This is a genomic window from Asaia siamensis, from assembly GCF_014635085.1.
In the GTDB taxonomy this organism is placed as follows: Bacteria; Pseudomonadota; Alphaproteobacteria; order Acetobacterales; family Acetobacteraceae; genus Asaia; species Asaia siamensis.
The window spans coordinates 565,412-796,097 of the sequence record NZ_BMCH01000001.1 but is presented as its reverse complement, the minus strand read 5'-3'; the positions used below and the strand labels follow the sequence as shown (position 1 = coordinate 796,097).

205 protein-coding genes, 3 tRNA genes and 2 pseudogenes (2 of these 210 cut by a window edge) are annotated in these 230,686 nt (G+C 59.8%); 102 read left to right on the top strand and 108 right to left on the bottom strand.

Going from position 1 to position 230,686, the window contains the following annotated elements:
* The 5 genes from IEV53_RS03410 to IEV53_RS03390 form a co-directional block, all read left to right on the top strand.
* On the top strand, positions 1–246 hold the final stretch of the coding sequence (locus tag IEV53_RS03410; RefSeq protein ID WP_188425325.1) for a CarD family transcriptional regulator. It extends 345 nt beyond the left edge of the window; only the last 246 of its 591 coding nucleotides appear in the window; the start codon falls outside the window, past its left edge; the stop codon is at positions 244–246.
* 100 nt (positions 247–346) lie between these two features.
* The gene (locus IEV53_RS03405) at positions 347–1,147 is read left to right on the top strand and encodes a glucose 1-dehydrogenase (protein ID WP_188425324.1); all 801 of its coding nucleotides are present in this window, start codon (positions 347–349) and stop codon (positions 1,145–1,147) included.
* A gap of 20 nt (positions 1,148–1,167) precedes the next feature.
* Positions 1,168–1,530 (top strand): response regulator, encoded by a 363-nt coding sequence (locus IEV53_RS03400; protein WP_188425323.1) that lies wholly within the window; start codon positions 1,168–1,170, stop codon positions 1,528–1,530.
* A 26-nt stretch (positions 1,531–1,556) separates the two neighbouring features.
* Complete coding sequence (locus tag IEV53_RS03395; RefSeq protein WP_188425322.1) at positions 1,557–3,017, top strand: tetratricopeptide repeat protein; 1,461 nt, start codon at positions 1,557–1,559, stop codon at positions 3,015–3,017.
* Positions 3,014–3,643 carry a nucleoside/nucleotide kinase family protein gene (locus tag IEV53_RS03390; protein WP_188425321.1) on the top strand — a complete coding sequence of 210 codons (630 nt, stop codon included), beginning with the start codon at positions 3,014–3,016 and terminating at the stop codon, positions 3,641–3,643. Before IEV53_RS03395 ends, IEV53_RS03390 begins: the two co-directional genes overlap by 4 nt.
* 62 nt (positions 3,644–3,705) lie before the next feature.
* On the opposite strand, the gene IEV53_RS03385 is transcribed toward IEV53_RS03390, so the two are convergent.
* Together IEV53_RS03385 and IEV53_RS03380 are read right to left on the bottom strand one after the other, a co-directional pair.
* Entirely contained in the window at positions 3,706–7,929 is a 4,224-nt protein-coding gene (locus IEV53_RS03385) for a translocation/assembly module TamB domain-containing protein (protein WP_188425320.1), read from the bottom strand.
* The gene (locus tag IEV53_RS03380; protein WP_371869824.1) at positions 7,929–9,944 is read right to left on the bottom strand and encodes an autotransporter assembly complex protein TamA; all 2,016 of its coding nucleotides are present in this window, start codon (positions 9,942–9,944) and stop codon (positions 7,929–7,931) included. The genes IEV53_RS03385 and IEV53_RS03380 overlap by 1 nt, the downstream gene beginning before the upstream one ends.
* Positions 9,945–10,266: 322 nt before the next feature.
* On the opposite strand from IEV53_RS03380, the gene IEV53_RS03375 reads away from it, so the two are divergent.
* The 11 genes from IEV53_RS03375 to IEV53_RS03325 all read left to right on the top strand — a co-directional run bounded on the left by IEV53_RS03375 (position 10,267) and on the right by IEV53_RS03325 (position 23,827).
* Positions 10,267–11,211: a lysophospholipid acyltransferase family protein gene (locus IEV53_RS03375; protein ID WP_188425319.1), complete on the top strand. Its 945-nt coding sequence runs from the start codon at positions 10,267–10,269 to the stop codon at positions 11,209–11,211.
* A 259-nt stretch (positions 11,212–11,470) separates the two neighbouring features.
* Positions 11,471–12,841 carry a tRNA (N6-isopentenyl adenosine(37)-C2)-methylthiotransferase MiaB gene (gene miaB, locus IEV53_RS03370; protein ID WP_188425435.1) on the top strand — a complete coding sequence of 457 codons (1,371 nt, stop codon included), beginning with the start codon at positions 11,471–11,473 and terminating at the stop codon, positions 12,839–12,841.
* Positions 12,842–12,918: 77 nt separating this feature from the next.
* Positions 12,919–14,007: a PhoH family protein gene (locus IEV53_RS03365; RefSeq protein WP_188425434.1), complete on the top strand. Its 1,089-nt coding sequence runs from the start codon at positions 12,919–12,921 to the stop codon at positions 14,005–14,007.
* Positions 13,991–14,518 carry an rRNA maturation RNase YbeY gene (gene ybeY / locus IEV53_RS03360; protein ID WP_188425318.1) on the top strand — a complete coding sequence of 176 codons (528 nt, stop codon included), beginning with the start codon at positions 13,991–13,993 and terminating at the stop codon, positions 14,516–14,518. The genes IEV53_RS03365 and ybeY overlap by 17 nt, the downstream gene beginning before the upstream one ends.
* Positions 14,515–15,435 carry a hemolysin family protein gene (locus tag IEV53_RS03355; protein ID WP_188425317.1) on the top strand — a complete coding sequence of 307 codons (921 nt, stop codon included), beginning with the start codon at positions 14,515–14,517 and terminating at the stop codon, positions 15,433–15,435. The genes ybeY and IEV53_RS03355 overlap by 4 nt, the downstream gene beginning before the upstream one ends.
* 138 nt (positions 15,436–15,573) lie before the next feature.
* The gene (locus IEV53_RS03350; protein WP_188425316.1) at positions 15,574–16,191 is read left to right on the top strand and encodes a thioredoxin domain-containing protein; all 618 of its coding nucleotides are present in this window, start codon (positions 15,574–15,576) and stop codon (positions 16,189–16,191) included.
* Between the two features lie 128 nt (positions 16,192–16,319).
* Complete coding sequence (locus IEV53_RS03345; protein ID WP_188425315.1) at positions 16,320–20,834, top strand: AAA family ATPase; 4,515 nt, start codon at positions 16,320–16,322, stop codon at positions 20,832–20,834.
* A gap of 93 nt (positions 20,835–20,927) precedes the next feature.
* On the top strand, positions 20,928–21,644 hold the full coding sequence (locus IEV53_RS03340; protein ID WP_371869823.1) for a metallophosphoesterase: 717 nt from the start codon (positions 20,928–20,930) through the stop codon (positions 21,642–21,644).
* The gene (locus IEV53_RS03335; protein ID WP_188425314.1) at positions 21,637–21,939 is read left to right on the top strand and encodes a chorismate mutase; all 303 of its coding nucleotides are present in this window, start codon (positions 21,637–21,639) and stop codon (positions 21,937–21,939) included. Before IEV53_RS03340 ends, IEV53_RS03335 begins: the two co-directional genes overlap by 8 nt.
* A gap of 15 nt (positions 21,940–21,954) precedes the next feature.
* Complete coding sequence (locus IEV53_RS03330; protein ID WP_188425313.1) at positions 21,955–22,470, top strand: SixA phosphatase family protein; 516 nt, start codon at positions 21,955–21,957, stop codon at positions 22,468–22,470.
* Between the two features lie 40 nt (positions 22,471–22,510).
* Positions 22,511–23,827 (top strand): citrate synthase, encoded by a 1,317-nt coding sequence (locus IEV53_RS03325; protein WP_188425312.1) that lies wholly within the window; start codon positions 22,511–22,513, stop codon positions 23,825–23,827.
* Between the two features lie 110 nt (positions 23,828–23,937).
* On the opposite strand, the gene IEV53_RS03320 is transcribed toward IEV53_RS03325, so the two are convergent.
* Positions 23,938–24,174 carry a hypothetical protein gene (locus IEV53_RS03320; RefSeq protein WP_188425311.1) on the bottom strand — a complete coding sequence of 79 codons (237 nt, stop codon included), beginning with the start codon at positions 24,172–24,174 and terminating at the stop codon, positions 23,938–23,940.
* A gap of 178 nt (positions 24,175–24,352) precedes the next feature.
* On the opposite strand from IEV53_RS03320, the gene IEV53_RS03315 reads away from it, so the two are divergent.
* Positions 24,353–25,105 (top strand): orotate phosphoribosyltransferase, encoded by a 753-nt coding sequence (locus IEV53_RS03315; protein ID WP_188425310.1) that lies wholly within the window; start codon positions 24,353–24,355, stop codon positions 25,103–25,105.
* 1 nt (position 25,106) lies between these two features.
* Positions 25,107–25,934: a glutamate racemase gene (locus IEV53_RS03310; RefSeq protein ID WP_229719513.1), complete on the top strand. Its 828-nt coding sequence runs from the start codon at positions 25,107–25,109 to the stop codon at positions 25,932–25,934.
* 30 nt (positions 25,935–25,964) lie between these two features.
* Here the strand turns inward: IEV53_RS03310 and IEV53_RS03305 are convergent, their stop codons facing one another.
* Complete coding sequence (locus tag IEV53_RS03305; protein WP_229719512.1) at positions 25,965–27,020, bottom strand: polyprenyl synthetase family protein; 1,056 nt, start codon at positions 27,018–27,020, stop codon at positions 25,965–25,967.
* A gap of 107 nt (positions 27,021–27,127) precedes the next feature.
* On the opposite strand from IEV53_RS03305, the gene IEV53_RS03300 reads away from it, so the two are divergent.
* Positions 27,128–27,994, top strand: coding sequence for a tRNA1(Val) (adenine(37)-N6)-methyltransferase (locus IEV53_RS03300; RefSeq protein WP_229719511.1), 867 nt, complete (start codon positions 27,128–27,130; stop codon positions 27,992–27,994).
* Between the two features lie 54 nt (positions 27,995–28,048).
* Here IEV53_RS03300 and IEV53_RS03295 read toward each other — a convergent pair whose 3' ends face one another.
* From IEV53_RS03295 to IEV53_RS03280, 4 genes are all read right to left on the bottom strand, one after another.
* Positions 28,049–28,822: an SDR family NAD(P)-dependent oxidoreductase gene (locus IEV53_RS03295; protein ID WP_188425308.1), complete on the bottom strand. Its 774-nt coding sequence runs from the start codon at positions 28,820–28,822 to the stop codon at positions 28,049–28,051.
* 218 nt (positions 28,823–29,040) lie between these two features.
* Positions 29,041–30,066 carry a ribonucleotide-diphosphate reductase subunit beta gene (locus IEV53_RS03290; protein WP_188425307.1) on the bottom strand — a complete coding sequence of 342 codons (1,026 nt, stop codon included), beginning with the start codon at positions 30,064–30,066 and terminating at the stop codon, positions 29,041–29,043.
* Entirely contained in the window at positions 30,063–30,887 is an 825-nt protein-coding gene (locus tag IEV53_RS03285; protein ID WP_188425306.1) for an META domain-containing protein, read from the bottom strand. The genes IEV53_RS03290 and IEV53_RS03285 overlap by 4 nt, the downstream gene beginning before the upstream one ends.
* A complete protein-coding gene (locus tag IEV53_RS03280) occupies positions 30,878–32,836 on the bottom strand; it encodes a ribonucleoside-diphosphate reductase subunit alpha (RefSeq protein WP_371869818.1) in 1,959 nt (652 codons plus the stop codon). The genes IEV53_RS03285 and IEV53_RS03280 overlap by 10 nt, the downstream gene beginning before the upstream one ends.
* Positions 32,837–33,133: 297 nt before the next feature.
* On the opposite strand from IEV53_RS03280, the gene IEV53_RS03275 reads away from it, so the two are divergent.
* On the top strand, positions 33,134–33,562 hold the full coding sequence (locus IEV53_RS03275; protein WP_188425305.1) for an OsmC family protein: 429 nt from the start codon (positions 33,134–33,136) through the stop codon (positions 33,560–33,562).
* A gap of 51 nt (positions 33,563–33,613) precedes the next feature.
* Here IEV53_RS03275 and aroC read toward each other — a convergent pair whose 3' ends face one another.
* Together aroC and fabI are read right to left on the bottom strand one after the other, a co-directional pair.
* Positions 33,614–34,714 carry a chorismate synthase gene (aroC, locus tag IEV53_RS03270; protein ID WP_188425304.1) on the bottom strand — a complete coding sequence of 367 codons (1,101 nt, stop codon included), beginning with the start codon at positions 34,712–34,714 and terminating at the stop codon, positions 33,614–33,616.
* Between the two features lies 1 nt (position 34,715).
* Positions 34,716–35,558 (bottom strand): enoyl-ACP reductase FabI, encoded by an 843-nt coding sequence (gene fabI, locus IEV53_RS03265; protein ID WP_188425303.1) that lies wholly within the window; start codon positions 35,556–35,558, stop codon positions 34,716–34,718.
* Positions 35,559–35,700: 142 nt separating this feature from the next.
* Here fabI and pdxH point away from each other — a divergent pair, with 142 nt between their 5' ends.
* From pdxH to IEV53_RS03235, 6 genes are all read left to right on the top strand, one after another.
* Positions 35,701–36,312: a pyridoxamine 5'-phosphate oxidase gene (gene pdxH / locus IEV53_RS03260; RefSeq protein ID WP_188425302.1), complete on the top strand. Its 612-nt coding sequence runs from the start codon at positions 35,701–35,703 to the stop codon at positions 36,310–36,312.
* 74 nt (positions 36,313–36,386) lie between these two features.
* Entirely contained in the window at positions 36,387–37,274 is an 888-nt protein-coding gene (locus IEV53_RS03255; RefSeq protein ID WP_188425301.1) for a universal stress protein, read from the top strand.
* A 66-nt stretch (positions 37,275–37,340) separates the two neighbouring features.
* Positions 37,341–39,299, top strand: a complete 1,959-nt coding sequence (locus IEV53_RS03250; RefSeq protein WP_188425300.1) for a glycosyltransferase N-terminal domain-containing protein — start codon at positions 37,341–37,343, stop codon at positions 39,297–39,299.
* Complete coding sequence (gene lpxK / locus IEV53_RS03245; protein WP_306414298.1) at positions 39,296–40,282, top strand: tetraacyldisaccharide 4'-kinase; 987 nt, start codon at positions 39,296–39,298, stop codon at positions 40,280–40,282. Before IEV53_RS03250 ends, lpxK begins: the two co-directional genes overlap by 4 nt.
* A gap of 9 nt (positions 40,283–40,291) precedes the next feature.
* Positions 40,292–41,215, top strand: a complete 924-nt coding sequence (locus IEV53_RS03240) for a lysophospholipid acyltransferase family protein (protein ID WP_188425299.1) — start codon at positions 40,292–40,294, stop codon at positions 41,213–41,215.
* A gap of 290 nt (positions 41,216–41,505) precedes the next feature.
* Complete coding sequence (locus IEV53_RS03235) at positions 41,506–41,877, top strand: hypothetical protein (RefSeq protein ID WP_188425298.1); 372 nt, start codon at positions 41,506–41,508, stop codon at positions 41,875–41,877.
* A gap of 78 nt (positions 41,878–41,955) precedes the next feature.
* On the opposite strand, the gene IEV53_RS03230 is transcribed toward IEV53_RS03235, so the two are convergent.
* Positions 41,956–43,338 carry a penicillin-binding protein activator gene (locus tag IEV53_RS03230; RefSeq protein WP_188425297.1) on the bottom strand — a complete coding sequence of 461 codons (1,383 nt, stop codon included), beginning with the start codon at positions 43,336–43,338 and terminating at the stop codon, positions 41,956–41,958.
* On the opposite strand from IEV53_RS03230, the gene rsmI reads away from it, so the two are divergent.
* The gene (gene rsmI, locus IEV53_RS03225) at positions 43,323–44,267 is read left to right on the top strand and encodes a 16S rRNA (cytidine(1402)-2'-O)-methyltransferase (protein ID WP_188425296.1); all 945 of its coding nucleotides are present in this window, start codon (positions 43,323–43,325) and stop codon (positions 44,265–44,267) included. The two genes, IEV53_RS03230 and rsmI, sit on opposite strands and share 16 nt — an antisense overlap.
* A gap of 33 nt (positions 44,268–44,300) precedes the next feature.
* Here the strand turns inward: rsmI and IEV53_RS03220 are convergent, their stop codons facing one another.
* From IEV53_RS03220 to IEV53_RS03210, 3 genes are read right to left on the bottom strand one after another with little or no spacing between them, the layout of a single operon-like run.
* On the bottom strand, positions 44,301–44,924 hold the full coding sequence (locus tag IEV53_RS03220; RefSeq protein ID WP_188425295.1) for a LolA family protein: 624 nt from the start codon (positions 44,922–44,924) through the stop codon (positions 44,301–44,303).
* A 10-nt stretch (positions 44,925–44,934) separates the two neighbouring features.
* Positions 44,935–46,317 carry a glutamate--cysteine ligase gene (locus tag IEV53_RS03215; RefSeq protein WP_188425294.1) on the bottom strand — a complete coding sequence of 461 codons (1,383 nt, stop codon included), beginning with the start codon at positions 46,315–46,317 and terminating at the stop codon, positions 44,935–44,937.
* A 54-nt stretch (positions 46,318–46,371) separates the two neighbouring features.
* Entirely contained in the window at positions 46,372–47,088 is a 717-nt protein-coding gene (locus tag IEV53_RS03210) for a 16S rRNA (uracil(1498)-N(3))-methyltransferase (RefSeq protein ID WP_188425293.1), read from the bottom strand.
* A 75-nt stretch (positions 47,089–47,163) separates the two neighbouring features.
* Between IEV53_RS03210 and ubiA the strand changes: the two genes are divergently transcribed.
* Entirely contained in the window at positions 47,164–48,084 is a 921-nt protein-coding gene (gene ubiA, locus IEV53_RS03205) for a 4-hydroxybenzoate octaprenyltransferase (RefSeq protein ID WP_371869817.1), read from the top strand.
* Positions 48,081–48,722: a class I SAM-dependent methyltransferase gene (locus tag IEV53_RS03200; protein WP_188425292.1), complete on the top strand. Its 642-nt coding sequence runs from the start codon at positions 48,081–48,083 to the stop codon at positions 48,720–48,722. Before ubiA ends, IEV53_RS03200 begins: the two co-directional genes overlap by 4 nt.
* 19 nt (positions 48,723–48,741) lie before the next feature.
* Here the strand turns inward: IEV53_RS03200 and IEV53_RS03195 are convergent, their stop codons facing one another.
* The 5 genes from IEV53_RS03195 to IEV53_RS03175 form a co-directional block, all read right to left on the bottom strand.
* Positions 48,742–48,999 carry a hypothetical protein gene (locus tag IEV53_RS03195; RefSeq protein ID WP_229719509.1) on the bottom strand — a complete coding sequence of 86 codons (258 nt, stop codon included), beginning with the start codon at positions 48,997–48,999 and terminating at the stop codon, positions 48,742–48,744.
* A gap of 118 nt (positions 49,000–49,117) precedes the next feature.
* Positions 49,118–50,110 carry a DNA polymerase beta superfamily protein gene (locus tag IEV53_RS03190; RefSeq protein WP_188425290.1) on the bottom strand — a complete coding sequence of 331 codons (993 nt, stop codon included), beginning with the start codon at positions 50,108–50,110 and terminating at the stop codon, positions 49,118–49,120.
* On the bottom strand, positions 50,107–50,631 hold the full coding sequence (locus IEV53_RS03185; protein ID WP_188425289.1) for an HD domain-containing protein: 525 nt from the start codon (positions 50,629–50,631) through the stop codon (positions 50,107–50,109). The genes IEV53_RS03190 and IEV53_RS03185 overlap by 4 nt, the downstream gene beginning before the upstream one ends.
* Before the next feature lie 95 nt (positions 50,632–50,726).
* Positions 50,727–52,085 (bottom strand): MFS transporter, encoded by a 1,359-nt coding sequence (locus tag IEV53_RS03180; protein WP_229719508.1) that lies wholly within the window; start codon positions 52,083–52,085, stop codon positions 50,727–50,729.
* A gap of 9 nt (positions 52,086–52,094) precedes the next feature.
* On the bottom strand, positions 52,095–52,844 hold the full coding sequence (locus IEV53_RS03175) for a dienelactone hydrolase family protein (RefSeq protein WP_188425287.1): 750 nt from the start codon (positions 52,842–52,844) through the stop codon (positions 52,095–52,097).
* A gap of 310 nt (positions 52,845–53,154) precedes the next feature.
* Between IEV53_RS03175 and IEV53_RS03170 the strand changes: the two genes are divergently transcribed.
* On the top strand, positions 53,155–54,495 hold the full coding sequence (locus tag IEV53_RS03170; protein ID WP_188425286.1) for a GntT/GntP/DsdX family permease: 1,341 nt from the start codon (positions 53,155–53,157) through the stop codon (positions 54,493–54,495).
* 116 nt (positions 54,496–54,611) lie between these two features.
* Here IEV53_RS03170 and IEV53_RS03165 read toward each other — a convergent pair whose 3' ends face one another.
* Positions 54,612–54,968 (bottom strand): MmcQ/YjbR family DNA-binding protein, encoded by a 357-nt coding sequence (locus IEV53_RS03165; RefSeq protein WP_188425285.1) that lies wholly within the window; start codon positions 54,966–54,968, stop codon positions 54,612–54,614.
* 122 nt (positions 54,969–55,090) lie between these two features.
* Complete coding sequence (locus tag IEV53_RS03160) at positions 55,091–56,002, bottom strand: LysR family transcriptional regulator (protein WP_188425284.1); 912 nt, start codon at positions 56,000–56,002, stop codon at positions 55,091–55,093.
* Positions 56,003–56,099: 97 nt separating this feature from the next.
* Between IEV53_RS03160 and IEV53_RS03155 the strand changes: the two genes are divergently transcribed.
* Both IEV53_RS03155 and IEV53_RS03150 read left to right on the top strand, forming a co-directional pair.
* Entirely contained in the window at positions 56,100–57,749 is a 1,650-nt protein-coding gene (locus tag IEV53_RS03155) for an alpha-keto acid decarboxylase family protein (RefSeq protein WP_188425283.1), read from the top strand.
* A gap of 32 nt (positions 57,750–57,781) precedes the next feature.
* Positions 57,782–58,471, top strand: coding sequence for a YitT family protein (locus tag IEV53_RS03150; protein WP_229719507.1), 690 nt, complete (start codon positions 57,782–57,784; stop codon positions 58,469–58,471).
* Between the two features lie 38 nt (positions 58,472–58,509).
* Here IEV53_RS03150 and IEV53_RS03145 read toward each other — a convergent pair whose 3' ends face one another.
* From IEV53_RS03145 to IEV53_RS03130, 4 genes are read right to left on the bottom strand one after another with little or no spacing between them, the layout of a single operon-like run.
* Positions 58,510–59,103: a cysteine hydrolase family protein gene (locus tag IEV53_RS03145; RefSeq protein WP_188425282.1), complete on the bottom strand. Its 594-nt coding sequence runs from the start codon at positions 59,101–59,103 to the stop codon at positions 58,510–58,512.
* On the bottom strand, positions 59,100–60,506 hold the full coding sequence (gene der, locus IEV53_RS03140; protein ID WP_188425281.1) for a ribosome biogenesis GTPase Der: 1,407 nt from the start codon (positions 60,504–60,506) through the stop codon (positions 59,100–59,102). The genes IEV53_RS03145 and der overlap by 4 nt, the downstream gene beginning before the upstream one ends.
* A 3-nt stretch (positions 60,507–60,509) precedes the next feature.
* Positions 60,510–61,901, bottom strand: coding sequence for a PQQ-binding-like beta-propeller repeat protein (locus IEV53_RS03135; protein ID WP_229719506.1), 1,392 nt, complete (start codon positions 61,899–61,901; stop codon positions 60,510–60,512).
* Entirely contained in the window at positions 61,901–62,593 is a 693-nt protein-coding gene (locus IEV53_RS03130) for a tetratricopeptide repeat protein (RefSeq protein ID WP_188425280.1), read from the bottom strand. Before IEV53_RS03130 ends, IEV53_RS03135 begins: the two co-directional genes overlap by 1 nt.
* A gap of 147 nt (positions 62,594–62,740) precedes the next feature.
* Between IEV53_RS03130 and bla the strand changes: the two genes are divergently transcribed.
* Positions 62,741–63,670: a class A beta-lactamase gene (gene bla / locus IEV53_RS03125; RefSeq protein WP_229719505.1), complete on the top strand. Its 930-nt coding sequence runs from the start codon at positions 62,741–62,743 to the stop codon at positions 63,668–63,670.
* 84 nt (positions 63,671–63,754) lie between these two features.
* On the opposite strand, the gene IEV53_RS03120 is transcribed toward bla, so the two are convergent.
* Genes IEV53_RS03120 through IEV53_RS03080 form a run of 9 tightly spaced genes read right to left on the bottom strand, consistent with a single transcriptional unit; the run spans position 63,755 to position 72,178 of the window.
* Entirely contained in the window at positions 63,755–64,126 is a 372-nt protein-coding gene (locus IEV53_RS03120) for a hypothetical protein (protein ID WP_188425279.1), read from the bottom strand.
* 55 nt (positions 64,127–64,181) lie between these two features.
* The gene (locus IEV53_RS03115) at positions 64,182–65,501 is read right to left on the bottom strand and encodes a dihydroorotase (protein WP_188425278.1); all 1,320 of its coding nucleotides are present in this window, start codon (positions 65,499–65,501) and stop codon (positions 64,182–64,184) included.
* A 10-nt stretch (positions 65,502–65,511) separates the two neighbouring features.
* Complete coding sequence (gene asnB / locus IEV53_RS03110; protein ID WP_188425277.1) at positions 65,512–67,272, bottom strand: asparagine synthase (glutamine-hydrolyzing); 1,761 nt, start codon at positions 67,270–67,272, stop codon at positions 65,512–65,514.
* Positions 67,273–67,275: 3 nt separating this feature from the next.
* Positions 67,276–68,346 (bottom strand): glycosyltransferase, encoded by a 1,071-nt coding sequence (locus tag IEV53_RS03105; protein WP_229719504.1) that lies wholly within the window; start codon positions 68,344–68,346, stop codon positions 67,276–67,278.
* Positions 68,347–68,353: 7 nt separating this feature from the next.
* A complete protein-coding gene (locus IEV53_RS03100; protein WP_188425276.1) occupies positions 68,354–69,253 on the bottom strand; it encodes a glycosyltransferase family 9 protein in 900 nt (299 codons plus the stop codon).
* A complete protein-coding gene (gene dnaQ, locus IEV53_RS03095; protein WP_188425275.1) occupies positions 69,250–69,927 on the bottom strand; it encodes a DNA polymerase III subunit epsilon in 678 nt (225 codons plus the stop codon). The genes IEV53_RS03100 and dnaQ overlap by 4 nt, the downstream gene beginning before the upstream one ends.
* Positions 69,924–70,517 (bottom strand): dephospho-CoA kinase, encoded by a 594-nt coding sequence (gene coaE, locus IEV53_RS03090; RefSeq protein WP_188425274.1) that lies wholly within the window; start codon positions 70,515–70,517, stop codon positions 69,924–69,926. The genes dnaQ and coaE overlap by 4 nt, the downstream gene beginning before the upstream one ends.
* An 18-nt stretch (positions 70,518–70,535) precedes the next feature.
* Positions 70,536–71,357 (bottom strand): shikimate dehydrogenase, encoded by an 822-nt coding sequence (locus tag IEV53_RS03085; protein WP_188425423.1) that lies wholly within the window; start codon positions 71,355–71,357, stop codon positions 70,536–70,538.
* 47 nt (positions 71,358–71,404) lie between these two features.
* Positions 71,405–72,178, bottom strand: coding sequence for an N-formylglutamate amidohydrolase (locus tag IEV53_RS03080; RefSeq protein ID WP_188425273.1), 774 nt, complete (start codon positions 72,176–72,178; stop codon positions 71,405–71,407).
* Between the two features lie 61 nt (positions 72,179–72,239).
* Here IEV53_RS03080 and argH point away from each other — a divergent pair, with 61 nt between their 5' ends.
* Together argH and IEV53_RS03070 are read left to right on the top strand one after the other, a co-directional pair.
* On the top strand, positions 72,240–73,664 hold the full coding sequence (gene argH / locus IEV53_RS03075; protein WP_188425272.1) for an argininosuccinate lyase: 1,425 nt from the start codon (positions 72,240–72,242) through the stop codon (positions 73,662–73,664).
* On the top strand, positions 73,661–73,798 hold the full coding sequence (locus IEV53_RS03070) for a hypothetical protein (RefSeq protein WP_188425271.1): 138 nt from the start codon (positions 73,661–73,663) through the stop codon (positions 73,796–73,798). The genes argH and IEV53_RS03070 overlap by 4 nt, the downstream gene beginning before the upstream one ends.
* Here the strand turns inward: IEV53_RS03070 and gluQRS are convergent.
* The gene (gluQRS, locus tag IEV53_RS03065; RefSeq protein WP_188425270.1) at positions 73,767–74,621 is read right to left on the bottom strand and encodes a tRNA glutamyl-Q(34) synthetase GluQRS; all 855 of its coding nucleotides are present in this window, start codon (positions 74,619–74,621) and stop codon (positions 73,767–73,769) included. The two genes, IEV53_RS03070 and gluQRS, sit on opposite strands and share 32 nt — an antisense overlap.
* Before the next feature lie 138 nt (positions 74,622–74,759).
* Between gluQRS and IEV53_RS03060 the strand changes: the two genes are divergently transcribed.
* Entirely contained in the window at positions 74,760–75,323 is a 564-nt protein-coding gene (locus IEV53_RS03060; RefSeq protein WP_188425269.1) for an HNH endonuclease, read from the top strand.
* A gap of 33 nt (positions 75,324–75,356) precedes the next feature.
* On the opposite strand, the gene IEV53_RS03055 is transcribed toward IEV53_RS03060, so the two are convergent.
* On the bottom strand, positions 75,357–75,710 hold the full coding sequence (locus IEV53_RS03055) for an arsenate reductase (protein WP_188425268.1): 354 nt from the start codon (positions 75,708–75,710) through the stop codon (positions 75,357–75,359).
* Between the two features lie 519 nt (positions 75,711–76,229).
* Between IEV53_RS03055 and IEV53_RS03050 the strand changes: the two genes are divergently transcribed.
* Positions 76,230–78,023, top strand: coding sequence for a methyl-accepting chemotaxis protein (locus IEV53_RS03050; RefSeq protein WP_188425267.1), 1,794 nt, complete (start codon positions 76,230–76,232; stop codon positions 78,021–78,023).
* A gap of 320 nt (positions 78,024–78,343) precedes the next feature.
* Here the strand turns inward: IEV53_RS03050 and guaA are convergent, their stop codons facing one another.
* A complete protein-coding gene (guaA, locus tag IEV53_RS03045; RefSeq protein ID WP_188425266.1) occupies positions 78,344–79,939 on the bottom strand; it encodes a glutamine-hydrolyzing GMP synthase in 1,596 nt (531 codons plus the stop codon).
* Between the two features lie 134 nt (positions 79,940–80,073).
* On the opposite strand from guaA, the gene IEV53_RS03040 reads away from it, so the two are divergent.
* From IEV53_RS03040 to IEV53_RS03030, 3 genes are all read left to right on the top strand, one after another.
* Complete coding sequence (locus tag IEV53_RS03040; protein WP_188425265.1) at positions 80,074–80,475, top strand: hypothetical protein; 402 nt, start codon at positions 80,074–80,076, stop codon at positions 80,473–80,475.
* A 64-nt stretch (positions 80,476–80,539) separates the two neighbouring features.
* A tRNA-Arg gene (locus IEV53_RS03035) sits at positions 80,540–80,616 on the top strand.
* A 32-nt stretch (positions 80,617–80,648) separates the two neighbouring features.
* Positions 80,649–80,725 (top strand) — tRNA-Arg (locus tag IEV53_RS03030).
* Positions 80,726–81,015: 290 nt separating this feature from the next.
* Here the strand turns inward: IEV53_RS03030 and IEV53_RS03025 are convergent.
* The 3 genes from IEV53_RS03025 to IEV53_RS03015 all read right to left on the bottom strand — a co-directional run bounded on the left by IEV53_RS03025 (position 81,016) and on the right by IEV53_RS03015 (position 82,639).
* Positions 81,016–81,420, bottom strand: coding sequence for a response regulator (locus tag IEV53_RS03025; RefSeq protein ID WP_188425264.1), 405 nt, complete (start codon positions 81,418–81,420; stop codon positions 81,016–81,018).
* Positions 81,421–81,494: 74 nt separating this feature from the next.
* Positions 81,495–82,244, bottom strand: a complete 750-nt coding sequence (locus tag IEV53_RS03020; protein ID WP_229719502.1) for a trypsin-like serine peptidase — start codon at positions 82,242–82,244, stop codon at positions 81,495–81,497.
* Positions 82,244–82,639 (bottom strand): cytidine deaminase, encoded by a 396-nt coding sequence (locus IEV53_RS03015; RefSeq protein WP_188425263.1) that lies wholly within the window; start codon positions 82,637–82,639, stop codon positions 82,244–82,246. Before IEV53_RS03015 ends, IEV53_RS03020 begins: the two co-directional genes overlap by 1 nt.
* An 88-nt stretch (positions 82,640–82,727) precedes the next feature.
* Between IEV53_RS03015 and lysA the strand changes: the two genes are divergently transcribed.
* The 3 genes from lysA to IEV53_RS03000 all read left to right on the top strand — a co-directional run bounded on the left by lysA (position 82,728) and on the right by IEV53_RS03000 (position 90,012).
* On the top strand, positions 82,728–84,029 hold the full coding sequence (gene lysA, locus IEV53_RS03010; protein ID WP_229719501.1) for a diaminopimelate decarboxylase: 1,302 nt from the start codon (positions 82,728–82,730) through the stop codon (positions 84,027–84,029).
* A complete protein-coding gene (locus tag IEV53_RS03005; protein ID WP_188425262.1) occupies positions 84,026–86,713 on the top strand; it encodes a DUF4175 domain-containing protein in 2,688 nt (895 codons plus the stop codon). Before lysA ends, IEV53_RS03005 begins: the two co-directional genes overlap by 4 nt.
* A 344-nt stretch (positions 86,714–87,057) precedes the next feature.
* Entirely contained in the window at positions 87,058–90,012 is a 2,955-nt protein-coding gene (locus IEV53_RS03000) for a TonB-dependent receptor domain-containing protein (protein ID WP_229719500.1), read from the top strand.
* A gap of 536 nt (positions 90,013–90,548) precedes the next feature.
* Here IEV53_RS03000 and uraH read toward each other — a convergent pair.
* From uraH to IEV53_RS02960, 8 genes are read right to left on the bottom strand one after another with little or no spacing between them, the layout of a single operon-like run.
* On the bottom strand, positions 90,549–90,881 hold the full coding sequence (gene uraH, locus IEV53_RS02995) for a hydroxyisourate hydrolase (protein ID WP_188425261.1): 333 nt from the start codon (positions 90,879–90,881) through the stop codon (positions 90,549–90,551).
* Positions 90,878–91,372, bottom strand: coding sequence for a 2-oxo-4-hydroxy-4-carboxy-5-ureidoimidazoline decarboxylase (uraD, locus tag IEV53_RS02990; protein WP_188425260.1), 495 nt, complete (start codon positions 91,370–91,372; stop codon positions 90,878–90,880). Before uraD ends, uraH begins: the two co-directional genes overlap by 4 nt.
* Complete coding sequence (gene puuE, locus IEV53_RS02985) at positions 91,369–92,265, bottom strand: allantoinase PuuE (RefSeq protein ID WP_188425259.1); 897 nt, start codon at positions 92,263–92,265, stop codon at positions 91,369–91,371. The genes uraD and puuE overlap by 4 nt, the downstream gene beginning before the upstream one ends.
* A gap of 20 nt (positions 92,266–92,285) precedes the next feature.
* Positions 92,286–93,863, bottom strand: coding sequence for a gamma-glutamyltransferase family protein (locus IEV53_RS02980; RefSeq protein WP_188425258.1), 1,578 nt, complete (start codon positions 93,861–93,863; stop codon positions 92,286–92,288).
* A complete protein-coding gene (locus IEV53_RS02975) occupies positions 93,863–95,188 on the bottom strand; it encodes an AtzE family amidohydrolase (protein WP_188425257.1) in 1,326 nt (441 codons plus the stop codon). Before IEV53_RS02975 ends, IEV53_RS02980 begins: the two co-directional genes overlap by 1 nt.
* Positions 95,185–95,358, bottom strand: coding sequence for an AtzG-like protein (locus IEV53_RS02970; protein WP_188425256.1), 174 nt, complete (start codon positions 95,356–95,358; stop codon positions 95,185–95,187). The genes IEV53_RS02975 and IEV53_RS02970 overlap by 4 nt, the downstream gene beginning before the upstream one ends.
* Positions 95,355–96,797 (bottom strand): NAD(P)-binding domain-containing protein, encoded by a 1,443-nt coding sequence (locus tag IEV53_RS02965; protein ID WP_188425255.1) that lies wholly within the window; start codon positions 96,795–96,797, stop codon positions 95,355–95,357. Before IEV53_RS02965 ends, IEV53_RS02970 begins: the two co-directional genes overlap by 4 nt.
* A gap of 1 nt (position 96,798) precedes the next feature.
* Complete coding sequence (locus tag IEV53_RS02960; protein WP_188425254.1) at positions 96,799–97,482, bottom strand: HAD family acid phosphatase; 684 nt, start codon at positions 97,480–97,482, stop codon at positions 96,799–96,801.
* A gap of 373 nt (positions 97,483–97,855) precedes the next feature.
* Here IEV53_RS02960 and IEV53_RS02955 point away from each other — a divergent pair, with 373 nt between their 5' ends.
* Together IEV53_RS02955 and IEV53_RS02950 are read left to right on the top strand one after the other, a co-directional pair.
* A complete protein-coding gene (locus tag IEV53_RS02955; protein ID WP_188425253.1) occupies positions 97,856–98,458 on the top strand; it encodes a TetR/AcrR family transcriptional regulator in 603 nt (200 codons plus the stop codon).
* Between the two features lie 289 nt (positions 98,459–98,747).
* The gene (locus tag IEV53_RS02950; RefSeq protein WP_229719499.1) at positions 98,748–100,031 is read left to right on the top strand and encodes a M20 family metallo-hydrolase; all 1,284 of its coding nucleotides are present in this window, start codon (positions 98,748–98,750) and stop codon (positions 100,029–100,031) included.
* Here the strand turns inward: IEV53_RS02950 and IEV53_RS02945 are convergent.
* The gene (locus IEV53_RS02945) at positions 100,020–101,171 is read right to left on the bottom strand and encodes an MFS transporter (RefSeq protein WP_188425252.1); all 1,152 of its coding nucleotides are present in this window, start codon (positions 101,169–101,171) and stop codon (positions 100,020–100,022) included. The two genes, IEV53_RS02950 and IEV53_RS02945, sit on opposite strands and share 12 nt — an antisense overlap.
* 111 nt (positions 101,172–101,282) lie before the next feature.
* On the opposite strand from IEV53_RS02945, the gene IEV53_RS02940 reads away from it, so the two are divergent.
* Positions 101,283–102,602 (top strand): aspartate aminotransferase family protein, encoded by a 1,320-nt coding sequence (locus IEV53_RS02940; protein WP_188425251.1) that lies wholly within the window; start codon positions 101,283–101,285, stop codon positions 102,600–102,602.
* Between the two features lie 236 nt (positions 102,603–102,838).
* Here the strand turns inward: IEV53_RS02940 and IEV53_RS02935 are convergent, their stop codons facing one another.
* The 4 genes from IEV53_RS02935 to IEV53_RS02920 are packed head-to-tail and all read right to left on the bottom strand — an operon-like array spanning position 102,839 to position 108,213.
* Positions 102,839–103,597 carry a CDP-diacylglycerol diphosphatase gene (locus IEV53_RS02935; RefSeq protein WP_188425250.1) on the bottom strand — a complete coding sequence of 253 codons (759 nt, stop codon included), beginning with the start codon at positions 103,595–103,597 and terminating at the stop codon, positions 102,839–102,841.
* Positions 103,591–105,141: a Ppx/GppA phosphatase family protein gene (locus IEV53_RS02930; RefSeq protein WP_188425249.1), complete on the bottom strand. Its 1,551-nt coding sequence runs from the start codon at positions 105,139–105,141 to the stop codon at positions 103,591–103,593. Before IEV53_RS02930 ends, IEV53_RS02935 begins: the two co-directional genes overlap by 7 nt.
* Positions 105,098–107,422 (bottom strand): RNA degradosome polyphosphate kinase, encoded by a 2,325-nt coding sequence (locus IEV53_RS02925; RefSeq protein WP_188425248.1) that lies wholly within the window; start codon positions 107,420–107,422, stop codon positions 105,098–105,100. The genes IEV53_RS02930 and IEV53_RS02925 overlap by 44 nt, the downstream gene beginning before the upstream one ends.
* 56 nt (positions 107,423–107,478) lie before the next feature.
* Positions 107,479–108,213, bottom strand: a complete 735-nt coding sequence (locus IEV53_RS02920) for an HdaA/DnaA family protein (protein WP_229719497.1) — start codon at positions 108,211–108,213, stop codon at positions 107,479–107,481.
* Between the two features lie 96 nt (positions 108,214–108,309).
* On the opposite strand from IEV53_RS02920, the gene purM reads away from it, so the two are divergent.
* Positions 108,310–109,365 (top strand): phosphoribosylformylglycinamidine cyclo-ligase, encoded by a 1,056-nt coding sequence (gene purM / locus IEV53_RS02915; RefSeq protein ID WP_188425247.1) that lies wholly within the window; start codon positions 108,310–108,312, stop codon positions 109,363–109,365.
* Positions 109,362–109,943, top strand: coding sequence for a phosphoribosylglycinamide formyltransferase (gene purN / locus IEV53_RS02910; protein WP_188425417.1), 582 nt, complete (start codon positions 109,362–109,364; stop codon positions 109,941–109,943). The genes purM and purN overlap by 4 nt, the downstream gene beginning before the upstream one ends.
* Positions 109,944–109,996: 53 nt before the next feature.
* On the opposite strand, the gene IEV53_RS02905 is transcribed toward purN, so the two are convergent.
* From IEV53_RS02905 to IEV53_RS02895, 3 genes are all read right to left on the bottom strand, one after another.
* Positions 109,997–111,358 (bottom strand): DUF2142 domain-containing protein, encoded by a 1,362-nt coding sequence (locus IEV53_RS02905; RefSeq protein ID WP_188425246.1) that lies wholly within the window; start codon positions 111,356–111,358, stop codon positions 109,997–109,999.
* Between the two features lie 117 nt (positions 111,359–111,475).
* Positions 111,476–112,504, bottom strand: coding sequence for a glycosyltransferase (locus IEV53_RS02900; RefSeq protein ID WP_229719496.1), 1,029 nt, complete (start codon positions 112,502–112,504; stop codon positions 111,476–111,478).
* A gap of 262 nt (positions 112,505–112,766) precedes the next feature.
* A complete protein-coding gene (locus IEV53_RS02895) occupies positions 112,767–113,408 on the bottom strand; it encodes a P-loop NTPase family protein (protein ID WP_229719495.1) in 642 nt (213 codons plus the stop codon).
* A 92-nt stretch (positions 113,409–113,500) separates the two neighbouring features.
* On the opposite strand from IEV53_RS02895, the gene IEV53_RS02890 reads away from it, so the two are divergent.
* Complete coding sequence (locus IEV53_RS02890; protein ID WP_229719494.1) at positions 113,501–114,439, top strand: DMT family transporter; 939 nt, start codon at positions 113,501–113,503, stop codon at positions 114,437–114,439.
* A 47-nt stretch (positions 114,440–114,486) separates the two neighbouring features.
* Here IEV53_RS02890 and IEV53_RS02885 read toward each other — a convergent pair whose 3' ends face one another.
* Both IEV53_RS02885 and ndk read right to left on the bottom strand, forming a co-directional pair.
* Entirely contained in the window at positions 114,487–114,786 is a 300-nt protein-coding gene (locus IEV53_RS02885; protein WP_229719493.1) for a hypothetical protein, read from the bottom strand.
* Positions 114,787–115,333: 547 nt separating this feature from the next.
* Entirely contained in the window at positions 115,334–115,756 is a 423-nt protein-coding gene (ndk, locus tag IEV53_RS02880; RefSeq protein ID WP_188425244.1) for a nucleoside-diphosphate kinase, read from the bottom strand.
* 116 nt (positions 115,757–115,872) lie between these two features.
* Here ndk and IEV53_RS02875 point away from each other — a divergent pair, with 116 nt between their 5' ends.
* From IEV53_RS02875 to IEV53_RS02860, 4 genes are all read left to right on the top strand, one after another.
* Positions 115,873–117,765, top strand: a complete 1,893-nt coding sequence (locus tag IEV53_RS02875) for an ABC-F family ATP-binding cassette domain-containing protein (RefSeq protein WP_188425243.1) — start codon at positions 115,873–115,875, stop codon at positions 117,763–117,765.
* A 44-nt stretch (positions 117,766–117,809) separates the two neighbouring features.
* Positions 117,810–118,928 carry an AI-2E family transporter gene (locus IEV53_RS02870; RefSeq protein WP_188425242.1) on the top strand — a complete coding sequence of 373 codons (1,119 nt, stop codon included), beginning with the start codon at positions 117,810–117,812 and terminating at the stop codon, positions 118,926–118,928.
* A gap of 569 nt (positions 118,929–119,497) precedes the next feature.
* Positions 119,498–120,850, top strand: a complete 1,353-nt coding sequence (locus tag IEV53_RS02865; protein ID WP_188425241.1) for a glycosyltransferase family protein — start codon at positions 119,498–119,500, stop codon at positions 120,848–120,850.
* Positions 120,851–121,524: 674 nt separating this feature from the next.
* Positions 121,525–122,298 (top strand): MerR family DNA-binding transcriptional regulator, encoded by a 774-nt coding sequence (locus tag IEV53_RS02860; RefSeq protein ID WP_188425240.1) that lies wholly within the window; start codon positions 121,525–121,527, stop codon positions 122,296–122,298.
* An 88-nt stretch (positions 122,299–122,386) separates the two neighbouring features.
* On the opposite strand, the gene IEV53_RS02855 is transcribed toward IEV53_RS02860, so the two are convergent.
* The 3 genes from IEV53_RS02855 to IEV53_RS02845 are packed head-to-tail and all read right to left on the bottom strand — an operon-like array spanning position 122,387 to position 126,029.
* Positions 122,387–122,848 (bottom strand): hypothetical protein, encoded by a 462-nt coding sequence (locus IEV53_RS02855; RefSeq protein WP_188425239.1) that lies wholly within the window; start codon positions 122,846–122,848, stop codon positions 122,387–122,389.
* On the bottom strand, positions 122,845–124,002 hold the full coding sequence (locus tag IEV53_RS02850; protein WP_188425238.1) for a DegT/DnrJ/EryC1/StrS family aminotransferase: 1,158 nt from the start codon (positions 124,000–124,002) through the stop codon (positions 122,845–122,847). The genes IEV53_RS02855 and IEV53_RS02850 overlap by 4 nt, the downstream gene beginning before the upstream one ends.
* Positions 124,003–124,055: 53 nt before the next feature.
* Positions 124,056–126,029, bottom strand: coding sequence for a polysaccharide biosynthesis protein (locus IEV53_RS02845; protein WP_229719492.1), 1,974 nt, complete (start codon positions 126,027–126,029; stop codon positions 124,056–124,058).
* Positions 126,030–126,166: 137 nt separating this feature from the next.
* Here IEV53_RS02845 and IEV53_RS02840 point away from each other — a divergent pair, with 137 nt between their 5' ends.
* Positions 126,167–127,171, top strand: coding sequence for an MraY family glycosyltransferase (locus IEV53_RS02840; protein ID WP_188425236.1), 1,005 nt, complete (start codon positions 126,167–126,169; stop codon positions 127,169–127,171).
* Between the two features lie 7 nt (positions 127,172–127,178).
* On the opposite strand, the gene IEV53_RS02835 is transcribed toward IEV53_RS02840, so the two are convergent.
* The 3 genes from IEV53_RS02835 to IEV53_RS02825 all read right to left on the bottom strand — a co-directional run bounded on the left by IEV53_RS02835 (position 127,179) and on the right by IEV53_RS02825 (position 129,958).
* Positions 127,179–127,709 carry a GNAT family N-acetyltransferase gene (locus IEV53_RS02835; RefSeq protein WP_188425235.1) on the bottom strand — a complete coding sequence of 177 codons (531 nt, stop codon included), beginning with the start codon at positions 127,707–127,709 and terminating at the stop codon, positions 127,179–127,181.
* 166 nt (positions 127,710–127,875) lie between these two features.
* The gene (locus IEV53_RS02830) at positions 127,876–128,280 is read right to left on the bottom strand and encodes a MarR family transcriptional regulator (protein ID WP_188425234.1); all 405 of its coding nucleotides are present in this window, start codon (positions 128,278–128,280) and stop codon (positions 127,876–127,878) included.
* A gap of 268 nt (positions 128,281–128,548) precedes the next feature.
* Positions 128,549–129,958 (bottom strand): leucyl aminopeptidase family protein, encoded by a 1,410-nt coding sequence (locus IEV53_RS02825; protein ID WP_188425233.1) that lies wholly within the window; start codon positions 129,956–129,958, stop codon positions 128,549–128,551.
* Between the two features lie 90 nt (positions 129,959–130,048).
* Here IEV53_RS02825 and IEV53_RS02820 point away from each other — a divergent pair, with 90 nt between their 5' ends.
* From IEV53_RS02820 to fdxA, 3 genes are all read left to right on the top strand, one after another.
* Positions 130,049–132,607: a helicase-related protein gene (locus IEV53_RS02820; RefSeq protein ID WP_371869822.1), complete on the top strand. Its 2,559-nt coding sequence runs from the start codon at positions 130,049–130,051 to the stop codon at positions 132,605–132,607.
* A complete protein-coding gene (locus IEV53_RS02815) occupies positions 132,607–132,897 on the top strand; it encodes an RNA-binding S4 domain-containing protein (RefSeq protein WP_188425232.1) in 291 nt (96 codons plus the stop codon). Before IEV53_RS02820 ends, IEV53_RS02815 begins: the two co-directional genes overlap by 1 nt.
* 153 nt (positions 132,898–133,050) lie before the next feature.
* Positions 133,051–133,383: a ferredoxin FdxA gene (gene fdxA, locus IEV53_RS02810; RefSeq protein ID WP_025841814.1), complete on the top strand. Its 333-nt coding sequence runs from the start codon at positions 133,051–133,053 to the stop codon at positions 133,381–133,383.
* Between the two features lie 171 nt (positions 133,384–133,554).
* Here fdxA and cyoD read toward each other — a convergent pair whose 3' ends face one another.
* From cyoD to cyoA, 4 genes are read right to left on the bottom strand one after another with little or no spacing between them, the layout of a single operon-like run.
* The gene (cyoD, locus tag IEV53_RS02805; protein WP_188425231.1) at positions 133,555–133,890 is read right to left on the bottom strand and encodes a cytochrome o ubiquinol oxidase subunit IV; all 336 of its coding nucleotides are present in this window, start codon (positions 133,888–133,890) and stop codon (positions 133,555–133,557) included.
* A complete protein-coding gene (gene cyoC, locus IEV53_RS02800) occupies positions 133,890–134,507 on the bottom strand; it encodes a cytochrome o ubiquinol oxidase subunit III (protein WP_188425230.1) in 618 nt (205 codons plus the stop codon). Before cyoC ends, cyoD begins: the two co-directional genes overlap by 1 nt.
* A 2-nt stretch (positions 134,508–134,509) precedes the next feature.
* Positions 134,510–136,498 (bottom strand): cytochrome o ubiquinol oxidase subunit I, encoded by a 1,989-nt coding sequence (gene cyoB, locus IEV53_RS02795; RefSeq protein WP_188425229.1) that lies wholly within the window; start codon positions 136,496–136,498, stop codon positions 134,510–134,512.
* A 6-nt stretch (positions 136,499–136,504) separates the two neighbouring features.
* Complete coding sequence (cyoA, locus tag IEV53_RS02790; RefSeq protein WP_188425228.1) at positions 136,505–137,434, bottom strand: ubiquinol oxidase subunit II; 930 nt, start codon at positions 137,432–137,434, stop codon at positions 136,505–136,507.
* On the opposite strand from cyoA, the gene IEV53_RS14875 reads away from it, so the two are divergent.
* Positions 137,434–137,568: a hypothetical protein gene (locus IEV53_RS14875; RefSeq protein ID WP_264784256.1), complete on the top strand. Its 135-nt coding sequence runs from the start codon at positions 137,434–137,436 to the stop codon at positions 137,566–137,568. The genes cyoA and IEV53_RS14875 overlap by 1 nt on opposite strands.
* Before the next feature lie 460 nt (positions 137,569–138,028).
* Here IEV53_RS14875 and IEV53_RS02785 read toward each other — a convergent pair whose 3' ends face one another.
* The gene (locus tag IEV53_RS02785) at positions 138,029–138,811 is read right to left on the bottom strand and encodes a Bax inhibitor-1/YccA family protein (RefSeq protein WP_188425227.1); all 783 of its coding nucleotides are present in this window, start codon (positions 138,809–138,811) and stop codon (positions 138,029–138,031) included.
* Between the two features lie 254 nt (positions 138,812–139,065).
* Between IEV53_RS02785 and thpR the strand changes: the two genes are divergently transcribed.
* Together thpR and IEV53_RS02775 are read left to right on the top strand one after the other, a co-directional pair.
* On the top strand, positions 139,066–139,629 hold the full coding sequence (thpR, locus tag IEV53_RS02780; protein WP_188425226.1) for an RNA 2',3'-cyclic phosphodiesterase: 564 nt from the start codon (positions 139,066–139,068) through the stop codon (positions 139,627–139,629).
* The gene (locus tag IEV53_RS02775) at positions 139,626–140,240 is read left to right on the top strand and encodes a uracil-DNA glycosylase family protein (RefSeq protein ID WP_188425225.1); all 615 of its coding nucleotides are present in this window, start codon (positions 139,626–139,628) and stop codon (positions 140,238–140,240) included. The genes thpR and IEV53_RS02775 overlap by 4 nt, the downstream gene beginning before the upstream one ends.
* 30 nt (positions 140,241–140,270) lie before the next feature.
* Here IEV53_RS02775 and IEV53_RS02770 read toward each other — a convergent pair whose 3' ends face one another.
* The 3 genes from IEV53_RS02770 to IEV53_RS02760 are packed head-to-tail and all read right to left on the bottom strand — an operon-like array spanning position 140,271 to position 144,748.
* Positions 140,271–140,993, bottom strand: coding sequence for a MarC family protein (locus IEV53_RS02770; RefSeq protein ID WP_188425224.1), 723 nt, complete (start codon positions 140,991–140,993; stop codon positions 140,271–140,273).
* Positions 140,993–143,086 carry a lysylphosphatidylglycerol synthase domain-containing protein gene (locus tag IEV53_RS02765; protein ID WP_188425223.1) on the bottom strand — a complete coding sequence of 698 codons (2,094 nt, stop codon included), beginning with the start codon at positions 143,084–143,086 and terminating at the stop codon, positions 140,993–140,995. Before IEV53_RS02765 ends, IEV53_RS02770 begins: the two co-directional genes overlap by 1 nt.
* A 36-nt stretch (positions 143,087–143,122) precedes the next feature.
* Positions 143,123–144,748 (bottom strand): lysine--tRNA ligase, encoded by a 1,626-nt coding sequence (locus IEV53_RS02760; RefSeq protein ID WP_188425222.1) that lies wholly within the window; start codon positions 144,746–144,748, stop codon positions 143,123–143,125.
* A 177-nt stretch (positions 144,749–144,925) separates the two neighbouring features.
* Between IEV53_RS02760 and IEV53_RS02755 the strand changes: the two genes are divergently transcribed.
* The 3 genes from IEV53_RS02755 (at position 144,926) to IEV53_RS02745 (ending at position 149,469) form a co-directional block, all read left to right on the top strand.
* Positions 144,926–147,814 (top strand): ATP-dependent DNA helicase, encoded by a 2,889-nt coding sequence (locus IEV53_RS02755; RefSeq protein ID WP_188425221.1) that lies wholly within the window; start codon positions 144,926–144,928, stop codon positions 147,812–147,814.
* A gap of 13 nt (positions 147,815–147,827) precedes the next feature.
* Positions 147,828–148,892, top strand: a complete 1,065-nt coding sequence (locus IEV53_RS02750) for a glycosyltransferase family 32 protein (RefSeq protein ID WP_188425220.1) — start codon at positions 147,828–147,830, stop codon at positions 148,890–148,892.
* A gap of 133 nt (positions 148,893–149,025) precedes the next feature.
* Positions 149,026–149,469, top strand: coding sequence for a hypothetical protein (locus IEV53_RS02745; RefSeq protein ID WP_188425219.1), 444 nt, complete (start codon positions 149,026–149,028; stop codon positions 149,467–149,469).
* A gap of 140 nt (positions 149,470–149,609) precedes the next feature.
* On the opposite strand, the gene IEV53_RS02740 is transcribed toward IEV53_RS02745, so the two are convergent.
* A complete protein-coding gene (locus IEV53_RS02740; protein WP_188425412.1) occupies positions 149,610–152,561 on the bottom strand; it encodes a TonB-dependent receptor domain-containing protein in 2,952 nt (983 codons plus the stop codon).
* Positions 152,562–152,946: 385 nt separating this feature from the next.
* Entirely contained in the window at positions 152,947–153,858 is a 912-nt protein-coding gene (locus tag IEV53_RS02735) for a LysR family transcriptional regulator (RefSeq protein ID WP_188425218.1), read from the bottom strand.
* Positions 153,859–153,973: 115 nt separating this feature from the next.
* Here IEV53_RS02735 and IEV53_RS02730 point away from each other — a divergent pair, with 115 nt between their 5' ends.
* A complete protein-coding gene (locus tag IEV53_RS02730; RefSeq protein WP_188425217.1) occupies positions 153,974–154,756 on the top strand; it encodes an SDR family NAD(P)-dependent oxidoreductase in 783 nt (260 codons plus the stop codon).
* A 33-nt stretch (positions 154,757–154,789) separates the two neighbouring features.
* On the opposite strand, the gene IEV53_RS02725 is transcribed toward IEV53_RS02730, so the two are convergent.
* The gene (locus IEV53_RS02725; protein ID WP_188425216.1) at positions 154,790–155,551 is read right to left on the bottom strand and encodes an SDR family NAD(P)-dependent oxidoreductase; all 762 of its coding nucleotides are present in this window, start codon (positions 155,549–155,551) and stop codon (positions 154,790–154,792) included.
* 103 nt (positions 155,552–155,654) lie between these two features.
* Here IEV53_RS02725 and IEV53_RS02720 point away from each other — a divergent pair, with 103 nt between their 5' ends.
* The gene (locus IEV53_RS02720; RefSeq protein WP_188425215.1) at positions 155,655–156,557 is read left to right on the top strand and encodes a LysR family transcriptional regulator; all 903 of its coding nucleotides are present in this window, start codon (positions 155,655–155,657) and stop codon (positions 156,555–156,557) included.
* Positions 156,558–156,569: 12 nt separating this feature from the next.
* Here IEV53_RS02720 and IEV53_RS02715 read toward each other — a convergent pair whose 3' ends face one another.
* On the bottom strand, positions 156,570–157,475 hold the full coding sequence (locus IEV53_RS02715) for a LysR substrate-binding domain-containing protein (protein WP_371869816.1): 906 nt from the start codon (positions 157,473–157,475) through the stop codon (positions 156,570–156,572).
* 96 nt (positions 157,476–157,571) lie between these two features.
* On the opposite strand from IEV53_RS02715, the gene IEV53_RS02710 reads away from it, so the two are divergent.
* The 6 genes from IEV53_RS02710 to IEV53_RS02685 all read left to right on the top strand — a co-directional run bounded on the left by IEV53_RS02710 (position 157,572) and on the right by IEV53_RS02685 (position 165,462).
* Complete coding sequence (locus tag IEV53_RS02710) at positions 157,572–159,248, top strand: alpha-keto acid decarboxylase family protein (protein WP_188425214.1); 1,677 nt, start codon at positions 157,572–157,574, stop codon at positions 159,246–159,248.
* Positions 159,249–159,378: 130 nt separating this feature from the next.
* On the top strand, positions 159,379–160,461 hold the full coding sequence (locus IEV53_RS02705) for a bifunctional transcriptional activator/DNA repair enzyme AdaA (protein WP_188425213.1): 1,083 nt from the start codon (positions 159,379–159,381) through the stop codon (positions 160,459–160,461).
* A 201-nt stretch (positions 160,462–160,662) separates the two neighbouring features.
* Positions 160,663–162,339 (top strand): CHASE2 domain-containing protein, encoded by a 1,677-nt coding sequence (locus IEV53_RS02700; protein ID WP_188425212.1) that lies wholly within the window; start codon positions 160,663–160,665, stop codon positions 162,337–162,339.
* Between the two features lie 76 nt (positions 162,340–162,415).
* Complete coding sequence (locus IEV53_RS02695) at positions 162,416–162,823, top strand: hypothetical protein (protein ID WP_188425211.1); 408 nt, start codon at positions 162,416–162,418, stop codon at positions 162,821–162,823.
* Positions 162,824–164,281 carry a M48 family metallopeptidase gene (locus IEV53_RS02690; protein WP_188425210.1) on the top strand — a complete coding sequence of 486 codons (1,458 nt, stop codon included), beginning with the start codon at positions 162,824–162,826 and terminating at the stop codon, positions 164,279–164,281. It abuts the gene before it with no gap.
* A 287-nt stretch (positions 164,282–164,568) separates the two neighbouring features.
* Positions 164,569–165,462 (top strand): prohibitin family protein, encoded by an 894-nt coding sequence (locus IEV53_RS02685; RefSeq protein ID WP_188425209.1) that lies wholly within the window; start codon positions 164,569–164,571, stop codon positions 165,460–165,462.
* Positions 165,463–165,823: 361 nt separating this feature from the next.
* Here IEV53_RS02685 and groL read toward each other — a convergent pair whose 3' ends face one another.
* The 3 genes from groL to IEV53_RS02670 form a co-directional block, all read right to left on the bottom strand.
* Positions 165,824–167,467 (bottom strand): chaperonin GroEL, encoded by a 1,644-nt coding sequence (groL, locus tag IEV53_RS02680; RefSeq protein ID WP_188425208.1) that lies wholly within the window; start codon positions 167,465–167,467, stop codon positions 165,824–165,826.
* 51 nt (positions 167,468–167,518) lie between these two features.
* Positions 167,519–167,809: a co-chaperone GroES gene (gene groES / locus IEV53_RS02675; protein ID WP_127101220.1), complete on the bottom strand. Its 291-nt coding sequence runs from the start codon at positions 167,807–167,809 to the stop codon at positions 167,519–167,521.
* Between the two features lie 138 nt (positions 167,810–167,947).
* Positions 167,948–168,181, bottom strand: a complete 234-nt coding sequence (locus IEV53_RS02670; RefSeq protein WP_188425207.1) for a DUF4169 family protein — start codon at positions 168,179–168,181, stop codon at positions 167,948–167,950.
* A gap of 52 nt (positions 168,182–168,233) precedes the next feature.
* Between IEV53_RS02670 and IEV53_RS02665 the strand changes: the two genes are divergently transcribed.
* Positions 168,234–168,908 (top strand): dienelactone hydrolase family protein, encoded by a 675-nt coding sequence (locus IEV53_RS02665; RefSeq protein WP_188425206.1) that lies wholly within the window; start codon positions 168,234–168,236, stop codon positions 168,906–168,908.
* A 17-nt stretch (positions 168,909–168,925) separates the two neighbouring features.
* Positions 168,926–169,255 carry a DUF2934 domain-containing protein gene (locus tag IEV53_RS02660; RefSeq protein WP_188425205.1) on the top strand — a complete coding sequence of 110 codons (330 nt, stop codon included), beginning with the start codon at positions 168,926–168,928 and terminating at the stop codon, positions 169,253–169,255.
* A gap of 56 nt (positions 169,256–169,311) precedes the next feature.
* Here the strand turns inward: IEV53_RS02660 and IEV53_RS02655 are convergent, their stop codons facing one another.
* Positions 169,312–170,199: an S-methyl-5'-thioadenosine phosphorylase gene (locus tag IEV53_RS02655; protein ID WP_188425204.1), complete on the bottom strand. Its 888-nt coding sequence runs from the start codon at positions 170,197–170,199 to the stop codon at positions 169,312–169,314.
* A 177-nt stretch (positions 170,200–170,376) separates the two neighbouring features.
* On the opposite strand from IEV53_RS02655, the gene hemF reads away from it, so the two are divergent.
* Both hemF and IEV53_RS02645 read left to right on the top strand, forming a co-directional pair.
* Positions 170,377–171,318, top strand: a complete 942-nt coding sequence (gene hemF / locus IEV53_RS02650; RefSeq protein ID WP_188425203.1) for an oxygen-dependent coproporphyrinogen oxidase — start codon at positions 170,377–170,379, stop codon at positions 171,316–171,318.
* A 75-nt stretch (positions 171,319–171,393) separates the two neighbouring features.
* The gene (locus IEV53_RS02645; protein WP_188425202.1) at positions 171,394–172,521 is read left to right on the top strand and encodes a hypothetical protein; all 1,128 of its coding nucleotides are present in this window, start codon (positions 171,394–171,396) and stop codon (positions 172,519–172,521) included.
* A 16-nt stretch (positions 172,522–172,537) separates the two neighbouring features.
* Here the strand turns inward: IEV53_RS02645 and IEV53_RS02640 are convergent, their stop codons facing one another.
* The 5 genes from IEV53_RS02640 to IEV53_RS02620 all read right to left on the bottom strand — a co-directional run bounded on the left by IEV53_RS02640 (position 172,538) and on the right by IEV53_RS02620 (position 177,594).
* On the bottom strand, positions 172,538–173,140 hold the full coding sequence (locus tag IEV53_RS02640) for a Smr/MutS family protein (protein ID WP_229719491.1): 603 nt from the start codon (positions 173,138–173,140) through the stop codon (positions 172,538–172,540).
* A gap of 43 nt (positions 173,141–173,183) precedes the next feature.
* Entirely contained in the window at positions 173,184–174,659 is a 1,476-nt protein-coding gene (locus tag IEV53_RS02635) for a cytochrome-c peroxidase (protein ID WP_229719490.1), read from the bottom strand.
* A 146-nt stretch (positions 174,660–174,805) separates the two neighbouring features.
* A complete protein-coding gene (locus IEV53_RS02630; RefSeq protein WP_371869815.1) occupies positions 174,806–175,597 on the bottom strand; it encodes a DNA-methyltransferase in 792 nt (263 codons plus the stop codon).
* A 68-nt stretch (positions 175,598–175,665) separates the two neighbouring features.
* On the bottom strand, positions 175,666–176,820 hold the full coding sequence (gene mltA / locus IEV53_RS02625) for a murein transglycosylase A (protein WP_188425200.1): 1,155 nt from the start codon (positions 176,818–176,820) through the stop codon (positions 175,666–175,668).
* 87 nt (positions 176,821–176,907) lie between these two features.
* Positions 176,908–177,594 carry a Tim44/TimA family putative adaptor protein gene (locus tag IEV53_RS02620; RefSeq protein WP_229719536.1) on the bottom strand — a complete coding sequence of 229 codons (687 nt, stop codon included), beginning with the start codon at positions 177,592–177,594 and terminating at the stop codon, positions 176,908–176,910.
* On the opposite strand from IEV53_RS02620, the gene IEV53_RS02615 reads away from it, so the two are divergent.
* Together IEV53_RS02615 and secB are read left to right on the top strand one after the other, a co-directional pair.
* Positions 177,588–177,764, top strand: a complete 177-nt coding sequence (locus IEV53_RS02615) for a hypothetical protein (protein ID WP_188425198.1) — start codon at positions 177,588–177,590, stop codon at positions 177,762–177,764. The genes IEV53_RS02620 and IEV53_RS02615 overlap by 7 nt on opposite strands.
* Positions 177,765–177,822: 58 nt before the next feature.
* On the top strand, positions 177,823–178,341 hold the full coding sequence (secB, locus tag IEV53_RS02610) for a protein-export chaperone SecB (RefSeq protein WP_188425197.1): 519 nt from the start codon (positions 177,823–177,825) through the stop codon (positions 178,339–178,341).
* Positions 178,342–178,682: 341 nt separating this feature from the next.
* Here secB and IEV53_RS02605 read toward each other — a convergent pair.
* The 3 genes from IEV53_RS02605 to tsaD all read right to left on the bottom strand — a co-directional run bounded on the left by IEV53_RS02605 (position 178,683) and on the right by tsaD (position 180,240).
* Positions 178,683–178,772 (bottom strand) — tRNA-Ser (locus tag IEV53_RS02605).
* Between the two features lie 111 nt (positions 178,773–178,883).
* Positions 178,884–179,147, bottom strand: a complete 264-nt coding sequence (locus tag IEV53_RS02600; protein WP_188425196.1) for a hypothetical protein — start codon at positions 179,145–179,147, stop codon at positions 178,884–178,886.
* Positions 179,148–179,157: 10 nt separating this feature from the next.
* The gene (gene tsaD, locus IEV53_RS02595; protein ID WP_188425195.1) at positions 179,158–180,240 is read right to left on the bottom strand and encodes a tRNA (adenosine(37)-N6)-threonylcarbamoyltransferase complex transferase subunit TsaD; all 1,083 of its coding nucleotides are present in this window, start codon (positions 180,238–180,240) and stop codon (positions 179,158–179,160) included.
* Positions 180,241–180,319: 79 nt separating this feature from the next.
* Here tsaD and hemC point away from each other — a divergent pair, with 79 nt between their 5' ends.
* From hemC to IEV53_RS02570, 5 genes are read left to right on the top strand one after another with little or no spacing between them, the layout of a single operon-like run.
* On the top strand, positions 180,320–181,438 hold the full coding sequence (gene hemC, locus IEV53_RS02590) for a hydroxymethylbilane synthase (protein ID WP_371869814.1): 1,119 nt from the start codon (positions 180,320–180,322) through the stop codon (positions 181,436–181,438).
* Complete coding sequence (locus IEV53_RS02585; RefSeq protein WP_188425194.1) at positions 181,431–182,177, top strand: uroporphyrinogen-III synthase; 747 nt, start codon at positions 181,431–181,433, stop codon at positions 182,175–182,177. The genes hemC and IEV53_RS02585 overlap by 8 nt, the downstream gene beginning before the upstream one ends.
* Positions 182,174–183,007 (top strand): 23S rRNA (adenine(2030)-N(6))-methyltransferase RlmJ, encoded by an 834-nt coding sequence (locus IEV53_RS02580; RefSeq protein ID WP_188425193.1) that lies wholly within the window; start codon positions 182,174–182,176, stop codon positions 183,005–183,007. The genes IEV53_RS02585 and IEV53_RS02580 overlap by 4 nt, the downstream gene beginning before the upstream one ends.
* Positions 183,007–183,972 (top strand): NAD(P)H-dependent glycerol-3-phosphate dehydrogenase, encoded by a 966-nt coding sequence (locus tag IEV53_RS02575; RefSeq protein ID WP_188425407.1) that lies wholly within the window; start codon positions 183,007–183,009, stop codon positions 183,970–183,972. Before IEV53_RS02580 ends, IEV53_RS02575 begins: the two co-directional genes overlap by 1 nt.
* A gap of 24 nt (positions 183,973–183,996) precedes the next feature.
* Complete coding sequence (locus IEV53_RS02570; protein WP_188425192.1) at positions 183,997–184,710, top strand: TylF/MycF/NovP-related O-methyltransferase; 714 nt, start codon at positions 183,997–183,999, stop codon at positions 184,708–184,710.
* A gap of 73 nt (positions 184,711–184,783) precedes the next feature.
* On the opposite strand, the gene IEV53_RS02565 is transcribed toward IEV53_RS02570, so the two are convergent.
* On the bottom strand, positions 184,784–185,683 hold the full coding sequence (locus tag IEV53_RS02565) for an MIP/aquaporin family protein (protein ID WP_188425191.1): 900 nt from the start codon (positions 185,681–185,683) through the stop codon (positions 184,784–184,786).
* An 84-nt stretch (positions 185,684–185,767) separates the two neighbouring features.
* On the bottom strand, positions 185,768–187,009 hold the full coding sequence (locus tag IEV53_RS02560; RefSeq protein WP_188425190.1) for a NupC/NupG family nucleoside CNT transporter: 1,242 nt from the start codon (positions 187,007–187,009) through the stop codon (positions 185,768–185,770).
* Between the two features lie 212 nt (positions 187,010–187,221).
* Here IEV53_RS02560 and IEV53_RS02555 point away from each other — a divergent pair, with 212 nt between their 5' ends.
* The gene (locus tag IEV53_RS02555; protein ID WP_188425189.1) at positions 187,222–187,710 is read left to right on the top strand and encodes a glutathione peroxidase; all 489 of its coding nucleotides are present in this window, start codon (positions 187,222–187,224) and stop codon (positions 187,708–187,710) included.
* A 28-nt stretch (positions 187,711–187,738) separates the two neighbouring features.
* Here IEV53_RS02555 and IEV53_RS02550 read toward each other — a convergent pair whose 3' ends face one another.
* Complete coding sequence (locus IEV53_RS02550; RefSeq protein WP_188425188.1) at positions 187,739–188,377, bottom strand: LysE family translocator; 639 nt, start codon at positions 188,375–188,377, stop codon at positions 187,739–187,741.
* 460 nt (positions 188,378–188,837) lie between these two features.
* Here IEV53_RS02550 and murJ point away from each other — a divergent pair, with 460 nt between their 5' ends.
* The 3 genes from murJ to IEV53_RS02535 all read left to right on the top strand — a co-directional run bounded on the left by murJ (position 188,838) and on the right by IEV53_RS02535 (position 196,053).
* Entirely contained in the window at positions 188,838–190,397 is a 1,560-nt protein-coding gene (murJ, locus tag IEV53_RS02545; RefSeq protein WP_188425187.1) for a murein biosynthesis integral membrane protein MurJ, read from the top strand.
* Between the two features lie 153 nt (positions 190,398–190,550).
* The gene (gene mutS, locus IEV53_RS02540) at positions 190,551–193,196 is read left to right on the top strand and encodes a DNA mismatch repair protein MutS (protein ID WP_229719489.1); all 2,646 of its coding nucleotides are present in this window, start codon (positions 190,551–190,553) and stop codon (positions 193,194–193,196) included.
* A gap of 49 nt (positions 193,197–193,245) precedes the next feature.
* Complete coding sequence (locus IEV53_RS02535) at positions 193,246–196,053, top strand: [protein-PII] uridylyltransferase (protein ID WP_188425186.1); 2,808 nt, start codon at positions 193,246–193,248, stop codon at positions 196,051–196,053.
* Here IEV53_RS02535 and IEV53_RS02530 read toward each other — a convergent pair.
* Both IEV53_RS02530 and IEV53_RS02525 read right to left on the bottom strand, forming a co-directional pair.
* Complete coding sequence (locus tag IEV53_RS02530; protein WP_188425185.1) at positions 196,033–197,727, bottom strand: tetratricopeptide repeat protein; 1,695 nt, start codon at positions 197,725–197,727, stop codon at positions 196,033–196,035. The two genes, IEV53_RS02535 and IEV53_RS02530, sit on opposite strands and share 21 nt — an antisense overlap.
* A 57-nt stretch (positions 197,728–197,784) precedes the next feature.
* Complete coding sequence (locus IEV53_RS02525) at positions 197,785–198,135, bottom strand: DUF3147 family protein (RefSeq protein WP_188425184.1); 351 nt, start codon at positions 198,133–198,135, stop codon at positions 197,785–197,787.
* Between the two features lie 130 nt (positions 198,136–198,265).
* On the opposite strand from IEV53_RS02525, the gene IEV53_RS02520 reads away from it, so the two are divergent.
* From IEV53_RS02520 to IEV53_RS02500, 5 genes are all read left to right on the top strand, one after another.
* Positions 198,266–199,345, top strand: coding sequence for an L-dopachrome tautomerase-related protein (locus IEV53_RS02520; protein ID WP_188425183.1), 1,080 nt, complete (start codon positions 198,266–198,268; stop codon positions 199,343–199,345).
* 82 nt (positions 199,346–199,427) lie between these two features.
* The gene (gene thrC / locus IEV53_RS02515) at positions 199,428–200,834 is read left to right on the top strand and encodes a threonine synthase (protein WP_188425182.1); all 1,407 of its coding nucleotides are present in this window, start codon (positions 199,428–199,430) and stop codon (positions 200,832–200,834) included.
* Between the two features lie 97 nt (positions 200,835–200,931).
* Positions 200,932–202,197, top strand: a complete 1,266-nt coding sequence (locus IEV53_RS02510) for a M16 family metallopeptidase (RefSeq protein WP_188425181.1) — start codon at positions 200,932–200,934, stop codon at positions 202,195–202,197.
* Positions 202,194–203,534: a TldD/PmbA family protein gene (locus IEV53_RS02505; RefSeq protein WP_188425180.1), complete on the top strand. Its 1,341-nt coding sequence runs from the start codon at positions 202,194–202,196 to the stop codon at positions 203,532–203,534. Before IEV53_RS02510 ends, IEV53_RS02505 begins: the two co-directional genes overlap by 4 nt.
* Before the next feature lie 58 nt (positions 203,535–203,592).
* Positions 203,593–204,498, top strand: a complete 906-nt coding sequence (locus IEV53_RS02500) for a Tim44 domain-containing protein (RefSeq protein WP_371869813.1) — start codon at positions 203,593–203,595, stop codon at positions 204,496–204,498.
* A gap of 737 nt (positions 204,499–205,235) precedes the next feature.
* Here the strand turns inward: IEV53_RS02500 and IEV53_RS02495 are convergent.
* From IEV53_RS02495 to IEV53_RS02485, 3 genes are all read right to left on the bottom strand, one after another.
* Positions 205,236–206,177 (bottom strand): heme o synthase, encoded by a 942-nt coding sequence (locus IEV53_RS02495; RefSeq protein ID WP_188425178.1) that lies wholly within the window; start codon positions 206,175–206,177, stop codon positions 205,236–205,238.
* Positions 206,174–207,382 (bottom strand): heme-copper oxidase family protein, encoded by a 1,209-nt coding sequence (locus IEV53_RS02490; protein ID WP_188425177.1) that lies wholly within the window; start codon positions 207,380–207,382, stop codon positions 206,174–206,176. Before IEV53_RS02490 ends, IEV53_RS02495 begins: the two co-directional genes overlap by 4 nt.
* Positions 207,383–207,483: 101 nt before the next feature.
* On the bottom strand, positions 207,484–208,206 hold the full coding sequence (locus IEV53_RS02485; protein ID WP_229719488.1) for a class I SAM-dependent methyltransferase: 723 nt from the start codon (positions 208,204–208,206) through the stop codon (positions 207,484–207,486).
* 252 nt (positions 208,207–208,458) lie between these two features.
* On the opposite strand from IEV53_RS02485, the gene IEV53_RS02480 reads away from it, so the two are divergent.
* A complete protein-coding gene (locus IEV53_RS02480; protein WP_188425176.1) occupies positions 208,459–208,692 on the top strand; it encodes a hypothetical protein in 234 nt (77 codons plus the stop codon).
* A gap of 12 nt (positions 208,693–208,704) precedes the next feature.
* On the opposite strand, the gene gshB is transcribed toward IEV53_RS02480, so the two are convergent.
* The 4 genes from gshB to uvrB all read right to left on the bottom strand — a co-directional run bounded on the left by gshB (position 208,705) and on the right by uvrB (position 213,448).
* The gene (gene gshB, locus IEV53_RS02475) at positions 208,705–209,685 is read right to left on the bottom strand and encodes a glutathione synthase (protein WP_188425175.1); all 981 of its coding nucleotides are present in this window, start codon (positions 209,683–209,685) and stop codon (positions 208,705–208,707) included.
* Positions 209,686–209,854: 169 nt separating this feature from the next.
* Positions 209,855–210,349, bottom strand: coding sequence for a transcription elongation factor GreB (gene greB / locus IEV53_RS02470; RefSeq protein WP_264784259.1), 495 nt, complete (start codon positions 210,347–210,349; stop codon positions 209,855–209,857).
* Positions 210,342–211,235 (bottom strand): aldose 1-epimerase, encoded by an 894-nt coding sequence (locus tag IEV53_RS02465; protein ID WP_188425174.1) that lies wholly within the window; start codon positions 211,233–211,235, stop codon positions 210,342–210,344. The genes greB and IEV53_RS02465 overlap by 8 nt, the downstream gene beginning before the upstream one ends.
* Positions 211,232–213,448 carry an excinuclease ABC subunit UvrB gene (gene uvrB / locus IEV53_RS02460; RefSeq protein ID WP_188425403.1) on the bottom strand — a complete coding sequence of 739 codons (2,217 nt, stop codon included), beginning with the start codon at positions 213,446–213,448 and terminating at the stop codon, positions 211,232–211,234. The genes IEV53_RS02465 and uvrB overlap by 4 nt, the downstream gene beginning before the upstream one ends.
* Before the next feature lie 79 nt (positions 213,449–213,527).
* Here uvrB and IEV53_RS02455 point away from each other — a divergent pair, with 79 nt between their 5' ends.
* The 4 genes from IEV53_RS02455 to glpK all read left to right on the top strand — a co-directional run bounded on the left by IEV53_RS02455 (position 213,528) and on the right by glpK (position 218,489).
* The gene (locus IEV53_RS02455; protein ID WP_188425173.1) at positions 213,528–214,307 is read left to right on the top strand and encodes a DeoR/GlpR family DNA-binding transcription regulator; all 780 of its coding nucleotides are present in this window, start codon (positions 213,528–213,530) and stop codon (positions 214,305–214,307) included.
* A 108-nt stretch (positions 214,308–214,415) separates the two neighbouring features.
* The gene (glpD, locus tag IEV53_RS02450) at positions 214,416–215,984 is read left to right on the top strand and encodes a glycerol-3-phosphate dehydrogenase (RefSeq protein ID WP_188425172.1); all 1,569 of its coding nucleotides are present in this window, start codon (positions 214,416–214,418) and stop codon (positions 215,982–215,984) included.
* A gap of 47 nt (positions 215,985–216,031) precedes the next feature.
* Positions 216,032–216,928: an MIP/aquaporin family protein gene (locus tag IEV53_RS02445; protein WP_188425171.1), complete on the top strand. Its 897-nt coding sequence runs from the start codon at positions 216,032–216,034 to the stop codon at positions 216,926–216,928.
* Positions 216,929–216,992: 64 nt separating this feature from the next.
* Positions 216,993–218,489, top strand: coding sequence for a glycerol kinase GlpK (glpK, locus tag IEV53_RS02440; RefSeq protein WP_188425170.1), 1,497 nt, complete (start codon positions 216,993–216,995; stop codon positions 218,487–218,489).
* Positions 218,490–218,620: 131 nt separating this feature from the next.
* Here the strand turns inward: glpK and IEV53_RS02435 are convergent, their stop codons facing one another.
* On the bottom strand, positions 218,621–219,478 hold the full coding sequence (locus IEV53_RS02435; RefSeq protein ID WP_188425169.1) for a LysR family transcriptional regulator: 858 nt from the start codon (positions 219,476–219,478) through the stop codon (positions 218,621–218,623).
* Positions 219,479–219,593: 115 nt separating this feature from the next.
* On the opposite strand from IEV53_RS02435, the gene IEV53_RS02430 reads away from it, so the two are divergent.
* Positions 219,594–219,890, top strand: coding sequence for a putative quinol monooxygenase (locus tag IEV53_RS02430; protein ID WP_188425168.1), 297 nt, complete (start codon positions 219,594–219,596; stop codon positions 219,888–219,890).
* 121 nt (positions 219,891–220,011) lie between these two features.
* On the opposite strand, the gene IEV53_RS14870 is transcribed toward IEV53_RS02430, so the two are convergent.
* Entirely contained in the window at positions 220,012–220,269 is a 258-nt protein-coding gene (locus IEV53_RS14870; RefSeq protein WP_264784263.1) for an RNA 2'-phosphotransferase, read from the bottom strand.
* A gap of 80 nt (positions 220,270–220,349) precedes the next feature.
* Positions 220,350–220,556, bottom strand: a pseudogene (locus IEV53_RS14865) (RNA 2'-phosphotransferase); the annotation flags it as partial.
* Between the two features lie 426 nt (positions 220,557–220,982).
* Between IEV53_RS14865 and IEV53_RS02420 the strand changes: the two are divergent.
* The 3 genes from IEV53_RS02420 to IEV53_RS02410 are packed head-to-tail and all read left to right on the top strand — an operon-like array spanning position 220,983 to position 223,914.
* Entirely contained in the window at positions 220,983–222,209 is a 1,227-nt protein-coding gene (locus IEV53_RS02420; RefSeq protein ID WP_188425167.1) for an SMP-30/gluconolactonase/LRE family protein, read from the top strand.
* Positions 222,206–223,357 (top strand): L-dopachrome tautomerase-related protein, encoded by a 1,152-nt coding sequence (locus IEV53_RS02415; protein ID WP_188425166.1) that lies wholly within the window; start codon positions 222,206–222,208, stop codon positions 223,355–223,357. The genes IEV53_RS02420 and IEV53_RS02415 overlap by 4 nt, the downstream gene beginning before the upstream one ends.
* On the top strand, positions 223,354–223,914 hold the full coding sequence (locus IEV53_RS02410; RefSeq protein WP_188425165.1) for a YagU family protein: 561 nt from the start codon (positions 223,354–223,356) through the stop codon (positions 223,912–223,914). Before IEV53_RS02415 ends, IEV53_RS02410 begins: the two co-directional genes overlap by 4 nt.
* A 110-nt stretch (positions 223,915–224,024) precedes the next feature.
* Here IEV53_RS02410 and purU read toward each other — a convergent pair whose 3' ends face one another.
* The 3 genes from purU to IEV53_RS02395 all read right to left on the bottom strand — a co-directional run bounded on the left by purU (position 224,025) and on the right by IEV53_RS02395 (position 226,671).
* Positions 224,025–224,909 carry a formyltetrahydrofolate deformylase gene (gene purU / locus IEV53_RS02405; RefSeq protein WP_188425164.1) on the bottom strand — a complete coding sequence of 295 codons (885 nt, stop codon included), beginning with the start codon at positions 224,907–224,909 and terminating at the stop codon, positions 224,025–224,027.
* Between the two features lie 257 nt (positions 224,910–225,166).
* Positions 225,167–225,586: a GNAT family N-acetyltransferase gene (locus tag IEV53_RS02400; protein ID WP_188425163.1), complete on the bottom strand. Its 420-nt coding sequence runs from the start codon at positions 225,584–225,586 to the stop codon at positions 225,167–225,169.
* An 11-nt stretch (positions 225,587–225,597) separates the two neighbouring features.
* Entirely contained in the window at positions 225,598–226,671 is a 1,074-nt protein-coding gene (locus IEV53_RS02395) for a zinc ribbon domain-containing protein (RefSeq protein WP_188425162.1), read from the bottom strand.
* A gap of 167 nt (positions 226,672–226,838) precedes the next feature.
* Between IEV53_RS02395 and IEV53_RS02390 the strand changes: the two genes are divergently transcribed.
* Positions 226,839–228,461, top strand: a complete 1,623-nt coding sequence (locus tag IEV53_RS02390; protein ID WP_188425161.1) for an ABC-F family ATP-binding cassette domain-containing protein — start codon at positions 226,839–226,841, stop codon at positions 228,459–228,461.
* 311 nt (positions 228,462–228,772) lie between these two features.
* Positions 228,773–229,594, top strand: a pseudogene (locus IEV53_RS02385) (TlpA family protein disulfide reductase); the annotation flags it as partial.
* A gap of 20 nt (positions 229,595–229,614) precedes the next feature.
* Here the strand turns inward: IEV53_RS02385 and IEV53_RS02380 are convergent.
* Positions 229,615–229,890: a hypothetical protein gene (locus tag IEV53_RS02380; RefSeq protein WP_188425160.1), complete on the bottom strand. Its 276-nt coding sequence runs from the start codon at positions 229,888–229,890 to the stop codon at positions 229,615–229,617.
* Between the two features lie 221 nt (positions 229,891–230,111).
* Positions 230,112–230,686 carry the 3' portion of a TetR/AcrR family transcriptional regulator gene (locus tag IEV53_RS02375; protein ID WP_188425159.1) on the bottom strand. The gene runs 97 nt beyond the window's last position, so the window shows 575 of its 672 coding nt (coding positions 98–672); its start codon lies off the right edge, out of view; the stop codon is at positions 230,112–230,114.

Below are 230,686 nucleotides of genomic sequence, written 5' to 3'. Positions count from 1 at the left end.
AGCAAGGGCATGTGGGCACGCCGCGCCGTCGCCTATCAGGAAAAGATCAATTCCGGCGACCTGATCCAGATTGCCGAAGTGCTGCGAGACCTGCGCCGCAATGTCGACAGCCTCGACGGCAGCTTCAGTGAGCGCAAGCTCTTCGAAGCAGCGCAGGAGCGTTTTGTCAGCGAAGTTGCCGTTCTTGAAAACAAGGACCCGACCGCTGTCCTGCAGGCTCTGACCGAGACCATGAAGGCAGCCTGATCCGTCAGGCATCCTTTTCCGTTCACCGGCGTTTCATCCTCCGATCTGATGCGACAGCCCTTTAAGGGCTGTCCTTTCCCACGGAAAAGGAGAGCGCCGCGTGACGGAGCACACGACCAAACGGTTCGCGAACAAGAAAATCCTCATCACCGGAGCCTCTCAGGGCATCGGCGAGGATGCAGCCCTGCATTTCGCCCGTGAAGGCGCACAGGTCGCCATCAACGCGCGCAAGGCCGAAAAACTCCGCCCCCTTCTCGACCGTCTTTCCAAACCCGTCTCCGGCGAACATCTCATTGTCGCGGGTGACATGGCCGTGGAAGAAGATGTCGATCGCGTCGTGAGAGAGACGATCGAGGGCTTCGGTGGTCTCGACGTTCTCATCTGCAATGCAGGCATGCAGATCGAATGTCCGTCGGAAGATATTTCCCTTAAGGATTTCAACGCCGTCATGGCCGTGAATGTCACGGGCGTTGTGCTTTGCGCGCGGGCAGCCCTCAAATACTGGCGGGCAAACGACCAGAAGGGCAATATCCTCGTCAACAGCTCGGTCCACCAGCAGGTGCCCAAGCCTCATTATCTTGGCTATTCCGCCAGCAAGGGTGCCGTTGGCAACATCGTGCGCACCCTCGCGCTGGAATATGCCCGCTACGGTATTCGCGTGAACGCGGTCGCTCCCGGTGCCATCGTGACCCCCATCAACGACGCCTGGACCAAGGACCCGGAGAAATACGAGGCAACGGCAAAGCATATTCCAATGCGCCGCCCGGGTGAGTGCCGTGAAATCTCCGACGCAATGGCCTTTCTCGCTTCGGAAGAATCGAGTTATATTACCGGGCAGACCCTGTTCGTTGATGGCGGGCTCACGCTCTATGCCGATTTCGAGCAGAACTGGTCTTCCTGAACCGACCGAGATCCGCGCTTATGTCCACCCCGCCTACCGTCCTCGTCGTCGAGGACGATTTTCTGATCAGAACCTGTCTGATCGAATTCCTTGAAGACAGCGATGTGTCGGTGCTCGAGGCGGAGAATTGTGCGACGGCGCGCGGTTTCCTGCATAGTGACCGGGCGCTCGATCTTCTCATCATGGATATCTCCCTCCCTGATGGAAGCGGCGCCGAGCTTGGCCAAGAAAGTCGGCAGATCCGCCCCGATCTGCCGATCATCTATACCACTGGCCACGGCATGAATCTTGATGGTGCCTCCCCGATCGACAGGGTTATGACAAAACCCTATCAGCTCGATGCCATTCTCAACGTCGTTCACGAGCTGGTGCCCACGAGCTGAGCGCCATGGGCATGCGGGAGCAGACGATGCAGGCCAGGCTGAGCGAGGCCTTTCTTTCCGGTGATCTGGAAAAATGCCTCGAAATGGCCCGAACCCTTGCAGTGGTCTCCGGTATCGGTCCGCACCCTCTCGAAACGCTGCTTCCTGTCGCGGAATCTCATGATCGCCGGGCTGAACTGCTCGATCTGACCGATCGTCTCGCCCAGGCTGCACCGCAGGATTGTCGCCTGCTTGAGCTTGGCGCAACACTCCTCATGCAGCTGGGCTTTCTCGATGAGGCCGAATCGCGCCTCAATGATGCCCTGCAGAGACGACCCGGCCATCTTCCCGCCCTGAGCACGCTTTCCTGCACGCTCACCCAGGCTGGCCGTTTTGCCGATGCCTGTGCCGTATTGAAGCGCATGCAGGCACTCGACCCCAGGGATCCAAGCGCTCTGTCGAATATCGCCTATATTACGGCCGCCAGCGGCGACGTTCATGAGGCGATCAATCTTTATCGTCAGGCGATCCAGATCAAGCCTGACCATCCGCAGATGCGCCTCAACTATTCCATCGCCCTGCTCAAGGCGGGGTATTTCCAGCAGGGCTGGTCCGAGCATGAGTGGCGCTTTCGTCTGCCCGGCCATACCAGCCTGCCCATGGCCCAGCTCCTGCCCAACATCACCGAGAAACTCGATCTCCGCGGCAAACATGTTCTGGTGACGCAGGAGGAAGGCTACGGCGATACCTTCATGTATCTCCGGTATCTGCCCCTTCTGGCGCAGAGAGGGGCCATTATCCGTGTCTGGGGCGCTGACATCATGAGCGATCTCTGCGCACGGGTTGAGGGCGTCGATACTGTGCAAAGCGGTGGCACGACGCCCTATTATGACTATCACTGCCCCTTCATAAGCCTGCCGAGAGCCTTCGCGGCATCGCCGAATCCTTTTGGTGTCAACCCGCCCTATATCGCGGCCGACCTGGTCAAATCGGCGCATTTTGCGGCACGCTTGCGGGACGACCATAACCTGAAGGTCGGGCTGGTCTGGTCGGGTGCGCCAAGGCGTGACCAGACCGAGCCTTTCATGCTCGATCAACGCCGGTCCATGACACTCGAGACATTGCGCCCCCTGTTCGATCTGCCGAAAACGAGTTTCTACAGTCTGCAGAAAGGGACTGCTACCGGTCAGCTTGACGAGAGCAAAACCCCGATCATTGATCTGATGCCCGAATGCCTGACGATGGACGATACAGCGGCCCTGATCGATAATCTGGATATTGTCGTTTCGGTCGATACCTCGGTGGTTCATCTCGCAGGCGCCATGAACAAGCCTGTCCTGCTGATGGACAGGGTCAATCCCTGTTGGCGCTGGATGACGGATCGCACCGACAGCCCGTGGTATCCGTCGCTGCGCATTCTGCGTCAGACACGCGCCTGGGACTGGAGCGACGTCGTCTCTTCCGTGCGCGCCCTTCTTCACGACGAATCGGAACGAAAGAAATCATGACGTCCAGCTATCAGACTGCAAGACAGCGGCTCGACGCGCTTCTCTCCCGCCCCGGCCGGGTCATTCTCGGTCTCGTCGGCGCGCCAGGCGGAGGCAAATCGACACTCGCGGCTCGCCTTGCCGCAGATTATGCCGAACACGCCATTGTCGTGCCGATGGACGGCTTTCATCTGGCCAATTGCGAGCTGAAGCGTCTCGACCGCGCTGGACGCAAGGGGGCTCCGGACACATTCGATACGGCGGGCTTCACCTCGCTGCTCGACCGTATCCGTCATCAGCAATCCGATATCGTTTATGCCCCCCTCTTCGCCCGCGAGATCGAAGAGCCCATCGCAGGGGCCATACCGGTATTGCCCGATCGCAAGCTGATCATCGTCGAAGGTAATTACCTGCTCTGTGACGGCCCGTGGTCAGATGTGCGCCGCTATCTCGATGAAAGCTGGTTTGTCGCAACAGATGAAGCGCTCCGCAATCAGTGGCTTGAAGCGCGCCATGTGCATTTCGGTCGCACGCCGGAAGAGGCCCGCCACTGGATTGCCGTTACGGATGCTCCCAATGCCCGGATCATCCTGCAGACACGAGACAAGGCAGACTGGCAGTACGTTCCGGAAACTGTGACGCTCTGACAGTCCCGCCCTCGGAGCGCTGAAGGTGGAAGGAGGCCTGGTGCCCCCTCCCTGTTCTGCTCCTAGTAATCGAAGCCGTAGCTGAGGCCGACACTCGACCCCGGATCGTTTTCCGGCGTGGTGAACCCGGTCACCTGCCCGCCCGTGCCAACGGTCGTATTGAGCTTGAGGCGCTTGGTGAGATCGACCTGCACCTGAGCCTGTGTACCCGATCCGCCTGTTGCCTGTTTGGCGCCAACATAGACGCCCTTCATCACGTATTTGCCAGCTTCAAGGCTCGCGCCGCCATTATTGACGCCGCTCCCGCCGCCGACAGCAAGGCGATCGAGCCCGAGCAGACCGCGCACCTTGTTGAGAGGATCGAAGCTCGACCCACCCGTAATCTGGGCAACAGCCGCAGCGAGGCTCGCAAGCTGTGTCGGTGAGAGTGACGCGGTCGAGCTGCCAAAAAGCAGCATGGACAGAACCTGATCGCGCGGTAGCGACGGCTGCGATGTGAAATCGATCTTCGGAGAACTGGCATAGCCCCCCACAACGAGGCTTGCGAGTGTGCCCTGCACGTTGCGGTCTGCGCGGAAATCGAGCGACGGATCGAGCTTGTGATCCACCCCAGATCCGTCAAAGGCAACACGCCCCTTTGTGAAGTTGAGATTCACCCCGGCGAGGTTGAAGAAGCCGCGCTTGAGATCGAAACCGCCCGAAATATCCGGAGCTGTGCTGAGCCCACCAATATGCAGCTTGCCGGACATTTCAGCATCCAGACCGTGGCCGCGCACGAAGAATTCGCCGGGCGAGAGCACCCCGATATCGAGCCCGATCACGAGCGCACTGGTGCTGCTCTCCCGTTTCTGGCCCGGTCTGATGACGGTCAGTTGTGGCACCGAAGCCGGCATGGAGCTCGGAATATTGACCACGACCGACGGCAGACGGATCGTGCCATCGACATCAAGACGCGTGGACAACTGGCCATGCGCGCGCAAATCGGTATCGATCACCGCGGTCAGCAGATCGCTCGTAATCGGCTGTGCCTTGCGGGCAACGATCCTGATGTCCAGCGGCAGGCCGGGACGCAGAAACCCGACCGAACCATTCAGCCCGATCACGCCCTTGCCCGCATGGGCCTGCACATTCTGCAGGGTCAGACTGTCATCATTGGCGAGAATGACGCCATTGATATCGGTCAGCCTCACCCCTTGGCCGTAATGCGCGAAATTGATCGCCTCAAGCGTGACGCGTCCGGTCGCCTTGGGCGCCGTTGCCACGCCGTTCAGAGCCAGATCGATAGCTGTCTTGCCTCTCAATGCCATTCCCTGAGCACCGAGAACCGCATTGGCGACCGAGAGATCGAGCGCACCATTGACGTGCAGCCCAAGCGATCCAGTCGCAGAAAGCGGAACAGCGCCATTGGCACGCAGGGTAATCTTGCTTCCTGCGTCGGCCTGCGCGGTCAATTGTGCTGACTGCCCCGCCAGAAGCGCATTGGCCTGAAGCGAGAGCGGCGGCAGTGACTCACCTGGTCCGTTCCGTAGCTTGAATCCATGCAGATTGACCGCAACCGATCCAGTCGGTCGCGCAATCTCTCCCGTCAGATCGGCCTGAGCGGAAAGCACACCACTGGCATCGAAACCCGAAACGAATGGCCGTGCCAGCGCGGGTGTCACCTGCGCCACACGCAGATGCAGGTTGAGCCTGGGCTTGATTGTTCCGGCCAGGTCGAGCGTTGCAGGAGACACACCCTGAGGAGCCACTGCGAGTTGCAGTCGATCGACGCCCGTTACCTCGCCGAAATCGATCTTGCTCGCACCGGACAGACGTATGGTCTCGCCCTTGACGAGAGCACTGAAGCGATTGAGCCGGACGCTTTTGCCACTCAGATCGAGCAACAGCGCCGTGTCGATCGAGGCCGGGGCCGCCATGACATTCTGGAAAGCCCCGTTGAGCGAGAGAGACAACGCATCAAGCGGTCCCTGAGCGGCAAGCTTTGCGGCACCCTTGATGTTCTGAGCGTCTATGCCGCTCAGCACGAGCCTGAGATTGAGATCTGGCTTGTCGAGCGGATTATTGACCGTGCCTGACAGATCGAGTGCCCCGAGACGGGCCTCCGGCGTGCTGACGCCGCCCTTGACCGACAGGCTGACAACAGGGGGGACGGTCTCTGACGCCTCGCTCGTATGCACGTCCAGCACAAGTTTCCCGCCAAGGCGATGCCCTGCAAGAGCACTGAAATCGTTCAGGTTACCTGCCGTAATCGCCATGGTGCCCAGAGGCACCTTGGCAGAGGGCGGCAAGACGAGATGGGCCTTTCCGGTCAGGCTTGCCCAGTCGAGGGCATTCAGAACAAGCTCGGCCGAACTATCGGCGTGACGCGCAAAACTCGCGTCGAGCGCGAGCTTGCGCCCGTCGAGCTTTCCATCGGCGCGCAACGACCCTTCAGGCGTCGCAGGCAGGTGCAGCAGGTTCAGATCGAGAGTGAGCGGCCCGGCAGGCACCTCACTCGCGCCGATCTCTCCCTTGATCTGCGTCTTTGCCGCGAGATCCTGAAAGGGCCCCTCGGCATGAGCCGACAAGTCGAGATGACCGTGCAGCTGAGGGGCGGCAGCCTTGAGATCAGGCAGCGCCAGAACGAGGTCGCTTTCAAGAGATGGCGTTTTTCCCAGCGAGACAGAGGCCTCGTCATGCAGATGCAAGGCCCGGCCGTCTATGGTCAAATCGCCGATGCGCACGACACGCCCATCTTCGCGTTCGGGAGATGCCGTGACATCGAGCGCAATCGTGGCATCGTCACCGATAAGGGAAACCGCCTGCTTCAGCCCGCCGGTTATCGACAGGCGATCGCGCAGCGTAAGGCGCGTGTCTCCCTTGGGTCGATAGGTGAAATCGGCATGCGTGACGTTGTGGCCTGAAAGCGCGATCTTGCCGATGGCCGCCAGTGGTCTGAGATCGGGCAGCACCAGGTCGAGCGCGCCACTTATTTCCGGCTTCAACCGTGCTGAGGCGCCGAGCTGGAACAATTCATGCGTGACGCTGAGCGTGACAGGCTGCCCCTCGGCATTTGGCTGTGCCTTGATCCGGGCTTCTACCGGGCTCGACGCCAGAAGCGCACTTGGTACACCCGGCACGCGCACCCCATCGGCGCGCAAGGTAAGCAGCAGATTATCGGCGCGGGCGCCCTTGCCCTCATCCCCCGAGAACCGGGCAGAGAGATGGGTCACCCCGGCGCCCGCGGCCGCAAGGGAGTCGAGATCAAGAGCCCCACTCCCTGAGGGGGCAAGCAGATCGCCATGGAGTTCCGCAGAAAGCGAAAACCCGTTCCAGGCGACACCTGCGAGCGGCGACATGGCGGGCGTCGAGGCCTTGAGGCCCAGATTGCCCTGATGCTGCAGCAGATTGAGCGTGCCCTGCGCGTGTGCCTTGACCTCGCCCGCCTGCATATCGAGCAGGAGATGGTTGGCACGCAGCGGCCCCGACAGATCAAGCGACAAGGACAGCGGATCGAACGTTTCCATGCCTGCAAACTGCGTCACGAGCCCCTGCGCGCCGTCGTGAGCGGTCAGATGCAGGTTGATGGCGTCGCGTGGTGTCGCGAGGGTGACGGCGATTGTGGCGGGGCGATCGAGACGAGTGATCGTAAGACCCAGATCGGCCTTGGGCAGATGTCCCAGTGTCAGGCCATCGAGGATCGGCGCCAGATCGGCCAGAACGAGATGCCCCTGTGCCGAGGCACTGAGCGGAAACCCGACGAGGGATTTGCCCAGATCGATACGGGCAACATCCAGTTTCTTCAGGTTGATCCCGAGATGCAGACTTGACGGTGTGCTCGGCGTGGCAGGGGGCGTTGGTACAGCTGGATCGCTGACAGGCAGACGCTCAAAGCGCAGGGCCTGTGCCTGAAGCAGGGACGCCTTGACCGATTTATGCAAAAGCGCGAGCGGCGACCAGTTCAGGCGCAACTCGTCAATGGCCAGATACGGCCCGATATGATCATGAATGGTGAGCCGACGCAGATGCAGCCGATAGGGAAACGCCCCATCCAGCCCCTGCATCTGCACCATGCCCCCTGTCAGGCTCGCCGTCTCTCGTTCGATGAAACGCTGGCCGTATGGGATATTGGCGAAAACCAGAATACCAGCCAGCGCCAGCGTCACGAGCGCCAGTGGTAGCCCGACAATCAGGGCCACACACCACAAGGCGACACGCTTCCAGCGCGCAAGGCGGGGTTTGGGGTCAGGCGCGGGCGTCTGCGGCAGGTCGCGTCGGGACGGATCGGTTACGGGGCGCGCGTTCATCAGAAAGTCTCCCCGAGACCGATATAGAGCTCCCATTTATCGCCATGGGGCGGCCTGTTGGCAGGAAGGGCGACATCGAGACGCACCGGCCCGATAGGGGTGTAATAACGCACACCCGCGCCATAACCGACGCGCAGCTTGCCCTGGAATGGCCGACTGCCGACACCCACCTGACCGGCATCGACGAATGCTGCGGCCCCAAAGCTTTTCAGGATACGCTGACGGAATTCCACCGATCCGGCATCGAGCGAGGTACCGCCAATGCCATATTTGCCGTTCTGCGGCCCCACGCCCTGATATCGGAAACCACGGACCGTCGCGGGGCCACCGGCGTAAAGTCTCTGATCGGGTGGTATCTGATAGGTCGACGCCCCCTGCACCGAGCCAACAAGCCCGCGCACCGCAATGACGGAGCGCCCCGGCGCACTCAACCCGATATGGTGCAGATCGAAATAGGTCGAAGCACTGGCGCTCATGATAGTGAAGAAGGCACTGCCGTTTTCGAGCGATTCCGAAGGGGTGATGTTCACGGTGGCCCGCATGCCATGCGTCGCCGGATCGATCGGGTTCGACAATTCCGTGCTGTCATAAACAGCCCCAAGAGGGGCCTGCACGATCAGATAATCGGTCGAAACGCCGAATTGCTTGATGTTTTCCTGCTCGGCCAGAAGACTGCCATTGATGCTCCAGCGCTTGTTGAGCCGCCTGATCAATCCGCCACGCACCAGAATGGCCGTCTGGTGATAGGAATAGAGTAACTGCCTGATACCCTCGACGCGCAGACTCAGATTCTGGTCACGCCGCAGAAAATCCGGCTTCAGAAAATCAGCATAGACATCGTAACCAAGCCCCTGCTGGGCAGACCCACCCAGCCCGGTAACGAGCGCCGTCAGCTTTAGCTGCTCCGCCCCACCAAGCAGATTGCGATGGGTCCAGCTCGCACCGACGCGGCCGCCAAGATCGGTCGAATAGCCGATCTGTCCGGAAACGGTGTGACGCTTGCCCTCGGCAAGCGCGAAACGCAGCGGCATGGCCTGCGTCACACCCGGCGTTGCCTGCCCGCGCGCCAGGGCCACAAGCGGCGGCGCATCATGCACCCCGACGGATGAGAAGATCCCTACACTGGCAAGATCCTGACGGGCGTCCTCGATCTTGCTCGGCTGATAGAGCTGCCCTTCGTGGATGAGCAGGCGACGACGCAGAAATTTCTCACGCGTGCGTTCCAGCCCCGTGAAGCTGATCGGCCCTATATCGACAACTGGTCCGACACCCACAGAGAACTCGAGATCGAGCGTCTGGGTCGCAGGTCGCAGATAGGCAACTGGCGTCGAGACATTGGCCTGGGCATGGCCCTCTTCCAGCAAGGCGTGAAGCAGGCCGGACTGCGCCGCCAGCACATCGGCTGCGATCGCCTTCTGTCCTGTCTGCAGGCCAAAGGCCTTGCGCGCTGCGTCGTCCAGCACAACCGGGTGCAGTGGCTGCGTCGCCTTTGCCGCACCGGTTTTTCCGTTGAACGGGGTTGATGTCGTGCCCGACTTGTCCGGCGCAGTTTCGTTTGACTGGCCGCTCAGCGGACCGGCAACCAGCGTGACCTTGCCAATATGGAATTGTGGCCCTGTGACTGTCTTGATGGTGATCCGAAGCTTCTTGCTGCCAGCAGGCGTATTTTCCAGCGCAGCCAGCCGGTCAGGCAGGGCGGGATCGCGACCGTCGATATCTCGCCCGTCAGGCAGGCGCACGGTGATAATGACCTTGCCAGCATAGAAGCCACGACTTTCGAGGGCCGTCTGGACACGATCGTAATCGCCCCTTATCCGCCCGGCGAGAGCATAGGGATCGACCGCCTTCGTCTTCTGCAATGACGCCAGGGTGGAGGAGGCCTGAACCATCGGATCGAGATCCGGATCGGACGATGGCAGGATCTCTACCTGATAGGCCTCGTCCTTCTCGGCTGCCTTGTGGGCGGCCTTGCCATCCTGGCTGGGCGCGGCACAGGCCCTGGAAAAAGCCGGCAGTGTACTCGCGAGACACAAGGCAAGAGCGGCATGGGTCAGAAGAACCGCCTTCAACCGCGGCTCCTTCCATGCAGAAAGAGAGAAACGGTAAGGCGAAACACGGCTAAACGACAGCAAAGGCACTCCTGCTGTTTGATCGGTCCTTGCGAGTGATGGCTGAAAAGCGTGTCGAGATCATGTCATGGCTGCGTCATCAAGAAAAGGCAGGGGAAGGCTCTTTTGCCTGTATTAACCGCGCATGGCAGAGTTTCGTTCAATCTTAATCAAATCATCGCTGTATCGCGGTTGTCCGAAAGAATGATTTCGCGTTAGGTATGGCCCAATGACTGACGCGATTACGCGCCGCCGTCCCGCGAGTGACGCTTCCGGCCCCGAACCCTGGACCGCCCCGCTTGAGCCTGCTCTGGGGAACCGCTTTCTTTGTCGGCTGCGCGCGATCAGGCGCATGAGCCTCTCCATTCTGTGGACGATCGTCGCAAGCGTGCCGCAACGCGCCCTGCTACGACGCAAAAGTGCGAGCAAGATCGTGTTCGCTCGTTTTTACTGGGCAACGATCTGCCGCATCCTTGGCCTGCGTGTTCGCGTGGTCGGTGAGGCAGCCGGAACGATACGCGACAGTCTCGCTGTCAGAAACGGCGAGCGACCGATCATTTTCGTCGCTAATCACTCCTCATGGCTCGATATCGCGGTTGCGGGCGGCATCCTTCCCACTGTTTTCGTTGCAAAACAGCAGATTGCCGACTGGCCGGTCATCGGCACGCTGGCGCGTCTCGGCAGGACGATCTTTGTCAGCCGCCAGCGCAACAATACAGGGCGCGAACTTCAGGCGATGACTGATCGCCTGAATAACGGCGATAATCTGATCCTCTTTCCGGAAGGCACCTCGACGGATGGCACGCATGTGCTGCCCTTCATGTCGTCCTTCTTCGCCATCGCCAAGCCGAGCCGTGTCGACCCTACCCTTCCGACGCCCCCTTCGGTGCTGATCCAGCCGGTCTCCATCGTCTATGATCGTCTCGATGGCCTGCCTATCGGGCGGGCGCGTCGCACTGCCCTGGCGTGGTACGGTGACATGGAACTGGCACCGCATATCTGGTCGGTCACGCAATGGCGCTCGCTCGGTGCAACAGTCATTCTTCATCCGCCGGTCGATCCAGCAGATTACCCGAGCCGCAAGGAGCTTTCTTCTGCGGTGCAGGAGATCGTGGCACTCGGCGTGGCCCAACTGCACCACAACCCCGACCAGCCCGAGGCGATCGAGCTCTGAGCGGCACGCGCACCTTGCACCGCTCGGACGCAGGGTCGCATACGGCACAAATATTACCCATGCATTTAACGTGTCTTTCGGCTACAACGCATGGCAGAACATCCATAAAAGGGCATATGGGACAAACAGACAGGAAGAGGCCTGACTTTCAGGCATTTTCCCTGGACATCCCACCCACAGAGCATCGCCAGCAGGCAAGAGGTAAGGACACGTGACCGTCGAGGCTTCCAACGACAGCAGGATTCCAGTGCAGAACGACATGAACGCCAATACGCGCGGGCTGCATGTCATCACCTGGGGCTGTCAGATGAATGTCTATGACAGCGCACGCATGACCGATGTTCTGGCGCCACTCGGCTATCGCGCTGTCACGACGCCCGAACAGGCCGAGATGGTTATTCTCAACACCTGTCATATCCGCGAGCGCGCCGCCGAGAAGGTGTTCTCGGAGCTGGGTCGTCTGCGGAAGATCAGCGAAGAACGCGAGGCCTCCGGTCTGAGCCGGTCGATCATCGCAGTGGCAGGCTGCGTGGCTCAGGCAGAAGGCGAAGAGATTCTCGCCCGCGCCCCCTATGTCGATATCGTTCTCGGTCCGCAGACCTATCATCGCCTGCCCGAGATGGTGGCGCGTGCAGCGCGTGCCGGTGGCGCTGTGATCGATACCGATTTCCCTGTCGAGATGAAGTTCGACTTCCTGCCACAGGAAGCCGCTCCGCAGGTCGAGGGAAACCTGACAGCGTTCCTCACGATTCAGGAAGGCTGCGACAAGTTCTGCTCCTTCTGCGTCGTGCCTTACACACGCGGCGCTGAAACCAGCCGTTCGCTGCCCTCGGTCATCGCCGAGGCACGCCGCATGGTGGAAAGCGGCGTGCGCGAGATCACCCTGCTCGGCCAGAACGTCAATGCCTATCACGGCGATGACGGACAAGGCGGTACAGCCGATCTGCCTCAGCTCGCCGAAGCGCTCGCGGCCCTCCCCGGGCTCAAGCGCATCCGCTACATGACATCGCACCCGCGCGACATGGACCAGACGCTGATCGACGCCCATCGCGACAATCCTGCGCTGATGCCTTTTCTGCATCTGCCGGTTCAGTCAGGCTCGGATCGCATTCTCAAGGCCATGAATCGCGGCCATACGGGTGACGAGTATCGCGCCCTGATCGCCCGCCTGCGCGAAGCCTGCCCGGACCTCGCCCTTTCTTCCGATTTCATTGTCGGTCATCCGGGCGAGACGGATGAGGATTTCGAGGCGACCATGCAGCTCGTGCGCGATACCGGTTTCGCACAGGCGTTCTCGTTCAAATACTCGCCCCGCCCCGGAACCCCGGCAGCAGGTCAGCCCTTCCAGATCGATGAGGCGGTGAAAGACGCACGCCTGCAGCGACTGCAGGCGCTGCTGCGCGAGCAGCAGGACGCGTTCAACGCCGATATGGTTGGTCGTACCCTGCCGGTTCTCTTTACCGGACGTGGCCGCAAACCCGGCCAGATCTCCGGGCGTTCACCCTATCTGCAACCGGTCCATGTCGATGGTCCCGATGATCTCATCGGTCAGACAGTGCCGGTTGTGATAACCCAGCGTCTTACCAATTCGCTGGCTGGTACACTCTTACGGGAGAGAGTCTGCGCTTGAGCCACCCCACGGCACCCCAGTCGCATCCCGGACACGGGACCAATGACCGTAACTCCAGGCGGCAGCTTCCGCCTGATATCCCCCCTCAGGAACAGGGCCATCGCACCTCAGCGCTGCGCTTTGGCGATAATATCCTTCTCCAGCAATTGCTGGGCGATCATGACCGCCATCTGATCCGCCTCGAACAGGGTTTCGATGTGCGCCTGACCTGCCGTGGCAACAAGATTGCCATCACGGGTGAAGCCGCCTCTGTAGCCCGCGCGCAGGCAGCCATCACGGCGCTGTACAATCAGCTGGAACATGGCGGCAAGATCGATGGCCCTGTCGTCGATAGTGTCATCCGCCTCTCTGCCCTGCCCCGCCCGTCGCGACAGCCTGAACCGCGCGCGGCTCAGCCCCGTCCGGCCGAGCCAGGCAGAAGGGATACGGATAATCACGTACCGTTCCAGGACCTGCCTGCCATACGCACAAAGCGCGGGGCGATTGCACCACGCTCACGCGGGCAGGCTGCCTATATGGAAATGCTGGCCAAGACGGAGCTGACTTTCGGCATCGGCCCAGCCGGAACGGGCAAGACCTATCTGGCCGTTGCGCAGGGTGTTGCCATGCTTCAGGCTGGCCAGGTGGATCGTATTATCCTCTCACGCCCTGCGGTCGAGGCAGGCGAACGCCTGGGCTTTCTGCCCGGCGATCTGCGTGAGAAAATCGACCCCTATCTGCGCCCGCTCTACGATGCGCTGAATGACATGCTGCCTGGCGATCAGGTTGCTAGGCGTATGGCCAATGGCGAAATCGAGGTAGCACCGCTTGCCTTCATGCGCGGCCGTACGCTGGCGCATGCCTTCGTCATTCTCGACGAGGCCCAGAACACCACACCGGCCCAGATGAAAATGTTCCTGACCCGCATGGGACAAGGTGCCCGCATGGTTATTACGGGCGATCTCAGCCAGATCGATCTGCCTTCGGGCGTCGCATCAGGCCTGCGTGAAGCCGTCGAGACCCTTGAAGGCCTGCCGGGAATTGGTATTACGCGTTTCGAGTCTGCTGATGTCGTCCGTCACCCGCTGGTGGCCCGCATCGTGGACGCTTATGATCAACGAGTGGCTGCGGCACGGGATTATTCCCGAGGCAGGTCGCGCCGGGAATACAATGGAACCTCGAAGTAGTCTTACCCCATCCGCCGAAGAGACGTCCTCTACAAACAGGGCGTCTCTTCGCAATCGCCTCGACCTGATCGTGACGGATCGTCGCTGGCGCGCTGCCGTGCCCGGTCTCGAACAGCGTGTCATGCGCTGCATCGAGGCAAGCCGCCCCTGGCTCGACCGGGATCGCGTGCCGGCTTTTCTTCTGGCCGACGATCGCGCGGTCAAGGAACTGAACGCCAGTTTCAGAGACAAGAACAAACCGACCAATGTTCTCACCTTTGAAGAGAATGGCGCGTTCGGCGATGGCGATATCGCCCTTGCCTATGAGACGCTTCATCGTGAGGCCAAGGCGGGCAACAAGCGGTTTTCGCATCATTTTGCCCATCTGGTCGTGCATGGGCTGCTTCACCTTGCCGGTCATGACCATCACCGCCCCGACGAGGCACGGCTGATGGAAATGACCGAAGCGCGCATTCTCTCGCGCCTCGGCATTCCGAACCCCTGGCGGCTGGGCGGGAGGCGCGTCGCATGAGCGAGAGCGACGAGCATCAACAGCGACGCAACAAGGGGCTGTTCGGAATCTTCAACCGCAAGGGACGCGAGCAGGGCCTGAGGCTCTCCATCGCGGCCCTGGTGGAAGAAGCAGCAACACCCCACCCCGAGGCCGGAACACGCCCTGAACTTGATCGTCAGGAACGCGCGCTGATCACCAATGTGCTGCATCTGCGGGAAAAAACCGCCGATGACGTCATGGTGCCGCGCGCCGATATCGTGTCGATGTCAGCTGATATCACCCTGGATGAGGCACTCGATTTCATGCGCCGCGAAAACCACTCGCGCGTGCCGGTCTATCGCGAGCATCTCGACAACGTCATCGGGATGATCCACGTCAAGGATCTGATCGCCTATATCGGTACGTCGGAAGCCTTCGATATCGAGCCTCTTCTGAGGCAGCCGCTCATGGTTGCCCCCCAGATACCGGTGCTGGATCTGCTGCTTCAGATGCGCCAGCGTCGCACCCATCTGGCGCTCGTGATCGATGAATATGGCGGTGTCGACGGTCTGGTGACGATCGAGGACCTGGTCGAGACCATCGTCGGCGATATCTCCGATGAGCATGACGAGCCGGTTTCAGCCATGATTTCCGAAAGGGCTGATGGCTCCTTCGATCTCGACGCCCGTCTGCCGGTCGATGAGCTTGAAGGCTTCATGGGGCCTGTGCTGACAGAAGCGGAGCGCGAAGCAGAAATCGAGACTGTGGGCGGGCTTGTGTTCCGTCTGGCCGGGCATGTTCCGATCAGGGGCGAGGTCTTTACCCATGAAAGCGGTCTCGTCTTTCGTGTAACCGATGCCGATGCGCGCCATATCCGCGCGCTGCGCATGAGGGTCCCGTCCGACTGGGTTCGCAGCGATGGGAAGCAACCAGACCGCGACGCGGAAGCGCGCTGACGCAGCGCCCGACCGCGCGCCTTTCTGTGTGACGACGAAATCAGGTGCCGGAACCCTGTGCGTGAGGGTTCCGGCACTTGACGCAGGCGCCTCTTCCGGTCTTCAAAACTTTGACATCATTCAACGGGAGTGTTTTCCATGTCCGTCTACAGGCGCAGTTTCCTGGCAGCGATCCCTGCCCTCGCCCTCATGTCGAAAGCCCGCGCTGAAGACGCTCATACCAACGATATTCGCCTGACGCCGCGCACCCTGGGCAATCCCAAGGCACCGGTCACGGTCAATGAGTGGTTCTCGCTGACCTGCACCCATTGCGCCCATTTCGAGATGACCGTATTTCAGGAAGTGAAGGCGAAGCTCATTGATACCGGTAAGGTGTTCTACGTCTATCACGACTTCCCGCTCGACCAGATCGCGCTTCTCGGCGCCATGGTGGCGCGCTCGCTTCCCGTCGAGCGCTATGTGCCCTTCGTCAATTCGATGCTGTCGACGCAGGATCGCTGGGCTTTCGCCCGCGACGTCGATCCGAAAAAGCAGATCCAGCAGATGGCGGCCCTGGCGGGTGTTTCGGCCGATCAGTTCAAAAAGATCGATGCTGACGACGCGCTTCGTCAGGCACTCGTGGCGCAGCAGGATGCCGATCAGGCCAAATACAATATCGGCGGCACGCCTTTCTTCATGTTCAACGACAAGCCGTATAATCAGGAACTCCTGACCTTCGATGCTTTCGAGGCAGAAGTCAGGAAGGCTGGCGGCTAAGGCCGCATTCGGTTACATGCGCGGGCGGTACGGGCAGCACTCAGCCCGCGCCGCCATCGCATTGCGCTCCTGACGGCCTTTCACTGCCGCAGGGAAGAACGCCCAGAAGAGGACCCCGCTTTTCGCGTATGTCAGCCAAGATCACGCGCCTGCGGATAGCGGGTTTCAAGAGTTTCGCCGATCCTGCCACGATTGATATTCTCCCCGGGCTGACTGGCATTGTCGGCCCCAATGGCTGCGGCAAGTCCAATGTCGTCGAGGCCCTTCGCTGGGCCATGGGGGAAAGCTCGGCACGCGCTCTGCGCGGTGGCGAGCTCGACGATCTGATTTTCGCAGGCACAAGTGCACGTTCGGCACGGTCTCTTGCCGAAGTAACCCTCTGGCTCGAAGAGGCAACCGGCCTCGCTCCCGCTCCCTTCGCTGAAGCCGACGGGCTGGAGATATGCCGACGCGCCGAACGGGGTTCGGGGAGCGATTTCCGCCTTAACGGTCGCGCCCTGCGCGCACGCGATATCACGACACTTTTTGCCGATCTGTCCTCAGGCGCCCGAAGCTCTTCGATCGTCAGCCAGAACCGCGTCAGCGCGCTGATCAGCGCCAAGCCCGAAGAGCGCCGCTCGCTTCTGGAAGAGGCCGCGGGCATTACCGGCCTGCACGCCAGACGCCACGATGCCGAACTCAAGCTTCGTCAGGCTGAAAGCAATATGGAGCGATCGGAAGATCTGCGTCAGCAGATCGAGAGTCGCCTTGAGCAGCTCGAAGCCCAATCGACTCATGCACGCGCCTATCGAAATCTCTCTGAGGCGATACGCAATGACGAAAAGGCCCTGTCCTGGGTAACGTACAGACGCGCCGAGCTTCTGGTGGAACGCACCACCGCCCTGTTGCAGGCAGCCGAAAAAGAGCGCGATGAGTCGGCTGCCGCAGCGAGCATGGCCGAACAGGAGCGCACTGGTCAGAAAACGCGCATCCTTGAACTGCGAGAGCAGGTCGAAACCCTGCGTGAAGCACGGGACAGGCTGCGCGTGGCTGCTGAAACCACGCGTGAGGCTTTGGCTCAGGCCCTCAATACAGCAGAGCAAAACGCACAGCGTCAGGCCCAGCTGCAAGCCGACCAGCAGATCGCCCAATCGCGCCTTGAGGAGGCACAGGCAAGGCATGCCGGGCTGACGGAGGCCATGACAGAACTCGAAACCCTTATGACAGGGTTTCCAGACAGGCTCGCGGAGCTGATGCAAACCGCGCAGGAAAGCGCCGCCGCGCTGGTCGCATCAGAAAAAACGCGTCAGGCCTTTTCGGAACGTCTCATCAGCGAGCGTATGGCAGCGCAGAGCCTGCAGGCAGAGCACGAGACAACTGCAAAACGGATCGCAGCCCTCAGCGAGGAAGAGCATCAGCTGGCGAAGGCGCTGGATGAGGTGAAATCCAGGCTCCCTGATGATGCCAGTCTTTCTGCTCTTCAGACGGCACTCGATGAAAAACGGCGCCAGCGCAGCGCTCTGGAAGAAGAAACAGCCAGACTGACCCGTGCCCAGCAGGATGCGCGTCTGGCGCTTTCACAGTCTGAGCAGGAAGCCGATCAGGCCGCCCGTGACGCCGGGCATGCGCGCGAGACCCTCTCACGCCTTCAGACAAGGATGCAGGCGCTGGAGGCGCAGTGCACCCGGCATGAAGCCGAACTCGAATCCCTGACCCAAGCCTGCCTCAGCGAGGCGGAGCTTCTCGAACTCGAGACAACGGCTGCCCGGTTACTCACTGCGCGCGACAAGGCACGCCAGGAGGCCGAGCAGGCCCGGGCGACGGTGAGCCAGCATCAGCAGGCCCTCTCACATGCCGAGGCCGAGGCGCAGGGCGTTGCCCGGCAGCGGAGCCTGCTCCAGCGTGAATACGAACAGGCGAGTGAAGCGCAGGCCCGCCATGAGAGCCAGATAGAAACGCTCTCTGCCCAGCGTTGCGAACTCGACGCGCAGATGCCTGCTGCCAAAGCGCTCGAAGCCGCCAAAACGGCCCATGCGCAGGCACAAGCTGCCGTCTCGACCCTGACGGCACAGAGTGAGACCCTTTCTGCCGAACGCAATCTGAGCCGTCAGCAGCACGAGATGCAGGAAAAAGCGCGACGGGAAACGGCCGCCAGCGTTCTCGCCCTGCGCGCGCGTCGTGAAGCCCTGGCGGCGACACATCAGGCAGAGGCCCTGCCTTCGCCGCTGATCGACTCGCTCATTATTCCGCCGGGCCTGGAGCGTGCGATCGCCTCTGCGCTCGACGCGACACTCGATGCCTCGCTCGACGAAAACCAGAACCGCGCCTGGGCACAGCTTTCGCCCTTGGCGGCGCAGCCTCTCCCGCTGCCTGCGCAGAGTCTGCTGTCCCTGGTTGATTGTCCACCCGCCCTTCAGCGCTGCTTTGCGTCGATCGGGCTGGTCGATTCTGCCGAGGCCGGCGCTGCGCTCCACCAGAGTCTGTCGCCCGGCCAATGCCTCGTCAGCAAGGAGGGGGCCCTCTGGCGGTGGGACGGCTATCGTGAGGCCGCCAATCTGCCATCGAATGCCCTGAACCGCGTCGAGCATCTCAACGCGATCCGCGCGCTCGAAGCTGAGATTGAGCAGAAAGAGCGCGCACTCGCTCCGCTGACAGAGCTTGTGACGACACTCGAGCAGAAAGAGCGTTCTCAGACCGAGCAACTGGCCGAGTTGCGCGAAACCCTGCATCTGCAGGAAGCCGCACTCACGGCAAAACGCCATGATGAGACCATTCTTCTCACTCAGCGCGACCGCATCAGCAGCCAGCTCGATCGTCTCGACCAGACACGTGAAGAAGCCGCTATCCAGCGCGACGAGATGGCCAGACGCGTTGATGCTGCGAGAGAAGCGCTTGGGTCTCTCGCAGCGGAAAGCACGCTCAGGACGCAGATCGACAGCCTGCGCGAGACGCTCGCCAATACACGCCAGATAGCTGATCGCGCACTGAATGACGCCAGGCGTCTCGAATCGGACCATGGTGCCGCGCAGGAAAAGGCCACCCGCCTGAGACTGCAGGAAGAGTCCAACGCAACCAGATCGCGCACCCTGACGGCTGTACTGGCTCAGGCACGGCAGGATCTCGCCGAGATCGTCTCGCAAAAAACGCAGATCGCGCAGACAGATCACGACGCGGCGCTGACCCGATGCGCCGAAGCACGAGACAGACAACGTACGGTTCTGAAGGATTTCGACACACAGCTCAACGCATCCAGACAGACGCTTGAAACGCTCGGCAGGGAAATCGGCGCGACGGGAAGGGATCTGCAGACAAGACGCGACCTGAAGCTCAGCCTGACCAGTCGCCTCTCGGCGCTGCTGCCCCAGCATGATTCCGTGAAAAACGCCCGGGCTCAGGCAAAAGCACAGCAACGCGACCTCGCGCCCGTGCCTGACCTGACCCCCCTGGAGCAGGATTTCCAGAATGCACAGGCTCAGGAAGCGACCCATCGCGAAGAAAGCGCTCGCCATCAGGAAGCACTCCGCGAGGCAGAAGCCGCCCATGACCGCGCAAAACAGGAAAAAACGCAGCTCTCCGTCCGACTGAGTGAAAACAACACGCAAAGCCTGGCCCTGCAGGACGATCTGACCCGGCTTCAAGCCCGCGTCGCGCTCGGTGAGACGGAATGTTTGCGGAGCGATGCCGAGAAGACCCGCCTCGAGGCCGCATCGCAGGAGAGCATAGGCGCCCTTGAAACCGCCGAAGAGGCTTTCGACGGTGCTGCGGCTTCACTCGCCGATATCGAGGCCGCCCTTGAGACGCTGGCAGAAACGCGCAGGGACGCCGAGCAACGCTGCGCCTCTGCCAGAGAGAACGCCATCCGCCTGCAGGAACGCCTGACCCAGGCCTGTGGCCAGCTCGAGAAGCTCACGGAAAGTCGGGAGACCGCCCCACCAGAGGATTTCGACCTGCCTCTGACGGAGCAGAGCGAGACCACTCTCAAGCGACGCCTCAGCCGGGCCCTGAAGGAACGGGAAGCCCTCGGACCTGTCAATCTGCTGGCTGATGAGGAATATAACGAGGCCCGCAACCAGTCGGATCACCTGATGCGCGAGCATGAGGAACTGGGCTCGGCCATCGGCCGTCTGCGTGGCTCGATCAACATGCTGAAAAAAGAGGGGCGCGAGCGACTTCAGGCAGTGTTTGTCGAGGTCGACCGGCACTTCCAGTCCCTGTTCAGCCGCATGTTCAATGGTGGCAAGGCCCATCTTGGACTGGTCGGCAGCGATGACCCTCTTGAGGCGGGGCTGGAAATCTTTGCTCAACCGCCCGGCAAGAAACTGTCGACCCTCTCGCTTCTGTCCGGCGGAGAGCAGGCATTGACGGCGCTGTCGCTCATTTTCGCAACGTTCCGCTGCCAGCCTGCCCCGCTCTGCATTCTCGACGAGGTCGATGCTCCGCTCGACGATGCGAATGTCGAGCGGCTCTGCGGGCTGCTTAAGGATATGGCTGAAGAAGCAGATACGCGTTTTCTGATCGTGACCCATCACCAGCTCACCATGGCCCATATGGACAGGCTTTTCGGCGTCACGATGCAGGAGCGCGGGGTCAGTCAGGTCCTGTCCGTCGATCTCAGCCTTGCAACCTCCTTCGCTGAAACGGGTTCTCTGGCTGTGGTGTCGTGATCGAATGCGGTTATAACCATGTCTTTATTGTGTTTTCCTGCCGATACCGCCCATAATGGTCGATTGACGCCCTAGCCCAGAAAGGCCGATCCGATTTCCTTTTCGCCCCCTCATCTTCCCGATCTGTCGAAGCTGAGCGCCGGTCGCGGTCTGCGCGTGGTGGGCGATGTGCATGGCGATCTCACCGCTTTCGAACATGCGGTTGCAACCGATCGATTCATTATCCAGCTCGGCGATCTGGTGGATCACGGGCCTGACAGTGCCGGAACGTTGCGGCTCATGCTCGATCTGATCGATGACGGGCGCGGCCTGTTCATTCTGGGCAATCATGACCGCAAGCTGGGGCGCGCGCTCGAAGGCAGAAGGCTGAGACGCGACCCGCCTCTCGAGGAGACGCTGCGCCAGCTTTCGGGCCCGGTCCAGGCCGGTCTGCGCGAGCGTGCCTATGAGGCGATAGCCGAGGCCCCGGCATGGATCGTCCAGGGCAACATGATTTTCGTCCATGGCGGGTTTCACACCGATATGATGTTCGAAGCCCCGCCCCCGGCGCTCGGTGCCATGACCCCCCTGCTGTCACGCGCACTTTTTGGTGAAACCACAGGCCGTATGCAGCCTGACGGTTATCCCGAGCGCCGATTGCGCTGGATCGATCATATTCCTGCCGATCATATCGTCTATTGCGGTCATGACCGGCGCTCGACCGATGGCCGCCCCTGGATACGCGATGGACGCAACGGTGGTCGCGCCATCTTCACCGACCTTGGCGCCGGAAAAGGCGGCCATCTTGCCTGGATTGATCTGGATGTCTGAACAAGAAACACGCGCGCTCCTCGAACAGCATCGTCAGAGCATCGACAATATCGATGCGGCGCTGATCCATATGCTGGCAGAGCGCTTTCGCCAGACGCAGGCGGTAGGCGAACTCAAGGCCCGCTCGGGCCTGCCCGCTGCCGACCCTGCCCGCGAGGCACGTCAGATCGAGAGACTGCGCCAGCTTGCCTCTTCGGCCAGGCTCGATCCTGACTTCGCGGAAAAGTTTCTTGCCTTCATCATACGGGAAGTGATCCGACATCATGACTCAATTGCCGGGCGCAGCCCGCGCTGAACCGGAGAGCGTGACATGACGGCGCATCATCTCATCCTCGTCAGACATGCGCAGGCCACGCACGACCTGTTCGGCGTTCAGGACCGTGACCGCCCCCTGACGGAGCGGGGCGCACAGGACGCAGAAAGCCTGGGCGAAAAGCTTGCAGCCATCGGGATCGATTTCTCAGGCGCCCATCTGTGGCACAGCACGGCCAGACGTACGACACAGACTGCCCAGGCCATTGCCGGGCGCCTGCCGTCATCCTGCGTCGTGCATGGTCTCGATGCGCTTTACGATCTCGATCTCTACGGTATTCTCGAACTGATTCGCGAAACACCCGACGCGGTCAAAACGCTGATCATCGTGGGGCACAACCCGGCAATTGCCGAGACCTGTCGTCATCTGGCAAGCGATGCGATTGACGGGCCAATCGCCCGGGAATTGATGAAAGGGTACGAGCCCGGCACCACGGCCCTGTTTACAGTCATCTCCGACTGGGCCGGTCTTTCACCCAATACGGCGACACTCGGCACCGTACTTCACCCATAAGTTGATTGCCTCTTCCTGGCTAAATTCCTAAGGCACGTCCATGGCTGATCACGACACAAACGGATCCACTCCCGAAACGGCGACCCTCAGCATAGGCGAGCGCTCTGCCGTATTTCCGATCCTCAAGGGCAACCTTGGCCCTGATGTGATCGATATCCGCAAACTCACTGCCGATACGCAGATGTTTTCCTTCGATCCCGGCTATGGTGAAACGGCGTCCTGCCGCAGCGCCATCACCTTTATCGATGGTGACGAAGGCGTGCTGCTGCATCGCGGCTATCCGATCGAGCAGCTGGCGACCGAAGCGAGCTTTACCGAGACGGCTTATCTGCTGGTCTATGGCGAGCTGCCCACTCGTGAGGATTACGAACGCTTCCAGCAGGATCTGAAAGAACAGGCTCTGCTTCATGAGCAGATTCGCAATTTCTTCAATGGCTTCCGTCGCGACGCCCATCCCATGGCTATTCTCTGTGGCACCGTCGCAGCGCTCTCGGCCTTCTATCCCGATGCCGTCGACATCTCGCACGAGGCCTCGCGTGATCTCTCCACGCGTCGTTTGATCGCGAAAGTGCCCACCATCGCGGCATGGGCCTATAAATATACGGTTGGTGAGCCTTTCGTTTATCCTGACAATAATCTCAGCTTTTCAGAAAATTTCCTGAAGATGCTGTTTGCCAAGCCGAACGCTGAATACAAGGTCAACCCGGTTCTGGCGCGTGCCATTGATCGCATTCTCATCCTGCATGCCGATCATGAGCAGAATGCCTCGACCTCGACCGTGCGCCTTGTCGGCTCGACAGGCTCGAACCCGTTTGCCTGCATCGCAGCCGGTATCGCAGCGCTCTGGGGCCCCGCCCATGGCGGCGCGAATGAAGCCGTTCTCGGCATGCTGGCGCAGATCGGCACGCGTGAGAACATCCCGTCCTTCATCGCCCAGGTAAAGGACCGCGAGAGCGGTGTGCGCCTGATGGGCTTTGGCCATCGCGTCTACAAGAATTTCGACCCGCGCGCGAAAATCATGGAGCAGACCTATCACGAGGTCGTGGCCGAGCTTGGCCTCAAGCATGACCCGATGTTCGATCTGGCCGCAGAACTCGAAAAAATCGCCGTCAACGATCCCTATTTCGTGCAGCGTCGGCTCTATCCGAATGTCGATTTCTATTCAGGTCTGATCCTGAAGGCGATGGGCATCCCGACTTCGATGTTCACCGTACTCTTTGCTGTGGCGCGCACGGTAGGCTGGGTCAGCCAGTGGCGCGAGATGATCGAGGAACCCGGCCAGCGTATCGGCCGCCCTCGCCAGCTTTATGTGGGTGAAGCCCGTCGCGACTATATTCCGCAATGCCGACGCAGCTGAGCGGCGTCACGCCCTGATACGAAAAAAGCCGGAGATTTCTCTCCGGCTTTTTCTTTGCCTGGGCCAGAAAGCCCGGGCATCATGTCTTCGGTGAAAAACCAGACCGAAGGCTAGCAGTTACATCCGGGTGTGGCGCCCTTGTCCTGACGGACGATATGGTGGTCGATCCATTCCGAAACCAGACGACGTGCTTCGTTCAGCGAGGCTTCGGGATGGTGAATGCGATAAAGGGTCGTGCATGCGGTAAAAGCCTGAATATCAGGCTGGCCCACATCCCGCAGCTCTTCATACGCTGTGATAACAGCGCGTTCGCACTTTCGGGAAATGCGGTTGAGGTCAACAGTCACGCAAACTGATCCTAGTTGAGAATTATTATCAATTAGCGCATTGTAAATCTTTTCCGATGGTAAATGCAAGCATCGCCTATCGAACGAAAGCGCGAGGATTTTCTCTTCTTATTTCTCTTACTTTTCTCGTTAAGGACGGATAATCCTGCACGCCAGTAAGATCATGGAGTAATAACAGATGGCTCTCAGCAACGAGATCAACGGTGGCGCAGTCCGTCAGACACAATGGGACCGGGACGCTGCGCTCACGACGGCGCGTATCCTGCTTGAAATCAAGGCCATCAATTTCCGCCCTGAAGAGCCCTACACCCTGACCTCGGGCTGGAAGTCGCCTGTCTATATCGACTGCCGCAAGATCATTTTCTTTCCCCGCGCCCGCGCCAAGATCGTCGAACTGGCTGTCGAGAAGATCGGTCGTCATATCGGCTATGAGAGCATCGACTGCGTGGTCGGCGGTGAGACAGCCGGCATTCCGTTTGCCGCCTGGATTGCAGACCGCATGATGGCCCCCATGGCCTATGTGCGCAAAAAGCCCAAGGGCTTTGGCCGTAACGCCCAGATCGAGGGCGATGTGCCGGAATCAATGCGCACCCTTCTGGTCGAGGATCTGACGACCGATGGGGCCTCCAAGGTCCGCTTCGCCAATGCCCTGCGTTCAGCAGGGGCGATCATCGATCACACCTTTGTCGTCTTCTTCTATGGTGTGTTCCCCGGCGCCCAGAAGACCCTTGCCGACATGAATGTCTCGCTGCATTCGCTCTGCACCTGGTGGGATGTGCTCGAGGCCTGCTCGGGCGCGAACTACTTCTCCGAAAGCGACATCCATGAGGTCCGTCGCTTCCTTGAAGATCCCTGTGGCTGGTCGAAGGCCCATGGTGGTGTGGGCGGTGCTGAAGAAGCCGCGGCCCTCAAGGCCAAGGCGGAAGGCTGATTTGTCTCTCCCTCCGGGACGTGTGCTTGCCTTTGACTCGGGCATTGGGGGGCTCGCCGTTGTGCAGGCCCTGCGCACGACCCTGCCGGAAGACACGCGCATCGACTATCTCGCCGATAACGCGCTGTTTCCCTATGGCGAGCAGGAAGATTCCCTGCTGGTCAGGCGTCTTCTCTCCCTCATGGAGGAGCGCATTGCCCATCTGCGCCCCGATGTCGTGCTTATTGCGTGCAATACAGCCAGCACGATCGCGCTGGATGCGCTCAGAGCCCGGTTTGACGTGCCGTTCGTTGGCTGCGTACCACCGGTGCGCTGGGCGGCCCGAGTCAGCCAGAGCCGTGTCTTCGGGCTTCTGGCGACGCGAGGCACGGCGAGACGCCCGTATCTTCGCAGCCTGAGAGACAGCTACGCGGCTGATTGCGAAATGATCGTGCATGGCGCCCGCACTCTGGCAGATCTGGCAGAGCAGGCCTTTCTCGGCCGGCCTGTCGACGATGCTCTGGTTGCCGGAGAATTACGCCATCTGTTCGAGGCCCCTCAGGGGCAGAAAATCGACACGATTGGCCTCGGCTGCACGCATTACACGTTTCTGACCGATGCCTTCCTGCGTCTCTGCCCGCCGGATATCAACTGGCTCGATCCTGCCCTGCCTGTCGCCCAGCAGGTCAACCGGGTGCTCGAAATGCGTCGTGAGCAACCCGGACGCAGGGACCTGCCTGAAAGCCTTACGCTGACCGGGCCAGCCGCCGATAGTGCGGCGCTGAAACAGGCGATTGCCCGGCTGGGCTATCACGACATCACTTTGCTGGAAGGCGCGCTCACGCCCTGAGAGCCGCCTCCTGACAGGCGGCGGAAAGGCTCAGTTGACGCGGCTGACCGTGTAGGAAGCAGCATCGATCATCAGCTGCCGTATCGGGCTGTCAGGGAAGATGGATAGCGCCTCGATGGCAGCATCGGCATAAACGCGCGCCCGGTCGATCGTTGTCTGGATGGCACCGCGCTTCTCGATGAGGCCGAGCGCATGGGGCAGATCCTCATCGGTCTGCTCTCCGGTCTCGATCACGCGCAGCCAGAAAGCGCGTTCGGCTTCGTCCCCGGCCTGGAAAGCCGCGAGTACCGGCAAGGTGATCTTGCCCTCACGCATGTCGTCACCGACGGTCTTGCCCAGAACCTGTTGGTCGGCGGCATAATCGAGGGCGTCATCGACAAGCTGGAACGCCATGCCAAGATTGGTGCCATAAGCATCGAGCGCAGCTTCTTCCTGCTCCGAGCGGTCGGCAACCACTGCACCGACACGGCAGGCTGCGGCGAAAAGCGCTGCCGTCTTGCCGTGAATGACTTCGAGATATTTTTCGATAGGAGTGGAGAGATCATTCTGCGTTGCCATCTGCAGCACTTCGCCCTCGGCGATGGTTGCAGAGGCCGCAGAGAGAATGGCCATGACCTTCAGCGATCCATCAGCGGTCATGAGCTGGAAAGACCGGGCGAACAGAAAATCGCCAACAAGAACCGATGCCTTGTTGCCGAAAACCGCATTGGCCGAAGCGAGGCCACGGCGCAGGGTGCTTTCATCAACAACATCATCATGAAGCAGCGTCGCTGTGTGGATGAACTCGACGCAGGCAGCAAGACCGACATGACGCTGGTTCTGTGCCGAGGGCTCGTATCCACAGAGCCGGGCTGAGGCGAGTGTCAGGAGCGGGCGCAGCCGCTTGCCACCGGCCGCAACAAGATGCGCACCAAGCTGGGGTATAAGCGGCACGGGGCTTTGCATGCGCGCGACGATCTCGCGATTGCAGGCCTCCATATCCTCTTTCAGAAAGGCCGAGAGCGCGTGCAGGGCCGAGCTTTCACGACTTGATTCGCCGGACCCGTCTTGTGTCTTGATATCGGTCACGCTGTCGGCAGCACCCAAGGCAAATCTCCACTTCAAACTTGGCCACTGACGACCCTGATGCAGTATAAGGCACGAGCCGGGCTTCCTGCCGGCGCTAAGAAACACCGTGGCAGAAATCGAACTTCATGCATGACCCAGCCAGACCGGAAGACCAGTTCTCGGACAGTCCAAACCATATGAGCGGCGCTGCGCCCACGGTCAACCCGGCCACCCTAAAAGCTGAGGCCGCAGCAGTGACGACAAGCGAGACGATGGAAGGATATCTGCTCGACCGTCGTGTGCGTTACAGACAATTCACCCAGGGCTACCGCACGGGAATCGAACCTGTCCTGATGGCAGCTTTCGTTCCGGCCCAGCCAGGACAGAGCGTACTGGAAGCCGGTTGCGGCGCGGGGGCCGGGCTTCTCTGCCTCACCTCGCGCTGTCAGGATGTCAGAGGGGTTGGGCTGGAAGCCGATGGAGCGACCGCGCAACTGGCCATGCAGAACATGCGTGACAACGACTGTGCCACGCGGGTGACGATCCTGCATGGCAGCATTCCTGATGTCCCGCCTGCCCTGCGGCAACTAACCCCAGGCGATAATGGCCGTTTCCATCACGCCATGGCCAATCCCCCCTGGCATCCGGCTGATCATACGGGTGCCAGCGATGCCAGGAGACGTCTCGCCATGACAATGCCGGAAGGCGGCTGGGAAGAATGGATCACCACACTGGCACGCTGGGTGCTGCCCGGCGGTAGCCTGACCCTTGCGCTCCCGGCATCGGTCGTCGACCGTGCCTGCGAAGCACTGCGCCATTCGGGCTTCGGAAGCCTCACCTTGCTGCCACTTTGGCCCAAGCAGGGACGCGCGGCCAAGATTGTTCTCCTGAGGGCCATACAGGGCGGCAGAGGGATGTTTTCCCTCCTGCCCGGTCTGGTGCTGCATCGCGACGAGGGGGGATATACCGCGCAAAGCGAAGCTATCCTGCGCGAGGCGAACGCTCTCTCGTGAGGAGCCTCCCCCAAGACCAGCTGACGGGAGGCCGTGAGGCCTCCCCGATATCCATCAGCGTGGCGTGAAGACCGAGGTGCCACCACCATCGACGACAAATTCCGAGCCTGTGAGATAGGCCGATTCATCAGCGGCAAGAAAGACGATCATGTTGGCGATGTCGGCGACATCGGCGAGGCGACCGAGCGGGTTGAGATGACGCCCCAACTCGTCCGCACTCACGCCAAGTGTCTTTTCGGCATAATCGGCCATAGCCGTTTTGACATAGGTGGGATGCACCGAGTTGACGCGGATATTCTGCGGCGCCAGCTCCGCAGCAAGATCCTTGGTCATGATCCTCACCGCCCCTTTGGAGGCGCCGTAAAGCGCATGCCCGGTCGAGCCCCTGAGACCGGCGATAGAGGAGAGATTGATGATTGCGCCCCCTTTGCGCTCTGCAAGATAGGGCACGACATGCTTGGCACCAAGAAAGACACCCGTGACATTGATCGCCATCAGGCGGTTCCATGTCTCGAGCGTGATCTCGGTAACGGGTGCGATAATGTAGATACCCGCGTTATTGACCAGCACTTCGATGCCGCCGAAACGCTCTTTCGCCTGGGCGTAGGCGGCGAGCCACTGCTCTTCTGATGTGACATCGTGCTGCAGGATCAGGATATCGCCCCCTGCCTGCCTTACGAGAGTCTGGGTTTCTTCCAGCCCGCTCATATCGACGTCGGTCGCAACGACTTTCGCCCCCTCCTCCGCAAAAAGGAGTGCCGTGCCACGCCCGATTCCTGCGCCAGCCCCGGTGATGAATACGGTCTTGTTTTTTACGGTGACAGCCATTTTGTTCCTCTCCGGATCATGAAAATCACGGCAGAAGAAGAACGTTCAGAACCAGACCCAGGTTCTGACACCATTACTTGATATGATCACACAGAGATCACGCCATTTCTTGATCGGAAACAAGAGTTCCGCATTTCCACCACCAAACAAGACACCTCAGGTGAAGAATATCAAAGAAGTGCATAAAAAAAAGGGAGGGGTTTCCCCCTCCCCTGTTCTCAGGAGGCGAACACATCCGCCTCGAAAGCCTCTTCCCATGATCCTGTGGTGGATGCGCGGGAGTATTCAGTGGCGCGGTTTTCGAAGAAATTCGCGTGCTCGACAGCATTGAGCATGTCGTCGAGCCAGGGCAGCGGGTTTTCTTCGATGCCATAGAAAGGATCGAGCCCGAGCTGAGTCATGCGACGATCGGCAATGAAGCGGATATAGCGCTTCACCTGCTCGGCGCTTAGCCCCTCGACATCCCCCATCTCGAAAGCGAGATCGATGAAGGCGTCTTCATGCTCAACCGTCGTGGCACAGATCTCTGCCAGTTCAGCGCGGAAATCCTCGGTCCAGATCTCGCTGTTCTCACGCACGAACGTACGGAACAGGCGGATCATCGAGAGGCAGTGAAGAGTCTCGTCACGCACAGACCACGAGACGATCTGGCCCATGCCCTTGAGCTTATTGAAGCGCGGGAAGTTCAGCAGAATTGCAAAGGAGGCAAAAAGCTGCAGCCCTTCCATGAAGGCGCCGAACGCCGCCATGGTCTTGGCGATTTCGCGCTTGTTGTTGATGTTGAAGGACTGCATGAAATCATACTTGTCCTTCATCTCCTTGTATTTCAGGAACGCCGAATACTCCGTCTCCGGCATGCCGATGGTGTCAAGAAGATGCGAATAGGCCGCGATGTGAATCGTCTCGATATTCGAGAACGATGACAGCATCATCAGCACTTCGGTCGGCTTGAAGACCTGGCTGTAATACTTCATGTACGCCGAGTTCACCTCGACGTCAGCCTGGGTGAAGAAGCGGAAGATCTGTGTCACCAGATGACGCTCGCCTTCGCTCAGCGTGCGATGCCAGTCTTTCACATCATCGGCCAGAGGCACTTCTTCCGGCAGCCAATGAACGCGCTGCTGGATCAGCCACGCATCATAGGCCCAGGGATACCGGAATGGCTTGTAGACCGGATTGGCGGTCATGAGATCGAAATGCTGCTCCTCGGCGAGCGGGGCGCCTTGGTTCTGTGTCTCACTCATTGGCTTTTCCTGACTCTGGTATGCTTTGTCTGTGTCTTGGCGGCATGGCCGCCGGTTTCGTTGCGGCTCAGGGTCAGAACCGTGCTGCCCTGCGCGTCATCAAGCAGAAGCCTGTCTTGTGCCATACGCCAGGATTTGACCTGAGACGCTGCGGCAAAAACGGCATCTTCCTGCGTCATGCGTATGCCGGGGCAGGCCATGCGGGTTCCGGCAATCGGCCCGAAAGTGAGGCTCTGCCCGGTTGCGCTGACATGGCCCATCATGCGGTTGCATCCGCCTGTGCCCGAAAGAAATCCGTCAGCCCGGAACACCATGAAAGCGGGCGCCTCAGCGCTGGTCGGCTTTTCGCCTACGGCGTCGATCTTCCAGTTTCCGATCAACGCCGTCGGGAGAAGCGTTGTCACGGGCTCGACAACGATCGTCCCTTCGGCGGGTACCGTGCCGGTCGCCATGATGGCTTCCTTGCTGATATAGAGAAGTCGACCATCGGCCCGGATCTCGGCGCGCAACGCGTAGCGATGACCCGGTTTGAAGGCTGCCGGATCATAGGAGAGTGCATAGCCGAAGCTCTGCGTGCCAACGGGCGCGAAAACGGTCTTACTCAACGTGATCGAAGGCGCATCAGCCAGGCTGACATCGTCGAGCATCACCGCCAGCTGGGCATTCGCAGGCAGGTCGATCCTGCCTTTTATCGTGACCAGGCCGCGCAGGATAGTCGAGGCACCAGACTGCGCCTCATCGGCCCATGCTGCTCCTGCACAGAGACTTACAGGCATGATTCCGAGAAGACAGGCCGCGAGGGTGAAAGCTCTTACTGACATGACAGGCATTCTTCATAGCTTGTCGTCGCCACGGGCTTCTTGGCAGCTTCAGCCGCATTCGAGCTGTAGTCTTCTTCCTCGAGAATATTGGTCTTGAGGGCCATGTCGCTCACAGCATCAGCACGCTGGATCGAAAGCGAGCGGCAATAATAGAGCGACTTCACACCACGCTTCCATGCCAGATAATGAATCTGGTGCAGATCGCGCTTATGGATATCGGCCGGAAGGAACACATTGATCGACTGTGCCTGGCAGATGAACTGCGCACGGTCGGCCGCGTGTTCGATCACCCAACGCTGATCCAGTTCAAAGGCCGTCTTGTAAACATCCTTCTCATCCTGGGTGAGGAAATCCAGATGCTGGACCGACCCCTTGTTCAGTGTGATGGATGACCAGACCGCATCATTATTCTGGCCCTTCTGTTCCAGAAGCTTGAGCAGATGGCGGTTACGCACGGTGAACGAGCCGGAAAGCGTCTTCTGCAGGAACACATTGGCCGAGATCGGCTCGATACCGGGGCTGGCATTGCCGGCGATAATCGAGATCGACGCTGTCGGTGCGATGGCCATCTTGTTCGAGAAACGCTCCATAAAGCCGTATTCCTCGGCGTCAGGACACGGTCCCAATACCTCGGCCAGATGCTTCGATGCCGCATCGGCCTGGGTCTTGATCTGCTCAAAAATACGCTTGTTCCATACGCGGGCCATCACGCTCTCAAACGGGATGTTGCGCGCCTGGAGGAAGGAGTGGAACCCCATTACACCCAGACCGACCGAACGCTCGCGCATGGCGGCATAACGCGCACGCTCCATGTCATCGGGTGCGCGGTCGATAAAGTCCTGCAGCACGCGATCAAGGAAGAGCATGACGTCTTCGATGAATTGCGGGTTGTCTTTCCACTCGTCCCAGGTCTCGAGATTGAGCGACGACAGACAGCATACAGCCGTACGGTTCTTGCCGTGATGATCAAGGCCCGTGGGCAGTGTAATTTCCGCGCAGAGATTGGAGGTCTTTACCTCCAGTCCGGCAAGCTTGTGATGCTCGGGGCGCGCCTTGTTCACGTGATCCGAATAGATGATGTAGGGCTCGCCCTGCTCCATACGGGCCGTCAGGATACGGATCCAGAGCTGGCGCGCGGAGATGCTGCGGACGATGGACATGTCCTTCGGCGAGCGCAGGCCCCATTCGGCATCCTGCTCAACGGCGCGCATGAAATCATCCGTGATCAGCACACCATGATGAAGATTGAGCGCCTTGCGGTTCGGATCGCCACCCGTGGGGCGACGCATCTCAACAAATTCCTCAACTTCGGGGTGCCAGACCGGCAGATAGACCGCAGCCGAACCACGGCGCAGCGAGCCCTGCGAAATGGCCAGTGTCAGGCTGTCCATGACACGAATGAACGGAATGACGCCCGAGGTCTTGCCGTTCTTGCCGACATTTTCACCGATCGAACGCAGATTGCCCCAATACGAGCCAATGCCGCCACCCTTCGACGCCAGCCAGACATTCTCATTCCAGAGATCGACAATACCGCGCAGGCTGTCATCCGCCTCGTTCAGGAAGCAGGAGATAGGCAGACCACGCGTGGTGCCGCCATTGGACAGGACCGGCGTGGCAGGCATGAACCAATGCTGCGAGATATAGTCATACAGGCGCTGCGCATGGGCTGCGTCGGCACCATAATAGGACGCCACGCGGCCAAACAGATCCTGGTAATGCTCACCCGGCAGCAGATAGCGGTTATCGAGCGTCGCACGACCGAAATCGGTCAGAAGAGCATCGCGAGAGCGGTTGACGCGGACTGGATGATGGCCTTCAAGCTGCACCACATCGTCGAACATGTCCGGCTCGGCCTCGATCTGCTGCGGTGCGCGGTCACAAGGCTCGGGCAGCACGTCAGCCGATGCAGAAACAGTCTCACTGGTCGTGTCGTCTAGCAGGCTCACGGGCCATCTCCCCAAGATCTAACCGGGACCGAAATCCCAAATTCAGAGTGTCCTCTTGGCGCAAGAGCCGCCCCCGAGACAAGCAATATATCGGGTTAAATTTCACCCCCAACACTACATATGGTGTTGACAGGGCAAGAAGCCCTTGAGGAACCTAAGGTTCCATGGCTGAGGTTTTTTCACTCCGTCAGAGAGCGTGGCCGCGATGTCACAGGATGCGCGATGAACATTTCGCGTTGCGCCGCGTTGGCTGAGCAACCGGCCCGGATCGGGCCCGGAAAAGCAGGAGATCTTGCAATGACGATCAAGAAATCAGCCAGCGCCCAGTGGAGTGGCGGCCTCAAGGATGGCAAGGGCAGCATCTCGACCCAGAGCGGCGCGCTGTCAAACCAGCCCTACGGCTTCAACACCCGTTTTGAAGACAAGCCGGGCACGAATCCCGAGGAACTGATCGGCGCAGCCCATGCTGGCTGCTTCACCATGGCGCTCTCGATGATTCTCGGCGAAGCCGGTCTGACGGCTACCTCGCTTGAGACCAAGGCAACCGTCTCGCTCGACAAGACCGAGTCCGGTTTCGAGATCTCCAAGATCCATCTCGATCTCAAGGGCAGCGTTCCCGGCGCCGATCAGACGAAGTTCGAGGAGCTTGCCACCAAGGCGAAAAATGGCTGCCCCGTTTCGCAGCTCTTCAAGGCTGAGATTACCCTGACAGCAACTCTGGGCTGAACAGGCTTCATGGCCGCTTCTCTCAAAGCGGCCATGACCCGCGACGCAAATTCAGCTGCGGTTGCGATGCCAGCTGTTCTGGGCATGATCACGCAACAGATGATCGACCAGAATGCAGGCCATCATGGCCTCTGCCACCGGCACGGCCCGGATACCGATACAGGGGTCATGACGCCCCTTGGTCATGACATCGATGTTTTCGCCATGACGGTTGACTGACGGCACAGGCACAAGGATTGAGCTGGTCGGCTTGATCGCAAAGCGTGCGGTAATGGGCTGCCCGGTAGAAATACCCCCGAGAATACCCCCGGCGCGATTGCCCTCGAAATGCAGAACACCATCATGCATACGCATCGGGTCTGCATTCTCTTCGCCACGCAAGGTGGCCACACCGAACCCCTCGCCGATCTCAACAGCCTTGACGCCGTTGATACCCATCAGACCCGAGGCGATATCCGCATCGAGCTTGCCATAGAGCGGCGCACCCAAACCGGCCGGGAAGTTTTCAGCGACGACTTCAACCAGCGCCCCGATGGAAGACCCGTCCTTGCGCACGCTGGAGAGCAGACCTTCCCATTCGATGGCCGTAATCGGATCAGGACAGAAAAGCGGGTTGCGCAGAACCTCGTCCCAGTCCCAGCGGCTGCGATCGATAGCAAGCCCCCCAACCTGAACGAGAGCCGCCCTGATCTGGGCTTCCTCACCAAGCAGTTCAGCTATCACCCGTCGGGCAACGCCCCCGGCGGCAACCCGACAGGCCGTCTCGCGCGCCGAGGAACGCCCACCACCACGATAGTCGCGATGGCCATATTTCAGATCATACGTAACGTCGGCATGCCCGGGTCGATAACGCAGAGCGATGTCGGAATAGTCTTTCGAACGCTGATCGGTATTGTCGATCATTAGCGAGATCGGGGTCCCCGTCGTCCTGCCCTCAAACACACCGGACAGGATACGGACCTGATCGGCCTCCTGACGCTGCGTGGTGAATTTCGACTGACCGGGTCGCCGACGATCCAGCCAGGGCTGGATGTCGGCCTCGCTCAGGGCAATGCCCGGAGGGCACCCATCAATGACGCAGCCAATGGCGGGGCCATGGCTTTCGCCCCAGGTCGTGCCCCGGAACAGCGTGCCAAAACTGTTATCCGACATCTCAGCCTTCTGAAGATGCGACGGCGATATCGGGCGCTGTCGGGTTCTTCATGCCAACCACGTGGTAGCCGCAATCGACGTGATGAACCTCGCCAGTGGTGCCCGAAGAGAGATCAGACAGGAAATACAGGCCCGAACCGCCGACATCCTTGAGCGACACATTACGCTCCATCGGCGCGTTGAGCTGGTTCCAGCGCAGGATGTAGCGGAAATCACCAATGCCGTTAGCGGCGAGAGTCATGATCGGACCGGCAGAGATCGCGTTGACGCGAATATTGTCCTTGCCCAGATCGGCGGCCATGTAGCGCACGGAAGCCTCAAGCGCTGCCTTGGCAACACCCATCACATTGTAATGAGGCATGACACGCTCGGCACCCAGATAAGAGAGGGTCAGCAGTGAGCCGCCATCGGTCATGAGCGCAGCTGCGCGGCGCGCAACAGCAGTGAACGAGAAGCACGAGATATCCATCGCCTTCAGGAAGGCATCGCGAGGCGTATCGACATAGCGCCCACGCAGGTACTGCTTGTCGGCCCAGCCAATGGCATGAACGACGAAGTCGATCTTGCCCCATTCCTTCTCGATTTCGTCGAAAGCACGGTCGATATCGGCGTCATCGCTGACATCGCAGGGAATGACCAGCGAAGCCCCGACGCTTTCTGCTAGAGGCTTGACCCGCTTGCCCAGCGCTTCACCCTGATAGGTAAAGGCGAGCTCTGCCCCCTGAGCAGCGCAGGCTGAAGCGATGGCCCAGGCGATGGAGCGGTCATTGGCGACGCCCATCACAAGGCCGCGCTTGCCCGTCATCAGCGTCCCGGTGGGGAGATCGAACGAAGCGGTGGACATGAGGCAGATCCCGGTTAATGTCAGCAAAAGAAATAATAACGAACCGCTACGTCGCACATGCCCGCTGCGCAAACAAGTCTGGAGATGACACGTTAGAGGGGGCGACAAAGACGGAACGAAGACAAGCAGGAGGCACATTACCATGCCCGACGAAGCCACCCTTCCCCTTATTCCGCTCGACGCAGACCCGTTCGTGCTTTTTGCAGAATGGATGAAGGAAGCCGAGGCGAGCGAACCGAACGACCCGAATGCCATGGCCATCGCAACGGCCACGGAGTCTGGCGTGCCGTCAGTGCGCATGATCCTGCTCAAGGGGGCTGATGAGCGCGGTTTCGTTTTCTATACCAATCTGGAAAGCCGCAAGGGTGGCGGGCTTCTTGCAAATCCCCATGCCGCACTGCTTTTTCACTGGAAGTCGCTTCGCCGTCAGATCCGCATCGAAGGCCCTGTCGAACCGGTAAGCGAGGAAGAGGCGGATCGCTATTTCGCCAGCCGCAGCCGCAATTCGCGCATCGGTGCCATTGCTTCCGATCAGTCACGCCCGCTGGCCGATCGTGCCGAATTCGAAGACCGCATCAGACAGGTCACAGCGCGTTTCGAAGGACAGGAGCCCCTGCGCCCCGCCAACTGGTCCGGCTTCAGGCTCGTGCCACAGCAGATGGAATTCTGGCAGGACCGTCCCTACCGGATGCATGACCGCGCCACCTGGACACGACAGGAAAATGACTGGGCTGTGACGCGCCTCTACCCCTGAGTGACCTTCATACCGGGGAATGCTTGCGGGCGTTCCCTCTCTTTTCAGCGAACGAACATCAAGCGAGACTTTCCATGGCAAACGACGTCCGAAACATCCTCGTCCCGCTCAATGGCGCAGGCAATATCGATGCCGTTCTGCGCGTGGGGCTTCTCCATGCCCGTGCTTTCAATGCCCATCTCTCGACCGTGCTCGTCGGCGACGACCCCAATGAAATGGCAGCCCTGACCGGCGAAGGCCTGTCGAGTTCAATGATCAACGAGATGATGGAAGCCGCCGAGCACGAGGCGCATAGGCGCATGCTGCAGGTGCGGCTGAAATTCGACGCGTTCGTCAAGGAAAACGATATCGAGCCCAAACAGGGCTTCCTTGAGAATGACCCACTCACCCAGTCCCGCCTGAGCGCCTCTCTCGAATTCCTGACGGGCTCGGAGCATGAAGCCGTTACCTGGCGCGCACGTCTGTCCGACATTACGCTGATGCCCCATCTCGGCCCGAATGATAATGCGCGCGCTTCAGAGGTTCTGCACGCCGTACTGTATGACAGTGGCTGCCCTCTCGTCATCGCTCCGCCCAGCCCGCCGGTCAGTTCGGGCAACCGCCTCTGCATCGCGTGGAACGGGACGGCAGAAGCCGCATCGGCGCTGCGCGGCGCCATTCCCTATGCCAAACGCGCCGAGGCGGTGCAGATCCTGACCAGTGTCGACTACCACCGGCGCGGCCCGGAAGCCGATACGGTGCAGGATTATCTCAGACTGCACGGCGTCGAGGCCGAAATCAGGGTCTTCAAGGGGATCGACCGGGATGTCGGTGCCGGTATTCTGGCAGCCTGTGCCGATTTCGGTGCAGACATGCTGACAATGGGGGCCTACTCGCATTCCCGCCTGCGCCAGATGATCCTTGGCGGGGCCACACGTCATATTCTGGAACATGCCGAGCTGACCGTGCTCATGAGCCGCTGAGGATTTTGCCATACTGCGTCGGACATGCTACCGCCGCATGATGCGTGCTTTCCTTTCAGACGCCGAATGAACCGCATCAGCCTGAAACGCGCGGCAGGTCGCTCTCTTCTCGTTCTGGCGCGCTTTTATGTCGACCTGACGATCCGCACGACGCGCTGGACAATCACCGGCGCGCCGGAATCCTTCCCGTCTCTCCTGCAGACATCCGAACGTCTTGCAGACGGCTGCATCACCGCAGCATGGCACCGGACACTTCTGATGCTGCCTGCCATGTGCCGTTGGGCGCATCATCAGAAGCCCGACCTGCCCATCACGGTCATGATCAGTCGTAACCGCGACGGTCGCTTCATCAGCGATCTCATCGCCCCATGGAATATTGCGAGCATCGAAGGCTCGAGCGACCGCAACGGCAAGAACAAGGGTGGCAGCCGTGCGCTGCGTGAGGCGTGCACCGCCCTCAAAAACGGTGCGATCTTCATGATCACCCCGGACGGTCCACGCGGCCCGGCCGAGACCGTGCAGGCGGGGACGGAAACCCTTATGCGCCTTACCGGAAAACCACTAGTGCCCATCGGAGCCGCCTGCACTGGCTTCACCCTTCCCAGCTGGGACCGACTAAGGGTACCGCTTCCTTTCGGGCGCGGCTATCTGCTTTACGGCGCGCCATGCACCTATCCCATGACGGGTGACGAGATAGCTGCAAAGCTGAAGACACTCTCGGCTCGCGCAGAGAGTAGTCTCGCCCTGGGACGCGCCACACTCGCCGATCGCCTGTGGAAGGCACTGGGTACGGCCCTGCTTCCCGCACTACGCGCCATGTCACTGATCCGTCTGCGCCGGGGGAAGGAACGGCTCGACCGGTTGCCGGAGCGACGCGGACGCACCGGACTGGCACGCCCGCAAGGCACTATTCTCTGGCTTCACGCCGCCAGCGTCGGAGAAACGCATTCGATCCTGCCGCTTATCGCGGCCCTGGCGGAACGCCATCCGACGCATTATTTTCTGATCACCACCGCCACGACCAGCGGCGCGGATATCATCGCCGCCTATCAACGCCAGGCCGGTCCGCTGGCATCGCGACTGATCCACCAGTTCATCCCCTATGACGTACCGCTCTGGACAAAGCGTTTTCTCGATCACTGGCGTCCCTCGGCCCTGCTGCTGACCGATAGCGAACTCTGGCCGGGTATCATTCTTGCCTGTACGCGCCGCGCCATCCCTGTAGGCGTTCTCAATGGTCGCCTCTCCGCACGTTCCTGGCAGCGCTGGCAGAAAATGAAGCGTTTCGCGCCGCCACTTTTCAAACGCCTCGCTTTTGTCGCGGCACGTGGCGCAGAAGATGCCCGCCATTTCGCCGCGCTGGGTGTTCGCGATGTCGTATGTTTCGGCGATCTCAAACAGAATGCGCCGCCCCCTTCGGTCGACCAGGGAGAACTGGCCGCGCTTAGGGCCCAAATCGGAAACAGACCGGTTTTTCTGGCAGCCTCCACCCATGAAGGCGAGGATGAAATCGTCCTGCGCGCAGCAGCTCTGGCGCGTCGCACCCTGCCTGACCTTCTGACGATTATCGCCCCCAGGCATCCTGTACGGGCGGAGCAGATCGCCACGCTCGCCACGCCGTCTCCGCCGCGACGGTCACTCGGACAAAAGCCCTCTGACGCCGACCCGGTCTGGATTGCCGATACGCTTGGCGAACTCGGCCTGTTCTATCGTCTGGCCGATTGCGCCCTGATCGGCAATTCACTCCTCCCTTCCGGTGGCGGCCATAACCCGTTCGAGCCCGTCCGGCTTGATGTCGTGCTGGCAACAGGGCCCTACCACGGCAATTTTCGCCCTGCTTTCGAGAAACTCGGGGGCTTCGTGACAGCTATTAAGGGTGAACAGGATCTGGCTGAGTGGATCGGAGCAGTGGTGGATAACCCGACAACATGGCAGGCCAAGGCCCGGCAGGCGCAAGCCGCCATTGCCTCGCAGGAAGCTGTCCCAGCAGCCCTGCTCGACAGGATTGACGCGCTGTGCGCCTGAAATTGGGTCCACCGCATTTCTGGAAAGAGGAGAATCCTGGCTGGCAGGCCCGGGCACTCGCCCCTGCGTCATGGATCGTCGGAACCCTGGCGCATATCCGGACGCTGCGCGCCTCTCCTGCTGTCTCGCCCCTGCCCGTTCTGTGCTGCGGCAATCTGAGCGTCGGCGGGACCGGCAAGACCATTCTTGTGCATGATCTGGCCCGTCGCCTCGAAAACCGCGGCGAGAAACCTCACATCCTGAGCCGGGGCTATGGCGGAAAATTGCAAGGCCCGTTGCGCGTCGACACCGCCCACCACACAGCGCAAGACGTAGGCGATGAACCATTCATGCTCGCTCAGCAATTTCCGGTCTGGATTGGCGCCAATCGGGCGGAGACAGCGAGGCTCGCCGCCGAGTCAGGCGCCACATGTCTGGTGATGGATGACGGGCTGCAAAATCTCAGCCTGCGCCAGACGCTCAGGCTGATCACGATCGATGGTGGTGCAGGCCTCGGAAACGGACGCACCCTTCCCGCCGGGCCACTGCGCGAGCCGGTGTCCAAGGGACTGAGCCGTGCGGATGCGGTCGTGCTGATCGGACGCGACGACACAGCACTCGCGACACGCCTCCCCCCTCATCTGCCATGCCTCGCCGCAAAACTGATCCCCTCGGCTGCCATCAGGCGATTACAGGGCAAGCAAGTCATCGCGTTTGCCGGTATCGGGCGTCCGGGCAAGTTTTTCGACATGCTGTCAGATGCCGGGGCAGCCCCAATGCGCATGATCACCTTTGACGATCATCATGACTACACCGAGCGCGATTGCCGGCGCCTGTCCGTGCTTTCGCATCAGCCCGGCGCCGTTCTGGTGACCACAAGAAAGGACTGGGTAAAACTTCCGGACTGGCTACGCAGCGACGTCGTAGTGATTGATGTCGAACTGCTCTGGGCCGATCCTGAAGCACCGGAAAGGCTGCTGGACCTGCTCCTGACGAATGTGTAGAGCCGCCTTATGAGCGAGAAACCTGCCGTCACCCTGCTACACCGTGCCGAATATGCTGTGGCGCGTCTCTGTCTGACCGGGCTTTCCTGCCTCAATCCGGCCACCGCCTCCAATCTGGGTGGGTGGCTGGCCCGCAAGATTGGTCCTCGCCTGCCGGTCTCACGTGTGGCCGATGCCAATATTGCCCTGGCAATGCCGAAAACCACAGCAGCAGAGCGGGCGCAGATCATCAGCGATGTATGGGACAATCTCGGCCGCACCGTTGCCGAGTTTCCGCATCTGGCCCGGTTGAAACAGGATACGGCAACCGGTCCGGGCTGGAGCATTGCCAATGCCCATATCCTTGAGGAAATGGCCGCGACAAAGAAGCCGGTCATTTTCTTCTCCGGTCATATCGGCAACTGGGAAATGCTTCCCCCGGTGGTGGCACGACATGGCCTGCCCTTTGCCTCTTTCTATCGCGCCGCAGGCAATCCTCTGATCGATAGGCTGATCATTGATCTGCGGGCAAAGGCAATGGGATGCGACGTGCCCATGTTTGCCAAGGGCGCCAAAGGCGCGAGGCTTGCGCTGCGCCACCTCGCACAAGGCGGGCATCTGGGCATTCTCGGTGACCAGAAGATGAATGATGGCATCGAGTGCCGGTTTTTCAACCTGCCTGCCATGACAGCATCGGCTGCGGCGACCTTTGCGGTGAAATATGACTGCCCGATCGTGACCGGGCGAATCATCAGATTGGGGCCCGCCCGGCTTCATCTGGAGGTCGGCCCCGTGCTGATGCCCGATCAGTCTATGCCGAGGCAGGATGAGATCGGATCACTGACCCAGCAACTGAATGACCGTCTCGAAAAATGGATCAGGGAAATACCGGGATGCTGGCTTTGGCTACATCGTAGATGGCCCAAAGAACTCTATGCGAGAAAATCGGGCTGAGGCGAAGCATCGGCCTCAAGGCAAGTGTCTCCCAACCAACGAGAGGCATGAATACAAGACGCAAATTAGATGAATACTCTATATAATTCATAAACATGGAATATATCAGGTAAAAATCGGCCTTTTGGTTTCGCATACCCAATTTGCGCGTAGACGAAACAAACCATTGCTTTTATGCAACACCGCTTCAATCTCATGACAAAAAATGTGCGTTGGACGTAATTTAACGTTGAGACCGGCGGCTTTTGCCGTCTAGCCTCGGAGTTGCACCAGAAATGAGGACGCAACGTATGGCCCAGACGCTGCCGTTTCCCAAGAACGAAACTCCAGCACCTCTCAGCAATGTGATTCCACTGCGCTTTAATGTGTTGCCCCGTCATCGCGAGTATCTCTCGCAGTGGCTGCAGGCCGGTATGGCCATGGGGCTATGTGATGCCGATATCGAGACTGAGTGTTTCGAAGGACGCGACGAAGCTGTGGCCCATATCCTGATCTGGGTTCGCGAGAACGCAGACCCTGCCTACATGATCAAGCCACGCGGCCTGCGCTGGGTTCTGATCGACCATATCCGCGAGCACGAGCTGGGTGTCTATGCCAGCCTCGAACTCGCCCTACACACGGTGCGCCCGGTCCTGCCGCTCAAATCCATCGCGGCAGCCTGAAAATCTCGCCTGTCGCCCCCAATCAAATGCAGGGGCGATAAAGGGAAACGCGAGAGGACGGCCTAGCCCCTGACGACGTCAGGGGGCGTTGCGGACCAGTCTTCTAGGCGCCGCGGAGGCCATTTTCACACCGCCACCGGGAAGAATCTCGAAGACCGCCAGACCACGAGCGACAGTCCCGTCAGGCTGCAACACAAAAGTGCCATCTGAACCTGCAAACCCGTCTGGCCGCAGGAGCGATTTCTGCGAGAACCCGTCAGGACTCTGGCTCAACACGGCAGCCATGGTTGCGGTGTCGTAGGCCACATTGGCGAGTACGGACGGCGCGTAGCCATAGCGGCTGCGATAACGCTGAACGAAATCCGTACGCGACGTCGGATCTGGCGCGGCGAACCAGCTGCCCTGCAAAGCCCCGAGTTTTGCTGCAAAAGCGCTCCAGAGAGCCGGTCCGAGGATACGCGTCTGATGCGGATCGACCGAAGCTTGCTTGAGCCCGTCGATGACCGTGGCCAGTTGCAGCCCCGTATCGCCAAGCAAAAGCGCATCGAAGGGCGGAGGCGGCAGCGCGACAGGGCCGGGAACGGCCTGAGGCGGGGCGCCACCTGGAGTTGCAGGCGGTGTCGCCGGGCGGGTAGGCGTTGCTGACGGGGTCGGAGCCTCTGCCGTGCCTAGAGGATTGACCGCGTCGGGTTCTTCCGCCTTCGCGGCGTCGGGTTGCTGCGCCACCTGCCCCTGACGGAACTGCAGATTGGCGAGCGTCTTGATGCCGCCCGTGATCGAATCGGGAGCCTCGGTGTGGAACACGATCTGTGGTGCGGCCAGCCCCTTGGCTGAACAGGCCTTGAGGAGTGCGTCACCAAGAGCATGGCCGAGCGCATTATCGGGAAGGAAGGCAGCAAAAGTCTTGCGCCCTTCCTGTGCCGCCGCATCGACAAGCCGCCCGATCTGCTGCTCGACCGTAACACCCATGACCCACACACCCGGCTTCGCCTGGGCCTGATCACTGGTATAGGCAAATTCGGGGATATTGGCTGGCTGCGTGACAGAGGCCACCGCAGCAGTCTGGGGGGCGGTAAGCGGCCCCAGCACAACCATATCGCCATGATCGAGTGCTGCCCGGGCAGCGCCTTCGGCAGTCTGGCCCAAAGCATCGGTATCGCGGATATCGAGGGTTACGCCATGGCCCTCGGGCACTGCAATATGGGCGGCATTGGCCATCTGCTGGCCAAGCTTGGCGAAGCGTCCAGTAAGCGGCAGCAGCATGCCGATCTTCCGGGTCGTGTCCTGCTGGGCCGTGCCGGATGAAGGAGGGCTGATGGGCGGAGGCGTTTCCGGCCCGCTACAGGCATTCAGGGCGAGCAGCGCAACACCGGCGAGTGCGGAAACCTTGCATGCAGAGGCCGACCTGAGCGATGTGAAGGAAACCACGCGCTGACGGGGACCGAATGTCCGACTTACCATCTTGCACCCATACTCCTGTTGACGATTCGACCCTTGATGGTCCGCAGCATGCTTATGACACTTCCTCCCGTTCTGCGACCCTTGCGGCGGGAAGCCTGACACTGGTCGCAACGCCCATAGGCAATCTGGGCGATATCAGCGCCCGCGCCATTGCCACGCTGAACGCAGCGGACGTCATCCTGTGCGAGGATACGCGGGTAACAGCGAAACTGCTCAAGGCCTATAATGTTTCCACTCCGACACAGATTCTTCATGATCACAATGAAGAAGGCCGTATCCCCGGTCTGCTGAGCCGACTGCAATCCGGTGCGAAAATGGCGCTGGTTTCTGATGCCGGGACGCCCCTGGTCTCCGATCCGGGCTTTCGTCTGGCACGCGCCGCCATTGCCGAAGGAATGAATGTCGGCGCGGTGCCCGGCCCCAATGCAGCGACCCTCGCCCTTACCCTGTCGGGTCTGCCGCCTCATCCCTATCTTTTCAGTGGCTTCGCCGCCTCGCGGTCATCGGCGCGACGGAGCCAGTTCGCCGTGCTGCGCGCCGCAGAACAGGCAGGATTCAGCGCGACCCTGATTTGGTATGAGGCCCCTCACCGGTTGCTGGACATGATCGAGGATCTGATTGCGGTCTTTGGCGCCGACCGTCAGGCAGCGGTGGCACGCGAACTGACCAAGCGTTTCGAAGAAGTAAGGCGCGGCACGCTGAGCGAGCTTAAGACCCACTTCACCCAGACTGCTCCGCGTGGCGAGATCACCATTCTAGTTGGACCGACCGAAGAAGATACAGCGCCCACGGAGGAAGATCTCGATGCCCGCCTGCGCACGGCCCTGAAGACGCATTCAGTCAAGGATGCCGCCGCCCTGGTCGCCGGGGCAGTCAATCTGCCAAAGCGCGTCGTCTATGCCCGCGCCCTGGAACTCGGGAAGGAATAAAAGGCTCCCCGGCGTCACGCCGGGGACAAGTGATCAATCCTGCTCTTTCGGAAGCGCAAAAAGCGTGTCCGGCAGGGTGGGATTGGCTGCGACATCGAAAAGATCGATCTGAGTCTCGCGCCCCTGCGCGTCTTTCACAACCCATGAGCGCAGAGTCAGCGGCGAGTCAGCGAAAATAAGCGTCAGACTGCCCTCGGAAGGTGTCGCGCTACGCACGAGCGTGACCTGCACCAGTCCCTTGTCGTGCTGAAATCCTGTGACGGTCACATCCCCGGACAGGCGCAGATCGGGGCGCAGAAGCAGACCAAGCGGGGTGCGGTCGAGCGGTAATGTCGTGACTTGGCCCAACTCACGGTCCTGATAGACGATCTGCCCCTGATTGGCGATCAACAGCAGCGGGCTCGGCTTGTCATAATCGAAGCGCATGCGCCCCGGCCGATCGAGCCAGGCCGTTCCCGTCGTACGCGCGCCATCGGGCGCGATCTGCTGAAAGCGCGCCTTGATGGCATGAATGCCGTTCAGCGCATCCTGAACGCGGGCAATCCAGCCTGCATCAGCCGGACGCAACACAGCGGGCTTGACCTGCGCCATGACCGGCACCGGAGCAAAAAGGAGACCGGCGAGGCCGGTGAACAGGCAGGCTGCGCGCAGTGTCATGGCCGATCCGTCAGATAGCAGCTTCGTTGAAAATAAACCTGACATCACCCTGCCAGTCCCCATGATAGCGATCGAGCCAGTGTTCGGCCTGGGTTTTAGCGCCATCAGCGATGGCCTGGAGCGGGGCCAGATAATTCTCCTCACCGAGCTTGCGTGCACGCAGGCCCTGCTCCGCCAGAGCAATCACGCGCTTTGCGAGCGCACGCAGCCCACCGGGGAAGGTGGCATCCAAGCCCTTTCCCGGCACCGCAGCGCGTAGGGCACGATAGCTGTCCCAATCCTGCTCACGCACGAGTGCCTCTGCCGCAAGAAGCGTCGCCGGATCGTAGAGCAGGCCGACCCAGAGCGCAGACTGCGCCAGCATCATGGCAGGACTGCCGGCATCGGCACCGCGCATTTCAAGAAACTGCTTGAGCCTGACATCGGGGAACGCTGTCGTAAGGTGGTCTTCGAAGTCCCCCATGGTCGGCGTAAGCCCGGCCAGCGCGGGCTGCGCCTTGCCCGCGAGCCAGTCACGAAACGACGCCCCTGCCACATCGCGTATCTCGCCATCGCGCATCACGAAATACATTGGCACGTCAAGCACCCAGTCGACATAATGCTCAAAGCCGAAGCCGTCTTCAAAGCAGCAGGCTGGCATTCCCGAACGGGCATTGTCGGTATCGGTCCAGACATGCGCGCGGTTCGACAGCAGCCCGTTAGGCTTGCCCTCATAGAACGGCGAATTGGCGAAAAGGGCGGTGGCAAGAGGCTGAAGCGCCAGAGAGACGCGCATCTTGCGCGCCATGTCTTCCTCAGAGCCGAAATCGAGATTGACCTGCACTGTGCAGGTGCGCGTCATCATGTCGAGACCGAGCGTACCTACCTTGGGCATGTAACGACGCATGATGGCGTAGCGGCTTTTGGGCATGATCGGCATGGCATCACGCGACCAGAGCGGCTGAAAGCCCAGCGGGGCGAAACCAAGACCCAGGGATTGGGCAGGCGCACGCAGATCGGCGAAATGAGCTTCCATCTCGGCCCTGGTCTCGTGCAGATCGGCTGTCGGGCGCCCCGATAGCTCGAACTGGCCCGCGGGTTCGAGCGAGACCGACTCCCCCTTATGAACGCCCCTGCCCTTCAGACCGATGAGCTTGCCGTGGTCCTCGATCGACTCCCAGGCACTGCCATCGCCCCTGAAGCTGTGCAGCAGCGATTCAATACCGTCCGGTGTATAGGCGGGTGGGCTGTAGGCGACGCGCCCGGATTGATCGTCAGGCAGAACGAAGCCGAATTTCTCGTGCTCGGTGCCGATACGCCAGGAGGCTTGCGGCTTTGCGCCATCGGCAAGAAGCGTGACGAGCTGGGCCTTGCTCTGGATGGGCGTGTCGTTCAGGTCACCTGGATTGGACATGGGCGTTACTGGAGCCTCAGGGGTGTCTGGAAAAAGAAACTGATGAGTTTCGTCCTATATGGACTGTGAGGAGCGAAACGCCAACTGGGCAAGTCCTGCAACAACTGCGGTATCGGCCCTCAATATGCGTTTTCCGAGCGAAATCGGAATAATCGCCTCATGGGTATTCAACAAACGACGCTCGGTTTCGGAAAAACCACCCTCCGGCCCGATGAGCAGTCCGTAATCACCCGGTACCACACCAACGCTTTCGCTTTCCTGTCGTTCCAGCCCAGCGTAAAGCGCTCTGCTTCCCTGCCATTCGGCCAGAAGCTGAGTGAGCGGCCTGAGCGGATCAATAAGGGGAATGTCGAGCCGCTCACATTGTTCTGCCGCCTCGATGGCGATGGCACGAAAACGCTCGGCATTGATTCTGTGGGTATTCGTGCGCTCGGTGATCACTGGACAGAATCGTGTCACCCCCATTTCGGTCCCCATGCGCAGAACGAGATGGGTGGCATCACGCTTGAGCGGGGCAAAAACCAGCACCGGCCCGATCGGCTGCTCGGGCGCCCTGACCTGCGCAACAAGAAGCGCCTGCCCCCTGTCCTTGCGCTGGATCTCGAGACGAGCCTCCCATTCCCCGGCTGCCTCGTTGAAGACATGAACCGTATCGCCATTCTGCAGGCGCAGCACCGTGGCCAGATAGCGCATCTGATCCGCATCGAGCGCCACCCCCTCGCCCTGGGGCGGAAATGGCAGATCGAGATATAGCCGGGGCGCGTCCTGCATGAGACCCTCTTGATGCGTGATTGACGTTCGACCCTCATAGACGCAATGAACCGTCATGACGACACGGAGACCCTAATGATACGTCAGACCGCAGCCCATACCGATATCCGCGCTCACGGCTGGGTTGCCCGTCTGCCGGAGGGATTGCGCCCGTATGTGCTGCTGGCACGTCTGGACCGCCCTGTCGGAACATGGCTTTTGCTTCTGCCCGGGATCTGGGGCATCGAACTTGCACAGGGCACGACGCCTTTGCACCGGGCGGTGCTGATCCTGCTTTTCGCCATCGGCTCTCTGGCCATGCGCTCGGCGGGCTGCGTCGTGAACGACATCTGGGATCGCAAGATCGATGCGCAGGTCGCCCGCACCGCAGGGCGTCCTCTGGCGAGCGGACGCCTTTCGGTCAAACAGGCACTCGCATTTCTGGCGGCTCTCCTGCTGATCGGCGCGCTTGTCCTTTTCCAGTTGCCGCTCATCTGCTGGGCGCTGGCGCCTCTGGCCCTGCTTCTGGTCGGTCTCTATCCAGCCGCGAAACGTGTCACCTGGTGGCCGCAGCTTGTCATGGGTTTCACATTCGGCTTCGGCGCGCCCATGGGCTACGCCGCGAGCGCCGGACATGTCGATTGGGTCTGTGCCCTGCTTTACGCGGGCACGATCATCTGGCAGCTCGGTTTTGACACGATCTACGGCTTTCAGGACATGGATGACGATGCCCGTATAGGCGTGCGCTCAACCTCTCGTCTCTGGGCCTCGAAGGCGCGAGGTTTCATTGCAAGCTGCTATGGGGGCGCAATCGTGCTTTTCGCCGCAGCCATGGCTTTTGGCCATCTGCACTGGTCGGCCTGGCCCGTCGCCGCCTTCGCGAGTCTGATCCTCCTGACACAAATCACACGGCTTGATATCCACAATCCGGCTCTCTGCCTGAAACTGTTTCGTCAGAACGTGCCCTTCGGTCTCGTGCTGGCCCTCGCCTTCATTCTCGGGCGCAGTTTCTCATGAAAGACCCTGCCGCTTTCATTGTCAGCCAGACGTCCATCGAGACCGCCCCTCTCGTTCCTGAGCTGCGCCTTCATCTGGCAACCGAAATCACCCCGATCTGGCAGGCAACCGAATCCCATCTAGCCGAGATGAATATCGAACCGCCCTTTTGGGCCTTTGCCTGGCCTGGCAGCCAGCTTCTCGCACGCTGGATTCTCGATCATCCCGAAAGCGTTCGCGACAAGCGTGTGCTCGATTTTGCCTGTGGCGGTGGTCTTGCCGGGCTTGCCTGCGCAAAAGCCGGCGCGAGCGAGGTGCTGGTCAATGACATCGATCCTCTCGCCCTCGACGCCGCCCAACTCAACGCAACACTGAACGGGCTGCGCGTGACGCCGCTCCATGGCGATCAGATTGGCAAGGTTCCCCCCGTCGATCTGCTGCTCTGCGGGGATGTCTGCTACAATCAGCCGATGGCGGACCGCATCATTCCCTGGCTGCGCCGCTGCGCTCAGGACATGGAAGTCTGGATGGCCGACCCCGGCCGCCCTTATGCCCCCAAAGACGGCATCGACATCCTCAGTTCCGCCACGCTACCGACGACCATGGAACTGGAAGGCAAGACGACCAGAGAGACAAGATTGTGTCGTATCTTGCCCTAGCCGCAATAGGGTTATTCTCTCAGTTGCTCGCCAATGTGGAGAATGTGACCCTGTCTCCCTCATCTGTCGCCCAGATCCCATTGTGAACGGGAGCGCCGATCACAATGTATTGGCCATCTAACGCGAGCATATAGGCTTTCTGGTTTTTGCCCGGCACCAGATCTTTCATTGCGAAAGACTTTCCGAGAACCGGTAGACCATCGAAGATATATCCAACGAAGGTTACTTCCTCCGTCTTTTTAAAAACCTCACTGCTCAGCCCGGTCCATATTTTCATCAGGTACTTTTCGCCCGGGACAAGAAAATTTCCATTTATGACCATAAGTTTCTCCAATTACTTACACAACACATAACAGGATCATGAATCCTATAAACACATAATTAAACTATATAAGTTAAATTTTTTCCAACTCGAAGATAGCATTTTTGTACGTATGACAGATGAGATCGTCTCTTAGAGCACGATCGGGTTCGACGCCGACGAATGAGGTCGAGTCTGCAAGACGTTCGATCTCTATCAGCAGAGCTTCGAGTTCCTGACCAACGCACTCAGCACTCACTTTCCCTCCTTTGATCGCACGCAGATGGTCGGCCTCGGGCCTTGGAAAGGTGATATGACCCGTGCTCAGCAATTCCCTGGTCTGATAGCCCACCCTCAACGCATGGCTGAGCGCTTTCCCGTCTGAACCGTTGCTGGACGCATTGGCGCGGGCCCCGTAGCTCGCTGCAGCACGAGCCAGAAGTGCCTCCGCGTCACTCAGCTTCGTCCTGAAAGGCGTCTTGCGCCCGGCACAGCTCAGATGCGCAACAGCCCCGTTAGGGCCCGGCTGATCGATCATGACGATTGCCGTATGCGCGAAATTCGAGGTGGCGATAAAATCGCGCAGCCTTGTCTCGATATCTTCCAGACGCCCGGCGCCCCCATGAGAGGCGCGCTCCTCTCCTAGGAAGCGTGCCATCTGAGTCAACTCTGCCAGTCGCGCACCGCGCGCGCCATTGCGCTCTGCATGGGCACGGCAATAGCCCAGAAAACTCGCCGTACTCAGCCCGATCAGCGAAAGACGGGAGCCAACAATGCGATGCCAGACAGGATGCGGCTCCTCCAGCCAGAATTCAGGAGGCGTAAAAACCATATCGAGCGCAACAATCTGGCCCTGCCCGAGAAAATCGAGAAAGCGGTGGAGCGAGAAGCCGGTTTCGTCGACTTCACCAGCCTGGTTACGCTCGCCGTGAGTCTTTTCACGCTGCGTCACAACGACATCCTGACAGGATTGCAGCAGGATATCGCGTGCCGAGGGCAGAAAGACTGCCTTGAGATCGGTATCAGAAGCAGGCGTATCGGTGCCATAGAGATGCGATCCCGCCACCATGCGAATGACGGGTGTCATGACCGTGATTTTTCCCAGGCATCCAGCACGTCGCCGAGTTCGCGATGAAGCCTGCGATCTCCCTTCGTCAGAAGCGGCATGAGCTGCTTCATCTCGCGCAGGAACGTCACGGCGAAATCCTTGTCGTGACGGATGATCGAACGGGCATTGTCCAGCAGATCAGCCAGCTTGATCGTCTGTCCCTCGGCACTCGCCCGTGCCGAATGGGCCCGGTCAATCGCCTTGCGCGTCTCGCGGTTACCATCCTCGGGGCGGCTCACATCGGTCAGCATCTCGACAAGACTCCCGACATCGGAACCGAAGACGGTGTCGATCTCGGCCTGGGTAACGGGTGTGTCTTCAACGACGTCATGAAGCCAGGCCGCAGCGACCGCCTCGGGCCGTCCACCCGCTGTCGCCACGATCAGCGCCACTGCCTCAGGGTGAACGATATAATCCTGGCCGTCATATTTGCGTTTCTGCCCGATCGAGGCATGGGCTCTGGTCGCAAATATCTTGGCGCGACGCACAAGGCCATTCATTGACGTGCTTCTTTCCTTCTCATCCGCCGGTCATACCCGGTCAGGGTGCCATCCTAGCCCGGCCACAGACGGGAAGGCGCCTCACAGCTGAGCGATCAGCGCTTGGAACCGAGCCGTAGCGTCCGCCCGAGACTGAGACCGGCGCCGAGCCATGCAATGATCATCGCACAAAGCAGGCAAAGCGTTGAGGCATGGGTGCTGAAACGAAAGACGCTCGCCACCAGCAGCGCGCCCAGCGTCTGCCCGCCAAGCCGGGCGACTGAAACAAGACCGCTGGCACTCCCCTCGCGGCCACGGGGGGCTGCAAGCATCATGACGCGATTATTGGGGGGCTGAAACATGCCAAAACCCGAGCCCGCAAGCCAGGTACGCCAGATGATGTCGAAATTGGACGCATCGTTCGGCAGCATCCACAACAGGGCAAAGCCGCATCCCGTTATGGCAAGACCAAGGCTCGAAAGCTGCGCTGCCGGTATCCTGTCCGCCCAGCGTCCGATCAGGAACGACATGCTGGCCACGCCCACGGCCCAGGGCGTAATCAGAAAACCCGTCACGGTCACGGGACGCTGAAATACCGTTTCCAGCGTAAACGGCATGGCAATGATGAAGAAATTCGACGCAACAAAACCGGTCATACCGACAATAAAAGCGATCAGGAAAGACGGCACGCCTAGCAGATCGACGGGCACGACCGGCTCGCTGCTTCCCCGTTGATGCCGCAGCAGGGCCAGCCAGCAGGCCATGCCGATGCCAGACAGCGCCAAGGCGCTGAAGAGCCCGCCATGCACCAGATCATCAACGCCGATCACCGTGAAGGTAAAGGCCGCGACCGTCAGACAGATTGCAGCGAGATCAACCGCCTTCTCCGAACGCGGTGTCACCGGCAGGGCGAAACTGGCCATGCCAAGAGCAAACAGCCCAAGCGGCACATTGATCCAGAAAATCCACGGCCAGTCAGCCACTGACATGACCAGGGAGCCCACTGTCGGACCGAGCGCCACCCCGGTACCAATAATCAGCCCGTTGAGAGCGAGGCCCTTGCCGAGCGCTTCCTTGGGATAGATGAAGCGGATAAGCGCGATCGCCACGCTCATGATACTGGCCCCACCAACCCCCTGAAGAGCGCGGGCCAGAGCCAGTTCGAGCAGGCTGTGAGACAGGGCGCATAGCACGGACGCCACGAGGAAGATCGCAATACCCACCCGACACATGCGCGCAAAGCCGATGCGCGCGCCAAGAGAAGCCAGGGGCAGCAGCATCGATAATGACGCCAGCTGATAGGCATTGATGACCCAGATCGACTGCGACGAGGCAATATTCAGGTCATGGGCAATGCTCGGCAAAGCGACATTGGCCACGGCATAATCAAGAACAGAGAGCAGCACGGCAAGCGCAACGGCGAGCATCGCCTTGGCGCGTTCCCAGCCGTAAAGCCCCTCACCGTGCTGCACCATGGCCATCGCTCAGGGCTGCGCCATGAAGACGCGCTGGAAAAGCGCATTGGTCCAGCTCATGCCCTGCAGGAACAGCGCCGCGTCAAAACGAGGGGCTCCGTCGCGCAGGAAGGCATGCTGGCCATCAACTTCGTGCCATTCAAGCGCCACTTCCGCCTGCTCCAGCGCATCGCGGATCTGGCGACGGCCCTCATAGGGCACATGCGGATCATGACGGCCCCAGACCATCATGATCTCGCCTTTGATCTCTGCAGCACGGGCTAGCGTACCGTCATGGCGCTCACCGCCCAGCGTGCCGGTGTGCAGATCGGTCGCGTAGAAACAGCCAGTCGCCTCAATGGCCGGGTTCAGCGCCGCGCGAAAGGCGAGATGCCCCCCGAGGCAGACACCGAAAGCCCCGAAGCGGCCGCTGCATGCCTCATGGCCGCGCAGCCAGTCGATCAACGCGACATTGTCGCTGTCGAACTGCCCGACAGGCTTGGTGTATTTCAGCTCGTTGCCCCGATCCGTGCCGGGCTTGTCATAGGCCAGAACGCAGCCCGCCGCCTCGTATTCGTGATAGACTTCGGGAACAGCCACCAGATAACCCTGCCCCGCAATCATGGCGGCCAGACGCTCGATCGGCGCCGTTACCTGATAGATTTCCGAAAACAGCAGAATGGCCGGGAAGCGCCCCTCTTTTGTGGGACGGAACAGATGCACGCGCATCTTGCCGGTCGGGGTGTCGATATCCGCTTTCTCGTCGGTGCGAATCAGCATGCCAGATCTCCCTGTTCGGTCTTGGCGCCCCCGGCTCTTTCGGGGTGAGAGAAACCACCTGACAGAAAAAGAGACATGACGCGGCGCCAGAAGCGAAATGATCCTTTTGCATAGTCCGGTTCAGGCCGGGGCGCCATGCCTGCCGACCATCGCGACTCGTTTCACGGCTTTCGGAAGGGTTGGATCGATCCAGATTTTTTTGGCGCCGGACCAGCCCTGACGCGGCTTGTAAGATTTCTGCCCAATATGTGAACATCAGACGCGTCTCAACACGTTGACAGAAATCCGTTTCCGGTCCCGAGATCACGCCATGTCTGCGCTATTTGCCATCTCCCTCGCCACGGCCGCGATCCTCGCGATCGTCGTTCTCATCGCCTATTTCAGGCTCAACCCCTTCATTGTCCTCTTCACGACCTCGCTGGCTCTGGCGCTTGCCGCCGGTATGCCTGCCGACAAGGTCGTCAAATCCTTCGAAGAGGGCGCTGGCCATGTTCTGGGCCATGTCGGCACCGTCATCGCGCTCGGCACCATGCTGGGCAAGATGCTGGCGGAGTCTGGCGGCGCAGACAGGATTGCCCTGACCATATCGAGTTGGGCCGGACGATCGCGCGTCGACTGGGCCATGATGGTCATTGGTCTGCTGATCGGTCTGCCGGTCTTCTTCGAAGTCGGCTTCGTGCTGCTGATCCCGCTCGCCTTCGTGCTTGCGGCGCGTACCGATACGCCGCTTTTGCGTGTTGCTCTGCCTATGGGCGCGGCTCTTTCCGTCACCCATGCCATGATCCCGCCCCACCCGGCGACGCTGTTGGCGCTCTCGGCCTATCACGCCAATACGGGCCACACGATCTTTCTCGGCATCCTGATCGGCACGCCGATCGCGATTATTGCAGGGCCGCTTTATGCCCGGTTCATCGCGCCGCGTGTTCCCCTGACCGAGGAAAACCCGCTGGCGGAGCAATTCGTCAATCGCGAACCGCCGAAGAACATGCCCGGTTTTGGCATCACAGTTTTCACGATTCTCTCACCCGTGGTTCTGATGCTGATCGCCTCGATTGCCGATCGCGTTTCCGCCCCCGGTACGAGCCTCAACACGGCGCTGCATTTCGTGGGCAATACCGATATCGCCCTGGTTCTGGCCGTCATTCTCTCCTTCTATGTGCTGGGTCTCGCCCGCGGCTTCTCGCGCGACACCATTCTGAAGTTCACCAATGAGTGCCTTGGCCCGACCGCGCTTATCATGCTGCTGGTCGGCGCGGGCGGCGGCTTCGGGCGTGAGCTGGTCGATAGCGGTGTGTCCAAGGTCATCACCGACACGGCACTGGACTTCAATGTGCCCATTCTGGTGCTGGGCTGGCTTCTGGCCGTCATCGTTCGCGTTGCCTGCGGTTCTGCCACGGTTGCCATGAGCACGGCATCGAGCATCGCAGGTCCCATCCTGCTCAAGAGCCACGGCGTCTCGCCTGAGCTCATGGTGCTCGTCACCGGCGCCGGATCGGTCGCTTTCGGCCCGATGAACGATGCAGGCTTCTGGCAGATCAAGGAATATCTGGGCCTGACCGTGCCCCAGACCATCAAGACCTGGTGCGTTATCGAAACCCTGATTGCCTTCCTCGGCCTCGGCTTCTGCCTGATGGCTTCAATGGTGATCTGACGGATCATCCTGCTCACTGGCATGCGCCCTCACAGCGAGGGGCATGCCAGTCTTGTAAGCTAGCCGACACAACAACTGCATCAGAACGCGACGCGTCCCAGCTGGGAACGCGCGAGTTACCGTGTCAGCTCGAAACTATGATCGATAAGATCGAACAGCGTTTCTCGCTTGACCCTGCCGTCGAGCAGGACACTCAGCCAATGGGTCTTGTTCATGTGATAAGCAGGCCGGTATCCGGGCTGGGTTCTCAGATCATCCACTTTCATGGGCGGAGATTTGACGTCGATTAGGTCACACTCCCCTTCTCCCTCGAGACCGAGCCGGTCTTTGGCGACAGTCATAAGCAGACAGAACCATTTCTCGTCCCCCGGATGACGGAAAACTGCATAATCAGGATATTGCGCGAAAGTATAATCGGGGCCGATACCGTAACGGCGCTGAACGTAGTCCTGTATTTCCGATCTTTTGATCATGTTCTTTTTCTTTCTGAGAGCAAAAACCTTCCTGAATGAAGCGTGCTGACGAAATTTCAGGCGCTCGCTTCAGACAAGATCAATAACGCAGACGTTCGATATCCGATGCAGGACTGCTCCCGTCAGGCGAGGATGGATCGGGTGAAATGATCCAGGCAGACAGACCGCCACGCCTCGCCTGCAGGTGACAGAACATGGTCGCGACGCGTTGCGAGGGCAAGTTCGAACCCCATGGTCGGTGCCAGCAGATGCAGCGCGTTAAGACCCTCCATCCAGCTTCCACGACACAGGGCGGAGGGCACGATTCCAAGACCCACACCGGCCCGCACCATGGCCATCAGAAGATAGATATCCCCTGTGCGCCCCGCTGCTCTGGGCACGGCACCATGCTCTGCATAGGCCTGGGCGATGAAGCTGTTGATCTTGAAGTCTTCCCTGAGCAGCACGACGCGCTCTTGCAGGATATCAGCCAGACAGCAGCTTTTGCTGTCGCTCAGGCGATGCTGGTCCGGTACCACGAGACTGAGATGATCCCGCCCGAGTGGGTAGAGGTGCAGATCCTTCTCGCCAATCGGAAGGATGAGCGCTGCAATTTCGGTCTGACCTCCGCGCAATCGGGGAATCAGCCTGTCCGATGGGCATTCGTCGATCTCGAGCATTACCCCTGGATACTGACTGCAGAAACTCTCGATGATCGCCGGAAAACAGATTGATGAGATGGCGGGGGGCACTGTCACGCGCAAAGGGCCTTCGAGGCTCTTCCTGTCAGCCGCAAGCATCTCGCGCAGCGCGATTTCGTCACGCAGAGTGCGCTCGGCATAGCGGCGAAATATCTCGCCCTTTTCGGTCAGAAGTACCGCTTTCTTGCTGCGTATGATCAGCCTTGTTCCGAGCTTGGCTTCGAGTGCCTGAATGCTCTGGCTGATGGAAGGCTGACTGATGTTCAGGGCCTCACTGGCTTTCACGAAGCCTCCCTGACTGACGACGCTCAAAAAATGATTGAGTTCACGAAAGGTGATCTGGGGCTGGATCATAGTCAATCACCTATCTTCTCTATCAAAAGATCATATTATCTTATGTGTTGTCTTTTCGGTAGAGCCTTGGAAATTCAACCGATGGAGGGTTTCCGAGATGAGTTCGACCGTCATTGAGCATCTACTGGATAGACTTGCAGCCCTCGGCATAGACCATGTGTTTGGCGTTGCCGGCGATTACGCTTTCCCGATCGAAGATGCTGTCTGTGCCCGCGACGACATGCGCTGGGTCGGCAGCTGCAACGAACTCAACGCTGCTTACAGCGCCGATGGCTACGCGCGCATGAAGGGCATGGCCGCGCTCAGCACGACCTATGGCGTTGGCGAATTGAGCGCCCTCAACGGCATCGCAGGCGCTTTTGCCGAGCATCTGCCGCTTATCCATATCGTCGGCATGCCTGCCTCTGCGGTCATGACATCGGACCGCCTGGTGCATCACTCGCTCGGCAACGGGACATTCATGGCGTTTTATGAGGCCTGTGCGGCCTTCACCTGCGCCCGCGCCATTCTCACCCCGGAAAACTGCGTCGACGAAATCGACAAGGCGCTTGCAGCACTCAAGACCCACCGTCGCCCGATCTATTTCGGCATCCCTTCAGATCATGCCGGAGCCGAGGCGAAACCAGCTACGCCCGTGCCTGTTGCAGTACCGGCGAGAGACGACGCGAGACTTGCGTTAGTCGTCGAGCGCATCACAGCGAAATTGCAGGCCAGTTCACAGAGCTGCATCCTGCCCGGTAATCTCTGCGACCGCTTCGGCGCACTGGCTCTGGCGCGTGAGTTTATCAGGCAATCCGGCCTGCCCCATGCCACGATGTTTGCGGATAAGGGGATGGCCCTCGAATCCTCCCCCCTCTATCTGGGGCTGTATTACGGCCATCTGCTTCACGAGAACATCGCGTCTTTCGTCGAGGCAAGCGAGGTCATCCTCGGTATCGGCGTCCAGCTTTCGGATTTCAACACGGGTGCCTTCACCGCACGACTGCCTGAAGAACGTCTCATCAACATCCTGCCCGACCATGTCGTGATCGGTGGGGAACGTATCGACGGCGTTGCCATGGCTGATATTCTTCAGGGGCTTATCGCTGCCTGCACGAACCTGCCCCGCTTCGGCGGCACCGTACCACATCAGAAACTTCCTGAAGCGTCAGACGGCGCGGCGCTCTCTTCAGGAACGCTCTATCACGATATCCAGACCTTGCTGCAACCCAGCGACATCGTCGCGGCAGAGACAGGCAATGCCTCCATGGGCCTGTCTGAAATCCGTCTGCCGGATGGCTGCGCCTATCACAACCAGACACTCTGGGGGTCGATAGGCTGGGCTACTCCCGCCGCTTTCGGCATGGCCATGGCCGAGCCCGACAGACGGGTCGTGCTCGTGACCGGTGAAGGCTCGCATCAGCTCACCACACAGGAACTGAGCCAGTTCGCCCGGTTCGGCCGCAAGCCGGTTGTGCTCATCATCAACAATGACGGCTATCTCATCGAACGCCTGCTCTGCGCAGATGGCGAAACCTATTACAACGACCTCGCCCAATGGCGTTACAGCCTGCTGCCAGAGGCGTTCGGTTGTCATGACTGGGTTGTCAGCTCGGTCAGCACGCGTGAAGCCCTTCTGGCAGCTTTCGAGGCCTGCAATACCGACACGCATCGTGCGCATTTCATCGAAATCAAAATGAAGCGCTACGACGCCGCTCCCGTCGCCATGGCGCTGCATGGTGCCATCGACACACTCTACGACAGCTGAGCCAACCACCAATCAGACGGATTGACCCTGCCATGCCCCCTGTGCCGCTCGAAACAGCCGACACACTGATGCTTGATGACGCACCTGACGCCAGCGTAGCAGAGGAAACAGCAACGCCCTACGCGCCAGGGCTGCGTCACACCCTGGCTGAAGATGTCTACGCCTTTCTGATTGGCTGCTCGCTTATCGTCATGGGGCTGGTCTGTCTGCACAAGGCAGGGCTGGTGACGGGCGGCATGGCCGGCATTGCGCTGCTTCTGTCCTATCTCGTTCCGGTATCGCCGGGGATGTTGTTCACGCTCATCAACATTCCCTTCCTTGCCTTCGCGCTGCGTGCCATGAGTCCCGGCTTTGCCGTCAGGACCATGATCGCCAGTTGCGGCGTGACGTTTTTCGCAGGGCTGATGCCACGCGTCATTACGGTATCAGAAATCGACCCTCTGTTTTCTGCGCTCTTTGCAGGCACCATCATCGGGTTGGGTATTCTCTGCCTGGCACGCCATCAGGCGGGGGTGGGAGGCACCGGCATCGTCACGCTATGGCTTCAGAAAACGCGTGGCATCAATGCAGGGCGCGTGCAGATCTCGATCGATATCGTCATCATGGCAATCTCGGCGCTGTTCCTGCCAGCGCACAAGATCCTGCTCTCGCTGCTGAGCGCCGCTGCCACAAGCGGGATCCTGATCGTCTATCACCGCCCGGGTCGCTATATCGGGCACTGAAACAAAAAAGGGGGCCGAAGCCCCCCTTTGCGCATCGATCAGGAAAGCGTTTCGAGAAACGCCTCTGAAGTCATCGGATGGGAAAACATGGGGTAGGTATAAGCAATGGCGGCCTCATGCTGCGCCTGAGACAGCGTGGCGGTGCAATCTGTAAGGGTTACAACGTCATAGCCACGCTCATAGGCGCTGCGCATTGTCGATTCGACACAGCAATCAGTCAGTAGCCCACCCAAGGCAATGCGCGTGATTCCGTTCTGGCGCAGGACAAAATCAAGATTGGTGCTGGCAAAGCCGCAAAGGCCGCGCTTACCAGCGATTACGATATCGCTCTCATGGGGCTTCAGACTGTCGACAATCTGCGCGCCCCAGCTACCGAGACGAAAGGCATTTGTCGCCTTGACCCCGGCCAGAATACCATAGGGCGCCGCCGAGAGTTCAGGATATCCTGACGCAAACTCAATCGGGACCCAGATAATCCTGACGCCCTTGTCACGCGCTTCTTTTACCAGCGCTTCAGTATGCGCCAGCATGTTGGTCCGGTTCAACTCGCTGCGCACGCCCTCATGCAGGGCGCCTCCCTCTGAAAGGAAGTCGTTCTGATATTCAATCAGGACAAGCGCGGACTGACTCATGACTTGTTCTCTGCATAGGGGTTTTTCGTGCCACGCAGCTGCAGACGGATAGGCGTTCCCGGCAGGTGGAACGTCTCGCGCAGCCCGTTCACCAGATAGCGCTTATAGGCGTCGGGCAACATCTCGGCACGCGTGCCGAAAAGGATGAATGTCGGCGGACGCGACTTCGCCTGCGTCATGTAGCGCAGCTTGAGGCGGCGCCCATCCACCAGAGGCGGCTGATGACGCTCGAGTGCGCCTTCGAACCAGCGATTGAGTTCGCCTGTCGTGACACGGCTGTTCCAGACCTCATGTGCGCGACGCACGGCGGGAAGGAGCTTGTTCACCCCTGCCCCGGTCAGCGCAGAGAATGTCACGACGGGGATGCCGCGCATCTGGGCAAGCGATGTCTCGATACGATCGGCAATGGCCTGACGCGTGGCGGCGCGATCTTCGACCGCATCCCATTTGTTCAGTGCCAGCACGCAGGCGCGGCCTTCTCGTTCAATCAGGCGGGCAATTTGCAGATCCTGCTCATGCACACCGAGCGTGGCATCGAGCGTAAGAACAACGACCTCGGCCATCTTCAGGGCCTCGATCGAGGCTGAAACCGACATGCGCTCGAGATCCTGCTCGATACGGGCCTTGCGACGCAGGCCAGCCGTATCGACAAGCTGGATCGGCCCGATTTCGTCATGCAGCGACACGGCAATCGAATCGCGCGTCAGACCCGGCTCCGGCCCGGTGATCATGCGCTCTTCGCCAAGCAGGCAGTTCAGGAGCGTCGACTTGCCTGCGTTCGGGCGACCAACGATCGCCAGACGCAGAGGTCCTGCCGGACGCTCTTCGATCTCTTCGCTTTCGTCTTCCACGGGCTTGCTGCGCGAGCGCGTCTTGATCCGCACACGCTCGCCCTCGGGCAGGCGGTCGGCAATCTCGCCCATGAGATGGGCAATCCCCTCACCATGTTCGGCCGAGAGCGCCAGAGGCGTCCCCAGACCGAGCGAATAGGCCTCGATCACCTCATTGGTGGCTGCCGAACCTTCGGCCTTGTTGGCCAGAAGCAGGACAGGCTTGTTCTGCTTGCGCAGCCAGGCCGCGAAATGCTTGTCGGCAGGCGTCACACCGGCGCGCGCATCGATGCAGAACAGCACCAGATCGGCCTGCGCCACGGCAGATTCAGATGACGCACGCATACGCCCGTAAAGCGTATCGGGCGCGGCCTCTTCGAGACCAGCGGTATCGATCAGTCGGACCTTGCGCCCGCGAAGGAGCGCCTCTCCTTCCTTGCGATCGCGCGTTACGCCCGGCATGTCAGACACGATGGCCTGACGACGCCCTACCAGCCGGTTGAAGAGAGTCGATTTGCCGACATTGGGACGCCCGGCAATAACGACGAGCGGAAGGGAGAGAGAGTCAGTCACGGATTAACCATATGCGTTCAGATTGCCATCCGTAGACAGCACAAGCACCTTGCCGTCACAGATGATGGGTTCGACCAGCGTAGGCAGCTTGGTCTTGAGAGGGGCATCGGCCTTGCCGGTCACGGCGTCAACAACCTGCAGTCCGGTCTCTTCAAGCGACGAAACGCAAACCAGCTTGCCATCGCCCATGACCGGGCCAAGCCAGGTCACGGCGTATTTCTGCTTGGTCTCGTTCTTGAAGCGGCGCAGGTCATGAATCCAGCGCACATGGCCAGACAGACGATCAAGGCAGGCAAGCTGCTGATCGGACGAGATGATATAGAGCCAGTCACCCACGATCAGTGGCGTGTTCTGACCGCTGGCTTCGCGCTCCCACAGGCGACGGCCGGAGCGCATGTCGATGGCGACAAGCACCTTCGAGAGCGAAATTGCGTAAGCCGTGCCGTCCTTGACGACCGGCGCCCCGCGGACGCAGGCCAGATCGAGCATGGCACCACGACCATTGGAGCCGCCGAGCGAATCGCTCCAGACCAGTTCGCCCGATTCGGCACGCAGCGCCACGAGATCGCCACTGCCGAATCCGGCCACGACGACGCCATTCGCAACGGCAGGGGCGGCCTGACCGAAGATGACCGTATCGGCTTCAGTTGCCTGATAGGTCCAGATCTGTTCGCCGGTCTCGGCATTGAGCGCGAATAGACGCTCGTCGATGGTGCCGAAGAAGACGCGCCCATCAACGATCGTCGGCGCCGAACGCCCGGGCACCACTGTCTCGGCACGCCATTTGACCTTACCCGTCTCGGCAACGACGGCAATCACCTGACCGACGCCGTCAACGATATAGAGCGTATCCCCGGACACACCCAGACCGCCGCCGATATCGCTCGAACGCGACTTGCTGCCCTTGGGGATGAACGTCCAGAGCGGGCTCATGGCAGGCCAGGTCCAGGCACGCACGGTGCCGACACCGTCACGGGTATAGATGCGGCCTGCATCAATGACCGGCGGCGACTGGATGGCACCACGTCCGTTCGGACCAAGTGCTGCAAAATGCAGGAAAGCAGGCTCGGACACGCCATGGCCGATGGAACGCGACCAGGCGAGATGCGGCCCGGCCCAGTTCGTGTTGACCGAAAGATGGTCAGGCACACGCCCTACGACAGGATAGGCAGCGACAGGCTGTGCCGGCGGCAGAACGATCGGCGTATGATCTTCCTCGTCGATCACCAGACCGGCGCCGGTGGACAACACGTCATAGCGCTTGCCTGCCAGAACGGGCTTGGGATCATCTTTGAAAATGCCGCAGCCGGAGAGCAGGGCCGTGCCTGCCAGAGCCGAGCCCAGAAAAAAGCGACGGCCGGGCGCACGCACCATGGTCTTGTTCTCGATAGGCATCAGCCGGCTCCGCCAAAGGTTTGCAGAAGAATGGAAGCGCGCTGTCTGACACCGTCAGGCGCATCGGGAGACTGGGCAAGGCCCAGCAGAAGGCTATGGGCTTCGTCACGCTGCTTGGGAGTCGCATCGGCGCGCAGATCAAGCGCGACGAGGCTCTCCTGAGCGAAGGCGCGCCAGGGGCCCGTATTGGCGGCAAGGAGTTCGAGCTGCTTGCGCGTCTCGGTCACATCGGCATCGTTGATATGGCTGTTGAGCAGAAGCAGACGGGCCAGTGCCTTGAGAGACGGATTGGCGTCCTGCGTATCGATCACGCCCTGCCACGCCTTTCTGGCGCCTGCCATATCGCCTTTCTGAGCAAGAAGCTGTGCCAGCCTAAGAGCAGAAAAGCTACGTGTCGCACCGGGCGCAGTCGAGGCGAGATCGGCCAGAATCGCCTGATTCTGTTTTTCGGATTGGGCGCGCAGGGTCGCATCCGGCTGAGGCGCCTGGAGCGCCTCTATCGCCGTGAAATAGCGCCGCGAAGCCTCTGCCTGGGCCTGATGATGGCGATGGATCTGCCACTGCCATCCACCGACGCCAATCAATGCGATCAGTGCCGCACCGATCGCTACACCTCCGAAACGCCGGGCGGTAGCGCGCAGCTCAGCTGCACGCATTTCCGCCTGGGCCTGACTGAAAAACTCGTCTGCCACCGTGATCCTCTTGCGACACTATCGCGGCGAGCATACAGACGCCGCGACAATGCGGCAAATCGCTTTGTCATTATGCTGTCGCATCGGTCAAACTTCGGCCACAAGCACTCCTTACAGAGACCTTTTGTCACAGGAGAGACACCTTCCATGCGTTCAGCGCCCGGTATGAAGATGGCGAGACGACGTTTTCTCGTCAGCCTTCCCCTGATCGGGATCACCACCCGCAGCGCCTTCGCAGCCGACGCGGCCGCAGTTCCCCCGCCGGACGCACAGCGTGATGCGCTCGCCGTTATCGCGCGACGCTTCGAGAAAGAGTCAGGCGGTCGCATTGGTGCTCATCTCTTCTGCCCGGAGACCGGCGCCGCCCTGTCATGGCGTGGCGAAGAACGCTTTCTGATGTGCAGCAGCTTCAAGGCGTCGCTGGTTGCCTGCGTTCTCGAACGCTGCGACAGAGATGTCGATGACCTGACTCATCGACTGGCTTTCGTCGATTCCGACTTCAAGGACAACTGGGCACCAGTTGCCCGCGCAAACCGGGATGCGGGCAGTCTCAGCATCGCGGCGCTTTGTGCCGGCGCTGTCACCATGAGCGACAACATCTGTGCCAATATGCTGCTGCGCCATATCGGCGGGCCAGCCGTGCTGACCCGTTTCTGGCGTGAGAGCGGCGATGATGTGACCCGTCTCGATGCGTTCGAGCCCGAACTCAATCGTCCCTCCGCCGACCCGCAGGCCAACACCACAAGCCCTGTTGCCATGGCGCGCACCCTGCACCGGCTGATCCATGGCACGCTGCTGCACCCCCATTCCGCAGCGCTTCTGCGCGGATGGATGATCAGCTGCACGACCGGAACCCATCGTCTGCGCGCGGGGCTTCCACCACACTGGGTCGCCGGAGACAAGACCGGTAATAACGGCAAGGATATCAGCGCCGATATCGCTTTTGCCGCACCCGAAGGCCAAGCAGGCAAATCGGTCATCATGACCGCCTATACGGCGGGCGGTACACCGGATGAAACGCGGTTTCGCAAGGTGTTTCGTGACATTGGCGCCCTGGCGCCCCAGCTTGTCGGCTGAACGCGAAAAGGGTGGGGTTGCCCCCACCCTTTCACAAAACTCTCAATGACCCAGCCTTGCGGCTTCGGTCCTGGCTGACAGCACTCAGTGCTTGGCAAGTTTCTTGCCAGCCGTCGTCAGCTCGGCAGATATATGACTGAAATTGGCGGCAATACGCTGCTGCACCCCAGTGCTGACCGCGTGGATCTTGGCAATACGATCGCGCGCATCTTCGCTGATTGCCTGCTCTTCCTTCTGGGCCGCTGACGCTACGCAGCTGTTATAGGCGCGCGCCTCCTTCTCATAGGCCTGAAACTTGTCGACACTCGCATTGTAATGCGCCGTATCGGTCGCAGTGATTGCCGGAGCGGAAGGCTCCTGTCCGCATTTGGCACGCGGGTCAGCAAGCGCCGAGGAGACGCTTATGCTGGCACAGGCAAACGAGGCGGAAAGAAGCGAGAGAACGATGCGTTTCATGATCGAGCGGGCTGCCGGTTACGGATGAAGAACTGAAGAGGTATTTGCACAGTAATTACGGCGCAAATCGGGCCAAACGACCGATCGGCTTTGTGACGATTTCATCGTCTCGCATGACGATCGTCCCACGCACGATGGTACCGACCGGCCAGCCGGTTACGCGCTTGCCGTCGAATGGTGTCCAGCCAACGGGGCTTGCAATCCAGTCATTGCGGATTTCACGCTGTGCCTTCAGATCGACCAGGGTGAAATCGGCGTCAAAGCCGACCGCCAGACGCCCCTTGGTCTGCAATCCGTAGATACGCGCAGGCCCTGCGGCCATGAGATCGACCAGACGAGTCAGGCTCAGGCGCCCGGCATTCACATGGTCGAGCATCACGGGCAGAATCGTCTGCACACCCGTCAGCCCCGCCGGGCACAGAGGCCAGGGCTTTTCCTTCGCCTCGCGAGGATGGGGCGCATGATCGGAGGAAACCACATCGACGCGCCCGTCACGCACAGCCGCCCAGCAGGCGTCATAATGACGCTGGTCACGAATGGGCGGGTTCATGACCGCATAGGCGCCGAGCGTCTCATAGCATTCCGGCCCAACCTGGGTGAGATGATTGACCAGAACCTCGACGCTGACATGAGAGCGATGCGCTGCCAACCAGTCGAGCTCCTCAGCGGTCGAGGTATGCAGGATATGCACCAGTCGGCCAGTCTTGCGGGCGAGTGCCGTGATACGCCGCGTACCAAGAAAGGCGCATTCTTCATCGCGCCAGATCATGTGGTTCACATGCGGCATGCCGGTCTCGAAAAGCGGCTTGCGTGCCTGAAGGCGATATTCATCTTCCGAATGGAAAGCCACGCGGCGATGCCCGCTGCGAAGCACCGCCTCAATGCCCTCGTCATCCTCGATCATTAGATCGCCGGTCGATGACCCGGCAAAGACCTTGATCGCGCACACGCCTTCTTCCTGCTCCAGCGCGGCCAGTTGCGGCGTGTTGGCGCGTGTGGCACCGACATAGAGCCCCATATCGATCAGGGCATTCTCGGCTACCGTGCGTCGCTTGTCGGCAATGGTTTCGGCAGAGGTAATCGAGGGCGAGGTGTTCGGCATATCGAACACCATGGTGATACCACCCAGCGCTGCGGCGCGTGTGCCGGTGGCAATGGATTCGATGGCGGCATTGCCCGGATCACGCAGATGGACATGCGCATCGATCATGCCGGGCAGAACATGAAGCCCTGTCGCGTCAATCTCTTGGGCGGCGCTATCCTCGGCGGTGACGGAAAGGCTCGCGATGCGGCCCTCTTTCACACCGAGATCGGCTTGCGCCTCTCCCCAGGGAAAAACACAGGTGCCGTGCCTGATGATCAGATCGTAATGCATGGTTTTCTCCTCAGTTCCGGGAGCCGGTGCCCGAATAGGCAAGGGTTTCGAAAACATCGCCTTCGAAAGACCCGGTCTCGATGTGGATGCGGTGCCAAAGGGCATAAAACAACAGCGCCCAGGCCGCATGGCGCTCGCGCCGACCCGCAGCACGGGTGAAAAGCGCCTTGATGGTTTCAGGAGCAATAAGCCCCTTGAATGCGGCACTATCTGCCACGAGCGGCCCCAGGCGGGCGCCCTGCGCCGCGATCCATTCCCCGACCGGCACGGTGAAGCCCTGCTTGGGCGCAAAGGGCGTTGCACCCGGCACGTTCTTCTCAACCCAGCGCCGCAGCAGATACTTGCCGTGCTTGCCCTGAACCTTCAACGAATCAGGCAGAGACCATGCCACCGCCGAAACAGCCGGATCCAGCAGCGGGGTGCGCCCCTCTATGGCATGCGCCATCAGGCAGCGATCGAGCTTGATCAGCAGATCATTGGGCAGCCATTCGCGCAGATCGAGCGCCTGCACGCTGCGCAGGCGGGTCTCCTCGTATTGTGGTGCAAAGGCCTCACGCCACTTTCTGCCAGTGGCAAGCGGGCAGATCCCGTCCATCATTCCACGACGCCAGGGCAGACGCCCGCCACGCCACCACGGGCGCATGGCGCGCCGATAGCGGCCATAACCGCCGAATAACTCGTCACCCCCCTCACCGCTGAGAATGACCGTCACGTCCTTGCGCGCCTCGCGCGCCAGAAACCAGCTGGGAATGATCGCATAATCGGCAACCGGATCATCCAGGCAGGCAACAATCTGCGGCAGATGGCGCCAGACCATCGCCTCCGTTACCGTCAGGACATGATGCTGCGCGCCGAGTGTACGAGCGAGTTCCGCGGCCTGAGCGCTCTCATCGATGGCACCCGTATCGAAACGCGCTGTCCAGGCCAGAGGCGCGCCATTCCCCAGACGGGTCATGGCGGCGAGGACCGCGCTGCTATCGATGCCGCCGGAAAGAAACATGCCAAATGGCACGTCAGCGCGCTCATGCGCCTGAACACTGTCCATGAGCGCCGCATCAAGACGGGCGAGCGCGGTTTCTTCAGTGAGGCTTTTGTCGATGTTACCGTGAAAGGCGGGCTGCTTCTTTGCCTGGTCGAGCCTCCCATCAACAAAGCGCAAGGTCTCACCGGGGAGCACACGCATGATACCGGGATAGATCGTCTCACGCCCAGCAACGAATTGCGCCTGCAAAAGCTGATCGCGCGCCTCGGGGCGAATGCGTCGCGGCAACAGATCGGTCGCCAGCAGCACCTGCGGCTCGGAGGCGAAAATCACTCCGCTCTCAACCTGGGCATAATAAAGGGGCTTGATACCGAACGGGTCACGGCTGAGGGCTATAACTGTCTGCGGGCCGCTCCCGTCGAGCAGGGCGATGGCATACATGCCGCGCAACTCAAACGTGTATTGCGTGTCGGAGAGCGGCCAGAGAAAGAGCGGAGACTCGCAATCGCTTCCCGTCTTGAATGGCTCATCGGCCAGTGTCTGGCGCAAGGCAGGATCATTATAGATCTCGCCATTGGCAACGAGGGCCGTCGCCCCCTGAATAAGTGGCTGCGCACCCCCCTCAAGATCGACGATCGACAGACGTCGATGCACCAGAGCGGCAGACCCGGTCTCGTAAAACCCTTCGCCATCAGGCCCGCGATGACGCAATGCCTGCGCCATACGCTTCAGAAGGACCGGGTCTGGCTTGTGGCCGGGTAGACAGGCAATGCCTGCAATGCCGCACATTGCCTAGCGCGCTCCGCTCTGACGGGCAGCCATGGCGGAAAGAAATTCATCCCAGCGCGCCAGAACCGTTGGTGCAGAGAACTCCCGCTCGAAACGCAGCCGCCCGTTATGGGCAAGGCGCGTGGCGAGTTCCGGTGTCTCCAGAACGCGCCCTATTGCTTCGGCCAATGCCTGCGGGTCTTCCACCGGCGACAACAGGCCGTCTTCCGTACCTGACAGCACTTCCTCCGGCCCCTGAATGGCACTGGCCACAACCGGGCGCGCGGCCGAGAGCGCCTCGATCACCACATTCCCCAAAGGCTCGATGCGTGACGGACAGACCAGAAGATCGCAGGCCTTCAGCCAGGCCCCACTATCCTGCACCCAGCCAGGCATATGCACACGATCAGATACACCCTCACCTGCAGCGAGTGCCGTCAGGGCCTCGCGTTCGGGCCCCTCACCTGCGATGACCAGATGAATGCCGGGCAGGCCCTTCATGGCCCGTATGAGCACATCGAAGGCCTTGTTGCGATGTAGGCGCCCAAGCGCCAGAAGGAATTTCTGCCCCTCTGCCACGCAGGATGGGCGCTCAGGTGCCACGCCTGCCAGATCCGTCGCGAAATTGGGCAGATAATGCACATGATCAGCTGGCCAGCCCTCGGCGATCATCCAGCTTGCGAGCCCTCTCGTATTACCGATGAGGTCGGAACAGCGCTGGTAATTGGCCAGATCGTAATACCCGCCCAGACGGCCTGCCATTGGCCAGGGGCCTTTGGGCAGCATGCGGGCAGCGCGGCTCATCCAGGCAATCACGACCTGCGGCGCGAATTGCGTAAGGCTTCGACGCAAACGTGGCGTTGTCATGAAATCGAGGCGCCCGCCAAAACGAAGGGCCTCTGTCCTGACGCCCTTCGCGGTCAAACGGGCTTCGCGGGCAGGATCACGACGCAGAATGGCCCGTACATCATGGCCCGATTCATGCTGCGCCATGCAAAGACGCTCATAGAACAGTTCGGCGCCGCCGCTCGGCGCTCCGGCCATGACATGGGCGATACGCAGCGGAGAAGACGGAAGAAGACGCGTCTGGCTCATGGCTGATCTATCCTTCATCCGCCAGAAGCGCACAAGCTTCCTGCACGACACGCTCGGTTGAAAGCCCGGCGATTGGCGCCTCCCCCTCGGGGCCGGGTGCGGCGACAAAGTGGGCCTTGGGGCCAGTCGGGGCATATTCCGAAGCGCGGCTCGGGCCGAAAAGGCCGAGCGTTGGCACACCGGAAGCAGCCGCAAGATGCATCAGCCCTGAATCATTGCCTACAAAAAGCGCGCAGCGACGCAAAAGCGCCGTGACCAGACCCAGCCCGGCCTGTCCACCCAGATCGAGTGCGCCATCGAGCGCGGCCAGAACCGGCTGGGCGCGCAGGTGCTCTTCCTCGCCCGGACCGTAGAAAATGACCGGCAACAGGCCCCTCGCTTGTATCGCCTGCCCGAGCTCGACGAAGTTTTCGGCAGGCCAGATCTTGCCATCCCAGTTGGCTGTTGGTGCCAGAGCACAATACCGCCCCTCATCGGGCAGAATTTCGCTCGCGAGACGCTCCTGATCGGGGCGCGACCATGCCTGAGGCATGAGAGCGGGCCTGTCACGGAACAGTGCTGAGAGATGGCCGATACGCGCGCCCGGTCGACGCCCCCCGCGCAGGATGCGTCGACGCAGGGTCGGCAGAAAGAGAGATACGCCTGAGCCGCGCAGATCGACCACCATGTCCCACCACTGGCCGACGCATTGCGCCCAGAGGCTCACCCAGTGCAGATCATAGCGTTTCTTGCTGATCACGATAACGCGCTCGACGACGGGGCACGCCTCGAAATACGACGCGGCGACCGGCCCGCAGGCAATCGTGAATCGCGCTGCCGGGTAACGCCGGATCAGCTCCCCCAGAGCCCCCGATGAGATGACCGCATCACCCAGACGGTTGGCGGTTATGAACAAGATCCGTTTCATTGCAGCCAGATAGGCTCCTTCAGACTGGCCACAAATTTATCATGCGCCGCAGCGGTTTCGTTATCCGGCGGTGCCATGGGGCGCGGCTTGCGGTCGGGATTGGCGCGATAGGTCGCGACCCCGCCCCCACTGCCCGACACAGCAAGGCCGAGCCCGCGCTGACGCCCTCCCATCAGCTCCAGATAGACCTCGGAGAGCAGCTTGCAGTCGAGCAGGGCATTATGGGTCGTACGGGCCGAGAGATCGATATCATGGCGACGGCACAAGGCATCGAGCGAATTGGGGAGGCCGGGATACCGCTTTTTGGCCATTTCGAGTGTGTCGACCATGCGCTTGCGATCGAGCGGCGGCTTGCCACAGGCTTTCAGCTCGGCATTGATGAAGCCGAAATCGAAGGGCGCGTTATGCGCGATCATTTCGTCCTCGCCGATAAAGGCGAGAAATCCGTCAACGATCTCGGCAAATTTCGGCTTGTCGAGCAGATCATCCAGCGTAAATCCGTGAACGCGGCTTGCCTCTGGCGGCACATCACGCTCTGGATTGATCAGAACATGAAAATTCTCGCCTGTCGGCAGGTCATCGATCAGTTCGAGCGCCGCGATCTCGATCACACGATCACCCGTTGCCGGGTCCAGCCCCGTGGTCTCCGTATCGAAAAGGATCGACCGTTTCATCGGGCAGTCTCCAGACTCGTTATCAGGCGTTTCAATTGACGGGCGGTATGGCCGCGAGACAGCCCGTTGCGCAACAGATGATCGGCCCGTCTGTTGCGCTCGCGATCGCTCATCTGCCGGGCGAGAAGGTGACGGGCCTGTGCTTCACTGAGTGAGCGGCGCTTCATGACCCGACGCAGGCGCACGGCAAGAGGCGCCATCACCACAATGACCGCGTCGCAATCCCGATCGGCGCCGGTTTCGAACAGAAGCGGGATATCGAGCACGCAGATCCTTACCCCACGGCGCGTCATGGCCCGCAGGAAAGATCGACGTTCATCGCGCACCAGAGGATGGATGATTGCCTCAAGCGCCTCAATTTCCGCCGGATGGCCGATAACGGCCCTGCGCAATGCCACACGATCGACCGCCCCGTCCCGAACCGCATCGGGCCAGAGCCGTGCAATGGCGGGTACTGCGCGACCGCCTCTTGCCTGAAGGGCATGCACGGCGGCATCGGCGTCAAAAACCGGCCAGCCAGCCCGGCGCATGAAGCGTGCAACCGTGGTCTTGCCGGCACCCATGCCTCCTGTGAGACCCAGAACGATCATGTCTGATGCGTCTTCCCGTCAGTCCAGCGTTTCGACAAGACGGGCACGCAGGGTCGCATCTGCCTTCGGATACGGGCCAAACCAGGCTGCAAAACCGGGCCGGGCCTGATGGATCAGCATGCCGAGACCATCGACCGCTTTCAGACCACGGGCGCGCGCCGCAGCGAGCAGCGGTGTTTCGAGCGGCATATAGACAATATCCGACACAACGAGTGACGGGGCTGCCTGAGTCAGGCAGTTACCCCAGTCGAAACCCTCCTGTCCTTTCATGCCAAGCGACGTCGTATTCACCAGCAGTTCGGCGTCTGGCAGATGTACTGTCCAGTCCTCCCACGAGATGACGTCTCCCCCCTCGAGCGCCGAGACGATGCCCTCAGCCCGGCTTTTCGTGCGATTGGCCAGGGTCAGCGTACACCCCGCATCGAGCAGCGCAGCGCATACCGCGCGTGAGGCACCCCCTGCCCCCAGAACCAGCGCCTTGCGTGGCAAGCTGACACCGGCCTCCTTGAGGGAGTCGATATACCCTACACCATCGGTGCAATCGCCTGTGACCGTACCGTCAGCCTCGAAGATCAGGGTGTTGACCGAACCCGCGCGCTGCGCCGGTGGGGTGCGACGATCCACCAGCGCGAAGGCTGCTTCCTTGTGCGGGATCGTGACATTCAGCCCGGCAAAGCCGAGCGCCTGCAAGGCACGAATGCCGGGCTCGAAATCCTCCGGAGCCAGAGGAAGCCGCAGATAGAGCCCGTCGATACCGCAGCACGCGCACCAGTAATTGTGCAGGATCGGCGAGCGCGTATAGGTCAGCGGCCAGCCCGTGACCGCTGCAAGCTTCGGCATCCCTCCCGGGAAAAGCGCCGCAAGAGCAGCCTTCGCCTCATCGAGGCTCAGTTCTCCCCGGAGATGGCGTTCCAGTAGAGCGGCAATAGCCGCGCCAGTCTCTGTGCCCACGATTTCTGTCCCGCCTCGTCTGCTATCAGATCCTGTCGGATCTCTATCTCCAGATAGGGCAGACCTGCCCGCTCTGCATGATAGGGCACGGTATAATCCGATGTCGCCGTCAGCACATAGGGCTCATTGTCACCGACGCAGAGATCACCCTCCTGCCGTAGCAAATCGAGCATGATACGCGCCGAGCGTGTATCGCGATGATGCAGGATGCCCACATGCCATGGCCGGGCCACCCCGTTCATGACAGGCGTGAAGCTGTGCAGGGCGATCAGGGCCGTCGGGCTTTTTCTCGCGCCCAGAATTGCGGCGATGCAGTCATGATAGGGGTGAAGGATCTCACGCTCACGCCGCGCGCGGCAGGCCGCAGACAGGGCCTTGTTCCCGGCAATTTCCGTACGGTCAGACACTGCCGGGATGGATGTTGGATGGCCGGGTGCCCTGTTGCTGTCGATCACAAGACGCGAATAGACCTGTTCGACAAGATCGGCCCCGAGCAGGCCGGAGAGTGCGATACCAACGCCGTGAATGCCGATATCCCAGGCAATATGACGCTCCCACTCCGCCTCTTCCACCCCCAGACGGTTGAGACATGACGGCACCGCTCGCCCCGCGTGATCGCTGACCAGCACGAAAGGCCCCTTGGCTGTCGCTTTTGTGATTCGATAGGGCGTCGGATCTTCGGGGCCGAGAAGAGGCAGAAAACTGCTCATGAATTGCGCGCACCATGCTGACTGACTAGGTTAGGGTCTTCTTGACCATAATCCCTACGCCATGGACAACCCCGTGACCGAGACCGAAACCAGACTGGCCAACCCGCAATGGGGTGGCCGCTTCGCCGCTGGCCCCGCCGCCATCATGGCCGATATCAATGCCTCGATCGATTTCGACCGGAAATTGTGGCGTCAGGATATTCGCGGCTCGCTGGCCCATGCCGCCATGCTGGCGCGCGTCGGCCTGCTGACCGCCGCCGAAGAGCAGGAAATCCGTGACGGTCTGCATGGCATTGCCTCAGATATCGAAGCAGGAAATTTCGAGTTCTCGCAGGATCTCGAAGATATTCACATGAATATCGAAGCGCGCCTTTCAGAGCGTATCGGCGAGGCCGGGAAACGTCTGCACACGGCGCGCTCGCGCAACGACCAGGTAGCGACGGATTTCCGCCTCTGGGTACGCGATGCCATTGACGGCATCACTGGGCAGATCTCGGCGCTCATGCGCTCTCTGGCCACGCGCGCCTTGCAGCATGCTGCCGATGCCATGCCGGGCTTTACCCATCTTCAGGTGGCGCAGCCCGTGACGTTCGGTCACCATCTGCTCGCCTATGTGGAAATGCTTTCACGTGACCGCGACCGCCTGCGCGACGCACGGGCTCGGCTGAACGAATGCCCCCTGGGCTCGGCAGCTCTGGCCGGCACTTCCTTCCCGATCGACCGTCGCTTTACGGCGTCGCTGCTGGGATTTGACCGCCCCACGGCGAACTCGCTTGATTCAGTGTCCGACCGCGATTTCGCGCTTGAATATCTCTCGGCGCTCTCGCTGCTCGGCATGCATCTCTCGCGCCTGTCTGAAGAGCTGGTGCTTTGGTGTTCGGCCCCGTTCAGCTTCGTGCGCCTGTCTGATGGCTTCACGACCGGCTCGTCCATCATGCCGCAGAAGAAGAACCCCGATGCCGCCGAACTGGTGCGCGCCAAGGTCGGCCGCATTACCGGCGATTTCATGGGCCTGCTGATGGTGATGAAGGGCCTGCCCCTCGCCTATGCCAAGGACACGCAGGAAGACAAGGAACCGGTTTTCGATGCGACCGAAGCCGCCACCCTGTCGCTGGCTGCCATGGATGGCATGATCCGCGACATGACGGCGAATACGGACAAGATGCGCGCCCTTGCCGGGGCCGGGTTTGCCACGGCAACCGACCTGGCCGACTGGCTGGTTCGCGTGCCGCGCCTGCCGTTCCGCACAGCGCATCATGTCACGGGGCGCCTGGTTGGCATGGCAGAAGCCAAGGGATGTGACCTGGCCGATCTGACGCTCGAAGAAATGCAGACTGTCGAGGCGCAGATCGATGCCAGCATTTTCGATGTGCTGACGGTCGAATCCTCACTAGCCTCACGCACCAGCGAAGGCGGTACGGCGCCTGACAATGTCAGCAGCGCCGCACAGACCTGGCTGAACCGCCTTGAGGAGAACGCGGCATGAGGTTTTCAACCCGGCTTTTCTGCCTCGCCCTTCTGGGTTCGGTCATGCTGACTGGCTGCGGCAAGAAGGGGGCGCCTCATGCCCCCGGCCCCGCAAGTGCCATCACCTATCCGCACTCCTACCCTCCGGAATAAACGCGGCAAGATCCAGCGCCTTCCGTGCCAGAGCGATCAGCTCGGGTGCGGTAAGGCCCCTGGCCCTCAAGGCCCGCAGGCTCTCGGCACCATCACGCTTGGAGAGCTTGCACCCTGCTTCGTCAAGAAGCAGGCCGTGATGCGCGTAAAGCGGTTCGGGAAAACCCAGCAACTCCTGCAGCACGCGATGAACAGACGTTGCCTCGAACAGATCAGCACCGCGCGTCACTAGCGTGATCCCCTGCCGTGCATCATCGCTGGTGACGCAGAGATGGTAGGAGACGCCGTTATCCCGACGCCCCAGCACCACATCGCCGAATGAAGCCGCACGCCCTGCCACAGCCCCCTGACCAAGCTCACGCCATGACGGACTGCCGCCAAGCCGACTGAGCGCTGCTGCCATATCGAGACGCCAGACATGCGGCTGGCCGGGCGCCTGAGATCGGCCACGGCAAGTCCCGCCATAAACCGGGCTGCCATCGGGGGCGACGCCGAGGGCGCAGGCTTTAACCTGAGCGCGTGAGCAGGTGCACGCATAGAGCAGCCCCTGATCATGCAGGCGCTCCAGAGTCGCACGATAATAAGGCAGATGATCGGACTGTCTGAGAACAGCGCCGTCACTGACAAAACCGAGCCATGCCAGATCGTCCAGCAGTGCCACCTCAAATTCGGGGAGACAACGCTGAGCGTCGATATCTTCGATACGAATCAGAAACTTACCCTGCGTGCCCGCCCGATCGCGCGCATGAAACGCCGAAGCAACATGACCAAGATGCAGAAAACCGGTCGGGCTCGGTGCAAAGCGCGTGTGAAATCCTGTCATCAAACCTTAGCTTGCCCCGTTCACAGAAAGCTGAAATAGTCAGCCCTATCAGACAGACGGCGCGTATCTATAGGCGCTGGTTACCCGTCGCGCTTGAGATAATCCGATCGTGCTGCCCTGTAAAAGAGGATGCGATCGATGCTTGCCACCGCCCAGCATTTCCCTGCTCTTGTATTGAATGCGGATTTTCGTCCGCTTTCCTACTTTCCTCTCTCGCTATGGTCCTGGCAGGAGAGCGTCAAGGCGGTCTTTCTAGACCGTGTTTCGGTATTGAGTGAATATGACGATGTCGAGGTTCACTCGCCAAGCTGTGTGATGCGTGTGCCCAGCGTCATTGCGCTCAAGGAATATATCCCCACAGCCAGACGCCCTGCCTTCACACGGTTCAACGTCTTTCTGCGCGATAATTTTTCCTGCCAGTATTGCCATGACCGGCTACCGACCCACGAACTGACCTTCGACCACGTCATTCCCCGCGCCAAGGGCGGTCGCACAACGTGGGAAAATGTGGTGACGGCCTGCAGCCCCTGCAATCTGATCAAGGGCTCTAAACTACCCCACGAAATCGGCATGCACCCGCGCATCAGGCCGGTACAACCCTCGACGAGGCGCCTTCAGGAAAACGGGCGCAGCTTTCCGCCTAACTATCTGCATGAGAGCTGGCGCGACTATCTGTATTGGGACAGCGAGCTGGAAGGCTGATCCTTCCAGCTCCCAGCCTCCCCTGCCAGCCTGTCAGGAGAAAAGCTTCTCATAGAGTTCGGGCTTGAACCCGAGCGCGACGGAGCCTTCGCGAACGAGCACGGGGCGCTTGATGAGCGTAGGGTGCGCAAGCATCAGGGACACCGCCTCAGCCTCGGTCGTCACCTGCTTCTCCGGCTCTGGCAATTTGCGGAATGTCGTTCCGGCACGGTTGAGGAGCGCCTCCCACCCCACCGCCTGCACCCAGGAAATGAGGGTCGCTTCGCTCAGACCATCTTTGCGAAAGTCATGGTAGGTGAAGCCTATCCCCAGGCTCTCGAGCCATTTGCGCGCCTTGCGGACAGTATCACAGGTGGTGATCCCAAAGAGAACCGGGTCGTCATGCATCAGTTTTATCACCTGTCAGGCCAGCAGAATTGCGCACTATGTTTCGGAAAGAAGGTCCAGCTCACCTGATTTCGCAAGCGGATGCAAGACACGCAGCGAGGGGCATACCTTCAGTGATCATCCCGCGCACTATGCTGTTCCACGGACATTTGCCACAAGCAAAGATACAGTCCCATCTACGAAAATAAGCGATTAATTGTAATATATAATAAATCATATCTTCATTACTTGAAAATATTTTCAGAAATAATCATAGTTTTAAATCAAATTTATTAATATACGCTCTACGCCGACCATCGATATCCAAATACAGGAATAATTACAATCGATCCCGTTATGCTTCATAAAAACGAAACCTAAGCAGTTATACGATAGTTGACCTTTTACGGACTTTCCTCATCGAAATTTTAATTTCCTCTTAACCGAACCGTGTCTTCTTCGAAAAGATCGTGGCGTTATTTGCTCGTGCCTTGAGGTTGCGCTTCCTTACTGATCTCTTTTCGAATGTGGTGCTTTGGAATGAATTGGTTCTCTGACCTGACTGTATATCGCAAGCTGGCCGTCGGCTTCGGCAGCATACTGGTCATTCTCGCAATCAGTTCAGGGTTCATCTTTCAGAAATCGCGCGAAGTCGCGAGCATCACGCGCATGAATGCCGTGTCCGATCTGACAATCGATCTTCTGGATCAGGCAGATGCCGCTCTGACACGACTTCCTGGTTCGCTGAGTCGATACCTGATCACGCATCGTCCTGAAGACAGCACGGCGATCCAGGACGATGAGACACAAATCATGCAAAAGGCCGCACAACTGCGCGCCATTCTAGGTAAGGAAAAGCCAGAATCTCTCGGCCAGATCGACGCCTATATCCAGATCGCCAAGCGTTATATCGACGAGGCGGCGATACCCCAGGCCCGGCTGGCGGCCAACCCGGCCCGCCAGGCAGATGCTATGGCGAGCATCATCTCAAGACAGAATAACCAGCTGCTGGTGGAGCAGAAAGCGGCATCTCGCATATTGGAGCGCACCTTGCGTGACTGGTCTGATGCCTGGACAGCCAAAGCGCTGGCGACAACGCGTGAGATCGCAGCGATTGTCGCTGGCTCAGCCGTGCTTGGGTCAATCATTGCACTAGGCGTTGCATGGTTCATCGCCCGTTCAATCGGGGCCCCTTTGGCCTCCATGACCGAAGCCATGCAAATTCTCGCTGGAGGCGACCTTACGATCGAAATCCCGGCACGCAAACGCCGCGACGAAATCGGTCATATGGCTTCGGCTGTGCAGGTTTTCAAAGATTCTGCGCAGGAAAAACGCACATTGGAAGCGGAAACCCGCCTCGCGCAGAAGGCTATCGAAGCGGAGAGAGAAAAACGTACCGAGCGAGAGATGCTTGCTGCTGAGCAGCAGAATACCGTACTCAGGGCACTTGCCACAGGCCTTGGGCATATGGCGGAAGGGAACCTGACCGAACAGATCATCACCCCATTTTCGCAAGAGTATGAGCAGCTTCGGATTGACTTCAATGCGGCTCAAACCGCTCTCCGCCGTGCCTTGGCAGAGGTTTCTGCCAAGGCAAGCGGCATCAGCGCCAGCGTTACTGAAGTCGGATCTGCTTCTGACGACTTGTCACGTCGCACTGAACAGCAAGCCGCGGCGCTGGAGCAGACAGCAGGCACTCTCGAACTGATCACAAGAAGGGTCGAAGGGACTGCCAGAGGATCTGCCGAGATGCGCCGCTCAACCCGACTGGCAAGCGATGAGGCCTCGCGCTCAAGCGTCGTGGTCGACGATACGATGCAGGCGATGTCTCGTATTGAGGCGTCCTCGACAGAGATAGGTCAGATCATCGGTGTCATTGATGATATTGCAATGCAGACAAATCTGCTGGCGCTCAACGCGAGCATCGAAGCCGCCAGAGCCGGAGATGCGGGTCGCGGCTTTGCCCTTGTTGCTTCAGAGGTCCGCACTCTGGCGCAACGCTCTGCAAACGCGGCCAGTCAGGTCAAGGATCTGATCTCTAGGGCCCGAACCGAAGTCAGCAGCGGTGTCGTTCTCGCTCGGGAAGTCGGGTCGGCGCTGCAGCGGATTGTAACGCAGATCGGCGCCGTAACGCTTACAGTCGGCGAAATTGCTTCGAGCTGCGAGGAACAGGCAAGCGGGTTGGCACAGGTGAACACCGCAATCGGTGAACTCGATCGTGCTACGCAGCAAAATGCCGCCATGGTTGAACAGAATACTTCCGCGGTTCTGAGCCTTGGGAAAAACACCAGCGATCTGACAGCCCTCGTCGGTCGCTTCAAAACAGCAGCCTGATCCGGGTGAAGTGGCAAGCGGCATCAGACTCCTCTGAACACTGTGTGCAGAGGTAAGCACCCTCTCTGCGCCGCAGCCGCACGATGCGCCTTCCTCGCCCTCCCCCGACCATGGCGGCGCGCGATCGCATCAGCATCTGAAAGACACATCTCTGCTTCCTGAACATGTTGATCAGGACAATCAGCCTGCCATCGTTAACCGGACAGGATCAGTCGTCACTCAGACACGCCTGCTGCACAATTGATAGCAACAGAAAAAGCCCGCTCATTGAGCGGGCTCTCCCATCGGTCGTTACATCGGCAAAGGGGCGATAGAGCCCCTTATTCCCACTCGATCGTGCCGGGGGGCTTGGAGGTGATGTCGTAGGTCACGCGGTTGATGCCACGCACTTCGTTGACGATGCGTCCGGCCACACGGTTCAGGAATCCGAAATCGAACGGATAGACTTCAGCGGTCATACCATCGGTGCTGGTAACGGCGCGCAGGGCGCAAGCCTGATCATAGGTACGGCCATCACCCATCACGCCGACGGTGCGAACCGGCAGCAGTACGGCAAAGGCCTGCCAGATCGCGTCGTAGAGCCCGGCATTGCGGATTTCCTCAAGATAGATCGCGTCGACCTTGCGCAGCAGATCGAGCTTTTCGCGATCGATCGCACCAGGGATACGAATAGCCAGGCCCGGCCCCGGGAAGGGATGACGGCCAACGATCGCCTCGGGAATACCCAGCTCGCGACCCAGCGCACGCACTTCATCCTTGAAGAGCTCACGCAGCGGCTCGACCAGCTTCATGTTCATGCGGTCGGGCAGACCACCGACATTGTGATGCGACTTGATCGTGACCGAAGGCCCACCGGTGAAGCTGATGGATTCGATGACGTCGGGATAAAGCGTACCCTGTGCGAGGAACTGCGCCCCACCAAGCTTGGTCGCCTCCTCTTCGAAGACCTCGATAAACAGACGGCCAATCGTCTTGCGCTTCACCTCGGGATCGGTGACGCCTGCCAGCGCATTCAGGAACAGATCCGATGCATCACGATGGACGAGACTGATGTTGAAGCGGCCACGGAAGGTCTTGACCACCTCATCGGCTTCACCCGAACGCAGAATGCCCGGATCGACGAAAATGCAGGTGAGCTGGTCGCCGATTGCGTCATGGATCAGCTTGGCCGCAACCGAAGAATCGACGCCACCCGACAGGCCGCAGATCACGCGCCCCGTGCCAACCTGCTCGCGAATACGGGCGATTTCGAGATCGCGGAACCCGGCCATGGTCCAGGTACCCTTGCAGCCCGCAACCTCGTGAGTGAAGTTTTTGATCAGCGCTGCACCATGCGGCGTGTGCACCACTTCGGGGTGGAACTGCACGCCATAGAGACGACGTCCCTCATCAGCGATGATGGCGAAAGGCGCACCTTCAGACCAGGCAACGGCACGGAAGCCCGGAGGCAGCGCCGTTACGCGGTCGCCATGGCTCATCCAGACCTGCTCGCGATGACCGCGCGACCAGGCGCCACGGAACAGCGCACAATCTTCGGCAATCTCGATATGGGCGCGACCAAATTCACGATGCTCATGCGTTTCGACCTTGCCACCCAGTCGGGCGCACATGGCCTGCTGACCATAGCAGATGCCCATGACGGGAATGTTGAGGTCGAATACGACATCAGGAATCTGCGGCGCATTATCATCGTGCACGCTCGCAGGGCTGCCTGAAAGGATGATGCCTTTCGGGTGGAAGCCACGAATCTTCTCTTCTGTCGCGGTGAAAGGCCAAATCTCGCAATACACGCCGCTCTCGCGCACGCGGCGTGCGATGAGCTGGGTCACCTGGCTGCCAAAATCGAGAATCAGAATGCGATCCTCGTGAAGCTGCGTATCCAGAGTATCGGCGTTAGGCGGGGCGGTGTCGGTCATGGCGCTCTTTCAACACGTCGTGCATGGGCAAATTCTGTGGGCATCGTATAGGATGTTCGCTGGGCAACGTCATCCCAAACGACGCGTTTGAGCCCCTCTTAATGTCATGATTCCTTCATTCAGACGAGATCGTTATGTCGCATTCCCGTTTTCGCCACCTGACAGGCGCGGCTTTTCTGGGCGCAGTCTTTCTGCTGTCCGCCTGCTCAGGCCCTCAGCCGCCAAGCAAGGACCCGATCGGAGTCTGGACAGGCGCGCTCGTGACCGATCAGGGAAGCTGCCCGACCGACTCAAATTCGACCCTGCAGATTGGCACGAGGGCCATCAGCTTCACGCCGGGTGATAATGCGCTTGTGCTCAAGGGAGAGCGTGGCTCCGACAAGCAGCATTTCCATGCGCAGCTCGACATGAAGGATGCACAGCGCAAGCCGTACAGCATCGTTTTCAACGGCTATCCTGTCGGCAATGCCATTGGCGGTATCTACGGCTCACCGACCTGTCGCGCCCATGTCGTGATGACCCGTCCAAACCGTTGATTGAAAAAAATTCTTTTTCCCTCTTGCGGGGTTTGAAAACTCACAGTAGAACCCGCCCCACGACGCACCCGTAGCTCAATTGGATAGAGCACCAGACTACGAATCTGGGGGTTAGAGGTTCGAGTCCTTTCGGGTGCGCCAGTATACATCGTGATCATGCAAGTGATCACCACGCACCCGTAGCTCAATTGGATAGAGCACCAGACTACGAATCTGGGGGTTAGAGGTTCGAGTCCTTTCGGGTGCGCCATTTCCTTTCAAGACAATTCAGCGACGACCAGATGTACGCCTGTGGGCGTCCGCGTCAATATTAACGAGTTGATCCTCACTCCGCCTGAGACTGCTTGGTGCAGGCCGTATGCGCCTGCAGCCCAAACTGCCCACCGAGACATTTCGGCTGAGCTCCCTCGCCCACTGAGATGTCGGCACGAAGAAAGTAGCACCGTGTGATGGCGGGATTATCGCATGAAGTACGATCGTCACTCAGGAGCGCCCCAACGCGCCTATTGCGAACAGCCGCACTGCAAACAGGAGTTGTGCCTAGTGCACCAACTGGGCGAGCGCGGAACAGACATCGCTCTCCAGAAAAGGCTTTGAGACGAAAAGGCCACGCGGTGGCAGCGCAAAGCCTTCCTCCATCTTGGCACCAGACGTCAGCACAAAGGCGACATCGGGACGCGTCCTGAACAGATAATTGCCAAGATCAAGCCCATTCATGACGCTGGGCATCTCGAAATCGGAAAAAACCAGGCGAATTTCCGGGTTGCTCGTGATCACTGAAAGCGCCTCATCAGCGTTCTCGGCAGAGAGCACCGTATAGCCTGCCTCAGAAATCATTTCAGATACGTAAAGGCGGAGCAGAACCTGATCTTCGACCACAAGCACAGTCGGTGCCTTGGGGGCCGTTTTGCCAATGCCTGCGCTGTGAAGTTCCTCTACAGACATAACCGCCACGCCCTTCGGAAAATATTCTGCTCCCTTTAACGGTCCGGATGCGCGCGAGTTCAAAGAGTAGCGTCTTACTTCCCTTTAACGCTTTTGTTAGAAACCCCTTCATTCGTGAAACCGACCGCTGTACCCCCCTGCCCTTCACGTGCGGTCACATCTATACCTGCGATGCCCCATTTTCCGTCTGTTTGCACCAGGAGAGGCGCGCCGCTCGCCCCATGCGTGGCAGCACAGTCATGATCGACCAGTTGCCCGCGCACATGAACGACATGACAGGCAAGATCGCCCATGGCGAGCTCCATACGGTCTTGCTGGTACCCTGCCAGCATGGCCGGTGCGCCCGGCTCGGCAGCAACGATCGGGAGCAATTCATTCGTTTTGACGAGCGCATGATCGAGAATAACGGTCGCATGATCGCCCTGGCTGGTACGCAGGGGGTGATAGGGATCATAGCTCGGCGCAATTACGAAACGCACCGCACGCGCTGTGGCACGCCACGACCCTGTGTCGTAGCCAAGCATGAAATGGATGCTTGAAGGCTGGACGAAATTCGCTGCCTCATCGCGCCAGAGACAATGAGCCGCCGTCATGATGACAGAAGGCGCCACCATAAACCCTGTGCAGCGGGCGCCGAGTTCGGTCTGCACTCGCCCTAGAATACGCCACGGCTCGCGGTTGACGTCGATAACGTGACGCGCGCCCGCGCCAATTCCCGGCAGGACGATACGAGCCGCCCGAGCAGGCGCGCCAGCGCAGGTCGCCATCATGAGCAGCGCAAGACAGGCTGCCCCCACAACCCGTTGAGCAGTCAGAGAATACATCACACGAGGTTTTCCGGCCCGAATGACCATGGCAACAACGCACCGAGTGTGGTCTCGAGCAATATAACGCCCTGAGGATCCACCATCGTCACCTTCAGGGTAGATGACGAAAATTCACGCAGACGCTGACGGCAGCCGCCACACGGCGTGCAGGCGGCATCACCCCCACCCACAATCACGATCTCGTCGATCTGCCGCTTACCAGCCAGAACCATGGCCGAGATTGCGCCCGCTTCCGCACAGCTTCCCTGCGGGTAGGCAGCATTTTCGACATTGCACCCGCTATAGATCACACCATCGCAACGCAGCGCAGCCCCGACATGAAAACGTGAATAGGGCGCATAGGCCTTTGCCCGGGCATCCAGCGCAGCACTGATCAGCGCGTCTTTCATCATTATTCCCCTCTCCTGGCATATTCCCAGCTTGGAAGCTGCTGATTGCCCTTGTAATCTAACCGGCATGACACGCCACGATCCTGATATCATGAACCTTCTCGCGTCACGCCCCTCCCTGCATATGGACGGGCAGGATGGTCTGCTTTTCGAGGGCGTTCCCCTGCAGACCATTGCGAATCAGGTTGGTACCCCCTGTTGGGTAACGGGAGCGGGAACGCTGCGCCGGCGCACGCGCAATCTCAGGAAAGCCTTCACCGAACGCGGGCTCGATGTTGCGCTTCATTATGCGCTCAAGGCCAATGACCATCTCGCGACGCTCAGCGTGCTCCGACAGGAAGGCTGCGGCGCCGATGTTGTCAGTGGCGGCGAGCTGAAACGCGCCTGTCAGGCAGGAATTGCTCCCTCTGCCATCGTGTTCTCGGGCGTGGGCAAGACCGATTCTGAACTCACCCTGGCGCTGCGCGAGGGTGTCGGCCAGATCAATGTTGAGAGTGCTGAGGAACTGCGTCGCCTGTCCCGTCTCGCTCGTGAGCTTGGTCTGAATGCGCCGGTTGCCTTGCGGGTCAATCCGCATATCGACGCCGAGACCCATGACAAGATCAGCACAGGCCGCCTGGGTGACAAGTTCGGTATCGACTGGGCAGACGCTATCGCGCTCTACCGCGAAGCCAGCACATTGCCTGGCATCAATATACGTGGTCTAGCCACCCATATTGGCAGCCAGATTCTCTCTCCCGCTCCGTTCAAGGCCGCTTACGCCCGCATCGCAGAGCTTGTGATCGATCTGCGTGCCCAGGGCCTGACCGTCAGCGTGGTCGATTGCGGTGGTGGTCTTGGTGTGCGTTATCGCGACGAACTGGCGCCGCCTCCGGCAGCACTGGCAGGCGCGATTGCCGAGACACTCGGCGGCCTCGATCTGAAACTGGCCATCGAGCCGGGCCGCTGGATCGCCGCACCCGCCGGGGTGCTGCTGACGTCGGTGATCGATCTCAAGGCTCAGCGCGACGGCGTCTCCGATTTCGTCATCGTCGATGCTGCCATGAACGATCTGGCTCGTCCCAGTCTCTACGGCGCCTGGCACGGCATTGTCCCCCTCGCCCCGGATCTCGCCTATGCAGAGACCGGCCCGCAGACGGTGGTCGGCCCCGTCTGTGAGTCGAGCGACGTGTTTGCAAAAGACCGACTCCTCCCCGCGGTTCGCCCTGGCGATACGCTCGCCCTGCTTGATACGGGGGCTTATGGTGCGGTCATGAGTTCGACCTATAACAGTCGCCCTCTGGCCGCACAGGTAATGATCGAAAACGGTCAGTGGAAACTTGTGCGCCCCCGGCAGCGTGTAGAAGCGTTATGGGCCGATGACAGTGTCCCGGAGTGGCTGGATTCTGAATGAGCATGGCTCCGCCCGCGCCACAGTCTCCTTACATGCTTGAAAAGCGGGTCGAGCGTGCCCGCCACCGCGCGCGGCGCGTGCTTTGGGTCGAATCTGCATGGTCGGCCGTGCAATGGCCACTTGGGCTGGCAGGCGGTTATGCGCTGAGCGGCCTGCTGCGTATTCCGCAATCCCTGCCCGACACGCTGCATGCCTTTCTTCTTGCTGGAGTAGGCGGCGGCGCCATTGCTCTGGCGGCGCGCCATCTTTCCCGACTGCCGCCCCCACGGCGCAGCGCCATCGACCGACGTATCGAATCCCGTTCCGGCCTTCGCCATCAGCCGCTTGCTGGCCTCGATGACTTGCCTGCGGACGGGGAAGAGACGGCGCTCTGGCAACGACATATGGAGCGCCTGCGCGCGAGCATAGGCCCGCTCCGTGCGGGCTGGCCACTTCTACACTGGACCCTGGAGCGCAGGATCGGCTGGGCCGGTTTCGCCCTAGCCCTGCTTGGTGCCGTCATCCTTGCCGGACCCGCAGCCCCCTCCCGGCTTGAAGCCGCATTCCTGCCGGGCGTTGACGATATCGACGTCCCTCTGCCCCAGATAGAGGCCTGGGTCGATCTCCCGGATTACGCCCCCGGCGCCCCGATTTTCCTTTCCAGAGACACGACGCCGCCGCCCATCCCCCAGGACGCAAAGCTGACCATTCATATTACTGGCGCGCGTTCTGGCCCCCATCTGCTGGGCGTGGATATCAGCGATGTCGGGGTCAAGCAGCTCGACCCCGGCAGCTGGAGCTTTGTCACGCGTCTGAGCCATGGCGGCAGGCTCTCGGTAAGGTCCCGGGGTCGGACGATTGGCGAATGGAATTTCACGATCGAGCCCGATCTCGCGCCTGAAGTCAGCTGGAAGAAGCCGCCCTCCATAGCCAGCGACAACCCGGATGTCGTGCTCCCCTGGCAGGTATCCCAGGCTCACGGCGTGACACGGCTTGAGGCTCAGATCAGCCTCGCCGCCAAGCCGACCCTGCCCCCGATCGATCTGGCAATCCCCCTCAAAGGTGAGCCCAAAAAGGCGGAAGGCAGTTTCGAGGCCGATCTGACAGAGTCGCTCTGGGCCGGAGAGAATGTCACGATCAGGTTGCACGCCACGAGCCGAAGTGGCCGTCAGGCGAACAGCGCGGTCGAGAAGCTCACCCTGCCCAGCCGGAGTTTTCACGATCCGATCGCCCGGGCTCTGGTTGCCTTGCGGCATCGCTTAGGGCTAGACCGCGAGACTGCAGCCCAGACAGCAGACGAGCTTAGGACCCTAGCCCAGACCCTGCCTTCCAGCGAAAAGGGAAGCACACTCGCTTTGCTCTACGCTGCGGCCCAGCTCGACGATCCGCTGGCAGAGCGTGCAAAAGAAAATACGCTCGGCCTGTGCTGGGCCGTCGCGCTCTATCTTGAAGATCTGCGCAATACAGACCGGGAAACTGCTCAGGCCAATCTCGAAATCCGGGCGGCTCAGAAAGCGGTCCAGGATCAGATCGCTCATATGCAGGCACTCGGCAAGGACGGGCATAGCGAAGCAGAGCAGCAGGAACTGGCAACGCGCATGAAGCGCCTGCGCGAGGCACTCGACCAGCGCATGCAGGCACTGATGCAGCGCAGCATGCAGCTCGGCAGCGTCATTCCGGATATGGGCGCTGATGATGGCAGCGATCCCGTATCGAGGCTGATGCGGCGCCTGCAATCGGATGCAGCCAATGGCCATTCCGACGACGCTCTGAAACGCCTCGACGATCTATCGAAAATGGTCGAGCGCATGAGGTCCGCCACGCCACAGGACCTCGCCCAGATTGCCCAGCAGATGCACGCCCGCATGAGGGCACAGGCGCAAAAGGCGACACTGCACGATCTGGTACGGCGCGAGACCACTCTTCTCGACCATGTTCAGGCACGCCTCGGCATCGGGCAGCGCAACGCGCGTGATGCCCAGCAGGGACAGAATCAGGATGTCAGCACCATGTCGACAGCAGAATTGCTGAAACGGCTGGGCATGGCACCGCCTCCTGATATGGACGAACCGCAATCGGCCCCGCCGCCACAACCGCCTGTCCTGTCTCAGGAAGAAGCGACCGCGCAGCATGAGCAGCGACGCGATGACCACGCTGTTCAGCGCGCCCTGCAGATGGTAGCTCGGCTGCTCAATGACGACATCAAATCACTGACTGGCAAAACCCTCGAGGGGCTCACCAAGGCGGACAAGGACATGCATTCTGTCCGTCAGGCACTGGCGAGTGTTCAGGATGGCCCTGCTGAAAGTGCAATCCGCCAGGTGCTGAAAGACCTCGCTGAGTCGGGGCAGCAAATGAGCGAAGCCCAGAAGGGCAAGAATCACGGTGGTGGTCCGCTCGCCCTTCTGCCGACCATGGGGACCGGCAACAGCGCTCAAGGCGGTAAAGGCAAGGGCGACCAGCATCAGGCCGACAGCGATGATGATGACTCCGAAGGGGATGGCGGCAGCAAGGCTGATCGCGATCCTCTGGGGCGCAAACTCGGCAAGGGGCATTCGGGCGCCGATACGGACGGCACGATACCTGACGCCGATAGTCGTGAAAAAGCGCGTGAGATCGAACGCGAATTGCGTCGTCGGGACGCAGACAGGACGCGTCCGCAGAGCGAACTGGATTATCTGGACAGGCTGCTGAAATCCTACTGAGCCGGCCTGCCCTCGAAAAAGCGCCTTACACGCGCAACGATTGATTACGATCCTGCATAGGCCGCGCTGCCCCTATTCCCGCTTGAAACGTCTAGCTTCGTCTCGAACTGTCACAGCTGCACGAGAAAGCGTTTCGGCACGATTCACCTGAAAACGCTGACTCTTTTTCACTTCCCCCGGCTGGCAGGATGGATACGTCAACGAACCTGACACGGAATGATGCAAATCAGCAACATCCTGACGTATTCGCGCGCAATGGAACGTCACAAAACGATAACGCTCTTGCAATGATATGACAGAAACCGCAGCCTCGTGACACAGAGTCATTCCGAGGGTTAATTTTCATGAAAACCGTCAAAATACGAGGACGAGCGCGTCTTTTTCTGGGTGCCGTGATTTTCCTCTCGCCTGCAGCGACCATGACGAGCGGCCATGCGCAGACCGCCTCAGCCAGCACGCATCACCGTAAGGCGGTCAAATCGACCACCAGGCACAAGACCACTGTTACCAAGGGCACGACGAGTGGCCCGATCGCTGGCGCACAGACCGCCCCTGTCGCTACGACAATGCCAAGCCGCTCGCAGACGACGCTCCGCGATGTTTCGGCATCCAATAGCCTCTCCCTCGGCATGAGCGGCAAAGCTGAAGAGGTGGTCGTTGTCGGCTCGGCTCTCAGCACGGCAAACAACACCAGCGCCAACCCGGTGCAGATCGTTACAGCCAAACAGATCCAGCAGACCGGTGCGACCACGCTGTCCGATTTCTTTCAGCGTCTGCCGTCTGTAGGTTCCTCCAGCCAGCAGAATACCGACACCAATGGTGGCGGCGGCGTCAGTTGCACCGATCTGCGTAATCTCGGCACCAACCGCGTTCTCGTCCTGATCGATGGCAAGCGTGCCGCGCTGAACAGCTCCAGCAACTGCTTCGACATGAACTCGATCCCTGTGCAGCAGGTTGCGAGCGTCGAAATTCTCAAGGATGGCGGCTCTGAGCTTTATGGTGCCGACGCTGTTTCAGGCGTTATCAACATCAAGCTGCGGCATGATCTGGATACCGGCAACATCACTGTCCGCGGTGGTATCACGGGCCATGGCGATGCACCGCAAGGAATCATCTCGGGCTTCAAGGGCTGGAACTTCGATCACAGCAAGGGCAATATCAGCCTGTTCGGCCAGTATATGACGCAGGGCGGGGTCCGTCAGCGCAACCGATCCTGGTCGCGCAATGTGCAGATCGGCGACGATGCCGATCCGTCAAACAACCGCTTCGGCTCAAGCTACTCGCCCTACGGCTCCTTTTACGGACTGGATTCCGGGGCTGCCTATCGCAGTGACAATCAGGGTAATCTGGTAGCCGGCACAAAGCGCTTCAACTTCGCTCATGACAGCTTCCTGACAAACCAGCTGCAGGACTCGTCCCTGAGTGGCGATGCCCATTACGATTTCAACGACCATTTCACCCTGTATTCGAATGTTCTGTATTCGCACAATACAAGCATGACCCAGATGGCGGCCGAGCCGGTTGCAGGGGCGGTTCCACAGAACGGTCCCTATCCGACTGCGATCACGATCCCGGCCGATTATCCGGGCAACACAGCAGGCGAAGATCTGCAGATGCTGCGGCGTATGACAGAGTGGGGCCCGCGTGAAACGCAGACGGCCAGCGATACGCTTACAGCCAAGGTCGGTGCACAGGGCCGTATTTACGCAGGTTGGAAATATGATCTGTCCTATACCTACGGCGCCAACATGTACAAATACCAGCAGAGCAACATGGGTAGCTATCCTGCTCTGCTGAACACCTATGGCCTGCAGCCCACCGCATTCGGCGATCCAAATTCAGGCATGATCTACAACCCCAGTGTCTGTAACGCCGCTGCGGGATGTGTGCTGTCCAGCCCGTTTGCCAGCCTCTCGCCTGCGGCAGCCCGCTATTCCAATCTCAACACTACCAGCAACGGCCACTCCCAGCTGCGCGACCTGAACCTGCGGATTCACAATGATCATGTCGCGACCATGCCATGGGCTCATGGTGGCGATCTGGGCATCGCACTTGGTATGGAGCATCGCGGCGAGCAGCTGACCTATGTGCCTGATCCAGCGCTGCAGTCAGGTGTCGCGCTGACGAACCCTCAGGGCGTGACCTCGGGTGGCTTCAACGTCACGGAAGGCTATCTTGAAGGTAAGGCGACGCTGCTGCGCGATACGTTCCTCGCCAAGGATCTGAACATCGACGCTCAGGGGCGCTATTCGTCCTATAATACCTTTGGCAGTGTCGAAAACTGGAAAGCCTCCATCAACTGGGCTCCGACACGCGATATCCGCTTCCGCGGCACAATCGGCACATCGTTCCGCCAGCCCTCGGTCTATGAACTGTTCGGCGCCCAGTCTCTCGGCTATGCCACAGCGCTCGATCCTTGCGCTGGTGCCTCAAGCCCGACGATTGTCGCCAACTGCATGAAGGCTGGCATCGCCAATCCGGGCAGCTTCCAGCAGCAGGGCTCGGGCCAGGTCGCGACTGTTTCGGGCGGCAATGCCAAACTGCAGCCGGAGGCCGGTCGAACCTACACATTCGGTACCGTCCTGACACCGCGCTGGATTCCTGGCCTCTCCACCTCGGTGGAATTCTGGCACTACAATGTCAGCTCATCGGTCGGAACACTCGCCACCAACTACATCCTCAACAACTGCTACAACGGTACCAATCCAGGGCTTTGCAGTCTCGTCAACCGCTCTGCCAATGGACAGATCTCGCAGGTCTCGGCCGTCTTGCAGAACCTGGGTACGACAAACACGAGCGGCATCGACTGGGACTTTGATTACCGTATCCGCCTGACGCGCATAGATACGCTGACGATCAGCAACAGCCTGCAGAACCTCGTCAATTACTCGCAGCAACTCGTTCCGGGCGGTCAGTACTACCACTACACGAACGCCATCTACTATCCGGGTGGTACGTCGAACCCGCGCTGGCGCGACTACGCTACCGTCTCGTGGCAGCATGGGCCGTTCTCCATCACCTATATGGCGAACTACACAGGCGGCGTTCACTGGAATGACAGCTCGTCCTTCATGCAGCTTTCCGATGGCTATGGTCGGGTAAAGACCCCTGCCATGGTTCAGCAGGACATCGCGCTCGGCTACCATGTTGAAAGCTGGAATTTTACTGGCGGCGTCAACAATATCGCCAACAAGAACCCGCCCTTCTTCGCCGATGGCGGCACCAACACCGATACCTCGACCTATAGCTCCTTCGTTCCAGGCCGGAACTTCTGGCTTCAGATCAGCAAGGATTTCTGATCTCTTGCTACTGGTTAAGAAACAGGGGGCGCATTCCGCCCCCTTTTTTTATGCACAGCCAGTTCCCCGCCCTGGCTCCGTCCCCATTCGTCCAAGACTGGAAAACTATTCACCTACGCCCGAGAGGCTGATCGCCAGCAACAACCATTGGTGGCCAGACCAAGACATGACCCGTGGGAAACGGGTTGTTCAAGAAACCATGATAGGCCACGTCTCGAGAGCCAGCGTGTCCGATACGCAATCCCCTTCGCGAGCCGTAACAGATCGTGCTGACCGGGGGATCCTTAAGGGTATGATCCTAATACGGTGCCTGCCATCGTAAGAAACGCCGTGACAAAAAGAGGGAATCAATCCGCCTGATGAACGGCCCCATTGATGATGGCAGATCGGACCGTCAGACGATCGTGATTGACGCACTCTCCCGACAATTGCGTCGCGCGACATCAGGAACACCGCAAAAAAAGGAAAAAAAGGTCACGACCCCTTCTTCCCCTTTTTCACGCCTGATGCCGCTACCGCTTGAAGGCCGTCAGTTCTCAGCTTCCGCGGTAGGTCGAGTAGCCGAAGGGCGAGACCAGGAGCGGCACGTGATAATGACCCGCGCCTGTCATGCCGAAATCGATCTGCACCTCGTCCAGAAAAGGAGGTTCCGGCAAAATATGCCCATGCGCCCTGAAATATGCAGCTACGGCAAAGCGCAGCACATAAGCGCCTGCGGTGACACCAATGGCCTTCAATTCGGCGCAACGTCCATCGCTATCCGTCACACCGGAAAAGAGAACGCGGTCGTCATGCAGCAATGTCACACGCATTCCTGCAGCGGGACGGCCGCTTGCCGTATCGAGAACATGAGTTGAGAGTGTGGTCATGATCCTGTCTTGTCCTTCAGGCGCAACAAGGCAATCTGATCGATCTGGTCGAGCGCCTCGGCCAGCTCTGCCTCGGGCGTCTGCTGGAGACGCCGTTCTATTTCCTGCCGTATCCGCTCCTTCGTGGCCCGACGCACGCAAATGACGAAGGGCATGTCGAAACGTGCCTGATAGGCATCATTCAATGCCCGGAACGAGATGAACTCAGCCTCGGTCAGCCGGTCGAGCCCGGCCCCTTCCTGCTCGGAAGCAGAAAGCGCTCCAAGATCAGGATCGACACCGAATTTTCTGGCAAGCTCGGGATGTGCCTTTACCAGGGCTTTCTGCCCGTCAGACGGCGCCTCACGCACGATACGCGACGTCGCTTCGATGAAAGCCTGCGCGCTGTCGAAGGGCGCCTGCGGCCAGGCGGCATCGACGATCCAGGGGCTGTACTCATAGAGATCGCCGAATCGCGCGACGAAATTCTCGCGGTTCTCTGCGCCGATCATGCCGGGTGCTGCTCCAGCCAGTGACGCGCTATATCGAGGCGCGTTGCGACCCACACATTGTCATGTGCTCGCACATGATCCAGAAAGCGCTTCAGCGCCAGGGCACGCGCCGGACGCCCTGCCAGACGGCAATGCAGACCAACGGACATCATGCGCCCCCCTTCCTGATAGAGCATATCGAAGCTGTCACGCAGATAACGGAAGAACTGCTCGCCCTCGGTAAAACCGTTGAGAGCCACAAGCTTCATGTCGTTCACATCGAGCGTATAGGGCACGATGAGCTGTGCCTTGCCGTAGCGGCGATCATAGTAAGGCAGATCGTCCGCGTAGGAATCGGCGTCATAAACAAAGCCCCCCTCCTGCGCGACGATCCTGGCCGTGTTGGGGCTGGTGCGGCCCTGATACCAGCCAAGGGGAGCTGACCCCGTGACTTCCTTGTGCAGCCTGATCGCCTCGCGGATATGCTTGCGCTCCTCAGCTTCAGGAATATCCTGATAGTCGATCCAGCGCAGTCCGTGAGAGGCGATCTCCCAGCCTGCCGCCTGCATGGCCGCCACGGCATCCGGGTTACGCGAGAGCGCCATGGCGACACCGAAAACGGTCAGGGGCAGACCGGCTTCGGTAAAAAGACGATGCAGGCGCCAGAAACCAGCGCGCGAGCCATATTCGTATAGGCTCTCCATCTGCATGCATCGCGCACCCGAAATCGACCGAGTGCCAACCATCTCCGAGAGAAAAGCCTCAGACCCGTTATCGCCATGCAGAATGTTATTCTCGGCGCCTTCTTCGTAATTCAGCACGAACTGCACGGCGATACGCGCCTTGTCGGGCCAGTTCGCCTCGGGAGGATGGGCGCCATAGCCCAGAAGATCGCGTGGATAAGCCTCTCTCATGCCTTTGTCCCTTCTGTGGCTTACAGCGCCGCCACGCCGCCGTCGCTACGCGGGTCGGTAGCGCCTTCGAGCGTTCCGTCCTCGTAGCGCCGAATGGCACCCGCATGACCCATTGCCGTGGCAAAAGGCGTCAGACTCTCGACGTCGTGACCAAGATCGCGCAGACCGTCGAGCAATTCCGGGGCGAAACGCGTTTCCATCTTGAGCGTGGTCGTTGTTTCACCCCAGGTGCGACCCAACAGCCAGCGCGGCGCGGTAATCGCCTCCTGCAGGCTCAATCCGGCAATGACATTGCGCGCCACAATGGCCGCCTGTGTCTGGGGCTGCCCCTCGCCGCCCATTGTGCCGTAGGACAGAAGGCTTCCGTCACTGAGCGCCGCCATGGCGGGGTTGAGCGTATGAAAAGGCTTGCGACCGGGAACGAGGCTGCGCAGGCGACCGGGCCTGAGATCGAAACTCGCCCCGCGATTCTGCCAGACAAGCCCGCTCTCGGGCAGCACAATCCCGGACCCGAATTCGAAATAGAGGCTCTGGATCATGCTGACCGACCAGCCCTCAGCATCCATCACACCAAACCAGGTCGTATCGCCCTGCTCGACCGGATGTGGCCAGGGTGCCGCGCGATCCAGATCGATTCCGGCCGCCATGGCATCAAGGGCGGCGCTGTCTGACAGCAGAGCCTGAGGCGACGTCTCCATGATCGCCGGATCGGCGATCTTCTGATCACGCCAGATGAAGGCAGCCTTGGTGGCTTCGACCCAGCGATGGATGTCCTCGACCGTATCCGCCCCCTTCACCCCAAGCCTCTCTGCAAGGGCCAGAATCAGGAGGGACGCCGCCCCCTGCGTGGGTGGGTTGACGTTGAAGAACCGTCCGTGATGAAGCTGCGTCTCGAGCGGTGCTGAAACTACAGCTTCATGATGGTTCAGATCGTCGAGCCCGACAGGTGAACCGCAGGCGGCAAGCTCTGCTGCAATCAGATCGGCGAGTTTACCGTGATAGAAATCGCCCAGCCCTGCTGTGGCGAGACGCTTGAGTGTCCGCGCCAGTGCCGGGTTGCGATGGATGCTCCCCGCTATCGGCATATCACCGGAGGGGAGAAACAACGCACTGAAATTGGGCATGTAGCTCAGCACATCGAGATGCGCCGCCATGAGCCCGGCCATGCTTTCTGTCACCACCATACCATGCTCGGCATGGTCGATGGCATCGGCTAGAAGTGTGGTGAGTGGCAGGCTGCCACCTGCATAGGCAAGCGCCTGACTCCATCCGGCAACAGTCCCCGCCACTGTATTGGCAGCCAGGCCGCCGCGCCAGGGCACGGCATCAAGGCCGCTATAGAGTTCGGGGGTCGCGTTCTGGGCCAGTCTGCCACAGGCATCAATCGCCAGCATGGCCCCGTCAGGCCTGCGGATAATCCAGAACCCGTCTCCACCCAGCCCCGTCATATGCGGATAGACAACCGAGAGAGTCGCCGCGACGGCTACGGCTGCCTCGACGGCATTACCGCCCTGTCTGAGAATATCCCTTCCCGCCTGAGCGGCAAGATGATGCGGGGCGGTCACCATTCCCTTGCGGGAGCGCGCACTGAAAAGCATCAATCCTCCAGAATTCGCGCACGGGCCAGCCCCGATAGCTCAAGAGCTTCGCCGAAAGCGATCAGCCGGTCTTCACGTCCCGGCGGCGCGATGATCTGCGCGCCGAGCGGCAGCCCCTCAACCGCGAGCGGCACAGTGAGAACCGGAAACCCAGCCAGTGTGAGAGGCTGGGTGTAGAGACCCAGATTGGCGCGTGCCGGAACCGCCTTGCCACCGATCATGAGCACCGGCGCCTCGATGCGCGGTGCCTCACCGACGACGGCAGGCGCGATCAGAAGATCCGTTGCTTCGAAGGCCTCATGCATCCGGTCACGAAACCAGCGACGCAGCTTATGCGCCCTGAACGCAACCGGCGCCGGAACAAGCGCCCCGGCGAGAAGGCGATCGCGCACCGCAGGATCATAAAGCGCCGCCTGACGACGCAACCGGTCGAGGTGCAGCCCGCCGCCTTCCGAAGCGCTGATGACAAAAGCAGCCGCACGGGCCGCGGCGACCTCGGGAAGCTGTATTTCACGCCCGACATTCAAAGCACGACACAACCCGGCAAGCGCCGCTTCCATTTCTGGCGATACATCGGTGGCAAACCATCCGCCTAGCCGCGCCAGACGCAGCCCGTCCGTGTCGACCCGGGCGAGTGTTTGGCCTGTCAGCGCGTCCATCATAAGGCGCATATCGCCAGCGCTGGCTGTAAAGGGTCCAACCGTGTCGAGACTGGCCACGAAAGGAAAGGACCCTTCGGTCGGCAGTAGGTTCTGTGTCGCGCGCAATCCCCATACACCACAGAGCGACGCGGGAACACGGATGGAACCATTCGTGTCCGACCCAAGGGAGAGCGGAAAATATCCGGCAGCGACACCGGCAGCCGACCCACCCGAAGACCCCCCTGCCAGGCGGGTTGTATCGTGCGGGTTGTGAGTCAGACCGTAATGCGCATTATCCGTTGCAAAACCGTAAGCGAATTCATCCATATTGGTGGTGGCGAGCGGGATCGCACCGGCCGCAACCAGACGGCGTACAAGCAGTGCATCCTGAGTGGCTGGAGGCTCATCGGCCAGCACATGTGAGCCCGCTGTCGTGACAAGCCCCTCGACATCGAACAGGTCCTTGATGCCGAACGGCACACCAGCCAGAGGCCCGGGATCACCCCCGCTGGCCACGATCGCATCGATATGGCGTGCCTGGTCGATCGCCCGCTCGGCAAGCAGACGCGTGACCGCATTGAGAGCCCCGTCACGCGCGATCACCCGGTCGAGACAGAACGTGATGACGGAAACCGCGGAGCGTTCTCCGGCTCTGACCGCCCGCGCGAGTTCCGTCGCTCTCATGGATGATACTCGTAGGCTGGTTCAAGCCGCTCAGGCAGATCGACGGCGTTTACCAGCGCCTCATACTGCCCGATAAGCGCCAGATTACGCATGATCTCGGAACGATATTCTTCTGGAACGGTCAGGTCGAGCGCAGCGGCGCGCGCCACGAGTTGCTCTTCAGCCGTCATGCCTGCTCCTCACCCTGTCGACCGAGGCTGACCAGTTCTTCAGTGTCGTAAGAGAGCAGGCTCTCAAGATGCTTTTCGCCATCCTGAACGAAGAGATCGCAGGCAATCGCCCGGGCAAGCCTGTCGACGCCGTAGCGCATGCCGCTGATCGAAGCGCCCGAAAGCCCCATGCTCGGCGTCGCGGCGAAGGTGAAATTATAGATCGCACCCAGCATCGCGGCGTCAGGATGCGCCGCATCACGAGGCAGGAACTGACTTTGCGGGCTGAGATAGGGGTAGGAATCGAGCACAGCGCTCTCTTCTCCCGCCGGGGCGGTAAAACGATCACCCCAGAGCGCGATATTGGACGCGAAGGAGGCTGTCTCGGGGCGCTTGCTGAAATCGATCACAAAACCCGTACCGATGATCAGAAAGTCGAATGTCTTTTCACCACGGGGCGTTTTCACGATCACGGTTTCTCCATCGCAACGGGCATCGAGCCAGGGCGTGTCGCCATGAAAGCTGAAGCCGTCATGACGGCTGCACCGCCAGAACGTATCCTGCGGCGGAGGCTGGTTGAGATCGAAGATACGACGCATGAAACGCCAGCGCGTCAGATCCGGGAGCGACGGAAAATGGCCGAGGAACCCGGCATTTTCCATCCAGCGATACGGGTTGATGCGCGGCAGGGTCTTGCGGCGGATACAGACAGCAACCGATTGCGCCCCGGCTTCGAGCGCCGTCGCGGCATTGTCGAACGCAGACGCCCCGCCGCCCAGCACGCCGACCCGCTTGCCACGCAGGGCTTCGAAGTCGATTTCCTGATGCGTATGGGCATAAAGATGGGCTGGTACCGACTCACGAATGAATTCGGGCACATGCCACGATCCGCTGCCCTCGATACCGGTCGCAAGCACGATGCGACGCGCCCAGACCTTGCTGGTTTCGCCATCCTGCGACCGGAAGGTGAGATGCAGCAACCCGTCCTGCCACACGACATCGACGAGTTCACGATCATGCTGCACTGGCAAGGCAAGGGTCTCGCTATACCAGTCGAGATAGGCCTGCCAGTCGCGTCGGTCGATCTTGTCGAGCGAGGCCCAGGCAGCTTCTCCGTAGCGCGCCTCAAACCATGAGCGTGGTGTCAGAGATGGAATACCCAGATCGGGCCCGGTCACATGCTTGGGCGTACGCAAGGTAATCATCCGGGCGAACGTTACCCATGGACCTGCTTTGCCATGCTTGGCCCGCTCAAACACGCGCACATTATGCACACCAATACGACGCAGGGCGAAGCTTGTCGCCAGACCGCCCTGACCACCACCAATCACTGCGACATCAAGAACCGGCTCGCCATGATGCGTCAGAACTGACGAAACCCACGGCCCTGAGGCATAGGCGATTTTCTCGAGATCCTCATGAACCTGTCTGGTGAGGGCTTTGAGCGCGTCATTCTGCATGTCAGGGGACCCGATAGAAGGGATTGGGAAGAAGGAAACCGCGTTCGGCATAGCCACCGGCAAGATCCGATGGCTGGTCACCGATATTGGCGATGATGTGATAGCCGTCCTGCTCGATTTTCTGGCGAGCTGCGCTCTTGTAGTCCGACGCTGAAGCCGTGTGGCTTCCATCGGTACGCAGAACCAGACCAGCCCAGTTGTGATAGCCGGACGCCTCGAGATTTTGGGCCGTCTCGGTGCGCTCATGCTCGTAACGACCGGTCACGAAAAACACCGCAACGTCATGCTGCTGCGCCATCCCATAAAGGGCGAGCATGGCAGGAAACGCTTCGGCCTTTGCCGTCTGCTCCCATGCCTCGACACCACAAGGCCCCTTGGGCAGCGTGTCGCATCGCCCCTCACGAAAATAGGCAAACTGGTTGGCAGCTATTTCAGGCCAGTTCGACAGAGACGTCTCGTCGATATCGAGAACAACGGCGGGTCTGCTGACATGCACGGCGCGCAAGCGCACCCATTCCGACGCCTCCTGGATCACCGAAGCAAAATCGCGCTCATAGGCGCCACTATCATGATAGGCTTTTGCGGCAATGGCGGCATCGCCCACATTGACCGGCACGGCCTGCGCAGTGACGGGGCCCAGAGCCGGAGCGCAAAGCATAGCGGCAATAAGCGCGCCCCTACCCACGGAACGCCATCGCCCAAACGCGGACCGGCATGGTTGAACTGTCGCACAACTCACGTGATGACCAACTCCTGCATACGATCTCTTACGGTCTGACCCTCATCTTTGCTTTCCGAAGCGACGAGCGCAACCTCGCTCTTCGCCACCGCTTGAAAGCACTCTTTTATGGTATACCAATCCGGTACGGTATTGGAATCTCGTTTGTTAAGTGAAACAGATCCCCGTCTAGACGTCCAGCCCCGGGAACAGGTTTGATCGCAGATACGTGTAATGTCGCTTCGATCAAAATTTAACGAATAGCTTTGCAACTACTTGAAAAAACCACAATTACAAACTATCCGAAAGCGATAGGTTTCATCGAAATCAGGAGTTCGTTTTGGGCGTCCCGCGCGAAATAGCAGTCGTCACCATATTGGATGCCGCCCGGAAAATCTTTTCTGAACATGGCTTTACTGGAGCCAGCATTGCCGCTGTTGCCCGAGAAGCAGGCATACCCAAAGCCAATATCCACTATTATTTTTCTACCAAGGAAATACTTTACCAAGAAGTATTGCACCGCACCGTGCAGGAATGGCTTGGCGATTGCGAGACATGGCTCCGGCCCGAATCATCGGCTGATACGGCGCTGCGTGGCTATGTCATGTCGAAGCTCGCCTTTTCCCGCATCAATCCGCATGCGTCACGACTTTTCGCGCATGAAATCCTTGGGGGGGCGCGCTATCTGGGCGATTATCTCTCGACCACGCTGCGCGACGCGATCCATCCCTTCAAGGAAACTTTCGAGACATGGATGGCCCGTGGAGAAATTCCCAAGGGTGATCCGACCCATTTCCTGTTTTGTCTGTGGGCCATGACCCAATGGTATGCCGACATGCAGCCGCAGGTGACGGCATTGCTCGAAAAAGAGACGCTCGAGGAAAGCGATTTCCAGGTCGCAGCCGAGACCATTCTGTCTCTCGTCCTGCGCAAGACTGCCTGAGAAAACACGACTCTGGCCCGCTTCCTTTGAGCCTTGAATGCGGCCTTATCAACCGGCGTCTTTATGGGTGAGGAAAGGCGGGTTTTCGGGGCGCCTTGACCACCACCGGTCGCGACATCACGCTCACGCGTTCGTAGCGCCCCTCGAAGCCTCTCCCCGGTTGTCCGTCTCCCTCGGTCAGTTATGCTCCTCGAGACAAACGCCTGTTTCACGCGCAGAGCCGGCGCTGTAGCCTGTGAGGCACGATACGCAGCAGAATGCGACCAGAGGATCGAGGAAGGATCACGACATGACGGATCAGAACCATACCCTCATGGGCAACAGCGCCATCGATTCAGACGCTCTTTGGCATGACATCATGGAGACGGCGCAGTTTGGCGCGACCGAGAAAGGCGGACTCTGTCGCCTCGCCCTGAGTGCCGAAGATCGGCAAGTGCGAAACTGGTTTACACAGACAGCCGAAGCACTCGGGGCTACAGTCACGTCAGACGACATGGGCAACCAGTTTGCGCGTTTCGAGGGCACCGAGCCGGGCCTCGCCCCTATCGCAATCGGCAGTCATCTCGATACGCAGCCCACAGGTGGCAAATACGATGGCATTATCGGCGTGCTGGGTGGCATTGCTGTTCTGCGTACGTTGAAGGAAAGCGGGCGTCGCCTTCGCCACCCTGTCGAGATCGTCAACTGGACCAATGAGGAGGGGGCACGGTTCGCGCCTGCCATGCTGAGTTCTGGCGTTTTCGCGAAGATCTTCACACCTGATTTTGCGAAAAGTCGCGTCGATGCGCAAGGCAAACGCTTTGACACCGCACTCGCCTCGATCGAGGCTGCAGGCGACGAACCCTGCGGCGAACATCCTCTCGCCGCCTATCTTGAACTGCATATCGAGCAAGGCCCTGTGCTTGAAGCAGAGCACTGCACGATCGGTGTCGTGACCGGTGTGCAGGGCATGCGCTGGTATGAGGTGACGGTCACGGGTCGCGATTCCCATGCTGGCACGACACCGATGACCATGCGGGCCGATGCACTCCAGGCGGCCTCACGCCTCATGGCCAGCGTACAGGAGATCGCACTCAATCGCCCGCCCCACGCTGTCGGGACGGTTGGCATGGTGACGGTCAAGCCAAACAGCCGCAACACCATTCCCGGAGAGGTCATCTTCAGCGTCGATCTGCGTGACCCGAATGATGATGTCGTCATTGCCATGGAAAACAGTTTCCGCGATCGCGCCGGGGCGCTGTCGCGCGAATACGGGGTCAGCATCGGTATTCGCGAAATATGGGACTCGCCGGCCGTGCATTTTGACCAGCGCCTGATCGACGCTGTTTCCTTCGCAGCCCGCGCTCAACATCTGCCGTCACGCGAGATCACCTCGGGCGCAGGCCATGACGCGGCCTATCTCGCCCGCATCGTCCCGACGACCATGATCTTCGTCCCCTGCGCTGGCGGCATAAGCCATAATGAAAGTGAATCTGCCACGCGCGAGGATATTGCTGCCGGGGCCAATGTTCTGCTGCAGACCTTGTTCATTGCAGACAGGCAACTCGACCCCGGCTCGCCGTCAGGCAGCTGATTTGCGCCGGTAAAACAACACGATCAGGAAGGCGACCAGCGCCACGGCGGTGCCACTGACCGACACCGCCCCGTAGCCGAGACCGTGTGAGAGCACCGCGCCACCCAGCCAGGCACCAAGTGCATTACCGAGGTTGAACGCGCCGATATTGACCGAGGATGCGAGGGCTGGCGCCTCATGCGCTGCCTGCATCGTGCGCATCTGGAGCGCAGGCATGATGGCGAAAGACGCCGCGCTCCAGACCAGGATACCGGCTATTGCGCCAAGGGAAGAGGCTGCAAGCATCGGGTAAACGAGCATGATCCCCCCGAGAACCGGCAGCATGGTCAGAAGGGCAAAGCGCGTCGAGCGATCGGCAAGCCGCCCGCCGAGCGCAGCACCGATGCTGAATCCTACCCCGATGGTCATCAGTGCCAGCGTGACGAGCGCGTCGCTGGCATGGGTGATGCTGTGCAGGAATGGCGCAATATAGGTGTAAAGTACGAACATGATCCCGGCGCCGAGTGTCGTGACTGTAAGAGCAAGCAGCACTTCCCCGCCCAGCAGGACACGCAATTCACCCAGGATATCGGGCTTGGGCGAACGCCCTCTTGGTGGAAGCGCGATGGAAAGCGCCAGAACGGCCAGCGCGCCGAGCAGGGCTGTCACGAGAAAGGCGCTGCGCCAGCCCATCGTGTCCCCAAGCCAGGTGGCAGCAGGCACACCAAAGATATTGGCGATGGTCAGCCCCAGAAACATGGACGCAACCGCTGAGGCCCGCTTCTCGGGCGCGACGACACTCGAAGCTTCGACTGCGCCAAGACCGAAAAACGCACCGTGAGACAGGCTTGTGACAACCCGCCAGAACATGAGCAGCGCATAGCTGTGGCTCAGCCCGGCACCGAGATTGCCGATGATATAAAGCCCCATGAGCCCTATCAGCGCTGCCTTTCGCGACATGGCCCCCAGAAGCAATGTCATGATCGGCGCGCCGATCATGACGCCAAACGCATAGGCGCTGACGAGCCCCCCGGCCTTGGGCACACTGACATGCAGATCCTGCGCGATAACGGGCAGCAGACCCATCGGCGTGAACTCGGTCGTGCCAATCGCGAAAGCGCCAACAGCGAGCGAGAATAATGCAATACGCGGCGATGCCATCGTGCCTCCAGAATATTTAAAGCTCACGCAACTTCTTCTTACTTTTCAGATCGTGCCGGTCATGCCACGACTTTACCGAGTGACCTCGCAACAGGAGCCGGAAAGAAGGCCATGAATTCCCATAACGCCGACAGCAATCTCGACGCCCTCTGGCTTCCTTTTACGGCCAATCGCCAGTTTCGCGACTCACCCCGCATGCTCGTTTCTGCAAAAGGCATGTATTATCGTGACGATAAAGGGCGTGAAGTGCTCGATGGTTGCGCCGGGCTCTGGTGCGTCAATGCCGGTCATGGTCAGCCACGCATCGTCGAGGCCGTGCAGAAAGCCGTCGCAACGCTCGATTTCGCTCCGGCTTTCCAGATGGGTCATCCCCTCGCCTTCCAGGCGGCCGATCGTATTGCCCGCCTCGCCCCGAATCCTCTGAACCATGTGTTCTTCTGCAATTCCGGTTCGGAAGCTGGTGATACCGCGCTCAAGATCGCCATTGCCTATCACCGTCTGCGGGGCGAAGGCACCCGCACCCGGCTGATTGGCCGCGAGCGTGCCTATCATGGTGTCGGGTTTGGCGGCATTTCTGTTGGTGGCATCTCTGGCAACCGCAAGCTCTACGGCTCGCTTCTGACCGGTGTCGATCACCTTCCCCATACGCTCGACCTCCGTCGCAACGCGTTTTCGCGCGGTCTGCCCGAGCATGGGGCCGAGCTGGCAGATGATCTGGAGCGGATCGTGGCGCTACATGACGCCTCGAATATTGCTGCCGTCATTGTGGAGCCAATGGCCGGATCGACCGGCGTTCTGCCCGCACCCAAAGGCTATCTCAAACGCCTGCGCGAGATCTGCACGAAGCATGGCATCGTGCTGATTTTCGATGAGGTGATCACAGGCTTCGGTCGTCTTGGCGCTTCTTTTGCCGCAGAAAAATATGGTGTCGTGCCTGACATCATGACCGTCGCCAAAGGGATCACCAACGGCACCATTCCGATGGGCGCCAACATCGTATCTGACGAGATTTTCAACGCCTTCATGCAGGGGCCGCTTGAAGCGATCGACCTGCCCCATGGCTACACCTATTCGGCCCATCCGATTGCCTGCGCTGCCGCTATTGCCACCCTCGATACCTATGCCGAAGAGCGTCTCTTTGAGCGTGCCGCAGCGCTTTCGCCTTATTTCGAGGAAGCGGCCCACTCGCTGCGCGACGCGCCGCATGTCGTCGATATCCGTAATGAAGGTCTCGTTGCCGGTATCGAACTGGCCCCTCGCAACGCCAAGACCACGCGCGCTTTCGAGGTATTCGAGCGCGCCTTCCATGAAGGGCTTCTGCTGCGTTACACGGGCGATATTCTTGCCATTTCACCGCCACTGATCATTGAGAAGAATGAGATCGACCGGATCTTCGAGACCATCGGCCGCATTCTCAAGACCATCGACTGACACGTCATCCCCCTCCCGCAAGCGGCATAGCCTTGCGGGAGGGGGGCACAAAACTTTAGCGACAGCGCTCAAACTGGGGGTTACCGCGTCAATTGGCGAGGCCGCTCCTCAAAGAAAGATGGCGCTACCGTCGCGCCTTCGCTGACAGCGCCCAGGAAATCGGCTTGTCACTTCAGGCACTGATCTGAAGGAAAAACCTCCGCTCTCGATCAGCCTCCTGTCGGAAGCCTCACCGATCAGCGCGTTTTCGAGGCGGGGGCCTTCATCACAGCGAGACAGGCGTGATCCTGCAATTCCTCGCCTGAAGCGCGATCGCTGCCCTGCGCCACATCATCGAGCAGGACATAGCCGGAACGCAGAGGCGCCACCACGAGCGTATGGTCACCCATCTCTGTCTCCGGATGCCGGAGAGATGCCGCCAGAACGAGAAACGGCGAGGCATCAAGGGAGGTCAGATAACGTGCCCGATAACGGTGACCATCGAGCGTGTCCGGCAATACCGCCCAGTCGGAGCCAATGCGCGACGCGTCACGGTCCAGCGTCGCCCGTATTTCTGGCGCAAGGCAATCCAGATGGATATGCAACTGGTTCTGCGAACGCCCTCTGGCCGAGTTGATTGCCAGGGAAAGCATCGTTTCGGGAACCGGCGTTCCGTAGGAGGCACCAACCCGATCGCGATACGACCATGCTTCGGCAAAGTAATTGGGCTGGTTGGCCTGCAGCAGGGCTGCACTCTCCATTCCGGCCACCTTGTCAGTCGGGATCAGAAGATACTGACCACGCCCTTCGATGGAATGCAGAAGCGCTATATGGCGCGACTCATCATAGACGGCGCAGGGTGCCGTGCCCTGCGCGCATTTCTGATGCACGATCTTCCAGAGCGCATCAGGATCATGATCCTTGTGCACCACGGTGGCAGCCGAGGCGTGAGACACACCCGCAACCAGAACCCCGCCCAGAATTGCGAGAGGCGACAGAAGTCGGGCGATCAGCATGTGCGTGTCTGTGCCGTCAGGGTCATGCTCTGGGCGAGGCGATCCAGTCTGCGCTTCACACCGCCACCAGCTGCAAAACTGCTTTGTGAATCATGGCTCAGCCAGAGCGTACCGTCTTCAATGGCGAGCGACGTGTTCTTGAGGAGAGCTGCCGTGCCACCGCAAATCGTATAGGCAAGACGCAGCGCGAAGCCGAGCTGGATGGCGCGATCGCAATCATCGGGTGCGAGCAAACGACGCGAAACCTCCATCAAAGGATCGGCCGGGTCGGCCTCATAGCGTACGGCCAGGGTCATGGCGACAAAAGCACGTGCCTGATGATCGAAGCCGACACCGTGCATACGCATCACGCGCAGATAGGTCTGGGCCGCCCGATATTCGGGGTGATCGAAAGACCCGATATCGGACATGCGGCAGGCCATGTCGCGCAGGGACGTTTCGGAGGGCGTCTCATGCTGGAAGAGCGGCGCGGTCCAGCGTACCAGATCGCCCGGAAGCTCCATGCTGCGGCTGAGACGCTGTGACGCCTCATCGGCCAGCGCGCGGCAGGGATCGAGCGAGGCCACAGCCTGACCCACCTTGCGCATATACCACCCCTCGCGGAGCCCATCGACGCTGAAAATGATCTGCGATGGCTGCACGATACGCATCAGGCGACGCAGAACGGTGGCCGAAAAAGGCACATCATCTAGTCGCTTGCGCGGAAAGCCCGGCAATTTCTCCAGCGTCTTGCGCGGCGTATCGATGAGCCATGTCACCATCTCACGGGCCTCATCGGCACCAAGTGTGTAGAGATGGACGATATTAAGCGGGTAATGCGTGCGCGCAATCTGCAATCGCGCCAGAGCGCGGAACGCTCCGCCGACGAGATAGAGCGGCTTGCCCTTGAGCGCAGGCAGCCAGTCCACATCGTCGAGATCAGCTTCCACTACTTCACGCGCCCGCTTGAGATCCCCTCCTGAACGATCGGAAAGGCGAATCACGCCGAGCGGCTTGGTACAGGCCTCATGATGGCGACCATTGGCTACGCGGATCAGTTCAAGCGACCCGCCGCCGATATCGGCCACAACACCATCGGCATCAGGCAGACCACAGAGCACACCCGTCGCAGCATAATCGGCCTCTTCCTCACCCGACAGGATGCGGATCGGCACGTCAGGCATGCATTCGTGCAGGGTCTCGACAAATTCATGACCATTGCTGGCATCACGCACTGCGGCCGTGGCCAGCACCTCGAAAGGATGGGCGTCCATGGCGCGGGCAATGGCGTTGAACCGACTCATGACGTCACGCGACAGGCGCAGACCATCCTCATTGAGCCGTCCCGTCTGCTCCAGACCGCGCCCCAGACGCAAGGTCGCCTTCTCGTTGAAGATCGGGACAGGGTTGCGGGTGACACCTTCGAACACAACCAGTCGAACCGAATTCGACCCGAGATCGACGATGGCTGCGCGATGATGGCCTTGGGGCGCGTCAGAACCGGTCACTCTACCCTCTTTCTCAATCTTCGCGGATGCGCTCGGGCCGTTCGCGTCGGCCCGCATCCTTGTCCAGCGGTTTTTCCCTCGCCGCCGACCCACGGCCGGAAAGCGAAGGGTTGTGCATGAAATACTCATGCGCCGAGAACGGATTAGCGCCCGGAGACACGCGGTGCCAATCCCCTCGTGAGGAAAGCACCCAGCTTTGAAGCGTATCGCGCAGGTCCATTGTCATGATCTGGCCCAGTATCTGCGCATGAACCGTCGGATTGAAGATCGGCACCATGGCCTCGACACGACGGTCCATGTTCCGCCCCATCCAGTCTGCCGAGGAAATGAACACCTTTGCCTTGTGCGAGGGCATGCGATGCCCGTTGCCGAAGGCGAAAATGCGCGCATGCTCCAGAAACCGCCCTACGATCGAACGGATCTCGATATTCTCTGAAAGGCCGGGCACGCCCGGACGCAGGCAGCAGATACCACGTACGATGGCCACCACCTTCACGCCTGCCCGCGAGGCGCGATAAAGCGCATCGATCAGTGACGGATCGACAAGGCTGTTCATCTTCAGCCAGATCTTGGCGGGACGACCTGCCTTGGCGTGGTCGATTTCGCCATCGATCAGATCCATCAGCGTATCACGCAGCGTGATCGGAGCGAAAGCGAGCGCTTCCATGTCCACAGGCGTGGCGTAGCCGGTCATGTAGTTGAACAGCTTGGCCGAGTCGCCTGCAAGCTGTGGGTCGCAGGTGAAGAAAGAGAGGTCGGTATAGATACGCGCGGTGATGGGATGATAATTGCCCGTGCCGAAATGGGCGTAGGAGCGCAGCCCGCCAGCTTCACGCCGCACCACGAGGCTCAGCTTGGCGTGGGTTTTCAGATGGGTGAAACCGAACACCACCTGGACCCCGGCCGATTCGAGTGAGCGTGCCAGGCGGATATTGGCTTCTTCATCAAAGCGCGCGCGCAACTCGACCATGGCGGTCACGGATTTGCCAAGCTCAGCCGCCTCGATCAGGGCGCGTACGATCGGGCTATCGCGGGACGTACGATAAAGCGTCTGCTTGATGGCCACGACATTGGGGTCGAGCGCGGCCTGCTTGAGGAACTGCACCACCACGTCGAAACTCTCGAAGGGGTGGTGCACCACGATATCCTTGGCGCGGATCGCAGCAAAACAATCGCCGTCATAATCACGAATGCGCTCGGGAAAACGCGGTGTGTAGGGCTTGAACAGCAGATCAGGACGATCAGAGACGATCATCTGCTTGAGATCGACGACACCGATTATGTCGGGCTGGATGACCACGTCATCCTTGGCAACATCGAGCTCTTCAGCGAACTCGCGCCCCATTCCTTCCGGAATGGACGCATCGAGCGCCAGATGGATGCCGACGCCACGGCGGCGCTGCTTGAGCGCGGTCTCATAGGACAGGACAAGGTCTTCGGCCTCATCCTCGAATTCTACATCCGAGTCACGAATGATACGCAGCACCCCGCCCTCGGCGATCTCCATGCCCGGGAAAAGCCGCGTAATATGGAGACGAATCACGTCTTCCAGCAGGACAAAGCGCACATCCGGACGGATATCCGGTTCTTCCTTATGCGGCGCTGGCAGTCGAATGAAGCGATCGATCTGCTGCGGCAGAAGAATAAGCGCGTCCATGGAAAAACCGGGAACGGACGGGTCATTCAGCCTCAGCGCCAGCGCCATTCCCAGATTGGGAATGAAAGGCATGGGATGAGACGGATCGATCGCAAGCGGCGTCAGAACGGGATAGATTTCATCTTCGAATTTGGCGGCAATGCTTTCGCGTTCGGCTTCGGTCAGCTCATCGCGCGTGCACAGGCGAATACCCGCCTGCGCCAGCTCGCCCCGCAACAGACGCCAGATGCGCTGCTGGGCGGCGAAAAGCTTGGCAGCACTGCGTCTGACGCTCGTCAGCTGGCGAGCGGGTGTAAGACCATCAGCCGAAGGGACGACCAGTCCCTCACGCACTTGTCCGACCAGCCCGGCAACACGAACCGAATAGAATTCATCCAGATTACTGGCGCTGATCGACAGAAAGCGCAGTCTCTCAAGTAAAGGATGACGGCTGTTTTCGGCTTCTTCAATGACACGCTGGTTGAAATCGAGCCAGGAGAGTTCACGATTGATGAATCGCGCAGGCGAGGTCACGATCCCCGGATCGGGAATACGCGCCACGGCCCTGGCCGCCCGGGCGGGACTTGAACGCCTGTTTCGGGCAGTTCGGGGTGCCTTGACCGAGGCAGCCTTTGACTCTTTTTCCGAAGACGACGTCACGCGATGCGTTCCCTGTTTCTGACCGTATGAGAAATACAGCATCGGCTCAGGAGAGGCAGTACGTCAAACCCCTTAACCCAATCATCACAAAGACGTCGTCAGCAGAATGTCTCCTCGTCACCCTCATCAAGCAGCCCGGACAGCACCTCTCTGGCAAGAGCCCGGGTCAGCGGACGACCATGAGCCAAACCGGCCTGATCGAGCCTCTCGACAGCCGTCACGATGGCATCGCCCGTGCGGGGCAGATGGCGCAGCAGCCAGTCCAGTATCGGCTTGGACACAATCATCTGCCGCTCGGCAATCAGGCGCAGCAGCAAGGTAAAGCGCAGCGAATCTTCCGGCGACGCAATCGGCACGATTGTGACCGCGCGCAGGCGGCTGGCCAGATCGGGCAGGATGATCGCCTGTCGCATGGGCGAAACACGCGCCGCCATCAACAATGTGATCCGATGTTCGCGCGCCAGATTGAGCAGATGCAGCAAAGCCCGCTCGGACGTCACCCGGTCGATGGCGTCAAGGGCCAGCGCAGCCGGAGGCGCTTCGGCCAACGCGGCAATATCGGCGCGGTCGAGACTGGCGGCATCCAGCACGCGCGCGCCGCGTCGTGCGGCCCAGATATGCAGCAGATGGGTCTTGCCGCAGCTATCGGCCCCGCAGAGAAGAAGGCGCCTGTCAGGCCATCCGGTCTGGTTGAGCCAGAGCCGCGCCTGTGCATTCGACGCGGCCGCGACGAAGTGACGTGCGGCTACGCTCGGCGGCGGACGCAGCGCCAAAGCGAGCTGCCGAGCCGCATTCCCGGGGAACAAACCGTCATTTCGCGCCTCTTTGTCCATCCAATAGCCGTTCCGGTCCTTTCCGAGCCGGGTCGGCTCCAGTAGTAAGGGCGGATAGTAACGCAACCGGCCAGGTTTATCGAGCGAGGCGACAGCATGACCGACCCAATCTCTCCTTCAGCGAGCTATCGCGAGTCCGGTGTCGACATCGAGGCCGGTGACGCGCTGGTCGAGGCGATCAAACCCGCTGCAAAATCGACCGACCGGCCGGGCACCATGGGTGGGCTCGGCGGCTTCGGTGCCTTGTTCGACCTCAAGGCTGCCGGGTTCAGCGACCCTATTCTGGTCAGCTGCACCGATGGCGTCGGCACGAAGCTGATGGTGGCCATCGAAAGCGGCCAGCATGATACGGTCGGCATCGATCTCGTTGCCATGTGCGTCAATGATCTGGTCGTGCAGGGCGCGCAGCCCCTGTTCTTCCTTGACTATCTGGCCACGGGCAAGCTCGCTGTTGAAGATGCTGCCCGCGTCGTGCGTGGCATTGCCCAAGCCTGCTGCGACACCGATTGCGCTCTGGTTGGCGGCGAAACTGCTGAAATGCCCGGCATGTATGGCCCCGGTCATTATGATCTGGCGGGGTTCAGCGTCGGCGCTGCAGAACGCAGCGCCCTTCTTCCCTTGGGCATCGCTGAAGGCGACGCCCTGATTGCCCTGCCCTCATCGGGCGTGCATTCCAATGGCTATTCGCTCGTACGCAGCATCAAGACCATGAGCGGTCTTGAATGGAACAGCGAAGCGCCGTTCGAGCCCGGTAGCACGCTGGCCGAAGCCCTGCTGCGCCCGACGGCTCTCTATGTCCGAACCGTCATGGCCCTGCACAAGGCCGGTCTGCTGCATGGCTGCGCCCATATCACGGGTGGCGGTCTGCCGGGCAATCTGCCTCGCGTGCTGCCCGAAGGGCTGGGTGTGCAGATCGAGGCTGGCAGCTGGCCCGTACCGCCCGTTTTCCGCTGGTTGGCCCAGACCGGCAATGTCGCTCATGACGAGATGCTCAAGGTCTTCAACTGCGGTATCGGTATGGTTCTCGTCACGCCCGAGCCCGACAAGGTTCTGGCACTGCTCGAAGAGCGCGGCGAAAAAGGCTACCGCATCGGTGAAATCATGGCGAATGGCCCGCGCTACGCGCTCGATGGCACGGTCGACTTCTCCTGATGACAAAAACGCCCATCGCCATTCTCATCAGTGGGCGTGGCAGCAACATGAACGCGTTGATCGAGGCCTGTGCGCGACCGGATTATCCGGCGCGCATTGCCCTCGTGCTCAGCAACAACCCCGACGCGCCCGGCCTTGAGACCGCGCGCGCAGCCGGGCTTGAAGCAGTCGCCATCGATCACCGTCTCTTTCCGAAAGATCGCGACGGCCACGAAAAGGCTATCGACAAGGCCCTGCTCGACGCTGGCGTGGAGGTCATCTGCCTCGCAGGATACATGCGCGTGCTAACGCCCTATCTGGTTGGGCGTTGGCAGGGCAGAATGCTGAATATCCACCCGAGCCTTCTCCCGGCCTATCCGGGTCTGGACACGCATGCCCGCGCGCTTGCCGCTGGCGATGCGGAGCATGGATGCACGGTACATCTCGTGACGGATGGGGTCGATGAAGGCCCTGTTCTCGCTCAGGCCCGGGTCAAGGTGCTCGAAGGCGATACCGAGCAGAGCCTGGCTCACCGTGTGCTTGAGCAGGAACACCAGCTTTATCCTGCAGCTCTCGCCGCTTTTCTGGACAGACGATAAAAAAAGCCCGGTCTCTCGCACCGGGCTTTTTCATGCCTGCTGGCGTTATTCCGTCACGCCAGCCAGTAACGTGATGCCAGAACGCAGGTGAGCGTGACCATATCAATGGCAAGAAAGAGACCCAGAGCCAGCATCGCAATCTGATGGATGCGAAGGGAAGAAGCTACCTGCCCCTCAACGCTGACCTTGGGAAATATGAGCGCCAGAAACGGCGCAATCGGCAGGAAATAACGCCCCTGCACACCATCGATCACGGGCGCACCGACTGGGGTCCAGATGACGTAAAGCGAGAAATAGACGGCGCCGATTGCTAGCAGGACAAAAAAAATAGCAAGAAATACTACCCGATTAGACTGACGAACGCTCTTGTGGCGGAAGGCAGGATAGATACAAAAATAGAACGATGCGGTAATCGTGATATAAGAAATACCATAAAACCAATTCGGAAATACTGTATCGAGCCATCCCAGCACCCCAAAAAACTCATGAATATTGTGCCTGATATGGGCTTGAAGCGTATGCAGGGCGAGTGCGGGAAGCGCTGCAGGATGAGTCAGAACCCAATGCACCTGACCGCTGTCGGAAGTGCCGGAGCCGTCGAGGAATTGTATCTTCGCCGGATTGAGACCAAATTTCTGCCAGAAAAGAAATGCCAGCAAACTCACAGCGAAAGGCAGGACATAGCGCCACCTGTGCGCACGGGCCATATAACCCAGCGGAATAAGGCTGCATAAAAGAAGGGGCGGCTTGCTGACAGCAAGAATTGCAAAGAGCGATGTCATGCCGAGCCAGAAACGCGAAGAGCCAGGATTGATCGTGTCCAGTCGAGTGAGAAGCGCTGCCGTAACAATCGCAAGCCCGATAAGTATACCATCCTGCGAACATGAGGCGCCGAGCGCTACAACCATTGGAAAGCTCGCAAGCACAGCCAGATAGAGCGCGCCCCGACGAGCCAAGGCCATACCTAGTGCGCATAGCGCTATCGCACAGATCGCGTTGACCGTTCGAATTGCGTAGCTGGTCTGCAGGATTGTTGCTCGCGTATGCCGGGCAACGAACGTCGCAAGAGCCCCTGGAAGATAGGTGATAGGCGCATAGATTGCCGTATTGGGAAAAGACACCCAGGTTTTTTCCCGAGACCAATGTCTTTCAGAGAGCGCAAGAAGCTCCTCACTCGACACCTTGGCCTTTGGATTGAAGCGCAGCGAATTCAGCAGCTCCGATTCCGACGGAATACCTGTGGGAAGATACCCTCCGGCGTCCTTGGTGCCCTTTTTGATAGCAATAAATCCACCCTGTGAAATCTGCGTAAGCCTTGCGAAGTGATTGCGCTCATCAGGAGTCTGGCCTGGAGGGGTAAGCAGCACACATGCCATCGCCATCAAGGAGGCGAAAAAGACGTAGAGCAGTGACATCTGGACTGTCAGCCCGGTTTTCAGGAATAAGCGCAAGAATTGGGGCTCCGGGCTATTGGGATGACACTGCGCTGAATCCGTTCACCCAACCTTGTGTGATCGAACAGCCTGAATTTTTTAAAACTCGATCCTGGGAGGTGCCGACAGGGCCAGATAAGCCAGTCGCTTTGCCTCCTGACGACCAAGCGCGACGCTGTTCAGAATAACACCGCAAACCAGGGCCAACGCCGCGAGGATCTCAAACCCTGTCGCCAGAACCGCTGAAGGCAGATGCAGAACCGTGTGCGTTTCGATGAAATCCAGCACTGAGCGCATGCCGGTCACGCCACCAATTAACGCAAGGCATACACCAATGAGCCCAAAGAACAGGAAGGGACGTTCCTGCTTGAGCAGGTTGATGATCGTCCCAAGTATCCTGAAGCCATCACGATAGGTATTGAGTTTCGAAAACGAGCCTTCAGGGCGCTCGACATAGCGTGTCGATACTTCACCCATGGACATGTTGAGTTGCAAGGCATGGACGGTCAACTCGGTTTCGGTTTCGAACCCGGAGGAAATTGCCGGGAACGATTTGACAAAACGACGACTGAACAGCCTGTAGCCCGAAAGCATATCCGACTGGCCACGGCCGAAAAGCCTTACGACCAGCCCCGTCAGCACTTTGTTGCCTAGAACATGCCCCGCACGATAAGCTTCCGCACGCTCGTGCAGACGGACACCCATCACCGTGTCGTGAGCGTTTTCCAAAGCCAGGCGGATCATTTTGGGCGCAGCCGCAGCCTCGTATGTGCCATCACCATCAATCAGGACAAAAAAATCGGCCTCGATATCGGCAAACATCCGCCTGATGACATGGCCTTTACCCTGCAAGCGCTCACGACGGATGATGGCTCCGGCCTCGCTTGCTTTAGCAATGGTATGATCTGTCGAGTTGTTATCATAGACATAGATAGCGGCATCAGGCAGTGCCATTCGCATGTCGCGCACGACAGTTCCGACGGTTACCTCCTCATTGTAACAAGGTATCAGTACCGCCACCTTCTGGCCGGTCAAGAAGGGTATTATTCTGGAGAACTGTTCCTGCTGAATATTATCTGGCTGCATCAAGCTCTCTACGAAACAATTCTCGTGTCCTGTGCGTAGCATTTTTGCAGGTGTCAGACCAGATCAGTGGAAGGCATCTGCTATCCCCTAATTCGTGATATCGTAGTCTGAGCAAGGAACGTCTGTGCCCCACCAAACGCGGTGTTCGCGTCTCGCCTAGCACACGCAGGTGAACGAAGGTTCTCATTGCCGATACAGGTTGATCTCTGCGCTCTGGGCATCGAATGACCTGAAGACTGCGTAGGGGAAAGCCAAGAGGAACGACGCGATTGCTCCCTGCCGGTCGGAGCTTCTCTCCCGTACGTCATTGAAACGGGCGATGAACTCGGCTTTCCTGCAGTCCATCCCCCCTATTCCGAGCCTCTTCTCTCTGACAGAATGCTGCAACAGCCTGCGACGTCGGAAGATAGAGTTTCGGCAAGGAACAGGAGTCAAACCAAAGGCGATAACGCTTTCTGTTCGAGCGCGTCGGGCCGAGGATGTGTTTCACCATCGACAGCCGCACAGGCTCGCGTTGCGCACCCCAACCACCATGGCGACCACTCCTGCCGAGGCATCGGCCAATATAGCGCTTCAGGCTTTTCCGGGTCGTTTCATCCAGCAGGATCACGCCTGTTGCGCGTTCGAGACGCTGATCGAGGCAGGATGAATAATTACCGTCGATAATCCAGGAAGGGGCGGCGATTGCCTGGGCATGATCGTGATGGAAATCGACCAGGGGGCGCAGCCTATCAAAGGTGCCGACTTCATGGCGCAAAAGATCGAGATGGACGACCGGAAGACCCGTAAGCCTTCCGATAAATACCGAGAGCGTCGATTTGCCGCTATTGCTCGGTCCCATGACAATCAATCGCGGACCGAGCATCCTGAGTGAGATATCGCAGGATTGATGGGTCATCGACACCGTCTCATGCTGCTGCGCCCCGGAAAACACGTTTGAGAACAATTCGTCGATCTCCTTCGCTTCTGAGGGTGCGGCGACAAACCTCGCATGGCAGAAGAACACGAATCGCCGAAGACTTCGAACAGGGACAAGACATGCATCGAGCGCATGACCGGGGTATGGGGCTGGAAGAATGGTGCCTATTGCTGGTTCTTGCCCTGCTCTGGGGCGGCTCTTTCTTCTTTTTCAAAATACTGGTTTCAGCCGTGCCGCCCTTCACGGTGGTGCTCGGGCGCGTGGGACTTGCGGCGCTGGCGCTCAATCTTGTTCTGTTTCTCAAAGGCGATCGCCTGACCCTGGGGCGCTCTGTCTGGCTCCGGTTGCTCCTGCTCGGGGCACTGAACAATATCATCCCATTCTCGGCTATCGCTTTTGGTGAAACGCGCATATCGAGTGGCGTCGCGGCCATCCTCAACGCCACTACTCCGGTCTTTACCATCCTCGTGGCGCATTTTTTCACTCATGACGAGAAACTGCGCTGGGGCAAGATTATCGGCATCATGATGGGGTTTTGTGGTGTGGGTGTCCTGATTGGCCCGGCTCTGTTCGGCGGAGGTGCACAGCAATCGCTGCTGGGTGAGATCGCCTGCCTCACTGCAGCTCTGAGCTACGGGTTTGGCGGGGTCTATGGCCGGCAGTTCAGGGGGCTACCCCCTCTCAAGCTCGCGGCCGGGCAGCTTACCGCCAGCATGGCGCTGGTTCTGCCTGTGTCACTCGTGGTCGATCACCCCTGGGGCTTGGCTATACCGTCAGTCACAATCTGGGGTGCTTTCGCCGGCATAGCCTTTCTTAGCACAGCTCTGGCCTTCATTCTCTATTTCAGACTTCTCGCTACAGCAGGCGCCACCAATCTTTCTCTCGTAACTTTCCTGTTGCCTATCATGGCGCTGCTGCTCGGCACCGTGTTTCTGGGTGAAACGATACGCTGGTATGCAATTGCAGGGCTTGCTTTGATCGGCACGGGGCTGGCCGCGATAGACGGTCGCCCTTGGCGGAGGGCGCGAGCCCTGCTACGCTCAAACCCGCGGGGCTGAGACATCCGAGTAAGGCGCCCCAGCCAGCCCCGAAACGCCCTACGTCGTCAGGGCTTTGCGAGCTGAACGGAGAGAAGGGCCACATGATCGGGTGATTTCCGGCCCAGAAAAAGGCTTCGTCCGGGCTCAATCCAGCGCATGTCACCGCAGCTCTCCAAATGCGGCATGACTGCACTTGGCATTCTGATCTCGGACACCGCGTCTGCCTCGGAGACAATGATTTTTTCGATCAAGGCTGCGATGGATTCCTGAGACAGGACGCCCCCCTCCTGCCCTTCGCACTGATAGCTGAAAGCCACCTCGTGAACATCCGGAAGGAGGATATAGCAGCATTCAACTCCTGACATACCGAGCTTGTCTAGAGAACGACCATCTGAGGTCAGAATACTGATCCCCGGATCGGTTATCTCGGCTTGAACCTGCTGAGCCAGTCCAGGCCTACCCGGGAAGGGAACAACCGTGTCATGGTTCGGGCTGGTAGAACACCCGGATGCTGACAGCATGCTACTAGACGACCATACCATACCAAATACACTCTTTCATTATTATTGATCGAATGGATAATTCTTATTTTTTACCAACAAATCTTCATTGATTCTTCCGATACCTCACGAAAAACAGATAAAATTATCGAACACAACCTTATCCAACGTTAATATCCAGTATCATTCATCTTTCGTGACAAAAATTACCGTCAACGCGTTAACACCCCCAATATAAGCGCCCATTCGCTCCGACTGCAGGTAACAAAAAAGGCGGCACAAGGCCGCCTTTTCAGGTGTTTCTTCCGGACCGTCCCCTTAGGGAAGCGACGGGCCTCACTGATGAAGATCCGGAATTTCGGAACCACGCTTCTGCATAAGAGAAGTGGCATGGCTCCAAAATCGAAACAGCTTATGCGCAGATTTCCGTCTCGGCGAAGAAGAAAGCAATTTCGTTCTTCGCGTTTTCGAGGCTGTCCGAACCATGAACGGAGTTGGCTTCGATGCTCTCGGCGTAGAGCTTGCGCACTGTGCCGTCTGCTGCCTGGGCCGGGTTGGTCGCGCCCATGACTTCACGATGACGGGCAACGGCATTTTCGCCCTGCAGAACCTGCACGACAACCGGCTCTGCCAGCATGGACGAGACGAGGCTACCATAGAAAGGACGTTCTGCATGGACTGCGTAGAAGGCCTTGGCCTGGTCTTCTGTCAGCTTGATGCGCTTCTGGGCGACAATACGCAGGCCGGCATCTTCGAACACGGCGTTGATCTTGCCGGTCAGGTTACGACGGGTTGCGTCAGGCTTGATGATCGAAAGGGTACGTTCCAGGGCCATGGCGGCATCTCCTGCACAAAAAAGAAAAGCGGTGAACGCCCCTCCCCTAGAGCAAAACAACACTTCCTGATAGTCCGCATGGCATCAAAAGCGTCCATCCTGTCTGGGAATTTGCCGTGAGCCTGCTGACCATCACCGATCTGACACTGCGTATCGCCGGGCGCGTGCTTCTCGACAACGCGTCACTCAGCGTTGACCCCGGCCGCAAGATCGGCCTTGTTGGACGAAATGGCGTTGGCAAATCAACGCTGCTGGCTGCGATAGCGGGCGATCTGCACCCCGATGGCGGCACGATCCAGCTGTCGAACCGGGCCAGCATGGGCCGGGTCAAGCAGGAAACCCCGGAAGGCGAGGCTTCGCTGATCGAGACAGTTCTCGCGGGCGATCTCGAACGCGCCCGTCTTCTGCACGAGGCCGAGACGACCTCCGAGCCGACCCTTCTCGCCGATATCCACGAACGACTTCTGATGATCGACGCGCATACCGCTCCGGCGCGCGCCGCCAGCATTCTTTCGGGGCTGGGATTCGATCATGAGGCAAAGCAGCGGCCAGTGTCTTCATTCTCGGGTGGCTGGCGGATGCGCGTTGCGCTCGCCACAGCGCTTTTTCTCAATCCTGACCTGCTTCTCCTCGACGAACCGACGAACCATCTCGACATCGAGGCAACCATCTGGCTCGAAAACTGGCTCAAATCCTTCTCTGGCGCCGCCATCGTGGTCAGTCACGACCGCTCGCTCCTCGATAGCGTGGTCGACTCGATTGCCCATCTCGACAAGGGCAAAATCAATCTGACGCCGGGCGGCTACGACGAATTCATCCGCATCCGCACCGAGCAGGCCCTGCAACAGAACCGCGCGGCAGAGCGTCTGGCTGCCCAGCGCGCCCATATGCAATCTTTCGTCGATCGCTTTCGCGCAAAGGCAACAAAGGCGCGTCAGGCCCAGGCAAGGTTGAAGGCCCTTGCCCGCCTTCCCCAGATCGATTCAGTGGTCGAAGACAGCCCGACGCGTTTCTCCTTTCCCGAACCAACACCGCTCCCACCGCCGATGCTGACTCTGGACAAGGTCACGATCGGCTATGACGGCCGCGCGGTTCTCTCGAATCTCTCCTGCCGCCTTGATCTTGATGACCGCATCGCGCTGCTCGGTCAGAACGGCAAAGGCAAGTCAACCTTTGCCAAGTTGCTGGCAGGACGGCTCGAACCCATGGCGGGAACCATGCAGCACTCGTCGCGGCTGCGCATCGGCTATTTCGCCCAACATCAGGGCGACGAACTCGTGCTTACCGAGACACCGATCGATCACATGAGCCGTGCCATGCCTGAGGCGACGCCGGTGGCTGTCCGGGCGCAGCTCGACCGTTTCGGGCTCGATGCCGGCAAGGCGGAATCGCGCGTCGGCGACCTGTCAGGGGGTGAAAAGGCCCGCCTGCTTCTGGCTCTTGCCACTCGTAACGCCCCGCATCTTCTCCTGCTCGACGAGCCGACCAACCATCTCGATCTGGATGCGCGTGATGCCCTCATCAGGGCGTTGTGCGATTTCGAGGGCGCAGTGGTGCTGATCAGCCATGACGCCCATCTCGTGGAATCTGTCGCCGATCGACTCTGGCTGGTCGATGACGGCACGATTACCCCTTTCGATGAAGACATGGACGGCTACCGAACCTGGCTGAGCGAACGCGCAAGAAAAGTTGCCAGCGAGGCACGCATCGAAAACAGTTCTGATAATAGTGGCCGTAAGGATCAGCGCCGTGACCGGGCCGAACAAAGGCGCGCCCTCGCCCCCTTGCGCAAGGAGGCAAAAGCTGCAGAGCATCTCATGGAATTGCTGGGCAAGGAGCGCGCCAGGATAGAGGCGCGCCTCGCTGATCCGGCCCTTTATGAAAAGAGCGATGCCAGCGAGATAACGAAGCTCAACACGAGGCTGGCAGCACTTGGCGTTGAAGAACAGGCCGCAGAAGAGCGCTGGCTGAACGCCGAAGCCGAGATCGAGGAAGCAAACCGAAGCTAGGCGTTTCCGTTAAGCCCAGTACCGATTATCGAGAACGGGATAAGATGTCCGACCATCCTTCTGACGCCGCCCCAGCTGCCGGGCGCGAATTGCTGCAGATCTTCAAGATCCTGCGCTTTACCCTGATTGTCACACTCATCGTTCTGGCGCTCTGGCTGCTTGGCGATGTGCTCATGGTCGTTTTTGCAGCGACGCTCTTTGCCGTCATTCTGCATGGGCTCGCTCGTATCCTGCGAGACAAGGCACGCATTCCTTATCAGCTCGCGGTTGGGCTCGTGGCGCTGATCATCCTGATCGCCATCGGAGCCCTGTTTTATTTCAGCGGTCCGCAGATCAGCGATCAGTTCGTAAAGCTCAAGGCAGCACTCATCACGCAGTATGGTCAGTTACGCAGCCAGATGGGCACGAGTACCTGGGGTCAGTTCGCGCTCGATCATCTGCCGAAATCTCTTGGCGGAAACGAGCAGGGTAATGGCTCATCTCTCGGCGCGGGCCTCGCTAATTCGGTAACCGGCATCCTCAGCAGCGCTTTTGGCCTGCTCGGTACGATAGCCGTCATTCTGATCGCCGGGCTCTATTTTGCCCTCTCTCCGGCAATCTATGTCGATGGCATGCTGCGCCTTGTCCCCGAAGGGCATCGCCCTGCGGCACGCAAGCTTGTTCTGACCGCTGGCACGACATTGTGGTCCTGGACCATCGGACAGGCCTTCGACATGCTGGCCGTAGGGCTGGCGTCAGGGATAGGGCTCGGTTTCCTGGGTGTCCCTCTGGCCATGGCACTTGGCGTTGTCGCCGGACTTTGCAACTTCATCCCTTATATCGGTGCCATTCTCGGAGCGATCCCCGCGGTTCTGATCGCCCTCTCGCAGGGGACACGAACCGGACTGATGGTTGCCGGTCTCTACTGTGTGATCCAGTTTCTGGAAGGCAACGTGCTGGCGCCCCTTATCCAGCGACATGCTGTGCATATGCCGCCGGCCCTCGCCATTCTGTCACAGACCGTCTTCGGTACCATCCTTGGCGTGCCGGGCCTGATTCTCGCCTCGCCTCTTACCGCAGCTCTCCTGGCAATCGGCGATACTGCAACAGCCCCGCTTGAAGCCAAGATGCGCACCGGCAAAACCATGGGCGACTCCCCCCTCGCCCATGACGACGTCGACTGAAAACCAACGGAGCTGATATATGACCTCACCTTTGACGCGGTGAGGTTGCTCTGCCTTGGTGTCCAAATGCGCATTACACATTTCACCACGGGCCGTCTGCACGACAGCTTCATCAGTTCGAGACAAGCCCCCTGACATTTCCCATCAGATGAGAAAGAGCTCGAGTATTGGACTGAGATTCGGTTGGGCCGAAATGGTCTGCCACCCTGCTCTCACAAGATCCCACCGAAGATACTTCCGATCTGACCCAACAGCAGCCGTGCGATGAAGTTCTGTGCTCTGAATGGACAGCCACGGTCAACGCCCCTCCAGAATGATCACACGTCGTCAGGAAATACCGAGCATAGAAATCTGACCCCGCAGATGATGCGCTGGCAGGTCGATCAGGCAATATCTGTCAAGCTGTAGACTTTGAAATATCCAGTAATGCCAGCCTCCAGACCGAAGGAGATCCTCCGGGACAAATACTTGGCAACATTCTGTGTTTTTTCTTTCCAGATATTTGTTTGTAAATACGATCTGTGCGATATTGCGACATCCTAATTACTGAGAAAGCGTACGGAAAACCAATGCTGAAAGTTCTGGTCAGCCATAATCTCAAAGTCTTTCTTGTGGAGGGAGAGAGCATCGTTCAGCGCGATTTTTCGAATATCACGCGTCCTGACGATGTTATCTGCTTCCACGACCGAAATGGCCTGCAGGGTTTTTGTACGCTGGGAGACTCAAATCGCTGGCTGGATCTCGAAACTCTCAATATTGCGCGCGCGATACCCAGTGTCATGATAGACTTAGACTATCACGGCAATGGACGTTACAGCTTCAAATACAATGGGAAATTCGGACGCGCCAATCATCTCGGTGGTCTTGATTTTGTCTCCGAACACCGCAATCTCTGGGAAACATTCAAGCTTCTGGACATTGACGTGTTCCACGCGGCCACAAGGGTAGCCAGCCACCGTTGGGTTTTGGGCGGCAGCAACACGGTCTTAAAACTGAACCTGCGGGAGTCGAACTTTGACGAAGTGACTTTCGGAGACAAGAAGCTGCCTATGGACGCGTTCTTCAACAGTGCAGTATCCACGAAAAACCCTACCCGATTCATATTTTTCGATGAGTGGAAGGTCCACGAAGCATTCTTGCTTAATCCCGCAATCGTACTGGTTGTGTTCGGCCATGGAGCCGCTCTCAAACAATATTGCGAATGCATCCGCAGCATCGACCGGCTGGCGGAATATCGTGGCACGATTCTGATCGTCAGCAACATCCCAGAGGATCATCTCAAGGGCTTGGCCCCTGAGCCTCTACGTAGTCATATTAGAGTCATCCCGATGCAGGGCATAGATCAGCTTGACTATGTCGGCGCTCGCCTGACCATTTTCAACACTTCCATACTCGATGATTACCAGCCGATACTTTATTCGGATGTTGATATTGCTTTTGATCTTCCGATCGAACCGTTCCTGATCAAAGCGGCCAAATCTCGACGGTGCAGCGCACAGGTCGAGTCTTTTCACCAAATCGCCACATCAGAACACACAGGGGCTACCCTGGTGCAGGCTGATCCGTTCTCAAGCGAAGGGCTGCATGGGTTCAACGGTGGCCTTTTGCTCGTGCCCAACATGGTAGATCATGCCCGCTACATCAGGGCTGCATATCAAACTCTGATCCGATATACGTCCCAACATGGTCGCAAATCGATACCGTTCTACGACCAGAGCGTGCTGAACTATGCGCTCTATAAGCTTGACGATTTCGATGCCGAGCCTGTCAGCGCACATACGCAGATAGGCGGTTACGATCATCCGACTGACCCTGCTCATCCTCGTGGCTTTATTCATTTCTGGAATACGGCCGACAAACATCTAGCCATGCAGGCATATATCGATAAAGCGGAGGAACTCCGGGAGCCTGCCCAATCCTGAGGTGATCCGCCACTGTCGCCGCGTTACTGATAACGGCTACGTAATAATTCTGGCTTTGTCGGTTTCGCGGTGACAGCTTTCAACTCCCCCTGGACCTATCCAGAGCTTCCGGGCGGATAGGAAACCGCGATACGCTCATTCGGAACAGACAAGTTCTGGCTCAGGCCGTTTATGAGAGCAATCCAGGCCGGAACCTTTAGGCGGCAGCTTTTCGAGCAAGCGACCAGGCGTGGCGTGCCTAGCAATTTCACGAAAAACTCCCTGTCAAAGGCTGAATGGTGAGGCGAATATGACCTCGCGCGCCCACCCCGCAATTTTCTGCACTCACTTCGTATTATCTTACAGATCTTTACATGGGGTATCACAAGGAGACAGCTCGACTGTACCAAATGGCCACATATCGAAGCCGATGACCACACAGTTTTTGTCGCCGCACACACCTGCCCTGCCTGACTCGATAGTGTTTTTCTGACACATCAGGAGGTAGCGCCTCCTTTATTCGCCGCCAGCGATCCGCACAGTGCTGCGACGGGCGGCCGTGCCATAAGATTGCGCGCCGACGAAACATGCCGTTTTTGCCGCAAACAGAATTCCGGCCGGTCAGTCATTTTTCTCTTGCTCCTGACACTGTGTCAGCATCGCTTCCTGCGAACGGCACCAAGGGAGGGGCTCAGATGACACGCAACAGATCGATCGGAGAGATGGCGGCGCAATGCGGGCTTTCGCCTCGCAGCCTGCGCCATCTCGAGGAAAAGGGCCTGATCAGCCCGAAGAGAAGCGAGGCGGGCCGACGCGTCTATGGCGCGCAGGAAACGAGTCTCGTCACGCGCATCCTGTTGCTGCGTCAGGTAGGTTATCGCCTGTCTGAAATATCATCCGCCATGCTGCACCCCTCTCTCGATGCCCGGAGCCTTATCGAAAGCCAGATCCTTTGCCTGAACGCGAAACAAAAGCAGGTCACCCTTATGCTGCGCCGTCTACACGAAACCCTGACCTTGCTCGAGACGCGCGAAGCGCTGGATGTGGATGGGCTCTGCTCTCTCATCAAGGAGGCACAAACCATCATGTCAGACAAAGATTTCAAGGCCGTCGCGACGACCTATTTTACAGAAAAAGAGTGGAGCCGCTGGAAGGAAACAGGCAGCAAGCTTTTTCCCGGCGACATGCGCACCCGCTACGAGCAGGACTGGGCGGCCCTTATCGAGCGCATTGAAAAAGCCATCGCGTCAGGTGTCATGCCCAGCTCGAGCAAAGCTCTCGCCCTCATGGAGGAATGGAGGATTCTGCAGCAGCCGATGGTCGAGGCTTTGGGCAAGGATCACTGGAACAAGGCCGCCAGAATGTATGGCGAAATGGATCAGTGGGAGACCGAGACAGCCAAGGCCCCGTTCAGTCAGGAAGTCTATCACTTCGTTTCGGAGACAGCCCGACTGGCGCGTGAGAACTGAACAAAAAAAAAGGGGCAGACCAGGTCTGCCCCCTTCTTTCACTTTCACTCATTTCTGCCTTGCCTGAAGACCCTTGATGAGATGGGGTTCAGGGTACGTCCGTCTTCTGGAACCCCTGCCCATCTATCAGATGGTGGAGCACAGCCCAGTCTTCGTCGCTGAAGCTCTGCACTTTCAGACGCGCCTTCGGGTTGGCGCGAGTAATGGCCGTATTGTTCCAGTCGGCTCCGCTGATACCGGTCCAGAGCGCAAGCTCAAAGTCTCCGCCGTCAGGGTTGCGCCCCCTGATCACGACATCGCCTGTCGAAGGCGCTGGTGAAGAGAGCGGCGCCCAGTGGCTTTTATGGCCCTGAAGCCAGCGATTGAGTTGGCCGGTTTCCTCAGCATTCAGCACACGGGTCTGCCCGGTCTGCTCGATAGTGAGCGTCACATCGCTGAGCGTCTCGAATTTGAGCGGCCGCAACGACGGGAGCGCGAACGTCCAGATGATTGCGACCGTCGTCAGCACAAGGGCGACAAACCCGATAACGAGAAGTGTTTCCTTCCTCACGCGCCACGCTCCCGAGCGAAGAAGCCCTGAACGGCAGCAATGATCCGTGCCACCTCGTCATCGGTCAGTTCGGGATGTAACGGCAGGGCCAGAATACGGGCGCCCAGCCCTTCCGAGACCGGCAGGGTGATCGTCTCGTCATGATGTTCTGCGTAGGCAGGCTGCTCGTGCAGCGGCTTGGGATAATAGACGACGCTCGGCACGCCCTCCTGCCCCAGATACGCCTGAAGTGCGTTGCGTAGCGCCGCATCGGGAAGGAGGATCGAATAGATTGCCCACGCACTCTTTGACCCGGCAACGCGCTGTGGCGTCACAACCAGACCTGAAAGAGCCGTATCATAGCGACACGCGATTGCGTCGCGCCGCTCGAGCTCCTCTTCAAAACGGTCCAGCTTGGCAAGAAGGATCGCTGCCTGAAGTGTGTCGAGACGGCCATTCAGACCAATACGCAACACTTCATAGCGCGTGCGCCCCTCACCGTGGCTGCGCAACGAGCGATAGAGCGCCGCCCTTTCGGCGTCATCCGTCAGGATGGCCCCGCCATCGCCATACCCCCCCAAGGGCTTGGAAGGGAAAAACGACAACGTCGTTGCCAGCGCCTCACGCCCCAGTTTGCGACCATCAAGGGAAGCGCCGAAAGCCTGGGCGCAATCGGCCATGAGAAGCAGATCCTGTTCGGCAGCAATGCGACGCAGAACCTCCCATGGTGCTGGCTGACCAAAAAGATCGACCCCGATGATCACACGCGGCTCAAGCTCTTCCTGTGCACGGATGGACGCAATGCGCTCCGCCAGATTTGCCGGATCGATCTGGAAGGTCGCCGGGTCGACATCCACAAAAACAGGCGTCGCCCCCAGCAGGAGCACGACTTCTGCCGTGGCAGTATAGGTGAAGGCAGGCAGAAACACAGCGTCGCCCGGGCCGATCTCTTCGGCCATGAGCACCATCAGCAGGGCGTCGGTGCCAGAAGAAACACTGATCGCATGGCCTGCGCCATTATAGGCACAGAGTCGCGATTCAAGCTCCTCGATCTCAGGGCCCATCACGAACTTGCAATGGGCAAGGACGGTGTCGATCCGCTCGCGCAAAGGGGCGCCCAACCGGGCCTGTTGTCTTGGCAGATCGAGAAATTGGATGGGGGCTTTTTCGCTCATTGCACCTTGTTTCCATCTTCAGCCACCGAAGGCGACCCTCATTTGGCGCGGGACTATGACACAGACCCGTCGTTTTCCGAAGTCGGCACGGGATTACTGTTCCCGGCCTCGCCAGCCTGCAGACGACGCACTTCCCCAAGAGGATTATGCGCGAATTCAGGCACTAGCTCTTTCATGACGATCAGGGCCTGCTCAACCTCATCACGATGGCTGACGCGCTCCAGTTCCTGAAGCAATGCGGCCGCGGCGGTCAGATCGATCATGCGGGGTGTGGCCATCTTGAGCCCGGGTGCATCGGTCGGCACCGGGGCCTCACGCCCGTGGAAAAGCTCTTCGTAGAGTTTTTCGCCGGGACGCAGGCCGGTGAAGCGGATCGCAATATCCTCATCCGGCTTGAGGCCTGCAAGACGGATCATCTGTTTTGCCAGGTCGAGAATACGAACGGGCTCGCCCATATCGAGCACAAAAATACCGCCCTGCTGCAGACGCATGTCTGTCTCGTCTCTCCGGTTACGCAGGGCCGTACCCCGCACGCTGGCCTGCAAGACAAGTCCGACCGCTTCAGGCACAGTCATGAAATACCGCGTCATATCGGGATGCGTCACTGTCAGCGGACCGCCCTGCTCAAGCTGGCGCCTGAACAGCGGCACGACCGAGCCGGTCGACCCCAGCACGTTGCCAAAACGCACTGTCACGCAGCGAAAAGCCGAGCCTCTGGCTTCGGCTGCCACGGCCAAGGCCTGACAGTAGATTTCAGCGCAACGCTTGGACGCTCCCATGATGCTGGACGGGTTGACCGCCTTGTCGCTCGATATGAGCACCATGGCCGAGGCCATGTGGCGTATGGCCGCATCGGCGACGATGCGTGTGCCAATCACATTGGTCAGCACGCCTTCGCAGGGATTGGCTTCGACAATCGGCACATGCTTCAGCGCGGCAGCATGAAAGACCAGAGCCGGCTTGTGGACGGCAAAAACTTCCTCAATGCGGTCGGCGTCACGTATGTTGGCCACGATGACCTGACGCGGCACCGTCGGATAGCGTTCGGACATTTCGAGATCGATCTGCCAGAGCGCAAACTCACCATGATCGAGCAGCAGCAACTGGCTGGGGCCGAACTGGGCGACCTGACGAACCAGTTCGGAACCGATCGTTCCCCCTGCGCCAGTGACGAGCACCACCTGCCCCTGAATAAGACGCGCCATGCCTTCCCGATCGAGCGGCACTTCGGGACGGTTCAGAAGGTCTTCCAGAGCGATCGGACGCATCTGGATTTCCTCGGCAGGCGTCAAGCTGGTTAGCGAAGGAGCGCGCTGCACTGCAATGCCATGGGCCTGACCTGCATCGAGAACAACGGAAAGCTGCGAACCGCGCCACTCGGGATCGGTCACGATCACACTATCCGGCAGGGCGTCATCCTGGCTCATGCGCGCGAGAACACCCGAGAGATCATCGGCGACACCCAGAATCGGCACGCCATGCAACCGGCGCCCCTGCTGCCCTGGCGATCTGGTGACCAGACCGAGCACATTGTAATGCCGGTCCGAAGCGCGTTCGAGCGCACGCAAGAACAGATCGGCGCTCAGATCAGAACCGGCCAGCAATACCCGCACCTTCTGCCCCTGCGCCTGCTGCCGCATGGTGCCGTAGACTCGGGTCAGCAACCGACCGCCGCCAAGCCCCACAAGCAGAACGAGCGCATAGATCAGAGGAAAAGTGGGAGACGGAAGCGGAAATCCCGTCAGAAAAATCATGAATGAGAAAAGCGCGGCCCCGGCGACTGACGCAGCCGCAATCCCCCTCAGATCGGCCACCCCGGAGAAACGCCAGTATTGCTGAGGAATGCGAAATGGCAGCCCGCTTACAAGCAGGGTAATAGCCCCGCCCATGATGAACCAGAGAGGGTGCAGCAGCCCGTCATGGGGCGCAGCCAGAAACCGTGCCACGGGCGCCGCCAGCCCTGAAATAAGGCCATCGGCCAGGACATTGACCGCAATACGCCCGGTCGGTCGACGGCGTCTTGCCACAGAATGAGGCACAGGATCTGGGGTATGAGGATGTTGCTTCGCGTTCACACGACACTTATAGCCCGAAAAACAATTTCCCGGCGATGGCCCCTCACCACGCTTTCATACTGCTCGTGAAAAAAAAGCGGATCTAGACAATGGTGCCCCTGATCATTTGCTGTCTCAGCGCCGCTGGCGTCAGCATCGCTCTCATCTGCCACATGATCCGGGTCGGGGTGATGGATGTGCCGGGCCATCGCAGTTCGCACACCCGCCCCACCCCGAAAGGCGGGGGCATTGGCATCGTCCTCGGTTTTCTTCTTGTCTTTCCCGTCAGTCAGCTCTGGACGCAGGGCGACCTGCCGGGGCTCTCGCTGCTGCTTCCTCTTCTGGCCATCGCCCTTCTGGCTCTTTTCTCCTGGCTCGACGACATCCATTCCTATCGGGCGTCCCTCAAGCTGGGTGTGCAGGCTATCGCCGCGCTTATGGTTCTGACAGGCATGGCCCTTGGCAGCGTCTCCCTCCCGAGCGTGTCACCGTTACTCCTCGCCTGCCTTGTCGGAACCGGGTTCTGCTGGCTTGTGTATGTCACCAACGCGCTCAATTTCATCGACGGCATCAACGGTCTTGCCTCGGGCAGCATGGCGCTCAGCGCGCTCATCATGGCCTGGCTTTTCGACGATGCAGGCCAGATTGGCCTCACCCATGCCGCACTGCTACTAGCCGTCTGCCTCCTTGCCTTTCTGCCATTCAACTTCCCGAAGGCGCGCATTTTTATGGGCGATGTCGGCAGTCAGGGGGCTGGTCTGGCGCTCTCATGGTTCGGGCTTGAGGCTTTCATCAGCACGCCCTATCCACTCATCATGCCTTTTCTGCTCTGCGGCATTCTGTTCGATGTCGCCTTCACGCTGGTACGACGTGCCATTGCGGGAGACCCGCTGGCGCAGGCCCATCGCAGCCATCTTTATCAACTGGCAACACGCGCTGGCATGTCATCTGTCCTGGTGACCCTCATCTACTGGTTCTTCGTCATCTGGGGTGGCATCGTCTGCGTACAGCCCCTGCCCTTTGGCTTCAGACTGGCCCTGCTCCTGGCGCCACAGCTACTCTGGATGGGCACAATCATTCACCGCGCGCGCAATGCCGCTCTGGGCAAGTGGTGAGCCTGTCTCAGCCGGACCTGGAACGCTCCAGCACGCAGATTTCCTCACCCTGATAAAGTGATCGCGCAAAAACGGTAAAGCCATTGAGCGCAGCCAGGCCGAGAGAGGCAGTGTTCTGAGGGGCGATGATACAGACTGATCGCGTGAACCCTGTCTCGCGATCAAGCCACGCGCAGGCAGCAGCCACGCCTTCCTTTCCAAAGCCCTTGCCATGACACCATGAGGCAAGAAGCCAGCCGGCCTTGGGATAGCCATCAAGAGATGGCTCGATGCCGCGCCTGTTCTCGCCAAAGCCGACCGTCCCGACGAAACGACCCGATTCGCGCTCTCGCACACTCCAGAAACCGAAGCCGAGAACCTCCCAAAATCCGCGATAGCGCATCAGGCGCTCCCAGCTCTCGCTGGGCGTGGCGGGAACACGCGTCGTATAGCGCGCGACGAGGGGGTCAGCCCGCATTGAGGCAAACGCATCGAAATCATGGCGCGCCGGAAGCGTCAGAACCAGGCGTGCTGTCTCTATCTCGCGCTTGTCACCCATGGTGTATTACCTCTGCGGCTGTGTTCGATCCTCGCTTGCGAACAGAACAGCAAGGAGTAGCCAAATCGACACAAAAAAACCGCCTCACTTGCAGGAAGCGGTTCTTCTGTTGCCGGGTCAGGCAGGGCTGCTCATAAAGAGGCCCCTGCCCGTAGCCACACGACTATCAGCCAGCGATGCGACGCACATTCATGCGCTCGACCGAGCCACGCGTGGTCTTGGCGACGGGCTTGGTCGTACCCGAAGCTTCGCTCATCAGCGAACGCATTTCGCGCAGGAAGGCCGAGCCCTTGAGCGTGCGCTGCACCAGAACCGAACGACGATCCAGCGGATCAACCTTGCGACGGGCCAGATCCAGTTCGCCAAGGCGATCAAGGGCACGTGTGATGGCGGGCTTGGAAACGTTGAGTTCCTGAGCAAGGCCGCGAACCGTGTGCGCGCCGTCCTGCAGGTAGCAGGTCAGAAACACACCAAGCTGACGCGCCGAGAGATCAGGGCCATCCTTGCGAACGAGCGAAACGATCGTGTCGCGAAGAAGGTTCAGCATCTGGTCATTCTGTGCCTGGGCCATCAAAAAAACTCCTAAATGCGTCGCGCAGGTGGCGCGGCTGAAATGGTCTTACCCGTCGCCCAAGTAAGCCACCCCGGATAGGCCAGCAGGCTTTTCCGGAGACGCCACGCCTTGGGTGCGTGTCCTATCGGCGCGTGCTCTAGGAATGGGGCGGGTTACGTCCCGATCAGCGTTGCATTCCTACAACATGCGCCAAACGATACGCAGTCATATAGGTTCGTTTTGGTAATCGGTTTAGTATCTTTTTGTTGAAACTCAGGGACTAAGCTCACTGTGACCCTGCCTTTTCATTAATCATTCGTAATGTCGCCTCCACCAAGGCGCGAAGTGCGAGCGTTTCTCCACCCTCCGGACGGCCTGGAATTGAGCTGTCATTCCACGCGTAAGTGTCGATATGTGCCCATTTTACAGTGGGTTCGACGAAGTGCTGCAGAAACAGCGCTGCGGTGATGGCGCCCGCCATGGGCTTGTCGGTGACATTGCCGAGATGGGCATTTTTGCGGCAGAGCCATGCGTCGTAGCCATGCCAGAGTGGCAATTGCCACATGGCATCGCCAACCACTGCCCCCGCATTCAACAACAATTGAGCCAGTTGGGGGTTGTTGGAGAACAGCGCAGGCAGATCGGGGCCGAGAGCGACACGCGCCGCACCCGTCAGAGTCGCGGCATCAAGCAGCCAATCGGGCTTCTGTTCGCAGGCTTCGGTCAGCAGATCGCTCAGCACCAGACGCCCCTCGGCATCGGTGTTGCCTACCTCTACAGTTAACCCGGCGCGCGTTGTCAGAATGTCGCCGGGGCGCATGGCATGACCCGAAATGCTGTTTTCGACACAGCCGAGACGCAGCTCCAGTCGGATAGGGAGATCCTGCGCCATGATGACATGGGCCAGAGCCAGCATCAGCGCCGCCCCGCCCATATCCTTCTTCATACGCAGCATGCCGCTCGCAGGCTTGATGTCATAGCCGCCCGTGTCGAAACACACGCCCTTCCCCACCAGTGACAGAAGAGGGGCATCATGCGGCGCCTTGCTGCCCCGCCATATCGCCTTCACAACCTGGGCAGGCCGGTCGGACCCCGCGCCAACCGCCGCGAGACAGGGATAGGCGCTGACCAGCGACTCACCCGAGATGATCTCGCAGGCAGCGCCCTGAGCCGAGACCACGTCGGCAGCTTCCTGAGCGAGTTCTGCCGGCCCGAGCAGATTGGCAGGCTGGTTGATCAAGTCGCGCCCCAGCCAGATGGCTTGAGCCATGGGCATTACGGCGCGCACATCCTCGGTCAGCGCGAGGCGGGTGGGAAATACGGTTTCGCGCCCCAGGGCAAAGCGATAGGCGCCCATGCAGAAACCGAGTGTCGCGTCGTGCGCGATCTCGGGACAGAGTGCGAGGGCTTCTGCAGCAATGGCGAGCTTCCAGTCGCCTGCGGGCAGCCCGGCCGCCAGCGCACCGAATCGCGCTGCGTCGCGCTTTGCTGCATCAATGACGAAAACCGCCTGCGCAACGCCCTCGACGCCGGGAACGAGATAGAGCCTGCCGCATTGCGGCTGTCCGACCATCTCGAAAAGAGCGCTGGCATGAACGCCGAGCAGGCCGCTGAAATCCTGATCCGGCAGAACGATATGCACGGTTCTCGCCTTGTCGGCCGTATCCACCAGACAGAACTGTTCAGGATTGCGCATTCACATCGCCCTTTCGCCGTCATTCACGATCCCACAGCGGGATTGTCTGAGCTGTGCCAGTCGCAGGAGCGTCTTGCAATTCCGGCGCTCATGCACAAGCATCGCAGCATGAAGACCCAGCACCATGTCATGCCTCGCAGGGTTCGCGCCGTGCTCGGACCTACCAATACCGGCAAGACCCATTATGCGCTGGAACGCCTTCTGGCCCATGAATCGGGCGTTATCGGCTTTCCGCTCCGTCTGCTCGCGCGTGAGAACTACGAGCGCATGGTGCGGCTCAAGGGCGCGCGCCATGTTGCCCTGATCACAGGTGAGGAAAAAATCGTCCCGCCGGATGCCAGATGGTTCTCCTGCACCACCGAGGCGATGCCGCTCACCCGCAAGGTAGAGTTCGTAGCGGTCGATGAAATCCAGCTGAGTAGCGATCCGGACCGGGGGCATGTCTTTACCGACCGGCTTCTCAATGCACGTGGCAATGTCGAGACCCTGTTTCTTGGCGCCGAGACCATCCGCCCGCTGCTGCAACGTCTCGTCCCCGGCATCGAGATCGACACCAGGCCGCGTTTGTCGAGCCTCGTTCATACCGGCCATACCAAGCTTTCACGCCTGCCTGCGCGTTCGGCCATCGTCGCGTTCTCGGCGGCAGAGGTCTACGCGATAGCCGAGATCATTCGCAGGCGGCGTGGAGGCTGCGCCATCATCATGGGGCAGCTCTCGCCCCGCACGCGTAATGCTCAGGTTGAACTCTACCAGAACAAGGATGTCGATTATCTGGTAGCGACCGATGCCATCGGCATGGGTCTCAACATGGACGTCAATCATGTTGCCCTGGCCTCTCTGACCAAGTTTGACGGTGCCTCTCTGCGTCCGCTGACCGCGCAGGAATGTGCCCAGATCGCAGGGCGTGCCGGTCGCGGCATGAAGGACGGCACGTTTGGCACCACGGCCGAGGCGCGCACGATGTCCGAAGCGCTGGTGGATGCCATCGAGGCGCATCGCTTTGACCCGATCGAGCGGATAAGCTGGCGCAATGCGGCTCTCGATCTGGCCTCGCCGGATGCCCTGCTGGCCAGCCTGAACGCTGCCCCGCCACGCCGCGGTCTGGTTGCCGGTCGGCCTGCATCGGATGTGCTCACCCTCGAAAGCCTGTCCGGTGAGCGCGATATACGCGACGCCGCACGCGGCAAAAAGGCGACGTCCCTTCTGTGGGAAGTCTGCCAGATCCCCGATTTCCGCAAACTGGGCGACGACTCCCATGTCAGGCTTTGCCATCGGCTATTCGTGCATCTCCTGAACGAAGGTGGCATTCCAGCCCAATGGTTCGAGGCGCATATCGCTGGCTTCTCCCGTCTGGAGGGCGATATCGACACGCTGATGCACCGGCTGACGGGCATTCGTGTCTGTGCGTATGTCGCGGCACGAACCGAATGGAGCGACCGCGCCCAGCACTGGCAGGAGCGCACACGCGAGGTTGAAGACCTTCTCTCCGATGCCCTCCACGAGCGCCTGACAGCGCGCTTCGTTGATCGTCGGGCGACCTCTCTGCTTCGCCGCCTCGACAGTGATGGCGCAAGGGACCTGCTTTCAGCCGTCACCAAGGATGGGCAGGTTATTGTCGAAGGCCATGCCGTCGGGACGATAGAGGGCTTCACCCTCAAGCCCGATCGGGAAGAGGCCCTGCCCGAAAAGAAACTCATGTTGCGCGCCGGGCGCAGGGCCTTGCTGCACGAGATCCCCCGACGGGTTCAGGCCCTTGTTGCCTCGCCCGACAGCGATTTCGCGCTCGATAGCCACAATGGCATGCTCTCCTGGCAAGGGGTCATTATTGCGCGTCTGGCACGGGGTACGACGCTGCTCGATCCTAGCATCCAGATTCTTGGCGGCGAATTTTCAGACACCAGGCAGCGCGATCTGGTTCAGGAACGGCTTCACGGCTTCGTTCGTGCCATGTTGAGAGAAACGCTGGCGCCACTCTATACCCTAGCCGCAACGCCTCACCCCTCTCCGGCTCTACGCGGCCTTACTCATCGCCTGATGGAGTATGGAGGCGTGGCACCCCTCCTGCCAGCAGAGCCCGGCAGTCACGGCCAGCAGATGATTGGTCATCTCCGCCGTCTTGGCATCAATTTCTGCCCGTTCGGGGTGTTCATGCCCTCGTTGCTCAAGCCGGTACCGATGGCCTTACGCTCTTTATTGCTCAGCCTATGGCATCGAACAGCGCGCCCTGACGTCAACGCAAGCCAGATAACGCTTCAGGCGCCTTATAACGCGGTTCTGGCGCCTCTGGGCTGGGTCAATGCCGGTGCCCTGTGGCTTCGCCTCGACCGGGTTGAAAGACTGCTCGGCGATCTGCATCGCCTGACGCGCTCTGGCCCTCGCCCCCTGCCTGACGATTTTGCCTCGCGTCATGGACTGGGCAAAAAACAGATCGGGGATATTCTGCTCGCGCTTGGCATACGCTTGCGACAGGCGGCTCCTCTTCCAGCCAATCAATTCGGACCGGTCGCCCCGCCCATGCTTCTGGGTGCGGCGAGACGACAGGAAGCACGAAGGAAAAAAGGCAAAGAACCGTCGAAGCCGCAGGGATTTGTAAAGGACAGTCCTTTCGCGGCGCTTGCAGCCCTCACGCTCCGATCGGGACAAACCTGATGTCAGAGCGGGATTATGAACGTCTGGATCTGTGGCTCTGGCATGCGCGCGTCTGCCGTCACAGACAGGATTGCGCCGCCCTGATCGAAAAAGGGGCGGTGCGCATCAATCGACAGGTCACCCGAAAACCGCATAGCAAGATCCGGACAGGCGATGTGCTGGGCCTGCCTGGCCGCCAGCGGGACGAGGTGCGTATCTGGCGCGTCACCGCGCTCGCCTCGCGTCGCGGCTCGGCTACCGAAGCCGCGCTGCTTTACGAGGTCATCACCGAAAATCAGGGCGAGAGCTGAACTTTAGCGGCAGCCCTGTAAACATATGCTTGCCAGAACGGGAAACTTCCGCCTATCTGCGGCATCCCTTTTTGGAAAATCCCTGACGGGGTCACTTGCGCCTCCTGGGATCCTCTCGGGCCGTCAGGCCCCAGCTTACGATCGGAGACACCAATGGCCTATGTGGTCACCGAAAACTGCATACGCTGCAAATACACGGATTGCGTCGAGGTCTGTCCGGTCGATTGCTTCTATGCTGGCGAGAACTTCCTTGTAATCAACCCCGACGAATGCATCGATTGCGGCGTCTGCGAACCGGAATGCCCGGCGGAAGCGATCTTCCCCGATAGCGACGACCGCGCCACACCCTGGCTCGAAGTGAACAGCAAATACGCCGCCGTCTGGCCGAACATCACGCGCAAGATCGATTCAATGCCCGATGCCGATGAGTGGAAAGACAAGCCGGGCAAGGACGCCATGCTTTCGCCGGAACCGCACAAGGACTGATCAGACAGACAGCCGGCCCGATTGGGTCGGCGGGGCATCAACCAATGCCCCGCTCTGATGCAAGTCATAAAAAAAGCCCAGAGGGATATCCCTCCGGGCTTTTTTGTTGCCGGCACTGACCGAATTCCAGACCTCGCCCCTTCTGGGGGCGAAGCCTGAAGACCGGAGATATCAGCGCGACATCATGTTCATGCTGACGTCGTGGATGATGAAGATCGTTCCACCGACGATGATCAGAACGCAGATGACGGCAAAGGCAAATGCCGTGTTGTTCCAGGACTGGCTCGAGCTGGCGTTCATGTGCAGGAAGTAGATCAGATGCACGAAGATCTGAACCACTGCCAGACCGGCAATAACCCCGAAGGTCATGCCGGGCGTCATGAGGTGCATCTCGACGATTGCGAAAGCCGCAACCGTCAGGATGGCCGCGATCACGAAGCCGATGATGTACGAGGCGAAGCTGCCGTGAGACTCGCCTTCGTGTTGATGGGTCGACGCTTGGCTCATCAGATCACACTCAACAGATAAACGAAGGTGAACACGCAGATCCAGACGATGTCCAGGAAGTGCCAGAAGAGGCTCAGGCACTGGAGCTTGTCCATATAGCGTGTGCTGAAAACCTGCGAGCTGAAGCTCTGGGCCATGATAACGGCGATCCAGACCAGACCACAAGTCACGTGAAGACCATGTGTCGCCACCAGCGTGAAAAACGCAGACAGGAACGCGGAGCGATCCGGACCAGCGCCTTCATGAATCAGATGGGCGAATTCTTTGAGTTCAAGAACAAGGAACCCGAGGCCGAGCAGGAAGGTGACTGCCAGCCAAAGAAGCATGGCGCCCTGCTTGCGGGCATAAGCCGAAAGCATGCCGAAGCCGAAGGTGATCGAGCTGAGCAGAAGGAGGGCCGTTTCCAGCCCTACCCCGTTCAGATCAAAAAGCTCCTTGCCCGTCGGGCCACCAGCAAACTGGGTGCGCATGACGGCAAAGGTGGCGAACAGCGTTCCGAAAAGGAGGCAGTCCGTCATCAGATAGATCCAGAAACCAAACACATTATTCGTGTGGTGGTGTTCGTGATCGTCAATGCCGTGTGCTGTGCCGTGCGGCGTTGCTGAGATATTTGCCATTGTTATTCTGCCGCCTGTGCTGTCAGCGAGCGGACATATTTGGCCTGGTCGCGTTCGATTTCGCTGACCGGGACATAGTAGTCCACATCATTGTTGTAGCTGCGCAGGATGACCGTCGCGAAGACGCCAACAAGGGCGATCGCTGCGAGCCACCAGATATACCAGATCGCTGCGAAACCGAGCACAAAGCTGAAAGCACCAACAAAGAAGCCTGCAGCCGTGTTCTTCGGCATATGGATCGGGGTCAGCGTCTTGCCTTCATAGCTGCGGCGGCCAAGCTGCTTCTCGGTATGGAACGTATCGATACCGTGAATGTCAGGAAGGACGGCGAAGTTATAGGATGGCGGAGGCGAAGACATCGACCATTCGAGCGTGCGTGCATTCCACGGATCACCCGTGAAATCACGGTTTTCCGGCAGGTTGCAGTCACGGATCGACACATAGATCTGCATCAGCTGGCAGACGACACCCAGTGCGATGATTGCTGCGCCAACGCCTGCAATCTGCATCTGAACATGCCAGTCAGCATTGTCGTAGTGGTTCATACGGCGGGTCATGCCTTCGAAACCGGCAATATAGAGCGGAACGAATGCAACGAAGAAACCGACGAACCAGCACCAGAAGGCGCGCTTGCCCCAGGCTTCGTTCATCTTGAAGCCGAGAACCTTCGGCCACCAGAAGCTCAGACCTGCGACGTAACCGAAATACACACCGCCGATGATGACGTTATGGAAATGGGCCACGAGGAACAGCGAGTTATGCAGCACGAAGTCGGCTGCCGGCATCGCCATCATGACGCCTGTCATGCCGCCGATGGAGAACACGACCATGAAGCCGATGACCCAGTACATGATACCATTGAACTGGATACGGCCCTTATACATGGTGAAGAGCCAGTTGAAGATCTTCACGCCCGTCGGGACGGCGATGATCATCGTGGCAACACCGAAGAAGGCGTTGACGTTCGGGCCTGCGCCCATGGTGAAGAAGTGGTGAGCCCAGACGATGAACGACAGAACGCCAATCGCAAGGGTAGCGTAGACCATCACGCGATAGCCAAAGAGCGGCTTGCGCGAGAATGTCTGGGTAACTTCCGAGAACACGCCGAATGCCGGCAGAACCAGAATGTAAACTTCCGGGTGACCCCACGTCCAGATGAGCGAGAGATACAGCTGAACGCTGCCGCCGCCATCATTGGTGAAGAAGTGCATGCCCAGATAACGGTCGAGAGCGAGCTCGGCCAGGGTAACCGTCAGAACCGGGAAGACTGCCATGATCAGAACGACCGTGACGAGTGCTGTCCAGGTGAAAACGGGGAGCTGCATCCAGCCCATGCCAGGAGCACGCATCTTCACGATGGTGACGAAGAAGTTCACACCCGTCAGCAGCGTACCGACACCGGCAAGCTGGACCGCCCAGATATAGTAGTCAACGCCGACACCGGGGCTGAACTGCTGCTCGGACAGAGGGGGATAAACCAACCAGCCGCACTGTGCGAACTCACCGATGAACAGGGAGACGTTGATCAGAACGGCGCTGATCGTGGTCATCCAGAAGCTCAGCGAGTTCAGGAACGGGAAGGCAACGTCGCGTGCGCCGATCTGCAGCGGCACGATGACATTAAGCAGACCCGTCATGAACGCCATGGCCATGAAGAAGATCATGATCGTGCCATGGGCGGAGAAGATCTGGTCGTAATGGTGCGGCGGCAGATAGCCCGGGTTGCCGTTATAGGCAAGGAAGAGCTGGCTGCGCATCATGACTGCGTCGGCAAAGCCGCGGAACAGCATGACCAGGGCGAGCACGATATACATGATGCCCAGACGCTTGTGGTCGACCGAGGTCAGCCATTCGCGCCAGAGATAGCCCCATTTGCCGAAATAGGTAATCGCGCCGAGGACGGCAAGCGCGACGATAACGACGCCAGTAAACGTGCCGACAAGGATCGGCACATCCAACGGTATCGCAGAGAGGGTTAACTTACCTAGCATGTGTCCCTATTCCTTCATCTGCATGTCGGACATGGCGGACTGCATGTGCATGACCTGACCCGTCGACTTGTCGATGACCGTACCGTTATTGTACTTGGCCACGATGGTGTCGAAGAGGTTCGGCTGAACATGCGCGAAATACTTGACCGGAGCTGCTTCCTGCGGAGCGGCAACCTGCGGGTAGTTGGCTGAATCGAGCGAGTCAGACGCCCCCTTCACCTTGTCGACCCACTGGTTGAAGTCGTCATCCGTCATCGCAAGCGTACGGAACTTCATGTCCGAGAAGCCGCGACCCGTGTAATGCGCTGCTTCACCCAGATAATCGCCCGGCGCGCTGGCCAGGAGATGAAGCTGGGTCTGCATGCCTGCCATCGCGTAAACCTGGGTACCCAGGCGCGGGATGAAGAACGAGGTCATGACGGCGTCAGACGTGATACGGAAATTGATCGGCGTGTTTACCGGCACGGCAAGCTGGTTAACCGTAGCGACACCCTGGTCAGGGTAGATAAACAGCCATTTCCAGTCGAGAGCGACAACTTCGACGTTCAGCGGCTTGCGACCCGCAGCTTCAGCCGAGTGAAGCGGACGGTACGGATCGAGCGTGTAGCTCGTCCAGATCGCGATAGCGCCTAGAATCACGATCACAACAGCAGGAACGCCCCAGACGAAGAACTCGATCTTCGTGGAGTGATCCCAGTTCGGCAGATATTCGGCCGAGGTGTTGGACTCACGATATTTCCAGGCAAAAAAGAGCGTCATCACGATCACGGGGATGACGATGCACAGCATCACACCCAGCTCGATCAGGATGACGTTACGGTTCTGGATTCCTACCGGGCCACGCGGATCGAGAAGATCGAGCGTGCAGCCTGAGAGGAAGAGTGCCGGCGCCAGCGGCAGAAGCCGCCGCAACTTCGGCAAAAATCTATTGTTCATTGTCTGCCCCGCTCGTTGAACCGACCGTCAAGCTCTGTGGCTGCGCTACGCTGCCGCTCAACCCGACCTCGGCTTGGTCGAACATGGCGACAACACCTTCAGGGGATGTCATCCATCTCTCCTATTCCAGTTGAGGGCGCGTATCGCTCCGCAACGTGACACCAGCGTGCGACCCCTGCCGCCCGAAGATGTAACATTACGTTTGCCGGTGCCTTGTGGGCGCCCGACTGCAATCCGCGCCATCGTTGCCTCGCCTTAACTTCAGCAGACAGAGCCTTCGTCAGAAAACCCGCCTGCCTGCACGCTGGGCGTGAATGCCCAGCTCTGTTGTGTTGTTTCCGCCTGATTGGCGCGCAAAGCAAGCACTCATAACAAGTTTTCACAGTCACGTTCACAATTTGAACACATAGAAAACGAAATGTTTTCAATAAGTTAAAGGCAAGAAACGCTTTTTCGCCGCAATTCATTGCGGATTTTTTAGGTTTGGTTCAGATAGAAAAGTCAAGTTAATTAGACTGAAATAGTCTGGATAAACAAAAACGGGATGCGTCTGAGACGCACCCCGTCAAATAAAACTCTGTATGAGACAGCTAGTTATCCGTTGTTATTACTACGGACACCCATGAACTGGAGCAAAAAGGTGAACAGGTTGATAAAGTTGAGATAAAGCGACAGGGCATCATAAACACTGCGCTTGCCCATTTCCTCGGGCCCGACATAGCTCAGATAGTATTGGTAGGTCGAACGGATGCGCTGCGTATCGAAAGCAGTCAGCACCGTGAAAAGACCCACGCCAACGATGCTCACGAGGAACGACATCGCTGCGCTGTGCATGAACATGTTCACCGTCATGGCAATGATCAGGCCAATCAGCCCCATGAAGCAGAACGAACCGAGCGAGCTTAGGTCCCGCTTGGTCGTATAGCCCCAGAGCGACATCGCCGCGAAGGTCGCCGAGGTGATGAAGAAAGTGCTTGCCACCGATGTATGCGTGTAGACGAGCAGAATGTTCGACAGGCTCGCACCCATCACGGCGCAGAAGCCCCAGAACAATCCCTGAGCCGCCTGGCGGGACAGTCGGTTGACGCCGAACGACATCACCAGAACGAACACCAGCGGTGCGAAGATGGTCAGCATACCGAGACCCGTGGGGCGGGTGATGATGCCGCCCGACGTGATGACCTGATGATAGAACAGGTTGCTCAGCGAGGTTTCGGCTACGGCATAGGCGACCACGCCGGTGAGGACCAGACCGGCCGTCATCCAGTTGTACACGCTGAGCATGTAGGCGCGCAGACCGGCATCGACCGTATCGAAGCTGGCGGTTCCCGCCTGGGGAGAAGAACCGCTAGAACGAGAATTGGGAACGAAAGCCATGACACCCTTTCCTGAAATCTGGCCGGAATGGCCGTTTTCTTTTCTAAATGTGGCGCTTCAGATACAACGGTCAAGTCGAACAGCGCCCCGGACATTCTAAGATACATAGGACGCCCGACTGAAACCGGGACGTTTCACCGCGTTAATCATGCTGGTTATACAACGAGGCCAGCGAGCCGCGCCATAGTTTTGAAAAGACCGACAAGGCTGCCAACGCGGCCCAGCCGTTATCCCATCGCACTCAGGATCGCTTCATGCGCCTTTTCGCAGCCCTCGACCTACCCAACGAGCAAAAGCGCCTCCTCTCTTCCCTGCGTCGGTCGATAGCGGGTGTGGTCTGGTATCCCCCCGAGAGCTATCACCTGACCCTTCGCTTCCTGGGGGAGGTCAGGGGGCGGCCGCTGCTGGAAGAAATCGATCATGCCCTGGCCGGTATCACAGCAGCCCCTGTGTCGCTGGAACTGAACGGCGTCGGGGTATTCACCCAGGCAGGGCGCTCTCGCCTCTGGGCAGGCCTTGCGCCATCCGATGCCCTGACAACCCTGCAGGCAAAGGTTGAAACCGCCCTCAGGCGCGCCGGTCTGGCCGCCGAGAAGAGGCGCTTCCAGCCTCATGTCTCACTCGGCACATTTCAGGGGGATCCCGGCCCGGACATCATTCGCTGGGTCCAGAATCATAATCTGCTTCGCAGCTCAAGCGTCGAGATCGAACACATAACGCTCTTCCACTCACACAAGACGAATGACGAACCGCACTACGAGGCCTGCGCCGACTATCCCTTGAGCGCCCTGGCTCATACGCCGCTCCGGGCTTCATGAATACAGACGGTCAGGCAGCCTTGGCTCGCAGCAACAACGAGACGCTCGACTCCCTCGTCGCCCGTGTGCGTGCCTGCACGATCTGCGCGCCTGAACTGCCCCTGGGGCCGAAGCCGCTGATTCATGTCTCAAAAAAGGCGCGGATACTGATCGCCAGCCAGGCGCCCGGCACAATTGCTCATGAGAGCGGCAAATCCTTCTACGATCCCTCGGGCAGGCGCCTGAGAAGCTGGATGAACCTGTCGGAAGACGATTTCTATGACACCAGCAAGGTGGCAATTCTGCCGATGGGGCTGTGCTATCCCGGTCGCCTGCCCAATGGGGGCGACAAGCCGCCCCGGCCAGAATGCGCGCCAGCCTGGCGAGATGAGGTGCTGTCCCACCTGACGTCGCTCAGGTTGATCCTGCTGGTAGGGAGCTATAGCCAGCACTACACGCTTGGTCGCGGGTCTGTAGGCGAACGGGTAAAAGACTTTCGACGCTATCTCCCCCGTTATTTTCCCCTGCCCCACCCCTCCTGGCGAACGGGTGTATGGGAGAAACGGGCACCGTGGTTTCAGGGCGAGGTGATCCCTGCCCTGAGGGAAGAGATACAAAAGGCGCTCGCCTGAAAATGACCGGCCCGCACGGGGATCTGTGTGTCAGGTCAGCAGATGCGCGTGTTTCAGCGCCGACATCACGAAGCCCTCAAGCCCCGCGAACAGGATCTGTATACCGATACAAAGCAGAATGAGGGCGGCCAGTCGGCTGACGATACGCGCGCCCGTTCTCCCCAGAGAGCTCACAATACGTTCCGCATAGGTATAGAGCAGAACAACAGTCAGAGCGACGGCGCATACTGCTAGAGACAGTGCCAGAATATAGCTCGCAGGCGACGCACCGAGCGTACGACCGGAGCTCAGCGCAATCGCGACCGCGATACTGCCAGGCCCCACAGTAAACGGCATGGCGAGCGGAAAGAAGGCGCGATCTCCGAGATCACTCTCCTGACCCGCATTGTCATGATTGAAAACCTGACGCTCCTTGCGCGCCTCATTTTCTTCAGGAGCGAGCAGAAGAGTCCAGGCGCGTGACGCCACGACCAGCCCGCCAGCGACGCGCAGGGCATCGATACTGATGCGGAAAAAACTCAAAATCCAGCCGCCCAGCCAGACCGAGACCATGAGGATGATGAAGGAATAAAAACCCACCAGCCTCGCCAGCGTAACGACATCGCGCTTTGGACGCCCCAGGGTCATCTGCGCAAAAATCAATGATGCCCCAAGCGGGTTGACGATAGAGAAAAGGGCCGAATACGCCATGAGCCAGATGGCGGTCACATCACTGAAATTGACCGGCTGCGTCAGCACATGGGGCAGATGCATCACCCGGCCCTGTCTGTACGTGCCTTGACCGACAGAAACCCCTTGGCATTGAGAAGACGCTTCAGACGCTTGTGCTCGCTGCCCAGCACGGCTTTCACCGCCTGCAGATCCTGCGCAAGGCAGCAAAGAACGCCTGATTCACCGGGGCCATTCGGGCACACCGTCATGCCGATATCATGGTAAACGCCGATCAATGCCTGCCCGACCTTGATAAAAACAGGGTGACGCCCCTCTTCCATGGCGAGATCGCGCAATCGCCAGATCGCTGCAATGCAATCGTTCTCTGCACCGGCCGGATCGCCAACACCGATAATGAACTGCCCGGTCCTAAGAAACGGAATCCCGGCACGGCCGTTGTCATTAAGTATCAGGCCACTCGGACGGCGAGGACCCAATTCTTCGAGCGCATGCGCGAGGCTTTTATAGAGCGTCTCGCTCTCCCGATCCCAGGGCCGTACCAGAACCTGGCTGCGTCGCAGCATCTGGACGACAGCGACAATACCTAGGATGGCAGAAATACCCAGCGCCCAACGCACAACAGAGGTATGCGCATCATAGATGAGCGAGCGCCACCAGGCATGACCCAGATGCTGACGCAGGGCGAAAAGGCCGACGCTTGCGAGACTGACGACCCATAGTGTGACGGGCGCCATCAGGGTCGGGCTCAGCGGCTCGGAAAACAGCCGCGCCTTGCGATAATAGCAAGCACGGAAAGGCGCAATCAGGAACATCACAAGCGCAAGGCTGAGCGATATACCAAGCGGCCCCTGACGCAGAATGACCAGCGGAATGGCAAGACCGAGCAGAATCAGTGACGCGCGCCATGCCGCTGTGACACGCTGGGCCAGGCCTGCCGCAACCCCCACCAGCATGACACCTGTGAGGCACAGGAGAAACTCTGCCGCCTGCAGCAGAAGATGCGCGAATGGCGTGCCCAGAAGCGGAGCGGGCACCGCAACGGCGTAAAAGACAAGAAGAATACCCGTCCCCGCCACCACACCGGTCGCGACCGTCACAGAAAAATCGGCTTCCGATTCACGCACGACCTGACTGGGGCGCCGCATCAGGGCCACACCCGGGATCGCACCGCGGCGCTTGGCCCAAGCGGCATCGCCACGCAGGAACAGTTCGTGCACGGCAAACATGATGCCCGCCAGCACCAGCGGAATGATGTAATAGAAAAGCCGGAAAGTCAGTATGACGCCCAGAATCTGGGGGGTGGGCATATAGGGGCCAAGCGCCAGCAGCATCGCCCCATCGAAAACCCCCAGACCGCCCGGCACACTGGCCACCAGACCTGCCGTGTAGGATGCGATATAGATCGCGAGAAACGCCGGAAAGCTGATGGTCGCCTGAGGGGGCAGCAACACGAAGGCGATAAGCGCCGTCGCTGCCATATCGGCCGAGCTCACCACAACCTGCGCCAGAGCAACACGGAAGCCCGGCACGTCGAGCGTGTAGCGCCAGATCCGCATCTGGCGATAGCGCACCGAGACGACAAGATAGGCCAGAACGGCCATCCAGGCGGCGGCACCACCGCATTGTAACAACAGATGGGGGAGATGATCGATAAGCGGAATATGGGATGGCTCGAAAAGCAGCACCCCACCGATCAGCGCCATTGCCCCAAGCAGATAGGTGGTCGAGCAGAACGCGATGATCTGGGCAATACCGCCCGGAGAAACACCCCAGTTGCGATAGAGCCTGAAACGGACCGCTGCGCCTGAAATCGCCGAGCATCCGAGATTATGCGACAGCACATAGGAGCAGAAGGCCGCGAAAGCCGTTCTGAGAAAAGACTGCTTCGACCCGATATGATAGCAGGCCAGCCAGTCGTAGAAGGAAAGAATGAAATAGGACAGAACCGTGCAGCCAACACCCGCCGCAAGTGCCTGGGCAGGAATGGCAGCGAAGGCAGAGCGTATCTCTGACAGCGAGAGCGATTTCAGCTCTTTCTGGATAACAAAGATCGCCGCCACAAGCAGAACGAGGCCGACCAGCGCCGGAAGGCGGCAGGCCAGCCGACGCCATGGGCTGGCCTGCTTCGCCTCGCCTTCTTCACAGCAGGATGTTGTCTGTTCCTGAACGGTCATGAACCCTCGATTAAGGCTGACGATCGTCTCTCTTTCTCACTGAACCGCTTCCTCGACATGGGCGTCGCGGGCAAGCGCCCCTTCGATCAGCGCCACGGTTTCCGGCAGACCGAAAAGTGAGGCGAAGATACCGAAACGCGGCCCTTCAGTCTGACCCAGAAGCACTTCATAGAGGCACCCGAACCACGCGCGCAGCGGCTGGATCTGATGCTTCTTGCCGATTTCAAAGACGATGTCCTGAACTTCAACCGGAGATAGGCTCGCATCGGCCTGTTTCAAGGCGTCTGCCAGATCCTGCAGTGCCACGCGCTCCAGATCGGTCGGCGCACGGAACGTCTTGGCCGGACGAACGAATTCCTTGAAATAGACCAGCGCATGGCCGACCAGACGGTCGACATAAGGATGAGTCTCGGGCGAAAGCGAGGGATCATAACGACGAAGGAATTTCCAGAGCGTGTCGCTGGTTTCGGCATTGGCAACCGAAGCCAGGTTGAGCAACGCCGTGAAAGAGACCGGGCTCGACAGACCGCTATCGATTTCACCGCCATGAATGAACCAGGCCGGGTTTGCCTGCAGAACCAGCGGGTCCTGCGTCTCGACCGCCTTGTCCAGATTGGCCAGATATTCGTCCATAGCCCGCGGAATCACGTCAAAAAACAGACGCTTGGCGCGCGTCGGCTGGTTGAACATGTACTGCGCCAGACTCTCGGGCGGTGCGTAATGCAGCCACTCATCAATCGAAAGCCCGTTGCCCTTGGACTTGCTGATCTTCTGCGCGTTCTGATCAAGGAACAGCTCGTAGGTCAGCCCGGCAGGCGGTGCCTTGCCGAGAATACGGCAGATCTTGCTCGACAGCTTCACGCTGTCGATCAGGTCCTTGCCCGACATTTCGTAATCGACGCCCAGCGCGAACCAGCGCATGGCCCAGTCGGCCTTCCACTGCATCTTGGCGTGACCGCCCAGAACGGAGGTCTCGAATGTCTCCCCTGTCTCCGGGTCTTTCCAGGCCACCGTGGCGGCGTCGGGGTCAACCTTGATGACAGGCACCTGCATGACCTGACCGGTGCGGGGATGAATGGGAAGCACGGGCGAATAGGTGGCGCGGCGCTCGGCACCGAGTGTCGGAGCGATGGTCGCCACGACTTCATCATGCACCTCGAGCATACGGCGCAAAGCTGCATCGAAAACGCCGGAGGTGTAATAATCGGTCGCCGATGCAAATTCGTAATCGAAGCCGAAGCGATCCAGGAATTCGCACAGCATGGCGTTGTTATGCGCCGAAAAACTCTCGAATTTGCCGAACGGGTCAGGGATGCGGCTGAGCGGCAGACCGAGATGCTGCGTCAGCATCTCCTGGTTCGGCACGTTGCCCGGCACCTTGCGCAGGGCATCCATGTCGTCAGAGAACGCCAGTAGACGCGTCTTGCGGCCTGTAAGCTGCTCATAGGCCTGACGCACCCACGTAGTGCGGGCAACCTCGCCAAACGTCCCGATATGGGGCAGGCCAGAGGGGCCATAACCGGTCTCGAGCAGAGCAGGCGCCTCGCCACCGCGTGCCTCGACATGGGCCGCGATTTTTCGCGCCTCCTCGAACGGCCAGGCTTTTGGCAGCGCAGGAGCATCAGGAGGGAGCGGGGCGTTGTTTTGAATGCTGTCGGACATGATCGGATGAAAACTAGAAATAGTTCCTCGCCCGGTCAAGCAACATGGCGTTACACCCTTCCTGAATAGCTGTTTTTGACGCGGGTTCCCTTGGCTTTAGCCAGGCAGACGCTTCGAACGAACTCAGAGACGTTCCCTCGCTGGTAGTACGCCCCTCTAACGTCTAGACTGACAGCGATGCCCACGCCTTCTCGCGCCTCGCCTTACGATGCCCCCGCCCTGATCTCAACACGCGCTCGTGCCTCGATCCTGACGCCGGATGGCGAAATCCTGTCGCTTGAGGCTCAGGAGGCGACGTCGTTGCTCGCAACCCTGCCTGCGCCCCTTCTGATCCATGGCCCTGCAACGATCAGGCGTCTGGGGCTGACCCCACCGGGACAGGTCGTTCCCTGGTTTGATCTGCTCGAGCTTTTCCTCTTTCTCTTTCCAACGCGCGCCGTCGTGCCGACACCGCGCGGCATGGGGCTGGCCCTTGGCCTCACCCCGCCCGAGCATTGCGAGGCAGATTTTCTCCTTCTCCTGCTCGAGAAGCTTCGGCAGGCCCTCGACTCCATGGTCACGTCGCGAGAAGTCGAAACGCTACGCAGCCTTCTGCCTCTGCTTTCCCGCGCAGGATGGGCCTGGGCCAGCTTCGTGGAAGACGCTCTGGAGGCCCATCCAAGCCAGCATCGTCACCCTTACGAGGCCCTGCGCGTCTGGCGTCGGCTGCCCCGATGGGAGGAAATGGCCCAGAGACCGCCGCCGGGCAGCCGACCGGTGGCTCCCGCGGAAGCAAGAGCGCGCCTGACGCGCATTCTTGGTGAGGGCGCAGAGACACGACCGGGTCAGGCCGATTATGCCTCGGCGGTAACGCAAGCCCTTGCCCCGAGAGAAGGCGCAGGCATTCCCGAGATCGTTCTGGCAGAAGCCGGTACAGGCACAGGCAAGACACTGGGCTATATCGCCCCCGCCAGTGTCTGGGCCGAGCAGAATGATGGCCCTGTCTGGGTCTCGACCTATACGCGCCATCTGCAGCGCCAAATCGAGCAGGAACTCCGGCGCCTTTATCCTGACGATGCAGAGCGTCGTGAGGCCGTCGTGCTGCGCAAGGGACGCGAAAACTATCTCTGCCTGCTGAACATGGAAGACGCGGTCAATACGCTCGCCTCACGCCCCTCACCCTCCCCTGCAGCACTGATCGGTCTCTCGATGCTCGCACGCTGGGCGGAGGCCACCGAGGATGGCGATCTCATGGGCGGCGATCTGCCCGGCTGGTTCGGGGATATTTTCGGCGGCAGCGTTCTGTTCGGCATGGCCGATCGTCGCGGCGAATGCATCCATGGCGCCTGCCCGCATTACCAGACCTGCTTTGTCGAGCACTCCATCCGCCGTGCAAGGGGCGCACGTCTGGTCATTGCCAACCACGCGCTGGTTCTCTCCCAGGCCAGCTGGTCCAGCCTGGCCCGTGATGATGTGCCGGATGAGGACCAGCTTCCAACGCGCTACTTCTTCGATGAGGGGCATCATCTGCCCGAAGCGGCAGATAGTGCCTTCTCCCTCGCCCTTTCGGGACTTGAAGCGGCAGAACTCCGGCGCTGGCTGCTCGGCGCCGAAGGAAGCCGCTCACGTGCGCGCGGTCTGCGCCGCCGCCTTGAGGATCTTGTTGCCACCTCTCCCGTTCTGGATGCACCGCTCGAAGCCATACTGGGCGCGGCCCATGCCCTGCCCGCGCCCGGCTGGCTCGGTCGGCTGAACGGCGAGGACAATGCCCCCCAGCCCAGCGTGCCCGACCTTATCGCCAATCCTTCGGAGCAGTTCTTCCAGGCCCTCAGGGCGCAGCTCGAAGCTAGGCGCATCGGTACGCAAGGGCAGGATTCATCAGAATGCGGGCTGCATCCCGCAGGCGAGGCCCTGCGCGAGGCGACAGAGCCTCTGGATACCGCGTTACGCCGCTTGCTTAATCCGCTGCAAACCCTGGTCGAGCGCCTGAAATCCCTGCTGAGCGAGCCCGATGACGCGCTCGAAGCCGCCCAGCGTCTGCGCATAGAGGCCATGATCCGCTCGCTCAGGCGCCGCGCCATCGCCCGTGTCGAAGGCTGGATTGCGATGCTCGACACGGTGCTGAGCGAGGAGGATAGTCCGGAAGGATCGTTCATCGATCTGATACGCACGGAATATGTTTCCGGCAGGCAGGGTGAGACCGATATCGGGCTGCATCGCCACTGGCGCGACCCCACTATTCCTTTTGCCTCGGTCATGCAGGGACCGGCGCATGGCATGCTCATTACCTCGGCAACGTTACGGGATCAGACACCCGTCTCAGGCCCGAACGCGCCAGATCCCCGTCAGGTAGAGCAAAGCTGGCTTGCGGCAGAAATGCGGCTTGGAACCCCGCACTTCATCAAGCCGCCCTTCCGCGCCTCACTGCTCAGCCCGTTCGATTACGCGCATCAGACGCGCGCGCTGATCGTGACCGACGTGCCGCAAAACGATCTCGACGCTTTGGCCGGCGCTTATCGCCTGCTGTTTCTGGCCTCTCAGGGTGGCGCGCTGGGTCTGTTTACGGCCATCTCGCGCCTGCGCGCCGTGCACCAGCGCATTGCAGCGCCTCTCGAAGAGGCCGGATTGCCACTCTATGCCCAACATGTCGACACCATGGATAATGCCACTCTGGTCGATATCTTCCGCACCGAGCTTCATTCCTGCCTGCTCGGCACTGATGCCATGCGAGACGGCGTGGATGTGCCCGGTCAGGCCCTGCGCCTCGTCGTATTCGAAAGAACCCCCTGGCCACGGCCCGACATCCTGCATCGCGAGAGACGCAGGGCCCTCTCTCCCGACGACCCGCGCGACTATGATGACCGCCTGACCCGCATGAGACTGCGACAGGCTTTCGGCCGTCTGATCCGCAAAGGGGATGACCGGGGCGTCTTTGTCATTCTCGACCGGCGCATGCCTTCACGTCTGCTTTCGGCCTTTCCTGAAGGCGTCGCCGTCGAACGCGTCAGCCTGGCCGAAGCCGTGCGCCAGATCGGCGCTTTTCTGCCCGCCGACCCTGCAGCGATGCTGCCCGGACCTGATATGTGAAAGGAGCAAGGTAATGACCGAGACGGCCCTGATCACGATGTTCGGTGATGCGCTCATCACTTCCGAAGATATTTCGTCCGATGCAGCGCTCACCGGCATCGTGCTGGAACGAGGTCATGCAGGATTGCTCGGCATCAAAGAGAAACACCTGATCAACGCGCCATCCTCTTTTCAGCTCGCAGCACTGCGCCCAGGCGTCTATCAGCTGCTGGACGCGCAAGGTGCGCTCTATTCACACGCGCCAGATGGCACACGGGACCACGAAATGACCCGACCGTCCTGGAGCGAACTCTCCTGTCTGCTTCTGAAGCGCTTCCCTTTACTCGCTCCAGCCTCTGACGCATCCGGGGCCATTCCCCGATTGCTGCATTTCATCTGTAACGACCGCAACACGCTCGACCCGGCCCTCGTTGCCAACATCACGAGAACGACAGAACTCAATCCCGGCTGGGCTGTCCATATCTGGGATGAAGCGTCACGCTTTCAGTTCATCTCGGAGCATTACGGCTGGGAGGTGTTGAAAATCTACCTGATGATCGGCGCCGAATATGGCGCGGCAAAAGCGGATTTTTTCCGCTATCTGCTGATCTATCGCCTGGGCGGGGTCTATCTCGACCTCAAATCATCCATGTCGCGCCCGCTCGACACGATCCTGCGACCAGATGACCAGTATCTGCTCTCACAATGGAACATGTCAGGCTCGGGCCGCTACGCAGGCTGGGGCCGTGGCGCCTCCATCGCCTATGTGGCGGGTGGAGAATATCAGCAATGGTTTCTGATCTCCCGCCCCGGCCATCCTTTTCTGAGACGGGTAATCCAGCTCGTCATGACAAAGATATTGAGCTATCGCCCTGAGGTGCATGGTGTCGGTGCTGTCACCACCTTCAATATCACCGGCCCGCACGCCTATACCAAGGCGATTTATCCTGTCCTTACGCAGCACGCCCATCGTGTCTTTGATTCTGAGGCTGACGGCCTTCTCTATTCGACCGTGGAAAACCATCGCGACCGGAGCGGCAGTAATTACCGCGAAGCTCGCGGCCCGCTCGTGACGGGGAATGATTCCTATCTCTGCTAAAGCCTGTCCAAACGCGGGGTAGTTTTCTTGCCCCGATAGCTGGAAATGCGCGTCCAGCTTGGAGGTAGAGTAAACCCACACTGGAACAGATTTCTGCGAGGCAACAGTGACTGTCCAGCAGATCCGGATTGATATGAACCAGCAAATCCTGAACGACCTTGTCGACCGCCTAGAAGAGGACGCCTTCAATTACAGCGTTTTCCTCAAATATTATGACGTGTCCCTACCGGCATCCGTCGGCAGGGATATCATCATCAAGGCAGCGCTAGGGTCATCGGCAAAACTGGGTGGCATTCAGAAAGCCGAGAAAGCATCCGTCTGGCCCACTCTGAAGAGCAACCTGATGTATTGGGACAAATATGGTGGGCCAGCGGCGGCATCAATCCAGTCCGACAGGTTTCTTGCATTGCTCGAGAATCTCGAGAATGAGGTTCGGCATTTGGTAGAAGCCGCCGACACGATCGAAGCATTCTGGCTGGAAACCGGACATCCCGCATACCCGGTCTTCCGGGACTTCGCCTATCTGTTCCAAAGCGACGCGAGCGCCGGTATCCTCGTCGGATCGAGCTCAGACTGACCAAGGCACCGCCGGAATAAAACGTCGGAATAAAACGTCGGAAACGACAAACGGGAGAGCGGCCTTGCAGCCGCCTCTCCCGCTTGCCTCATAGCGCAAGGCCGGTTTCTCCCGACGCAGTAACGCGCCGGGAGGAAACATCAGAAGTTCACGCCAGCCTGCAGGAAGACATAGCGGCCCATATAGAGATCGCCATAAAGCCCTGCGGCACTGTTCGTTGAGGCATCGGCCACGAAAGGCGGTTGCTTGTCGAACAGGTTGTTGACACCACCGGTAAAGTTCCAGCGGTTGAGGCGGTAATTGACCGTCAGATCATGTGAGAAAATGCCGGGCGTCTTGTAGCGGCCATAGCCGAGCGCCGTGCTGAGATCCTGCGATCCGTTGTTCCAGACCATGCCACCCGTATATTTGAGCATATAGGTGACGCCCCAGTTGCCATGCTGCCAGTTGAGCGTGGCGTAGTCGCGCACGCGCGGCTGGCCCGTACCCGACTGATACATCAAACGACCGGCATAGTTGTACCACTGACCGCCCGGCTCGTTCTGCTGCAGATAGCTGATGAGCTGCTGGAAGTTGTTGCCCAGCGTCACCACGTCCTTGCGCGTCACACGGATGCGATAATCGAGATCGAAATCGATACCGCTCGTGCGCAGGCCACCGATATTGGCGTAATAATCGGTCACCGAATTGAGCTGGCTGGTGCCGGAAACACGCGTGATATTGTTGCAATAGCTTGAGCTGGCACCCGTGTAGCACTGGTCAAGAATATACTGCGAGCTCAGATAGGAGATCATGTTCTTGATCGTGTAGTGCCAGTATTCAACCGAAGCCGACAGACCCGGCACCCAGCGTGGCGTGATGACCGTGCCGATCGTGTAGGTACGGCCCGTTTCCGGCTTCAGCGATGCATTACCACCATAGAGCGTCGGCACCTGACCCGAATTGGCCGCGACGAAGGTCGAGGTGTTGATCCCTTGCTTGGCGCAATTTGCGACGACATTCGCCGACAGCGAACCATAGGAGCTTGCCTGCGCGCACGGATCGGTTGCCGAAGCATAGCCAAGGCTGCCACCCGAATAGAGTTCATAGACGTTCGGCTGACGATAGGAGCTGCCGATGGTTGCACGGAACCGGATATCGCGGATCGGCGCCCAGTTGATTGAGGCCTTCCAGTTCTTGGTGCCACCGAAGGTGCTGTAGGACGAATAACGCCCCTGCGCATCGATGGTCAGATCCTTGGCGAGAAACACATCACGAAGCAGCGTGGCCTTGCCCTCGAGATAACCTTCCGTGACGTTGAACCCGCCACCGGTGTAGGAGGCCGAGTTGGTGAGCGTATCACCGGAAGCCACGACGGCATCGGGGTGATAGGCCAGCTGCTCGCCACGATGTTCCATACCCAGCGCGAAGCCCAGATCGCCACCGCCCTTCCAGGGCATGGTCGCGACATGGTTGTTATGCATGCGCAGGTTCAGGTCACGCAGCTGATAATAGTAATGATCGTGGCTGGTGTAGTTGGAGTACGCCGCAGCAGCCGAGGAAAGAGGCTTGAACGGATCGGAAAGCACGCAACCGGAAGAGGCCTGGCAGACCGAAGGATTATAGACCAGAGCGCTGCTGGAATCGGTCGGATCGACCTGCTGCAGCCCGTATTCCTGAAGCAGCTTGGCGTAGTTGCCCACACCGGACATCTGCGATGTTACCTGGTTCCAGCCATAGGTGTAGGACAGGTCATACATCCAGCCATGGGTGATTTCGCCCTTGGCGCCAGCAATGGCCGTATAGGTGTCGGTAGCGGTTTCGGTACGACGGTTACCCCATTCGCCATAGCGCTTGTACATCAGCACGTCTTCGCCAAACGTGTTGTAAGGCGCGTCAGCAGGGATAACGAGGCTCGACGGCAGATTGGACGGATAGATGCTGCCCGTCATCGGCTCAGGGGCCAGCATCGTGCTGGATGTGCGATGGCTGTACTGGAAATTGGCATAGGGCGTGAAATGCTTGTTCACGTCGTAATGCGCATCGAAAGACAGCGTCGAGTTCTGCAGCGAGTTGGTGAGGGATTGCTGCGAACCGTAATTATAGCGGTCGGCTGACGTCGCGGTGTGATATCCCGAGCCGCTGGCATTCGGGATATAGGTACCGGAATCTGTAAAATACTTGCCGGTGGTCGGAATGGATGAACCGAACAACAGATCGGAGGCGTCGACCGGATCGTTGGTCTGCACGTTACGCGACCAGGCGCGGTTGCGCTGCATGATGCCGCTGGACGTCATGTACGAACCAAACAGGGTGACGTTGCCCTTGCCGTGGTCGAAATTCCAGCCCTTGTAACCAGAGATCTGACCCGTCTGGCCATCGCCAACATCGGAGATGCCACCCTTGACGGTAATGTTCGCATCGTTGAGGTCGTGGCGCATCTTGATGTTGATCACACCGGCCACAGCGTCAGCGCCGTAAAGCTCCGAACCGCCATCTTTCAGGATTTCGATGCTTGCAACCTGAAAGACGTTGATCGTGTTCAGATCGACGCAGCTGTTATTGCCGTTGAGCGTCGTGCGCTTGCCGTCAATCAGCACCAGCGTACGGTTCTGCCCGAGATTGCGCAGATCGACGCAGGAAGAACCGCCGGTACCATTGGTCTGCGAGTTATAGGTGCCGGATGAACCAACAGAAGGCAGGCGCTGCAGATAGTCACCAACCGTGCTTGCGCCGGTCTGCATGATCTGCTTGGCCGTAACGATCTGCACCGGGTTGGCATTGGCGTTGTTCGAGGTGCTCAGAGCAGAACCCGTCACGACGATATTTTCGCTGCCACCGCGCGAAAGGCTGTCTGCAACAGGGGCAAAGGCATTGCGCTGTGCCGATACCGTGCGCGCCGCCGGCTGAACCAGCGGCGCGGCGCCGGCTGCGGGAGCGGTTGTGGCCTGCTGGCGGGCAACAGACGGCGCTGCCTTCTTCGCCACACGCTTATGCGTCTTGTGAGCCGGAGCCGTAGCAGATTGTGCCGCATGGGCAGTCTGCGCGTGACCCAGAGCAAGTCCGGCGCCGAGCGTGGAGACAAGCAGTAGTCGTCGCTTGTTCCTGATCATCTTCATAGTGTTTTCGACCTCCAAAAGGCGTTCTGGAGACGAAAAGATTTCACAAACGAAATCAGGTCCAGTGTCTTATTTCACTTCGACATTCCCCGATTCATATCATTGTATTTTTATCACATCGTTACTTACCTACGTTGTAATGCGAACACATATATTACTTTAGGAGATCGAAATTACCCTTGAGAAACATTCCGTTCCAGATCGAAATTCGACGACAAGCAGGCTGAATCGATCCGACCGGGGAAATCGTGCGAACGATCCCCCCGATAGCGACAGCGCTCTTCGTTTCATTTTCAGATCGTTCCCTTGACCGGGCAGGAAGCGTCTGAGCAGCCCGATCTTTCAGAAAAGACAGACGACGCCGTCGTCGCAGAAACGATCAGCGTGGCGCCAGCGAGGAAGCTGGCCCGGTTTTGAAAAAATCGAGGAATACCTTGAGGGCAGAGGGCACATGACGCCGCGAGAGATAATAGGCGCAGAATCCCTCGCCGGTTGAGGCCCATTCGGAAAGCACGACTTCAAGATCACCACGCTCGATGAACGCGCGGGCACGATCATGCAGGCAATAGAAAAGCCCGCCCCCGGAAAGGGCATAGGCAAGGGACAATTCCGTATCGCCCAGGACGATCTGTCCTGGCACATCGATCTCGACACAGGCTTCGCCATCGCCCAGTTCCCAGGGATAGAGGCGCCCCGTGCCGGTGCGGATGCGGATACAGTGATGCTGCATCAAGGCTTCAGGCGTTTCGGGGCGGCCCATTCTGTCGAGATAGGACGGTGCTCCGACAATCACCCAGCGAAGTTTATCGCTCAGACGGGCTGCGATCATGCCATCAGGAACCGTCCCGCCATACCGAATCCCTGCGTCGAACCCTTCAGAAATGACATCGACAAACCGGTCATCGACCGTGATGTCGAGCTCTATGCCGGGATAGCGGGAAGCAAAATCCGCAAGCCGGGGCGCCAAGAGAAGGGTCGCTGCGTCACGAAGTACGGTCACGCGCACACGCCCTGCAGGTGCCAACCGAAACTCATCGAGCTGTGCGAGTGTCGCGTCGATTTCTGCAAAGCGCGGCGCGATTTCGGCCAGCAGCATTTCCCCGGCCCCCGTCAGCCGGACCTGTCGCGTCGTGCGATGAAACAGACGGACACCCAGCCGACGCTCAAGCTGGGTCATGGCGTGGCTCAGAGCCGAGCCCGTAACACCCCGTTGCAGGGCCGCCCGCGCAAAGCTGCCCGCCCGCGCAATGGCGACAAAGACCTCGAGACTATCCTTGCTGATCGGTTCCATGAACCATTCCTGAATCAAGATCATCAATCAGTCAAATTCTGCTCAGTAAACTCCATGGCGCCGTAACGCGTCTTCTGGAGCGATCGACAGGATCATGTGCAACAGGAGATATTTCATGACGGCAAGACCTCTGGCCCTGGTAACAGGTGGATCTTCAGGCATCGGTCTTGAGCTGGCCCTTCAGTTCGCCCGAAACGGGTATGATGTGGCGATCTCGGGCTCGAGCGCCCAGGTTTTCGACGCAGCCAGAACGATTGAAGCACAAGGCGCCGCAGCTTACCCGCACCGGGCTGATGCCTCACAAGGCGAAGGTGTCGAGAGTTTCTGGCAATTCGTTCTCGCCCTTGGGCGCAAGGTGGAAATCGCGGCCCTGAATGTCGGGATCGGTCTGGGCGGCGCCTTTGTCGATACTGACCTGAAAGACGATCTCAGGGTGATCGCCATCAACATTACCGGCACCGTTCACATGGCCAAGAACGTGGCGCGCCATATGGTGGCAAACGGCGAAGGCCGTATTCTCATCACCTCTTCCGTCTCAGCCACGATGCCGACGCCCTATGAGACGGTATATGGCCCCTCCAAGGCGTTCGGCTTCATGTTTGCTGAATCCCTGAGAGAGGAACTCAGAGAGAAGAATGTGTCCGTCACGGCATTCCTGCCCGGGACGACCAATAGCCGCTTTCACAAGAATGCGGGGATGGGCACCAGCGCCATCGATCAGGGCCCCAAGAACGACAAGACCGTTGTCGCCCGCCAGGCCTTCGAGGCGCTCATGAATGACGACGATCACGTCGTGGGCGGTGATGAAGCCACGAGACAAATGGTGCGCGACAACCGGGTCACGCCAGAGCCCGTCAAGGCGGCGCGTCATGCCCGACTGACGCGCCTGCAATCGTGACGATCACGGCCCTCTGATGCTCCGAGAGGTCAGTCAGAGCGACTGGCCGCCAGACACCTCAATACGCTGTGCGTTGACCCAGCGGTTATCCTCTGACAGCAGCGCAGCGATCATCGGGCCAACGTCTTCGGGCAGGCCAACGCGGCCGAGGGCGGTATTCTGTGCGATATGCCGGTTGATTTCCGGGTTATCACGCACCATACCGCCCGAGAAATCGGTCTGAATGGCGCCAGGGGCCACCGTATTGACCGTGATCCCTCTCGGGCCAAGCTCCTTGGCCATATAGCGGGTCATGGTCTCGACAGCGGTCTTCATCGATCCATAGACGATCCGCCCCGGATAGATGATGCGCGTCAGCCCGGAAGAGATATTCACGATGCGCCCGCCATCACGCAGCAAAGGCAGCACAGCCTGGGTGAGGAAAAACGGCCCTTTGAGATGCTCTGCATAGATACGATCGAATTCCGCCTCGCTTGTATCGGTCAGCGTTCCCGTATGGGACGACCCTGCCATGTTCACCAGATAATCGAAATGCGTGAGGCCCCATCCGGCGAGCGTCTCGCGCAGCTTTCCTGCGAAAGCGGGAAAGGAAGACGCATCGGCGACATCCAGCGCCAATGCCTGACCCGGCACTCCGGCATCGCGCAGAATGGCCAGCACCTCGTCAGCCGCCGCGCGATTGCTTTTGTAGGTGAAGACGGCCCCGATACCGCGCCGGGCCAGAGCCTCGACGCTGGCTCTTCCCAGGCCACGACTGCCACCCGTGATGACGGCAATTTTCTGGATAGTGGTCATTGCGATCTCCTGTTTTCTCGACAGGCACAGATCATCATGGGCATGAGCTTGCGATAAGCCAGTGTTTCCTGTCAGGATTGTTCCGCATCACGGAACAATCCTTATGGACAGACTGACCTCGCTCACCCTTTTCATGCGCGTGGTCGAGCGCGGCAGCTTCACCGCAGCTGCGCATGATCTAAGCGTTTCGCGCCCAGCTGCGACGGCGGCCATTCAGGCGCTGGAGCAACGTCTCGGCACGCGATTGCTGCAACGGTCGACCCGCCACGTGCAGCCGACGGAAGAAGGCCTTCTCTATTATCAGCGCTGCCAGTCCATTCTGACCGCGCTTGAGGAGGCAGACAGCATGATTGGTGGTGCCCTCTCCGGCACGATACGGGTCGACACTGTCGGCCACCTGGCACGAACGATCCTGCTTCCGGCCCTGCCCGATTTCTTCTCGCGCTATCCGGGCCTGAACGTGCATCTCGGCGAAGGAGAGAGGCTGGTCAACCTGCTGCGTGAAGGGGTCGATTGCGTCATACGCGGCGGCCCCCTGCCCGATAGCGACATGATCGTGAGGCCGCTCGGGGTTCTGCATGAGGTTACCGTAGCGAGCCCCGCCTACCTGGCGCAGCACGGCATCCCGGCCTCGCCGGACGATCTGGACGGCCATCAGATGATCGCCTTTCTGTCCTCGCGCACCAGACAGGTCCTGCCGCTCGAATTCACAACCCGAAATGGCCTTGTCGAACGGCTTATCCCTGCCCGACTGCTGGTTTCCGGAGCCGAAACCTGCGTGGAAGCGGCGCGTCTCGGTCTCGGTCTCGCCCAGGCGCCACGATACCGCTTTGAGGAAGATCTCGTTACGGGCGGGCTGGTGGAGGTGCTGTCCGACTATCCGCCTGCCCCCACGCCTCTCTCGCTGCTCTATCCCAGCAACCGCCAGCTGGCCCCGCGTGTGCGCGTCTTCATGGACTGGGCCAGAGAACTGTTTTCAGAGTTTTTCAGGCAGCACACCCCATAAAAAGCACCGCCTTCACAAAGCAGCGGCTGCCTCTCTGAGCATTGTCTCGAAGCGCTGCACAGGAAGGGAAACCGGGCCATCGATCATCGCCACAGCAAGCGCTGCCTTGGGCGCAGACCCTATGATCGGGTGATAACTCACCCCCTCTGCATGGATCTGGCTGAGACATTGCGGCACGATCGAGACACCCAGCCCCGCAGCGACGAGAGAAACCGTCGCGATGATCTGCGGTGCCGACTGGCCTATATGCGGCACGAAACCCGCGTGACCGCAGGCCATGATAATCGCGTCATAGAACCCCGGACCGAGCGCACGCTCGAACAGGATCATCGGTTCATCCCGCAAGGCCTCAAGCCTGACACCCCGGTGAGAGGCTTCTGCATGGCCCTTCGGGAGCGCGATCACCGTCGCTTCCTCAAGCAGGGGGCGCACGATGAGTGTCTGGACGGGCGCCGGAGGGCGCACGATCGCAACGTCGATGCGTCGGTCATGAAGCGCGTCACACAGAGCAGGCGTATTGCTTTCCTCAAGCGTAATGATGACATCCGGCCAGCGCTCGCGAAATGCCCGTATTGCGCCCGGCACCAGAGGCAGAAGGGAAACCGCGCCCGCAAGACCGATGCGCAGCCTGCCCTGCTCGCCGCGTGACAGCCCCCGCGCCAGTGAGGTGACCTCACGCTCAAGCCCGATCAGGACCCGGGCCCGCTCGACCAGCGCGGCCCCGGCCTCGGTTGGCACTGCACCTGATCGTGACCGCACGAAGAGCACAAGACCGAGCTCGCGCTCCATCGCCTTGATCTGCTGGCTGAGCGGCGGTTGTTCCATATGCAGCAGTTCGGCCGCGCGCGTGAAACTGCCGGCCTCGGCAATTGTCACCAGATAGCGCCAACGTCTCAGGTCGATGATCCATATCCTCAAAGTATGAAAGAGGGCCCAAACATATATTGGACGCAGAACAGGACCAAGGACAAACTACGACACAATCGACACACACCAGAAGGACGCCTGACTTCCATGAGCACGACTATCGGTGGCTATCTCGCAAAACGCCTGACACAGATCGGCGTCGACCATCACTTTGCTGTCGCGGGAGACTACAATCTCGTCCTTCTCGACCAGCTTCTGGCTCAGGACGGGCTGGAACAGGTCTATTGCTGCAACGAGCTGAATTGCGGCTTCGCAGCCGAAGGCTATGCACGGGCGAAAGGCGCAGCCTGCGCAGTCGTGACCTTCAGCGTCGGCGCCCTGTCTGCCATCAACGCGCTTGGTGGCGCCCACGCTGAAAACCTGCCCGTAATTCTCGTCTCAGGCGCCCCCAATACAAATGACCATGGCACAGGCCGGATACTGCACCATACTCTCGGCACGTCCGATTATGGCTATCAGTTCGAGATGGTCCGCCATGTCACGGTTGCCGCCGAGCGGCTGTTTTCTGCCGAAGACGCCCCTGCCAAAATCGATCATGTGATCGAGCGTGCCCTTGCCCTGAGCAAGCCGGTCTATCTCGAAATTCCGTGCAACGTGGCCGATCTCGAATGCCCCGAACCCGGCCCCATAGAGGCGCTTCTGCCTCGCAAGCCTGCCTGCAATACGACGCTCGATCAGGCAGTCGCAGCGACCTTGTCCTTTCTGGAAAAACGCGAACAGGTTGTCATTCTTGTCGGGAGCAAGCTGCGCGCCGCCCATGGCCTTGATGCAGCGGTGAAACTGGCAGATCGCCTTGGATGTGCCGTGACCATCACGGCGGCAGCGAAGGGATTTTTTCCCGAAGACCACCCCGGATATCGCGGCGTCTACTGGGGCAATGTCAGTTCGCCCGGTGCAGAAGCGCTCATCGACAACGCGGATGCCATTCTATGCCTCGGCCCGGTATTCAATGATTATTCAACCGTTGGCTGGGAAGCATGGCCCAGAGGCGAGAAAGTCGCTCTGGTCAACCCTGACGATGTGGTCGTTGCTGGAACACACTTCGGCGGTGTCGATCTGCGCTCGTTCGTGACCGCCCTGAGCGAGCAGGCGCCACGACGCCCCCTGAGCGCCGACAACTCCGCCCTCTCTCTGCCAGTTTCTACACCGCTGCCCGCGGAGGCCAAGCTGACCAATGACGAGATGATGCGTCAGATCGGGGCTCTTGTGACGGCTGATACAACGCTGACAGCAGAGACCGGCGATAGCTGGTTCAACGCCGTGCGTTTGCACCTGCCCGCCAAGGCCCGTGTCGAACTCGAAATGCAATGGGGCCATATCGGGTGGTCGGTCCCCTCGGCCTTTGGCAATGCTACTGGCTCGCCAGAGCGGCAGCATATCGTGATGGTGGGAGACGGGTCATTCCAGCTGACCGCGCAGGAAGTAGCGCAGATGATCCGTTACGAGCTGCCGGTCATTATTTTCCTGATCAACAACCGGGGCTATGTCATCGAGATCAAGATCCATGATGGTCCGTATAATTATATTCAGAACTGGGATTATGCGGGTCTCATCAATGCCTTCAATGCGTCTGAAGGCCACGGGCTGGGCCTCAGGGCCAATACGGCTGGCGAGCTTGCAGAAGCGATCGACAAGGCAAGGCAGAACCGGCGCGGCCCGACCCTGATCGAATGCACCCTCGACCGTGAGGATTGCACCGACGATCTGGTACGCTGGGGCAAGGAAGTGGCCAAGACCAACGCGCGGCCACCCGTGACGAACTGAGCCGACCCAAGGCCTCATCCAGCAGGACTCATTATGCAGGCCTGATCATCAAGCCATTGATCAGACCTGTATCGGATGAAACGCCCGATTTCCGGCGCAGCGTCAATTCATCAGATGATAGGGAAGAACCATGCTCTTCCCTCTCCCCTCCCATGACACGCTCTATGATGCCCTTGTCGCTCGCGATGCGCGTTACGACGGGAGCGTGTTTGTCTGTGTTGGCACAACCGGTATTTTCTGTCGCCTGACCTGCCCGGCGCGCAAGCCGCTCTCCACCAACTGCGTTTTTCGATCCAGCGTGCGGGAATGCCTCGAAGCCGGATTTCGGGCCTGCAAGAGATGCCATCCGCTCCGCAGCGCCACCGCCAATGATCCAGCCGTCGCACGGCTGCTCGCCCTGCTGGAGGCCGAACCGGGGCGACGCTGGAAGGAAAGCGACGTCACTGCGCTTGGCTATGATCTGTCTACAATTCGACGGAGCTTCAAGCGCTATTTCGACATGACGTTTCTCGACATGGCACGGCAGTACCGCCTGCGAGAGGGCTTCTTGTCCCTTACCGAGGGTGAGCGGGTCATAGAGGCCCAGCTCGACTCAGGCTTTGCCTCCCCCAGCGCCTTCAGGGAGGCTTTTTCGAGACTTCTGGGAGCTGCGCCCGCCAGCCTCAAGCCGGGCGGCTTGCTGCAGGCAAGCTGGGTCCCGACATCGCTGGGTGACATGATTGCCGTCTCCAGCGCAACACATCTCCATCTCCTCGAATTCGTCGACCGCAAGGCCCTGCCCGGCGAACTCAAGACGCTTCAGAAAAACCTCAAGGCCCCTCTCGGCCTCGGCACACCCGCCCCGACTGAACTGGTTCGTGAGGAGCTTGCAGCGTATTTTGCCGGGCGTTCGGCGGCGTTCCTGACCCCTCTTGCCCCGCAGGGCACCGGGTTCACTCGCGAGGTGCATCGCCTTTTGCGCGATATCCCTGTCGGGGAGACACGCAGCTATGCCGATATCGCGCGTCAACTTGGCCAGCCGGGCGCCGTGCGGGCCGTCGCGCGCGCCAATGGTGCCAATCAGATCGCCCTTCTTATCCCCTGCCATCGCGTCATCGGCGCCGATGGCAGCCTCACCGGCTATGGTGGCGGCCTTTGGCGCAAGCAACGCCTTATCGAAATCGAGCGATCCTATCGACCATGCGTACAGCCAAACATCACTGGCTCTTGGTGAGGCAAAGTTGCAACGCATCACACGATTTCCTGACTCCATCGCTAGAATCTATTGCAAACGTCAATATAACGTGACCAAGCTTTGCTGAAACGTGTCAAAATATGTTGATACGCCTGACGCCGCGCTGATGAGCTGACGGGGCAACGAGCTTGAGCGGGTGGAATGAGAAAACGGGGACCGGCTTCCACGAGGGGCGCGTTGATGCGTATGCGCCTTGTTTACGTTATCGCGATGGTGGTTTTCTTCATCATCTATAAGGTGCTCGACCCGCTTGGTCTTGAAAGCGCAACGAAGCAGACCTCGGCTGGCTTATTCAACGCTCTTACCACACCATTTTATGGCGCCCAGAGCCCTGACACGCACCGACACGTCGCCGTTGTTGAGGTGAACGACGCAAGCCTCAAACGTTTCGGGACTGCTTTCCCTCTTTCATACGCCCGTCATATAGCCATCCTTAATCAGATACTCGACGCACATCCCGCTGCGATTTTCGTCGATTTTCGCATGATGCGTGAACTTCCAGGCGAGACACTTGAGAGTTTCGCCCCTCTTATCGCCAGAGCTCACTCGATGAAGGTGCCTCTGCTCTTTGCAAGGGGGGAAGCAGGAGACCAGCAGCCTGCCCTTCCGCCCATCCTCAGACCGCTTCAGGTCTATAGCAATGGACTCGAAACCTCTGGAAGCTACCCTCTCATGGAAGAGGGCATGGAAACCCGGGAAACAGGAGAAGCTCCTGTTGCAGTAAATCCGGCCTGGGCGCTCTACAATACGTTGTGTCATCAGGCCTGGTCGACGCGTTGTGGAGACGTTCAGGAAGAAGCGTTTACCCGCCCGATGGTTATCAGATGGGGGCTGAGCTCCGATCCCGCGCAGGATATTGTCAGCGACCAATCCGGTTACTGGCAAAACAGCTGTGCCATCTGGAACGAAGGCCCCTGCGCCCGCCTTACCGCAGCCTCACGCCTCGCCCTGACCTATCTGTTTCTGCATTCTCGAGGCAGCGAAAGGCAGTTCGCTTTCTATCCTCTGGTAATTGGCGCAGAGCAACTTGGGCATAGCGGCCGAGGCACACCGTCAGGCAGCCCTGCCCTTGCCACGCTTCTTGCCGATCGCGCGGTATTTTACGGATCTGACATCCGCGATCAGCACGATGATTCCATAGTACCCCTGCTTGGGCGGGTTCCGGGCGTCGTCACTCATGCCATGGCTTTCGACAATCTCGTGACCTATGGCGCGCGCTATTTCCATGAGCCGCCCGAAATGGGACAGATAGGGTGGTTACGTCTCGACAAGGCCGAGTTACTTGAGGCGCTCATCTGGCTCGTCTGCAGCGTAGCGCTCGTCATGCGCATGAAACCAGCCCAGCAGAAAGAGCAGTTCGACGTCCTTGCCGCCTTGGGCGCACAGAATAATTACAAGCATCACGCCAGAACCAGCATACGCAAACGGGCTGTGGCCTGCGCGCTAGGCGCGTTTCTTATCGTTGCCATACCTTCTTTTCAGAGCGCCACCCGGGCCATGTTGATCGATCAGTTCGTTATCTGGCTGTTCGTGACATTCCTGTTCCTCGGCGCCTGGGCCTTGCCCATGGCACGTGCGGCGCGCGCCGAAGAGGAAGAAAAGCAGCGTGGCCTTCTCTCTCAGTTGTGCTTCCTCGCCAGTCTTTCCGCCATCGGTTTCGCACTCAACGAAGCAGGCCCCAGATGGCCCAATGCAGACTGGATCGGTCTGCTCCTGCTCTGGCTCGCAGCCGGCGTCGAGGAAGAGGAGGAGCGAAACCGGTTTGTCCAGCCTCTTTGTCGACTTCTGAACCGGGTGATCGACCTGCCAGTTTCGATCTACTCGGCAGGACGCCGCGCGCTCTCTCGCCATGCATAGCGAACCGGCTTTGTTTGAAGCAGCCGGTATCCGCAGCGAGAGCATTCTTCACCAGACCTGATGAAAGGAGATATCCATGTCAAACAGGCATTTCGCCCGCAAGCTGACACGTGCAGCTCTCTCTCCCCTCTTGTTTGGCCTGTGCGCGGGCTGGTCCGGCGTTGCCTCGGCTGCAGACGCCCCAGTCATTACAGGGACCTATCACACCCCCTCAATCCAGACCTACGACCACAATGGGTTGCCCCAGACACAGATTGAGGCGGCTTCGCTGACCGGACATCGCATCGTCGCCAAAGACACCGAAACGGACATGCTCGCTGTCGAGACCGATAAGGGACTCGTCTACGTCACTGAAGACTCTGTCGAAGCCAATATCAGGGCAGTCGCGCCGACACCCACTCAATGCGTGCAAATAGGCGCAGCCTCTGCTGATGAAATCGGTGGCAGCACCAACAACCTCGGTCGAAATTGCCACGGAAGCTGAATGATGAAACGCCCTGCCTTGCTCTCGACTGCCCTTCTGACAACCCTGGCACTTGCTGCGTGCGACAGCGGAAACGGAGGCGGCGTCCCAACCAACGGTCGGCTGATCGACCAGATCCACCCTTCGCAGGATTATGCTCAGTCAACCACTGTGCAAGGCCTTCTGACACCGGCCAACACCCTTGCCTCAGGTGTTATCGAGGCCCCCGAGGTATCGGATTACCCTCAGGCCATCGTAGACCGCCTTCTGGCCTCCTGGTCGGGTCCCCGTCCGGATGCACGCGTATGGCTGACACCCGACACGGCCTTTACCTCAGACGTTTCGGTCGGGGGAGCAATCTTTCTCAACACCGGTTTGATACGTTATTTCCACGATACACCTGAAATTCAGAAGGAAGATGCGCTCGCCTTCGTTCTTGCCCACGAACTCTCCCACATCCTTCTGGGGCACACAGCAGCCCAGCGTGAGAGCAAAGCACGGAAAAACTACGCTTTCAGTGCCATGAAGTGGGGTTCGGTGATTGGGCGGGCCTCCGCAGGCATCGGTGCAACTGACGCCGTGTCTAAAGCACTCGTGTCGTCGATGGGTGCCAAGGCCTTTCTGGATACGACGCTGTTTCCATCGTGGTCACGCGGGCAGGAAGAGGAAGCCGATGCACTCGCCGTCGATCTGATGGCACGGGCAGGATACTCCGTAAGTGCTGCAACCGATGTCATGGATGTATTGATCAGTTCCGAAGATCAGGATGTCGCGCGTCAGGCACAACTCGAGCAAAAGACTGGCAAGAGTTTCAACGCAGACTCAGTTACCTTCACGGCCAAAGCAGGCGACAACCTCGATGGAGCCATTGTCGATGCCCTCAGAGCCGTAGCGCAGCAGCATCCTCATGCCAGAGAGCGACGACTCGCGCTCGCCGCCTATCTGCGGCAGGCCTATCCCGTTCGTGCTCATGTAGCTCTCGCCCGAAAGCCGCTACAGCACTGGGTCACCAGTTCACCCGTGACTGCTCTCCTCAAGGGGACAGATCAACTGGAGCGGGCCGCATCGCTGATCGGACAATCGCAGTGGGGGCAGGCTCATCAGACACTTGCTCACATTGCGCAACCCGCCTCTGGCAGTGCCTATTATGCACTTATGACCTATCAGGTTGCCGTGCAGACCGGCCAGAAAAACCAGGCAGAAAAGCTGCTTGCCGCTGCTGCGGAACGCGATGATGTAACCTTTCCGATTGCTGTCGCATGGGGCAACACTCTGTCCGCTGCAGGCAAGACCGGAGAGGCCGAAACGTACATGGCCAAAGAAGAAGAGGCGATGGGTAATACCGGTTTCCTGCCCTATCGCATCAAGAATGCAAGGCAGGCAAAAGACGGCGTCTCCGTGCTCAAACTCAGCGCAATCTGCGAAGGACTGGGAGAGGATAATCTGGCCGGACAATGCTCGGCGATGGAGAAAAACTAGATCGCCCATTTCATCCCCTGCCATCGCGTCATCGGCGCCGGTGGCAGCCTCTGACGCAAGCAACGCCTTGTCGAAATCGAGAGACAGTGTTGCTCTTCATGAAGGTTTTTTGACTAGCTCCGAAAAAAGAAAAGAAACGGAACAGTCATGCTTCAATAAGAATGGGAAATTGGTCTATTCCGATTCTTTTTGACAGTATAGAGACTTCGCCTCCATATTAACGGATACGGCAGCGTATCGTCCTGCCCAAGAACTGATCGGTCACTGATCTGATGAGGCAAAAAAACGTGATAAATTTTCCAACGCCGCCCGCACGCTTTTCTCCGACCGTCCTGAAATTTGGTGGCTTCGCCGTAGGCGCAATCGCGATTATCGCGATACTTAACCCATTCTATCAGATTTCTTCAGGCTATTGCGGCATTCTGACCAATTTCGGTTCTGTCCAGCCCAGCGCGCTGGAACCCGGTCTGCATATCGTGCTGCCAGTTTATCAAAAGGTCGTTTCTGTTTCGACCCAGCCTCAGACGATTACCTCTCATGAGCAGGCTGCAACGCATGATCTGCAGGATGTGCACACGTCGGTTTCGGTCACATTTCACATCGCCTCTGCCGACGCTCCGGGATTTTTCCGCGATTTCCGCAATCTCGAAACGCTCGCCCATCGTATCATTGAGCCCACAGTGTCGAACGACGTGAAAGCCATCACGGCCAATTACAACGCTGAAGAGCTGATCACGAAGCGTGACCTTGTGGATGGCCAGATCAAGGAACTGATCATCAAATCCCTGCTGCCCTATCATCTGAGCATTGAGTCGGTGAACACGGCCAATTTCGCTTTTTCCCACGCCTATGCGCAGGCCATCGAAGCGAAACAGGTCGCCCAGCAGCAGGCATTGCAGGCACAATACACCCTGCAGCAGACGCAGATCTCAGCTCAGGCTCAGGTTGTCCAGGCCAAGGCGCAGGCAGACGCAGCTGTTGCCACAGCCCAGGGTCAGGCTCAGGCCCTGCTTGTGACGTCCCAGGCTCAGGCCAAGGCCAATACTTTGGTCTCTCAATCGCTGACCCCTTCCCTGCTCCAGCAAAAAGCGCTGGATCGCTGGACTGGCACAATGCCGACCTATCTGAGCGCAGGCGCCCCGCTGCCCTTTATCGGCACGATGGAGTCAGCCCAGAAATAACCCACCAGAAACTTCGACGGCCAATGGCTGCGGAGCTTCGAGGAATCCTCTCTTGAGGGAGCAGCCCCACTCTTTCGGAGGGGCTGTTCTTCCCTTTGGGTTTTCATCCTGCCTCCAGGGCGACCAGGTAGATCACCCGCCCTCATCGCGACAGAAACGCGGCGCCACGCCGCCCGTCCTCCACACCATTCATCAGCATCACATACTCACCCGGCAACGCCGACGTCCGTCTTGCAGGTGGCAATGCGCGAACTCCTGAACCACGTCAGATCCTCACAGAAGCCAGGCATCCAGACATAAAAAAACCGCCCTGCCTTTCGGCAGGGCGGCTCTTTTGTAACCTTGATGGAAAGGCGCTGGATCAGAAATCCATATCGCCCATGCCACCCATGCCACCCGGACCACCGGCCGGAGCGGCCTTCTTCTCGGGCTTCTCGGCAACCATGGCTTCCGTCGTGATCAGCAGGCCGGCAACCGAAGCTGCGTCCTGAAGAGCCGTGCGGACGACCTTGGTCGGATCGATGATGCCAGCAGCTACCAGATCCTTGTATTCGCCGTTCTGGGCGTCGAAGCCGTGCGTGTACTCGTTGATCTCGAGCACCTTGCCAGCGATGACAGCGCCATCTTCACCAGCGTTGAACGCGATCTGGCGCAGCGGAGCCTGCAGGGCCTTGCGGATGATGTCCGCACCGACGCGCTGGTCGTCGTTCTGGAAAGCCAGATCCTTCAGGGCAACGGAAGCACGGGCAAGAGCCGTGCCACCACCCGGAACGATGCCTTCTTCAACGGCGGCGCGGGTTGCGTGCAGCGCGTCATCAACGCGATCCTTGCGCTCCTTCACCTCGACTTCGGTGCTGCCACCGACGCGGATGACGGCAACGCCACCAGCCAGCTTGGCCAGACGTTCCTGCAGCTTCTCGCGGTCGTAGTCCGAGGTGGTTTCCTCGATCTGCGCGCGGATCTGTGCACAACGGCCCTTGATGTCGTCCGTGTTACCAGCGCCTTCAACGATCGTGGTGTTTTCCTTCTCGATATGCACCTTCTTGGCGCGACCGAGCATGTCGAGCGTAACCGTCTCGAGCTTGATGCCGATGTCTTCGCTGATGACCTGGCCGCCCGTCAGGATGGCGATGTCTTCCAGCATGGCCTTGCGGCGGTCGCCGAAGCCAGGAGCCTTGACGGCAGCAATCTTGAGGCCACCACGCAGCTTGTTGACGACCAGCGTGGCAAGAGCCTCGCCATCGACGTCTTCTGCGATGATCATGAGCGGACGACCGGACTGCACAACGCTCTCGAGCAGCGGCAGCATCGGCTGAAGCGAGGACAGCTTCTTTTCATGGATCAGGATGTAGGGGTTATCCAGATCCGCCATCATCTTTTCGGCGTTCGTCACGAAATACGGCGAGATGTAGCCGCGATCGAACTGCATGCCCTCGACAACGTCGAGTTCGGTGTGCAGACCCTTGGCTTCCTCAACCGTGATCACGCCTTCGGAACCAACCTTCTGCATGGCCTGCGAGATCATCTCGCCGATTTCATGCTCGCCATTGGCCGAGATCGTGCCGACCTGAGCCGTTTCGGCCGGGGTCGTGATCTTGCGGGTGTTTGCCTTCAGCTCTTCAACGACGGCCGTAACAGCCTTGTCGATGCCGCGCTTCAGATCCATCGGGTTCATGCCAGCGGCAACAGCCTTGGCGCCCTCACGAATGATGGCCTGGGCCAGAACGGTCGCGGTGGTCGTGCCATCACCAGCGATGTCGTTGGTCTTCGAGGCCACTTCGCGCACCATCTGGGCGCCCATGTTCTCGAACTTGTCGGCCAGTTCGATTTCCTTGGCGACGGAAACGCCGTCCTTGGTGATGCGCGGTGCGCCGAAGCTCTTGTCCAGAACAACGTTGCGACCCTTCGGGCCGAGCGTGACCTTCACAGCGTCAGCAAGGATATCAACGCCGCGCAGCATGCGCTGGCGTGCGTCAGCGCCGAATCTTACGTCTTTGGCAGCCATAATCTTATCTCCAGTAGAGGTTCAGTTTGCGATAACGGGGAGGCTGGAAAATCAGCCGATCACACCCATGATGTCGCTTTCCTTCATGATCAGCAGCTCTTCGCCATTGATCTTCACCTCGGTGCCGGACCACTTGCCGAACAGCACACGGTCGCCAGCCTTGACGTCCAGTGCCACGAGCTGACCCTGCTCATTACGGGCGCCCGAACCTACGGAGACGACTTCGCCTTCCATCGGCTTTTCCTTGGCGGTGTCCGGAATGATGATGCCACCGGCCGTCTTCTGCTCGCCCTCAAGGCGACGAACGACGACACGGTCATGCAAAGGCCGAAAATTTGTCATTATGGATCGCTCCACTTTTCTCTAAGGCGGCGTCCTTGCTCAAAAGCAACGCCGCCGGTTTGCGCGCCCGCTTAGCCGCAGCGCGTTAGCACTCCCGATACGAGAGTGCCAAAGAGGTAGGAGAGCCCTCGCCTATCGTCAAGTGTCGTCGACGGTGCAAATGCTGTTTTTCATCGAAGCGTCACTCGCGCTGTCCCGACTGTCGAGCTTCGCACCATCAAGTTCGCGTGTCAGACGGCTGCTTTCGGCTTCAGACTTCAGGCGCTCCCCCCGGGTGCGACCGAACAGGGCCCGGTTTTCCTCGGCCTTGCGAGCATCCTTCTCGCGCGCCAGACGTTTGCGCACTCGACGCAGATTGACGATTTCAGTCATGGTGATCGTTGATCCTGCCTTTGAACGAACAAGAAAGAAGGAGGGTCGGTCCATGGGACGCCTGATATCCCTTACGGCTTCGGACACCCATCATTTCGCAGCCTACGAGGCAGGAGAGCCGACTGCCAGTCGCGCACTGGTCGTGTTGCAGGAAATTTTCGGCCTGACAGACCATATCCGTGCTGTCTGCGACGAACTGGCTGACAGGCACGGCTATCATGTCATTGCGCCAGCCTTGTTCGATCGCGCCAGACGCGATGCGGTTCTGCCTTATGATGGCGAGGGCATGCAGACAGGCCTCGACCTGCGCGCCCGGATCAACCCTGACGGACTCCTGGCCGATATCACGGCCAGTGCCCATGCCCTCAACCGCCACGGCCATCAGAAAGTCGGCATTCTCGGCTTCTGCTGGGGTGGACTGGTGACATGGGAAGCTGCCACGCGCACGCGTGAATTTGCCGCCGCCGCCGCTTGGTATGGGGGCGGTATTGCCGCCCTGAGCCATGAGAAGCCCCATTGCCCGGTTCAGCTCCATTTCGGTGGCGAGGATGACCATATCCCGCATACCGATATCAACACCATTCGCGAGAACCGGCCCGAGGTCGAGATCTTTGTCTATGACGATGCCGGACATGGTTTCGGCTGTGACGACCGCCCGAGTTTCAACAAGAACGCCCGCGACCTCGCCCATGAGCGCAGCATGGCGTTTTTTGCAACCCATCTCTGACAACCGAAAGCGCTACAATGTCTGCAGATAAAACTCCCGTAAATCCGCTGGTCGACAGCCCCGAGCGCGACGCCCGTATAAAGGCCAAGGCGCAGGAACTATGGGAAGCCGATGGCAAGCCCGGCTGCGGTGCCGACGCCTATCTCGAGAACGCATCTGAAATCATCGGTATGGAGGAGAATCCTCATGCCGGTGAAATTCCGGTCAAAGATCTGCCAGAGCCTGAATTTGCCGATGTTCAGGTGGAAAATGCCGAAATCCAGAAGAATCTGGGAGAATTTCCTGAACGACAGACCGATCAGGGCTACCGCGAGCACTTCCCCGAAAAGGAAAACGAGTCGTCCTGACAGATCAGGAGCGGGGATAAAGGCTCGGATGCCTTTATCCCACCCGCCGCAGCTTCTCAGCGCAGCACGCGCCCGGCGACGGCATCGAGCTTGTCGAGAAGCTGACGATCACGCGATCCCGGCGCCGTTATGATAGCGTGATCGAGGGCGCGCTCGGCGCCTGAGGGGCAGAGACCGCGCTTGCGCCCGAGCTCCGGTATGATGGCCTTGACCAGCGCACGCGCCTTGGCAGCATTCTGCGTCATGACGGCAACCACGGCGTCCACCGTCACCGAGTCATGGTCGTCGTGCCAGCAATCGTAATCGGTCACCATGGCGATGCTCGCATAGCACATTTCGGCTTCACGAGCGAGCTTGGCCTCCGGCATGTTGGTCATGCCGATTACCGAACAGCCCCACTGGCGGTACAATTCGCTTTCGGCGCGGGTGGAGAATTGCGGCCCTTCCATCACCAGATAGGTCCCGCCACGCACCATCTCGACGCCGATCTTTGCGGCCTGCTTGGCAATCACGTCACCCATACGGGCAGAGACCGGGTCAGCCATGCCTACATGAGCCACGCAGCCACGACCGAAAAAGCTTTTTTCGCGAGCGAAAGAGCGATCGATGAACTGGTCGACCAGCACGAACTGGCCCGGCGGCAGGTCTTCACGCAGCGAACCCACTGCGGAAAGAGAGACGATATCGGTCACACCGGAGCGCTTCAACGCGTCGATATTGGCACGGAAATTCAGCTCTGACGGTGGGATGGGATGCCCACGGCCATGACGCGGCAGGAACACGCAGCGCACGCCATTCAGGCGGCCGAAAAGCAGCTCATCGGAAGGCTCGCCCCAGGGGGTCTCGACCCGACGCCATTCCTTTTCTTCCAGCCCGTCGATATCATAGAGCCCCGAACCGCCGATAAGGCCGATTACAGGCTCGATTGTCACGTCTTCAGTCATGCAAAGCTGCCTTTTCGCATTGTCGCCAACAGAATGCTCAGGAACACCAGATTGACACGCTTCGCAACCTGTCAGTGTTTTCATGCGCGCTGTCATGGTTTCAATCGGCCAGTTTTGCTATAGGCTCCAGCACTCAGGCTGGCGGAAGACCGGCTGGAACAGAATGTGGAGCTTGCGATGAGCGAGACCTTGGATCCGAAGACATTCGGCACCCTCATTCGTGATCATGTGCCTCATGACTCTTTCAAAGAGACAGCACGGCACTGGTTCGAGACCCTGCGCGACAGGATCTGCGCCTCCTATGAGGCGATCGAAGACGAGGCAGTCGCGAAGAACTCCCCCGTACTGCGCGACAAGACCGAAGCCGGTCGCTTCGAACGCACAGCCTGGGACAGAAGCGAAGACACGAACAGCAATCTGCATGGCAGCGGTGTCATGTCGGTCATGCGCGGACGTGTGTTCGAGAAGGTCGGCGTCAATGTCTCGACGGTCTGGGGTGAGTTCTCGCCGGAATTCCGCAAGAGCATGCCCGGTGCCGATGTCGATCCGCGCTTTTTCGCTACCGGCATCTCGCTGGTCGCCCATCCATGCAACCCGCATGTGAGCGCTGCGCATTTCAATACGCGCATGATCATCACGAGCAATGGCTGGTTTGGCGGTGGCGGCGACATCACGCCGATCTTCCCCGATAGCGAGGAAGCCAAGGCGGATGCAGCGGATTTCCACAAGACGTTTCGCGATGCCTGCATGCGTCATGACCCCGCTTATTATGAGCGGTTCAAGGCCTGGTGCGACGAGTATTTCTACCTGCATCACCGAAGTGAACCGCGCGGACTGGGCGGCATTTTCTACGACCATTTCGACAGCGGCGACGTTCAGAACGACTTTGCCTTCACCAAGGATGTCGGACTTGCCTTCTACGAGGCCTATCCCCGCGCCGTGCGTGCCCGCATGATGCAGCCCTGGACCGAAGCCGAGCGCGATGCGCAGCTCATTCGCAGAGGGCGATATGTCGAGTTCAATCTTATCCACGACCGTGGTACGGTGTTCGGGCTCAAGACTGGCGGCAATACCGAAGCCATTCTGATGAGCATGCCCCCAGAGGTGAAATGGCCCTGATCGAGGGGTCACTATTTAGCCGCAATCGTCTGGCTTAACGCCCAGGCCGGACGATCTGGCGGTAAAGGGAAAGAAGTGCGTACGAAGCTAATGCCTTTCACGGCCGGTCGATCCCTGACACGTCGTACACTGCTTTCCGCCCTTGCCGCCTCCAATCTGGCCGCCATCTGCCCTGCCCGTGCCTGGGAAGACGATGAGCGCGCCGAGGCCGCGTCTTCTGCCATCGATGCCCCCAAACTGATCATCGGTGGCGGTCCGGATTCCCTGCCGGGTCAGGTAGCACCCATTCTGGCAACGGCGCTGGCGAAAGGCCTCGCCGCGCCCTCTCCGATTGCCACCCATTACGACCTCGGGCGCGATGGCGTTACCGCAGCCAATCTGTTCGACACAGTCAGTCCCGAAGCCGATGGCGGCACAACCATTCTGGCTCCTGGCGCTGCCTTGATCGCATCGCTCGCCGGGGATGGGCGTGTTCATTTCGATTTTTCCCGCTGGGCAGCCCTTATCATGGCACGCCGTCCGGTGGTCACCATTGCCCGCGCCGAACTACACCGCACGATCCGTTCGCGCCTGAGCGGGCTTTTTCATGATCGGCCAGTGCGGCTCGCGGTTTCTCACCCGACGGGGGTCGAACTTGCAAGCCTGCTGGGACTATCGCTTCTCGGGCTGCATCCCCTGCCGGTTTCCGGTTATGCAACCAAGAAGGCGGCCCTCGACGCGCTCAAGAATGGCGATGTCGATGCTGTCCAGCTGACACCGGGCCCGGGCGACGACCTGTCAGCCGATATCGCCTCGGCACCTCAGGGTATCAAGCCGATATTCTACTCCGGCCCCGTCATCCCTGGTGTGCCCGATTTCGAGGCAACCTATCTAATGGCGCGCGGCCATGCGCCGAGTGGCGCTCTGTATCAATCCTGGCTCGCTGTCGCCAATGCCGCCGCATCGGCCCTCGTGCTTGCCCTGCCCATGTTGACCCCGCCTCTGGCAGTGGCACGCTGGCGTCATGCGGCGCAGGAAGCGGTCAATGATCCTGCGCTCAAAAGCTGGAATGACAGCCAGCATCTCACAATAACAGCGGGTGCTGATGCAGCACCCCTTCTCAATCAGCTTGAGCCTGAACTGACGGCGCTGCTGGCGCTGCGTCGCTGGATCAACAACAACCAGCCGAGATGGCGCCAGGGTCAGGAAACGCGTCCTACCTGAGTATGGAGCGCAGGGTTCAGACCCGGTTACGCGCCCGGAGCAGGATACGCACGGCGCCCTTGTTCCGCTTATGCGTATGGACAACGGCCAGAACCAGCGGACGCAAATCGCCACGCTCGAGCCAGTGAGGGAGTTCCTGGCGAATTACCCCCCCTTCCTGCCCGCTGCCCAGCCCGGTGATTACCTCGACGCACCTTATGCCCTGGGCGCTGCTTGCATGCAGAAAGTGGTGGAATTTATGGAAAGCATCCTGTGCAAAATGCCCGTGAAGATCCAGACGCTTCTGCGGCTTCATCTTGCCGCTGGCGAGGGCATTCCATGACGTCGTATCGAGGCCAGGCTGTCGCCCATTGATTTCGAGCCGGTCCTGAACGCGGGCGGGCCTTGAAAGTGTGGCTGCGGGCCTCAGAACCTCCCTCACCCGCAGGATTTTCTGCGTTGTTGCTTCGTCCACCGTCCCACTCTGGACCGGAGCAGCAGACAGGCCAGTCGCAACCTTCTGCACCGTGCCTCGCCGCTTGCGCGCGGACGAAAGCTGATGCCCCCGCATCGGCAGAATCGATCGGGTGAAAGCCTTCCAGAGGCTCTCCTCCTCGGCGCTCAGATCGCGTCGGACCACGGTTTCTCCTTACTCAAGCGCATCAGAACCCGATCCATCGCTCTTATTGCGCCTCAGGTGCCTTGAGGGGCGGCTCTGCGACGACCTGCTGGAGCGGTACACCCTGATATTTGCCGGTCAGTGTCTTGAGAAACGCCACAATATCATCAACATCGCGCTTGGGAAGGTCAGGATAGGGCGTCTGGTATCGCGCCATTAGACGCACTGCCTCATCAAGAGTTGCGACGCTTCCATCGTGAAAATACGGTGCGGTCAAGGCGATATTGCGCAGATTTGGCACCTTGAATCTCTGGTGATCCTCAATGGCGTGAGTAAAGCTCTCGCGCCCGGAATCGACATCAGTCAGACCAGCCTTGCGCTCGCTGAAATACGGTCCCTCAAGGCCCATGACCTCATACGCATCACCACCAACGGCAACACCGCTGTGGCAACCGGAGCAGCCGATGGCCTTGAACCGTTCATAACCACGCTTTTCCTGCGCTGTAATCGCGCTGTTGTCACCCTTCAGGTAGAGATCGAAAGGACTGTCTGGCGTGATCAGGGTCTTTTCATATTCGGCAATCGCGTTCGTGACAGTCTTCTGATTGACAGCACCTGCCCCATACAGACTTGCAAAAGCCGTGCGGTATTCCGGCACTGCATCGATAATCGCTGCCACCCCCTCCCAGTCATGGGCACCCATCTCCACCGGGTTCGTCACTGGCCCCGCCGCCTGGGCAGCCAGATCGGCTGCACGGCCATTCCAGAACTGGGCGATACTGAACACGGCGTTATAGACTGTAGGCACATTGATCGGTCCCTTCTGGCCGCTGATACCGGTCGCCGTGACGAGGTTATCAACGCCCCCCTTGTCGAGCCCGTGGCAGCTTGCGCAATTCATCTTGCCGTCGCCAGAGAGACGACGGTCGAAAAAGAGCTGACGGCCCAGTTCGGCCTTCGTCCAGTCTACCGGGACATTTTCCGGGATTGGCTGAATGACCTCACCTGCAAATTGCGGCGCCACACCGGGCGTCGCGTAATAGCGGCGGCGCTGATCGGTAATCCATGCCAGCACGTCGCTGCGCGATTTCTCGGTCATGTAGGCGTGAGGATGCATCAGCAGATAGGCAGCGGGCGGCATCCTGTTCTGCTGAATGACCTCTTCGATACGGGAGAGCTGCTCAACCGAGGGCGGCTTGCCCGTCTGGAACGCAGCGATGATCGGGTCGATACGGAAATGACGCTGGCCCGCAACCAGATCACGCTTCATGATCTGATTGGCAAAAGGCAGTTTGAAATAGAAGGGGAGATCAGCCGTGCGCGTGTGACAGTAATCACAGCGTGCCTCTCCAAGCGCATTGAACGCAGCAAGTGCCTTGGGATCATGCCATGTCGCGCTGTTTGTTGGCAGTCGTGGCGCGCCCTGATGATCAAACCGGGTCAGAAAAGCGATTGTCCCGCCATAGGCGAGCGCAGCTGCCACAACCAGTCCCGCAATACCGTTTCTAACGAGACGTTTCTTCCTGGCAGCTTCAAGCAACCGCTCTTCTCCTGATCGCAAACATAAATGCGCGCACCATGACGTTTACGACACAGCATGTCTAAGTGATGTTTCCGATCAGATTGAACGGTTTTACCGATACAAACATAGCGCGGTTATGTCGCAGCTCGTGTGACAGATATCGGCTACTCGTAGGGAGACCCATTCAGATCACCGTCGAGATCCAGCTCCTCGTCCAGACTACGGCGGAGACGGCGTCGTGCGACAGCGACATAACGGGTATCGATATCGATACCCACCCCTCGCACGCCGAGTTCCTGCGCGGCGACGAGGCTCGTACCCGTTCCCATGAACGGGTCCAGAAGCACCGTATTCTCATCATAGCCGTGAAGGGTCATGCACGCTGTGGGCAGAGCCACAGGAAAAGTACCGGGATGCAGGAATTTCTCGCGCTTGTGCCGCACGGTTTCATAGGGGATGAACCACGTGTTGCCGCGACAGCGACGGTCCACGGCATGACGGCGGCGCGAGATATTGGTCTTGTCGGTAAAGGGAACACCCGCAGCCAGACGCTGCAATCTGACATCCCCCTTATGGGTCAGATGAAAGATATGCTCGTGATTATGATTGATGAAACGCGTCGAATTGACCGGTTTGAAATGGCCGTAAGTCTTCTCTTCAATCGACACCGATTTGATCCACACAATATGGTTCTGCAGGACAAACAGGTCACGCAGCCGGGTGATCAGTTCGAAGGGCAACCAGGGCTGCGAGGATGACCCGGCAACATTGAGGAAGAACGAGCCCCCGGGCTTCAGCAGACGCGCGATCTGGGCACAAACCGTCTGCATCCAGCCGATATAATCCTGCTCGGCCAGACTGTCTTTATAGGTGCGGTAGGCAATCCCGATATTATAGGGCGGCGAGGTGACGACGATATCGACCGATGCGCTCTCCATGCGGCGCATAACATTCATGGCGTCACCCCTGATCAGGGCATGACGACCTATCGCTTCTCGCCTTGCCCTGACTTTTTCCTGCGTCATCAGGCTGGCGGGTGTGGCAACAGAACGATCATGCGACCATGGCTGCGCATCTTGCCTGCCAGGCGTTCAGCGTCTTCGCCCCAGCCCGTGAATAGATCGGCATGATCAGCGCCCTTGATGTCGCTCCCGACATCCTGACCAAAGGTGAGATGCATCCAGTGCCCCTCACCGCCATTTGCCTCAGGCAAATGGGTATCAACCCAGATCGGTGCCCCCATCGGCAGCAGGCTGCGGTCAATAGCAACAGAACGCCCGGGCGTGAGCGGCACGCCCATGGCGCCTGGCGCCCCACGGTCCAGCGGAATCGTATCGACACGTTTGAAAAACACGTAGTCCGGGTTCTGCTCCATGACGTCCTGCGCCCTGTCGGGATGAGCAGCAAGCCAGTTCTTGAGGCTTTGCAGCGAGACGTCCTCGGCCGCCATCTCGCCATTTCTGACCAGAACGCGCCCGATCGGCACATAGGGCGCGCCGTTCTTGGCGGCAAAGCCGACACGACGCACCGAGCCATCTGTCATGACGAGGCGGCCTGAGCCTTGGATCTGCAGAAAGAACAGATCTTCAGGCGAACGCAGCCAGGCGATTTCGAGCCCACGCCCGGACAGCGCTCCATGATCGATTTCAGCCCGGGTGTAATAGGGGACGAATTTGCCGCCTTCCCACCGCCCCGTCACCCAGTCACCAGCCGTATCCCTGGTGTGGATCAGATCGTTAGGCTGCTCATAGAGTGGGGTCTGGAACGCCTCTGTCCTGACCGACGATGCATAAATCTGCGGCTCATAATAGCCGGTAAACAACGCGTCATTCGAAACGAGATAAGGCGCAAACCATTGCTCGAAATATCTGCGCGCTGCGTCGCGCGTGTTTTCAACGCTCTGAAGCGCTGTGCAGGCTCCGTGCCACTCACCGGCAATACTGCCATTAGGAATTGTGCCCGCAGCACCTCCCAGATGGGTTTCGGGCGGCAGGCGCATGAGGCGCTGACATTCCGTGCGCAGCTGCGGCAGCAGGGTCTCCGGGCTCTCGGCCGACCAGCCATCAAGCATGGCATAGGTAAGCGGCGTAAGCTGGAGTGGGGCTTCCGATTGCGGCTCGGCACAGGATGAGAGAAGGGCAAGGCTGAGCCCAAGGGAAAGACGAGAAACTATGTTCATGGCAAACCGAGTTTGTCGTGCGTCCCGCAAGACGCAGCTTTTCTGGAGCAATGTCAGGAGGCGTTCCGGCTTCCTGACGTCACGATGTCAGGCTGCGCGTGCCGCAGCCAGATGCCAGGTCGAGGGCGGCAGACCGGGGCCGCTTTCGCTTTCGAACTGCCACAGATCTGAAAACTCTGTGACAGATTCGGTCCCGATCAAAGGCTGACCATCGACATCGTTCAGGATACTGATCTGACGCGAGACGATCTGCACATCAATCCGGGCTTTTTCATGTCCATTGATACGACTGAAAAATGCGTCGACGATTGCGAGGCTGTTGATCCCTACGATTTCGGTGCGCTGCTTCTGCTGCGCCGCTTCGCGAGCCACAATAGCCGCGTCAAACCCGGCGAAAGCATCCGGCGTCAGATAGCTACGCAGGGTTGCGCGATCACCCTCTGCAAAAGCTGCCACGACAGCGCGAAAAGCCTTTTGCGTGTTTTCCAGAAAAACTTCCGACCTGAAGCCAGGCTGGGACACGGCAATCTCGCCCAGAATCTGCCCCACGCGCGTGGAGGGCTGGGGAATGTCGAAGCGCGCGCTCGGTTCCTCGACCACAGGCTGAGGCACGTCAACTCTTCCTTGCCCTTGCGGCATGGGCATGGGCCCGGCAGCTTCCTGCCCACCGACATCGACCCGCCGGCCAAGTACGGCGCGCAGGCGCCAGACCAGGACGAGGCTCAACAACGCAAAGATGACGATGTCGTACGGAATGTTCTCTAGGAATGACATCACGATTTCAGCTTCTTGCTATTCTTGATCTCGAAGGGCATGCCCCCTTGGTAGAGCGGCTTCACCGACCGCACAACACCCCCACAGGGCGCCAGAGCCGGATCGTGGTCACAATCGCGCAGAAACTGACGAAGAGTTGGCGTGTGAAAGGGATCATGCTACCGGCTTGAAGGCACGAAATGCAGCCGATTTCGGCTGTGTGTAATATGACTCTGATTGCGAGGCTCCATGTCCGATACCGCCCAGAACCCGGCAACCGAGCAGGGTAACCCGCCTGCCCTGCCCCTGTCGGTCAACCTGCAATACACCAAGGATCTCTCTTTCGAGGTTCCGGCAGGCGCCGCAATTTTCGCAACCCTTCGCTCGGCACCGCAGATCTCCGTCAATATCGACGTGCAGGCCAACCGCCTTGAAGAAGCCCAGCCGGTTTTCGAGGTGGCCCTCGCCATCCGCGCCGAAGCAACAGAATCGCCCGAGAACGAAGGTGGCCAGCCTGGCCGTACCGTGTTCATTGCTGAACTGACCTATGCCGCCATCGTCACCCTGACCGATGCCCCGGCAGAACTGGTTGAGCCGATCCTCCTCGTTGAAGTGCCGCGCCTCATCTTCCCGTATGTGCGCAGCATCATCAGCGATGTCACGCGCGATGGCGGCTTCCCGCCGATCGTGCTGCAGCCGATCGATTTCGTTGCACTCTGGCAGGCCAAGCGCGCCCAGCAGTTCCCCGAGACCGCAGGCAACGCCTGAAGATACTTTCTGTCAGGCGGCAAGACCGCCTGACAGGTTCCACCGTGACGCTCGCCGGGTCATGAAAGGCAGTCACTCTGACTGAACCGTCCCATTCGCGAGAGCACGCATTTGGCGGGCAGAATGCCAACTACGCCAATCTGAAAATCAGCCGATGACTCTCTGGATACATCTCAGCGTATCAAGGGCCCTTGGGAGAAAATTACGCGGTACCGGCAAAGAGCCGAACAGCAAAACGTACTGACCGGGCTACCCTCGTCAGAATCTGTCGTGCCGTTGAACGATCCTACGGGAAGAAGGAACACTGCGAACGTAGCGTCAGAACGCTCTTTCCCAGCTCATGGCGGAGAGGGTGGGATTCGAACCCACGGTACGCTTGCACGCACGGCGGTTTTCAAGACCGCTGCCTTCAACCACTCGGCCACCTCTCCCGCATCGCAGGAGCGAACTCTCTGCGGCAAGAGCCGCCTCTTTGCCTCTTTTCGCACGTCTGTGCAAGAGGGCTGGCAGAACCATTTTTCGAGAGAGACGCCCGAGCGAATTCAGCCGAGCAGGTGAAACCTGTCGATCAACCACCAAAGCGTAACAATCAAAAGAACGCCCACAACCAGACAGGGCAGGATAATCGAAAACAGAAAGCTGCTTACCGTTTGCGCTGGCTCCGCAATACCCGCCTGTTCTTCCATTTCATTCGCCGTTTCATCGGCATTGAACCAGGCGTCATCTTCTCTTGTCACGGCAGCTTCCTTTTTTCCTTGCTTTTGACCGCAGATAAGCAGGTTTTCCGCTAAGGGAACACCCGACAAGAGATGCGCTTTACATGGCGTTCCCGGGCGGGACCATTTCGGTCAGCGGCCAACGAGGCCTTGGCGCCGTTGGAATGCCGTCCTCAAGCGCCTGACCGGCATCCTGATACGCCCGGATCGTCTCAAGAGCGGCCCAGCCAACCATGACGGCATTATCCGTACAGAACCGGAGAGGAGGTGCCACAAAAGGAATACCCGCTTCGTCAGCCAAGGCTTCGAGAGCCGTGCGAATGGCCCCATTGGCTGCGACACCGCCAGCAACGACAAGGCTCTGCGCCTTCGGGAGCAAGGCAAGCGCGTGACGCGCCCTGTCCGCCATGACATCGCACACGCAGCGCTGGAAACTTGCGGCGATATCGGCAGCAACCGGGCGTGGCAGTGCCTCCATTCCGTAGGGGGCGATCTGTCTGGCGACCGCCGTCTTGAGGCCCGAGAATGAGAAATCACACCCCTCGCGCCCCATCAGCGGTCGCGGCAAGGCAACCGCATCAGAGTGTCCCTCGCGCGCCAGTCTTTCCAGGGCCGGACCACCGGGCCAGCCGAGGCCAAGCATCTTGGCAACCTTGTCGAAAGCCTCACCGGCGGCATCGTCGATCGTGCCACCTAGTTTTTCGTAATCCCCGATACCTTTCACGGCGATGCACTGACAATGGCCACCGGAGACAAGCAGCAAAAGATACGGAAATTTAATATCATGCGCGAACAGACCCGGCAGACGAGCGGTAAGCGCATGGGCCTCTATATGATTGACCGCCAGGAACGGCCGACCCAGAGCGACGGCAAGCCCTTTCGCGTAGTTGCTGCCGACAATCAGACCACCGATCAGCCCAGGTCCGGTGCAGGCGGCAAAAGCCCCGACCTCCGCGAGTGCCAGACCTGATTTTCCCAGCGTTTCCGCCACGATATCAGGGAGCAGCGCCAGATGGGCACGCGCAGCGATTTCGGGCACAACACCCCCCAGAGCCGCATGGCCGGACTGGGTATGAACCGTCTCGGCCAGAATGGCCCCCTCAGGGCTGAGAATGGCGCATGCGGTCTCGTCGCAGGTCGTTTCAATCGCGAGAATGGGTGAGGTTAAGGAAAAAATCGCCATCGCCCCTGATAACCCGATGCAACGCATGATGCGAGCCGTCTCTTTTCACGGGTCACGCGGTGGAGTAGCAAGATCAGCCATGAAACAGATGACGATGCCCGAAGCGCTCATGTCCCAGAGCCTGCAATTACAACAGGTCGCTGCCGAAGCCATGCGCCGTCAGGCCTCGCCTCATCCCCCCACCTCACGTCACTCCCTGCCCTTGCGTGTCGGCACGCGCGGGTCGCCGCTCGCCCTGGTCCAGACGCGCGCCTTCCTGACCCGCCTGACCCGCTTCTGCCCACTTCTGCGCGACATGGGCGCGTTTCAGGAACACCCGATCAATACGACAGGTGATCAGGTGCAGTCCCGTCTCCTCGCCGAGATCGGCGGCAAGGGGCTGTTCGCCAAGGAGATCCACGAGGCGCTTCTTGCCCGGCAGATCGACTTTGCCGTCCACAGCCTCAAGGACCTCGAAACCACCCTTCCCGCTGGTCTGACGCTCGCCTGCACGCTCAAGCGTGAAGATGCACGCGACGTGCTGATTCTGAGCCCTGCCCTGCGTGAGAAGGCCAAGGCGCTCGTTGCCGAGGGGCATTCTCCGCTCGATGCCCTGCCTTTCGGCGCCCATATCGGCTGCGCTTCGGTCAGACGTCAGGCCCAGCTGCTGCATCGCCGTCCCGATCTGCGCTTTGGCCTTCTGCGTGGCAACGTGCAGACCCGTCTCGACAAGCTGGCAGGCGGTGCCTGCGATGCGACATTGCTCGCTCTGGCCGGACTGCGCCGTCTGGGCATGGAAGATCGTGCCGATCTGATTCTCGACCCTGCCCTAATGATCCCCGCTGCCGGTCAGGGCATTGTCGGCGTGACCGTGCGCGAGGAAGATCGCGAGCTGCTCGATCTGCTTTCCGCCATCGAAGACCCCGAAGCCCGCGCCGTTGCCACGGCAGAGCGTGCCCTGCTGGAGGTGCTCGACGGCTCGTGCCGCACCCCGATCGGTGGCTATGCGCGCCTGCGCACCAAAGCCCAGCCGGGCGGCAGGGGGCATTTCGGCGATCGTGAGCTGGTTCTGACCGGACTTGTGGCGCGCGAGGATGGTTCGTTCCATCTCCAGCGCGAGATCTGCGGCGAGCCAACCGAGGCTCTGCGTCTGGGGCGCGAGCTGGGCCTGTCCCTGCGCGCCGATTCTCCTGACGATATCTTCCAGGATCATGGCTGACCTCTTACGACGCACGGTTCTGGTCACCCGCCCTGAGCCGGGGCTGAGCGATACTGGCCTGGCGCTGGAGCGTCTGGGATGGGAGCCCTGCCTGGCTCCAATGCTCCGGGTTCACCCCCTGCCCATGAAGCCGTCAGGCGCGGTCGACCGGGTGGTCATAACGAGTGGCCAGAGTCTTCAGGCGTTGCAGGCAGCCCTCCCCTTTACAACACCCCTCACAGCGGTCGGGGCACGTACGGCTGAGCGCGCCAGAACGCTGGGCTTTACCAATGTCGATTACGCCGAGGGCACGGCACACTCTCTGGTTGGCCATCTCGGCAAGGCTGGCATACGCAACAGGGTGCTGCTTGCCACAGGTGAGAAACTTGGCGGAGAGCTTGCGATCGAGCTCAGGATGAATGGCTGGCATGTCACACGCCGTGTCGTTTATCGCACCGAGACGACCGGCGCCCTCACCCCGGCAGCACGCAGCCTTATCGAACAGGAACGCGTGGCGGCGATCCTGTTTTATTCAGCGGCCACGGCACGCGCCTTTCTCGATGCTTTCGGCGCCGAGCGTAGGCTGCTAGGTTCGGTTCGCGCTCTGGCGCTTTCTCCCGCCATCGGCAGAACGCTTGACGCAGCCCCCTTCAGCCAGATCGCCATCGCCCCTCGTCCGGAACAACAAGCCCTTCTCGCTCTTCTCGGCCCCCTTCCGACAAGCGACATAGATATTGCAGGGAGGCAAATCGCGCCTTGAATTACCGCCACGCCTATCACGCGGGCAATTTTGCCGACATGATGAAGCACGGACTGATGCTCGTCATCCTGCGCCACCTTCTGCGCAAGCCAGCTGGCTTCTGCGTGCTCGACACACATTCCGGCTGCGGCGTTTATGATCTCGATTCAATCGAGGCCCAGAAGACCGGCGAATGGCGCGATGGTATTGGCCGGTTCGAGACGATCCCAGAGGGGCCGGAGGAACTGGTTGATTACCTGACCAGCATCGAGGCACTGGGCGCGCCTGCCCGCTATCCTGGCTCACCAAGCCTCATTGCGTCGCTGCTGCGTCCGCAGGATCGACTGATCTGCTGCGAATTGCATCCGGAAGATGCGTCGACTCTCAGGCGCAATTTCCGTCAGCAGAGTCAGGTTGCCGTGCATGAGCGTGATGGCTATGGCGCGCTCAAGGCCTTTCTGCCGCCGCGTGACCTCAAACGCGGCCTGATCCTGATAGACCCGCCTTTTGAACAGGGCGATGAATTCGCAAGGCTGGCTGACGCAATCCAGACGAGCCGCAAGCTCTTCCCAATGGGCATTGTCGCAGCGTGGTATCCCATCAAGCATCGCGCGCCGGTGCGGCAATTCCATGCTTCACTGCGCGATGCCGGCTTGCGTGATCTGCTCGATTGCAGTCTGCTGCTGCGCCCCCCTACCGATCCGACACGCCTGAATGGCTGCGGGCTGCTGGTGGCTTCTCCTCCCTATCGCTTTGAGGAACAGGCCCAGACCTTGCTCGACGCGCTTCTGCCGGTCCTTGCGCCCGATGGAGAAGGCAGCGTTGAAATCAGACGGATCGTGGAAGAATGATGTCAGCCAACGTCCCCCATATTGCCGTTATCGGGGCCGGGGCCTGGGGCATCGCCCTTGCCTGTGCCGCATCGCGAACCGGAGCCCGTGTGTCGCTCTGGTCTCGCTCTCCCGTTCCCGCAGGGTGCCGCGCCCTGCCCCGCCTTCCAGCCGTGACACTGCCCGATACGGTCGAGCTGGTCACGACACTACCCGAACATGCCGATCTCATGCTCATCGTCGTGCCCATGCAGACCCTGAGAGAGATTGCACCAAGACTCCCCGGAAACGCGCCGCTCATTGCCTGTTGCAAGGGGCTTGAGCTTGGCACTGGCGCTCTGCCGCTGGATATCCTAGCCGAAACACAGCCCGGGCGGCCCTGCGCTGTTCTCTCCGGGCCGAATTTTGCAATCGAGGTTGCCAGGGGAGCACCCGCGGCCGCGACGATCGCGGCCGAGTCTCTGGACGACGCCCATCGCTATGTCTCGATGCTCTCTTCCCCTCATTTCAGGCTCTATGCGAGCGACGATCCGATCGGCGTGCAGATTGCAGGCGCCGCCAAAAATGTGGTGGCCATCGGGGCGGGCATCGCTATCGGGGCAGGACTGGGCGAGAATGCCCGCGCCGCCCTGATTACCCGTGCCATCGTCGAGATCGGGCGCCTGGCATCCGCCATGGGGGGACGCGCTGCCACGATTGCCGGACTGAGCGGTCTGGGCGATCTTATTCTGACCTGCACCGGAGCGGGCTCGCGCAATTACAGTCTCGGGCTCGAACTCGGTCAGGGGGCCACCCTCGCCGACATCCTAAAAACACGCAGCACTGTCGCTGAAGGGGTAGCCACCGCCCCGGCTCTCGCCGCCACGGCCACAAAGCTGGGGATCTCCATGCCGATCGTCGAGACCGTTTCCGCCTTTCTGGATGGCGCCATAGATCTTGCCCAGGCAAGGAAATCGCTCCTCGAACGGCCAATCACGGTCGAATGAAAAGAAGCCGAAAAGGACAAGACCATGTGGATGCGTAATGAGGCCATGCGCCGTTTCGTGAGCCGGAACCGTTTCGTGCGTTTCCTCACCTTCGGTGTGCATAGCGCCATGCAGATGCGCCTGCTGAGCGGGCACAAGCACCCGGTCACCTTGCGACGCCTCAGCAAGGCCCGCGCGGGCACGGACTCCCTTCTGAGCAGTGACGAGGCCTTCGTGCTTCATGAACTGGCTCAGGCCCAGTCTGTCTATGAGGGCGATCTGGCCGAATTCGGCGTCTATCGCGGCGCGTCGGCAGAGCTGCTCTGCATGGTCAAGGCGCATCGCACGCTGCATCTCTTCGACACGTTCGAGGGTCTGCCCGACCCCAAGGGGAAAGAAGGCAAGGTTTTCATCAAGGGCGAGTTCTGCGGCACGCTTGAGAGCGTCAAACGCAAGCTGGCAGGCTATGAGAATGTGGCCTTCCACCCCGGTTTCTTTCCGGATTCAGCTGCTGATCTGGGCGATGAGCGCTACAGCTTCGTGCATCTCGACGTCGATCTCTATGAGGCAACACTGGCGGGTCTAGCCTATTTCTACCCGCGCATGATTCCGGGTGGCATCATCCTGACCCATGATTATTCGATCATCGATGGTGTTTCGCAGGCCTTTGCGGAATTCCTGGCCGACAAGCCGGAGCATGTCATCGAGTTGCCGACCACCCAGGCCATGATCATACGCAGCGCACAGCCGTCTTCCTGACAGCCTGATCTTCGGCCTGACGGACCGCCCTCCTGCGGGCCGTCCCACGCCGGTGGGTCAGGCGAACTCCCCGTCAGCCGAACCAGCGTCGCAACAGATGCGGCCAGAAATAGGGGGCTCGGCCATCATGGCCGAAATAGGCCAGCCGGGCTTCATGAAGATGAACGCGCCCAAACGCTTCGGCCCTTATCAGAAACAGCATGACGGCGGCCCCGGCAAAAGGGCCGCATAGATACACCCAGAAATCCTGCCAGGCACCACTGAACAGGGCTGGTCCTAGGCTACGGGCGAGATTCGTGCTGTCTCCTGAAAGCCAGGCCTCAAAGGGGTTCAGCACGAAAAATACTGGCCCGGTCATCCAGGCGGCAAAGGGACGTAGCGCCTGACGGGCGCCACAGGTCAACACCACTGCCACCAGAATAGCCGTTGTGCAGATCTCGCCGATAAAAGCCCACCAGGACGGCGCCAACGGCCACGGTATGGTCGATGCGAAGTGGCCAGCATCACACCACTGCCCCCATCGAGGCCAGATCAGACCGCTGGCAGCGACAAGTCCGGTGCCAAGAACAGCACCAGCAAGCTGCGCAAACATGTAGAAGAGCATATCCGTCACTGCCAGCCGCTTACCGAGACAAAAGGCCAGACTGATCGACGGGCTCATATGTGCACCGCTGACACGACCGAAAGGCGACAGGGCCGCCATTGTCGCGCTCAGACCGAAAACGAGACCTTCAAGTGCTGTCAGAAGATTGGGCCAGTGCGCCAGCGCCTTCGCGACGGGACTGAGTGGTGAGCCGATGGCAACATTGCTGCAGATACCGCCAATTAGCAGCAAAGCCGTTGCCCAGAATTCACAGACATAAAGCCTCGGGTGCAGTGCATGACCCGGTGCTGGCAGGCCCGAAAGCGGCCTGTCTTCGGGGTGCGGATAGAGCGCATGCGGTCGCTGTTCAGCTACCGGGTGTTCTCCCATGACCCTGACTTACTCCCTGCTGTTATCACCTGTTACGCTCCGGGCCGCTTCGCCCGGTAGAGGGAGTAACTGAACAAGCAGGCGTCAGGCCGCAATAAACAGCCCCGTGATAGCCGCGCTCATGAGGTTGGACAACGTGCCCGCAATTACGCAGCGCGACGCAATGGTGGCGATCTCGGTACGGCGCTCGGGCGCGACGCTGCCGAACCCGCCAATAAGGATGCCGACACTCGAAAAATTCGAGAAACCGCACAAGGCGACAGAGACGATAGCCAGATCGTGCCCTGAGAGGGTGTGGGCATGAATGAGCGGCGAGAGGCTCACATAGGCCACAAATTCATTGAAGGCGATTTTCTGCCCCAGAAAACCGCCAATCAGCGACGCCTCTGACCAGGGAATGCCGATCAGCCAGGCAAGAGGGGCCATCAACGTGCCAAGAACGGTCGAGAGACTGAGCCCAGGCAAATGCACCAAAGACCCGAGCCCGTGCAGCAACCCATCGAGCAATGCCGTGATACCCACAAAAGCCACCAGCACGGCCCCGACCGCAAAAGCGACCCGGGCACCACTCATGGCTCCCTCTGCAAGCGCATCGAAAACACCACTGGTTTCCAGCACAGCCCTGGGCATGGGTTCGTGCCCGGCATGGGCGTCTTCCGGCATCGGCCAAAGAAGCTTGGAAAAAAGCAGCCCTCCCGGAATGGCCATGAAGGACGCTGCGAGCAGATAATGCATTGGCACACCAAGCCCCGCATAACCGGCCAGCACCGAGCCTGAGACCGATGCCGTGCCGGAACTCATGATGGTAAACAGCTCGGAGCGTCGCAGCTTCCCCATATAGGGGCGCAAGACGACGGGCATTTCGCTCTGGCCGAGAAACACCGTCATGACGGCCGAAAAGGATTCCAGCGCGCTTGTACCAAGCAGGCGGCGCAGCCCCTGCCCCACCGCACGCGCAATGGCCTGCATTACGCCCCAGTGATAAAGCAGGGCGATAATGGCAGAGACATAAACAATGGCAGGCAACACCTGAAACGCGAAGACAAAGCTATCCTGACCGAAAAGCGTCTCCATTTTCGGGCTGACCAGACCGCCAAAAAGAAAATGCGTGCCAACCTGACCGTAGGACAGAACATCTCCCACCCCATCTGCCAGCATCCCGAAGAATCGACGCCCCCAGGGCACAAAAAGCGCCAGCGCACCGATCGCACATTGCAGCGCGAGGGCTATGGCTGCCTGACGGTAATCGATAGCTTTGCGATTGCTCGACAAAAGAACACCCAGCGCCACGAGCACCGCAATACCGATCACACCGCGCAGCGACATCAATGCGCCTTCATTCTCTGACCGTTTCCGCTCGGGTATCGATCCCGAAACAGAAAACCTCTTTGTTAACAACGCCCTGGAACGCCACTTCCCCGGCGAGCGGGACGTACCGTTGGCGAAACGGAAAGATACACTCTGTCGGGATGCTTGCGTAGTGTCCAGTGGAAAGCCACATTGAAGATCCGGCTTACGACACGGCGCGACGGAATATCATGACCAGCAGCTTCTACGATCTCGACATCCCGGCCCTCTGCGGCGAACCCATTTCAATGGCAGATTTCAAGGGCAAGGTCGTCCTGATCGCCAACACGGCCTCGAAATGCGGTTTTACACCGCAATATGAGGGGCTTCAGCACCTCTGGAGCCATTATGGCAAGAACGGTCTGGTCGTGCTTGGTGTGCCGAGCAATGATTTTGGACAGCAGGAGCCGGGCACGGCCTCCGAGATCCAGACCAGCTGCTCACGCAATTACGGGGTCAGCTTCCCCATGGCTGCAAAATCGCATGTGAAGGGCAAAGACGCCATCCCGCTCTTCCGCTGGCTTGCCGCGCAAGGGGGGATGCTGTCTCTGCCACGCTGGAATTTCTATAAATATGTCGTGTCACGAGACGGCAAGCTGACCAACTGGTTCACGCCCCTGACGTCGCCCGATTCAGGCCGGATGAAAGCCTCGATCCAGCGCGCCATGATGGATCGCTGAAAGAGAGAGGCAGCCAAGGGGCGCCCTTTCAGCCCTGGCGCTCAAGTGCCAGCTTCAGGCCGAACGCCACGAAAATCCCCCCTGTCGCACGGTCCAGCGTCCTGACGATGGAAGGGCGCGACAGGAAGGCGCCCAGAGGCGCCGTCATAACAATGAGCAGCGAGAACCAGCTCAAGGTCAGCAGCACCTGAATACCCGCCAGCAGTAGCGAGAACGTCACCACATTGGCTTCGTGTGGAATGAATTGCGGCAGAAAGGTAATGAAGAAAATGCCGACCTTGGGGTTCAGGAGGTTGGTCAGCAGGCCCTGACGGAAGCATTGCGCGCCCGACAGACGATTGACACGCCCCCCTGATTCGACCGCCTGAGCGGCCGTGCGAGGACGGATCAGCAAGCGCACACCAATCCAGAAAAGATAGAGCGCGCCGACCCATTTGACGATCAGAAAGCCGATCGTCGATGCTGCGAGCAGTGCTGTCAGACCAAAAGCCGCGCCCAGCCCCCAGACGAAAAGCCCGAGCGTAATGCCAAGCGCTGCACAAAAACCGGTGCGCACACCTGACACGGTGCTGGTGCGCAGCACGAAGGCGGTATCGAGACCCGGCACCAGTGTGAAGACACCCGCAGCGAGAACAAAACTCGTCAGAGAAAGAATGATGGGGCTCATATCCGTGTGCCTCGATAGCTCTGGTGCAGAAAAGCGCGCTGCTCGCGTTATGCGCTGAATCTCACCGTTTGCACCTGCTGGCACAAATAAGGAGACCCGGCATCCCGGCAACCGCCCGGGCGCAGTGCTTTCTGCCAGAGAGCCGACAGGATCGCAATTTCCACGATCAGCCCGTATCGGGAACGCATACTGGCCAGGTCGCCGTGCAGTGAGGCGTCTGGAAAGGACGTTTTGACGCGTGTCCGTGAAAAAACCTGACCTGCGAAGTGAACAAAAGGCAGAGAGACGCAAAACCGCCATAATCTACCGTGATTTACAAACTCCTGATGGCGCGCGGTTTTCCGAGCTGGAGCCTCGTCTTTCCAAAATGCAACAAGCCTGTGCCTGGCCATGGCACATCGCCTCGCTTGCGTCTAAACAGGCGCGCTCCTGATGTTTGTTTTTTGACTGGAAGCCCGGAATGCTCCGTAACCTGATCACCGTTGGTGGTTGGACCATGCTGTCCCGTATCCTCGGTCTGGTGCGCGACCAGCTTCTTGCGGCGTTTCTCGGTGCTGGCCCGGTTCAGGACGCCTATCAGATCGCATTTCGCCTTCCCAACATGTTTCGCCGCCTCTTCGGCGAAGGGGCCTTCAATGCGGCCTTCGTCCCGCTTTTCACCGAGCGCCTGACCACAAGGGGCGAAGAGGATGCGACGCGTTTCGCGTCCCAGGCACTGGGGTGCCTGAGCGCCTGGCTGCTTGGTGTGACCATCCTGGGCGAGGTGTTCATGCCCTGGATCATCGAACTGATTGCGCCGGGTTTCGATCATGCTGGCGGGCGTTTCGAGCTCGCCGTTCACCTGACACGCATCACTTTTCCCTATCTCCTGCTGATCTGCACCGCAGCGCTTGTGGCGGGGGTGTTGAATGGGCTGCATCGTTTTTCGATGGCTGCCGGGGCCTATGTGTCTTTCAACATCGTCGGCATAGCCGCCATTCTGCTTGGCGCACTGGTCTTTAACGATACCGCCACCTGGACGGCTATCGGCATCACGTTTTCCGGTTTTGTGCAGCTTGGGCTGCTTCTCTGGTCGGTCCGGCGCGCAGGAATGCGTCTTTCCCTGCCGAGACCGCGCCTGACACCCGAAATGCGCGACATGCTGCGCCGCCTCTGGCCCGGGCTTGTCGGCTCGGGCGCGACACAGCTCAATCTGACCGTCGATACGCTCATTTCAACGCTTCTGCCTGCCGGGTCGATCTCGTGGCTGTACTTTGCCGACCGCGTAAATCAACTGCCGCTTGGCGTACTGGGGGCCGCTGCGGGCACGACGCTCCTTCCGGTTCTGACCCGTCACGTCGCGGCCTGTGACAACAAGGGAGGGCAGCAAACGCTCAACCGCGCCATCGACTATGCGGCAATTCTCACCTTCCCCGCCTGTTTCGGCCTTCTGGCTCTGGCACCTGAAATCATGGCAACGCTTTTCGGCTACGGGAAATTCACCACAGGAGATGCCCTGTCTTCGGCGCAGTCGCTGCGCGCCTATGCCCTGGGCCTGCCCGCCTTCATCATGATCAAAGTGCTGTCCCCCGGGTTTTTCGCCCATGGCGACACCAGAACGCCAGTCAAGATCGGCTTCATCACTATAGCGCTCAATCTTGCACTTAATCTGATGCTCTATCGTCCGCTGGCCCATGTCGGGCCACCGCTCGCCAGCACCATCGCAGCACTCGTCAATCTCGGTTTTCTGGCTGTCATCCTGCACAGACGCGATGTGTTCTGCCCTGATCGGGCGCTGATGCAGCGCCTGCTGCGCATCATGGCGGCATCGCTGCTGATGGCGCTTGTGACCATTGCGCTCACTCGCTTCTTCGCCCCCGGCCTCGTGATGTGGCATGGACTGATCCGGGCGGCCATGCTCGGTCTGATGATGGCGCTTGCGGGTATTGTCTATCTGGTGGCGCTCTGGGCGTTGGGCATCAGCCAGCCCCAGCGCCTGCTGAACCGCCTGCTGCGGCGCAAACGGGGCGCGCAGCCGTGATACGCCTGCACCGCGCACCCATTTCCTGACCATATCGTCAAGCGTTGCGAAATTATCATGGCTTGGGTGACATCGCCGCCCGGGGCATGACGGGGTGTTCACAGTCGGGCATAGGGCCGCTAGAATTCCGCTCATGTGGCGAGTTTCCCCCTCATGACGACCCCGGAGATTACCGGCATTATCCCATCTTCCGAGGGCGCAACCCCGGCGATGGCGCAGTGGTTTGCGCTCAAGGCGCAGGAGCCCGATGCCCTTCTGTTTTTCCGTATGGGCGATTTTTACGAGCTGTTTTTTGCCGATGCCGAAACTGCCGCCATGGCGCTCGATATCAGCCTCACCACGCGCGGCAAGCATAACGAAACGCCTATCCCGATGTGTGGCGTGCCGGTCGCCGCTGCTCCGGCCTATCTCGCAAGGCTGATACGTCGCGGTTTTCGCGTGGCGGTGGCCGAGCAGACCGAACAGGCAAGAAAACCGGGGGAACCACCCCAGAAGGGCCCGCTCGCCCGCGCCATCGTGCGCCTGGTGACCCCCGGCACACTGACAGAGGAAGAACTGCTTGAGGCGGGTCGTCAGAACCTGCTTCTCGCTCTGGCAACCCCTGCGAAAAAAACGCGCGGCTCTGCACCCTGCGGGGCGGCGTGGATCGATATCTCGACGGGGTCTTTCGAAACGGCCGCGTTCTCGCAAAACCAGGTCGAAGAACTGCTCGCACGGCTCGACCCATCCGAAATTCTCGCCGATCCCGCGCTGGTGCCTGACCCGTTTTCTGCCCGTGTCGCCCCCAGCATCACCCTGCCCGGGCTCGAGACTGCCCGATCGCGCATGGCCGAGGCTTTCGATGTCGCGCAGATCAGCATACTGGGCGATTTCACCGACGAGGAAATCCGCGCCGGTGCCCTGATCCTGGATTATGTCAGACGCAGCCAGGCAGGCACGATGCCCCGCATCGCACGCCCCCTGCGCCGGGACGATTCGGAAACGCTTGGCCTCGATCCGGCAACACGCGCCAGCCTCGATCTGGTTCAGGCGCGGGACGGCACCACCACCCACACGCTTCTTGCCTCGGTCGATCGCTGTGCAAGCGCGGCGGGCCAACGGCTTCTGGCGCAATGGATTGCTGCCCCCTCAACCGAGCTGACACTGATCCAGGGGCGTCAGGCCGCCTGGCGCTGGATTGCGGGGCAGCCAGGGCTGATCGAAACCCTGACACCTCTTCTCAAGAAAGCGCCCGATCTCGCCCGGGCGCTCGGTCGCCTCTCGACCGGTCGCGGCCTTCCACGCGATCTGGCAGCGACGCGCGATCTGCTTCAGGCTGCCGATGCCCTTGTTGCGGTATTGGAGCCACTCTGTACCGAGTCCACACCGCCCCTCATCCGCTCGCTTTTCGCCGGTCTTTATGGTCGCGCCGATGCGTTGCTGGACACGCTGGAAAAGGCGCTGGCCGAGAGCCTGCCAGCCCGCATCGAGGATGGTGGCACCATCGCGACCGGCTTCGATGCCGATCTGGACCGCTATCGTGGCCTGCGCGACGACAGCAAACGCACGCTTGCCGCCATGCAGCAGCGCTATGCCGAGCAGTTCAATGTCGCGACACTCAAGATCAAGCATCACGCGCAACTCGGCTACATCATTGAGACCTCAGCGCTGCACGGCGCGAAGCTGCGCGATCGGCCTGAGCTTTCCTTCCGTCAGGGAACAGCCAATCTGGTGCGGTTCACCACTGACGAGTTGCTCGAACTCGACCGCGCCATTCTCGAAGCCGCTGACCGCGCGTCGGCCACCGAGCGTCGCCTGTTTGCTGCCCTCGTCGCCCAAACCGTTTCTCACCCGGCCCTGCCCGAACTGGCCGCACTTTTTGCCACGGCCGACGTGCTGACCGGCTGCGCAAAACTGGCCCAGGGCGGTTCGTGGTGCAGCCCGGAGATGACGCAGGATCAGGAGTTTGAGCTCAAATCCTGCCGTCACCCGGTGGTTGAGGCCGCTTTGGGGCGGGCAACTCGCTTCATCCCCAATGACTGCTCCCTTCCCCCCTCACAGCGTGTCATGTTGTTGACGGGGCCGAACATGGCGGGCAAATCGACCTTCCTGCGTCAGACGGCTCTGGCCGTCATTCTGGCGCAGGCCGGGCTGCCCGTTCCGGCGGAAAAAGCGCGAATCGGTATCGTCGACCGGCTGTTTTCCCGTGTCGGCGCTGCCGATGATCTGGCAAGAGGTCGTTCGACCTTCATGGTCGAGATGACCGAAACCGCCGCCATCCTCCGCCAGGCAGGGCCGCGCTCTCTGGTCGTTGTCGATGAGATCGGTCGCGGCACATCGACCCTCGATGGTCTTGCCATTGCCTGGGCAACGCTCGAGGCGCTGCACTCCCAGCTCGGGTCACGGACTATTTTCGCGACCCATTTTCACGAGCTATGCAGCCTGTCTGATTCAATGCCACGCCTGACGCCCTATACGATGGCTGTGCGCGAATGGCAGGGCGACGTCGTGTTCCAGCATGAAGTCCGCAAAGGCTCTGCCCGGAAAAGCTGGGGCGTGCATGTTGCCCAGCTTGCCGGTGTGCCCATGCCCGTGGTGCAGCGCGCCACGCGCCTGCTTGCCGCTCTCGAGCGCGATCAGGGCAAAAGCGTGCCGCAACTGCCCTTGTTCGAGACGATCGCCTCGCCGCCAGACGAGCCGGACTGCCTGCGCGAAGCCCTTGAAGCGCTCGACCCCGACTCGCTTTCACCCAAGGCTGCGCTCGAAGCGCTTTATGCGTTACGCAAACTTGCGCTTGAAACAAAGAACGATTTGACCTGATGATGGTCATTCCTGGTTTTCTGCAACGCCCCCATAGTTACGGATCTTAATGCGCGAACCGATCTCCCTCCAAGAAACCGACATGCAGGCCGCCCTTGCCGCAGCACTCGACCGTGCGCGTCAGGCAGATGGCACTGTATCGCGCGAGGATGCCGTCAGTATTTTCCGCCGCCATATCGGACGTCACCAGGGCGAGATCCGTCGGCTGTTCGAAGGGCGCCAGCTCAAGGGCATCGCAGCGGCATCGACACTCGCGCAATTGATGGATGGCGCCATAGCAAGCCTGTTTGCACTGGCGCGCATCATGACCAGGGCACCCGATTCAGGACTATGCCTCTGCGCGACCGGGGGATTCGGCGCCGGGCTTCTGGCGCCCTATAGCGACATCGACCTTCTGTTTCTGACAGGCGAGAACCCCGCCCCCGAGACCACCGCTCAGGTGGAATACATGCTCTATTTCCTGTGGGATCTGGGCGTACGGGTCGGCCATGCCACACGATCGATCGAGGGCTGTCTTGAAGCCGCGCGCGAAGACCTGACCATACGCACCACGCTGCTCGATGCCCGGCGTATTGTGGGGGATGACACGCTTTTCGCCGATTTCGGCGTCCGCTTCAGCAAGCGTGAGGAAGCAGCACTCTCTTTTATCCATGACAAGATCGATGAACGCGAGAAACGTCATAAACGGTTCGGCGACAACCCTTACATGGTTGAGCCGAACATCAAGGAAGGGCGCGGCGGCCTGCGCGACCTGCAGACCCTGAACTGGATGACCAGGGTTCTGCAAGACAATGACGGTCTGAACCCGGCATCGACACTCAAACCTCACGAACCCGCTTTCACCACTCTGGGTCTTCTGACCGAACAGGAAGCCAACCGCGCCAGACGCGCCTGGAACTTCCTCTGGACCATCAGGCTCCATCTTCATTACATCGCCGGTCGCGCCGATGAACGTCTCGCTTTTGACGTGCAGCCCGTTATTGGTGGCCGCATGGGCTATGCGGGCCATGGGCGCCAGCAGGGCGTCGAGCGCTTCATGCGTCATTATTTCCTCACCACGCGTGAGGTGATGCGCCTGAGCCGAATTCTCGAGCCCAGCATCATGCAGCGCCTTCAGGGGCCAATTCGTGAAGCCCCTTATCACGGCCCCAGCCTGAGCGCGGACGACGCCACTCATTTCCGTCTGATCAACGAGCAGATCGCCCCCGCTGATGCGGCCTGCTTCGACAGCGAGCCCCGCCTGATGGTGAAGATGCTCGATGCCGCCTTTCGCGAAAATCTGGTTCTTCACCCCACGGCCATTCAGCAGCTCATCCGCAATGAGCGCCGCATTGCCTCGCTGCGCGAAGACCCGCTCACCATGCAGGTCTTTCTCGCCCTGCTGATGCAGCCTACGGAAATGAACCGCGAGCATGCCCGCCCGAGCGGGGCAGACTGGCTGACCATCCTCAACGATACCGGGTTTCTGGGGGCGCTGCTGCCGGACTGGTCACGTATCGTCGGCCAGATGCAGTTCGACACCTATCACATCTATACAGTCGACGAGCATAATATCGAGGCCGTGCGCATGCTCGGCTGGATCGAAGCGGGCGCCATGGCCGATGAGATCCCGCTCGTTTACGAACTGGCACGGGACATGCAGTCGCGCCGTGCCATGTATGTTGCGACACTGCTTCACGACATCGCCAAGGGGCGCGGGGGTGATCATTCTGTGCTGGGTGCCGAAGTTGCCCAGCAGGTCTGCCCGCAACTCGGCCTCGATGCCGAAGAGACCGAAACGGTATCCTGGCTGATCCTGCATCACCTCCTGCTCAGCCAGACCGCCTTCCGGCGCGATATCGACGATCCGCGCACCATTCTCGATCTTGCAGATATCATCCAGTCGCCGGAGCGCCTGCGCCTGCTTCTGCTGCTGACGATCGCCGATATGCGTGCTGTCAGCCCCAATGTCTGGAATGCCTGGAAAGCGACGCTGCTGCGGGAGCTTTATTCACGCGTTGCCGAGGTGCTTGAGGGTGGCCTTGCCGCAACAGAACGCGACGAGCGTGTGAGCCATGCCAAGGAACTGGTCCGTGACGGTCTCGTCCAGCAGGGTATCGCAGACGAACAAGCCGACCATTTTCTATCGCTCGGCTATGCAGGTTATTGGCTCGGTTTTGACGCCGATACCCATATCCGCCACGCCCGTCTGGTGCTGGACTCCGAAGTCCATTCGGCTCCCCTCACCATCGAGGCAACGCCCATCCCGCAGCGCGACGTGACGGAAATCACGATTTTCAGCGCCGATCATTCCGGGCTCTTCTCGCAGATCGCGGGCGGGCTTGCCGTGGCGGGTGCCTCCATTGTGGATGCGCGCATCCACACGCTCAGCGACGGCATGGCCCTCGATACATTCTGGGTGCAGGACGGCAATGGCCGCGCTTTCGAGACACCGCTGCAACTCGTCCGACTGAACAGTCTGATTGAACAGGCGCTCTCAAGCCGCCTCGCCATCGGCGACGAACTTGGGCGTCTGTCAGATCAGCGCACAGCGCGGCGCATGCGGGCCATCCATGTGCCTTCACGCGTGGTGATCGATAATCGTGCCTCTGAAAGACATACGATCATCGAGATAAACGGACGCGATCGCCCCGGCCTGCTTTATGACATCACCCGCACGATCAGCGAGCAGTCATTGCAGATCTCCTCGGCCCATATCACGACCTATGGAATGCGCGCCGTGGACGTTTTCTATGTGCGCGATCTGGTCGGACTGAAGGTCACATCAGACAGCCGCATGGCCGAGATCCGCACGGCGCTTATTGCCACGCTGAGCGGAGACGACACGAACCACCCGTCAAAGCCCGTCGCAGCCTGATCTTTCCCGCAGGGCTTCTGCAACACGAGCGATCACCGGGGGCCATGCCTGAGCCGGGGGCAGCAACCCCTCGGGCCTGAAAATGCGTGTCTGCTGATACCAGTCAGGCCCCTGCCAGCGCCAGTCTCCACCCTCACGGTCGAGCAGCCAGAGCGGCACGCCCATAGCCCCGGCCAGATGTGCCAGCATGGTATCAACGCCTATCACCCTCTCGCAGCGCGCCAGGGCATGCGCTGTCTCGACGAGGGTTGCGCCACCCCCCGGCATCATGCCTTCAGGTGCTGCGTCCTGCTGAAGACTGACAAAAACCAGATCCGCAACGCTCAGGAGCGGCGCGAGCAACTCCGGCTTGAGTGACCGTCTGGCATCAAAGCGATACGTCGCGTTGCCCGCATGGAACACACCGATCCTGCCCGCCTCCCGAACAGAGCCAAAATCGAGATAGGGCGACGGATCGATGTGAGTGACACCCAGAAGGGCTGGCAAACTGAGGAGGGAGCAAGCGAGAGACGCTTCGCCTTCAAGCACGACCCGCCCCGACTGGAGCAGCGGCGTCATGACCGGCATGAAGTCGAGTAAGGACAGTATCTGCTCGGGCAGATTCAGCAAAAGCGGTGCCCGGCGCGCGGCCTCAGGCACAAAACGCAGAAACTGGATCATATCACCCAGACCCTGCTCGGCATCGACCCGCACACGCACATCCGTGGTCTCGCCCAGCCACGGTGTCTCGAAAGGCGTCAGACCCAGAACCTCCCGGCGCGATTCAAAAAGCGCCCATCCTTCGGCAAGGTTACCTGAAGCGAGGGCGAGCATGGAGAGGTTGAAGCCCGCCTGCGCCGACAGCACCCCGCCCCCCTGCATAACGGTACGAAAGACCGTTTCTGCCTCATCGCGCCTGCCCGTCTCGGCCAGTAGCGTGGCCCGGTTGACTGCTACGACGCAATCCTCCGGCGCCAGCTTCACCGCTTGGGCGAAGGCCGCTTCGGCCTTGGTAAAAAGACCCAGCGCCTGACAAACGAGACCGAGATTGTTCAGCGTTCGGGCACTCGGCGTTGCGAGAGTGACTGCTTGTTCAAGCGCCACCAGAGCAGCCTGCATCTCGCCATTCTCGAAGAAGGCCGCGCCGAGATTGGCGAAAGCCATGGCGTCCTGAGGGCAGAGCGCCGCAAGCGCCTGAAAAGCCCCGGTTGCCGCACCGAGACGGCGCTCAGCCATGAGAAATGTCCCATGGCGCATCAGGAGCGACACAGGCTCTCTGGCGAGTGAGAGCGCTTCGGCAAAAACCGACGCTGCTTCATCCTCCTGCCCGCTTCGATAGAGCAGTTCTGAAAGAAAGGCTTTTGCCCTGAACTCGCGCGGTTCGAGCAACAGCACAACCCGACAGGCGGCGAGAGCTTCACGCAGATGCCCCGCCTCATCAAGGGCCGCAGCGAGCGTCAGATGAAACTGGGCCTTCTCATGATCGCCTTCGGCCAGAGTGAGCGCGTGCGCCACGGAAGCAATGGCGGTGCGAGGCTGATTTGTATGGCGGGCGACACAGGCCAGACCGTGCCAGGCCGCTCCACAATCCGGAGCCTCGGCAAGAACCGCACGAAACAAGGCCTCCGCCTGAACGGAGTCGCCTCCTGCAAGATGGGCCAGAGCGGTATTGATGCGCGAGGTGTAGACAGTCATCGACCAATCATGACGGCTCGCGCACGGGCTTACAACCGAGCCGCAACTTCCCTCTGCTCACAAGACAAGGCCAAAGCGCGGGCCAATCCATGTGACCGCCAGATAGAGCATGATGGTCAGCAGACAGCCGAGGCCGAGAGCGAGCCAGAACCCGAGACCATGGCGCAGCAAGGCTGGAATGAGCAGAAACATCGGCAAGGAGGGCAGCACATACCAGAAGGTTGCGCCGGCATGATTGGCCATATTCTCTGCATCGGGTTTTTCAACCCAAAGCCAGATCATGCCCATGACCGATACGAGAGGCAGCGAGGCAATCAAGGCGCCAAAGCCGGGATAACGGCGCGCCAGAGTCGACGCGACAGCGATCAGCACGCCAGACACGGCCGATTTGAGAGCAAGGGCGAGCATCACAGACCTTGTGTGAAGGAGAGAGACAAAAAGGGCAGCCCCCGCGCACAAGACACGACAAAGCGTTCAAAAAACCCCTCGGGAAGCGCAGTCAATCTTGCATGGGGTCCGAATGGGCTTACAAGGAGGCATGGTCGCTTTTCTTCCCAAACTGCGTCGGTCCGCCTGTTGCACAGCGCTTTTCATGCTTGCCCTGACGTTGCGCCCTGCCCCGGCGCAGGCTGCCCATGAACGCCCCTGGCTGGCCGACACCGCCGCCGCACGGATCTCCCAGACCATAAGCCTGCCCGGCAAGGCGCTCTGGCGTCAGGCGCTGCCTCTTGCCGATGGCAGTGTCATCCTTCTGCGCGAGCCAGACACAGATGAAAACGGCCCGTTTCTGGCGCGACTGCCAGCTGGTGCCAGCGAGACGACGCCGCTCATTCTGGTCTGGAGCAGCACGGACGACAAGGCGCGCGGCCCTAAAGGTTTCGCCCCTTCCGCGCTTGCCCGCGATGACAGCGGTACTCTCTGGCTGATTGACCGGGCGACAACCGGGTTCCCGCCGCGCCTGATCCATCTCGACCCGGTTTCGGGCAAGGTGCTTTCAGAACTGGACCTGCCGCCTGAAGCTATCGTGCAGAACACAGCGTTCACCACCCTCGCAGTCCACGGACAGACGGCCTATCTGGCTGATGAGGGCGGGGTGTCGCTCACCATGGTCGATATGGCGCGCCATCAGGCCACGCGCTTCTTTGCCGGCTACCCGACATCGCGTGGCCACCTGCCGCTCACGATTGACCATCATCCGGTCATGGGCACGGATGGCCACCCTCTGACACGCGACATCGCCTATCTTGCCCTCGAAACGAATGGCAAATGGCTCTACGAGCAGGCGCCGACAGGCCCGATCTACCGCCTCTCCACCGATCTGCTGACAGACCCCTCGGTCACTCCTTCGGAACAGATGGAGGGTGTGACGCAATGGCGCGGGACGCCAACCGTGAGCGGCATGACGCTGGACGACAAGGCAACGCTCTATCTGACCGATATCGAGAATGGCAGGCTTTTGAGCTTTGACACGGCACGCCTCCCCCATATTCTTCTGGTCGCGCCACAGCTCGTTCAGGCCGGCATTCCTGGCTGGGCAAGGTCTCGAGGCAATAATGACAAATCCGGGCAGATCTGGGTTCCGGCAGGCCATACGCTTTTGCGCATCGACCTTCCCTGAGCCGCCCTCATGTCACCCCCTCGCCTTTCCTCTCCTGTCGCGTCATTCTTCCCAATCGTGTCTCTGAATTATGAAGGCTAACATGCTGTACCGTTCCACTCGCGGCGCTGCGCGCCCGCGCTCCTTCTCGGACATTCTTCTCGCTGGTCTGGCTGAAGATGGTGGGCTGTACATGCCTGAAACCTGGCCGCGCTTCACGCCTGATGAATGGCGCGCCATGCGCAGCCTCTCCTACCCCGATCTGGCCGCGAAAATCCTCTCTGTCTTCGCTGCGGGCAGCATCGATCTGCCGACGCTGCAGCGTCTTTGCGCCAAGGCTTATGCCGGGTTCTCCCACGCAGCCATTGCACCGCTGGTGGAGGTCGAGAACGGGCTGTTCTCGATGGAGCTGTTCCACGGTCCGACGCTCGCCTTCAAGGATATGGCGATGCAGCTTCTGGGCCAACTCTTCGAGCATGTGCTGACAGAGCGCAACCAGCGCGTCACCATTGTCGGTGCGACCTCTGGCGATACCGGCTCGGCCGCCATCGAAGCCTTTCGTGGCAGCCCGCATCTTTCGGTAGCCATCCTTCACCCGATGGGCCGCACCTCGGATGTGCAGCGCCGTCAGATGACGACGGTCAAGGATGACAATATCCTGAACATCGCCGTCGAAGGCACGTTCGACGATTGTCAGGACATGGTGAAGGCAATGTTCGCCGATACACCCTTCCGTGACGAAATCGGGCTCTCGGCGGTCAACTCCATCAACTGGGCCCGCATTGCAGCCCAGATCCCCTATTACGTGCGTGCCGCTCTGATGATGGGAGCGCCCGACCGCGATATCTCCTTTGCAGTGCCAACAGGCAATTTCGGCAATGTGCTCGCCGCCTGGGCTGCCAGCCAGATGGGCCTGCCAGTCCGTCGCCTGTGCATCGGCTCGAACCGCAACGATATTCTCACGCGCTTTTTGACCAGCAATGACATGTCGATGCGCGCTGTCGAGCCCAGTCTCTCACCGTCGATGGATATTCAGGTCTCATCGAATTTCGAGCGTCTGCTTTTCGAAATGCTCGATCGTGACCCGCAAGCCTGTCAGGCAACCATGCTGGCCTTCCGCCAGACAGGGCACATGCCGGTCGATCAGGCTGCTTGGATGCGGGCCAAAGAGCGTTTTGGCGCCCTCATGCTCGATGACGAGGCGACCCTCGCCGAAATGAAGGCCCTTTACGACAATTCCGGCTATCTGGCCGACCCGCACACAGCAATCGGTCTCGCTGCCGGGCGCAGGGCCCAGGAGCCGGGCATTCCCATGATCGTGGCTGCCACGGCCCATCCTGCGAAATTCCCCGATGCCGTACGCAAGGCAACAGGCATCGATCCTGCCCTGCCGCCTCATCTGGCTGACCTCTTCTCACGCGAAGAGCGCTACGAGACGCTCGCCAATGAGCTGAACATTATCGAAGACGCCGTGCGCCGCCATATCAAGGCCCACACGCACACGGCCTGAACCTGACCAAATCGTGGGAGGGGGCTGGAATTCGCCCCCTCGACACGCCATCTCAGGTCAGATCCCGCTTTCAGTTTTTCAGGACCATCACCGCTCGATGACCGATCCGATCACCGTTACCACCCTTCCCAATGGCCTTACCGTCGTCACCGAAAGGATGGAGCGCGTCGAAACCGTTTCGTTCGGCGCCTATGTTGCCACAGGCACACGCAATGAAACCGCCGAAGAAAACGGCGTGTCGCATTTTCTCGAACATATGGCCTTCAAGGGTACCAAACGCCGCAGTGCAGCGCGTATTGCCGAGGAAATCGAGAATGTCGGCGGTCATATCAACGCCTATACCGCGCGCGAGCAAACGGCCTATTACGTCAAGCTGTTGAAGGAAGATCTGCCGCTTGGCATCGATATCATCGGCGATATCCTGACCCACAGCACCTTTCTCGAGCAGGAGGTCGAACGCGAGCGTGGCGTGATCCTGCAGGAAATCGGCCAGGCCAACGACACGCCTGACGACATTATTTTCGATAATTTCCAGGAAACTGCGTTCCGCGATCAGCCCATGGGCCGGCCCACGCTGGGCACTGAGGGCCTGATTGCGACAATGAAGCGCGAGACCATGATGCGCTATATGCAGACGCATTATACCACGCGCAACATGGTGATCGCGGCCGCTGGCAATCTGCGCCACGAGGCGGTGCTCGATCTGGTGCAGGAGCATTTTCGCGACCTGCCAGACCATCAGCCGCCCGAACGCGAAGGCTGCACCTATCTCGGGGGCGAGCATCGTGAGTCCCGCGATCTGGATCAGGCGCATCTCGTGCTCGGTTTTCCGTCGGTCAGCTATAATGACCCGGCCTATCACGCTGTCATGCTGCTCTCGACGGTTCTGGGTGGCGGCATGTCATCGCGCCTCTTCCAGGAGATCCGAGAAAAGCGGGGGCTGGTCTATTCGGTCTATTCCTTCGCGCTGCCTTTCCTCGATAGCGGTCTTTTCGGCATCTATGCGGGCACGGGCGAACAGGAAGCTGCCGAGCTGGTTCCTGTCATGCTCGACGAACTTCGTCGTCTCTCTGACGGAATCAGCGCCGAGGAAATCGCCCGGGCCCGCGCTCAGGTGAAGTCCTCGCTGCTGATGTCGCTGGAAAGCACGGGCAGCCGCTGCGAACAGATTGCACGCCAGATGCAGCTTTTCGGACGTATCATCGACACCAGCGAGACCGTGGCCAAAATCGACGCCGTCGATGAAGCGGCCATGATCCGTGCTGCCGAAACCCTGTTCCGCGCCCGCCCGACGCTGGCCACAATCGGCCCGGTCGGCGCCATTCCCTCTTTTGACGCCATCAGCCAGAGGCTTGTTGCATGAGCAAGGATCAGGAGCGCCTTTCCCAACTACTCGACGCGGCGAAACGCGCCGGGGCCGATCGGGCCGATGCGCTTCTGATAGCCTCGCGCTCGGTTTCAGCCATGTGTCGTCGGGGCGTTCCGGAAGGGCTCGAGCATTCCGAGACCATCCAGCTGGGTCTGAGGGTCTTTATCGGCAAGCGCGCCGCCAATGTCTCAGCCACTGCGCTCGACACAAGCCGCTTCGAGGCACTGGCCGAGCAGGCTGTCGCCATGGCACGCGTCGTGCCTGAAGACGCCCACACAAGCCTCGTCGACCCTGCGCAACAGGGTGTCTACGACATTGCCTCTCTCGATCTGGTCGATGCGGGCGAAGCTCCTGGTCTTGAAGCCCTGCTGGCAAGAGCACGCGAAGCCGAGGAAATCGCGCTCGGTTTTCCCGGCATTACCAACAGCAACGGCGCCTCGGCTGGTTACGGCCGGGTGGAAATCGCGCTTGCAGAAAGCGGCGGGTTTTCCGGTCGCTATGTTCAGACGAGCCATAGCAATGGCATCAGCGTGCTGGCAGGCGAAGGCCCGAGCATGCAGCGCGATTATGCCGGTCACAGCGCCCGGCACCTGAGCGATCTCGACTCAGCCGAAAGCCTTGGTCGTGAAGCGGCAGAACGCGCTCTGGCCCGCATGAACCCGGCCAAACCACGCACGGGGGCCTTCCCTGTCGTGTTCGATCGCCGTGTCTCGGCCAGCCTGCTCGGTCATCTGGCAGGGGCCATCAATGGCGCCTCGATCGCACGCGGCACGTCTTTCCTTTCCGCCCATCGCGGCAAACGCATCCTGCCGGAGGCGCTGAGCGTGATCGACGACCCGACACGCCCACGCGGTTTGCGCTCGAAGCCATTCGACGCCGAGGGTTTCCTGCCTTCGCCTTTCGCTTTCGTCGAAAACGGGGTCCTGCAGGACTGGATACTCGACAGCCGCTCGGCAATGCAGCTCGGTCTGGTGAATAACGGGCGTGCCTCGCGCAGTGTCGGCGGACCGCCCTCCCCGGCAGTCAGCAATTTCTTCCTCACCGGCGGCACCGGGTCGCGCGAGGCATTGCTCGCCGATATCGTCGAGGGTGTTTATGTAACCGAGATGATGGGCTCATCCATCAACGGGCTGACCGGCGATTACAGCCGTGGCGCCTCTGGATACATGATCCGTAACGGCCAGCTGGCCGAACCGGTGGCCGAGCTGACCATTGCGGGCAATCTCATCGATATGTTTGCGTCGCTGCGCGCTGCGGATGATCTTGAGTTCCGCCACGGCGTTGACGCTCCAACACTCAGAATTGACACAATGAGCGTTGCAGGAAGCTGAAGCGCTTTCCGTTCAGTCACAGAGGACTGAACCCGCAATGCGCTCACAAGGAGTTTTCATGTCCCGCCCCATTCTTCGTGCCTCCCTCCTGCTCCTGGCTCTGGCCCCGCTTCTGGCAGCCCCTGCCGACGCACGGCCAGGCGGTGGACGCTCCATGGGAAGTCGCGGCAGCCGCACCTATTCTCCGCCACCCATGACGCAAACGGCACCCTATGCCGCACGTCCCATGGAGCGCAGCTATGCACCTGCCGCGCCCTCACCTGGGATGAACGCGCCCTTCTCGCGCCCGATGGGGCAGCCCGGCTTTGCCCAGCGTCGACCTCTCATGACCGGCTTCATGGGCGGGCTGGTCGGCGCAGGTCTGTTCGGCATGCTTTCAGGCCACGGTTTCTTCGGCGGCGGTGGAGGCGGTTTTCTCTCCTTCATCGGGCTGCTGTTCCAGATTGCGATTTTCGGATTTCTGATCGTCATGGTGCTGCGCTGGCTGGCCAATCGTCGCAACGGTGGCGCCGGAGCACCACAGCGACCGGGTTTCTCCAGTGGAGCCGGAACGCCTGCTGTCACCCTGAGCAACAGCGATTATCAGAATTTCCAGCAGCTTCTGCTGGATATCCAGGCTGCTTGGAGCGCGCAGAACATGCGCGCCCTCTCCACCATGGCGACGCCCGAGATGGTATCGTATTTCAGCGAGCAGCTGGCCGATTATGCCAGCCGTGGCGCGCGCAATATCGTGTCTGACGTGCAGTTCATGCGCGGCGATCTGTCCGAAGCCTGGCGCGAGGGCAATATGACTTATGCGACCGTCGCGATGCAGTATTCGCTCTATGACGTGACAACCGATTCCTTCGGCAATGTCATTGACGGCAGCAAGACCGAGCGACAGGCCGTGACAGAACTCTGGACTTTCGTACGTGCCGACGGGCGCGGCAACTGGATCCTGTCTGCGATCCAGCAGGTAGGCTGATACGCGCTGGGGCGAGGCTTCACCCTCGCCCCACAGGGGACGGGCTATGGGCCTGTCGTCGTCACAAGATACATGGAGCCCGTGCTGCCTTTCGAGGGACGGCACGTCGGACCTCTTCGCCCGCCCTGGCTCTCTTATCAGGGCGCGTCGTTTCCAGATCCGCCCTTTCATTGCAACGATAGTCCTCTTGCCGCTGCCACTCTTTCTGACAGGGGCGGCAGGAGGCATGGTAGTTTCTCGATCTATCCAGGAATTGAGTGCATTCCCCAGCGCCACGCTTCCTCTGCCTGCGCTACCCCTGCAAGAAGACAAGTTCGTGCAGGTTTATGCGCTGGGCGAAATTCCTTGCAGGGATCTTATGCAGAGGCCCGAGCCGGGTATCGAGCAGCCTATGAGAAGAGAAAAACATGATTTCTTCCGAAACTCCCTCTCGCCCCTCCAGCACTGAAATCGGGAAGTAAGCCGGGATACGGAGGAAGTCAGACGATATACGGTGAAGACACGTGATATCGCCCGAAATCCAGAAAACAACGACTTAAGGCGTCGCGAGGCACACACCTCTTCTCCACCCAGCTCAGCCGAGACTTCTGAAACGACTTATCGCCCCCGAACCTGTGAGCGCCGTCTAGGTCAGAGACGCAGATAAGTCAGCGCGAAGAGCGAGACCATCACGAGCGAAAGACCGCCAAGCAGTCCCAAGATGCGCCCCTGACGATTGGAGACGACTTCTTGTTTCTTCATGGGAAAAGCACCCGGTCGATCAGCAGCGCCGAAAACAGAAAGAACAGATAGGCCAGGGAATACCGGAAGGCATAACGCGCTGGCTTGTCTGCCGTAAGACTGACGCCTTGGGCATCCTGTTTGTCGAGCAGTACGCGCAGAGCGAAGTAGATAAATCCGAGCCCGAGCACAGTTGCGCTGACTGTATAGATCATGCCGCAAAGATGCAGAAACGACGGCACCAACGACACAGCCATCAGAATGAGCGTGTAGACGAACACATTCCAGCGTGTATGGCGGGCACCCTTGACCACGGGCAGCATGGGAATGCCCGCCTTCGTGTAATCCTTGCAGGCATAAAGCGACAGCGACCAGAAATGCGGCGGCGTCCAGAGAAACACGATCGCGAACATGACAACAGGCAGAACGCTCATCGAGCCTGTCGCTGCCGCCCAGCCGATCATGGGCGGGAAAGCCCCAGCCGCCCCACCGATCACGATGTTCTGCGGCGTGCTGCGCTTTAGCCACATCGTGTAGATCACGGCATAGAAAAAGATCGAAAAGGCCAGAATGCCCGCTGCGAGTGCGTTGCTGGCAAGCCAGAGCAGCGCGACAGAAGCCAGAGAAAGCACGATGCCGTAAATCAGCGCGCCATCAGCATCCATGCGCGAGTCCGGGATAGGTCGCACTGCGGTCCGCTTCATGATCGCGTCGATATCGCGATCGTACCACATGTTGATGGCGCCAGCCGCCCCGGCCCCGACGCAGATGCACAGCATGTCGATCAGCCCCAGCGGGACGGATGGCCAGACAGGGGCAACTGCCATACCGGCGACCCCGGTGAAGACCACCAGCGAGATGACACGTGGCTTGAGCAGGGCAAGCCAGTCCTTGAGAGTCGCACCCTCTTCCCTGTCGAAGCTGTGCTGCGCTTCGGAAAGGCTCTGGGAAGCACTCATGAGAAATCAGCCTCTACGGCTGAGGGTTCAGAATGGGGCTGCCGTGGCAGCAACGCTCTGGCGCCAAGAACCGCGACGCAAAAAAGCGAGACGATCATGCCGATCTCGCCACAGCGCTGAAGCACCGGCAGGAGCGGCATCATGGCCAGAGCCGATACGCCCATGGCGACGAGATGTACGCGACAGAGCCAATGAGGCGCAGCAATCGACGGGATCTGCTCCTGCCAGCGATAATAACATCCAAACAACGCGAAGACGGCACCGAACAGCATTGCCGAATGGAAGGCCTCAGGCCTCACCGGAAAAAGGCTCAGAACCCATCCAGCGGAGAGCAAGAGCAGCGCGGGAAAGCTCCAGGAGAGAGCTGCGGTCAGGGCGAAACTACGGCCCCAGAGCGAAGCACAAATCAGGGCCATGATGCCGAAGGAGGGCGCAGCGACGCCCATCCCCAGAAGCCAGTCGTCTGAAAGCCTAGGCACCGTGACGCCATGGGCCCAGACCACCGGCACCAGAAGGCTCGGTATGGCCATCAGCAAAGGCAGGGTGATCTTGAGACGCGTGGAATGGAAAGCGACCAGATTGGCAATCGCACCCAGAGCAAGCTGCACGACAAGCGCCAGCACAGGCACCTGCAATTTACCCAGCCAGAACTGTACGCTGGCAAACCATGCGTGCCCTGCGACAAGATCATGGAGCAAGCCAGCCATGAAAACCGGCGCCATGACAATCAGCCCCAGAGAAGCAAGAAGCTGCGACCAGGCAAAAGGCGAGAGGTCACGAAACCGCACGACACGGCATTCGAGGCATTTGACGATGGTGGAAAGAGCCAGAAAGGTTGTGCCGAACCCCCACAAGGCGAGGGAGAAGACAAAAGCAGCCGGCTCGCGCGCGCCATAAACGGCGCTCAGGGCACCAACGAAAAGAAGCAGAAAAGCAAGACGATCAAATCGGACCATCAGGCCTGGAAGCGTCGTCAACTCGCCCGGCAGAACCAGACGTCCCATCCCTCCGAGGAAGGCAGGAATGAGTACGAAGAGGTCAAGAAGCAGGCCGTGGCTCAGAGCATGGAAGGGCCCGGCATTATGCGACACGGCCCCCAGAAATCCGCCAGCAAGACCGCAAAGGAGAGAGAGACCGAGAAAAGCGGCGCCATCGGCTCGAAACTGCGCGCCGTAAGAGCCCTTGGTGATCGACTGGTTTAACAAGCCCGGTTCCTCATGCAGTCCTCAAGGTCCCGACCGGAAAACGGTCTTGGGGGACCCTGTCGTCAAGGCCAGTCTGGTGTGAACTGTCGGGCACGTACGTGTCAGGCAACCAGGGCCGTCTCTTCCTTATTATCCATCTCGAGCGGCAATGTCACGAGTGTAAACAGACCAGCAGGCGGCACCGGCGTGATCAGGGCACGGCTCAGATCCTCGGGGGGCAGGAGCGATTCCATAGCGAAATCAGGGTGCCAGCCCAGAGAGCGCGAGGCACGTGCCATGCCGCGTTCAACGGCCAAGCGCACACCGCCCGTCGCCAGAAAATGATTGACGAACAGGATATGCCCGCCCGGCTTGACCACGCGCTTGAGCTCGCCAAGCAGGCGACGCGGGCTCGGCACAACAGACGCCACGAACATCGCAACCGCAATATCGAAGCTTCCAGCCTCGAAGGTAGTTGCCTCGGCGTCCATTTCCAGCAGATCGTCGACATTGCCGAGTTGCTGGTTGATCACGCGATGACGGGCACGCTCCAGCATCGCTTCGGACAGATCGATACCCGTGATGTGCTTGTCGCGATTATAATGGGGCAGCGCCAGACCGGTGCCGACACCGACCTCGAGAACGCGCTCACCCGGCAAGGCGTTGACTGCTGCGACGGCACGACGACGGCCGAAGGCGGAAATGCCACCGAAAACCGAGTCATAAACCTTTGCCCAACGCCGATAGGCCGCACGCACGGCATCTGCGTCGAGAGCGGAACGTGGCCGGGGATGGGCGTCGTCCATGGAGGCGGTCGGGTCGATCAAGGGGTCCGGTCGTGTCATCAGGCTTCGTTCGTCTGGTCGCGCAAAATCATAATTCCGTCCTGATACCTGTTTGAAACCCAGGCCTTCGGCCCGGGCGTTCGACATTTCGCCTGATGATCAGACAGCATGACAGGCATCGTCTTGCCTGATCGCTCTTAGACCATCTCGCCAGAACTGGCGAGAGGCGGTTTGCATTTCGTCACGTTCGCCGTCTAAAGGAAATGATACAGATAAGCGGGTCGAACAGATAGAAACGGAGAGAGGCAACACATGTCGCTCATGAATATAAGCCTCTTCCTTCTGGCATTAGGTTTGTGGGCATCGATCTATATCGTGCGTTTCAAGGAAGAATTAACCAAATGGTTCGTCAACCGCTTTGGCCGTGACAAGCCTCCCGAGATACCAGAAGGTGGGCCACCGAAGGTGACCCTGCCGTTCCGCTATACCGCCGCCTCTTCGATCTTCGCGACACCACCACAGGAACCCAATAAGAAAGAAGAGTGACGTCTCTTCGCCTTAGCTACGACCGATCCGCTGTTCGATGGCATCCCAGACCAGCCCGGCGCTGTTCATGTCATTGAAGCGATCCAGTTCCTGAAGCCCGGTGGGTGACGTCACATTGATTTCGGTGAGCCACTCGCCAATCACGTCGATACCCACGAAAATCAGCCCATTTTCACGCAGATGTGACCCGATACGCTCGCAGATCTCTTCATCGCGCCTGGTCAGCGCCACGGCTTCTGCCCTGCCACCCACATGCATGTTCGACCGTGCCTCGCCCGTTGCAGGCACACGATTGATCGCGCCGATCGGCTTGCCATCGACCAGAATGATACGCTTGTCACCCTTGCGCACCAGCGGTTCGTAGCGCTGGATCATGAGCGGCTCACGCGAACGGCTGAAATGCAGTTCGAGAAGCGACGCGAAATTCTCATCCCCTTCGCGAATACGGAAGATACCGGCGCCCCCGTTGCCATAAAGTGGCTTGAGAATCACATCGCCATAGCGGGCACGGAACTGGGTCAGCGCCTCACGGTCCCAGGTCACGAGAGTGGGCGGCATCAGATCGGGATAATGCGTGACCAGAAGCTTTTCAGGCGCGTCACGGACGGATTTCGGATCGTTGACGACCAGCGTCTTCCCTTCGCCGACACCATGCACATGCTCAAGCATGTGAGTGGCCGTGATATAGCCCATGTCGAAGGGCGGGTCCTGCCGCATCAATACGGCATCGGTCGCGCCAAGGTCGAGCCGCATCTCTTCACCGAAGCTTGCATGGCCGCCCTGAACACGCTGCACCTTGACCGCGCGCGCGCGCGCAGACAAACGGCCCATGGTCGCTTCGGCACCCCCCTCACCCAGGCAAAGAGACTCGACGGGATAGACGAAGAGTTCATGCCCCCGACGCTGGGCCTCGAGCATAAGGGCGAAAGTCGAATCTCCGTTGATATTGACGTGTTCGAGCGGGTCCATCTGAACGGCTATTCTAAGCGCCATCGACCTAGTCCTTTCGGTCCTGAAAAACTCACTGGGGTCACCTGTGCAGCTCGCACCCCCATGCCCCATGATCTGGGCCCATCATTGTTTAAGCTCTAGCAGAGCGTCTGGTCGTTTCCTATGACGGATCGATACTGCCTCACCCCGTCCCTCTCGCCTGCGAGGCTCCTCAGGGATAGGTGATGGAAAGCACTTCCAGCATCACCGGCCCGCTCGGGGTCTGAAGACTGACCTCATCTCCCACCCGGCTTCGCATGAGCGCACGGGCCACAGGGGAGACCAGACTGATCTCACGTCGTGTCAGATCTGCCTCGTCGCAGCCAACAATTGTGACGTCATGCGTCACGTCCTCTTCATCGACGTAAGACACGCTGGCGCCGAAAAAGACGCGGTCGCGGGTCGTCTGTGAGGCCGGATCTATAACGAGCGCATGCTCAAGCCTCTTGCTGAGAAATCGCGCCCGTCGGTCGATCTCGCGCAGACGACGTTTGCCGTAGAGATAGTCTCCATTTTCGCTCCGATCGCCATTTCCCGCTGCCCAGGAGACAATCTCGACAATTTTCGGGCGCTCGACCTGCATGAGTTCGCGCAGTTCCTCGCGCATTCGTGCCGCCCCTTGCGGGGTGAGATAGAGCGCCAGAGGCGTCTTGGAATGATCAGCCACGCAATTCTCGCAGCTTGTAGCGGATCACGCCTGAGATATTCGCGCCCGGAGCAAGAACATGCACGCCGTTTTCCAGCAGGTCGGGGTGGTTGAGCCCGTTATTCATGTTGCTGACGGCCTCGACCGCAACGAAGGGCTTTTCCGGCGCGGTGAAGACAACCAGATGCTGGAATACGGGGTCAGCCTCTATGGTCACCTCGTAGCCAGCGGATTGATAACCCAGAACTGTCTTGCCTCCCCACCCGGCAAAGCAGTTATCGAGCCGCGTCTCGCCGATAGTGCGGGCTGTGGCGAAATTCCATGTTCCCTCGCAGGCAATCTGCCCGATCGGAAGCATATCCGGCCCGTTTTCCCAGACGCTGGAAGCCGCAAACTGCATGGTCATGTCATCGCTGCGCGCGAAAAAGGGATGGAAACCCATTCCCACAGGCTGGGCGCGCGTGTCGCGGTTCGCGATGAGCATTTCCACACTCAGCCCGTCACGGTGCAGAACAAAAGACAGTACGGCACGATAGGCAAAAGGCCATTGCGCCGGGTCGTCTCCCTTTGCAGGGTTGTGGTCGAGGAACAGAATGGCCCGTTCCGAATCATGTTGCGCGACCTGCCACTCACGCTCCCAGCCATTGCCGTGAATGGCATTGGACTCAGCGCTAAAATTCTTTGCAAGCGTATAATCAACGCCCTCAAAGCTGAATTTTCCGTCGCCGATGCGGTTAGAAAATGGCACGAGAGGATACCCCGCCACCGGCGTATTCTTCTGAGCGGCGAGATTGGGGTCGGCTGTCGGCACGAGCAGATCACGACCGCGCAGACGCCAGAAAGCGAGGCTGCCGCCAAGGCCAGGCAATAATCCAAGATGGGCCTCACCCAGTTTGAGCTCGATCATCCTGCTTTCCTCCTGCCGCCCCGCTTTTTCGCAGGGTCGTAGCCACCGCCGCCCGGGCCAAGCGGTCGCGGCGTTTTATCCTTGCTTTTGAAAGAGCTACGCCCCGCCGTCGAACTCGGCAAGGGGGGCGGCTCGAGCCCGAGATCGATTGCCTCAAGGCGCTTGATTTCATCACGCAGCCGTGCGGCCTGCTCGAAGTCGAGATCGGCAGCCGCCGCGCGCATGCGCTTTTCCAGATCCTGAATGGAGGCGCCAAGCGATTTGCCGACGAATTCCTGCGTGTCGCCCGCAGCATCGGGGCCAACGGTGACATAATCCTGCTCGAACACGGAAGAGAGCGCGTCGCCGATACGCGAGCGCACGGTCTGCGGGGTGATGCCATGGGCCTCGTTATAGGCAATCTGGCGCGCACGGCGGCGAGCGGTCTCATCAATTGCAAACTCAAGCGAGCCGGTCATCTTGTCGGCATAGAGCAGAACGCGCCCGTCGACGTTACGTGCGGCACGCCCGATGGTCTGGATCAGCGAGGTGCGGCTACGCAGAAACCCTTCCTTGTCAGCATCGAGAATGGCAACCAGAGCACATTCCGGAATATCGAGCCCCTCTCGAAGCAGGTTGATCCCGACCAGCACGTCGAAAGCGCCAAGACGCAGATCACGGATGATCTCGATACGCTCGAGCGTGTCGACGTCAGAATGCAGATAACGCACCTTGATCCCGGCCTCACCGAGATATTCCGTCAGATCCTCAGCCATGCGCTTGGTGAGCGTGGTCACCAGAACACGCCCACCAGCGGCGATGGTGTCACGGGCCTCGGCCAGAAGATCATCCACCTGCCCTTCGACCGGGCGAACGATGGTCACCGGGTCGATCAGACCTGTCGGTCGGATGATCTGCTCGGCAAAGACGCCGCTCGTCCGCTCCATCTCCCAGGGGCCGGGCGTTGCGGAAACGAACACGCTCTGCGGACGCAGGGCCTCCCACTCCTCGAATTTCAGGGGGCGGTTATCGAGGCAGGAGGGCAGACGAAAGCCATATTCAGACAGGACGGATTTACGCGCATGGTCGCCACGCGCCATGCCGCCGATCTGCGGCACGGTAACATGGCTCTCATCGACGATCAGCAGTGCATCTTCGGGCAGATATTCGAACAGCGTCGGCGGTGGGTCACCAGGCCCACGCCCCGAGAGATAGCGCGAGTAGTTTTCGATGCCTTTGCAGGCGCCGGTCGTCTCGATCATTTCGAGATCGAAAATGGTGCGCTGCTGCAGTCTTTCGGCCTCGAGCAGCTTCCCGGCAGCGTTCAGCTCGTCGAGGCGCTGGCGCAACTCGGCCTTGATGCCAATCATGGCCTGATTGAGCGTCGGGCGAGGCGTCACATAATGCGAGTTGGCGTAGACACTGATTTCGGAAAGCTCAGCCGTCTTGTTGCCAGTCAGCGGGTCGAATTCGATAATGGCCTCGATCTCGTCCCCGAACAGCGAGACGCGCCAGGCGCGGTCTTCATTCTGCACCGGGAAAATATCGATCTGCTCCCCACGCACGCGAAACGTGCCGCGCTCGAAGGCCGCATCGTTACGACGATACTGAAGCTCGACCAGTGCCTTGATAAGGCGATCACGATCGATACTCCCCCCGGCTTCGAGCCTGACCACCATGCGTGAATAGGTCTCGACCGAACCGATACCGTAGATGCAGGATACGGAGGCGACTATGATGACGTCATTGCGCTCAAGCAGCGCCTGCGTCGCCGCATGGCGCATACGGTCGATCTGCTCGTTGATCTGACTGTCTTTTTCAATATAGGTGTCAGAGCGCGGCACATAGGCTTCTGGCTGGTAATAATCGTAGTAGGAAACGAAATATTCCACCGCGTTATCCGGGAAGAACTGCTTCATTTCCCCGTAGAGCTGGGCCGCCAGGGTCTTGTTCGGTGCAAGAATAAGTGTCGGCTTCTGGGTCGCCTCGATGACTTTCGCCATGGTGAAGGTCTTGCCCGACCCGGTCACGCCCAGCAGCACTTGATCGACCTCACCATCGTCAACGCCGCGCACCAGTTCCGCAATCGCGGTTGGCTGATCGCCGGCCGGGTCATAATCGGATTTGACCACCATGCGGCGCAGCTTCTCCTTGACAGGCTGCCGCTCGGGCCTGAACCCCACGAGCCTGTGTTCGGGGATTGCTTCCATAGTGGATCGTGATGCTGTCGCCATGGCTGGGAAATGGGCTTTCAAGAGCGTCGTCGCAAGTGCAGGATTGTAGGCTTCAACGCAGCATGACAGACAGGGGTTCATGATGCATGACACGCTCAACACGCCCCGCCATCGACAGATCGTTGCGCTCGTTCAGGCGCATGGCTTCATGTCCAATGAGGATCTCGCCCAGCGCCTTGGCGTGACGGTGCAGACAATACGGCGCGACCTCAATGCCTTGGCCGAAACCGGCCATGTCGCCCGCTATCATGGCGGCGCGAGCCCGACATCATCGACAGAGAACATCGCCTATGGCGAGCGCCAGACACTGCATTCACGCGCCAAGGACGCCATAGGCGCCTGCGCTGCAGCCCTCATTCCTGACGGCAGCTCGCTTTTCATCAATATCGGCACCACGACCGAAGCCTTTGCCCGCGCCCTGACGGGCCATCGCGATTTGCATGTCATCACCAATAACCTTCATGTGGCAGTGGCACTCTCTCCAAGGCGTGATTTTCGCACAGTCCTCGCCGGGGGGCTCGTCCGCCCTCAGGATGGGGGCATCATCGGCGCCGGGGCCACTGAATCGCTGTCAGGATTTAGGGCTGATTTTGGTGTGATCGGTATCAGCGGCGTGGAAGAAGACGGCACGCTTCTCGATTTCGACCTCGACGAAATCCAGTGCGCGCGTGCGATCATGCGGCATGCGAGACGCGTCATCCTCCTAGCCGACCATACGAAATTCACCCGCAAGCCGGTAGGTCGTGTCGGCGACCTGTCGATGATCGACGATTTCGTGACAGACCGGATACCATCCGCAGAATTCCGAGCACAGCTGGAGAAGGCCAACGTGACACTTCACGTGACGGATAACGTTTGAAGAGCACACTATAACACAAGAACGTTATCTCTAACGTTTTATGTTCGTTTATTTTCGTTTTTGCTCTATCAGGACCTTCGCAGTCGCTTTTAACGAAGGCTCCCTTTCATGACGACTCATGCTGACTCCTCCCAGACCAAAACCATCCATGATCTTCTGATCATAGGCGGCGGCATCAATGGAGCAGGCATCGCGCGCGACGCCGCCGGGCGCGGGCTGAAGGTCATGCTGGTCGAAAAAGACGATCTCGCCAGCCATACCTCCTCGGCCAGTACCAAGCTCATCCATGGCGGTTTGCGTTATCTCGAATATTACGAGTTTCGTCTCGTGCGCGAGGCCCTGAATGAGCGCGAACGCCTGCTGAAAATTGCGCCGCATATCATCTGGCCCATGCGCTTCATTCTGCCGCACTCCGCCATGCTCCGCCCCGCCCGGTTGCTGCGGACCGGGCTTTTTCTCTACGACAATCTGTGCCGCACCATGACACTGCCAAAAACACGCAGCCTCCGTCTGCAGGACGAGGCAGCGGGCCGTGTGCTTCGCCCGGACTATGTGCGCGGCTTTGAATATTCGGATGGCTGGGTACAGGACAGCCGTCTCGTGGTGCTCAACGCGCAGGATGCTGCCCGTCGCGGCGCCACAATCTGCACGCGCACCAGACTGATCAGCGCCAAGCGCCATCAGAACCATTGGGTCGCCATTCTGGAAGACACGCTGTCGGGTGAAACGCATCAGGTCACCGCACGTGCCCTGATCAATGCTGCTGGCCCCTGGGTGGCGGAATTGCTGCAGGACAGGCTCTCGATCGAAAGCCGCAATCACGTGCGCCTTGTGAAAGGCAGCCACATTGTCGTGCCAAGGCAGTTCGATACAGAGCAGGCCTATATTCTGCAGAACCCGGACAAGCGTATCGTCTTTGCCATCCCCTATGAGAAAGATTTTACCCTCATCGGCACAACCGACATCCCCTGGGACCAGGACCCCGGCTCGGTCACCATCAGTGCGGATGAGATTGCCTATCTCTGCGAAAGCGTGAACCGTTACTTCAAACGCGCGATCACCCCCCAGGATGTCGTCTGGAGCTATGCCGGTGTGCGGCCGCTCTATGACGACCATTCGGGCAGCGCTTCTGCCGTTACACGTGATTATCGCCTCGATATCGACCACAGTGCCGCCCCCGTCCTGTCGGTCTTTGGCGGCAAGATCACGACCTATCGCAAACTCGCCGAGCACGCCCTTGAGAAGCTCGCCCCCCATCTCAAGGGGCTGACAACCATTTCCTGGACGGCTGACGCGCCGTTGCCGGGCGGTGACTTCCAGCGCGCGGATTTTGACAAATACGTCGCCTCCGTCCAGCGCCGGGTGGCTGGCCTTTCGCAGCAGACAGCAACAAGACTGGTGCGCAATTACGGCACGTTGATCGAGACGGTCATGCTGCCCCCTAAAACCGGGGGCGCATCTCTGGGCGCGCTCATAGGGGCCGATCTGCATGAGGGTGAAGTCGATTACCTCATGACGCATGAATGGGCCCGAAGCGCCGAAGATATTCTCTGGCGACGCTCGAAACTCGGCCTGCGCTTCAGTTCCGAAGACGTCACGAAATTGCAGGATTACATGGCCCGCCGCCTTCAGCAGAACGCCGCAGGCCAGGAAACCGATGACAAAGAGGTCGCCTGACCTCTTCCACCCGCTCCCCCCTCACTCTGGCTGACGGACAGACTCTCATGTCAGAAAGAAAACGCTATCTCGGCGAGCTGATCGCCGAATTCATCGCCGTCATGATCATCATCATTTTCGGCGACAGCGTCGCGGCGATGATCGTGCTTTACGATCCCAACCCTTATCAGAACGCCTATTGGGGCGTGGCCATTGTGTGGGGGCTTGGCGTCACCTTTGCGATTTATGCAACCGGGGCTGTCAGTGGCACCCATGCAAACCCCGCCGTCACTCTGGCCCTCGCACTCTATCGCGGTTTCTCATGGAAAAAGGTTCTGCCCTACTGCGCCGCACAAGTGCTGGGCGGCATTGCCGGTGCCGCCGTGGTCTATCTCAATTTCCATCCTGTCATCGACCATTACAACCTGACCCATCATTTCACCCGCGCAGGCGATGGGGGTGCAGCGGGCGTGTTCTTCACCCATCCCGGCCTTGCCGTGACAGCCATGCATTCCTTCGTGGTGCAGATTGTGCTGACGGGTGTGCTGGTCTTCGGCATCTTCGCCATTACCTGCCAGTATAACACCATGGCCCCGCAGGCGAATTCCGGCGCGCTCATTATCGGACTACTGGTTGCGGCCATTGGCGCCTCATCCGGTTTTCTCGATGCCTGGGCCATCAACCCTGCACGTGACTTCGGCCCGCGCACCTTCGCCTTCTTCGCCGGCTGGGGTGCCTCGGCCTTTCCGTCTCCGCAACATTACTGGTGGGTGCCGATTGCAGGCCCGCTTGTCGGTGGTGTTGTCGGCGCGGGCATCTATCAGTTTACCCTTCGTCCCTTCATGCCGAATTACACAGCGGATCTCCCGGCGCCCCCTGTGCCCGATCGGGCGCCGACAACCGCCGCCCCGCCCCGTGCCGAGCCAGTCTATATGGCGCCCAACAGCGTAACGCCTGCTCCCTGAACCACGCCCCTCTGCCGCCTCATATTCACTGCGCATCCCACGGATGCCAGGAGGAGTTTCCCCCATGACCCAGAAGACCCATATCCTTGCCATCGACCAGGGCACGACCTCGACGCGCAGCATCGTTTTCGACAACAAGGCGAAAGCCCTCTCCCTGTCGCGCCGCGAATTTGCCCAGCATTACCCGGCTCCCGGCTGGGTAGAGCATGATGTCGAGGATATCTGGCGCGATGCGCTCGAGACAGCGCGCGAGGCCATTGCTGCCTCCGGCGGGGTTGATTACATCGCTGGCCTGGGTATCACGAGCCAGCGCGAGACCATCGTCTTGTGGGAGCGCGCCACCGGCAAGCCGGTGCATCGCGCCATTGTCTGGCAGGACCGCCGGACGGCTCCGTTCTGTGCCGAACTCAAGCGCGATGGGGCAGAAGAAATCGTTCGCGCCAAGACCGGCCTGCTGCTTGACCCCTATTTTTCTGCCAGCAAGATCACCTGGCTGCTCGATAACGTCTCAGGGCTGCGCGACCGCGCCGAAGCTGGCGAACTGGCCATGGGCACGATCGACAGCTTCCTGCTCTGGCGTCTGACCGGCGGCGCCGTTCATGCAACCGACGTGACCAATGCCAGCCGCACGGCCCTGTTCAATATCCACACGCAGGACTGGGACGCCGATCTGCTGGCCCTGTTCCGTGTCCCGGCGGCCCTTCTGCCGAAGCTGTGCGACAATAGCGGACAACTCGGCATGACGGCGCCAGATCTGTTTGGTGCATCCATTCCCATCGGCGGCATGGCGGGCGATCAGCATGCGGCCCTCGTGGGGCAGGCCTGTTTCGAACCCGGCATGGCGAAAGCAACCTATGGCACGGGCTGCTTCATGCTGCTCAATACGGGCGATAAACCGGTCACCTCGCATCATCGCCTGCTCACGACCATCGGTTATCGCATCAACGGCAAGACGACCTACGCGCTGGAAGGCTCGATTTTCGTGGCAGGTGCTGCCATCAAATGGCTGCGTGACGGGCTGCATCTGATCACCCACGCCTCTCAGACAGATGACATGGCAACCCGCGTGCCTGACAGTCATGGGGTATATATGGTCCCGGGCTTCGTGGGCCTCGGCGCGCCTCATTGGGACCCCGATGCGCGCGGGCTCATCTGCGGCCTTACTTTGGGCTCGACCGAGGCCCATATAGCCCGCGCCGCACTGGAATCGGTTGCGTATCAGACTTTCGACCTGGCCCATGCAATGCGTGAAGATGGCGCCATGCAAGCCCAGACCCTGCGTATCGACGGGGGCATGTCGGCCAATGACTGGTTCTCGCAGTTTCTCGCCAATATTCTCGACACCAAGGTACAGCGCCCGTCCGACCTCGAAACCACGGCTCTGGGTGCCGCCTTTCTGGCCGGTCTGGCAACCGGCGTCTGGAACTCGCTTGAGGAAATCACCACCATCTGGACGCAGGAAAGGCTTTTCGAGCCCAAAATCGAGCCTGCGCTTCGCATCGAACTTCTGCGCGGCTGGCAGGATGCGGTACGCCGCACACTGACCCCACAAGCCCATTGAAAAATCTGAAACCGACGCGAGGAAACCCTTTTATCGTATCGGTTTCTCTCTGCTTCAAAAGCCGGGGCCGGAGCTGTTTCCGGCCCTTTTCGCCCTGCTACCCTCTTGTTTCCGCAAGGGTTCCGGATCTGTCAGAGTTCCTGCTCAAGGCTTTCGATAAGCCTATGTATCAAGGGCGAGGTGTAATTCTTGCGCCAGACATAATAGATATCGCTCGATTCCAGACTATCCGTGCGCTCGAAATGGATTTTTCCGTGCCTCGTGACTGCCTGTTCAACAACGCTCTCCGGCAGGCACGAAAACCCGACCCCCGCTTCGATGCAGGCGAAGATGCTGGAGAATGACTCGATTTCCATGACCGATCTCGGTTTGATCTTGCTGGTCTCAAGATAACCATCCACCTGTCGCCGATAGTGACAGGTCTGACCAAAGACATAGAGCTCCATTCTGGACAGGTCGTCGACTGTCGGCGCGCTCAGGGCTTTTGGCGTCACCAGCACAAGCCGCTCGCGAAAGGCCAGACGACTGACCAGAAGCGGATGAATGATCGGCCCGTCAGTCAAAATCAGATCCAGCTCACCATCCATCAGCAATTGCTCAAGCATGAGCGATGGTTCGGGGCGAATATGCAGCTCTACATGAGGCGTATTGGCCCTGTAACGCGCTATACGCTCAGGCAGGTGATTCGTCAGGGCTACATCCAGCGCGCCTACCCGTATGACTCCTCGCTCCGCATCGTCCTTGAAAAGCGCGCGGGCTTCCTGCGCCATTGCCAGCACCTGTTTGGCCTTTTGGTAGAAAAGCCTTCCCTCCGGCGTAACGAGCAGGCGGTTTTTCTCACGGCTGAACAGCGAGACCCCCAGGAGATCCTCCAGTTCGCGCACACGCGTGGTGATATTGGACGAGACACAGTTAAGCTGGGCTGCTGCTGCGGCGACCGTGCCCTGCTCGACCACGGCACAGAAAAAAGCGAGTTGGGAAAGCTTCAATATCTTCTCTTTTTATGAACGATTTAGTCATTAACAATCACTTTTAATGATCGAAATAGCGTCCTAGCGTGCCTCTTGAGATCGCAGCAAGCGATTTAACCCTGAGGAGATAAACATGACCTATCATGTTGTAGTGCAGTTCGACGTTCCTTCTGACAAGCGCGATGCATTCATCAGCGCCGGTCTGTTCGATGCCAATGACTCTTTGAAGAAAGAGCCGGACACGCTGCGCTTCGAGCTCATCCGCGATGAGAACAACCGCAATCGTTTCTATCTGGACGAAGTCTATACGAATGAAGAAGCCTTCATTCAGCATTCGAAAAACGAGACCGTCGCCCGTTTCTACGAGCTGGTCGACAGCTACGCCTTCGGCCCGGTTTTCCTGTTCAAGGGATATCGCGTAGAGGGCTGATCTGACCAGCAGATCAAACAGCGCCAATCGAGACGTCAGTCCGACTTCCGGCACCCGGCTTGGGCGGGTGCCGGAAGAAGGCGTTTCAGCACCGCAAAACTCAAAGCGTCAACAAACCGGTTTATTCCTCGACTGCGAGATAGGCCGCAGGAACAGAAGCGACGAGCCAGACGCCGTTTTCAGCCTGGTAAAACGCCATCCCTTCTTCGTACATCGACGCCGTATCGACGGTAAGGACGATGGCTTCGCCGTGCCTTGCGCCAACGCGTTTTGCAGTATCCACATCGCTCGACAGATGGACCATCTGCCGCCGCCCCGGGTTGAGGCCCTCGCGCAAAATCGATTCAATATTTTTTCGGGCCGGGCCGTGCCGTGCCACAATCTGGCAGGGGGCTGGCTGACGGGCAGGTTCAGATCGACCTGAACCGAATGCCCCTGTGCCGCCCTGATCAGCTTCCCATCCGGAGAAATGGTGAAGCGCTGCTTATCACTCGTCGCCACGACCCGAAGCAGCGTGTCGCGATCAAAGACATAGCCAGCATTGTTCGCCAATCGCAGCAGATCGGCAATATCGGTCCACCCGTGATTATCGAGCACAATACCTATCTTTCCCGGCTCATGACGCAGAACCAGAGAAAGCAGTCTCGAAACCTGATTGTCTTTCATGATCACTGTTACGCTTATCGCTTTGATGGAACCCGGTCAGATACCATGAGCGCCGCAGAGCAGCGCGGCCGACGCATTCAATTATTCGATATAGAGCGAGACACAGGATACGGCTCCAGCAGCCTATATCTTCATTCCACGAGAAGCACCCCAGACAAACGCCCCTCGCGTAACGCAAGGCAGATGCGCCAGTGTAAGTGGCGTTGAAGACGCGCTTATCAGGCACGTAGCCCCCGTGAATCCTCAAAGGCACGATCCGTTTTTCTGATCGGGGAATTCTTTCTTCGCTCTTTTGCTCATGCTCCAGGCGCGATTACTTATTTTTAATGCGACTCGCCCTGACGAGATCCCAGACTGAATCGTTTTCTCTCTCGCCACGCGCCGTTTTTCTATAGCGGGCGCCCCGTTTCAAAGACGAGCCAGACCATGAGCCTTCCAGAAAACACTCTCCTCCCCTCCGGTCCGCTATCGCGCCGATCCGCCCTTGGCCTTGGAGCCGCGGCCCTGGGTGGGGCGCTTTTCGCAGGCAAAGCCCGAGCCGCCGGTCAGGATGAGGCCATTGCCCCGCCAAGCGTCATCAGCACCCCGCCAAGAATCTGGGGGCCTGACGCGCCGGTCTCGTTCACGCCCGACCCTGATATCATTTTCTACGATCCGTCCTTCTCGGCCGTCATTCTCGATAACGCCCCGCTGGTTCAGGCCTGGAAAGGCAGAACGCTGTGGTTCGAAGGCCCTGCATGGTCGAGCGACGGGCGTTTCCTGATCGTCAGCGACGTCATGGGGAGCACGCAATATCGCTATCTGCCGGAAGAACGGTCGATGACGGTGTTCCGCAAGGAAAGCTATCACTCCAACGGCAATACATTCGACCATGACGGGCGCCTCATTACCTGCGAGCACGGCATGAGGCGCGTGATCCGCTGGGAGCATGACGGGCGGTGCACGGTCCTTGCCGAGAGCTTTGAGGGCAAGCGTCTCAACTCGCCAAACGATATCGTGGTCGATGCACAGGGCGGGATCTGGTTTACCGATCCGCCTTATGGTGACCGTCTTTGGGAGGGGCACCCCGATGCACCGGTCAACGGCGATCCTGGCAAAGGGAATCTGACATGGAATCTCGATCTTGAGGCCACCGAGCAGATTGGGGGACTGCATCATCAGGAGACGCATGTCTTCCATCTCGACCCGCAGACACTCAAGCTCACCAGCGTTCTGACAGGGGCCGATCTTGCCGGTCCGAACGGGCTGTGTTTTTCGCCCGACGAGAAAACACTTTATATTGTCTCAAGCGAGAAAGGTGCGGCCAGCCCCAAAGGGGGCGGCTATCGCAATATCTATGCGTTTGACGTGCGTAATGGCGCGCTGACGAACCAGCGGGTCTTTGCCGACATGAGCCTTGGCGGCCACAAACTCATGCCTGATGGAATCAAGGCAGACAGGCTCGGCAATCTCTGGGTGGCGGCCAATGGTCCGCTCGGGCTCTGCGGCGTGTTCGTCTATAATCCTGCAGGCAAGATGATCGGGCGGCTTCGCCTGCCACGCAGCGTATCCAACCTGACTTTTGGGGGCACTCAGCGCGATCGCCTGTTCATGTGCGCCGAAAATACGATCTTCACTCTCGATGTCGCCACGCAAGGGGCCGGATTGTCATGAAAAAACTGCTTGCTGCCCTTCTCGCCTCTGCGAGCTTCGCAACCCCGTCTTTTGCGGCCGGTCTGCCCCAGCCAGATTCTGACAATGCTGCGACCCAGCCGACGCTTGAAATCGTCAAACGCTTTCCAGCGGATTTCAACATGATCGGCGTCGGCGTCTCCCGCTCGGGCATCGTCTATGCATCGGCGCCAGCGACCATGAAGCGGTATAGCGCCAGCGTGGTGCGCATCGACCCGAAAACCGGCGCGCTGATCCCCTTCCCCGACAAAAACTGGAACCACTTCGAAAATAACCCGACCGATCGCGAGCTCTGGGTATCGGTTCCTGCTCTGTGGGTCGATGATCAGAATCATCTCTGGGTGCTGGACTCGTCTCTTCCCTCAGTCGATCAGAAAGTGCTGCCACCAAAGCTTGCTGAATTTGACGCCGAGACAGGAAGACTGATCCAGATCTACCATTTCGGGTCGGATATCACCCCCGCCGACTCACTGAACGACGTGCGCGTGGATACACGCACACGCACCGCCTATATCACCAATGAATGGGGCCGCGGCGGGCTGGTGGTGATGGATCTCGATACGGGCGCCTATCGTCTGGTGCTTGCCAACACACGCTCTGGTATCGCAGACCCGGAACAGCATCTACATATCTATGGTGAACTCGCCCGCAAGAAAGACGGTAGCCTGCCTGTCACACAGGATGATGGCATTGCCCTCTCACCTGACCGCGCCTGGCTTTACTACCGCCCGCTGACCGACCATCATTACTGGCGCATTGCGACGCCCGATCTGCGCAACGCCCATCTGAGCGACGCCGAGTTGGACAAGAAAGCCCAATATCTCGGCCAGTCGGTCATGAGCGGCGGGATAGAGATGGATGCCTGCAACCGGCTCTGGGTTGGCGATATCGAGAATCACGGGCTCTATGCCCTGACTTTCCCTGAAGGGGCAAAGACACCCCAGACACAGAAGGTTTACGACAATCCTGACGTGCTCGACTGGGCAGACGGCTTCGCGATCGCCAATAACTGGCTCTACATCTCCGACTCTCGTCTCGACGAGATCGCCTTCAAGAACAGTCGCCCCCTGCGCGGCGCAACCACGATCTATCGCCTGTCTCTTCCACCCTGCCCGACTCAGAAAAAATGACGCTCACCAACCGCACGACAGGCAAGGCCTTGCTGCTTCCCGCCCTATGGGCGGGATTTGTCGGGGGAAATCTCTCCAGCTTCGTGAAATGGGGCACGGAAGTCCCCCTGCCACCCCGCACGCCGGATCGCGCCAGCCCGCCCGCCGAAATGCTTCGCGATCTCGGCGTAAATGTCGACCATCTCATTTATGTCTATTCCGGGCATATCGTGCCCGGCGGCGTCCTGGTGGTGCACCATCTGTTCTCGATTTTCTTTGCCCTTCTCTATTGCGTGCTCTGGATCCGTTTTCCGCGCATCGCCATGGGACAGGGCGTGGTATTTGGCCTGGTCGTGACACTCGTCTTCCACGGCATGGTGCTGCCCGCCGGACACTGGGCACCAGCGTTATGGAACCTCCCGCGCGCCGAGATGTTTTCCGAAACAATCGGTCACATGCTCTGGGCCTGGGTCATTGAACTGATGCGCAGGGAATTGATGCCGAGCCCTTTCCCAGGTGCTAGACACATCACAGATCGCGAACCCGCTGCACCAGTCTCGGATCAGCAAGCCGCCTGAATGGGGCTGTGTTTTAAGTAACGGATCTACCCGCTTCCGGCAGAACTCTCGGCGGTGAGGCAGTGCTGACCTCTGGTCAATACTGCCTCTCGCGAATGCCTGATGCCTGATCAGCCTCGCAAGGAGGAAGCGTAGGAGCCGGGGCTGGCCGGAAAGACAATCGTTTTCCTGCCGCTCAGGAAGACACGCCGATGCGCGTGGGCATGAATGGCTCGCGCAAGGACCTGGCTTTCGACATCGCGCCCCAGTGCCACATAGTCTTCCGGTGACTGATTATGCGACACCCGGATGATATCCTGCTCGATGATCGGCCCTTCATCCAGATCGGCCGTAACATAATGAGCGGTCGCCCCAATGAGCTTCACGCCCCTCGCATGCGCCTGATGATAGGGATGTGCTCCCTTGAAGCTTGGAAGAAAGGAGTGATGGATATTGATCGTGCGACCCGAAAGCTGCTGGCACAGATCATCGGAAAGAACCTGCATGTAGCGGGCAAGCACGACGAGATCGGCACCTGTCTCTCGAATGATGCGAAGTTGCTGCGCTTCTGCCTCTGCCTTGTTCTCTTTGGTCACACGTATGTAGTGAAACGGGATATCGTGGTTGACGACGAGTTTCTGGAAATCCAGATGGTTCGAAATGACGGCAACGATATTGATCGGCAACGCACCGAGACGGACCCGATAGAGAAGATCATTCAGGCAGTGCCCGAAGCGTGAGACCATGACGACGACATTGAGTCGTTCTGCCTCATCGTAGAAAGTCGCTTCCATGCCGTATTCTGCCGCCAGCGGCGCAAAATCACGTCGGAGTTCTTCGAGCGATGCCCCGGTTTCGGCAACGAAGCTCGTGCGCATGAAGAACCGATTGGTCTCGCTATCGTCAAACTGGGCGCTATCGCTGATGTTGCAGCCCTTACCGGCGAGATAGCCGGAAATCACGGCAACGACCCCACGCCGTGCCTCACAGGTTACCGTGACGCAGTAACGGCTCATCCCAGTTCCTCTCGTACCAATCAACAACTCTCGCGTTCAGCACCTCATACATTGCTCGGCGGCGAAGCCCGGGCAAGACCACCGCGCCATATTCTTCTCTGTCCGCCCGCGCATTGTCTTCACTCTGTGGCAGGCAACGACCAGAATTGATTGCGATATTGGATTAGAACCCACCAGATACGAAAAGCTCTATCTCATTTTCCGCACAAATCTTTGGGGGCCCTCACTTATTTTCCCCGTGGAGCGGAGGAGCCGCTTTAAAGGTCGAGAGCCATGCGCTGATGCTCGATAGGCCCCTTGAAGAAAACAGCACCCATCGGGCTCATGCCGAATTTTCTGTAAAAACCGAGCGCGCTGCTGCGAGCGTCGAGTTCGAGACGGTTGGCGCCGAGTTCCCTGCAGGTCCTGATTGCCTGGTCCATCAGCTGCGTGCCGATCCCTTGCCCCTGATACGCTGCCGCCACCGCAAATTTGCGCAGCTGGATCAGATCGGGGCCGATCGGGCAGAGTGAGAGACAGCCGATCAGCTGCTCGCCGCTGAACGCACCGAGATGCGTCGCCTCGGGGTCCTGCGGAACGCGGCATTCGTCTTCGGTCAGGCTGGGCCACAGAACAGAGCGACGCAGCGGCAGGCAGGCTTCGGTTGTGATCCGGGTTATGTGGATGAGGTCTTCCATGTTTTTTCCTCCTAGAGCACCGGAGCTGCTGATGGGGCGGAAGACCTGTCTTCCGCATGACCGATATCCTCACTGCCGCAGCTCATGCAGAAACGGTTGAAGGCGATGTTTCTCGTCTGACAGACACCGCAATGCTCGTAGAGCGTCAGGCCGCAGTGAACGCAGAAATTGGTGTCCTGCCCTTCGACAAGAACCAGAGGTCGATCGCAATCGGGGCAGGTCTTGCGGTCGAGCTTGGCATAGGCCTGCGCCCGATCGACGCGCTGGCGCCGCTCTTTCTCTGAATCTGCCTCAGCTGCGCGGCGTCGGGCCAGATAGGACTGCATGTTCCTTATGAGCACGACACAGACGAGCACGGTCAGAAGTGCCCCGACCCCGTAGCGGACATAACCGCCATAGCTCGGCAGATAGGGCACAAGCTCGACAAAGAATGCGTAAAGCGACGCCAGAACGAAGCCACGATAAAGCGGCCAATACGGGCTCTGACGCTGACGCATGACGAGCCAGATCGAAATCAGCAAAAGCGGCAGGGTAAAAGCGAGACGCAGCAGGAAAACATGGAGTTGCGCCCTGAAAACAAGACGGCCATGGATCGGTCTGTAGGCGTCCTTTACCGCCTCACGCCGATCGAACAGCGCGTTGCGCGCCTGCTCGTTCTCAAGCTCTTTCTGATCGAGTTGCTCCAGGCGATGCTCGGCTTCATGAGCGGCATTCTGCAGGTTCTCGAGTGCCCGGGTGCGCGTCAGCAATTCCGTATCCTGACGCGGGTCTGTGGTTGCCTTGCGCGTATCGACCCAGGCCTCCAAACTCTCTTTGGCGTTGCGAGCCGCACTGCGCGCCGCATCCAGTCTGATCCCGTCAAGATCGCGTTCCGACTCTATCGCCCGCTGCGCCTGCTCGAGCGCAGCGCCTTGCTGTTGCAGCTCGGCGGGATAATGCGGTTCGAAGGCGACGACTTCCCGATCACGTGGCAGATCGTCGATGACGAGCCCGCCGAGCCCTACCAGAAAGACCGCAAAGACTGCCGAGACACCCCACATCACCAACGTGTAGAGCCGCTCCGGCAGTCTATTTTCTTTTTTCATCAACTCTGCCCCGGGGATAAACAACAGCGGGGTTCCGCCGCAGGAAAGAGGGAAGCGCGATCTGTATGACGCGTCAAATTCCAGAGCCGTGAACTCGGTAACACGACATTGCACATCACGAAGCGACCCCGTATCAACGCCCCTTCTCCCGATGTTCCAGAGGTTCCATGATCCGTCTTGATTCGATCAGCAAGCAGAACGGCCAGCGCGTCATTTTCATCGAGACGAGCGCGGCCATCCAGAAAGGCGAAAAGATCGGTCTCGTCGGCCCCAATGGCGCGGGCAAGACGACGCTGTTCCGGCTGATCACCAGGCAGGAAACCCCGGATGAGGGACAGGTCTTCCAGGATCGCGGCATCACAATCGGCTTCTTCAGCCAGGATGTAGGCGAGATGGACGGACGTTCCGTCGTCGCGGAAGTCATGAACGGAGCGGGTGAAGTCGCCGAGATTGCAGGCGAACTCGCGCAGCTGGAAGCCGATCTCTGCGACCCGGAGAAAATGGACCAGATGGAGGCCATTCTTGGGCGTTTTGGTGATGTTCAGGCGCGCTTCGAAGAGCTTGGCGGCTATGGGCTCGACAGCAAGGCACGCGAAGTGCTGCACGGGCTGGGCTTTTCGCAGGAAATGATGTCGGGCGATGTCGGGCTGCTCTCGGGCGGGTGGAAAATGCGCGTGGCGCTGGCTCGTATCCTGCTCATGCAGCCGGATGTGATGCTGCTCGATGAACCGAGCAACCATCTCGACCTCGAGAGCCTGATCTGGCTGGAGCAGTTCCTCAAGAACTATGATGGCGCCCTGCTCATGACCTCGCATGATCGCGCCTTCATGAATCGTGTGGTCAACAAGATCCTGGAAATCGACGGCGGCACGCTGACGAGCTTCTCGGGCGATTATGAATTCTACGAGCAGCAGCGCGCGCTGAACGAAAAGCAACAGCAGGCCCAGTTCGACCGCCAGCAGGCGATGCTTGCCAAGGAAATCGCCTTTATCGAACGCTTCAAGGCACGCGCCTCGCATGCGGCGCAGGTGCAGAGCCGCGTCAAGAAGCTCGACAAGATCGACCGCGTCGAGCCGCCGCGCCGCCGCCAGACCCTGTCATTCGATTTTGCCCCGGCACCACGTTCGGGAGATTCCGTGGCGCTGCTCAAGCAGGTCAGCAAGGCCTATGGGTCGCGCACCATTTATAACGGGCTCGATCTGCAGATCCGCCGACAGGAGCGCTGCTGCATTCTGGGCGTCAATGGCGCGGGCAAATCCACCCTGCTCAAACTGATCGCCGGGGTGAGCGAGCCCGATAAGGGCAGCGTCACTATCGGCGCGAGTGTGAAGATGGGTTACTTCGCTCAGCACGCCATGGATCTGCTCGATGGCAGCCGCACAATCTTCGAGACTCTGGAGCATGAATTTCCGCTTGCGCCTCAGGGCTCGCTACGTGCCTTGGCCGGTGGGTTCGGCTTTTCAGGCGATGATGTCGATAAATATGTCAGCGTGCTTTCAGGCGGCGAAAAGGCCCGTCTGGTCATGGCGCTGATGCTCTACAACCCGCCGAATTTTCTGGTGCTCGACGAGCCGACCAACCATCTGGATATCGACACGAAGGAGATGCTCATTCGTGCTCTCGGCGATTATGAGGGCACGATGCTTTTCGTCTCGCATGACCGTCATTTCCTCGGGGCACTCTCGAACCGCGTGTTGGAAGTCACACCAGAAGGCTTGCATCGCTATGAGGGTGGCTACCACGAATATGTGGCTGCAACCGGTCAGGAAGCCCCCGGTCTGCACGTCTGACCCCCGCCTTCTATCGGCCGACTGCGCTGCCCTCTGGCGCACCGGCCGGTATTCTCCAAAATTGATACGATGAGGTTTTCTCGTACCGTTCTATGTGCAGGCTCATCGCCACCGGTTCCGCAGTTTTCAGCATCTCACCGGCTCTCGCCGCTGAAGTGCATCCGTCTCAGCCAACCCCTGACAGCCCCGCCTTCATCGCGGAAGATCCTGCTCTTTCCACGTTGATCGGCCGTGTTGCGCCCGACTTGCGATACACCACGCTCGATAATCACCCGGTTGATCTTGGGGCGCTCTAGGGTCACAAGCCGGTCTATCTGAAGCTTTGGGCGACCTATTGCATTCCCTGCCGCGCCCAGATGCCCGAATACGAGGCGCTTTACCGGAAATATGCCGATCGCATCGCCTTTGTGGCGGTCGATATCGGCTTCGGCGAAAAACCGGAAAAAGTCGCCGCTTTTGTCGCACGCGCCGGAGTGACCATGCCGGTCGTGATTGACGATGGAAGATTGAGCAACTGGTTACAGATCAAAGCCACGCCTCTGCACGTGCTGATCGATAGCACGGGTCGTGTGGCCTATGCGGGACATCAGGACGGCCCGGCCCTGCAGGCGGCGCTCGACCATCTCACGAGACCAGCGCCATCGACGGGGCGTATCGCCCCCTCGGATGTGGGCCAGCAAGCCGTCTTCAGGATCGGCGAGAACGTCACGTCTTTCGTTCAATCAAAAGAGTCAGGCCCTCTGTTTCCGGCACCGGCACATCGGAAACAGGCCGTTCTTTTCACGGCTCCATGGTGTGAATCCTACCTCAAGGAACTCGAACCGCGCACGGCTCGGCATTGTGCAGCGTTTCGCGCCATCGCCCAGGGCGACGTTGCGGCCCACACTCTGCGCTGGACCGCCGTCGCCAGCCGCCTCTGGATTGAAGAAAGCGATCTTGCCCTCTTCCAGAAGCAGCTTGGCCCCGATATCAATCTCGTTCTCGACAGGAATGCCTCGGTCTTCGCACGCTTCGGCGTGCGGCAGATTCCTGCTATCGCCCTGATCGACGCAAATGGCCGCCTGCAGGACATGATCAACGCGGATGATGCCCAGGCCGAGCGCAGAATAACGGCTTTCACAAAGACGCCCTGACCCGGTATGGCGGTCGGGACCTAATCCCGATCGCCCCAGCGCCATTTGAACCCGCCTTTCGTATGCGCGCGGCACAGGACCACGAAAAAGCCTATGGCGCATAGATCAACAAGCAGGGAACCGACCGACGCCGCAGCTCTGTAAGCTGGCGGAAGCAGGGGCACGAGAAAGCCAGGCGCTAGGATGATGACGATAATCGACAGGAACGAGACCCATCCCTGCCAGCTGATCGGCAGCCCGGCGCCGTAGCCATAGCGCTTGGGCCTGAACCAGGGATCGTTATTTTTCTGCAGCATGATGCGCGTTCTCCCGGCGATACTGGTCTTGCTCGCGATACCAGGCCGACGCTTCCTGAATGGCCACAAGCCCGCGCCTGACCCGGAAGCGCTCACACTAGCATGACGATGGCCACGCTGCTGGAGATTTCCCACCAACAAATGATCGTCATTCGGTGCCAAGTGCGAGACCAGCCCTCAGCAATATTCGGCTTTTCTGCCCCGGCGGACGCCAGATGCCATCAGGCGCGCAATCTGAAAGCCTGCGGATAGAGCCGCATGGCCAGACGCGTCAGCCAGGTGCGGTATGGGGCAACGAGCGATAAAATCTGCCCGAATCCCCATTCGAGATAACTGTCATCAGGGTCGCTCACACCCGTCTGATAGATGACGTAGCCAAGCCAATGGGTCGATACGATCATGATATTCGCAACAAGCCCCGGTATCGCCTCGTCACTTATCGAGAGGGCTCTCATGCGCTTCATATGCTCGATCAAAACCGTAACATGGCCGCCAAGAACGTCACTCAGGGCCATGGCATCGGGTTGAAGAGCCGGGGCGAGACGAAAAAGGGCGTTGCCGTCACGCAGCAGCGCACGATGGTGCCAGCTCAGGGCGCACCAGTCGCGCAGGAGGGCAACCGCCTCCATCACGCTCCGCAACAACTCGGCACGGGAAACGCCTCTTCCTGTCTGCGGCAGCGCGTCAAAGAGCGCGCGCGCCTCTGAATTGAACTGCACGAACATCGCTTCGATCAGCTGTGCCTTGGTCTTGAAATAATAATAGAGATTGCCCTCGTTGATCGCGCATCGTGCCG

Bases quoted from the DNA above. Each gene is read 5' to 3' on its own strand.
- IEV53_RS03375 (WP_188425319.1), top strand. From the start codon at position 10,267: ATGACTGACGCGATTACGCGCCGCCGTCCCGCGAGTGACGCTTCCGGC.
- IEV53_RS02530 (WP_188425185.1), bottom strand. From the start codon at position 197,727: ATGACTGTCTACACCTCGCGCATCAATACCGCTCTGGCCCATCTTGCA.
- IEV53_RS02560 (WP_188425190.1), bottom strand. From the start codon at position 187,009: ATGTCGCTGCGCGGTGTGATCGGTATTGCGGTGCTCGTGGCGCTGGGT.
- tsaD (WP_188425195.1), bottom strand. From the start codon at position 180,240: ATGGCGATTTTTTCCTTAACCTCACCCATTCTCGCGATTGAAACGACC.
- IEV53_RS02390 (WP_188425161.1), top strand. From the start codon at position 226,839: ATGATCCGTCTTGATTCGATCAGCAAGCAGAACGGCCAGCGCGTCATT.
- IEV53_RS03345 (WP_188425315.1), top strand. From the start codon at position 16,320: ATGTCAGCCAAGATCACGCGCCTGCGGATAGCGGGTTTCAAGAGTTTC.
- IEV53_RS03230 (WP_188425297.1), bottom strand. From the start codon at position 43,338: ATGGTAAGTCGGACATTCGGTCCCCGTCAGCGCGTGGTTTCCTTCACA.
- IEV53_RS03250 (WP_188425300.1), top strand. From the start codon at position 37,341: ATGAACCGCATCAGCCTGAAACGCGCGGCAGGTCGCTCTCTTCTCGTT.
- IEV53_RS03000 (WP_229719500.1), top strand. From the start codon at position 87,058: ATGAAAACCGTCAAAATACGAGGACGAGCGCGTCTTTTTCTGGGTGCC.
- IEV53_RS03070 (WP_188425271.1), top strand. From the start codon at position 73,661: ATGAGGTTTTCAACCCGGCTTTTCTGCCTCGCCCTTCTGGGTTCGGTC.
- IEV53_RS03050 (WP_188425267.1), top strand. From the start codon at position 76,230: ATGAATTGGTTCTCTGACCTGACTGTATATCGCAAGCTGGCCGTCGGC.
- IEV53_RS02565 (WP_188425191.1), bottom strand. From the start codon at position 185,683: ATGGGAGAACACCCGGTAGCTGAACAGCGACCGCATGCGCTCTATCCG.
- IEV53_RS03200 (WP_188425292.1), top strand. From the start codon at position 48,081: ATGAAAGACCCTGCCGCTTTCATTGTCAGCCAGACGTCCATCGAGACC.
- IEV53_RS02710 (WP_188425214.1), top strand. From the start codon at position 157,572: ATGAGCACGACTATCGGTGGCTATCTCGCAAAACGCCTGACACAGATC.
- IEV53_RS03165 (WP_188425285.1), bottom strand. From the start codon at position 54,968: ATGATCAAAAGATCGGAAATACAGGACTACGTTCAGCGCCGTTACGGT.
- IEV53_RS02400 (WP_188425163.1), bottom strand. From the start codon at position 225,586: ATGGAAGACCTCATCCACATAACCCGGATCACAACCGAAGCCTGCCTG.
- cyoC (WP_188425230.1), bottom strand. From the start codon at position 134,507: ATGGCAAATATCTCAGCAACGCCGCACGGCACAGCACACGGCATTGAC.
- IEV53_RS03085 (WP_188425423.1), bottom strand. From the start codon at position 71,357: ATGCCGAAGCTTGCAGCGGTCACGGGCTGGCCGCTGACCTATACGCGC.
- IEV53_RS02510 (WP_188425181.1), top strand. From the start codon at position 200,932: ATGACCGATCCGATCACCGTTACCACCCTTCCCAATGGCCTTACCGTC.
- gluQRS (WP_188425270.1), bottom strand. From the start codon at position 74,621: ATGACAGGATTTCACACGCGCTTTGCACCGAGCCCGACCGGTTTTCTG.
- IEV53_RS02690 (WP_188425210.1), top strand. From the start codon at position 162,824: ATGATGAAACGCCCTGCCTTGCTCTCGACTGCCCTTCTGACAACCCTG.
- IEV53_RS03395 (WP_188425322.1), top strand. From the start codon at position 1,557: ATGCAGGCCAGGCTGAGCGAGGCCTTTCTTTCCGGTGATCTGGAAAAA.
- uraD (WP_188425260.1), bottom strand. From the start codon at position 91,372: ATGATCGGCGCAGAGAACCGCGAGAATTTCGTCGCGCGATTCGGCGAT.
- glpK (WP_188425170.1), top strand. From the start codon at position 216,993: ATGACCCAGAAGACCCATATCCTTGCCATCGACCAGGGCACGACCTCG.
- guaA (WP_188425266.1), bottom strand. From the start codon at position 79,939: ATGACCGACACCGCCCCGCCTAACGCCGATACTCTGGATACGCAGCTT.
- IEV53_RS03055 (WP_188425268.1), bottom strand. From the start codon at position 75,710: ATGCATGACGACCCGGTTCTCTTTGGGATCACCACCTGTGATACTGTC.
- dnaQ (WP_188425275.1), bottom strand. From the start codon at position 69,927: ATGAAACGGTCGATCCTTTTCGATACGGAGACCACGGGGCTGGACCCG.
- IEV53_RS02570 (WP_188425192.1), top strand. From the start codon at position 183,997: ATGTGGATGCGTAATGAGGCCATGCGCCGTTTCGTGAGCCGGAACCGT.
- IEV53_RS02465 (WP_188425174.1), bottom strand. From the start codon at position 211,235: ATGATCGAGCTCAAACTGGGTGAGGCCCATCTTGGATTATTGCCTGGC.
- IEV53_RS03020 (WP_229719502.1), bottom strand. From the start codon at position 82,244: ATGTATTCTCTGACTGCTCAACGGGTTGTGGGGGCAGCCTGTCTTGCG.
- hemC (WP_371869814.1), top strand. From the start codon at position 180,320: ATGAAACAGATGACGATGCCCGAAGCGCTCATGTCCCAGAGCCTGCAA.
- IEV53_RS03400 (WP_188425323.1), top strand. From the start codon at position 1,168: ATGTCCACCCCGCCTACCGTCCTCGTCGTCGAGGACGATTTTCTGATC.
- IEV53_RS03215 (WP_188425294.1), bottom strand. From the start codon at position 46,317: ATGTCCAATCCAGGTGACCTGAACGACACGCCCATCCAGAGCAAGGCC.
- hemF (WP_188425203.1), top strand. From the start codon at position 170,377: ATGAGCGAGACCTTGGATCCGAAGACATTCGGCACCCTCATTCGTGAT.
- IEV53_RS03220 (WP_188425295.1), bottom strand. From the start codon at position 44,924: ATGACACTGCGCGCAGCCTGCCTGTTCACCGGCCTCGCCGGTCTCCTT.
- IEV53_RS02950 (WP_229719499.1), top strand. From the start codon at position 98,748: ATGACGGATCAGAACCATACCCTCATGGGCAACAGCGCCATCGATTCA.
- murJ (WP_188425187.1), top strand. From the start codon at position 188,838: ATGCTCCGTAACCTGATCACCGTTGGTGGTTGGACCATGCTGTCCCGT.
- groES (WP_127101220.1), bottom strand. From the start codon at position 167,809: ATGACAAATTTTCGGCCTTTGCATGACCGTGTCGTCGTTCGTCGCCTT.
- IEV53_RS02415 (WP_188425166.1), top strand. From the start codon at position 222,206: ATGAAAAAACTGCTTGCTGCCCTTCTCGCCTCTGCGAGCTTCGCAACC.
- IEV53_RS02495 (WP_188425178.1), bottom strand. From the start codon at position 206,177: ATGAGTGCTTCCCAGAGCCTTTCCGAAGCGCAGCACAGCTTCGACAGG.
- IEV53_RS02930 (WP_188425249.1), bottom strand. From the start codon at position 105,141: ATGCGGGCCGACGCGAACGGCCCGAGCGCATCCGCGAAGATTGAGAAA.
- pdxH (WP_188425302.1), top strand. From the start codon at position 35,701: ATGCCCGACGAAGCCACCCTTCCCCTTATTCCGCTCGACGCAGACCCG.
- bla (WP_229719505.1), top strand. From the start codon at position 62,741: ATGCGTTCAGCGCCCGGTATGAAGATGGCGAGACGACGTTTTCTCGTC.
- IEV53_RS02525 (WP_188425184.1), bottom strand. From the start codon at position 198,135: ATGCTCGCCCTTGCTCTCAAATCGGCCGTGTCTGGCGTGCTGATCGCT.
- IEV53_RS02725 (WP_188425216.1), bottom strand. From the start codon at position 155,551: ATGACCACTATCCAGAAAATTGCCGTCATCACGGGTGGCAGTCGTGGC.
- ubiA (WP_371869817.1), top strand. From the start codon at position 47,164: ATGATACGTCAGACCGCAGCCCATACCGATATCCGCGCTCACGGCTGG.
- IEV53_RS03185 (WP_188425289.1), bottom strand. From the start codon at position 50,631: ATGAATGGCCTTGTGCGTCGCGCCAAGATATTTGCGACCAGAGCCCAT.
- IEV53_RS02920 (WP_229719497.1), bottom strand. From the start codon at position 108,213: ATGGACAAAGAGGCGCGAAATGACGGTTTGTTCCCCGGGAATGCGGCT.
- IEV53_RS02835 (WP_188425235.1), bottom strand. From the start codon at position 127,709: ATGGGTGACAAGCGCGAGATAGAGACAGCACGCCTGGTTCTGACGCTT.
- cyoD (WP_188425231.1), bottom strand. From the start codon at position 133,890: ATGAGCCAAGCGTCGACCCATCAACACGAAGGCGAGTCTCACGGCAGC.
- IEV53_RS02940 (WP_188425251.1), top strand. From the start codon at position 101,283: ATGAATTCCCATAACGCCGACAGCAATCTCGACGCCCTCTGGCTTCCT.
- IEV53_RS02850 (WP_188425238.1), bottom strand. From the start codon at position 124,002: ATGAGCGAAAAAGCCCCCATCCAATTTCTCGATCTGCCAAGACAACAG.
- IEV53_RS02410 (WP_188425165.1), top strand. From the start codon at position 223,354: ATGACGCTCACCAACCGCACGACAGGCAAGGCCTTGCTGCTTCCCGCC.
- fabI (WP_188425303.1), bottom strand. From the start codon at position 35,558: ATGTCCACCGCTTCGTTCGATCTCCCCACCGGGACGCTGATGACGGGC.
- fdxA (WP_025841814.1), top strand. From the start codon at position 133,051: ATGGCCTATGTGGTCACCGAAAACTGCATACGCTGCAAATACACGGAT.
- IEV53_RS03330 (WP_188425313.1), top strand. From the start codon at position 21,955: ATGACGGCGCATCATCTCATCCTCGTCAGACATGCGCAGGCCACGCAC.
- IEV53_RS02520 (WP_188425183.1), top strand. From the start codon at position 198,266: ATGGTCGCTTTTCTTCCCAAACTGCGTCGGTCCGCCTGTTGCACAGCG.
- lysA (WP_229719501.1), top strand. From the start codon at position 82,728: ATGAACCTTCTCGCGTCACGCCCCTCCCTGCATATGGACGGGCAGGAT.
- IEV53_RS03390 (WP_188425321.1), top strand. From the start codon at position 3,014: ATGACGTCCAGCTATCAGACTGCAAGACAGCGGCTCGACGCGCTTCTC.
- groL (WP_188425208.1), bottom strand. From the start codon at position 167,467: ATGGCTGCCAAAGACGTAAGATTCGGCGCTGACGCACGCCAGCGCATG.
- cyoA (WP_188425228.1), bottom strand. From the start codon at position 137,434: ATGAACAATAGATTTTTGCCGAAGTTGCGGCGGCTTCTGCCGCTGGCG.
- IEV53_RS03015 (WP_188425263.1), bottom strand. From the start codon at position 82,639: ATGATGAAAGACGCGCTGATCAGTGCTGCGCTGGATGCCCGGGCAAAG.
- IEV53_RS02885 (WP_229719493.1), bottom strand. From the start codon at position 114,786: ATGTCAGGAGTTGAATGCTGCTATATCCTCCTTCCGGATGTTCACGAG.
- IEV53_RS03115 (WP_188425278.1), bottom strand. From the start codon at position 65,501: ATGCATTACGATCTGATCATCAGGCACGGCACCTGTGTTTTTCCCTGG.
- IEV53_RS03145 (WP_188425282.1), bottom strand. From the start codon at position 59,103: ATGAGTCAGTCCGCGCTTGTCCTGATTGAATATCAGAACGACTTCCTT.
- mutS (WP_229719489.1), top strand. From the start codon at position 190,551: ATGACGACCCCGGAGATTACCGGCATTATCCCATCTTCCGAGGGCGCA.
- IEV53_RS03080 (WP_188425273.1), bottom strand. From the start codon at position 72,178: ATGAGCAGTTTTCTGCCTCTTCTCGGCCCCGAAGATCCGACGCCCTAT.
- IEV53_RS03170 (WP_188425286.1), top strand. From the start codon at position 53,155: ATGTCTGCGCTATTTGCCATCTCCCTCGCCACGGCCGCGATCCTCGCG.
- IEV53_RS02775 (WP_188425225.1), top strand. From the start codon at position 139,626: ATGAATACAGACGGTCAGGCAGCCTTGGCTCGCAGCAACAACGAGACG.
- IEV53_RS02380 (WP_188425160.1), bottom strand. From the start codon at position 229,890: ATGCTGCAGAAAAATAACGATCCCTGGTTCAGGCCCAAGCGCTATGGC.
- IEV53_RS03240 (WP_188425299.1), top strand. From the start codon at position 40,292: ATGAGCGAGAAACCTGCCGTCACCCTGCTACACCGTGCCGAATATGCT.
- secB (WP_188425197.1), top strand. From the start codon at position 177,823: ATGTCCGATACCGCCCAGAACCCGGCAACCGAGCAGGGTAACCCGCCT.
- IEV53_RS02970 (WP_188425256.1), bottom strand. From the start codon at position 95,358: ATGACGGCTGAAGAGCAACTCGTGGCGCGCGCCGCTGCGCTCGACCTG.
- purM (WP_188425247.1), top strand. From the start codon at position 108,310: ATGACCGACCCAATCTCTCCTTCAGCGAGCTATCGCGAGTCCGGTGTC.
- IEV53_RS02860 (WP_188425240.1), top strand. From the start codon at position 121,525: ATGACACGCAACAGATCGATCGGAGAGATGGCGGCGCAATGCGGGCTT.
- IEV53_RS02630 (WP_371869815.1), bottom strand. From the start codon at position 175,597: ATGAATGTTATGCGCCGCATGGAGAGCGCATCGGTCGATATCGTCGTC.
- IEV53_RS03355 (WP_188425317.1), top strand. From the start codon at position 14,515: ATGAGCGAGAGCGACGAGCATCAACAGCGACGCAACAAGGGGCTGTTC.
- IEV53_RS02505 (WP_188425180.1), top strand. From the start codon at position 202,194: ATGAGCAAGGATCAGGAGCGCCTTTCCCAACTACTCGACGCGGCGAAA.
- ndk (WP_188425244.1), bottom strand. From the start codon at position 115,756: ATGGCCCTGGAACGTACCCTTTCGATCATCAAGCCTGACGCAACCCGT.
- IEV53_RS03235 (WP_188425298.1), top strand. From the start codon at position 41,506: ATGGCCCAGACGCTGCCGTTTCCCAAGAACGAAACTCCAGCACCTCTC.
- IEV53_RS02430 (WP_188425168.1), top strand. From the start codon at position 219,594: ATGACCTATCATGTTGTAGTGCAGTTCGACGTTCCTTCTGACAAGCGC.
- IEV53_RS03335 (WP_188425314.1), top strand. From the start codon at position 21,637: ATGTCTGAACAAGAAACACGCGCGCTCCTCGAACAGCATCGTCAGAGC.
- IEV53_RS03255 (WP_188425301.1), top strand. From the start codon at position 36,387: ATGGCAAACGACGTCCGAAACATCCTCGTCCCGCTCAATGGCGCAGGC.
- IEV53_RS02825 (WP_188425233.1), bottom strand. From the start codon at position 129,958: ATGCGCAATCCTGAACAGTTCTGTCTGGTGGATACGGCCGACAAGGCG.
- IEV53_RS02840 (WP_188425236.1), top strand. From the start codon at position 126,167: ATGGTGCCCCTGATCATTTGCTGTCTCAGCGCCGCTGGCGTCAGCATC.
- IEV53_RS02785 (WP_188425227.1), bottom strand. From the start codon at position 138,811: ATGGCTTTCGTTCCCAATTCTCGTTCTAGCGGTTCTTCTCCCCAGGCG.
- IEV53_RS03295 (WP_188425308.1), bottom strand. From the start codon at position 28,822: ATGGCTGTCACCGTAAAAAACAAGACCGTATTCATCACCGGGGCTGGC.
- IEV53_RS02820 (WP_371869822.1), top strand. From the start codon at position 130,049: ATGCACAAGCATCGCAGCATGAAGACCCAGCACCATGTCATGCCTCGC.
- IEV53_RS02890 (WP_229719494.1), top strand. From the start codon at position 113,501: ATGCATCGAGCGCATGACCGGGGTATGGGGCTGGAAGAATGGTGCCTA.
- IEV53_RS03120 (WP_188425279.1), bottom strand. From the start codon at position 64,126: ATGAAACGCATCGTTCTCTCGCTTCTTTCCGCCTCGTTTGCCTGTGCC.
- purU (WP_188425164.1), bottom strand. From the start codon at position 224,909: ATGAGCCGTTACTGCGTCACGGTAACCTGTGAGGCACGGCGTGGGGTC.
- IEV53_RS02755 (WP_188425221.1), top strand. From the start codon at position 144,926: ATGCCCACGCCTTCTCGCGCCTCGCCTTACGATGCCCCCGCCCTGATC.
- rsmI (WP_188425296.1), top strand. From the start codon at position 43,323: ATGTCCGACTTACCATCTTGCACCCATACTCCTGTTGACGATTCGACC.
- IEV53_RS03160 (WP_188425284.1), bottom strand. From the start codon at position 56,002: ATGATCCAGCCCCAGATCACCTTTCGTGAACTCAATCATTTTTTGAGC.
- IEV53_RS02480 (WP_188425176.1), top strand. From the start codon at position 208,459: ATGTCGCTCATGAATATAAGCCTCTTCCTTCTGGCATTAGGTTTGTGG.
- IEV53_RS02760 (WP_188425222.1), bottom strand. From the start codon at position 144,748: ATGTCCGACAGCATTCAAAACAACGCCCCGCTCCCTCCTGATGCTCCT.
- IEV53_RS03315 (WP_188425310.1), top strand. From the start codon at position 24,353: ATGGCTCTCAGCAACGAGATCAACGGTGGCGCAGTCCGTCAGACACAA.
- IEV53_RS02730 (WP_188425217.1), top strand. From the start codon at position 153,974: ATGACGGCAAGACCTCTGGCCCTGGTAACAGGTGGATCTTCAGGCATC.
- IEV53_RS03290 (WP_188425307.1), bottom strand. From the start codon at position 30,066: ATGAGTGAGACACAGAACCAAGGCGCCCCGCTCGCCGAGGAGCAGCAT.
- IEV53_RS02945 (WP_188425252.1), bottom strand. From the start codon at position 101,171: ATGGCATCGCCGCGTATTGCATTATTCTCGCTCGCTGTTGGCGCTTTC.
- thrC (WP_188425182.1), top strand. From the start codon at position 199,428: ATGCTGTACCGTTCCACTCGCGGCGCTGCGCGCCCGCGCTCCTTCTCG.
- gshB (WP_188425175.1), bottom strand. From the start codon at position 209,685: ATGGCGCTTAGAATAGCCGTTCAGATGGACCCGCTCGAACACGTCAAT.
- IEV53_RS02550 (WP_188425188.1), bottom strand. From the start codon at position 188,377: ATGAGCCCCATCATTCTTTCTCTGACGAGTTTTGTTCTCGCTGCGGGT.
- IEV53_RS02615 (WP_188425198.1), top strand. From the start codon at position 177,588: ATGACATCACGATTTCAGCTTCTTGCTATTCTTGATCTCGAAGGGCAT.
- IEV53_RS03190 (WP_188425290.1), bottom strand. From the start codon at position 50,110: ATGACACCCGTCATTCGCATGGTGGCGGGATCGCATCTCTATGGCACC.
- cyoB (WP_188425229.1), bottom strand. From the start codon at position 136,498: ATGCTAGGTAAGTTAACCCTCTCTGCGATACCGTTGGATGTGCCGATC.
- puuE (WP_188425259.1), bottom strand. From the start codon at position 92,265: ATGAGAGAGGCTTATCCACGCGATCTTCTGGGCTATGGCGCCCATCCT.
- mltA (WP_188425200.1), bottom strand. From the start codon at position 176,820: ATGAACATAGTTTCTCGTCTTTCCCTTGGGCTCAGCCTTGCCCTTCTC.
- IEV53_RS02420 (WP_188425167.1), top strand. From the start codon at position 220,983: ATGAGCCTTCCAGAAAACACTCTCCTCCCCTCCGGTCCGCTATCGCGC.
- IEV53_RS02900 (WP_229719496.1), bottom strand. From the start codon at position 112,504: ATGCTACGCACAGGACACGAGAATTGTTTCGTAGAGAGCTTGATGCAG.
- IEV53_RS02770 (WP_188425224.1), bottom strand. From the start codon at position 140,993: ATGCATCTGCCCCATGTGCTGACGCAGCCGGTCAATTTCAGTGATGTG.
- IEV53_RS02620 (WP_229719536.1), bottom strand. From the start codon at position 177,594: ATGTCATTCCTAGAGAACATTCCGTACGACATCGTCATCTTTGCGTTG.
- IEV53_RS03285 (WP_188425306.1), bottom strand. From the start codon at position 30,887: ATGTCAGTAAGAGCTTTCACCCTCGCGGCCTGTCTTCTCGGAATCATG.
- IEV53_RS03275 (WP_188425305.1), top strand. From the start codon at position 33,134: ATGACGATCAAGAAATCAGCCAGCGCCCAGTGGAGTGGCGGCCTCAAG.
- IEV53_RS02555 (WP_188425189.1), top strand. From the start codon at position 187,222: ATGACCAGCAGCTTCTACGATCTCGACATCCCGGCCCTCTGCGGCGAA.
- IEV53_RS02695 (WP_188425211.1), top strand. From the start codon at position 162,416: ATGTCAAACAGGCATTTCGCCCGCAAGCTGACACGTGCAGCTCTCTCT.
- IEV53_RS02865 (WP_188425241.1), top strand. From the start codon at position 119,498: ATGCTGAAAGTTCTGGTCAGCCATAATCTCAAAGTCTTTCTTGTGGAG.
- asnB (WP_188425277.1), bottom strand. From the start codon at position 67,272: ATGTGCGGCATTGCAGGCATTGCCTGTCTACCCGGCCACAAGCCAGAC.
- IEV53_RS03060 (WP_188425269.1), top strand. From the start codon at position 74,760: ATGCTTGCCACCGCCCAGCATTTCCCTGCTCTTGTATTGAATGCGGAT.
- IEV53_RS02905 (WP_188425246.1), bottom strand. From the start codon at position 111,358: ATGTCACTGCTCTACGTCTTTTTCGCCTCCTTGATGGCGATGGCATGT.
- IEV53_RS02670 (WP_188425207.1), bottom strand. From the start codon at position 168,181: ATGACTGAAATCGTCAATCTGCGTCGAGTGCGCAAACGTCTGGCGCGC.
- uvrB (WP_188425403.1), bottom strand. From the start codon at position 213,448: ATGGCGACAGCATCACGATCCACTATGGAAGCAATCCCCGAACACAGG.
- IEV53_RS02720 (WP_188425215.1), top strand. From the start codon at position 155,655: ATGGACAGACTGACCTCGCTCACCCTTTTCATGCGCGTGGTCGAGCGC.
- argH (WP_188425272.1), top strand. From the start codon at position 72,240: ATGGACAACCCCGTGACCGAGACCGAAACCAGACTGGCCAACCCGCAA.
- IEV53_RS03350 (WP_188425316.1), top strand. From the start codon at position 15,574: ATGTCCGTCTACAGGCGCAGTTTCCTGGCAGCGATCCCTGCCCTCGCC.
- IEV53_RS02585 (WP_188425194.1), top strand. From the start codon at position 181,431: ATGGCTGACCTCTTACGACGCACGGTTCTGGTCACCCGCCCTGAGCCG.
- IEV53_RS02500 (WP_371869813.1), top strand. From the start codon at position 203,593: ATGTCCCGCCCCATTCTTCGTGCCTCCCTCCTGCTCCTGGCTCTGGCC.
- IEV53_RS02830 (WP_188425234.1), bottom strand. From the start codon at position 128,280: ATGGCCCAGGCACAGAATGACCAGATGCTGAACCTTCTTCGCGACACG.
- IEV53_RS02485 (WP_229719488.1), bottom strand. From the start codon at position 208,206: ATGACACGACCGGACCCCTTGATCGACCCGACCGCCTCCATGGACGAC.
- IEV53_RS02735 (WP_188425218.1), bottom strand. From the start codon at position 153,858: ATGGAACCGATCAGCAAGGATAGTCTCGAGGTCTTTGTCGCCATTGCG.
- IEV53_RS02925 (WP_188425248.1), bottom strand. From the start codon at position 107,422: ATGCTGTATTTCTCATACGGTCAGAAACAGGGAACGCATCGCGTGACG.
- IEV53_RS02395 (WP_188425162.1), bottom strand. From the start codon at position 226,671: ATGAAAAAAGAAAATAGACTGCCGGAGCGGCTCTACACGTTGGTGATG.
- IEV53_RS03135 (WP_229719506.1), bottom strand. From the start codon at position 61,901: ATGCCTATCGAGAACAAGACCATGGTGCGTGCGCCCGGCCGTCGCTTT.
- IEV53_RS02445 (WP_188425171.1), top strand. From the start codon at position 216,032: ATGTCAGAAAGAAAACGCTATCTCGGCGAGCTGATCGCCGAATTCATC.
- glpD (WP_188425172.1), top strand. From the start codon at position 214,416: ATGACGACTCATGCTGACTCCTCCCAGACCAAAACCATCCATGATCTT.
- IEV53_RS02815 (WP_188425232.1), top strand. From the start codon at position 132,607: ATGTCAGAGCGGGATTATGAACGTCTGGATCTGTGGCTCTGGCATGCG.
- coaE (WP_188425274.1), bottom strand. From the start codon at position 70,517: ATGATCGTTCTGGGTCTCACAGGAGGCATGGGTGCCGGCAAGACCACG.
- IEV53_RS03300 (WP_229719511.1), top strand. From the start codon at position 27,128: ATGCATGACCCAGCCAGACCGGAAGACCAGTTCTCGGACAGTCCAAAC.
- IEV53_RS02980 (WP_188425258.1), bottom strand. From the start codon at position 93,863: ATGCTTTTCAGTGCGCGCTCCCGCAAGGGAATGGTGACCGCCCCGCAT.
- IEV53_RS02935 (WP_188425250.1), bottom strand. From the start codon at position 103,597: ATGCTGATCGCCCGACTTCTGTCGCCTCTCGCAATTCTGGGCGGGGTT.
- IEV53_RS03175 (WP_188425287.1), bottom strand. From the start codon at position 52,844: ATGCTGATTCGCACCGACGAGAAAGCGGATATCGACACCCCGACCGGC.
- IEV53_RS03040 (WP_188425265.1), top strand. From the start codon at position 80,074: ATGTCGCATTCCCGTTTTCGCCACCTGACAGGCGCGGCTTTTCTGGGC.
- IEV53_RS02655 (WP_188425204.1), bottom strand. From the start codon at position 170,199: ATGACTGAAGACGTGACAATCGAGCCTGTAATCGGCCTTATCGGCGGT.
- IEV53_RS03150 (WP_229719507.1), top strand. From the start codon at position 57,782: ATGCCCCCTGTGCCGCTCGAAACAGCCGACACACTGATGCTTGATGAC.
- aroC (WP_188425304.1), bottom strand. From the start codon at position 34,714: ATGTCGGATAACAGTTTTGGCACGCTGTTCCGGGGCACGACCTGGGGC.
- uraH (WP_188425261.1), bottom strand. From the start codon at position 90,881: ATGACCACACTCTCAACTCATGTTCTCGATACGGCAAGCGGCCGTCCC.
- IEV53_RS03385 (WP_188425320.1), bottom strand. From the start codon at position 7,929: ATGAACGCGCGCCCCGTAACCGATCCGTCCCGACGCGACCTGCCGCAG.
- miaB (WP_188425435.1), top strand. From the start codon at position 11,471: ATGAACGCCAATACGCGCGGGCTGCATGTCATCACCTGGGGCTGTCAG.
- IEV53_RS03210 (WP_188425293.1), bottom strand. From the start codon at position 47,088: ATGCAGGACGCGCCCCGGCTATATCTCGATCTGCCATTTCCGCCCCAG.
- IEV53_RS03025 (WP_188425264.1), bottom strand. From the start codon at position 81,420: ATGTCTGTAGAGGAACTTCACAGCGCAGGCATTGGCAAAACGGCCCCC.
- IEV53_RS02660 (WP_188425205.1), top strand. From the start codon at position 168,926: ATGTCTGCAGATAAAACTCCCGTAAATCCGCTGGTCGACAGCCCCGAG.
- ybeY (WP_188425318.1), top strand. From the start codon at position 13,991: ATGGAACCTCGAAGTAGTCTTACCCCATCCGCCGAAGAGACGTCCTCT.
- IEV53_RS03100 (WP_188425276.1), bottom strand. From the start codon at position 69,253: ATGAAACGGATCTTGTTCATAACCGCCAACCGTCTGGGTGATGCGGTC.
- IEV53_RS02870 (WP_188425242.1), top strand. From the start codon at position 117,810: ATGTCCGACCATCCTTCTGACGCCGCCCCAGCTGCCGGGCGCGAATTG.
- IEV53_RS02745 (WP_188425219.1), top strand. From the start codon at position 149,026: ATGAACCAGCAAATCCTGAACGACCTTGTCGACCGCCTAGAAGAGGAC.
- IEV53_RS03325 (WP_188425312.1), top strand. From the start codon at position 22,511: ATGGCTGATCACGACACAAACGGATCCACTCCCGAAACGGCGACCCTC.
- IEV53_RS02965 (WP_188425255.1), bottom strand. From the start codon at position 96,797: ATGCAGAATGACGCGCTCAAAGCCCTCACCAGACAGGTTCATGAGGAT.
- thpR (WP_188425226.1), top strand. From the start codon at position 139,066: ATGCGCCTTTTCGCAGCCCTCGACCTACCCAACGAGCAAAAGCGCCTC.
- IEV53_RS02700 (WP_188425212.1), top strand. From the start codon at position 160,663: ATGCGTATGCGCCTTGTTTACGTTATCGCGATGGTGGTTTTCTTCATC.
- IEV53_RS02455 (WP_188425173.1), top strand. From the start codon at position 213,528: ATGATGCATGACACGCTCAACACGCCCCGCCATCGACAGATCGTTGCG.
- IEV53_RS02740 (WP_188425412.1), bottom strand. From the start codon at position 152,561: ATGATCAGGAACAAGCGACGACTACTGCTTGTCTCCACGCTCGGCGCC.
- IEV53_RS03180 (WP_229719508.1), bottom strand. From the start codon at position 52,085: ATGGTGCAGCACGGTGAGGGGCTTTACGGCTGGGAACGCGCCAAGGCG.
- IEV53_RS03105 (WP_229719504.1), bottom strand. From the start codon at position 68,346: ATGAGCCAGACGCGTCTTCTTCCGTCTTCTCCGCTGCGTATCGCCCAT.
- IEV53_RS02765 (WP_188425223.1), bottom strand. From the start codon at position 143,086: ATGACCGTTCAGGAACAGACAACATCCTGCTGTGAAGAAGGCGAGGCG.
- IEV53_RS03005 (WP_188425262.1), top strand. From the start codon at position 84,026: ATGAGCATGGCTCCGCCCGCGCCACAGTCTCCTTACATGCTTGAAAAG.
- IEV53_RS02750 (WP_188425220.1), top strand. From the start codon at position 147,828: ATGACCGAGACGGCCCTGATCACGATGTTCGGTGATGCGCTCATCACT.
- IEV53_RS02705 (WP_188425213.1), top strand. From the start codon at position 159,379: ATGCTCTTCCCTCTCCCCTCCCATGACACGCTCTATGATGCCCTTGTC.
- IEV53_RS03155 (WP_188425283.1), top strand. From the start codon at position 56,100: ATGAGTTCGACCGTCATTGAGCATCTACTGGATAGACTTGCAGCCCTC.
- IEV53_RS03195 (WP_229719509.1), bottom strand. From the start codon at position 48,999: ATGAAAATATGGACCGGGCTGAGCAGTGAGGTTTTTAAAAAGACGGAG.
- IEV53_RS02535 (WP_188425186.1), top strand. From the start codon at position 193,246: ATGCGCGAACCGATCTCCCTCCAAGAAACCGACATGCAGGCCGCCCTT.
- IEV53_RS02575 (WP_188425407.1), top strand. From the start codon at position 183,007: ATGTCAGCCAACGTCCCCCATATTGCCGTTATCGGGGCCGGGGCCTGG.
- IEV53_RS02665 (WP_188425206.1), top strand. From the start codon at position 168,234: ATGGGACGCCTGATATCCCTTACGGCTTCGGACACCCATCATTTCGCA.
- IEV53_RS02975 (WP_188425257.1), bottom strand. From the start codon at position 95,188: ATGAGAGCGACGGAACTCGCGCGGGCGGTCAGAGCCGGAGAACGCTCC.